Raw genomic sequence first — 230,686 nt, 5'->3', positions numbered from 1 at the left:
ACCCATGCCCGGCCGGCCATCTGGCAGCATCAGCACCAGTTCGTGCGTATCGAAAGTCAGGACCGCGACAGCATACTGGTGCCGGCCAACGACCATCCCGCCAATTTTTCCGCCAACCTGATCCGCAAGATGCTAGACTCCCTTGAGGTTCAGTTCGAGGGCGAAGCAAAGCCGGTGGCGATGTTCAGCCCCGAAGAACTGGAAATCCTCGGTGCTGCCGTCAGCCGCGGCCTGGCCCAGGCCGGTCCCAGGGAAGATGTCACCTTTGCCATCGCCGGTGTCCACCCGCCAAGCGGTTCCCGGGTGATCTCCACCGGACGGCTGTTTGTCGAAAATGACAGGCTCAACCTGATCATCGGCGCCTTGCACGAACCCTATCCGGAAAGCGCGGACCCAAGCGGACCGCTGTTTGCGCCGGGCAGCCGCAAATACACCGCGCCCGACCAGGGCAAAACCAACGCCGGCTGGGCGATCATGGGCAAAATAGGCATGCAACACAAAACCGGCGGCGCCATTGCCAGCGATGTTGTCACACGGCCTGACTGGCTGATCCTCAACCCCACCCCGGATACCTTTCGTGAAGCGACCAAAATGTGGGAAGAAAGTGCTCAATACCAGTCAGAACAGCAAAAAATGCATCAGAAAATCGAGGAGATCGAGCAGTCCATCGAGCAGATAAAACAGACGCCGGCAAGCGGCGCGCCTGCCACCGCCGCCGGGCCGATGGAACTGGATAACATCGAGCAGCGCCTGCAATTTTTACAGCAACTGAAAAACAAGGGCCTGATCGACGACGCAGAATTCCGTACCAAAAAGCAGGAGATTCTCGACCGTTTTTAAATCAGGGTAACCGCGACAAGACGTGAGAAGGGGGGCGAAAGCCCCCTTTCCTTTTGACCTATACAGGGAAACGCCAACCATGGGCTATCGCAACCTGTCCGCATGTGTCCGCGATCTTGAACGCACCGGGCAACTGGTGCGCATCGAGGCTGAAGTCGACTCCCGCCTCGAGGTAGCCGCCATCCAGCGCCGGGTGTGCCAGGCCAAAGGGCCGGCTTTGTTGTTCACCCGTGTCAGGGGGTGCCGGTTCCCGATGCTGGCCAACCTGTTCGGCACCCTGCAACGAACACGTTTTCTGTTCCGCGACACCCTGGAGACCGTAGAGCGCCTGCTGCGATTCGGCAGCGACCCTGTCGCGCTGCTGAAAAACCCTCGACTGTGGCCAGGCGTGTTGCTCAGCGCGGGCCACTTGCCGCCCCGAACCGTTCGCAAGGCACCGGTGCTGGCATGCCGCACCAGCATCGATCAGCTCCCGCAACTGGTCTGCTGGCCCAAGGACGGCGGCCCGTTCATCACCCTGCCGCTGGTTTACTCGGAAAGTCCTGACGCTCCCGGATTCCGGCATGCCAATCTCGGCATGTACCGCGTACAACTGGCCGGCAACCGCTACCGTGTCAATCGCGAAGTCGGACTGCACTATCAGCTGCACCGCGGACTGGGCGTACACCATGCCCAAGCCCTGCGGCAACGGCAGCCCTTGCCCGTCAACATCTTTGTCGGCGGGCCGCCGGCCCTGACCCTGGCCGCCATCATGCCTTTACCGGAGGATATGCCCGAGATATGCTTCGCCGGTCTGCTTGGCGGCCGCCGTATGGAGATGCGGCCGCAGACCGGCCGGCCCGCCATTGCCGCCCAGGCCGACTTCTGCATCTGCGGCACTGTCCTTCCGGGCAAAACGCTGCCGGAGGGTCCCTTCGGGGATCACCTCGGCTATTACAGCCTTCAGCATGATTTTCCGGTACTGGAGGTAAAGGCCGTCTATCACCGTCCTGACGCCATCTGGCCCTTCACCAGCGTTGGCCGTCCCCCGCAGGAAGACAGTATTTTCGGTGCCTTCATCCACCAGTTGACCGCGCCGCTGATCCCCCGGCTGGTCAACGGGGTGCGGGCCGTGAATGCCGTGGACGCCGCCGGCGTACACCCCCTGCTGCTGGCTATCGGCAGCGAACGCTACACCCCCTACGAGCCACGCCGCCAGCCGCGGGAACTCCTTACGCAGGCCCAGGCCCTGCTTGGCACCGGCCAGCTCTCTCTGGCCAAATTTCTGTTGATCGCCGCCGCCGAGGATGCCAATGACCTGGATGTCGGTAACGTGGCAGGCTTTCTGCGCCACCTTCTGGAACGCGTCGACTGGCGGCGGGATCTGCATTTTCAGACCCGCACCAGCATCGACACCCTCGACTACAGTGGCCCGGCCCTGCACCAGGGATCGAAGGTCGTGATCGCCGCCTGCGGGCCCCCGATCCGAACCCTGCCCACCGCGTTGCCGTCCGACATGCCGCTGCCATCCGGCTATACCGCCCCGCGCCTGATTCTCCCGGGGCTGCTGGCCATCCAGGCACCGCCGGCAGCCTCGCCCCGTGGCGAGGCGGATGCGCGCATCGAAGCTTTTTGTGCAAGCTTCGATGCCGGGCATCCGATCCTGCGTTTTCCCTGGATCGTACTGGTCGACAACAGCGATTTTTGCGCCCGGAGCCTGGAAAATTTCCTCTGGACCGCCTTCACCCGTTCCGATCCGGCCATCGACCTGTACGGCATCGAGGCAAAGACGCAGCTTAAACATTGGGGCTGTGCAGGCCCCCTGGTCCTCGACGCCCGCCTCAAGCCGCATTACCCTGAACCGCTGCAGGAAGATCCGGCCACCCTGCGGCGCATCGAGGACCTGGCGGCCTGCGGCAGACCGTTGCACGGCATCCTGTAAACGCCATCGATAAAAAACGGCGTTGTCTTCGGGGAGCAGTCTTTTGTAAGATGCATGACACTTGAGTAACCGCTGTGACGCAACGCCCTGCCCGCAAGGCTTTGTGTTTCTAAAAAATCGACCCGACAAGGCTGACAACTTCATGAAAATCGACCGCCCTATCGATCTGTGCAGCACCATTGGCAACACCCCCCTGGTGGAACTGACCAAACTCAATCCCAACCCGCGGGTGCGCATATTCGCCAAACTCGAAGGCAACAACCCCGGCGGCTCCGTCAAGGATCGGCCGGCCTGGCATATGATCCGCAAAGCCGAGGAATCGGGGGAACTGACCAGGGGAAAAACGATTCTGGAACCGACCTCCGGCAACACCGGCATTGCTTTGGCCATGATTGGCGCCGCACGCGGTTACCGGGTCAAGCTGGTGATGCCCGGCTGCGTCAGCCTGGAGCGCCGCGCGGTGCTGGAAGCCTACGGCGCCGAGGTGATCCTGTCGCCCCCCACTGAAGCCACCGACGGCGCCATCCGCATGGCGCATCGCGTTCTGGAACAGGATCCGGAAACCTATTACATGCCCAACCAGTACGCCAACCCCAACAACCCCCTGGCCCACTATCACACTACCGGCCCGGAAATTTTCGCCCAGACGGATGGGCAGATCGATGTCTTTGTGGCCGGCATGGGAACCTCCGGCACCCTCATGGGCACCGGCGCCTACCTCAAGCAGCAGAAACCGTCCGTTTCCATCATCGGCATCGAGCCGGTCATGGGGCACAAGGTGCAGGGACTGAAAAACATGCAGGAAGCCATTGTGCCGGCCATCTACAATCCGCAACAACTTGATGCCAAGCTCACCATCGATGACGATACGGCCTTTGAAACCGCCCGCCGGCTGGCTATCCTTGAAGGCATCTTCGCGGGCATGTCCAGCGGTGCGGCGGTTGCCGGCGCGCTGGAGATCGCCCGGGCCATGCACGGCGGCACCATCGTGACCCTGCTGCCCGATCGCGGTGACCGTTACCTGAGCACGACCCTGTTCCGGTCCACCTGCGCCTGCTGCCCGCCCTGATCGGACGCATTCCCACCTTCGCGACCACAAGCTTCGCCGCCTGACCCTTTTTTCGCGTATACGAAATTGACAGAAATGTTGCAGACCATATATTTTGTTAACCGAACTAACCATCAGGCCGGATGACATACCCGCATGAACCATCAGAACCGCATCATGGAAATTTTCGAAGTCGTCTCCCGGGCGCTGGTCAATGCCAAGGTGCAGAAACTGCGCAAAATCGGCGCGCGGGAAATCAACCTGACCCAGTTCCAGTATATCAATGCCATCAACCACAGCGACGATCTGACATGCAGCGGCCTGGCCAAAACGCTGGGTCTGAGCAAACCGGCGGTAACCGGCATCGTCAACAAACTCATCGAACAGGGCTACGTCACCAAGACCCGGTCCGCCAGCGACCGCCGCGTCTATTTCATCCAGCTTACCCGCACCGGAGAACAGGTGGCCAATGCCTATGAGGAAGCCTGCCGCGAATACATCCGGGGCATGGCCAGAGCCCTGACGGAAACGGAACTCGATCAACTCGTATTATTGATGGAAAAAGCTTTGCATTGAGCATGGCCGATCAGAACCGGATGCTTTGTTTCGAGGATGCCTCTTTATGATGTGCCGCCATCTTTTGCCGCTGCTTCCGCACCTTCGCCGCCGGCTTGCCGGCCTGCTGCTGCTTCTGACATGCCTGCTGGCCTCACCGGTGACCAGCGCCGCCCGGCCCGTGAACATCGGGGTGGTCATGGATGGCCCCTGGCAAGGCAACCAGGCCATTCTGGAAATGTTTCAGGCCGAAATCAACGATCTGCTCGGCGCCGAATTTCATACCCGGTTTCCGCAAACCGCCCTGTTGACCGCCGACTGGAGCCAGCAGGGCGTGCACCGTAACATCGACCGACTGCTGGCCGACGACAGCATCGACATGATCCTCGCCCTCGGGCTTCTGGCGGGACAGGACCTGGCGCGTCGCGGACCGTTGCCCAAACCCTGCCTTGCGCCGCTGACCGTCGATCGCGCTGCCCAGCAACTGCCGGCCAGCAACGGCAGCAGCGGCGTTTTCAACTTCAACTACATCGCCACCACAAGCCCCCTGTTACGCGACCTGCGCCTGTTTCGCGAACTGGTGCCGTTCCAGCACCTGGCCATCCTTGTTCATCGTCCCTACCATGAAGCTATTCCCGAGATCACCCGCAACCTCAAACGGCAACTGGCCGAAACCAGCGTCTCCCTGAGCGTCATCCCGGTAAACGGCGCGGTGGAAGCTGCCCTGGCAGCCCTTCCTGAAGAAACGGAGGCCGTCTACATCACCCCTCTGCTGCTTGCGGAGGAATCCTTCCGCCAACTGATCGCCGGGCTTTCCGCCCGCGGACTGCCCAGCTTTTCCTACCTGGGTTACGAAGAAGTCTGCAAAGGGGTACTGGCGGGAGCGGCTCCGACCACCGATTTTGCGCGACTGGCACGCCGCACCGCGCTGAACATGCAGCGCATTTTGCTGGGTGAGAACGCTGCCAGCCTGCCGGCCACCACCTCCCTGGAGGACCGCCTCGCCATCAATATGGCCACGGCCCGCGCCATCGGCTTCTCCCCCGCCTGGAACATACTTAATGAAGCCGAACAGTTATTCGCCGAGCCGCTGACAGCGACGCGGCGCTGGTCCCTGGACACGGTGGTAAAAGAAGCGGAAGCGGTGAACCTCGACCTGGCCGCCGCCGACCGCAAGGTCGCCGCCGGCCGTGAAGACATCCGCAAGGCTCGCGCCGGACTGTTGCCGCACCTGGAACTATCGGCGACCGGGAGCCTTATCGATCAGGACCGCGCCGCCGCCAGCTTCGGCACCCAGGCCGAGCAGAGTCTGAGCGCTTCCCTGGAACTGCGGCAGAATCTTTACTCCGAATCCACCTGGGCCAATCTCGATATCCAGAAACAGCAGCAGCAGGCGCGGCAGGAAGAACGGCGCCAGTTGCGCCTCGATGTCATCCAGGAGGCGGCCTCCGCATACCTCGATGTACTGCGGGCCAAAACCCTGCAGACGGTACAGAGAAACAATCTGCGCGTGACGCGCTCCAACCTGGAACTGGCCCGTACCCGACGGGAAATCGGATTTTCCAGTCCCGCCGAAGTCTATCGCTGGGAAAGCCAGCTGGCACGGGACCGCAGGGCTCTCATCGACGCCGACGTGGCGCGTACCCGAGCGAAAATCGCCCTCAACCGCATCCTGCAGCGCCCCCTGGAAGAAAATTTCACGACATCCGAACAGGGCCTGGACGATCCGGTGCTGTTGGTCAGCGACCCGCGCCTGTTCGCCCAGCTTGCCACTCCGGCGGCATTCGCCAGATTTCGCGATTTTATGGTGGCGCAAGGCCTGAAAGCCTCCCCGGAGCTGCAACGCCTGGATGCGGCCATAGCGGCCCGCAGACGAGCCCGCCTTGCGGCCCGGCGATCGTTCTGGGTTCCGGACCTGTCCCTGCAGGCCGGAATCACGCACATGCTTGATGAAACCGGCGAAGGCGTTGAATCGCCCTTCAGTCGCCTCAAGGGTTTGCTTCCCGTTAACATCCCGGAAGCCGATGACACCTCCTGGAACGTCGGCATTCGCCTGTCGCTGCCCCTGTTTTCCGGCGGCACCCGCTTTGCCGACCTGGTGCAGGCTGAACGCCAGGTCGAGGGGCTGGAACTGGAACGCAAGGCGCTCGCCGCCCGCATGGAGCAACGTATCCGTAGCGCCCTGCACAACAGCCGGGCCTCCTACACCGGTATCCGGCTGTCCCGCGAGGGGTCCGAAGCGGCGGCCCGAAACCTGGAACTGGTGACCGATGCCTACTCGCGCGGGGTGGTCTCCATCCTTGAACTGCTTGACGCCCAGAATGCCGACCTGGTCGCCGAGCAGGCCGCCGCCAATGCCGTTTACGATTTTCTTCTCGATTTGATGGCCGTACAGCGCGCCATCGGCCAGTTCGATTTTTTTCTCGGGGCCGACGACCGGGAAAACTGGTTCAGGCACCTCGAACAATTTCTGCAACAGGCCACCTTGCCGGAGTGACGCCATGCCCGTCCGATACCTTGCCTTTCTGTCGATCATCCTCAGCCTCATGGCCTGCAACGACAACGGTCCGCCTCAGCCACCCCCGCTGCGTCCGGTCCGCAGCGCGACGGTAAGGGCTTTCAGCGGACAGATTCAGCGCTCGTTTTCCGGCATTTCCAAAGCGGGCCAGGAGTCCAGGCTTTCCTTCCGGGTGCCCGGCGCCATCGAGGGCCTGTTTGTCAAAGTCGGAGACCGGGTGCAGGCCGGACAACTCATCGCCCGCCTCGACGCCACCGACTACGAGCTGCAGAAACAGGAGGCACAGGCGGCTCTCGCCAGAACCCTGGCCCAGGCACGCAACGCCGAAGCCAACTATGCCCGGGTGCGGGCCCTGTACGAAAACCGCAATGCTTCCCGCAACGACCTCGATGCGGCCCGTGCCGCCAGCGAATCGGCCACCGCGGCGGTACGCGCAAGCGAGACCCGTCTGGAACTGGCCCGCTCGCAGCTGCGCTATACCCGTCTCACCGCGCCGGTCAACGGGGCCATCGCCAGTGTTCCGATCGAGGCCGGTGAGAATGTTGCGGCAGGCCAGATCGTGGCGCTGCTCACCGCCGGGGCCATACCGGAGGTCGGTGTCGCCATCCCGGAGAGCCTGATCGCCGGCATCGAGCGCGGCGACGCGGTAGCCATCCGCTTCGATGCCCTGCCGCAGCGTGTCTTCGAGGGGCAGGTGACCGAGGTCGGCGTGGCGGCCACCAGTTACGCCACCACCTATCCCGTCACGGTGCGCCTGAGCGGCGCCGACCCGGCCATTCGGCCGGGCATGGCAGCGGAAGTCGCTTTCAGCTTCGGCCAGAGGACCGAAGGCGGCACCCGTTTTCTCGTCCCTCCCGAGGCGGTTGGCGAGGATCGCGCCGGGCGCTTCGTGTTCATCCTTGAAGTCGAGGGGGCAAATCTGGGCCGGGTCCGCAGACAACCGGTAAGGGTCGGGGAACTGTCCGCGGAAGGGCTCGAGATCGTCTCCGGTCTGAAGGACGGCAACCGCATCGTCACCGCCGGCGTCGCCCTGATTCAGGATGGCCAACAGGTCAAACTGCTCACGGAGCCGGAGCCCGCGCCATGAATATCACGCGCGCGGCACTCGACAAAACCCGCATCACCTACGTCGCCCTGGTGGTGGTGGCCCTGGCCGGGTTGTTCTCCTTCAAATCCCTGCCCCGGGACGAGGATCCCGGGTTCGTGGTGCGCACCGCGCAGGTGCTGACCTATTTCCCCGGCGCCAGCCCCGAGCGGGTGGAGCAGCTGGTTACCGACAAGCTGGAGAAGGTCATCCAGGAAATCCCCGAGATCGACTACATTGACAGCGAATCGAAACCAGGCGTCTCGGTCATCTTCGTCAACATCCTGGAACGCTACAAGAACATGCGTCCCATATGGGACAATCTGCGTCGGAAGGTGCAGCGCGCCACCGGGGATCTGCCCGACGAAGTGGTGGGGCCTTTCGTCAATGACGAATTCGGCGATATTTTCGGTACCATTATCACCATCACCGGCCAGGATTTCAGCTATGCGCAGCTGAAACAGATCGCCGAAGACTGCCGAAACGAACTGCTGCTCAGTGACGAAATCGCCAAGGTCGACATCCAGGGAATCCAGCAGGAACGCATTTTCGTGGAGTACAACAATGCCCGGCTGGCCGAACTGGGGCTGTCGCCGCTGCTGCTGAAAAACATCCTCGAAGCCCGCAACATCATCATCCCCGGCGGTGAAATCTTCACCGACAAGGAACAGATCGTGCTGGAACCGACGGGCAATTTCGATTCCGTCGAAGACCTGCGGCGTACTGTCATCAACGTGCCGGGCAGCCGGGACGTGGTCTACCTGGAGGATCTCGTCAGCATACACCGCGGCTACATCGACCCGCCGAAGGCCAAGGTCCGCTACAGAGGACAGCCGGCACTGACCCTGGCCCTTCACCTGCGCGAGGGAGGAGATATCCTCAAGCTCGGGGAGGAGGTCCGGCAGGCCATCGACCGTTTTCACGAGGCCTACCCCATCGGCGTCAGCTTCGATGTGGTGGCCTTCCAGCCAAAACACGTCGAACGCAAGGTCTCGGAATTTACCGGCAACCTGCTGCAGGCCATGGCCATCGTGCTGACGGTGATGCTGGTATTTCTCGGCCTGCGCACCGGGCTGGTGGTATCGAGCCTGATTCCCATGGCCATGATCATGTCGCTGATGGTGATGGGTTTTTTCAACATCGGCATCGACCAGATGTCACTGGCATCCCTGATCATCGCCCTGGGCATGCTGGTCGACAACGCCATCGTCATGAGCGAATCGATCATGGTGCAGATGGCGGAGGGCAAACCGGCGCGGCAGGCGGCCATCGATTCGGCCCAGGAACTCAAGATCCCCCTGCTGACCTCGTCGCTGACCACCGCGGCCGCCTTCCTGCCGATTTTTCTGGCCAAATCCTCCACCGGCGAATACACGGCGCCCCTGTTCAAAGTGGTCACCATCACCCTGCTCTGCTCATGGCTACTGTCGCTGACCATGACCCCGCTGCTGTGCAGCCATTTCCTGCATCCCGACAGCAAGGCCGGCGCCGTTGATTTCCAGTCCCGTTTCTATCGCGGGTATCACGGCGTACTGCTGGCATTGCTGCGCCACCGGTGGCTGAGCGTGGCCGGCATTGTTGTGCTGTTCATGGCTGCCATGCTCGGCATGCGGCTGGTCCCCAAGACTTTTTTCCCGCCCAGCGACAAGGCCATCTTCTGTGCCGAACTGCGCCTGCCCATGGGCACGCCGCTTAAACGAACCGAAGCGGTGGTGCAACAGATCGAGGATTTCATGGGCGCCGATCTGGCGTCCGGAAACGGAGGTGAAGGGATCACCGACTGGGTCGCCTTTATCGGTGAAGGGGCGCCGCGCTTCATGCTCCCCTACAAGCCGGAACCGCCCAGCCCGGAATATGCCTATGTACTTGTCAACGGCACCTCCCGCCGCCACCTCCTCGACAGCGCCATGCCGCGTCTGGAAGCCTTCTGTCGTAGCCGCTTTCCCGACCTCAATCCGCGCATCCGGCCTCTGAACCTCGGTCCGCCGGTGGACAACCCGGTGGAAATCCGCCTGTCCGGCAAAAACAGCGAAGAACTGTTTGGCATTGCCGACAAAGTCAAGGCGCATCTCGCGGGCATGCCGGGCATCCTCAACATCACGGACGACTGGGGAGCCCGCACCAAAAAACTGGTGGTGCGCGTCAACCAGCCCCGCGCCCTGCGCGCCGGTCTGACCAGCCGCGATGTGGCGGTATCGCTGCAGACCATTCTCAGCGGCATCACCACCACCGAGTACCGCGAAGCAGATGAAGTCATCCCGGTCACCCTGCGCTCCACGGCCGCCGACCGCCAGGATTTCGGCAAGCTCGAAACCCACAACATCTACGTGCAGCGCACCGGGCAGTCCGTGCCCCTGAAACAGGTGGCTGATATCGAAATCGCCTGGCAACCGGCCAAGATCCTGCGCCGCGACCGGCGCCGTACCGTTACCGTTGAAGCCGGCCTTGACACGAACGGCAACGCCATCGCCATCGCCCGGCAACTGGACCACTGGCTGAAGAAGGAACAGCGCGGCTGGCCCTTCGGCTACAAATACGAAATGGGTGGTGAACTGGAAACCTCGGGCAAGGCCAACGAATCGATCAACGTCAATCTGCCCATCACCGGTCTGCTGGTGGTGCTTTTACTGGTAGGACAGTTCAACTCCCTGCGCCGCCCGCTGATCATCCTGTTGACCATCCCCCTGGGCATGATCGGCGTGACCGCCGGCCTGCTGCTCACGGGGAGCTATTTCGGCTTCATGACCCTGCTGGGAGTGGTGTCACTGGCAGGCATCGTTATCAACAACGCCATCGTGCTTATCGATCGCATCGACATTGAAATCGAGCAGAACGGCCTGCCGCCAGAGCGCGCGGTAATCGAAGCGGCCATGCGCCGGCTGCGGCCCATTTTGCTGACCACCGCCACCACCATCGGCGGCCTGCTGCCTTTGTGGCTCGGCGGCGGCCCTTTGTGGGAACCGATGGCGATCGCCATTATTTTCGGCCTGCTGTTCGCCACCGCACTGACCCTCGGCGTGGTGCCGGTGCTCTACAGCCTGTTCTTCAGGGTGGGTTTCAAGGCACGGTGATTCCTTCCAATGCCAGCAGTGCCCGCTTTTTGTCCAGCCCTCCCGCATAGCCGGTGAGGCTGCCGTCGGCGCCGAGTACCCGGTGACAGGGAATCAGGATAGCTATCGGATTGCGTCCCACCGCGCCACCCACTGCCTGTGCCGACATTGCGGCTATCCCGGTTTTTTCGGCAACTTCCCGTGCGATTTCGCCGTAACTGGTGGTAGCTCCTCGGGGTATTCGCAACAAAATGCTCCATACCGTCTTCTGAAAGGGCGTTCCTCCGGGATCGAGGGGAACATCGGGGACAGTTGCCGCTCCGCAAAAATAGCCCTGGAGCCATGCCCGCAGAGCAACCAGCACGGGATCATCGGGCTGCTTCAACCAATCATTCATGCCGGCTGCAAAGTGTTTCTGGCCGAGAAAATTCAGCACCGCTAGCTTGCCGCCTTTGGCAGCCGCCAGCATGGGTCCCAACGGCGTATCGATGGTACAGGTATGAGTCATAAGTCGACACCCTTTCCTTGACGACAAGTTCGCCGGCTGCTCCCTGGCCAGGCGACGATTCAGATCAAACGCTGCATCAACAGCCTGCAGATCTCCTCGACATTGTCCGGCGTGGCGCCCAGTTTCCGGCAGATCGCCGCGGCCGCCGCCTGCCTGCCGGGATCCTGCAGATCCGCCAGGCCACGCAGCACGCCGCCGCGGCGGCCGACAAGATACAGGCAACGCCGCTCGTCGGGCAGGACAAGAAACGCCTCAACCATGCTCCGCAGCCGTGGCAGATCCTTGGGCAGCCGGCCCGACAGATCTTCGAACAGGTTCAGCGCATGGTCGCTGACCAGTTCGCCGTGGGCCGCATCGAGCGACTGCAGAAACAACAGCAATTCCCGAGCCAGCTCCCGGCTGTCACACAGTTCAAAGCGGCCGCTAAGCCATTCCTGCGCCAGGGGCACGCCGCCGGGGATGGCCAGGGTGCGCAGACGGATAAATTCCGGATCGATGGCACACAGGGCGCTTGCGGAATCCCGGGCATGGCGTTCCGACAGGTTTCTGCCTCCCAGACCCGGCATGACATAGGCGGACAGCTCGATGCCAGCCTGCCGGACCCGCCGGCCGGCCATGATATGCTCAGCACGGCTGGCGCCTTTGCATACCTGCCGCAGCACGGTGTCACAGCCCGACTCCAGGCCGATGTGCAGGCGCGACAAGCCTGCCTGGCGCAGGGCTAAAAGGTCTTCCGGGCGATAACGTAATACCGTTTTGGAGCGCGCGTAAGCGGTAACGCGAAAGGGCCAGGGGAAGGTTTTGCGCAGATGATCGAGGATCGCCCGCAACTGCACCGGGCCGGCGATCAGACCGTCGGCATCCTGCAGAAATACCGACTCTAAACCGCCGCTCAGCCAGAGTGCCGCAGCCCAGAAAGGCGCCCTTTCCGCGGCGGGAAGGTGATCCCGCCATAACGCAAGCACGGAAGCATCCAGTCTGTCCCCGGCCAGACGCTCCCGCAGCGTGTCGAGATGCCGGGCGACGACATCGATGTCCCGGCGGATGTCCTCCACGGAACGCAGGGAAAACGCTTTCCCCTTGTAAAGAGGACAGAAGGTACAGCGGTTCCATGGACAGTGCCGGCTGACACGCAGCAGCAGGCTGCGGGCCTCGCTCGGAGGCCGGACAGGACCCTGTTCGAAATGCCATTTTTCGGATTCCGATACTTGCAACGGTTCTTTCATGTCCACCTCGCAAACATGATAACACGGACAACCGGACAAAGGCACTCTTGCGGAAACCTTGCTTTTCAGCGCAAAGCGGCTTGACATCCCGGATCGATCGGTTATCAACCATAAAGAGAAGATCATTGCGACTCGTGCACTGCGGCGGTCCGCCGATCGCAACGAACACATAAGGCCGCAGCTCTGTTTTTGGTCTTGAACCTTCAACGAAAGGAACATGCCATGCCTGAATTCGCCAACCCGTTCGCCGGAAACGCCCGTGAAAAAAAATTGACCAAGCAGGAACTGATCCGCGCCATCCGCTACATGATCGCCGCCGAGTACGAGGCCGTGCAGCTTTACATGCAGCTGGCCGAATCCACAGACGACAAACTGGCCATCGAGGTACTCAAGGACATCGCGGATGAAGAGCGGGTGCACGCCGGCGAGTTCTTGCGCCTGCTGAAACACCTGGCGCCCGAAGAGGAAGAGCTTTACGAAGAAGGTTTCGAAGAGGTCGAGGAAATCATGGAAAAGATGGGTATCAAGTAGTCGTTTTTTTGGCTTTCGCCATGGGGCCCTGGGCACCACCCAGGGCCTCGAATCCGGAAATGATATCGAACAGCTCCTCGGTTATCACCGTCTGACGCAAGGTGTGGTAGCGGGCCTGCAGATTTGCCTGAAGTTCCTCGATATTTTTTTCGGCCCGCTGCATGGCGGCAAGCCGTGCCGCATTTTCCGCCGCCAGCGAGGTAGCAAAGCCGCGAAACAGCGTCACGAACAGGTACTCGCTGATCAGCGCTGGGAAGGCCTCCTGCCAGGGTGCCGGAACCATGGGCAGGCAGCGCCCCGGCCATCTCTGCCCGGCCATCTGCCGCAACCAGTTTTCGTCTGGCGGCATCAGCAGCCGGCACTGCTGTTCATAGGCGGCAGCGGCGAGGGGCCGGTTGTGAAACAGCAGCAGCCGGCAGAGCCCCTGCGTGTTGCGCTTTTCGTAGCGCAAAAGAACCTCCTGCACAATGGCGGCAATGCCCTGCACTGAGGTCGGCAGGACGAAAAAGGCGTCGACCTTTCCGAACCTCTCCTCGGCGCCACCGGCGGCCTTTTCGCCGGCAACCCAGCATTCCGCCGTTTCCTGGCGGTTGCCGTCGCGTCGCAGCCAATCGACGGCGAAGTCAAGCATGGCTTCGTTGAAACGGCCGGCCATACCCTGATCCGAACCTAGAATCAGCGCCACGGTAGCAACACTCTGCGGCGCGCAACCCGCCAGCGGATGATCCCGCAGCACCGCCCGCAGCCCCAGTTCCACCGCTTCGTAATAACCATCCAGAGCGCGCACCGCATCCTCGTACTGGCGGATGCTGACCGCCGCCAGCGCTTTCATGGTACGCACCACCATGTGCAGGTCGGCGGCGCTTCGAATTTTACGTTGCAGCTGCTGCAGCGCCGGCATCCCGATCCTCCCCGGTTATGGCGAAAGGCCGCGCCGCCTTTTGCGCGGCGTCGTGCATGGCATTCAGGTCCTCTGCCGAAAGCGCCTCGTTACTCAAGATGCGTTTTCCGATTTCCGGCAGTTCCGTCACTATATCGCAGACCGCCGATTCCGCCTCGGCCAGGCGCGCCTCCGCCACGGCATCGAATACACCGCGGTTCAGTGCATGCAGCACCATGACCTGCTGCGGCGCGGTTCGGGGCCGGTATTGCGGCTGTTTGAGAATGGCGCGTATGCGGCGGCCACGATGCAGCACCTGCCGGGTCTCTTCATCGAGCCGTGTGCCGAAACGGGCAAAGGCTTCCAGTTCCTCGAACTGCGCATAGGTCAGGCGCAAATCACCCGCAACCGCCCGGTAAGCGGCCAACTGGGTCTTGCCGCCAACGCGGGAAACCGATTTGCCGACATCCACCGGCGGCAGCAACCCTTTCTGGAACAGCTCGGGCGACAGATAGATCTGTCCATCGGTGATGGAGATCAGGTTGGTCGGAATGTAGGCCGAAAGATTCTGTGCTTCGGTTTCGATGATCGGCAGAGCGGTCAGGCTTCCACCGCCGCGCGGCTCACCGAGATGGGTGGCGCGTTCCAGCAGCCGCGAATGAACATAGAAGATATCGCCGGGAAACGCCTCGCGCCCCGGCGGCCGCCGCAACAACAGCGAAATTTCGCGATAGGCCCGGGCATGACGGGTCAGATCATCATAGACAATCAACACGTCGCGGCCGTGCTCCATGAAATGCTCGGCCATGCTGGTGGCGGCATAGGGCGCGATATACTGCAAACCCGGCGGCGCATCCCCTTCGGCCACCACCACAACGGTATAGGCCATGGCCCCGCTGTTACGCAACTCGGCCACAACCCCGGCAACGCTGGAAGCGCGCTGGCCGATGGCACAATAAACACACAGAACGTTCTTGTCCCGCTGATTAATGATGGTATCGACGGCAATGGCGGTTTTGCCGGTCTGCCGGTCGCCCAGGATCAACTCGCGCTGACCGCGCCCGATGGGAATCAGGGCATCGATTACCTTGATGCCGGTCATCAGGGGCCGGGTCACCGGCAACCGGTCCATGATCGGCGGAGCCGGACGTTCCACCGCAAGACGACGCTGGAAAGCCACCGTCTTAACACCGTCGAGACTGCGCCCGACCGGGTCCACTATCCGTCCTATCAGACCTTCCCCCACCGGCACGTCAAAAACCCTGCCGGTGCGGCGCACCTCGTCCCCGGCCTGCAGATGACCGTAATCGCCCAGCAGCACCACGCCGACCCGCTGTTCCTGGACATCCAGCGCCAGCCCCACCAGGTTTCCGGGAAACGCCAGCAGCTCCTCGCACTGCACGCCCGTCAGCCCGCCAACCAGGGCGATCCCCTTGCCGACATACTCTACCCAGCCGACATGCTGCAGCACCAGCTCGGGAGAAAACTCCTCAAGGGCCCGATCCAGAGCATCGAAGGTGCTGCCCAGCAGTGCGGTCAAAGACGGCGAACTTTTCATGGCGGTTCCTCCGCCGCCGGCAGGGACTGGCCATCATAAAGGGCGGCAACCTCCTTTTCCAACTGCTCGAAATAGCTGTCCACGCCCCATGACAGCTTCAGTCCGCCCACGCTCAGCTCAATCCCCAGGGGCATCTCCTCCCGGTCTTTGAAATCCATGGACACCTGCTGCCCGAAAACACCGCGAACCCCGGTGGACAATTGCTCGCGCAAGGCCTCCGGCAGAGTAAAGGGGCTGCGCACCGAAACCCCACCTTCACCCGCCGCCCTGGCGACCTGCTCCCGCGCGGTGCTGTCAAGGGTCGCCAGCCTCTCCCTGAACCGGGCAACCATCAATTGTTCCAGTTCGGCATTGGCCAGATCCCCCAGGGACTTGCGGGCAACCTTGAGCATTTCCCCTCCAACCCGCATTCTGAGCTCGGTGAAAAAAGCATCCCGCTCCTCGCGAATACTCTGCAACCAGCCACCGCGCACCTCGGCCGCCTCCTTTCTGGCATCGGCAAGCAGCTTGCGACGCTGGTCCTCGACCTCTTCCTCCAGCTGCCGCAGCCGAACCCCGCGCGCTTCTTCCAATTCCTGCAACAGGCCGCGATACTGCTCCTCGAGCTGCCGGGCTTCGTTCACCTTGCTTTCCGCTTCTTCAAAACGGGTTGACAGCCGCTCCTCCCTGCGATCCATGGCGCGCAGGATCGGTCCGTATAAAAACCGCTTGAGCAGAGCCACCAGGATCAGGAAATTGACTGCCTGGGCCGCCACCGTAAACCAGTCGATAAGCACGGATCAGCCTCCTTCTCCGGCCCTTGCCAGGAAAAACTGCCAGAACGGATTGGCAAAGATCAGAATCATGGAAACCACGAAGCAGTAAATAGCCGTCGATTCAACCATCGCCAGCCCCACAAACAGGGTCCGGGTGATGGTGTTGGCCTCATCCGGCTGTTGCGCCAGCGCCGACAGCGCCTGCGCCAGGGCTCGACCCTCACCGAGAGCGGGACCGATGGCGCCGATACCGATGCAGATCCCCGAAGACAGAATGGACGCTACAGCCACCCATGCAAGATAATCCATGCTTTCATCCCCTTTTGTTGGGTTGTTCGAGGTGCAAGGTGCAAGGTGCAAGGAAATCGCCGGCATTCCTTGTCCGTTGCGGTCAGCTAATAATATCCGTTGTCATCTCCGCAGACTCCGGACCACCGAAATTTCCAGGTTTGCCCCTTTCCCCTTTGGCCTTTAACCTTTCATCTTTGGCTTTCAACCTTGAACCTCAGGTATTGGCCCTTTCCTCCCGCTGCTGCTCCAACTGCGCCGCGGCGGCGATATAGACGGCTGCCAGAACAGCGAAGATATAGGCCTGGATGACCCCGGTTATCATGCCCAGCAGCTGCATCAGCACCGGGAAGAACAGAGGCGCGATAGACAGCAGGATGCCAGCGATCATGCTGCCGCTCATGACGTTGCCGAACAAACGCACGGCCAGAGCCAGGGTGCGGGACACCTCGCCCATGAGATTGAAAGGCAGCATGAACACCGAAGGCTTGATGTACAACCGCAGGTATCCGGCCAGGCCGCGGCGCTGAATCCCCCACAAAGGGACTGCGACAAACACGCAGATCGCCAGCGCGGCGGTTGTCGACAGGGAACCGGTGGGGGCCATGTAACCCGGGATGAGCGACAGCAGGTTGGAAAACAGCACAAACACAAACAGGCTGCCAAGAAACGGCAGAAACTCGCGCGGCGGCGTCAGCCCCATGTCATGTATCTGGCTTTCCATGCCGGAGACCAGCACCTCCAGCAGATTCTGCCAGCGCGACACCCCCCCGTCGCTGCGCAACCGCCGTGTGATCAGCCATGAGCCACCTGTCAGCAGCGCCATGTTCAGCCAGGTAACAACGATAGTGGCATTGAGCTTAAAGCCGTACCCTTGCCAAAAAATGAAGATGTCAGGTGTTATTTCCATATAGATATATCCTGAAGATTCGTTATGACCCGTTCCGTTACCAACAACCTCCCAGTCCTCAGTCCTCAGTCCTCAGCACTCCAACCCGCCCCCGAGTCACTTTTGTTTTTTCCCGACAAAATGCATGCCCAACCAGAGCAGGCGCGCCAGCATAAATCCCCCCATGGCAATCATCATGGCCCAGATACCCCAGGCGGAAAGCAGGTAGAACGCCAGGAGCACCGTCAGCAGGCGGACCCCGAAACTGACCGTTAACAGCAGTTTTGGCGAGGAGGACCGAGCCAGGCGCTGCACGGTCAGGTACAGGCCGCCAAAATAAGCACCCCCCAGCACCAGTCCGGCAATCAGTGCCAGAAACAGTCGGCCCGGCTCAGTCGGAGTCATCCGGAGCCTCCTCTTGCGGCCGGTTGTGCTCGGCTTCGATCTCCCTGCGTTCGCGGCTGATCCAGAACCAGGCATTGAGACAGCCGAGACCGACGCCGATAACCAGCAGCATCAGGGTCCAGGAATAGGGGCCGCCATGCCGGGCATCGATCCACACTCCCAGGGCGGTAAAACCGACCGCCGGAATGGCCACCGACCAGCCAACCAGGCCGAACATGCCCAGGCCGAACCAGGCGTTGCGTTCCCGCTGCCTTTGGGCGCGCAGCTTGCGCTGCTGTTTGGCGGCCAGCTGGCGGCGCAACTCATCCCGCGACTGCTGGCCTGGCCGGGAGGTTCTGTTCTTGACATCGTTCATGACAACTCCATGAAGCGCCGTAAAAAATCCGATTCCAGGCGCGCCATGGCGCTGCGCACCAGTTTTTCCTGTTCATCGAGATTACGAAACCGCGATTGCACCACCTCCAGCAGATCTTCCAGATTTTCACCGGCAACCGCATTGCGCACCGCCACCGACACCAGATCGTCGCGCTTGACGAGCAACCCCCGGTCCACGGCCAGATAGCGGCCCCGATCCTGCTCCGCCAGTTCGTAATAAAGCAGGCCGGGAACCAGCGGCGTCACCAAGTCGACATGCCGCGGTCGCAAACAGAAGGCGCCACGCAATCCTTCGCTGACCACCTTGATCACCACACAGTCCAGGACATTGCCCACCGGCGTCTGTACCTGAAGCCTCATGATTCAGCCCCCTGGCTGCCGACTTCGCGCGCGCGCAGGCGGCTGCGGGCCTCCTCGATATCACCGATCATGTAAAGCAGTTTTTCCGGTGCGTCGGAAAACTCATCGTCGAGAATCGCCTCGCAGCCGTCCAGCGCGGCATCCAGAGAAACGGTACGGCCCTGCATGCCGGTGAACTGCTCGGTGGTATAAAACGGCTGGGTTAAAAACCGTTCCAGACGCCGCGCGCGAAACACGGTGTGGCGATCCTCCCGCGACAATTCCTCCAGGCCGAGCATGGCGATGATGTCCTTGAGTTCTTCGTAGGTTGCCAGGGTGCGGCGGATTTCCTGGGCCAGCCGGTAATGCCGCTCGCCGACAATGCGCGGATTGAGCATATTGGAATTGGACGCAAGGGGATCGATAGCCGGGTAGAGCCCCTCGCTGGCACGCCGGCGCGACAGCACGATGGACGCGGAGAGGTGCGAAAAGGTATGCACGGCCGCGGGATCCGTGAAGTCGTCGGCCGGCACGTACACCGCCTGAATCGAGGTGATCGCCGCCTGGCGGGTGCTGGAAATGCGCTCCTCCAACTCGGCGAGTTCGGTACCCATGGTCGGCTGGTAACCGAGACGCGATGGCATCAGTCCCAGCAGGCCGGATATTTCCATGCCGGCCTGAATGAAACGAAAAATATTGTCGATAAGCAGCAGCACGTCCCGGCCCAGATCGTCGCGAAAATATTCGGCCATGGTCAGGGCGGTCAATCCGACGCGGAAGCGGGCACCGGGTGGCTCGTTCATCTGGCCGAAGACCATCACCGTATTGTCGAGCACCCCCGCTTCACGCATCTCCCGGTAGAGTTCCTCGCCCTCACGGCACCGTTCACCGATGCCGCAGAACAGCGAAACCCCTTCATGCTGGCCAACCATATTGTGAATCAGTTCGGTAATCAGTACGGTCTTGCCGACGCCGGCACCACCGAACAACCCGGCCTTTCCGCCCCGTTCCAGGGGCGCCAGCACGTCGATGGCCTTGATACCGGTGACGAATACCTCGGCGGCGGCGGATCGCTTCGCCAGTTCGGCCGGTTTGGCCAGCACCGATCGCCAGCTGCAGTTTTCGGGAGCTTTGCGGCGGTCGATCGGCTCACCGAAAACGTTGAACATGCGCCCCAGAATCGCCTCGCCCACCGGTGCCTGCAGCGGGGCGCCGCTGTCCCGGATGGCGTCCCCGCAGGCCAGCCCCTGAATCGGTGTCAGCACATTGCCACGCACATGGGTATCGTCGAGATGCAGCACAACTTCCACCACCACCTCATCCCTGGCGCCCGCCCGCAGCAGCGCATTGAGTGCCGGCAAACCGTTTTCGAACCGCGCGTCGATCACCCCGCCTCGAACAGCTACAACCGTGCCTGGTGGTGCCGCCTGTGCCTTCATGTAAGTGCCTCTTTCGCAAAATGCCGCATAGCCTGTATCCATCCGCAGGTTCCGGAAGGATACCAGCCTGTTCATTTTACCAGATTTTTATCCGGCGTCCGGTCCGGTCGGCCCTCCCATCCGACCGGCGGCACAAAACACTGGCAAAGCGTTGGACACATGCTAGAATGGCGCCTGGCGAAAAAACCGGACCTGTTTCTTCCCGAGGTGCCGCATGAAATTTACAACCTTCTGCTGTCTGCTGGGCGCCTGCATACTGCTTGCCGCGCCGGCCGGAGCCGACCCCCAACCGACCGCCGCACCGGCGGCAACCGTGATGCCGAAAGTGGCGGAAGTCTATCCGCGCCTGGCAAAACTCAAGGAAGAAAAAGCGGCGCTGGAAAGCCGGATGGAGCGACTTGGCGCTCTCGATCCGGTCACTCAGGCCTTGGCCGGGCTGAAAAGTCTGCCGCAGCAATGGGCGGAGCGTGAGGCCATCCTCGGTCCGCCGCGGGAATGGTCGCTGGACAACCTGCAGCAGGCCCGCGTTGCCCTGATCGCGGACCGGGATCGAATCTCCCGGATACTCGACGATCTTTTCATGCGGTTGTCGGAAATCGAGGTGTTGCGGGATGAATGGAGCAATAAGCGGCAATTCTGGGATGAATGGCTGAATACCCTGCCCGCCGCCGGTATGCAGGCATCCGCCGAGGCATTTTCCGAAGCCCGCCAGACAGTGGAAACCGCACTCAATGTTCTTAAACAGACGGCACCGCAACTGTTTGCCATGCAACAGCAACTCACGGCACTGCAAATCCCCGTGTCCGACCGCATCGATCACATCGAAGAGCTTCTGGCGGTTCGGAAAAACCAGCTTTTTGAGCGTAGTCATCCCTCCTTTCTGAATCCCGATTTTTACCGGCAGCTTCATGCCGGCCTGTTCAGCAGCATCGGTACCGGATTGACGAAACTTGAGTTTTTCAACCGTGCATTCTGGCAAAGCCGGGGCAGCCAGATTGCCTTGCACCTGATTCTGGCGACGGTTATCGCCTGCCTTCTGCGCACTCACCGCAAACGCCATCCGCAAAGTCCGGCGGCCCCCTTTGTTTCGCGGCACCCGTTTTCGACGGGGCTGTTTCTGGCAACCATTGTGTTCAGCCCCTTTTATGCGCATGCCCCAGCCGGCTGGATGCTGATCCTGGCGGGCATCGCCGTGTTTTCAGCCGTACCCCTGATCATGGAAATTCTGGACAACCCGCTGCAACGGCAGGTTGTCCGGCTGCTGGCCCTGGCCTACTTTTTGTCTCTGGGGGTGCGCACCCTTTCGCTGCCTGCGCCCCTTTACAGTCTGTTCATTGCGGGCGTGTGCCTGTCCGGCGGCATCGCGCTGCGATGGTTTGCAGCGCAGGTCCGTCGCGACAGCCCCGGTCGCCAGCAGCGTTTCAGCACTCTCCTAAAACTTGGCGCGGCTTTTCTCGGAGCGACATTTCTGATCCTGGCGGCAGGCTATGGCAATCTTGCCGAACATCTGCTGCATGCCGGTTTGAAAACGGTTTTCGCCCTCCTTCTTGCGGCTCTGCTTTTGCGCGTGCTGAAAAACGGCCTGCAACTGCTCGGAAAGCTGCGTTTTTTCAAAAGGCAGCGGTTTTTCAGGCGCCACGGGCAGGAACTTCAGAACCGGCTCTGGCACCTGGCACCTCTTGTAGTCGGCATCCAGACCGCCTTGTACCTGCTGGTCGCCTGGCATTTTTTCGACAGTGTAGGTGAAGCCTGGCATGCCATTCTAACGGCAGGAGTCGTGCTGGGGGACAAAACGGTTTCCGTCAAAATGCTGCTGGTCGGCCTGAGTGCCCTGTATGTCGCCATCTTCATTTCCTGGCTGCTGCGCAGCCTTCTCGAAGAGGAGGTGTTCCCTCGCAGACAGGTGGATCGCGGCGTGCGCGATTCCATCAACAAACTGTTGAACTATGCCATTCTCGCCTTCGGCATCTTCATGGCCCTGGGCCTCGCCGGGATCGACCTGAAGAGCTTCGCGGTGCTCGCCGGCGCACTCGGCATCGGCATCGGTTTCGGTCTGCAGAACATCGTCAACAATTTCATCAGCGGCCTGATTCTTTTGTTCGAGCGGCCGATCAAGATTGGCGACATGATCGTTCTGGACGGAGAATGGGGCACGGTACGCAAAATCGGACTGCGCTCCACCACCGTTGAAACCTTCGACCTGTCGGAAGTCATCGTACCCAACTCCCTTCTGGTCTCGGAAAAGGTCACCAACTGGACCCTGTCCAGCGAACAGAGCCGCATCGTGGTGCCGGTCGGAGTCGCATACGGCAGTCCACTCGAAAAAGTGCTTGGCATTCTTTACGACGCGGCACAGGTTCACCCCAAGGTGCTTGATTCACCTCCGCCCTCTGCCATCTTTACGGCCTTCGGCGCCAGCTCCCTGGACTTTGAACTGCGCGTTTGGGCCACCTCCGTCAACGACCGCCTGACTATCAGGAACGATCTTCTGCTGTATATTGACCGGCGCTTTCGAGAGGAAGGGGTCGAAATCCCCTTCCCGCAGCACGATTTGCACCTGCGCTCGGTGGATGCCGGGATTATGCGGTCCTTGAACTTGTCCGGCCAACCCGGAAAAGATGGATGATTCCTGGCAACCGGCAGCCGGACCCCGGCCGCCGGCCTTCTTGTATACCTTGAGCAGCACTGGCAAACATGCTATTTTGTGCCGGATTGTTTATCGATGGCACTTTCTTTGCGAAACAAGACAGAGGTGCGGCCCGACATGACGCCCGGCCGCCGCATGCCGATGCCAGGCGTTGATTGAGCCTCAAAGCATTGGCCGGCATCAATCTCAGCAGCAGTCAGCCCCGAAGATCGAGGCCGGCAAGGCAAGCAACCGTTTCCCGGCGGAAACGATCCAATCAGGAGGGACCCGTATGGACAACAGCAAGCGCGCCATGATCCTCGGTACCGGCCGCGCCATCCCCGAAAAGATTCTGACCAATGCCGACCTCGAAAAAATGGTCGATACCACCGATGCCTGGATTGTCGAACGCTCCGGCATCCGCACCCGCCATATCGTCGAACCGGGCACGCCCCTTTCAAGCCTGGCCGCGGAAGCCGGCAGAAAAGCCCTGGAGGACGCCGGGCTTGCCGCCAAGGATGTGGATCTCATCATCCTCGGCACCGTCACTGGTGACATGAAATTTCCCGCCACCGCCTGCTTTGTGCAGACCCTTCTCGGTGCCGGTAACGCCGCTGCCTTTGACCTCAGCGCTGCCTGTTCCGGTTTTGTGTACGGCCTGCAACTTGCCCAGAGCCTGATCCAGTCCGGCGTTCACAAACATATTCTGGTGATTGGCGGGGAAGTTCTCACATCAATGGTGAACTGGGAAGACCGCAACACCTGCGTTCTGTTCGGCGACGGTGCCGGCGCCGTGGTGCTGGGACCGGCACGGGAACAACGCGGCATTCTTGCCACCGATATCGGTGCCGACGGCAACTTCAGCGGTCTGCTTTACAACCCGGGGTGCGGCTCCCTGAATCCTCCCACCATCGAAAATGTGCAGGAGAAACTTCATACGATGCGCATGGAAGGCCGCGAAGTCTTCCGGCATGCCGTGCTGTGTATGACCCGAACCATGAAAAAGGCCCTGAAACGTGCCGGCCTCAGCATCGAGGACCTGGACCTGGTCATCTCTCATCAGGCCAATCTGCGCATCATTGAAGCCCTCGGCAAACGACTCAACCTGACCGAGGCACAGACTTACATCAACGTCGACCGCTACGGCAACACCTCGGCCGCCTCCATCCCCATCGCCCTGGATGAAGCCCGCCGCAACGGACAACTCAAACAGGGCGACCTGGTTGGCCTGGTGACCTTCGGCGCCGGCTTCACCTGGGGATCGAGCATTATCCGGCTGTAAGGCCACCTGCAAAGCCCACCTTTTATCGCACCAAACACAAAGAGCCGGAAGCAAAACGCTTCCGGCTCTTTGTGTTTGGTAAAAACGAAAATCAGAAGGGCAGGCTGTAATGGCCCATCAGGGCATAGGCCGGATAAATCAAACAAATCAGCGCCAGAACGATCAGCATGTAGCCGACAATCTTGCCGGAAAGCTTGCCGTAGCAGTTGAGGAAAACAGCCAGGCAGAGTATGACGAAGGTAATGAACATGAAGAACAGATAGCCCGAGCCGACAATGAGGGCCGTAATCAGGCAAACGATGCCGACCGTGACGGCTCCCCAACCGACGGTGCGCATGTCGGTTACGCCGGTAAGCAGGGCATGGGCAACCTGCAGATACAGAAGGCCGAACACGAGCAGCGCCGCCGCGGTCAGCAGATCACCCTGAGCCGCCTGAAAAAAGCCGCCAATAATTGTCAGGATGCCAACCAGGCCGGTTGTAAAGCCGCTTGATTTGGCATCGCCCTGTCCCAGAAAAAGCATCCCCAAGGGAATCCACATCATGCTGATCATTACCAGAAGCGCAGGTGTCATTTTTTACTCCTCCTTGAAAATTTCTAGCCTCGTTATTGTTTCCCTACTCGGGTCGTGCGAAAATGTCCGCGGAAATTCGTTTACAGCGATAGATGCACGACGGCTTTCCGCCGTACATACCGCCACGCGGGAAACACCCGCGGAACTGTTCGCTCTCCCGGCTTGCCAACCTCCCGATGCAGCGGGACATATCGGCGGCAGCCATACGCTTCTGCCCAAAGCGCAGCGAATCAGAACCTGCGGGCCCCGATCTGGTCGCGGACGACATCCAGACATCTCAAGATAAAATCAGGTTGCATTCTTTTTGAAACGGTTTTTCAGGACAACGACCTCACATAAGAACTGGAATTTCATATAACTAAATCATCATGTAAAATCAGACACCCAAAATTCGAAGGACTTTAAATCTTCAATAAACCACCGTTTTAGCATAACGCAATTTCAATGCCATGTCCTTGCGCCATGGCAGATACCGAACAAAGCGGCCCAAAACACCTTTTTCATGCCTGCGGAGCCGTTTCAAAACCGCGCCACCCATTCAAAAACGTACCACCGAAGTTTATTGTGGATCTTTTTGCCACTATTTGGCGCAGGAGCTTCAAGGCTACGGATTTCCATCCATCTTTAACGCAAATCGTCCTTTGGCAATGAGCAACATAATAGCATGTTGTTACGTTTTGTCAGGTCCTCCCACCGTAAAATGCACGGCAACCGGCAACGGCATGCTCCGCGAAGGGCGACCTTCGCAGTTATTTCGGATTGGCCTTACCCGATGCCTATGCTATAGTTGCAGCACGCCAAAAGCCCCGAGAGAGAGGACGGTTGCCTGCATGAATAAATGGCCCTGGATGCTGCTGCCCGCCGCTGTTGTCTGTGGTTGCGCCATGCTGGGCGCATGGAAAGCCATCCCGCCACCCGGTGGCTGCGATCAGTGCCACAGTGTTCCGATCAATGCCAACTGGGAGGTAAGAGCCACTGCCGTCACCCTGGCAAGCGAATCGGGACGCGAACCCTGGCAGAAGGAAGCCTCGGTACTGCCCCCCGACATACCCCCCATACAAATCCAGAAAGTCGAGGGGGAGCCCTGTTTCCGCTGCCACAAAGGCCCCAGCCGGGCCCATACGGAACGTCTCGGGCGCTACCATCACTAAAAAGGCGCTTTTCGGGACCCTGGCTGCACCGGTCAGGGTCCTTTCGTTTCGCAACCCTGCCACACTGGAACGAAACAGGGGACCAGGCGCATGTTCCGCCATACCAAAATCATCGCCACCATCGGACCTTCCTGCGACACACGCGCGGACATCGAGCAGCTGATGCTTGCCGGGGCGGATGTTTTCCGCCTTAACTTCTCGCACGGCGAGCAGGAGCACAAAGCACATATCGTGCGGTCTATTCGCGAGCTGGCCGAATTTCACCAGACACCGGTGGCGATTCTGGGTGACCTGCAAGGCCCGAAAATCCGCACCGGGCGCATGCGGAACGGAGCGGTGACCCTTGAAAAAAATGCCACCACCGTGCTGACTGCCCGTGATATCGAGGGCGATGCGCAACATATTCCGGTCCTCTATTCTCATTTGGCCGAGGATGTCATGCCAGGCGCCCGGATCCTGCTCGATGACGGCCTGCTGGAACTGCAAGTGCTTGAAACAAACGCCGGCGAGGTGCGCTGTCGCGTGCTGACAGGCGGAATCCTGAAAGATCGCAAGGGCGTCAACATCCCCGGCGCCGGCCTGTCGGTGCCGGCCCTGACCGACAAGGATCGTGACGATATACTGTTCGCGCTGGACCAGGGTTTCGATTTTCTCGCTCTGTCCTTCGTGCGCAATGCCGCCGATCTGCGTCAGCTCAAAAGTCTGCTGCAGGAACATAACAGCGCGATGCCGGTTGTCGCCAAGATCGAGAAACCCCAGGCGGTCGAAGATTTCGAAGAGATCCTGCAGGAAGCCGACGCCATCATGGTGGCGCGAGGCGATCTGGGGGTGGAAATCAGTCCGGAGCAGGTGCCCCTGATCCAGAAACGCATCATCTGCCGCTGTCACGATGCCGGCAAACCCGTCATCACCGCGACCCAGATGCTTGAGAGCATGGTTCATAATCCCCGTCCAACGCGGGCCGAAACCTCCGATGTGGCCAACGCCATCCTGGACGGCACCGACGCTGTCATGCTGTCGGGCGAAACCGCCGCCGGCCGGTACCCCGTCCAGGCCGTGGAAATGATGGTGCGGGTGGCTAACAGCGTTGAGCGAGATCCCCTGTCGCAGCAGCGGCTGTTCAACAATTTCCCCCCTCTCCAGGAGGGCCCGAGAAAGCTCTCTGACGCCATCGGCGAAGCCGCCTGCCGCACCGCCCTGCATGTCGGGGCCGCCGCCATTCTGGCCTTCACCCAGAGCGGCTCGACGGCCGCCACGGTATCCCGCTTCCGCCCGCGGATCCCTATTTACGCCGTGACCCCCTCGGCTGAAGTGCGGCGGCGCCTGTCCCTGTATTCCGGGGTCCGCTCGATCCTTGTCGACTTCACCGGCGATACGGAATCCCAGATCCACTCGGTGGAGGAAGCGGTTTTAAAAGATGGCGCCCTTAAAAAAAGCGACATTGTCATTATCACCATGGGCAGCCCGGTAGCCGCCTTCGGCTCGACCAACCTGATGAAGGTGCACCGTCTGGGCACCGGCCAATTTTACGAAATAAACTGACATCCGGCCACGAAGCCCGGTCTGTTTTTCAAAACAAGGGATACTTTTGATGAATAAAAAAGCTGTCGTATTGTACAGTGGCGGTCTCGACTCCACCACCTGCCTGGCCGAGGCGCGGGCCGCCGGGTTCTCCCCCTACGCCCTGAGCTTCCACTACGGCCAGCGCCACACCGTGGAACTGGAAAAAGCGCGGCTCTACGCACCCAGGGTCGGCGCCGTTGACCATATGGTGATCGATTTCGACCTGCGCCGCATCGGCGGCAGCGCCCTGACCTCTGACCAGGAAGTCCCCAAGGGGCGCGCCATCGACGACGCCATCCCGGTAACCTACGTGCCGGCGCGTAATACCATTTTCCTTTCCTTCGCCCTGGGCTGGGCCGAAGTGCTCGGTTCCTTTGATATTTTCATCGGCGTCAACGCCCTCGACTACTCCGGCTATCCTGATTGCCGGCCGGAATTCGTCCGCGCTTTCGAACAACTGGCGAATCTCGCCACCAGGGCAGGTGTCGAAGGCCAGGGGAAATACCGCGTCCATGCGCCGCTGCTGCACCTGACCAAGGCACAGATCATCCGCCGCGGACTCGACCTGGGTGTCGATTACGCCCTGACCCACTCCTGTTACGACCCCAGCCCCGAAGGCCTGGCCTGTGGCCTGTGCGATTCCTGCCAGTTGCGGCTCAAAGGGTTTGCTGAAGCCGGCATCCCCGATCCGGCCGCCTATGTTCGGGAGGTGCGGCGATGAACCGTATGCGCGACATGCAGATGGAGCGCGATACGCGCAACGTCGCCATCGACAAGGTCGGGGTCAAGGACATCCACTACCCCATCGTGGTCATGGACAAAAACAGGGATCAGCAGCACACGGTGGCACGCATCAACATGTACGTCGACTTGCCCCATCACTTCAAGGGGACGCACATGAGCCGATTCGTGGAGATCCTCAACCGGTATCGCGGCGAAATCACCATGCGCAACATGGGGGAGCTTTTGCAAGCAATGAAAGACCGGCTGAATGCCTCCTGCGCCCATATCGAAATGGATTTCCCCTATTTCATCGAGAAGCAGGCGCCAGTATCCAAAGCCCTCAGCCTCATGGAATATCGCTGCTGCCTGCGCGGCACCCTGGCCGAGACCAAGGATTTCGTACTCGCGGTGGAAGTTCCCCTCACTGCCCTGTGCCCCTGCTCCAAGGAGATCAGCGCGCGTGGCGCCCACAATCAGCGCAGCTCCGTCAGGGTGGAGGTGCGCATGAACAAGTTCATCTGGATCGAGGATCTCATCAGCTGGGTCGAGGAATGCGGCAGCGCGCCGGTCTACGCGTTGCTCAAGCGGGAAGACGAGAAGGCCGTCACCGAGCAGGCCTATGACAACCCCATGTTCGTCGAGGATATCGTGCGGGCCGTGACACTCAGGCTCAAGGCGACGCCGGAGATCACCTGGTTCCGGGTGGAGTGCGAAAACTTCGAATCAATCCACAATCATTCAGCCTACGCCATGGTCGAATTTCCGCCTCGCTGCGAAGAGGGCTGAATCCCGGCATCACCGCAGCCGCTCGGGTAAATCCGGGCACGTTCATCAAGCCGCCGTTGCCGGGAAGCGACAGATTTTCGCAACGGCCCGTTTCAATCCTCGCCATTGCGGGCATGGCACTCTCCTTGCTTGGTATTTCTTCATATATTCAGAGGTGTTATCTTTTCGTGGCATGGCTCGCCGAAGCCTGCGGTGATGCTCGTTGACTTGGATGGGCGGTTCGATGATAATCTAACCGCTTTGTGCAAAAACCCCAGAAAAACACCCTTGAGATGTATCTTTACCCACGTATGGAGGTAGTACCTTGGAACTGATTTCCGCAACCGGACTGGTGGTCAAACTGGTCCTGCTGATTCTCATCGGCTTTTCCCTGCTTTCCTGGGCGATCATCTTTTTAAAATTCCGGGTAATCTACCGCGCCATCAGCGATTCCCAGCAGTTTCAGCATTTTTTCTGGAATAAACGCCGGCTTGACGCCATCAACAAAAACCTCGGAGATTTTCCCAATGCGCCAACGGCGGCGTTGTTCCGCGACGGTTATCAGGAGCTGATGCGCAACCAGCGTGACGCCGGGGCTGAAGAGCCGGCGGCCTTCAGCGCCGACATGGGGCATGCGGAAAACGTTGCCCGTGCCCTGCGTCGCGCCACCACTCAGGAAACCCAGCGGCTCGAACGCTACCTGCCGTTCCTTGCCACCACCGGTTCGACCGCACCATTTATCGGCCTGTTCGGCACCGTGTGGGGCATCATGGATTCCTTCCATGAAATCGGCAAGACCGGCAGCGCCTCTCTGGCCGTCGTTGCGCCGGGGATCTCCGAAGCCCTGGTCGCCACCGCCATCGGTCTGGTGGCCGCCATCCCCGCGGTGGTCGCCTACAACCACTTCATCAGCAAGGTCAATGTCCTTACCGGCGATATGGACAGTTTCAGCCAGGAGTTCCTCAATATCGTCGGGCGCATGGCGCGGAGGAGCTGACATGGAGGTAGGCCAGCGCAACGGAACATCGCGATCCACTTTGTCGGCGATCAACGTCACGCCCCTGGTCGACGTCATGCTGGTGCTGCTGATCATTTTCATGGTCACGGCGCCAATGCTTGAACAGGGGGTGGAGGTCAACCTGCCCGAAGTGTCCGATGCCCCCGGACTGCAGGCGGGCAAGGAACCCCTGATTGTCACCGTCGAACAAAACGGCGCCATTTCCATCGGCAAGCAGAGCATCCCCGGCCCCGAAAAACTGGTGCCGGTTTTACTTGAGATTCTGCAGTCCCGACAGGAAAAGGAGGTCTTTTTGCAGGCGGACCGCGATGTTCCCTACGGCAAGGTGGTTCAGGTCATGGCCGCCATCAAGGGGGCCGGCATCGAAAAGCTGGGCATGGTCTCCATGCCACCGGATCCCGAAAAATGACGTTACTGCATTCTTTTCAATTTGCCCGCAGCAAAGGCTCATAATACCGTGTCGATACCACCGTTTGCGCCGCACAACGAACCGGGGCTGCGCCCCCTGGCCCTGTCCCTGACCTGCTCACTGGTTCTGCATGCGGCGGCATTGTTGCTTTTTTCCGGGTTTTTATCCGGCCCGGCGCCCGTCGAACAGCGGCCGGTCTATTTTGTCGACCTGACAAAAATGCCGGTTCTCAACCCTCAAGCCGGGAGGCCGGATGGAGGCCCCGCGCCCAAGGGAGATTCCGCCCTGGCGCCCGCGCCCCCGCAACCGGACGCCCCCAAGGCTGCTGACGCGCCGTCGGAACCATCGTCTCCGGAACCACGACCGGCTGCTTCCACCGACAAGGCCGCCAGCAAAGCCACCGTTTCATCGCCAGGCGCCAAGCCGGCAGCGCCGGCAACCAGACCGGCGGCCTCTGCCGCCCCGGCAACAGGCGATTATAACAGCGTCCAGGACAAGCTGGCCGCGATGCGTGAAAGACAACAGCGCCAGCAGGAGCTGGCCGCACTCAAGAACAGAATCGCGGCCCTTTCCGGAGGCGGTGCCGGGTCGGCGACCGGCGGTTCCGGTTCCGGTTACGGTTCCGGCGCCCCCCTCGGCATGCCCGACGGCACCGGCACCGAAGCCGGTGTGGACCAGCAGACCTGGCTGCAGGCCTACCTGAAAGACAACTGGAGCCTGTCCAAGTATCAGATCACCCGCCGCGACCTTTCGGCCACGGTACGACTGGCTTTCAGTGCCGACGGCAGCCTGATCAGTTATCATTTTATCGACTCCTCCGGCGACGCCACCTTTGACGATTCGGTCAAAAGGGCCATACTGAAAGCCAAAACCCTGCCGTTTCAACCCCAGAGGCAGATACAGCTCGACGTCGTCTTCAACCTCAAGGACCTGATGGATTAAAACTATGTGCCGTCTCGTGACCCTGTTGTTCCTTTTTGCCTGCCTGACAGCGACCACCGTCGTGGCGCAGGTGGAGATCCGTGCTCCCGGCCAGCAAACCATCAACGTGGCCAACGCCGAACTGCTGCCCCTTGCCGGACCGGCGCAGCCCGGCATCGCCAAAGAGCTGCACAAGGTTCTGGCCGTCGACCTGGACATGGCGGGCCTGTTCCGGCAGCTTGACCCGGCGGCCTTCCTCGATGACGCCCGGCGGCCCGGCCTGACCAGCACCCAGGTCGATTTCAGCCAGTGGGCGTTGCTGGGCGCCGAGATTCTGGTCAAAGGCGGGTACCACGCCCAGGGCGACCGCATCCGGGTCGAGTTCCGGCTTTACGACGTCGTTCACCGGCGCCTGCTCACCGGCCGCAGCTACGTCGGCACCCGTAACGATCTGCGTCTGATGGCGCACAAGTTTGCCGACCAGATCCTGCTCAACGTCACGGGCAAGGAAGGCCCTTTCAGCTCGCGCATCGCCTACATCGACAACCGCACCGGCCACAAGGAGCTTTATCTGATGGACACCGACGGCGCCAACGTCCTGCGCCTGACGGACCACCGTTCCATCGTCCTCAACCCCGACTTCTCCCCAAGCGGCAGAGAGATCGTCTTCACCTCCTATCGCCGCGGCAACCCGGACCTTTTCCGGAAAATTCTCAGTACCGGCCAGGAAGCGGCCCTTTCCTCCCGGAACGGCCTGAACGTTTCCGCCCGTTTCCGCCCGGACGGGCGGGAACTCGCCCTCACCCAGTCGGCATCCGGCAACCCCGAACTGACCCTGCTCGGAACCGACGGCAGCCAGCGGCGGCGGCTCACCAATCACTGGGGAATCGATGTGGATCCGAGCTGGAGTCCTGCCGGAGACCGTCTCGCGTTTGTCTCCGACCGCCAGGGGAATCCGCACATCTTCATCATGGATGTGCTCAGCGGCCAGATCCGGCGACTTACCGGCAGCGGCAAGTACAACGCCACCCCTGCCTGGAGCCCCGATGGAGAGCGCATCGCCTTTACCCGACTGGAAGGCGGCAACTTCGATATCTACAGCATCCGCCCCGACGGCACGGATGAGCGGCGGCTGACCTTCGGCGCCGGCAACAAGGAACATCCGCGCTGGAGCCCCGATAGCCGTTTTCTGGTATACTCTTCGGATCAGGCTGGCGGCAAAGGCATTTACGTCATGCGGGCTGACGGCTCAGGTATCCGTCGCATATCCAGTGGCGGCCAATGTCAGCATCCGGCATGGTCACGGCAGCGTTGAGGTGTTTTTATTCCCCCTATTTTTTTGCAGGTTACTTCATGTATAATGGGCAACGTTTCCTGATCGTGACATGATTTTCATCATTCCGGTTTTCAAACCTTCGGGATGTTCCCGAAGTGTGTTTTTTCTTCAACCCCTTTTTTAGTCAACCATGTAAAAGGAGCAAAACCATGAAACGCGGAGGTATTCGGATTTCCATGCAGGTGTTGTTGATGATGGTCTTTGCTGCCATGCTGGCGACAGGCTGCGCCAAGAAACCGGCCGCCACCACGGCCGCGGGCGCAGGAGCAGACCAGGCAGGAACACAGCAGACGGCACAGGGTGTTGAAGAGATGGGCGCTGGCGAGACGGGTATTGGCGAAAGCACGATTGGCGAAGGAAGCGCCATGTCGATGCCTCAAGCCGTTCCATCCCTGGAACGCATCTACTTCAACTTTGACCGTTACGACCTGAGCGCCGAAGCCCAGGCCATTCTGGTCAACAACGCGGAATATCTCAAAGCCAACCCTGCGGAAAAAGTACGCATCGAAGGCTACTGCGACGAGCGCGGCTCGGATGAGTACAACCTGGCCCTTGGCGAGCGTCGCGCCCGCACCGCCCAGAAGTACCTGGAAACCCTGGGCGTCGCCACAGACCGCCTGAGCGTCATCTCCTACGGTGAGGAAATGCCGCTCGATCCGGCCCAGAACGAAGCCGCCTACGCCAAAAACCGGCGCGCCGAATTCAAGATCGCACAGTAATACGCCAGGGATCCAACAATCACGGCGGACCGGGATTGCCGGTCCGCCGTCCGCCAAAACGAGGCTCTTTCGTCATGAAAAGCATCACGTCAGCCGTTTTGTATGCAGCCCTTCTTGCGCTTCTGGCCGGATGTATTCCCTCCCAGACCGAACTGGCCATGAGCCGCGACCTGGAAGAAATGAAGCGCCGCCTGGCCACCACCGAGCGCGAACTTGCCGCCCAGCAGACCGACCGCGTGGGACAAACCAGACAGCGACTCGACGATTTGACCCAGCAACAGGCCACAACCCGTGCCGACCTGGACAACCTGCGCCTCGAGCTGCAGAGTATGAATGGCCGTTTCGGCGACATCGAGCAGCAACGCAACGAACTCAAGGACGAACTGGCCCTGGTTCGTGACGATCTGGGCCTGCGCATCAGCGCCCTTGAAAACCGGGGAAGCGTTCCGGCCGGGCAACCTTCCGCCGTTACCATGAGTCCGCCAGCGGCCAACCAGCCCGAATCTCTGTACCTGCAGGGCGTCGATACGATTCGCAAGCAGAAACAATACGCCGCGGGCCGCAAGCAGCTGGAAGAGTTCCTGCAGAAAAGCCCGGGGCACTCCCTGGCACCTAACGCCGCCTACTGGATAGGGGAGTCGTACCTCGGAGAAAAAGAATATGAAAAAGCCATCCTGCAATTCGAGGAGGTGATTCGCAAGTACGGAGATCACCCCAAGGCGGCCTCCGCCTACCTGAAACAGGGGTTGACCTTCGACCAGCTTGGAGATCGCCAGAGCGCCCGTACCATTCTGGAAAAACTGACCAAGGGTTTCCCCTTGTCCGACGAGGCCGCGGTCGCCAAAGAACGACTTAAAGCCTGGGGCAAGTAATCATAATCACAAAGGGCGGCCAATCGGCCGCCCTTTCCTTTTTGGCCGTCCACAATCCCCAAAATACGACAACAGCGGCACTGCGGACCTCACCCGGCGCATCAACAGACAAGCGAGCTGTTGAGAACCGGCACCCAGAATGCGGACATGCCGCATGGATACATCCCGGGGTTCGAACAACGAATCAGGATTTTTTCGCAAGAGAGGACACCAATGAATAAATCCGTAAAAAAAATATTGCTTTTTGTCGCCATCCTCGTTTTGTGGACAATTCTTGCTTTGCTCAACGCCGGCCCTGCCGGACTGGGAGTGATCCTTGCCCTGCTGGCGCTGCTGGACAGCACCACCGGCACTTTCGAGGCCGGCAATAAAATCGCCTGGATAATGGTGAGCCTGACAGCCCTGCTGCTGGCCATCCTTGGCATCGGCAGCACTTACGTCATCCCTGCGGAAACCCAGGGCAAAACGACAGTCTATGCCCTGACAACCGGCCTCGCGATCCTTTTGCCCCTCGCCTACTTCCTCGTCGGCCGTCGCCAGAAAATCGCGATGGAAAAGTGAGCCCCAGGTCTTTATGGGGCTCGTTTCGGGAAAGTACTGATGGCGTCCCCCTTACAGCCTCCAGGACACCGTAAATACCATGGTGAAGGGTGCGCCGGGATAATAGGCCATGCTGCCCGGATGGGCGTCATCGGCAGCATCCATGGCGCCAATATACTTTTTATCGAACAGGTTGAGAATTTTCAGCGACAGTTTGGGCTCCTTGATACAGGAAAAATTATCCATGCGATAGGCCATGTTCAGGTCGGCCAGCCAGTAAGAGTCGAGCGGCTCCTGGTTGAGGATGTCACCGTAACGTCGGCCCGTATAGCGTACCACGGGGGTCACGGAAAAGCCGCCGAGACGGTAATCGGCAATGAAACTGGCTCCGAACAGCGGGGTGTCGGCAATCTGATTACCCCGCACGCGCAGTTCGCCGGCCAGGCTGGTGCGAATGTTCTTGTCGAATTCGAACTTGTTGTAGAAGCCGTTGGCGGCCAGCAGCAGGTTGGGCAGGACATGCACACCGGCTTCGATTTCAGCCCCATAGGAGCGGGCGGAGGCGACGTTCTGCATGACCAGCAAACCGGAAGTGGGATCGTAATAATCGACCGACTTGTCAAAATGCCGGGAATAGAACAACACCGGATTTAAATACCAGCGGCCAAAATCGAACCGTGCGCCCAGATCGTAATGATCGGAGACTTCCATCCCGACATCGTCCCACAAATCGGCAAGGCTGACGCCGGCAGCCACGAACTTGCCGCGCCGCGTAGCGTAGGATGGGTACAGAGGGAACGCCGTGCGTCCGACATTGCGCCCGTAAGTGAAATAAAGATTGGCGTGATCGGTCAGTTCGAAGGAGCAGCCGGCAAACGGCAGAAACTTGTCGGTGTATTTGCGCCCGACGCTGCTCCAGGGATCGTAGGTTTTGACGCCGCCGGGGAAATAGTAGGATTCAATATCCGAAAATTCCTGGTAATGATAACGAACCCCGCCGCTCAGATGCCATTTGCCAAAACCGCGATTCAGCTGCACAAAAGGGCTGTGGGTAATGTGCTTGCCGTTTTCGGAGAAGACCGACCAGCCGCTGAAATCCAGTCCGTCGCCCGTCAGGGTGTATTTCTTCCATTCCGTCGGCGGACCGGGCCGCTCCTGCTCGTGATACCAGTAGCCGGCGGTCAGGTTGAGCAGCGGCAATTCGACCTCATATTGAGCGACCACGCCGAGACGGTGATGGCCGATCTCCCACTTGCGCACCAGGGGGTTGACCTTCTGCTCGACCACGCCGAGCATCCAGTAGCCCTGATCCTTGCTGAAATAGGGACGCACGGAAAACCGGCTGTGATCCGTCAGGCGGATATCCACATCGGCCATCAGGGTGTAGCCGTCAAAACGGCGCCGGTTGTAGTCGTAGTAATAGATATCTTCGCCAGGGTTGCCGGTCAGGTGCCGGTTGTAGGAGGATTTGTGATAGCTGTCCAAATCCTGGGTCTGTGCGTAGGTCAGGGACCGGAAATCGTGAGCCTTGAAGCTGAAGAAATTACCGAACAGTTCCAGCTTGACGCGATCGCCGAAATCGTGCGCGATCCCGAAGTCGAGGTTGTGCCGCCAGTCGGGGCTGCCGCCCTGGCCGCGCCATTTATCGGCATCGGTATAACTATAGGAAGCAAAAGCCCGCGTACCGCCGGGCAGCCGCCCCGAGTCGACTCTTATAAAGGAGCGCTGGTAGTCGAAGCTGCCGAGGGACTGGGAAAAAAATATCCCGGCCTCATCAGCGGGACGCTGCAGGCGATAGTCGATGAGACCGGCGTTGGCTGCAAACGCCAGCCCGTTGGGAACTGGAATGCCGCCCTTGTAAAGAGTCATGCCTTCGACATTTTCCATGTCGAACAGATACTGGGCGCCACCGGGCGTGCCGGTGACCTGCAAGCCCTCGATGAGCAGGTTGGAACCAGGGGCCTTGATGCGCTGTCCGCGAATTTTCAGGCCGCTGGTAAAAAAATTGCCGAAACCGTAGGGTTCCTCGCTACTGGTCTGCACCGACGGCAGGGTGCGCACCGCCTGCAACGGGCTGCCCTGACTGGTGCCGCCAATACTGTCGATTCCCTCCCCCGTCAGGCTCGTTGCGGTGCACGGCTTATCCGACTTGGCATCGAACAGCACATGGCCGCCCTTGCCGTGAACCTCGACGGCCTCCAGGCTCAGAGCGGACCCACTCTCTTCCCGCGCGGTTTCCGTCGCCGCGGAGCCTGCCAGCGCCCCGCCGGAAATACCGGCGACCAGCCAGAATGTTAACAACAATATACGTCCCAGACACATTCTCGTTCCCTCCCTGCGAAAACATCCTTCAATGCCGTCTCCCGGCTTTTGAAACAGCGGGACCGGCGCATCAATAACAGCGATGGAGCAAGAACCCTTGCACCATCGTCCAGCCACGGCACAAGCGCGGAGCGAATTGAACCCGGGCGCTTGTCCCTCTTTTAGATATTTTTCAAAAACGAAAGTGCGACGGGGGATCAGCACCCGGCAGCCATTCCTCGACAGTTATCAACAAGTTATCCAGAGCTTGGGGCTGTGATGCGTCGATAACCCGCACCGGCGACAACTGCCATTTCCTGCAGACCGCCTCCACTCGGGCCGCTTGAACGACCCACAGCTGTAAAGAGCGGCATTGCCGCAGCAACGGACCAAGATTCCGGGCCCATCCTGCACCGCGCAGTTCAAGGGAGCCGACTTCATCGACCACCACCAGATCCGCCCCGGCGCATCGCCGCGGGCCCAGGGCAAGATAACCGGCGGCAAGCCCTTCGGCATGAAACGCATAGGGGAAAGCATGCGGACCGCAATCGGCGATACGCTCCGCCAGGAGCGTGCGCCGCCCGTCGGCCAGATCGACAAGGGTAAAACCGCTGCGCCGCTGGTCGCGCCAGTGCCCTTCGGCCAGAATGCCGGCCAGTTGCCGCCCCTGATCGCGCAGATGTGATACCAGAAGGGTCACCAGGGTGGTCTTGCCGCAATGGGCCGGGCCGCTGACAATGATCAGCGGCCCATGGTTTGCTCTCATCGGTTCCACCTGCCGGTTGTCCATCAGGTTCGTGTCCAGCACCAGGTATTGCTCGGTTTTCCAAAGGATCGGTTGAGATGATCGGGAACAAAGGGCATGTCGTAAAACTCGCCATAAAAATCCTTTGACTCCCGGGCGATATCGAAATGAAACCGCTCGGGATGCAGGATGTTGGCGAGGAACAGCAGACCGAGAATCCAGCGCGGACCGCCAAAATCACTGGACGGCACCGGCGGGGTGTAGATACGCAGATTGCGCACCGCCTCCACATCCACGCCCAACCGCAGGCATTCAGCATGGAAATCCTGCACCGGACAGGAGAGAAACGCGGATATGACCATCACCTCCGGATTCAATGCGTTCAAAACTTCGCGGTCGATGCTCATCCCCGGCCGTCCCGACAGATCCAGGCGCCGGTTGACGCTGTCCCCGCCGGCCAGTTGGACCAACTGGTTTTCGAAACGCGGGCCCTTGATGGCGAACAGCGGTTTGCCCATGGCGTAATAGACCCGGGGACGATGGGTTACCGCCGCCAGCCCTCGGGCCACCGCCTCCAAGCGTTCACCGAGATAGGCGATCAGTGCCGCGGCCCGTGCCTGGCGCCCGGTCAGGGCGCCGAAATATTCCAGTGTGGCCAGATACGCGGAAGGCTGCTGAATGGAAAGATGCAGCTCCTTCAGACTTTGCAGATTGAGAATCTTTTCCCAGACCCGCACAACCTCGACCGCATCCCTCACGCCCAAGGCGATCAGCATGGATTGCACGATCTCAAGCGCCCGGGTAAAGGGATAACCGCCCTGGAAATCCCCCTCCCGGAAGGCACCGACCACGGCGTCTCCCCGCAGATCCAGAAATGCCGACCCGTGGGGACAGCTTCCAGGCTGCGCAGCCAGCAGCCGCGCCCCCATGGGACCGTAGAAGTCGCGTCTGAGCAGAACCTCGCCGCACTCCGGACACAGGCTGTCGAGCTGATCGGTGCCCGGGGAATTGAACAGGTAGACATGTCGCAGAATCTTGCGCAGATCGAAGACCAGCGCCTCCGACTCCAGGATGGTCGGTTCCCAGCCGGGATCGGCGGATTCCAGGGGGATGTAACGCATCACCTGCAAAGGTATGGCCGGCGACAGCTTCGCCACCCGGTGAGCCAGATTTCGCAGCTCGTCCTGGTTGTCCCGGCGGTGCATGCAGGCCACCTCGACATGCACTCCAGCCTCGTGCAACAGGCGCAGGTTGCGCAGCACCGCGTCGGGCGACCGTCCGCCGCAGCTTCGATAAGCCTGCGCGGTAAGGCCCTTGACGCCGATGTTTATAAAATCGATAAATGGCAGCAAACGGGACAGGGACCGCTCGGTAAAGGTGGCATTGGTGGCACAACCGACCAGCAGACCGGCGGCACGTGCCGCTTGTGCCACTTTCGTGAAGGTATCGAGACTGGCCAGAGGGTCGTTCATCAAAAAGGCGATGCCACGGCACTCCTGGGAAACGGCCGTGGCCACCACCTGGTCCGCGCTCATTTGCTGCATAATCGAACTGGCCGGGTCCATCTCGCGAACCAGGGTGGTCGAAATGCAGCCCGGACAATTCAGATTGCAGCCCACCGTGCTGATCTGCAGAAACTTGCTGCCTGGGTGAAAATGCAGCATCGGCATGGTTTCGATGACTATCGGGCAGGCGAGCAGATAGCGATCGGGGTAACATTCGACCATGGTTTCGCCAATCCGGCGGTACTGGCCGCACCCGCCGAGGCCGCCATCTGCAACGATACAGCGGTTTTCACAATTCAGGCATTGCATGCGGCACTCCTTTCGAATCCCCCGCGGAGATGGAAGTCAGTGCCGGTTTGCTCATCACTACCCAGGTGCCATAGCCATCCTCGATGATCCGCCAATCCGCTTGCGCCAGCGGCGCAAGCGCCTCCGCCAGAAATTCCCGGCGCAACCAGCGGGCCCGTTTGTCGGGATTGTCCTTGCGCGCCCAGTCCGGACGCATTCGGTTCGCCTCCTCGAGGCTCTGAAACCGGCTGAATCCGCCCCCGACAAAACTCAGGCCTCCCGGTTGCAGCACCCGGTATATTTCCCGGAAAGCCACCACGTAATCATCCCAGAAGGGTATCGATCCGCGACTTACCACCAGCCGGGCATAATCGTCCGGCAGCGGCATGGCATGCACATCGCCCTCAAGAAAGGTGCAGCGGCCTTCAGGCAAGCCATGAGACCGGGCGTTTTGTGCCGCCAGCGCCAGGGCCTCGGGGTTGATGTCCAGCCCCGAGAGTTCACAGTTGGTGATCTTGCCCAGCTCGATAAGCAGAGGCGCGCCGCCGGTGCCGATATCCAGGCATCGCCCGCGGCTTATGCCGAGATCCTCCACGATCTGCCGGGCCAGCAATGGATACATGGAAGCGAAGGGATGGTTGTCGTCATAACGGTAAAATGCCAGTGAATCCTGCTTCTTCTTTGTCACGCCAAACTCCTTGATCCATCCCTTTATCCGGCAAAAGGCTGATAATAGGTCCCGAAAGCGCAGGCACGGCACAGTGGATCGGCTTGCCCCTGTCCGGTGGGCACATCGCGATAATCGAGCACCGTCTCTCCACAGCGGCTGCATTGGACGATACGCTCCGGAGGACCGGGCAAATCACCGGGACCAAATGCGACCCGGACCTGCTGCCAGCGCAGCAGTTCCGCATCCGTTTTTGCCAGAGCCGCGGCCCGGGCCTGATCCGGGGGCAAACCGTTGTCGCTGTCGCCGCGGCTGGCCACCCGCCAGGCCTGGCCGGTCTTCGTATTGACAAAAGTGGCCGCCATTTTGCCGTAATCTTGAAATTTCAGACTGCGCCGGCCGAGCCGCACACCGGTGGCCATGATAATGGCATCCGTGATGCAGCGATCGTTCTCCACTATGACAATCAGATCCTTGATATCTTCCGCGGCTATCAGTTCCAGACCTTTTTTAGCCATACGCACGCCCATCACCTGTCCCATGCAGAGATGGCCGTGAAACGCTTCACAATCTTTCAGTGTCGCCTGTACATCATCAACTTTCAGCATTCCTCCTCCTTTAACTGCGGCCTGCCATTAAAACAGGGCGGGGCACATCCTCCATGTCACAACTGCACAACCTGTTGCGAAGCCTCTGCGGCACGCATATTCTGAAATTCTCCAGCAACTGCCAGACTTCGACATCGGCCTGATACAGACGGCAAAGATTTTTCCGGGTCACGGCGGTATCCGGAGCCCCCTCGGCAATGATGCTGCCATCAGACAACATGACAACCTGGTTCGCCACCCACAGCACATGATCGGGGAAATGGGTCGACATGACAAAGGTGTAGCCTTCGCCGGACAGGGTGGCCAGTTGCTCCAGCAGCCTGATCTGGTTGCCGTAATCGAGCCCGTTGGCCGGCTCGTCGAGGATGAAGGTGTGCGCGCCCTGGCAGAGGGCCCGGGCAATAAGCACCATCTGCCGCTCCCCGCCGCTGATCTGGGTGTAGGGACGCTGGCTCAGGTGCCTGATTCCCAGTTTGTCGAGTGCCTCCAGGGCCAGATGTTCGTCCCTGCGGTGATAGGCCGACCAGAACCCTTTATGGGGAAGACGCCCCATGAGCACCACGTCAATCGCCCGATAGGCAAAAGCGGCCTTGTGTATCTGCGGCACATAGGCCACCCGCCGGGCCATTTCACGCCGATCGTAGGAAGCAACCGGGCGGCCTTCGAACAGGATTTCACCGCCGGGCACCGGCAACAGCCCCAGCAGGATTTTCAGAAGCGTGGTCTTGCCGCAGCCGTTGGGTCCCAGCAGCGACACCAGACTGCCTTTTTCAATATCGAAACTGACATTGTCCAGCACCGAGTGGCCGCCATAGCCGAAGGATATGTTTCTGACTTCCAACAAAGCCATGCTAGCCCCACCCCTTTCGTGCGTTTTTCAGAACCAGGATGAAAAACGGTATGCCGATCAGAGCCGTGATGATGCCCAGCGGTATTTCGATATCGAGCAGCAGACGGGAAACATCGTCCACCAGCACCAGATACAGGGCCCCGAGCAGAGCGCTGACCGGCAGCAAAGTGCGATTGTCCGGCCCCACGAGCATACGGCCGATGTGCGGAATGATCAGCCCTACCCAGCCGATCAGGCCGCCGACCACCACCGTCAGGGCGCTTATCACCGTAGCGAAGAAAATCAGCCAGAACCGGATCAGACTTACATTCACCCCCAAACTGCGCGCCTCTTCGTCCCCCATGCTCAGCACATTAAGGTAGCGGGCCATTAGCAGCAGGCCGGCAATGCCGGAAAGGACGGGGATGGAAATCCACAGCACGGTGTGACTGTCCGTCATGGACAGGCCGCCCATCAGCCAGTAGACGATGGCCGGCAGGGTATCGTAAGGATCGGCCAGGTACTTGACGATCGACAGCAGGGAGGTAAACAGGGAGCCGCTGATGATTCCTCCAAGAATCAGCATCAGAAGTCGGTCGCCCCGATAAAGACGGGCGATGCCGATGGCGATGCCAACGGCCAGCAATCCCCCGGCGAAACAGCAGAATTGCACCCCGAACCAGCCTCTGGACAGCAACATGCCGAGTGCCGCGCCGAACGAGGCGCCGGGCAGCACGCCGAGCAGGCCCGGAGACACCAGAGGATTGATGAACATGGACTGAAAAGCCGCGCCGGATGTCGAAAGCGCGGCGCCGATGAGCACCGCCGCCGCAATACGGGGGGCGCGAATCTCCCACAGAATATTGCGCAGCAGGTCGTACCGCTCAGGGCCGAGGGCCGCTGCTCCCGTCACCTGCTGACGGAAAAAAAGCAGAATTTCATAAACCGAAACCGGATATTTGCCGAGACTCAGCGAAACGGTCACCAACCCCAGCAGCAGCAGGCAAAGCGCTCCTGGCAGCCACAGACGATTCAGTGACGGTGAGACCGGTCGGTCGGCTATGGCAGCTTTATCCATGCTCTGGAACCTCCCTGCTTTCAAGAATGAGCCGGATATCCTCGTCAGAGAGATGGACCCGCAGAAACAACCGGTAGAATTCCCGCATTTCCCGCGGCATATCGATATTGAAATGCCGCGGATAGAGAACCTGCGCAACCCACTGGAGCCCCAGCAGACGCATGAAGGAAGGGGGCCGGTCAAACCAGTTGAACGGAATCCGGGGGATCAGGTAGACCCGCCGGTTTTTTACAGCCGGCACGTTGCGCCACCTGGGCGATAAAAAGATTTTCCTGAAAAAGACGGGGTCATGCACCAGAATCACTTCCGGCCGGTAAAGAAGAACCTGCTCAAGGGATATTTTCTCCATGCCGAAAAGGTCGTCTTTTTCCCCCTTATGAACATTGAGTCCACCGGCCAGGTCGATTAGTTCGGCGTGCCAGGTGCCCCGGCCGTCGGTGCTGAGGCCGTCGGCCCCTTCGGCATAGTAGACGCGCACCCGCTCCGAGGCCGGCATGGACGCCACTCTCGGCAAAATCTCCCCCAGGGTTTTTTCGGCATAGGCAGCAAGCTGTTCAGCCCTTTGCGGACGCCCCAGTATCCGCCCCATGCCGCGGATATCGCGCGGGTAGTCCTGCAGGCGCTGCAACGTCATGTGGGCAACGGGAATCCCGAATTGCCGCAGGAACTTGTCAAAACGCTCACTGACGGCCGTCTTCTGCCAGCAGATCACCAGCTGTGGCCGGGTTTTGACGAGCGCCTCGAGGTTGGGGGCATTCCCCACCCCGAAAAACCCGCCAACCACCGGCAACCCTGTCATCGCTTCTGGCAGGTAACGGCGATAGCGCTGGGGCAGCGGCAAGGTCAAACCGACCAGCAGGGATGGATCGATGGCGCAGGCCAGGTAACTCTCCGGCGGCGAAGCGACATAGACCCGCTGCAGGGGCTCCGGCACATCGATCCTGCGCCCCGTCATGTCCACGATTTCCCGTGCCCCGGCACCTGTCGCGATCAGGGTGACGAGCATCATGCACCACAGGGCGCGACCCATACTGTTGGTCAGGTATCCTGCCATATCCTTGCCTCCTCCGGCAGTGCTCCAACTGCTGTGTCAGCTTTAAAATCGGTACGCAACATTGCCGAAATAATTGATGCCGGGCTCCGGATACCCCTCATCGTAGGCATAATTGGTATCGAAGAGGTTGTTGATGCCGGCGTCGAAAGTCACTCCTGGAAGCGGTTCGAACACAGCCTTGACGTTGGCCACCGCAAACTCGCCGGCGATCCGCACACCGTCGGAAGAACTGAAGGAATTGGAATGGTAGATAAGATCCGCCTGCAGGCTGAGCCATGTCCGGGGGCGATACCGGACATAGGTGAACAGCTTGTGATTGGGCGTGCCGGTCAGCTTGTCATCGTTGTCCCGGTTGTTCCTGTCCATGAGGGTGTAGTTTATGCCGGCTTCCAGGCTGTCGCTCAGATTGCCCTCAATCCCCAGCTCCAGGCCATACTGCTCCACCTTGCCGACATTCTGATTCTGGCCGATGGTTGCGGTCGGATCGTCGGGATCCTGAATGGTGGCCTGCAGAATGAAATCCTCGATGTCGCTATAAAAGAGAGCCGCGTTGAAGGACAACCGATCCCACAAACGATTCCGATAGCCGATCTGGTAATTGATCGCCTTCTCCGGTTTCAGGTCGGGGTTGGGAATGGCCGTACCCAGCCGGTAGGAATACTTGTCCTTGATGGTCGCGAGGCGGGTTTTATGCGCGACGGTGGCATACAGGACCGCGGTATCGGTCAGCTCGTAGAACAGCCCGATCTGGGGATTCCAGGCGTCGCTTTCACCCTTGGGAAAATCGACCAGTTCGCCGCTGATAAAATCCTGGGCATCAAGGGTCCTGGTAGCGTCGTAACTCAGACCGGCAACCACCTTCAGGTTATCCGTCAGGGTTATGGTGTCCTCGGCTCCGACGGAATAGATCTCGTCCGCGAAGCGCTGGTAAGGATTGGGCCGGTTGTGCTCTCTGTGCACATCGCGCTTGTAGTGAAACGCCACCTTCATTTCGTTGCGCGGCAGCAGTTTTGTGCCGACCTCTAAGGAGCCGCCGTAGGTATGATCATCGTAATTGCTGCGAAAAGCATAAGGCCGGGAGATGGTGTCATATTCAGCATTATCGTAGCTGAACAGGGAGTTCATGTAGCGATCATAGTAAAGACGCGTCTTCACATAGGATGCCTCGCCCAGGCCGGTGCGGGTATTGATATAATAACTTTCCTTCTCCCAGTAGGGCCATCGCCAGTACTTTATGCGCTCCGAAGAAGCGCTTCCGGCGTACGGAGGCGTCCCCTTGACGCCGTGCTGATAGATGTAGCTGAAAGCGTACTCGTCATCGCCGCGTGGCGTCAGTCCGACCTTGATATTGATTTTGCGGTCCCTTGCATAGGAGTTCTCGCGCCGGCCTCCATCTTCGTTGGCCGTCTTCCGAAAATCATCTGAAAGGCGAAAGTAGTCAGTGTTGTACCAGGACGCCCCGGTCTGCAGGTACCACCAATCCTGATTGGTGCCAAGATTGAAATAGGCCTGGTAGCTGTCTCCGGAGGCATACCCGGCCCCGCAATTCCCCTCGAAAGCCGTTTCCGGCCGCTTGGATACGAGGTTGATGGCACCGCCCATGGTATTGGGACCGTACAACACCGAGGCAAAACCTTTGGAAAGCACGATCTGTGACAGATCAAAAGTGGTGAAACGGCGCAGATCAGGATAGCCGTCATAGGGCACATAGATGGGGATGCCGTCCAAATACAAAGGCACGTGCCGAAGGTCGAATCCCCGGACATATACGGTGCTTTCATTACGTCCCCCGACTTTGCTCAAATGAACCCCCGGCAACATGTCCAGAGCTTCGGCAACATCGTCGCGATTGAAGTTGCGCAGGGTCTCTTCGGAAACCCGCTCGGTCAGCAGACTCGCGGCGCCTTGCTCTTCATGGGCAACAACCTCGATCTCGCCCAACGCAAACACACCACTGGCGGCAACTTCGACCGCTACCGACTCGGGGATTGGGAAAAACAGCAGCACCAGGCCCAAAGACCAGATCACCGGGCGATTCGATTTAGTCATTCCTGCAAAAATGAACATGTCCGCTGACCTCCTGCAAAAACAGCACATTTAAACAAATCATGTTGGCTCAGTCCTTATCCCACCACATGACGGCCCAGCGGATGCTGCGCGGCTCACGACGCTGCCAGCGCCCCTCCCGCAGAACAAAGGAGTGGTCGATATAGTCGCGCAAGGCTTTTTCTTCCTGGGGCAGCATTTCTCCGACCTTGTCCCGCATTCTCAAAAACAGCGTCTCCTTGTCCGGATAGGTCCTTTGTCCCCGGGAGGTCAGAAATTGCAGATTGGCCTGCAGCCCCATCTGGTAAAGCAGATTGTAAACATAGATGTAATCCGCGCCACCACGGCGGCGGCGCCCCACGGCTCCGAGCATGGCGGGGTCCTGCGGTCCGTCGCCGACCGGGGTTGAAATGCAAACGCGGCGCAGCGCGAACCGGTCGAGCTTTGCAATCGCCTGGCGCAGGTCGGCCACAATCAGGGAACGCGAGGCGATGACCAGATCGTGAGGCTCGATAGCCAGCGCCCGCCAGTCGTCCGTCCAGGATGCGCGAACCGTTTTGACATTGCCGATGCCACCTTTCTCACAACCAGCCCGCAGACCATCGAGCATCGCCCCGGAAATATCCACTCCCGTAACCTGCCGCACCCGCCCGGCCAACGGAATGGCGAGGGTCCCCGAAGCACAGCCGACATCCAGCACCCTCCACTCGGGACAGGGATCAATCAACGTTAAAAACTGGTTGACATAAAAATCGTCTTCAACGCCCGTGGCAAACGATGACGCCCGGTTGTCCCAATAGATTCGGGTTCGCTCCTCGTCACGACCTTCAGGGTTGTGCTGCTTCCAGATTTCGTTCCAGTCGATGCTTCGTATATCCATATCTCCCCGCTGCCGGATCAAAAAGGTTTGCAGTTGCATCCGAATGACACGATCATGTCATTTGCGTCCTGTTTTTACGGCCACGCTATCGGAAAACGCGGCGGCCAACGCAGTAAGAACGCGCCGAACCGGACACAGGACATTCCGGCGGCATGCGCACCGAACAAGAAAGACCACGCCAAGTCGTCGGTATCGGAGGGGAAATGCGCCAATTCATCGCACCTGCTGGCAACGGAGGACGAAATGAGCGCATGGCCAATACCCGGAGCATAAAGTCATGCGGGTTACGCTGAGTCCATCGCCGACGGAGAACGAAATAAGCGCGAAAAGAGTGGTCCAGGTTGATTTACCGGGGAGGTTAAGTTATGTTGCCCGAACGGGAACTTTTCTCATCCACCCTTGATATGGCAGGATAATGTCATATGGTACATAATAATGTCAAAAGAAAATTTGGTACTGCATAACACGATCCGCAAAACCCGGGATGAGCGGGGCTGGTCGCAACAGGAACTGGCTGACCGGGCCGGACTCTCGCGCACCGGCATCAGCGCTATCGAGGCCGGACGCCTCATTCCGTCCACGGCCGCCGCGCTGGCGCTGGCCGCGGCGTTTAACTGCCGGGTAGAGGATTTGTTCGTGCTCAGCGGCCAGGAGTCCGCGCAATGGGCCTGGCCCCCGCCCCAGGATCCCTGCCGCTACTGGCGGGCCATGATCGGGTCACGCCAACTCATCTATCCGGTGGAATCAAGTCCTCTCGGGATTCTGCCCCATGATGGCGTATGGCGCGATGGAGAATTTCACGACCACCCCTTTGCGGATCCGGTCCGCACCCTGGTGGTTGCCTGCTGTGATCCGGCGGTAGGCCTTTTGGCAGGCGAATATGCGCGCCAGACGCCCTTCCGCATGCTGGTGCTGCCCCGTTCCAGTCGTACCGCCGTGGAGCTGCTGGCCGCCGGCCTGGTCCATGCGGCGGGCATTCACCTGGCCAACGCCGCCACACCCGAGGAAAACCGCGAGACTGCCGCTAAAATCCTGGGAGAGGATTTCTGCCTGATCCGGGTGGCCAACTGGGAGGAAGGCCTGGCACTTGCCCCCGGCCTCGCCGGCCAGGATATCGAGTCGCTCATGAAGGCCAACCTCAGATGGATCGGCCGGGAGCAGGGCTCCGGGGCGCGCCAGGTTCTCGACGAATTGTCCCATGGACTGCTCGTGCCCCAATACCTTGCCCGCGACCATCGCACCGTTGCCCAGAGCATCCGCAACGGTTTTGCTCAGGCTGGCGTTTCGGTGCGCCTGGTCTGCGAAGAAGAAGGGATCGACTTTCTTTCGGTGCGCATGGAACCCTATGACCTGTGCTTTCTCAAGACTTTGATGGACGATCCGCGGCTGCGAGCCATGGTCGAAGTCATCCAATCCCCCGCCTACCAGAAACAGCTTTCCGGCCTGCCCGGCTACGACAACCACCAGACCGGCGAACTCGGCTAGTTTTCATCCGGAAACGGCCCTTTTCCGCCGTGGCGGCGTCAATCTGCAGGCTTGCTTGTGTGGCGTACCGATGTACGCCTCCGCGCAATCCCTTGATTTCCTTGCTACAACGAAAAATTGCTCGTTCCCTATATGAAAACCACGCGGCATCCATCCGGAGTTCCCGGATGGATACCAGCTAACGCTTTGCCGCCAGGTGAAGCGTTGTTTCACCCGACATGCCGGGTACCGCAAGTTCGTTCTTAAGGACGAAGCCACAGGCATCAAGCGCCGCATTAAACGCCTCCGGATAACAGAGCGGATGACCGAAACTCCGCAGGCTTTTATCCAATTCGACGAGACCGCCCGCGGGCATGCCGCAACCGGGAGCGCAGAACCAGTGGTTCGACACCAGCAGCCCGCCGGGATTGAGCGCTTGCCAAACCCGCCGGAAAATTGCTGGCAGATCCTTGCGAAACTTGTACAACAAGTGGGAAATCAGCACGATGTCATACCCCGAGCCGAAATCATCGACGGATACATCCCCGTTTGCGACATCGACCCGATCGGCCAGCTGGTAGGCTTCAATATATTCCTGCGTAAAATTCGTAACATGGGGCTGATCGAACACCGTGGCGGTCAATTGCGGTTGGGCCTGACACAGCGCAATGGCGTAAAGCCCGTGGCCACCGCCGAGATCGAGCAGTCGCCGGGATCCGTCGAACCCCTCCCATCCCCGGACCGCGCGCGTGACGGCCTGCAGTTCCCCGCGCAGGGAGCGTTGAGCGAGAGCCTGCAGGAAGTCCCGGTCCGGACCGGACCGTGATGTGCCGGACGCTGGCCGGTCTCGCTTGAGGGTGTCGCCCAGCCGGGCCCAACTGGACCGTGGCGCGGCAATGCTTCTGAACCATTCGGTTTGACGTGAAGGGCTTGAACGGACCAGCATGGCCGACGCGGCAGCCGAGTTGCGATACCGCTCATCGCCATGGCACAGCAGCCCCATGTCCACCAGCGCCTGCAGATAGCTGCGCATAAACATGCCGTTGATATTCATGGCCGCACCGATATTTTCCCTGGTCGAACCAGGGTTTCCCTCCAGCCAGTCAAACAGCCCCAGATCCACGGCATGGGCCAGAACCTGATAGGCTTTGTAGCCTTCTGCGATATCATCCAGCAATTTCAATTCCCCGGCCACCGGCAGATTCATCAATTGGTGTGTCATGATCAGCAATACCTTTCAAGTTATGGTCCTATGACTAAGCACGCGCTCGGCCGGAACAGTGCCGCGCCATGATCAGAATGCATACTTTTCCAGACAGAATCCGCCATGACCCATCGCAATGATATCCGCCACCCGCGGCTTCATTCCGGCAAAAATCATGGGCAGCACCCCGTCCAGAGCGGTTACGCCGCCGCGCAGCACCCCTGCCGGCGTACCCAGCACAGGCACGTTCCGCAACATCGCCAGGCCGAGGATGGCGCTGGGCATCATCGGCACCCCCTCCATGATGACGTCCGCTCCGGACGCCCGGATGCCATCCATGGTGACATCATCGGGATCAACGGACATGCCGCTGCAGGCGAAGATGACTTCGCAGCCTGCCGCGTGCAGCTCCGATATGGCCCGAGCGATGGCCTCGACATCGTCGGGCACGATGATGGCATGCGCCAGGGACACGCCGAACGGCTCGACCTTGCGCGCCAGAACGTCCGCGAACCGGTCCGTGATCCGCCCCTTGTAAACCTCACTGCCGGTAATAACCGCGCCGGCTTTTTGGATCCTGAAGGGCAGGACATCCAGGATTCTGCCCTTGTCGCGGCACAGATTTTCCACACTTAACAGTTTGGCCTCGGGCACATACAGGGGCATGATCTTGACCATGGCGACAGACTCCCCCTCTCTGCAGGCTGTCCAGTTGTGGCGGGTGCCGATGGCGAAATCGCCCAGCCCGTTGATCTCGTCCAGCAGTGGAACATTGATTTTCAGCACGCCGGTGGCACCGGCCTTCAGCCGCGCGCCTCCGCCACGCCCGCCATCGACCCGCAACCCCTCGCCCACCGTGGCCCGGGCGATACGCAAGGCGGCTTCATTTTCATGAATATCCGGCTCATCCCCTTCGACGACATAGATATGCTCCTTGCCGATTTCGAGAAACCGGGGATGTCCTCTTCCCGCACCACGTACCCACGTTGAAACGGCAGCACCCCGCCTTCACCCGGCGTGATCCGCACAACCTCGTGCCCAAGCACCATGCCAACGGCCTCTTCAATTCTGACTTTTTTGATCATATGCTTTTACCTTTGCTGAATTGTTTGGTTTATTTCCGGCACTGCCATGCATGCCTGGGCGAACCGACTCCATGGAAGGACTTTTAAAGATCCGGCTCAGAAGTCGAACTGGAGCGAAGCGAAAAAGGTGCGTGGCGCGCCTGGATAGTAGGTTGGCGCATCCCGCCCGATGGAGGTATCACCGGCCGATATAATGGAAATATAGTCCTCGTCCAGCAGGTTGGTAACGGAGGCGACCAGCGTAATTGCGCGTCTTTCGGCAAGTTTGAAGCGCCTGCTCAGGGTCAGATCGACCACCACATGGGATTTGACGCTGTATTCGTTTTCCACGTCGGCGTAGCGTTTGCCCAGATAGCGAACCGTGGGGGTGAACCTGAAACCCTTCATGTCCAGGTTTGCCGTCCAGTTGGCCATGAACTTCGGCACGTTGGGAAGCTGGTGTCCCTTGGCATGAATCGTCGTCCCCCGGAGGATTGAACGTCCTCGGTAAATTCATATCTGTTGTAGCTGAGGGAGACAGAGGTGTTGAAGTAGCGGTTGAAGGTGTAGCCCACGGCCATTTCAGCACCGTAGGCGTGCGCCTCGCCGACATTCTGCCAGTAGCTGAAGGCCAGCTCGGGATCGTAACAGTTCAGGGCGACGTTTTTGACCAGGGAATAATACAGGGTCGGCGCGACAAACCATGATCCGTGCGTATAGTTCAGGCCGAGATCGAAGTTGTGGGAGACTTCCGGCTTGATGCTGTGCCAGACGTCCTGGAGCTCCTCATCCGTCAAGCCTTTTTTATAGTACTGGATAATCGCCGATCCCAGACTGTACTGAGGGGTTTCGTAATTCTTGCCATAGCTGGCCCGCACGGACAGGTTGGGTGTGAAGTCATAGCTGGCCCCTACACTGGGAAGAAACAGCTCATAGGTCTTGCCTTTCACATCGACGAGAACATCGTCTTCGCCGACCCTGGACAAGGCTTCCGAATAACTGACATCCCCGAGATCCGTGGTGTCGTAGCTGGTAAAGTCGGGCGACGTCATCCACAGGTATTTCAAGCCGGCGCCAAGCGTGGCGTTTCCGATGGTTTTTTCCGCGGCCAGGTAGGGACTCTTGAACTTGTGGTTGCTGCCCTTGACCAGCCTTTCCCAGGACAGAAACTCCCCGTCGGTCGACAGATACTTTCTGGAGGTCGGCGGTCCGGGCGGTTCGTCCTGCTGATACCAGTAGCCCAGCTTGATCACGCCCTGGTCGATGGCATGGCTCAGCTCGAAAACGGCCCCGTAGGTATCGTGATCGACGATCCAGTCGATGACCTTGTTCTGGCTCCCGGTATAGCTGTGTCCCTTGTCCTTGAGATAATAGGGGCGGACGGTAAGCTTGAGATTTTGCGTAACAGGAATGCCCAGCTTTCCGAAAATCGTATAGGTTTCGAAGCTCTGCCTGTTGTAGTCGTAGTAGTACATGTCCTGCGAGCTGTCGCCCGTCAACCTGGTATTGTAGTCAAAATCCTTGTACCTGGACAGATTTCTGGTCTGTTCGTAGGACAGCCCGCGATAAGCATGCTTATTGTCTTCGTTGTAGATCCCGTACACCTCCGCCTCGAACTTTTGTACCGCGCCGGACAGGCCAAAGGCGAAATTCTTGCGGGCATCCGGTGACTGGCCCTTGCCCTTCCATTTGTCGGCATCCGTATAAGAGGCGGAGACAAAGCCGCGGGCAATGCCCCCAGAATGCCTGTATCCAGGCGCGCATAGCTGCGCATGAAATCTTCACTGCCGAAACCCTGCGTGAGGGTGGCGTGGGCATAATCCAGCGGCCGCCGGACATGCATATCGACCACGCCGCTTTCGTTGCCGTAACCAAACCCGCTGTCCGCCGAAACGGCCCCCTTGGTCAGGGAAATGGCCTCAATATTTTCCAGATCGACCATGGTGCTCAGGCCGACGCCTGGACCGATCCCCTTGAGCGGCAATCCCTCCAGAAGCTCGCCGACATTGCGGTTCGACTTGCCCCGAATGCGGTGGGATATCTCCATACCGAAGGCATCTTTGGAAGTGATATCGACGCCCGGTTGCAGAGATATGGCCTTGTAGGGGCTGATCTGTTCCGCGCCGCCCTGGACTTCAATGGTTCCACGGTCAACCCGTTCTTTTGTGCCGATCGCCGACCAGGCCGGTTGAATGGCGAATTCCCCTTCTTTTTGCCCCTCCACCTCTATGGCCGGAAGCGTTATCTCTTCTCCGGCGCAAATTCCGCTGCTAACCAAAAGGCTTGTCAACACAAACGATAAGCAGACCTCCTTTAGTCTCCATTTTTTCACTGTGCGGTATTTCACGATCCCTCCTGTTTGCCCAATGGCAATACACGCGCATGCATTCATCCACAAAAAACATCCTGCATCCAAACTCATCACCAAAATTTCACAACAGTGCTCTCAAAAAAAGCTTTGAAGCTCCGCATCGGTCAGCTCATACCCATGGAACTTGCGATAAAAGCAACGCACTTCACGGCTCAGATCAATATCCTCCATAACCTCCGGATACAGCTTCATGCTCAACCACAAAATTCCGAGAATGGCCTCCGGAGACGGCCGATCCCACCAGAACGCACCGACCGGGCACGGATACACGGCACCTTTTTTGACGGCCTTGACCTTCTTGAGTTTCTGGTTGGCCAGGATGGCAGATACCGGACTCTGACCAGTTCGCGTATTGGAAACGACAATGACATCCGGATTCCAGAGCAACAGCTGTTCAACCGTAAGCTCCTGGGAAAAGCCCAGCGAGGCGGCCACATTGATGCCTCCGCCGGCGCTGATGAAGTGATGGCCCCAGCTATGGCGCCCGCCGGTGACGAGCGGCGAAGCGACACCGTGCGAGGTATAAAACACGCTTTTCCTCTTTGCCACCGGCACGGTAGCCACGCGCTCTTCAATCAGGTTCAACGTCCGCCGCCAATAGGAGACAAGCTCCGCAGCCTTTTCCTCGGCCCCGAGCAGCGTACCCATCGCGCGGAACTCCCTCAGCAGCGTCGGGATGTCGGCACGGCCTACCGCGACCATGAAAACCGGGATGCCAAGGCTTTCGATTTTTTCGTTGCCCTGGGGCGAAACCACCCCCGCGATGACCATATCCGGCTTCAGGGACAGAATTTTCTCGAGGTTGATATTATCGAAAGACCCGGCATCGCAGGCGCCGTCGAGAGCGGGATACATCCGATGAAACTGCCGGAAAGTTCGGTCTGACGGTTGTGCCACGATCTTGTCCGCCCCGCCCAGAACTGAAACCTCGTGAGCCGCGCCACCGTAGCAGGTGACGATGACGCGGCGAATGGCCGAGGGGATTTTGACGGCCCGGCCAGCGCTGTCGATCACCGTCCTTGCGCTTGAGGAACCGCCGCCGGGGTTTTTGCCGGCGGCCTCTCCCGGTGTCGGAGCGCACACCCCGATCAGGATAAGAACCAGCGGAAAGATCATCCATAGACTGTTTTTCATATCCGTCCTTCACAAAATTACCGCCGCCGGTGGTCCCGCAATCCCAAAACTTCTGGGCGTCGCACGATCTTCACAGGGCTCCATCCACTCAGCCGTGGCAGGGCAGGCTCCCGAAGGCGGCATCCTCCTCACCGCGACGCACCACGAGCCTTTCCGCCGACTTGCCGTAAAAGTGATATCCGGAGCCGGCTTCCGCCAGAACATCGAGCAGCTTGTCGGGATCCGTCACCGTGATGCTGCCGATGGATTTGACACCGCGTCGGAAAAAGGCATCCGGCAGCATGCTGGCGGTGGGTCCGACCAGAATCACCTCTGCGCCAGGCTTCACCTGGGCCAGAATGCCTTCCAACGTATCGTTGAGCACGGTGGTGCCGGTGATAATGAGCAGATCCGCCTGCGGAATGACTTCGTGCGCTTTTTCCGGCGGCACGAAATAGGGCAGTTCATCGGCCTTGAGGGTGCGTGGATCCTTTTCGAGAATATGAAAAGGCTGTTTGCGTTCCTTGAGCATCTTCAGATAGGGGACCAGCGCCCCGATGACCACTGCCCGGGCACCGTCGGGAATGGCCACCTTGTCCACGGGGTCGGCCCCGAGTTCGAAGGTGTAATCCTGGGGAAACCGCTTGCGCCAGCAGGTGGCCGACAGGGCATTGAGCACCGCAATGCTCATGGCTTTTTCCAAGGGCCTGTTTTCGGCGAGTTTATCCAGATAGGAGGAAACCGGCTGGCCCTTCAGCTTGCCGGAATTCGGCATGGCGCGCGCCGAACTGGGACAACACACCGCTTCGGGGATCTCCTTGACAGGGGTAAAACAGATGCCGCCCGACCCGTTGGAAAGCTTGACGCCCGTGAAAAACAACCCTATGACGACCCTTTCCACGGTTATGGACGCCATCTCCTCGCCAAGCACCGAACGGATTTGATCGATCGTCTCCGACAGAATGGAACTGTTGACCTTTTCAGAAATCATTACGGATTCTCCTGCTGAATGAATGGTGATTTGTGTATTTCCGCAGACATCGCCATTGATGGAGGGGATGACAACCGTGCAAGGAAGAGAGAACCGGGACAGGTCGCCCCCCCCTCGATCCTTCATATTTGACATGATCGTGTCATGTTGACATTATCGTGTCAATGAAAACTTTTTATTTCCTTCATGGTCCAGGCAGCGAGCGGCAAACGGCCGCACTCGACCGCGGTCCCAAGCGGCCGGGGACAGTCGCGAATCGCCCTGCGGACGCTTCGCTTCCTTGAGGCAACACGCCCTTGCGACAAGCAGCACCGGAAGTTTCGACCGGCCTGACGAAGGATCGTGCCCGAATCAGGATGTACGGGAAAAAGTTATCGGAATGACGTGTGAAATGCGGCCAGCGAAGCAGCAGCCGACAGGTCGAAAGGAGGTTGTGGCGCAACAACAGGCGGGTGGTGGGTCTCGGCAAATAATGGCAAAGGGCTCAGCAGGAGCCCGAGGTGACGGCATACCGATAGCCGATGCCATGCACGGTAACGATGACCCGGGGCGCGGCCGGGTCGGGTTCGATCTTTTTGCGCAGCTGGGCGATATGCTGATCGAGGGTGCGGGTGGTGCCCTGGTAGCGGATGCCCCAGGCGGCATCGAGCAGCATGTCGCGGCTCAACACTTCGTCGGGGTGGGTGAAAAAAGTCTCCAGCAGCACCATCTCCCGGGGGTGAGACTGAATTGACGTCCGGCCAGCCGACCGCGATAGCATTTGCGGTCGATGCACGCCGTGCCGATATGGATGGTGGACGGCAGCGCCGGCGGATCGTCACAGGGCAGCGGCTGGCGGCAGGTGCGGCGCAGCACGGCAGCGATGCGGGCGCGCAGCTCATGGGTGCCGAAGGGCTTGGTGATATAGTCGTCCGCGCCCAGTTCCAGACCCACCACCTTGTCGACTTCCTCGCCCTTGGCGGTCAGCATGATCACCGCCAGCGGCAGATTGCGGCGGCGGATCTCCCGGCAGACGTCGAAGCCGCTGCGGCGCGGCATCATGATGTCAAGCAGCACCAGGTCGAAACAGCTGTCGGTCAGCCGCTGCAAGGCGGCCTCGCCATCGGCGGCGTCTTCCACGAGATACCCTTCCGCGACCAGCAGATCGACAAGCCCCTCACGGATGTGACGCTCGTCCTCGGCAACCAGTATGCGCACAGGGGACATAAAACTTCTCCTTGGATCGGTTAGCGGCGCATCGAAGAAGGCGCGTTTGCCGCGGTGGCTTCAGAAGCGCCGGACGCCAGTGGCACCAGCATCTCGAAACAGGCACCGCCGTCGGGACGGGGCTGATAGCGCAAGTCTCCGCCCATGTCCCGCAGCAGGCGGCGGGCGATGCTCAGGCCAAGGCCGCTGCCGGGACATGCAGCGGTCAGGGCATCGTCGACACGGTGGAATTGCTCGAAAATACGATCCCGGTGGGCCACGGGGACTCCGGGGCCACGGTCCATGACGGTGATCCGGCAGCGCTGCTCGATCTGATCGAGCCGCACCGCCAGTTCCTTGCCGCCGGCGGCGTATTTCAGGGCATTGTCGATAAGGTTGAGCAGCGCCTGCCGGACAGCGTCCCGGTCGGCCCGCACCTCGGGGATTTGCGCGGAACCGGATCGCAGCAGCCGCATGCCGGCCTGCTCCAGGCGCAGCTGCTGGCTGTCGAGCACTTCGTCAAGGCAGTCCGCCGGCGAAAAATCACGCACATGATACTTTTTACGCCCCTGCTCCAGGCGGCCGAAATCGAGTACATTGTTGACCAGCCGGGTAAGCCGCTGGCTTTCCTCGACAATCACCCGCAGATAATGGCGCTGTCGCTGTTCCGGCAGCGCATGACCCTCGGCCAGCAGTTCGGCATACAGGCGGATGGTGGTCAGGGGGGTTTTCAGCTCATGGGAGACATTGGAGACAAAGGTGGTCTTGCGGCGGGCATCGCGCATGTTCCGCCAGGCCTGCCACAACAGCAGGGACCCGCCGAACAGAATGGCCGCCACGAAGCTGCCCACCAGCAGGCCGGACAGCAGCCGCAGCCCCCCTGTGCCACCCGGCGCGACAGCGCTTCGGTAGATGCGCAGCTCCCAGTGCGGCAGCCCGGCGCCCAGCGACTGGGTGACATACGGCGCCGACCCCGGCTCCAGCGCGCCGGATCCGCTCTGATGCACCGCGCGGCCGTGACCGTCGACCAGCACCCAGGTCTCCCCGGACCGAGGCGCCGGCATGGCGACGATCAACCGCGACAGCAGGGCCATCATTTCCATCTCCAGGCCGACATGGCGCCCGGATCCGGCCGGCCGCTCGATCCAGCCAAGCAGATAGAGGCCATCCTCCCAGAACCAGGGAATCCAGCCGGACGCTGAAGTTTCCTGCCTCGGGTTTTCCCCGGCGGCGCCTTGCGTCAGACGGCGCAATTGCTTGCGAGGCGAAGCAGCGGCAACTTGGCCCGGCACGTCCAGGTCCGGCCCGCGCCAGGGGATGCGGCCCCGGAACAGGGCATCGTAACGATCGATAAATTCGGACTCTTCGCGGCTGGAAGGTGCTTGCGGATCGGGCAGAAGCAAGCCGTCCGGCCCGGCGATAAACACGTTGCGGATCAGGGGGTTGGAATCCTTCCACTGCTCCAGGCGGTCGGCCAGCTGCACCTCGGGCAGGCGGCGCAAACCGGCGAGCAGCCCGTCGCGCACCTCGGCGATGGCCAGATCGAAACTCTCGGCCGCGCTCATCGCCCGCCGCCGCGCCGCCTCGCGACTCTCGGCCGCGACCCGCTGCTGTTCGTTGCCAAGCAGGCGCAGAGCCATGCCGCCGATGAGCAGGGTCGGCACCAGCAGCAGCAACCAGGCGATAACGATAAAACGTGTTCGGAGCATGCCCGTTTCCCGCGCGGGCCAAGGTGGCCTTCAACAGCCTCCCGGGTCCGTCCATGAAAGGGCCCTCCGGAACGTAGCGGATTCCGGAGGGCGTCGCTGACAAAGGATTCTGTCTATTTGTAGGTTTTCTGCTGGCTGCGGGTCTTGAAGCTTTCGGAGCGGATCTCTTTTTTGCGGGTCTCGTCGAGCCGTTCCGACTCGAAATCGACCGCCTCCTCTTGCAGTTGGGCGGCCTCTGCGGCGAGATCCTCGAATCCGAGTTCCACGCTCTGCTGCTGCAGGACCTGGCTGCTCTGGCGCAGTTTGGCGGCGGCCTCGTCCTTGTCCCCCTGCTTGTAAAGGGTCAGCGCTTCATCCCGCGCCACCGCCATCTCGTTTTCCACCACCGCCTGCCGCACTTCCTTGCTGGCGGCCTTGCGCACCTCTTCGATGCGGCCGCTGACCGTGGCCCGGGCCTGGGTGGCGGAATGTTCGCCACGGGCGGTCAGGGCATTTTCATAGCGACAACGCACCTCGCCCAAATCTAGGGTCTGGCCCGCGCGGCTGGCCGGAACCTCCACCTCGACCAGGGCATATTTCTCCTGGCCGCCGTAGAGCTGATTCATGCGGATCTCGACATGACGCCCGCGGATACGACCCTCGCGGCCGATGATGCGCAGCGGGCGCACCCCGGCGGGGCATTCGACCTGAATAACCACCTGCTGCGCCACCACGCTCAGCACATCGCCCAGCTCCGCCGCGAAGATACGCGGCAGATCCCGGCTCGATTCGACAAAATAGTGATTGCCGTCACTGCGTTCGGCCAGTTGCGTCATCAGATCTTCGTTGAAATCGGTACCGACGCCGATAGTGGTGACGGAAATCCCCTCCTTGAGCAGGGCGGCGCCGAGTCGGGCCAGATCATCGGCCCGGCTGGGCCCGACATTGGCCAAGCCGTCGGACAGCAGCACCACGCGGTTCACGAAAGCCCCGTCACCGTGCTTGCGCACCTCCGCGGCACCCTGGCTGACCGCTCCGAACAACGCGGTATTGCCTCCCGGGCGGATGCCGCGGATACGGGCCTCGATAGCTTCCGTATGACGGACCGGCGCGGCGGAGACCAGGGTTTCGACCTGGTGATCGTAAACGACAAGAGAAAACAGGTCGCGGCCGTTGAGACGACGCAGCGCTTCGATAGCCGCTTCGCGGGCATTTTCGATTTTGCTGCCGGACATGGAACCGGAGCGGTCCATCACCAGCGCCAGATTGACCGCCGGCCGTTCCTTGGGCAGCGGCAGGGTCGGCGCGGTCAGAGACACCTTGATCACGGCGCGTTGCGCCGGTCCGGCGGGCAGTACCGGCTTGTCCAGCTGCGCGGAACATCGCACCAGCGGCGCGGCAAAACCGGCATTGGCGAGCAGCAACAGGCCGGCGACGGCAAGCGGCAGGCGGAAAAATTTCATGGCAGGCTCCTTTGGCTGTTTTTCAGAGAAAGAAAAAACCGTAAGTTCCGTTTCTGGAGCCATTAGAGCACGGCGACCGCCGCCAGTCGTCACGGCCGGGTAAAAGGTTTGTAAAAAAAATGTCAAAAACGCCGGCACCCCAGCAAAAAGCCCCGACACGCTGCGGGATCAGCCGCCGAAAAAGCAGGTCACATAAACATAACCGCCTGTCATCAGGACAAAAAAGCTGATTCCCGCCCAACTGAGCACACGCAGGAACCTGCCCGGCCGATAACGCTCCGGCACATTCGGACCGTTCATCACCTTGAAATTGATGATGGCGAGGACCGGCGAGGTGACGAAGGAAACCACCGCAGCAAAGGTAAGCAGCTGGATCAGGTTTTTGACAAACAGCAGCACCACCAGCGACGCCGCCAGCCCCGACACGAAAATCCAGGCCTGATGAATCTGGCGAAAGCGGCGGGCCGGCAGATCTCCGATAAGGGAACAGCACGCGGCCAGGGAGCGGGGATAACCGTCCATGGTGGTCAGGGTGGTGCTGAACATGGTGAAAAACGCCGCCGTCAGAATCAGGGGCCGGGACCAGTCACCGATGGTGGCGGCGTACAGATTGACCAGCTGGTTGGAAAAAGCGATGCCGCTATCCGAAAAGGATTCGCCCGAACCGAACATGACCAGCGCCCCCAGGGCCAGAAACAACACGGCCAGCACCACCGCCGCGCTGTAGCCGAGGTAAAAATCGATGCTGGTCTCCCGCACCGTGGCAAAGTGGCCGGTCTGCTCTTCGCGGCTGAAAATCCACAGCGACGACCAGGCGGAAAGATCGACCGGCGCCGGCATCCAGCCAAGCAGACTGATCAGAAAGGCAAAGGAGGCCCAGTTCCAGGGGCTGGGCGGGACCATTTCACCCGTCACCATGCGGCTGCCCGGCATCGCCAGGGCTACCGCAACCAGAGTTCCCACAGCCAGCAGCAGAATGATCCCCTTGGACATGGAATCGAGCAGTTTGTAATGCCCCAGCAGCAACAGCAGCATGCAGATCCCCACCAGGGCGACGGTGAGATGGGGCACGGAAGCGCCCAAGAACCCGTAACCGGCAAACAGGGCGCCGCTGAGCATCGCCACCCCGGCGATATTGATGGTGCCGGTAAGAATGTTGATCAGCAGAAAAATCCAGACGAATACCGTGCCGTGGCGGCGATAGCCGGCCAGCAGACTTTCCCCGGTGGCCGCAGTGTAGCGCTGTCCATACAAAAAGAAGGGAAATTTCAGCAGATTCGCCAGCAGGATCAGCCCCAGCAGCCGCCAGCCGAAATCGGCGCCGGCACGGGTCGACCAAACCAGATGGGAGCCGCCGATGGCCGCGCAGGACATCAGGATCCCCGGGCCGAGAGCCTTCCACAGCCCCGACTGCACAAACCCCGGCGCCGCCTTGGGCCCGCACGCCCCGTCAACCGCCACCGCTTCGGCCACCGCCACATCCTGATGCTTCTCTCCGTTCATCCGTTATCCTTCCCGGTGGGTTAAGCCACCGTGCTCCAGCGCTTATCAACCATCGCACTCCAATACCACTGTCCTGGCTGCTTCCGGAATATTGAAAAACAGGCCCTTTGTCAATACCCAAAGGTGAAAACAGCTGGCATCATGCCGGCAACAAGCTGTTTCAGGATTGCATACGCGCTGGGCGAAGTGAAAACGGTTATTAAAACTTACAGCAGCAGCGTCCATTCCAGGTGCTCTTTGCTGCACGCATAGCCCGATGCATTCCAGGCGCATGCCGCGACCGCCTGTTCCGCGCAAAATTGACATTGATCAATTTATTCCCTGGTTTTCCGCGTTAGTGTGAGATCGCCGGAACAGAGGGGATGTCCCCTCATGTCGATCGGCGCCACACCACTTTTCAAGGGAGATCATGGCATGGCTATTCAGGACAAGGCCGCATTGGAGAGGACCGGAGCAGACTTTTCCGTCGAGAAAATGCTTGCAATCAGAGCCAAGGCACAGGAGGCGGTCAAGCGGATCGCTGCGCAGGTAAAACCCGGAATGCTTGAAGAAGACGCCAATAAAATGGTTGTCGACACCTTGCGGGAGATGGGTGCGGCAAAGGCTTTTCACAAACCCTATATTCGTTTTGGCAGCAATACGACGAAAACCTTCGGGGCGGACTCGGAACCGGGCGTCCGGTTGGGTGCCGACGACATTTTTTTTATCGATATCGCCCCGGTCTGGGATGGATATGAAGGGGATGCGGGCGACAGCTTCGTGACCGGCGGCAATCCGGAATTGAAACGCTGCGCCGGGGATGCCCGGAAGATTTTTGAAGCCGTTGCCAAAAAATGGAAGGACGAGAAAGCAACCGGCGTCGAGCTGTATGATTTCGCCCAAAAACTGGCTCTGGATCTTGGTTGGGAGTTGAATCTCGAACTGGGCGGACATCGCCTCGGCGACTATTCCAGTGCGGAACATTATGAAGGCCCGCTGTCCGAGATAGCCTTTCACCCCTCGCCAAACCTGTGGATGGTCGAGATTCACATCCGGGATGCCAAAAACGGTTTCGGGGCATTTTACGAAGATCTGCTGATCTGATTTCTGGCAGCATTCCGTATTATCCCGGCTCTCCTCTCTTTGCCACGAAGAGCTGGAGAGCCGGGACGGCTTTTGCCCGAAAAAACAACACGGCATCCGGGCATCCTTTTATTCAGCGCCCTTCTCTTCGAATTCCCCGAAGGATTTCTCGAAGATTTCAAGCAGCTCCAGGCTCTGCCTGGACAGCAGCATGGCATTTCCGACCATGGCGTAGTACAGGATGCTCAGGCGGGTCTTGGAGGAGTTGTCCTTGATCCTGACCACCTGCCTGGCATTGAGTTCGGTGGCGAGATCCCGCAGTCCGCGGTCCTTGGCCATCAGGCTGTGGATATCGGCGGCCCGTTTGAGGCCGAAAGTGGTTTCGAGCTCCAGCAGAACCTCGTCAAGCAGGCGGCGCACCTGCTCCAGTTCGCCGATTTGCACCGGCAGCAGGCCTTTATGATGGTTGATGACGTGGGTGTAGGCACGCAGCATGATATCCCGGTGGCCGTCGGTCAGCTTCTGCAGATGCCGCACGGTCTGGGGATACTTGTGCGACAGCGCGAAGCCTTGCTGATCCAGCAGGCGCATGGCCTTGAATACATTGGCGCTGATGATATTCGACCACTGCTGAAACTTGCCCAGCCGCTTGCGCTCATAGCTCAGACGGTCCAGGTTTCCCCGGAAAAGCGCCTCCAGGGTGGCATCCAGGGAGACACGCACTTCCCCGAGCAGAAAGCTCATGTGCTCAAAGGTCGTCTCGACGGTTTCCCGGGGGTTTTCCACCGATTTGAGGTTGAATACCGTTTCCTTGTCGGCGTCTTTCTCCATTTCCCGATGTTTGCGATGAGCGTTCAGGATCAGGGCGGCGGCAATGAAAACCAGCAGCACAACTCCCAGCGCCTTGGCGTAGAAGATGACGGCAACGAACAGGCCGGCGAAAATGAAGGCGATGACGGCCGTCATGAACCAGCCGCCGATCACCGTCAGCACGCCGGTGACGCGGTATACGGCGGTCTCGCGCCCCCAGGCCCGGTCCGCAAAAGAGGTGCCCATGGCGACCATGAAGGTCACGTAGGTGGTCGACAGCGGCAGCTTGTGACCGGTGGCATAAGAGACCACGGCGCTGGCCACCATCAGGTTGACCGTGGCGCGCAGCAGGTCGAAGGAGGCTTTTTTGCCATCACCGCCAACCGACACGGCCGCGTGCGGATCGAGACGCCGGTTGACGAAGCCACGCAGGCGCGCGGGGACCACTACCCGAACGGTCTCGAACACCCCGAGCACCAGCCGCACGATGGCCCGGGACAAAAAGATCGATTCGAAGCGCTCACTGCCTTCGTCCTGCTGGCTGAGACTGAGTTCGGTTCTGGTGACGGTCATGGCCTTTTTCGACAGCCACAGGGTCAGCGTCATGATGATGCCGGCCAGCAGCAGCAGGGAGGTCGGGGTGTGCACCTTGTCGCTCAGCGCCCCCATGGTGACGGTCAGCGGCTGGCCCGTCGCCATGGCCGCCTTGTAGGCCTGCAGGCCGGCCAGGGGCACGCCGATGAAATTGACCAGATCGTTGGCGGCAAAGGCCATGGCCAGCGCGAAGGTACCGACCAGCACCACCGGCTTGAGCATGTTGATCTTCAGCAGATGCAGCGACTGCAGGACAAGCGCGGCAATGACAAAGATGATGAACAGCAGCAGGCAGGCATGATCCTGGATCCATGCCACGTTCCGCGCGGACATGAAGGACGCCCCCTTGGCGCCCTTGACCAGAATGAAGTAGGTGATGGACGACAGGGCAATGCCGCCCCACAGGGCGCCGTAACGGTCGATACGCCGCTGATAGTCGAAGGTGAACAGCAGGCGGGTGAAAAACTGCGCCACGGCGCCGCACACAAAAGCGATGGCCACCGACAGCAGGATGCCCATGATGATGGTGATGGCCTTGGCCGAATTGATGTACTGAACGATGGTGGTCAGACTGTCGCCGGCCTTGACGATCTTGAGGAAGGACATGACCACGGCGGCGCCCAGCAGCTCGAACACCACGGAAACCGTGGTGGAAGTGGGCAGCCCGTAGGTGTTGAAAAGATCCAGCAGGATGATGTCGGTGATCATGACCGCCAGAAAAATGGCCATCAGCTCCGGCATGGTGAAAAATTCCGGATGGAAAATGCCCTTGCGGGCCACCTCCATCATGCCGCTGGAAAAGGTGACGCCGAGCAGAATGCCGAGACTGGCGATGATCATGATGGTCCTTCGCGAAGCCACCTGCGACCCGAAGGACGAATTGAGAAAATTGACCGCGTCGTTGCTGACCCCGACCATGATGTCGAGCGCGGCGATAACGACGAGAATACCGAGCCCGATCAACAGAAACTCACTACCCATAACCTTTTATTTTCCTTTCCCAGGCAAATCTTTGTTGAAGCGGCCGTGCCCGGTTCGCAGACTCCGTTGCCTGCCCTGCCACAGCCGGCGCTCCATTTATCAGGGAATTGTTAGCTGCGTATTAGCTCCGGATTAATTCCTGCCGGAAAGCAGGTTTTGAAAAAAACGGATTGACAAATGCCTTCTTCCTTATAAAAATAGTAATCAATTACTATTTTTTGGAGATTGTCATGCCCCCTCAGAACGTTATCTACCCGCCGAAAAACGCCGGCTGGCAACGGTCAAGGCCGTACTCCAGCTGGCAGCGGAACAGAACCCCAACGCCATCACCACCGCGGCCATCGCCGCCCAAATGGGGCTTACCCAGGGCGCGGTTTTCCGCCACTTCCCCAACAAGGATGCCATCCTGCAGGCGGTGATGGAGTGGGTGCACGAACAGTTGATGTCGCGCATCGAGCAGGCCGTGCAGGCAGCCCCCGGCGCGCTCGCCGGACTGGAGGCCATGTTCACGGCGCATGTGGCGTTTGTGGCCGAGCACCCCGGCGTGCCGCGCATCCTGTTCGGCGAGCTGCAGCGCCCTGAGGCCTCGCCGCCCAAACTTGCGGCGCAGCAGCTGGTCCGGCACTATGGCGAACGGCTCAAAAGCCTTCTCGCGGAGGGAAAAGCGCGGGGAGAACTCGACGCCGGAATCGAGGAAGAAGCGGCGGCCGCCCTGTTTCTCGGCAGCATTCAGGGGCTGGTCATGCAATCGCTGCTGGCCGGCGATGTACAGAGCATCCGCCGCGAGGCCTGCAAGGTATTTGCCATCTATCGACGTGCCATCCGGAGGGAGCCATGAAACGCCTGCCCGTTCAGAAACGCACCCTGGCGCTGCTGGCGGTGCTCGTCCCGCTGCTGGTGCTGTTTGTCTATGTCGCCCTGCGCTCCGGGCCGCTGGCGCCGGTGCCCGTAACCGTCGCCACCGCACAGCGGCGCAGCCTTGCGCCGGGACTGTTCGGCATCGGCACCGTCGCCGCGCGTTATACCTACAAGATCGGACCGACGGCGGCGGGACGCCTGCAACGGCTCGATGTACACGTCGGCGACCGCGTCCGCGCCGGGCAGCTGCTTGGCGCCATGGACGCGGTGGATCTGGAGGCGCGCATGCGGGCCCAGGATGCCGCGTTGAATCGCGCCGCCGCGCAACAACGGGAAGCCGCGGCGCGCGCGGAATACGCCAGAGTCCAGGCGCGGCGCTATCAACAGCTGCACGCGGCAGGTGCGGCCAGCGAGGAAACCCTGGTCACCCGCCGGCAGGAACTGCAGATCGCCGAAGCGGGCCTGCAGGCAGCCCGGCAGGAGCTTTCCCGCCTGCGGGCCGAGCGGGAAGCCCTGACGGAACAACAGCGCGAGTTGCAGCTGGTCGCCCCCGTCGAAGGGCTGGTGGTGGCGCGCAATGTCGATCCGGGCACCACCGTGGTTGCGGGTCAGGCGGTGGTGGAACTGCTCGATCCGAAAAGCCTGTGGCTGGATGTGCGCTTCGATCAGTCCGGCGCACAAGGCCTGGCCGCCGACCTGCCGGCCCGCATCACCCTGCGCTCCCGGGACAAGACGGTGCTGACGGGACGGGTGCTGCGCATCGAACCGCTGGCGGATGACATCACCGAGGAAATCCTCGCCAAAGTGATTTTCACTCCTCCGCCCCCTGCACTGCCGCCCATCGGCGAACTGGCCGAGGTGACCGTGAACCTGCCCCGGCTGCCGCCCGGCGTGGTGATCCCCAACGCGGCGCTGCAGCGGCTCGATGGGCAAACGGGCGTCTGGCGGGTGACAGACGACGATTTACGGTTCACGCCGGTCAAGCCGGGTCCCGCCGATCTGGAGGGGCAGGTCCTGGTCCGGGAAGGCCTGGCGGAGGGCGACCGCATCGTGGTGTACAGCGCCAGGGCACTGACCCCCCGCAGCAGTATCCGGGTGGTGGAGCGGATAGCGGGCGTGGCGCCATGATCAATCTGGCGGCTCGCGACATCCTGCATGCCTGGGGGCGGTTTGTGTTTACCGGCGCCGGGCTGGGGCTGCTGATCGGCGTCACACTGTCGATGGCCGGCATCTACCGGGGCATGGTGGACGACGCCAGGGTGCTGCTCGACAACAGCGGCGCCGATCTGTGGGTGGTTCAAAAGGACACGCTCGGCCCCTATGCCGAATCGTCCAGTCTCTACGACGACGCCTGGCGCGGCATCCGCGGCATGCCGGGGGTGGCCGGCGCGGCCAACGTCACCTACCTGACCATGCAGGTGCGCCACGGCCAGCGCGATGTGCGGGCCATGGTGACCGGCATCGCAGGCGGCGGTCCCGGCACACCGGGCTGGCCACCGTATCTGGTCGCCGGCCGGCAGATCACCCGGGGGCACTATGAGGCGGTAGCCGACCTCGCCAGCGGATTCAAACTCGGTGACCGCCTGCGCATTCGCCGCAACCATTTCACCGTGGTCGGTCTGACCCGGCGCATGGTCTCTTCCAGTGGCGACCCCATGGTGTTCATCCCCCTCAAGGATGCGCAGGAGGCACAGTTCCTCAAGGACAACGACGCCATCCGCCAGCAGCGGCGCCGAGCCGCCGCCAACGAAAACTTCAATCGCCCCGGCGTACCGGATCTGCTGGAAGCCTTCACCGCTTCCCAGAGCAGCCATCCCTACGTGAACGCGGTTCTGGTGCGCACCGCTCCCGGTCACGACCCGGAGGCGGTGGCGCGCGACATCCGCCGCTGGCTGCGTTTAACGGTCTACAGCCGCGCCCAGATGGAGGCTATCCTGGTCGGCAAGCTGATCGCCACCTCGGCCCGCCAGATCGGCATGTTCCTGGTGATCCTGTCCGCGGTGAGCGCCGCCATCGTGGCTTTTATCATCTATACCCTGACCCTCGGCAAAATCCGCGAGATCGCGGTGCTGAAACTGATCGGCACCCGCAATCGCACCATTGCCGCCATGATTCTGCAGCAGTCCATATCGCTGGGCATCATCGGTTTCGTCATCGGCAAGATCAGCGCCACGCTGTTCATGGCGCCGGTATTCCCCAAATATGTTCTGCTTGAACCGCGCGACTCCCTGGCCGGCTTCGTCGCGGTGGTGCTGATCTGCACCCTGTCGAGCCTGATCGCCATTCATGCGGCGCTCAAGGTCGACCCGGCCGAAGCGATCGGAGGCTAGACATGCTGGCAAAAGGCATCCGTGTGCATGGTTTGCGCAAACGCTACGGCAGCGGCGAAACGGCGGTCGAAGCCCTGAAATCGGTGGATATGCAGGTCGGCCCCGGGGAGGTGGTGGGGCTCATCGGCCCGTCGGGCTCCGGCAAAAGCACCCTGCTCAAGTGCCTGGGCGCAGTGATCGAGCCGACCGCCGGGCAGATGCACCTCGGCGAGGACCTGATCTACGACCAGGGCTGGAAAGTCAGGGACCTGCGCGCCCTGCGGCGCGACCGCATCGGCTTTGTGTTCCAGGCGCCATACCTGATCCCGTTTCTCGACGTCACCGACAACGTCGCGCTGCCGGCGATGCTGGCCGGACGCCCGAACGGCGAAGCCCGCGCCCGCGCCATGGAACTGCTGCAGGCTCTCGATGTGCAGCACCGCGCCCGCGCCATGCCCTCGCAGCTGTCCGGCGGCGAGCAGCAGCGCGTGGCCATCGCCCGCGGCTTGGTCAACCATCCGCCGGTGATCCTGGCCGACGAACCGACCGCGCCGCTGGACAGCGAGCGGGCGCTGGCCGTAATCCGCATCCTCAACGATATGGCCCGCACCTTTGAAACCGCCATCATCGTCGTTACCCACGACGAAAAAATCATCCCCACCTTCCGGCGCATCTATCATATCCGCGACGGCGTGACCTATGAAGAACAGGGCGAAGGTCGGGGCTGGGACCCGGGAGAGCTGTCATGATCAAGCCTTTACATCGTGTCGGACACTGCTGGCCGGCCTGGCTGGTGGCCCTGACCCTGAGCGGCTGTGCGGCCGGACCGGACTTCCAGCGCCCCGCCCCCCCGGACATCGCAGGCTATCTGGCCGCCCCGCATGCGGCGATCACGGCCTCGGCCCCCGGCATGCTGGGCAAGGCGCAAACCATCGCTGCCGCAACCCGGGCCGATAGCTGCTGGTGGCAAAACCTGGGGTCTGCCGCACTGAATGAACTGATCGATGAAGCGCTGGCCGCCAGCCCGACGCTGGAGGCCGCCCAGGCGACGCTGCGCCAGGCGCGTGAGCAATACGCCGCCCGCGCCGGCGATACCCGTTATCCGCAACTGGAAGGGACCCTGGGCGCCCGGCGCCAGCGTTTCAATCCCGGCTCCATGGGGCAAACCGGTCAGGCCCGTGAATTCAGTGTCTTCGAAGCGGGGGTGACGGTGGGCTATCGCTTCGATCTGGCCGGCAGCAACCGGCGCATGCTGGAAGCGCTGGCAGCCCGCGGCGATTACCAGCATCACCGGCTCGAAGGTGCCCGCCTGACCCTGGTGGCCGATATCGCCACGGCCGCCATCACGCGGGCCGGGCTGGCCGCACAGATCGACATCCTCGAAACCCTTGAGCGCTACGAACAGAAACGGCTGGCACTGATCCGGCAGCGGCTGTCTCTCGGCCAGGCGGCAAAAGACGAGGTCGCCGGCCGCCAAACCCGCGTCGCCCAGACCGGGGCCATGCTTCCGCCGTTACGCCAGCAGTTGCAGCAGCAGGATCATCGGCTGGCGACACTGGCCGGACGGGCCCCGGGGGCGCAACGCCCCCATCCCTTCACTTTGGCGGAGTTCGATCTGCCATCCAACCTGCCGCTGCTGGTGCCGTCGGCGCTGGTGCGCGGCAGGCCGGATATTCTCGCCGCCGAGGCACTGCTGCATGCCGCCAATGCAGAATACGGGGCCGCCGTCGCCAACCTGTATCCGCAGCTCGATCTGAGCGCCGACCTTGGATCGCAAGCGCTAACCACCGGTGCGCTGTTCGGCAGCGGCTCGCTGATCTGGAGCCTGGCGGGACAATTGACCCAGCCCCTGTTCAAACCCGGCCTGGCAGCGGAAAAACGCGCGGCGCTGGCCGGATTCGAGGCGGCGCGGGCCAACTATGAGGCGGTGGTACTGGAGGCGCTGCGGCAGGTGGCGGATGTGTTGAGGGCCCTGGAAAACGATGCGCGGCAACTGGCGTCGCTGTCCGTGGCGAACGCTGCCGCGGAGCAATCCCTTGAGATCGCCCGGCAGCGCACTCTGCTGGGCGCGGCCGCCGACGACGAACTGCTCGCGGCCCGGCAGCAGGCGCAGCAGACGCAACTCGATATGATCCAGGCCAGAACCGCCCGTCTGCTCGACAGCGTCGCCTTTTGCCAGGCAATGGGCGCCGCCGAGCTTCCCGCCTCGGGGCTTCCATAAAACGCCGCATAAACAACCTCCGGAAATTGAATGGCCGGGAGGTTGCTTTACAATAGCAGTATCGGGATGCTTCATACACGGCAGGCGCGTCAGGTGACCCTGCCGCCGTCATGGCAGGACGGGCCATCCTGCCATCTTGCACGGGATTTTCAACCGACAGGCACGGCCAAGGTGGAGTCCCCCATGCTGCAATTCAGGACAAGGCTGCTGCTGACACTGGCCGCCGGTGGGCTGATTATCGCGGGCATCTTTTATGGTGCAAGGCTTCTGAAAACGGATGCCGTCCCCGACGGATTCGCCAGCGGCAACGGCCGCATCGAAGCGGCGGAAATCGATATTGCCGCCAAAACCGCCGGCCGGGTCGAGGAAATTGATGTGAAGGAGGGTGACTTCGTTACGGCCGGCCAGGTGCTGGCCCGCATGGATACGGAGGTTCTCGAAGCCCGCAAAAAAGAGGCTCAGGCGCTGCTGCGCCAGGCCGGGTACGCCGTCGAAGCGGCCCGCAGCCAGGTAAACCGCTACCGGGGCGAGAAGGAAGCCGCACAAGCGGTGGTGCGCCAGCGCCAGGCCGAGATCGTGGCGGCCCGGAACCGTTTGGAGCGGTCCCGGGCCGCCGCTCGCGAAAATGCCGTCTCCGCCCAGCGGGTCGATGACGACCGGGCCGCCTACCTCAGCCTGCTGGCCATGCTGCATGCCGCCGAAGCCGACGTCAAAGCGGTCGAAGCCGCCATCGTGATGTCGGGATCCCAGGTGATCGGCGCAGAGTCCAGTGTCGAGGCGGCACAGGCGACCCTGCAGCGGATCGAGGCCGAGATCCGGGACAGCGTACTGAAGGCGCCCTGCAGCGGACGGGTGCAGTATCGGGTAGCGCAGCCCGGTGAAGTTCTCGGCGCCGGCGGCATCGTTCTGAACATGATCAACCTCGCCGATGTGTACATGACCTTCTTCCTGCCCACGGCCGCAGCCGGCAAACTCGCCATCGGCAGCGAAGCGCGCCTGATACTCGACGCCGCGCCCCGCTACGTGGTACCGGCCACCATCTCCTTTGTTGCCGATGTCGCCCAGTTCACGCCCAAAACCGTCGAAACCGCCAGCGAGCGGCAGAAGCTTATGTTCCGGGTCAAGGCGCAGATCGCACCGGAACTGCTCAGCAAATACATCACCAACGTCAAAACCGGCCTGCCGGGTAGCGCCTATGTGCGCATCGACCCCCGGCAACCCTGGCCGGAGGCCCTGCAGGTCAGGCTGCCGCCATGACCGACGACCTTTTCACCCCCCGAAAAGTCCCTGACCAATCCGCGGTGGCGCAGCTGACCGGCATCAGCCTGCGCTATGGCAAGGTGCGGGCGCTGGATGGCATCGACCTGCGGATCCCGGGCGGCTGCGTGGTCGGCCTGATCGGACCGGACGGCGTCGGCAAATCGAGCCTGATGGCGCTGGTCGCCGGAGTTCGCGCGCTGCAGCAGGGGCAACTGGAGGTGCTCGGCCATAACATGGCGAAAGCCCGTGACCGGGAGCGGATCCGCCCCCGCATCGCCTACATGCCACAGGGCCTGGGCAAAAACCTCTATGCCTCCCTTTCGGTGGAGGAGAACCTGCAGTTTTTCGGCCGCCTGTTTGGCCACGGCGCCAGGGAAAGGCGGGCGCGCATCGATGAACTGACAGCCTGGACGGGCCTTTACCCGTTCCGGTCGCGGCCGGTCGGCAAACTCTCCGGCGGCATGAAGCAGAAGCTCGGCCTGTGCTGTGCCCTGATGCATGCCCCGGACCTGCTGATTCTGGACGAACCGACCACCGGCGTCGATCCGCTGGCGCGCAGCCAGTTCTGGAAGCTGATCGGAAGGATCCGCCGGGAGCGCAGCGCCATGAGCGTCATCGCTTCAACCGCCTACATGGACGAGGCTCGGCGTTTCGACTGGCTGGTGGCCATGGATGCCGGCAGGGTATTGGCCGCCGGCACGCCCCGCGCGCTGCTCGATGGCACCGCCACCGATACCCTGGAAGCCGCCTTCATCGCCATGCTGCCCGAACCACGCCGACGCGGCCACCGGCCCGTGGAAATTCCGCCTCTCGATCTGGATGAAGACGCCGAAATCGCCATCGAGGCGCGCGACCTGACCCGACGCTTCGGCGACTTCGTGGCGGTCGACCATGTCAACTTCCGCATCCGGCAAGGCGAAATCTTCGGTTTTCTGGGATCCAACGGCTGCGGCAAAACCACCACCATGAAAATGCTGACCGGCCTGCTGCCGGCCAGCGACGGGCATGCCTGGCTGTTCGGCCACCCCGTCGATCCCCACGATCTCGCCATCCGCGGGCGGGTCGGCTACATGTCGCAGACCTTCTCCCTCTACTCGGAGCTGAGCGTCCGGCAGAACCTGGAGCTGCACGCGCGGCTGTTCCGGCTGTCAGCGCCACATATCCCGGGACGGGTGGCGGAAATGCTGCGCCGTTTCGGCCTTGACGAAGTCCCCGGCGTTCTCCCCAAAAGCCTGCCCCTCGGCCTGCGGCAGCGGCTCTCCCTGGCCGTGGCCATGGTGCACAGACCGGACATGCTGATTCTCGACGAACCGACCTCGGGCGTGGATCCCATCGCCCGCGACAACTTCTGGCGGCTGATGATCGATTTGGCACGCCAGGACAAGGTCACCATCTTCGTCTCCACCCACTTCATGAACGAAGCGCAGCGCTGCGACCGCATCTCGTTGATGCACGACGGCCGCGTGCTGGCCAGCGGCACTCCGGCGGAGCTGATACGCCAGCGCGGCGCAAACACCCTGGAAGATGCGTTCATTGATTTCCTCAGGGAGGCCGGGGCCTGCGAGCAACCGGCGATTGCCGCCGAAGCGGAAACGGTCCCCGCGGCGGCCCCCTTTGCCGATGGCAGAGCGCCGGCACGCCATGGTTTTTTCCATCCGGCCCGCGCCCTGGGCTACAGCCTGCGGGAAGCGCTGGAACTGCGGCGCGATCCGGTGCGCGGCACCATGGCCCTGCTCGGCACCCTGTTTCTGATGCTGATCATGGGCTATGGCATCAGCATGGACGTGGAGAATCTGCGCTTTGCCGTGCTCGACCGGGACCAGACAACCCTGAGCCGCAACTACGTGCTGAACCTGTCGGGATCACGCTATTTCATCGAATGTCCGCCGCTTTCCGATTACCGGGAAATTGACCGGCGCATGCGCAGCGGCGAACTGTCCCTGGCTATCGAGATCCCCCCCGGATTCGCCCGCGACCTGCAACACGGCCGGCCGGCAACTATCGGCGCCTGGATCGACGGTGCCATGCCGTCAAGGGCTGAAACGGTCCGGGGTTACGTGCAGGGCATGCACCAATGGTGGCTGGAGGACATGGAGCGGCGCCGTTCCAAGGGCCGAAGCCGACCCTTGGCCACCATCGAGACCCGGTTTCGCTACAACCCGGCGGTTGAAAGCCGGCCGGCGATGGTCCCGGCGGTCATGCCGCTGCTGTTGCTGATGATCCCGGCGATGCTGACCGCCTTGTCGGTGGTGCGCGAAAAGGAACTCGGCCCCATCGTCAACTTTTATGTCACCCCTGTCTCCCGCGCCGAGTTCCTGCTCGGCAAGCAACTGCCCTACGTGGTTCTGGCAATGCTGAACTTTTTGCTGATGACGGTTCTGACCGTCACCCTTTTCAAGGTGCCGGTCAAGGGCAGTTTCATGGTGCTGGCGACCGCTGCATGCCTGTACGCCATCATTGCCACCGGTTTCGGGCTGCTTGCGTCAACCTTCACCCGCAGCCAGATCGCGGCCATGTTCTTCGCCATGCTCGGCACCATGCTGCCGGCCATCGAGTTCGCCGGTCTGCTCAACCCGGTTTCGTCACTGGAGGGCGCCGGAGCAATCATCGGCCGCATCTACCCGGCCACGCACTTTCTGACCATCTGCCGCGGCGTCTTCAACAAGGCCCTGGGGCTGCCGGACCTGCAGGCCTCCCTGTGGTCGCTGCTGCCGGCCATTCCAGTGATCCTCGGGCTGGCCATCGTGCTGCTGAAAAAACAGGAGACCCGATGATGCGTCCTGCCGCCACCATCTACCGCCTGGGCATCAAGGAGCTGTGGAGCCTGGCCCGCGACCCGGCCATGCTGATACTGATCGTCTATACCTTCACCGCTGCCGTCTACATCGCCGCGACCGCCATGCCCGATGCCCTGCACAAAACCCCCATCGCCATTGTCGACGAGGACGACTCGCCGCTGTCGGCACGCATCGCCACGGCCTTTTATCCGCCCTACTTCATGCCTCCGGCAAAACTTGCGCTGAGCGAAGTGGATCCGGTGCTGGACGCAGGGGAATACAGCTTCGTCCTCGACATTCCCCCGGCTTCCAGCGCGACGTGCTGGCCGGGCGGTCGCCGGCGATGCAGCTCAACGTCGATGCGACCCGCATGAGCCAGGCCTTCACCGGCAGCGGCTACATCCAGCAGATCGCCCTGGGCCAGGTTCGCGAATTCGCGCAGCGTTACCGTGCCAGGGAAACGCCAAGGGCGGACCTGGAGTTGCGGGTTCGCTTCAACCCCAACCTGACCCAGACATGGTTCGGCGCGGTCATGGAAATCATCGACAACATCACCATGCTGTCCATCATTCTGGCCGGCGCGGCCCTGATCCGCGAACGGGAGCACGGCACCATCGAGCACCTTCTGGCGATGCCGGTTACCCCGGCCGAAATCATGCTGTCCAAGCTCTGGCCCATGGCACTGGTGGTCCTGCTGGCGACAGGCGTCTCTCTGACCTTCATCGTGCGCGGCGCGCTGCAGGTGCCGATCAGCGGCTCGGCGGCACTCTTTATGGCGTGCGCCGCAATGCACCTGTTCGCCACCACCTGCATGGGAATCTTCATGGCGACCCTGGCGCGTTCCATGCCCCAGTTGGCGCTGCTGATCCTGCTGACCCTGTTGCCGTTGCAGATGCTCTCGGGAGGCATGACGCCCCGCGAGAGCATGCCGGCCTTCGCCAGGAACATCATGCTCGCCGCGCCAACCACCCATTTTGTCTCGGCTTCGCAGGCCATTCTGTTCCGCGCCGCGGGGCTGGAGGTGGTATGGCCGCAACTGCTCGCCCTGGCATGCATCGGTGCCCTGTTCTTCGGCGTTGCGCTGGGACGCTTTCGGAAATCCCTTGGCATGCCCGGATGATTGGCGCCCGACGGCACCTGTCCCGCAGGTCTCTCTGAAAACATTTTTGCTTGCGTCCGCGCAAAACCCCGGGTAGGTTGACGGCTGCTCTTGACGACGCTCCTGTTCTGGCGGGTCCGGCCGTCTTCACGCCGGGACGCGCACAATCTTCCATCGGTTCTGCAGAGGTTGGCATGGACAGCCTGACGCACAGTGAAATCACCGCCCTGTTGCTGGCTCTGGGAGTGCTCCTGGCCAGCGCCCGGCTGCTCGGCGAGCTGGCCCGCCGGTTCCATCTGCCGGCGGTCCTCGGCGAAATTCTGGCCGGCATCCTTTGGGGCCCGACCGTTTTTGGCGCCCTGGCCCCGGCCGGTCGGACCTTCCTCTTTCCAAGCCATGGCGGAGGGGCGCTGGCCCTCGACGGTCTGACCACCCTGGCCATCACCCTGTTTCTGTTGGTGGCCGGCATGGAGGTAGACCTCTCCACCGTGTGGCGTCAGGGTAAAAGCGCCGTCAGCGTCGGCGTCGCCGGCATTGTCGTGCCCTTTGCCCTGGGTTTCGCGGCATCCTGGTATCTACCGGAGATAATGGGGATGGAGGCCGGCGCGAGCCCGCTGATCTTCGCCCTGTTCATGGCCACCGCCCTGTCCATCTCCGCCTTGCCGGTGATCGCCAAGACCCTGATGGACCTCAATCTCTACCGCAGTGATCTGGGCATGCTGCTGATAGCCGCGGCGGTGCTCAATGACCTGGTCGGCTGGATTATCTTCGCCGTCATTCTCGGTATGCTCGGCACGGCAGCCATCACCCTGAGCATCGGCCAGACCATCGGGCTGACACTGGGCTTCACCGTCGTCATGCTGACGCTGGGACGCGGGCTCATCAACCGCGCCCTGCCGTGGATCCAGGCCCACAGCAGCTGGCCGGGCGGCGTGCTCGGTTTTGCCCTGGCGCTGACCCTTATGGCGGCTGCCTTCACCGAATGGATCGGCGTCCATGCCATCTTCGGTTCCTTTCTGGCGGGGGTGGCGCTGGGCGACTCCCAGCATCTGCGGGAAAAAACCCGCGCCGTCATCGACCAGTTCGTGTCCTTTATTTTCGCACCGCTGTTTTTTGCCAGTATCGGACTGAAAGTCGATTTTATCGCCAATTTCGATGCGCTGCTGGTTGGCGTTGTGCTGCTCATCGCCACCCTCGGCAAGGTCTTCGGCTGCAGCCTGGCGGGGCGCCTCAGCGGCATGGACCGGCGTGAATCCTGGGCTGTCGGGTTCGGCATGAACGCCCGCGGCGCCATGGAGATCATTCTGGGCCTGCTCGCCCTCAGCAACGGCCTGATCGGCGAACGCCTGTTCGTCGCCCTGGTGTTCATGGCACTGGCAACCTCCCTGCTGAGCGGTCCGCTTCTGCAACGCCTGCTGCACCTGAAAAAACCCCGCCGCTTCACCGACTTCATAACCACCCGCAGCTTCGTCAATCCCACCGCCGCGGTTACCCGCGAGGATGCGATCACCGAGCTGTCTTATGCCGCGGCACAAGCCGCCGGGCTGGATGCCGACGCCGTCGCCAGGGCCGTTCTGAAGCGCGAAGAACTCATGGCTACCGGCCTCGGCATGGGAGTTGCCGCCCCCCATGCCCGCCTGCCCGGCCTGCAGGCGCCTGTCATCGCCGCGGGTTTATCGCATTTCGGTATTGACTTTGACGCCCCCGATGCCTGCCCTGCGCAACTGATCTTCCTTATCCTGACCCCGGTCCACGACGACGGGGCACAACTGGAAATTCTGGCGGATATCGCCGCCTCCCTCAAGGCCAGGGAACTGCGGGAAAAGTTACTGCAGGTTAACGGCTTGACCGAGTTTCTGGCCCTGGTCAAAAGCGGGCAGCCCCACTGAATCCGCCCACTAATTAAAAAGCGCCCCTTGTCACTTCAAGGGGCGCTTTTACGGATCATTTTCTGTCAAACAGTGGCCGGCGGTTTTTCCATTTGTCAGTTATCCAGAGGCACGCGCTGCAGATAAGCCTCACCGCTGCCGTCGGCTTTCTGGTTGAGCAACAGCAGAGCCGCGCTCACCTTGCCCTGCTGTTTTACCAGGGCAAAATCGAGAATGAAGGCTTCGATTCCGGCGAACAGTTCCCGCACCGCGAAGCGGTCGCCGCTCCAGCGCACCGCCACCAGTTTGTCCCTTCCCGTGGGCTTGCCGATCAGGGGCAGCCCGGTGCTGCGCTCCCGGCGGATGGTGTAAGCGGTCCCGTCAGCGTCGACCACAACACGCGGAGGGAGGCTGTGCCATGTTTCACGCACCATGTCTTCCTTGCCGAAGCCGGCCCGGTACTCCGGGGTTTCCAAAGGCACGGCGACACGTGGACCCACAAATTCTCCAAAGTCATACAGCAGACTGCCGCCGGCCAACGGCGCGCCATCCTGCCGGGACACCAGCCGCAGCTGCTGATCGGCCGTCCACTGCAGTGCCTGCTGCTGGCCGATGGGTGTGGTTTCGAACAGATTGCCCCCGGCCCAGGCAACGGCCTTTTGCCCGGCATTCCAGCTCTTGCCGCTGGTATCCAGGGCAACCACCGGTCCCTGGTACAAACTGTGGTTGCCGCGATACTGCACAAAACCGAGCTTGTCCTGCAGTCTTACAAACGCCCGCGGACCGGGACTCGCGGATAAGCCCCGCCCGGCTTGTTCGAACACGACGGCACGGGGCCGGGAATCGGTACCGGCATAGATGCCCCGCGTGTCATCCGCCCATACGGCGACCAGTTCCGGATCGCCGTCCCGGTCCGGATCTCCGGCTTCGAGATACAAGGCCCGCCAGGCGGGGTGGCCGTGCACATACGGTCCCCAGGGGTGCAGCAGGTTCTGCTGCAGTCGGTAAGGCTGCACGCCTTCATCGGTCAGCACCGCGAGATCCAGCCCCTGCTCCCCCGCATCCGCCAGCCATGCCAGACTGCGAGGGCGGCCCGGCAACGACAGCGGGCCGGGCAGGTTCGACGACGCGGGACGCGATGCGGCAGGGACTGCCGAGGATGGGACCACGGCCGGCACAGGCCGGGCCGCTGAAAGCGGCGCGGCAACCGGTTGTTCCACCGGAGCCTCGCCGGCAGGCGGCGCGTGGCGTTCAAAAGCGATAATCGCGCCATCGACGGCGCGCCGCAAAAAGGCCATCGCCCCGCCGTCGTTATCTTTCAGTTCAAGCACCAGGCCCCTGCCGCCGGAGGGCACCTGATCACCCGTTCGAACCGCAAAGCCGTGCATCAGCAGCTGCTCCAGGGTTGCCTGGCCGGCAGCGGTGGAGAACGGGGACTTTGTGGCGGTGACCAGCAGCAGTTCCTTCTGCCCCTGCCATGCGGACAGGGCCCGGTCGATCCGGGGCCATGGGATCGAGGCGGCGAAGGCCGGCACGACACACAGCAGACATATCAGTGCCGCAACAAGACGGACAGAGATTCTCATCGCTTATCCCTTCGGATGCAAAACCAATACTCGACACAACAGGCCGGTGCACGGTATGTCGCACCGGCCCGTGTTTATTCTCAATAGGTCCAGGCCAGGGTCAGGCAATTGACAAAGGCGGGATCGTCACCGAACTGATCCTTGATACCATCGCCCGGAACAAAGGTGGAGAAAATATAGTCGATGGAAAAGTTTTTGTTGAACGCATACAGCAACTGCAGGTCGAAAGTGGTGCCCGCGTAGTCGTCGACCTTTTCGCCGGGTTTACGCGTGTTGATCAGATTGGCGGTTTCATCGTACCAGATGAAAAACGCCTGGGTCTTGTACATCAGGCCGGGCAGAATCGCGGCAAGGTCGCCACGGGTGCCGACGGCAATCAGTTTCTGGCCGGGGTTGTCGCCGCTGCCACCGTTGCCAATGCCGCCATAACGGTTGGTTCTGAAAGCCCGTTCCGGAGAATAGGAATAAAGGGTGGCACCGTAGCTCTGACCAAGATCCTCGCCCAGGATGTTGCCGTCCATGCCGAGCAAAGGCGTGTAGCGGCCGATGTCGCCGATCCCGACCCAGCCCTCGACGTCGTCGTCGCTGGCATCATCGTCGCCCTGGGTATAACGGAATGCCACGTAAGGATTGAACGCCTTGTTCATCAGCACTTCAAGGCCGGCGAACATGGCCCAGGCGGAGATGTCCCTGCCGTTGTCGAATTCGCCATCAGCGGCCATAACTTCGAAATACGGCTTGAACCATCCAGCCTGGCCGGTGGCCTCCAGACCGAAGTAATGGATCCTTGCCTGTGCCGAATCGTTATCGCTGAAGGCGTAGACCGGGCTCAACGCCATGGAGAGGATGTTGTTTTCCCCGGAGCTGTTGCCGAACAAGGCATGTTGCGGCAGGGCGGCGCTTTTGCCCCCCATATCCTGAACCAGCTTGAGAGTGTAGACCCTCCAGTCGTCAGCGTCCGGGCTGCGCAGGTATTTCCCATCGTCATCGGCGGTGGGCAGGCTGTTGCGGTTCTGGATCGGCAGATACAGCAGTTCATAGCTCAACGCATCGGTCAGATCGCCGCGAAACCCGAGAAACGGATGATCGTCGCCAAACAGCAGGCCTCCGCTGCCGATGTCCAGGGCCCGCACATCCCAGCCGGTTTCCAGTTCCAGCCAGGGGAAGAAGCGGTACAGCAGTTCCGCCCGTTCGATGCCGAATTCGCCTCCGGAGTTGGGCTTGCCCTCGTAGCTGGTGGCGCCGCTGTAGTAGGAACGGTCGGCACTGTCCTTCTCCATGATGACGTCGGCCTCCGCGATCATTTTCACCGACCAGCGCTCGCCTGCGGCCTTCCAGCCAAGCCGCAGTTCGGCGCGGATGTGCTGATCGCCGGTCAGGCCCCCCTCGTTGATGATGAAGGCATCGTTTTTGCCGTCATTGAAATCGAAGTTGTCATAGAATGTCGGCTTGATTTTGGCCGTACCAAAAAACTCGATGGCGGCCGTGGCGGGTGCGGCAGGCAGCCATGCCACAAGCAGCGCGGTCAGCCACAGTAGACGGATGTTTCCCAGCATTGCGTTGTACCTCCTGTCAAAAAGAGAATTTTCCCGGACCAGCCTGACGCCTGCCAGATCCTGAAAGGGGCATGAAACGGCTTCGCCGGAAAATCGAATAACATCGGGCATTGCCCGCCACGCCGATATAGCAGGAAAACCGCTTGTCCGTCAATGTTCATAAAACAATGTTTTGTCGTTTCGGAATGATATTTGGTTAGAACAAACATGCGTGCGGCAAAACAAAACCCCGGTCATTGGCCGGGGTTTTGGGGATATTGTCTATGCGAATGGAGGCTTAGCGGTTCAAGGGAAACACGAGCAGCTGGCTGTCGCCACCCTTGCCGAACACCGAACCCGGCTGGGTGGCCACGATCAGCACCCGCTTCTGGTCCAGTGCCAGCCCCTGCAAGGGCACATCGAGCTCTTCCCCGAGCGTCCCCTTGACAAACATGCCATCGCGATATTTCACCACCGCCAGCCAGCTCTTGCCGATATTGGCGGAAATGCCCGGCGCGGACATGAAGGACGATTCGGAAGCGACGCTCAACAACTCGCGGCTGCCGTCACCATCGAGGTCGACGGCCAGAGGCGGAACCTCGAAGGCGGCGAAATGGGTTTTGGTTTCACGGGCGTTGGGTTGTTCCTCGAACATGATACGGGAAACGGAACCGCCCATCATCTTGGGAGATCTGTACCGCTGCTTTTCGCCGGAGTAGACATACATCAATCCGTCGCGGGTGAAGACCGTTTCGGGATTACGGTCGCCGTCAAGATCGGCCATCAGGCTGCCAATCACGGTAAACCGGCGGGGCAGCTTGAAGCCGGGGGCGACAGGTGAAAATTCGCCACCTTTAAACTGCAGTTCCCGCACGACCGTGCCCCAGAACATTTCGCGGTCGAAGACCTGCGCCAGCAGCAGTTCGCGGCTGCCGTCGCCGTCACGGTCGAAGCTGCCCAGGGCATAGGGCAGGACCCCGCCGACCGGGACCAGGGTCCGGTTTTCATAGCGATAAACCAAGGAGCTCAGGCCGTTGTCCTTCCAGGCGGAAACGGCAAGGTAGGTATTTCCATCGGCGGGCTGCCACCAGCCGAGGGCAAGGACCTGCGGCATATGGGAGGGCTGAACTTCGCCCAACGGCACCAGAGTGTCCCCGGCCCTGAACAGCTTGATGACGGTGCCGTCGGTGGCCGCCATCACATGCTCGCCGCCTGTCGTGACAAAATCGGACATGACCGCCGCAAAACCGAGTCCGCCAAGGGTCTGAAAGCCGGGCATGGAGACATCGTACTGCACGCCGTAGGGCGACGCGGCAGGCTTGGCCGGGGCCTCGAGGTGATAAGGCGCGGCAGCGGCCACCGGCAAAGCCGCGGCGGGCGCGGCCGCCATCCCGGCCGGCGGCGGATACGAACGCACCACGTTGTAGTTCTGGTCGCGTACCGTGATGCCATCATTCGCTGCCACGATGTACAGATCGGCAGCCGTGCTGCCGGCCGCTGTCGGCGGTGCCGGCTTCTGGTCCTGCACGGCGGCAAAATCCTGCCAGTCAAGGGCGGGCAACGCCGATTTGAGAGCGCTGTAAAACCCTTCGGCCCGGCCCGTATAATCGCGGAACTGGGTACGCAAACCGTCGTAGCGGCGGATAGCGTCACCACGCCGGATGTCGCCTTTGGCGGAGACGGCGCGGGTGTGGGAAAATCCCCCTTGACCTGGCTGACCTGCAGGATGCCCTTGCTGGCATCGAGGGTGCCGAGCACCTTGCCGGTTACAGGGTGGGTGATTTTCTCCCCCGGCACAACCACGCTGAACAGGTCTCCCTCCACAACCCCCCGGGCCGCGTCGAGATCGATGAGATATTCATCCTGCACCGGCAGCACCACGTAACCCGCCAGCGGCTGCAGATCCTTAACCATATCCTCCAGGGTGCCGGACGAAGCCGCACCGGCCGTCGCCAGCAGCAGCGCCGCCAGCCATACGCTCACTTTGGAAATCAAGGCCAAACCTCCTGTTGTACGATGTGCAGATCCGATGTTTTGAACGCCCGGCCGACATAGAAAAAGGGGCCGGGAAAAACCCGGCCCCAACTTAGCACATCAAGTATTCGGAAACAATTAGAACTTGAACTGAATGCGGGCGTCGGTGCGGAACACGTCGTCGCCGTCGCCACCGGCCATGGCTTCCCAGGCATCGCCGGCCACCAGGTAACCGGCATTGATGTCGGCGGTCAGGCCCTTCATGATGGTGTAGCTGGTGCCAACCACGAATTCATGGCCGAGATCGTCATCGCCGAGCAGTTCGTCCTCGGCGGTGTTGTGCCAGAAATACTTGGCCCAGACCTTGGTCTTGTCGTTGAGCTGACGGGCGACACCGGCATAAATCATCTTGTAGCCCTGGTCGAACACATAGGGCGCCTGGCTGAAGGAGTTGTCGTCGGCAAAGTTGTCGAAGATAACAACCGAACCGATCATGGAGGTGGAGATGTCGATCACGTCAAAGTTTTCGGCGTCGCCATCAAAGGGATCGTCGTCGCCGGAAGCGTACAGGCCGCCGAGGGTGTAGGTATTTTTGCCAACGGCATAGTCAAGCTGGCCGTGGAACAGGAACGCCTTGCGGTCGAGGCTTTCGCCCAGGTCGCTGGAGGAGACTTCGCCGGTCAGGTACATGCCGGTGAACATACCCGACAGATTGTCCCACTTGCCCTTGCCGGACAGGCCCAGCCAGATTTCCTCGTCCTGCACGTCGGTGGCCAGGGAAGCAAAATCGCCGGTAATCACATTGGTATAACCAACGGTCTCCTCGCCCTGATCCATATAGATCACAAAAGCGTTGAGGCTGTTGCCGTTGTCGAAGGTGTAGGTCAGATCGGCGGCATAGGCGTCGTCGTAGGCGGTTTTTCTGTCACCGCCGGAGGTGGCATTGGAACCATTCCAGTCATTGCGGAACCAGCCGAGGGAGTAGGCCCAGCTGCCGTCCTTGCGGGTCCATTTGACGCCGCCGGCGTTATCGGCCCACAGCAGGGGATTGTAGCCGACCGGCTGCAGACCGAGGGTCAGGCGGGAGGCCGGGTCGAAGGGCAGTTCGATGTCGGTGTAGGCCCACATCAGTTCGAACACGTTGTCGTCGCCACCGAAATCGGCACCGCTGCCACCAAATTTGGAGGAACCGAATTCAAACCCGACCACGCCCTTGACTTTCTTCTCGTCGTCGGACACGACCATGTGCATGCGATACTTGATTTCGCCGAAGAAATCGCTGTCGTTGGTTTCCTTTTTGGTGCTGGGCACGGTGACTTTGCCCTGGGCGGCAACAATGGCTGCACCGGGCACACTGAAGGAACCGAGGTACTTTTCGCTGTCCTTGCTGGTGCGCACGGACAGGTCGGCCTGGGTGCTGTAGGAGAAGCGGTTGTTGAGGTGGCCATGCCACTCAACGTTGATGGCCATGGCGGGCGCGGCCATGGCCACGGCGATCAGGGTCGCCAGGACAATACGCATCTGTTTCACGGTTTGGTCTCCTTCCATCTAGAAAAAGAAAAGTACAGGTTCCCGCGGTCGGCGGACATGCCTTGACGCAAAAACCGGTTTGGGGTGGAAAGCATCTGCCTTCACAAACCCCGAAGCTCCATCTCCGATATGTCCCGATGTTTCCCGGCAGAACAAATGCCGGATCCGGGTCGACTCTTTTTCAGGTCACCGATGCTGCCGATATTGCAAAGCGGGCGGCATCATCGACCGTGCATCTCTTACAACTTGTGTGCCAAACGCCATATCTTGATGTATACAGCGTCCCTGACGCAACATAGCCGAAAAAGCAGGGCCACAAGGGCTTATTCAAACATGGCACAGTGTGTTGATCACGCCACAGTCTGTTTTACTTTGTGCAACAATCGCCACAACGCGCTGCATTGTGGTATCATTGCCCTTTCCCGGAAGGCTGATCGAGCAGGGGACGCAAAGCCGCAGTCAGCCCGGCGGCATCGACCCCGAGGGTATCCTCAACGATGCGCCGGGAACCATCCAGCACCAGAACCCTGGGGATCGGGTAAACCCGGTAGGACCGATGCACCTGGCCATCATCGATCAGGGCTTCAAAGTTACGGGGAAGCTTTTTGTTCTTGAGATATTTTTGCACGGCTCCGGGCGACTCCTGGATAAAAACCTCCAGCACCACAATACGGTTATCGTCAAGAAAGCGGCGGCTGCGCTCCAACTCGGCCATCTGCACCCGGCACCCGGGGCACCAGGTGGTACCGATGAGCAGCACAGCCGGGCGACCGGCATAATCCGAGAGCCTGACGAGTTTGCCTTGCAGGTTACGCAGTTTGAAATCGGGGGCGGAAGTGCCGGGGACAAGCTGACACAGCGCCGGGGTGGCTGCGCTGAACATTAACAACCACGCGAGCGCGAGGCGCAGAAATGTTTTTTTCACGGACCCTCCCCAAAACGCCAAGCCACCAGAAATCAAAACGCCTGATTATCCGATCAGGAATCGGGATTAGTCAAGGGAAAATCATCAGCGAATGAAAACAAGGTTATATATCAGGGGATGGACATCGGCGAACTGCCGCCGTTTTTTCCATGATGGCATTTCGCCCGGCGAGCGTTGACTTTCGGTAAGACATTGACTACCTTAAGCGCATAGACCTTGGGCTGGAAAGTCTTCATTGCACTCGTGCCCGCGATACGCATCCGCCCAGGGCTGTCTGACGGCATCATCGACCAGGAAGGACCTATCCCTTTGACACCACCTGTTTTTAATTTCCCTCTCGGCATCCACCCCTGGCCCAGCGAAAGGCGGCGCCTGCGGCGTCTGCGCGGCGGTTACACCTTCAGTCTGCTGGAAAATTCCAGCGACAGCTACCGGTTCACCATCATGGCCGAAGCCGGCCGGATCGAGCGGCTGTTTCACGCTTTCGCCGCCGCCATGCCCGAGGAATGTTTCTTTATTCTGGAATACTACGCCGACGAGCAGGAGCAGCCGACCGAGGAAAACGCCGAGCCCTTGCTCTATTATTCACCCTACATGCCCAAGGAAGATATTCTCGAAGCCGTACAGCCCTATCTTTCGCGGCTGGTGCATGACGGCTTCGTCGGTTTTGGCATCGCCAACAACCAGGTCGGGATGGAGTGGTTTTTTTCCGAGGAAAAAATCATCACCTGCTTCACCTGCAACCACATCCGGGTCATGGATATCCTGGGGCAATGCGACCTGGCCTACAACCCCCGGCAGCTTTTCACCTCCGACCTGGGGCACGACCACCTGTCGCTGCTCTGTTATCGGCCCGGTACCCTGCCGGGAATACTTTCGCGCTTTAACGAGCAGGCTCTCGACTATCTGAATTTCTGCGCCGAAATCACGGAAGAGCTGGAAATGTACCCCGTGGAGGACGACATTTCCTTCTTTTTGTCGTGCAAGGAGCAGCAGCAGATCGAACAGCGCCTGCGTGAGCATCCGGATTTCGACGGCCTGGCGGATGAGGAATTCGGCGATTTGCTGTTGAGCTGGAACGATTTCGTCCAGGAATGCGAAGACGGTTTCGAAGGCACCCTCGAAGATTACCATGACGGCCTGCGCCTGCGGGATCTGATTCAGTACGTCATCGAGGGGGTACCGCCGCTGCTCGCCCGCAAGCTCAACGAGGTGGTGGCCGACCCCGACCGCAGGCTGCGCCACAACCTGATCGATTGCCGCAAGCGCCTCGACGCGCCCCAGAACCTGTCGTTGCGCGAAGAGCGTTTCTGGTACGGCGGCATGGTCCGCAAGCAGGGCGTGGTGCTGCGACGCGACCTTATCCGCCAGGGGTGGTTCCAGCCATGAGCCCGGTCCTGCATGAAAGCCCGAAACCGTGATTGCGATCGTGGCAGCGGTGCCGGAAGAAACCGCGCTGCTGCGTCGCAGGCTGTTCCCCTGCGAGGTGCGCCGCTGCGGCCATCGCGACCTGTACTGCGGCAGCATGTTCGGACACAAGCTGACGGTGCTGCATACCGGTATCGGTAAAATCAACGCCGCGTCCGCCGTAACCGTCATGCTGGAACGGGAAAAACCCGAGATGCTGATCCTTACCGGCTGTTGCGGAGCCTACCCCGGACAGGGGCTGGCCACCGGGGATCTTCTGCTGGCCACCGAGGAAATCAGCGCCGACGAGGGGGTATTGACACCGGAAGGCTTCCGGGATTTCGGCAGTATCGGCTTTACCCTGCTGCGCAGCAAGGGGTTTGAATGCAGAAGCCGCTGTACCGTGGAAAGCAGGTTGCGGGAAAGCGCCCTTCCGCACCTGGAAAGATTCGCCGTGGAGGGGGGGCTCCATCTGAAATCCGGCCCCATGGTGACGGTTTCCACCTGTTCGGGAACCCTGCAGTCCGGCAGGGAATTGCAGCAGCGCACCGGAGGGTTGGGCGAAAACATGGAAGGCGCGGCGGTGGCCCAGGTCTGCGAACAATACCAGGTGCCCTTCCTTGAACTGCGCGGCGTATCCAACCTGGTCGAGGACCGGGACCTCTCCCGATGGGACCTCGAAGGAGCCGCCGGTGGCGTCCAGCAGGCTTTGATGGCCCTGCTGCGCGGCTGGTTTTCACCGATCCTGCGGGCCTGACCATGCACAAAACCATCCGCCTTGGCTTCTCTGCCTGCCCCAACGATACCGCCATATTTCACGGATTGATCAGCGGCCTTGTCCCCCTGCCGGGACTGCACCTGCACCACCGCATTGAAGACGTGGACACCCTCAACCGGCTGGCGGCAAACGGCAAGCTCGATGTCACCAAGGTATCCATGCATGCCTTCGGTCAGCTGCGTTCCGAATACGTCCTGCTGCGCAGCGGCGCGGCGCTGGGCCGGGGTTGCGGGCCGCTGGTGGTGGCCCGCCAGCCGCTGGCCCCGGAGGAACTCGGCGGCCGGCGCATCGCGGTCCCCGGCAACCTCACCACCGCTACCCTGCTGATGCGACTGTTCGGAATCGACGCATCCTGTCTGGTACAGATGCCGTTTCACGCCATTTTACCCGCCGTCACCACAGGCCAGGTCGATGCCGGGGTGCTGATTCACGAAGCGCGTTTCACCTGCGAAGCCCGAGGCGTTTTCAGGGTTCTGGATCTGGGCGTCTGGTGGCAGTCCCTGACCGGGCTGCCCCTGCCTCTGGGGGGCATAGCGGCGCGCCGCTGCCTCGGCGATACCCTTCATCGGCAACTGGAAGAGGCCATCCGGCGCAGCATCGATGTCTTTCGTGCGCAGCCGCAACGGGCGGCGGATTTTATCCGGGAAAACGCCCGGGAACAGGACGAGAAGGTACTCGAAGGCCATATCGGCCTGTATGTCAACGACTTCACCCGCTGTCTGGACAAAACCGGCGAGGCGGCGATCGGGGAACTCTTGTGCCGCGCCGAAGCCGGCGGCATTCTGCCCCCCTGCCCCGGCGGCATATTTCGGTAAACGCCGCCAGCAGGGCAACCATTTCCAAAAAAAGCGGCCTGCTATCCACAGGCCGCTTTTTCGTTTGATTTGGCAGAGTCGCCTCCGCATCAATCGATGCAGCTGGCATTCTCCATATGGATGGCGCGAATGAAAGCCGCATCGACGCTGGCGGCAAGGCGGTCGATGACTTCGGCGGGAACCGGCGTATCGACGGACAGCACCACCATCGCCTCTCCCGCTTTGGCCCGGCGGCCGAGATTCATGGAGCCGATGTTGATGCCGGCCTCGCCGAGAATCGTGCCGATTTTACCGATCAGACCAAGCTTGTCCGCGTAACTGATGACCAGCATGTGCTCCTCGGGTTGGAAATCGGTATTGAAGTCGCGCATCTTGACGATTTTCGGCATACCCTCGAATATGGTTCCAGCGACGGTGCGGCGCCCGGCGGGGGTCGCGAGGGTAATGGTGATGAGGTTGGAAAAGGATTCCGCCTCGGTCGAAGACACGGTTTCGACGCAGATGCCCATCTGTTCGGCGATCAGCTGGGAATTCACCATGTTGACCTCCTGCTCGGTGGCGCGGTTGAGCAGCGCCGCCAGCCCGCAGACGGTCAGAGGAGAACAATCGTAACGGGCCAGCTTGCCGTTATAGGTGAAGGTCACCTTGCTCGGGTTGGCCGGCGCCAGCTGCACGATGAACTCGCCCATCTGCTGAATCAACGACAGAAAAGGCTGCATCACCTGCATCAGTTCGGCGTCGAATTTGGGAATGTTCACCGCGCTCTCCAGCGGCTGTCCATCCAGATAACGGACAATCTCCTTGCTGACATCGACGGCCACGTTTTTCTGCGCTTCAAAGGTATTGGCGCCAAGATGGGGAGTGACAACCATGAGCGGGTGGGCGATCAACTGCCTGACCAGCTCGGAACGGGGCGGTTCCTCACTGAAAACGTCAAAGGCGGCGCCGGCGGCCTTGCCGCTCTGCAACGCGGCAAGCATGGCGGCTTCGTTGACGATCTCGCCCCGTGCGCAGTTGACGATGATGACGCCGTCCTTCATGGCATCGAAATGGCGGGCATTGATCATGTCGATGGTCTCGGCATTGCGGGGACAGTGCAGAGAGACGATATCCGCATAGCGCACGATCTCCTCCAGTCCGACCAGTTTGACGCCGAGATCCTCGGCCCGCTTGGGAGAAATATAGGGGTCGCAGGCCAGCACGGTCATTTCAAAGGCTTTGGCGCGCAGGGCCACCCGGCCGCCGACCTTGCCAAGACCGATAATGCCCAGGGTCTTGTCCTTGAGTTCTCTGCCGGTAAACGGCGCCCGCTTCCACTCTCCGCTCTTCAGGGAGGCGCTGGCAACCGGTACGTTGCGGCACAGGGACAGCATCAGCGCCATGGAATGTTCGGCGGCGGAGTTGACGTTGCCGTAAGGGGCGTTGACCACGATAATGCCGCGACTGCTGGCGGCATCCACATCGACATTGTCGATACCGACCCCCGCCCGGGCCACAATCTTGAGCCTTCGGCCGTGTTCGAGCAGTGCCGCGTCAACGGTGGTGCCGCTGCGGGTGATCATCGCATCGAAGCGACCGACGATTCGATGCAGCTCCTCGGGGGTCAGCCCCAGGCGGATTTCAAGCTCGATACGGGGATCGTCCAGCAGAGGCTGCAGACCTTCCTGGGAAATTTCATCGGTAATCAGGACTTTCATGGGAATTCCTTGCGGTTACGGAGCACGCGGCCAATATCTCTTCAGGACGGATTGTGCCAAAGCACAATCCCCAGGGCGCGCCCTCGATATACAGGTTACTCAATCCGTATGGTGTCTTTCCGGTTGCAGAGGGGCCATAGCGCCCCGGCCACCTTCCGGAAGGATTTTCGGGAAAAGGCTTTCGGAGAGGCAGAAAAAGAGAGCACTATACAAAAAAACGGCCGGCCTTTCAATAAGCAAGAAGGCCGGCCGACGCTGCTGGTTACTTGACGACCCGGAAGCGGCCCGGACCGGGCACCGGCGGAGGTTCGGGCGGAGGCTCCTCCGGGGACGCACTCTCCATGCCGGGCAGCGTACCCGACTGCACCATCTTGTCCAGGGAATCCGCAATGGCCAGGCACTGTTTCATGCATACCCGCCGCACCGGGCAGGTTCCGCAATCGGCTTCACCACCGGCCACACGCAGGGCGTGAATGACCAGGGCGACGCTTTCCGGCTGATTGAGAGGGATAAGGAACATGACGACAATCCTTTACAAATCGCGGTCGGCAGCCGCAGCGAAACGGCGCAGCTTGTCCATCACGGCGGCAAACCCGGCCGGCGTCAGGGACTGGGGACCATCACAGGATGCGGTTTCCGGATGGTTGTGAACCTCCACCAGCAGCCCGTCACAGCCGGCCGCCACTGCGGCATAGCACATGGAGGGCACCAGGCTGGCATGACCGGTGGCATGGGACGGATCGATCACCACCGGCAGATGGGTCTGCTCCTTGAGCACGGGCACCGCCGAAAGATCCAGGGTATTGCGGGTGGCGGTTTCAAAGGTGCGAATGCCGCGCTCGCAAAGCACCACGCGCTGATTGCCCTCGGAAAGAATATACTCGGCGCTCATCAAAAATTCCTGGATGGTGGTGGCCATGCCGCGTTTGAGCAGCACCGGCTTGTCCTGCTGACCGAGCAGGCGCAGCAGCGGGAAATTCTGCACATTGCGGGCACCAACCTGAAGGATGTCAGCGTAGCGGGCGACCAGGTCGACATCCCGGGGGTTGACCACCTCGGTCACGATCGGCAGACCGGTGGCTTCCCGGGCCGCCGCAAGCAGTTTCAGACCCTCTTCCTCCATGCCCTGAAACGCATAGGGACTGGTGCGTGGCTTGAAAGCACCGCCGCGCAGCACCCTGGCGCCCGCGGCCTTCACCGCCCTGGCGGTTTCCAGCAGCTGCTCTTCGCCCTCCACCGAGCAGGGCCCCGCCATGACCAGCAGTTCCCGGCCGCCAACCGTCACGCCGGGAGCCAGTTCAAAAACGCTCGGCTCCGGTCTGATTTCGCGGCTGGCCAGCTTGTAAGGCTTCAGGATCGGCACCACGGCCTCGACGCAAGGCAGCGACTCCAGCGATTGCAGCACCGCCTTGCCGCGCTCGTCGCCGACGGCGCCGATCACGTCCCGTGCCTCACCGTGTATGACATGGGCCTTGTAGCCGAGATCCCGGACGCGCTTTTTGACTTCCGCCAGCGCTTCCTTGCCGGCGTCTTTTTTCATGACGATGATCATGTCTTTTGCTCCTCTGGTGGGTGAAGGGCTGACCGGCTTCCGACTGCTTTCTCCCTTGACCACCAAAAGAAAACCACGGATGAGCCGTTAAGCATCAACCCGTGGTTGTTTGAATGTCGTGCTGTGGGGCGCTACGTCCTCAGACACCTGCCGCGGGTCGATGGCTCATAAAGAACCCAAAAAACCCGAACCAGAAAAAACTGCCGTAACTGCTGAGAGAAGGCGTCCGCATGGCGATCCCCTGAATAATTTGAATGTCTTACCTGTAGCAGAGAACCGTCTGGAAGGCAAGCGGAAACCGAGAGCCTGGCCCATTATCCATCATCATCCTCGTCATCCCCGGCTTCCACGAAGCGCCGCAGCCAGCGATGCACATCGTTGCGGCGGATTTCGGAGCGCAACTGTGCCATGCGCTGCCGACGCTCCTCGGGATCCATGGTAAACGCCCGGTAAATGGCGTCCGCCGTTCCGTCGGTGTCGTAAGGGTTGACCAGCAGGGCGTGCTTGCCAAGCTGGTCGGCGGCTCCGGCGAATTCGCTGAGGATCAGCACACCGTTGTTTTCCACCGAACTGGCGCAATATTCCTTGGCGACAAGGTTCATGCCATCCCGCAGCGGCGTAACCAGGGCGATTTCCGAGGTGCGATAGCGCGCCAGCAGCTGCACCCTCTCCAGACAGCGGAAAACATAATGGATCGGCACCCATTCCGGCTGTCCGAAGCGCGCATTGATGCGCCCCGCAAGCTGATCCAGCAGTTCCTTGAGGTTGGCGTAATCGGGAACCAGCGTGCGGCTGGGGATCACAACCTGCAGCAAGGAAATGCGCCGCATCAGGGCCGGATATTTTTCCAGCGCCCGCTCGAAAGCCAGAAACCGCTCCGGGATCCCCTTGGTGTAATCAAGGCGGTCGATGCCCAGCATCAGCTGCCGGCCGCGCAGGTTTTCATGCAGATACCAGGCGGCGTCTTCCACCTCGCGGGAACGGGCAAAATCGTCGAATTCGACAAAGTCGATGCTGATCGGATAATGTCCAACCTTGATGACACGCTCGCCGAGTCGCAACAGGGTATGATGCCGCTGACGGCTGACGATCTCCAGCTCCGGCATCAGCATGGCCGCGGTCTGGACAAAGTTGCGCCGGTCCCGCAGGGTCTGAAAGCCGATCTGGTCGTAGGCAAGAAGCCCCTGAATCAGCTGATTTTTCCACGGCAGGCGCCGGAAAAGGTCCGGAGACGGAAACGGAATGTGCAGAAAAAACGCCAGGCGATCCGACCTGCCCATGGCCCGCAGGTGGGATCCGACCAGCATCAGCTGGTAATCGTGCACCCAGATAAAATCTTCGGATCGTGCCTGTTCGTCAATTACCGCGGCGAATTTCCGATTAACGGCATCGTAGGCCTGCCAATGCGACAGCTCGAAATGGCAGTTGCCGAGCAGATCGTGAAACAGCGGCCAGACGGCGCTGTTGGAAAAGCCCCGATAATAGCGTTCCACCTCCTGTTCGGCCAGAGGCACAGACACCAGCCGGTAACCCTGCTGTTGCTCGAATTCGTGCAGCAGGCTGCCAAGAGGGGCGTCGTCACCGCAACCGGGCCAGCCGATCCACACCCCGTGATTTTCGCGCATGACCGGCGCCAGCGCCGTGACCAGGCCGCCTGTGCCGGGCTTGACGGACCAGGTTTCCCGGCCCTGTGCGATAACGGCGGGCAATCTGTTGGAAATGATCAACAGGCGTTTGGACAGGATTGAAGGCATCGCGCAACACTCCTCAAAAATCAGAAACTCGTGCCGGAACACTCGACCACAGAACCAATCACCCGACCATCATCCGATCCCGGCCCCCTGCCTGCAGGCTCACCAGCAATGTCAGATATTCCCGTAAATGGCGTGTGATAAGGAAATTGTCGAGGACAAAGCGGCGGGCCCGTTCGCCCATCTGCCGTCGCAGGCGCCCGTTATGCAGCAGATAGCGGATGCGCAGGGCCGCGCCTTCCGGAGTGCGCACCAGGAATCCGGTATAGTGGTTGAAAACCTGAAGACGTATTCCGCCGGTGTCGCCGCCAATGACCGGCCGGCCCTTCCACATGCCTTCCGTCACGGTCAGGCCAAAACCCTCGCGCAGTGATTTCTGGATCACGATATCCGCGGCGCGCTGCAGGGCGTTGATGGTGCGATGGGCATCCGCCGGCAGCAACAGCACATGAATATCGGGGTGCCCTTCGGCCTGCTGCCGGACCTCCTCGAGAACCGCCTGCCCTTCCGGATCGTCACTGGCTTCGCCCCCGGCCAGCACCAGCTGCAGCGGCGTCAGCTTGGCAGCCATCCGACAGGCCCGAATAACGCCGACAGGATCCTTGAAGCGGTCATAGCGTGAAACCTGCAGCACCATCGGGCGTTCGGGATCCAGGTCGAAACGGTCATAAACCTTTTCGATTTCGGCGTCGGGAAGGTCGCGGTTTTTCTCGCTCAGCGGATCGATGCTCGGCGCGATGATGTATTGCGGATGCGGCAACGGCTGTGCAAACTCCGGCAGCGAGAAGATACTTGCGTCATAAGCCGACAGGAAGGGCCGCAGGTATTTCCAGACCGGGCGAAACGGCTGCCTCACATCGATATGGCAACGCCAGATCCATTGGCCCCGGCGCTCGGGAAAATGCTTCAGCAACGCGGCCGGTTGCGGATCGTGAATAAACACGAAATCGGCCTGTTCCAGAATCGGTTTGAGCCGTTCGGCGCACCGTGCATTGGTTTCTTCATAAGCCTCCAGCAGCTTGTCGGAAAGCCGGATATCCATGCCCTGCAGGGCGTTGTGAAAACTCTTGGTGCAGGCGTAGAACGCCGGCGTGCCTTCGATCACTTCCCAACGGGCATCGATGCCGAGAGCTTTTTTCAGTGGTATCAGCTTCTGCAGGATCTCCGCGACACCGCCTCCCTCCCGGGTCGAATTGACATGCACCACGCGCGCCCCTTTCAGAGACGCCGCGAGCTGTTCCAGGTGCTGGATCACGCAGGCGCCGGTCACCGCGGCATAGCGACCCAGAAATTCATCATCCCGGTAGTGGATAGAGGCGCACATCAGGGTTGCTCCTCGAAAAACGCCTGAAACAACGAAGCGACGCGAGCGCGAATTTCGTCCAGTGAAGAAAAATACGGATCAAAACCGCACAGGCGCAGGCGCAGGCTTTCATAGCGGTCACCGAAGCCGGCCAGCCAGGCGGAAAAATCGTCGCAGCGCTGACGGGTACGGCTGCGGGCATCGATGAAATGGTAATAGATGCAGCCCGTGGACAGGGACGGCAGATAAGCGGTCAGATCCCGCGGGTCGCCGAAGCGCAGTCCGGTATCGAACACCACGATCTGCGAATGCAGGAAGTGGAACAGCTGATCGGCCCGCGCCCAGGGGATCATTTCGCTTTCGTCCAGATGCTTTTCCACGGTATCGATCAACTCCAGGCGCAAGGTTTCGAGGTCGGGGAAATCGGTCGGCAAGGTCATGCTCAGCTGTTCCGCCAGGGACTTGTCATGTAGTCCGTGATAGGCCCAGGAGGCAAAATCGTTATTGTACTCCGGTTCGTCAAACTGCGGACGCAGCAGACGGCCCCAGAAATGGTGATCGATACTGCCGACCGGCACCTTTTCCAGCGCATCGCGAAACTCCCGCAGATTTTGCACCCTGATGCCGGTCGAAAGGGTGATCAAGGCGCAGTCTTTGACTTCAAATGGCGCTGTCTCCGCTGTATCCGGCATGATGCAACTCCCGCGCGACGATCGGGCATGGAGGTTTGCAAACGAATTCGGTCATCCATAAAAGGATAACATATGCTCGTCCGGAGGCAATTTGCCGGCCCGTTTACGGCCCTTCCATGTTTTTGCTTGACAGAGAAGGACGAATTCTTTATAAACGGAACTCGCATTGCCCAGATAGCTCAGTCGGTAGAGCAGAGGACTGAAAATCCTCGTGTCGGCAGTTCGATTCTGTCTCTGGGCACCATTTACACATCAAAAGGGTTGGCTTACCGAAGCCAACCCTTTTTTTATTTATCTGGTTTTCATCCGGAAACGGCCCTTTTCCGCCGTGGCGGCGTCAATCCGCAGGCTTGCTTGTGCGGCGTACCGATGTACGCCTCCGCGCAACCCCTTGATTCCCTTGCCACAACGAAAAATTGCTCGTTTCCCATATGCAAACTACGCTGTATCCATCCGGAGTTTCCGGATGGATACTATCTGATGTCTCAGGTGACACGCCGTTCGATTGCGATCCGCTTTGCGGGGCTCTTTTTGGCACGACCGTGCAACAGGGCAAGACAATCCGCTTCCAAAAAGGCTGAAAAAATCTGTGGTATAGTGACTTCGAAAGTGGCTGCCGGAAGATCCGGCGCAAGGTGATGGCGATTTTGCCGGAAACGACGATGCGGGAGGCGGGCATGACAGAATCAGGTGGATTGATCCGGTCGGACGCGTTGCCTTCGGTGCTGGAGCACATGGAGGACCTGAAAAAACGTCTTCGAAATAAACGGCCTGTGGTTTTTATCGATTATGACGGCACCCTGACACCGATCGTGGACAGGCCCGAGCGGGCGGACCTGCCGGCAGAGACACGCCGGGTGCTGCGGGTACTGTCGGATAAATGTCCCGTGGCGATTGTGAGCGGCCGCGACCTGGCGGATGTCCGCAACCGGGTAGCCGTTGAAAAAATCCATTATGCGGGCAGCCACGGTTTCGAGATTGCCGGCCCCGACGGACAGATCGAGTTGCAGCAGGGCCGCGACTGCCTGCCCTCCCTGGACCAGGCCGAGAAGGCTCTGCGCCAGGGCCTTGCCTCCATCCCCTGCTGCCAGATCGAGCGCAAGCGCTTCGCCATTGCCGTGCATTTCCGCAGGGCGGCCGCCGACCAGTTTGCCGGAATTGCGGCGGTTGTAAATGAAGTGGCCGCGGGCTACCGGGATCTGCGCCGTACCGGGGGAAAAATGATCCTCGAACTGCGACCTGCCGCCGATTGGGACAAGGGTCGTGCCTTGCAATGGATTCTCAGGCAATGGCAACTGGGCGGCAAGGATGTACTGCCCTTGTACCTCGGCGACGACCTGACCGACGAGGATGCCTTTCGCTGTCTGCGCCGCACGGGCGTCGCCATCCTGGTCAGGGATGAGGTGCGCCCCACCGCGGCCCATTATGCCGTCGAAAACCCCGATGAAGTTCAACGATTCCTGCAGGAACTGGCCGTTCTTCTGCCTTGAAAATCCTTCCGCCAGACCGTTTTCTTCCTTGCAAATGCGCCCGCTTTTTACTAAAGTTCCACGCCGTTGTGGACTCAGCGGCTGTCCCGCACAGGATCTTTTTTCCCCGACCCCGCCCTGACCTGGTCGATTCATTCATCCGAAATTCGCCCCATGAAACACCCGGCAAAAATAACCTGCCATGTCGACCTGCCGTCGACCTGGGTCAGGTATCGCAAAGGCTTGTGCCACGACTGTCAGGCGACCTGCTGCAGCCTGCCGGTAGAGGTTACCGTCACGGATCTGATCCGCATGGAACTGGCCGATCCCTTCGAGGAGGAAGGGCCGGTCCGGGAAATCGCCAGAAGATTGCGCAAGCAGGGGTTGATCGATCATTTCAATTTCAAAACGGAACTTTTCACCCTTGCCCGCCTGGCCAATGACGACTGTATCTTTCTTGACCAGCAGAGCCGCCGCTGCACCATCTACGCCAAGCGCCCCGACACCTGCCGCAATCATCCCCAGGTTGGCCCACGCCCCGGCTACTGCGCTTACCAGCCAAAAGAATCATGCCCGGCGCATCAAAATAAAAAGCCGCCTTCATAAGCCAAGGCGGCCTGCCACAGCGAGGAACCGGTTTTTCTCAAGGTGCGTAATTGGCGAGACTGTTGCGCAAAGCCATGGCCGATTCGGGAGCGGCAACCCGGCCGGCAAAGATATCGTCGACGGTGACATTGGGCTGACCGTAATAGCTTCCGTTGTCCTCCCAGAGGATGTTCAGCACCGATCCCTCCAAAGATACGCCGGCAAAAAACCCCCGCGAGCGACTGTAGGACAGAATCTCCGCCTGCAGCATCACATCGGTGGCGCCTTCCACGCGGCGCCCGACCGGTCCGGCGGCGACCGCGGCATCGGCGCCGAGGGTGAACTTGCCCCGTTTGATGTTCTCGATACTGGCCGGACTCTTGAACACCAGGATGACATCCGTCGACTGGCCGCCGATCTGCCAGCCGAGGCTGCCGCCGCCAATAGACAGAAACGATGGATTGCTCCATCCTCCGGCGCTGTTACGCACCAGCAGCACACCTTCCCCGTAACGGCCGCCGATAATAAAGGCGCCCTTGATCACCTCGGGGATAATGGCGATGCCGTAGGCATTGCTCAGCAGGCTGGGCGGAATGGCCGACTCGGGAATTTCCATGATCTTGTCCAGAACCCGCGTAGCTGTGCGGACCGTGTCGTCCTGCTCCGTGGCCACAGCCACGCCGCCCCATAGCACGGGCAGCAGAATCAGCAGCGCGATCAGGACACGCTTCTGCGATTTTCGTTGCAACATATGTCATTCTCCTCATGATGAAAAACAGTTGCCTACCACCCGCTTCACCGCCAGTATGGATAACCATGCCAGTACGGGTAACGGTACCAGTAGGGGAAGGGATCGTAAAAGTAGGGGTAATAGGGGTAACGATCCTCATAGCGTGACTCGGGCCACAGGTACAGTTCGCCGACCTCGAAGAGCGGATAGGCATAGCGGGCCTTCTGCAGAGGCCTGACCTCCACGCCGCGAAGGGTGCCGGTCAGGGTCACCAGCCTGCCTTCCTTGTAGAGGCTCGGATCGAGCAGCCGGCTGCTGTGAACCAGAAAGCGGCCCCCCGCTTCATCCGGATCCTGCGGCTCGTCCCGCTTGTCGAGGGTGTATTTGAGAATTTCCAGGGTCGACCCGTCATCGGCCACTTCGTTTGCCAGGATCATGCCGCCCAGAATGACGGTTTTCCCCAGATGGGTCTCGGGCGAGGCTTTGAGCCGGTTGTAATCCACTTCGTAGTTGACGCCGTAGAGGGCGTCTTTGGAGAGAACCGATCCGCAGCCCGTCATCAGGACGAGCAGGATCGGCAGAAATACCCGGAATCGTGATTGTCTCATGGCCGCCTCCCTGGTTGATCAAGGTTTTTTTGGCTTGCCCCGCGACAGTTTCCTGTAAACACTTCCTAATAATCGATCCCCGGCTGTGGCTCGATGCCGCGTCGAAAAGCATGCTTGATTTCCCTTATCTCACTGACCGTGTCGGCGCGTTCGATGATGGTTGGGTGCGCATTGCGCCCGGTCAGCACCAGATGCAGCAGCGGCGGTTTCCGATCGAGCAGATCGATCACCTGCTCAAGGTCGATCAGATTCAGATGCAGGGCATTGTTGATTTCGTCGAGAATCAGCAGATCGAATTGTCCTCCGGCCATTTTTTCCAGCACCAGATCGATGGCGTCCTGGGCATTGGCACGGTGTTCCTCGTAAGGATAGGGATTGCCCTGGATGCCGCAGAAACCCTTGCCGGTGTGATGCAACTCAACCAGATCGCCAAGCCTTTTGATGCCATCCCATTCGCCGGCGTAAAGATCCCCCTTCATGAACTGAATGATGCAGCTGCGCAGGCCGTGGCCGCAGGCGCGCAGCACCATGCCGAGGGCCGAACTGGTCTTGCCCTTGCCATCGCCGGTGAGAACCACGACCAGTCCCTGCCGCTTTTCGGGGTGCAAATGATCGATCTTGTCAGGTGCAGTGCCACGGGTCATCCGTTCCTCCACGGGACATAGGGGTTGATGTCATCTCAAGCCATTTTATCGCATTTTCTGATGCGGCGCATCCCTGGTTTTCCGTTACTCTCCGCCGCTCGGCGGCGGGCCCCGAAGCCATCACAAGAATAAAGCTATGCGAAACACGCCAGAATCAGTGAAAACCGTATTCGCGCCAGCGTCTCTGCAGCTGTTCGGCCATGCGGGTGTCGGGCTCTACGGTCGGCGCATCGGGCAGCGCAACCGTAGCGTCGATGCCAAGACATCCATTGTGAATCAGCAGATCCCGGTCCGGCCGGAGACGATTGAGAACGCGCCAGAAAAAATCGCCGGGATCCGGCACCCGATCGGCTTCCGCCACCACCAGCAGACGCGCCGCGCGCAACGGCCCGCTTCGCCACAAGGCCTGCAGCAGCGCACGTCCGTCGGTCCCGGACCGCACGGCGATCAGGGCGGCACCGTGAAAAATCCCCTCCACCGGCATATGGATATCGACAATGTCCGGATGATCGCTGCGCAACAGAGGCACCAGCAGGCGCGCGACGGTTTGTCCCAGAATGCAGTTCTCCGTGGGTGGAGGGCCGACCACGGTAGCGGGTAACAGCGGATCGCAGCGTTGGCTGATGGCGACAATTCGCAGCAAAGGTACACGGGATGCCGGCTGGTAGAATCCGGTGTGGTTGCCGAAGGGTCCTTCCAGCGCCGTCTCGCCGGGATATGCCAGGCCCTCGATGACGAATTCGGCGGCGGACGGTACCGGCAGGTCGCTGTGCGCGGAAGGGCTCATGATCATCGGGCGGCCGCCCAGCAGGCCGGCAAGAGCGGCTTCGTCCGTATCCGGTGGCAGGGGAAAGGCCGCCGCAAACAACAGGGCCGGATCGCCGCCCATGGCAATACTGACCGGCATCGGCAGGCCGCGCCGGTGCCAGGCACGGCAATGACGCGCGGCATCGCTGCTGTCACGCCAATGCAGTGCGGCGCGGCGCGGACCCAGCAACTGCACACGGTAAATACCGACGTTGGCGGTGCCGCCGTCGGGGTGGCGGGTCACGACCTGCGGCAGCGTGAGGTAGCGGCCGCCGTCACCCGGCCAGCAGCGCAAAGCCGGAAGCTGATCAAGGTCGGGACCGGGCATGGACCGATCCTGCCAGTCGGCCCGGGCCTGCAGTGCCGGCGCGTATTCCGGTTGCCGCAGAAGGCAGCGCAGTCGGCATGCCGCATCGACACCGGCCGCGCCGGCTATTCCCGTGGCCAGCCGCTGCGCCGCTGCTTCAATGTCATTCAACCCGAGAGCCCATGCCGCGCGCCGCATCGAGCCGAACAGATTGGTGGCAACCGGTATCCGGTAACCGCGCACCTGCTCAAACAACAGGGCCGGCGGCTCACCGGAGTGCTTGCAGACCCGGTCTGTGATGGCCGCAATCTCCAGGTCGGCATCCACCTGGACCGCAATGCGATGCAGAGCCTGACGGGATTCGAGCCGTGCCAGAAACCGCCGCAGATCATTAACCGGGGTCGCCTGCTCCATGGCCGTTCTCCAGAAATCCTTTACCCGGCTCTCCCCAACCACTATCCGGGCTTTCGATCATAAGCCACTCTTCTCCAGCCGGTCCGCCATGACCATGGCCTGACGATGACCGGGGCGAAGGGACAGCACCTGTGCCAGGGCGTGACGAGCCCGCGGCAGATCGCCGAGCCGCTCTTCGCATTCCGCAAGGTGCAGCCAGGCTTCGGCGTCCCTTGGGTTCAGTTCGAGAGCCTCACGGAAAGCCTTACCGGCTTTTTCCCATTGACCGGCGCGCCGGCACGCCTCGCCGAGCATGAAACGGGCCGGAGTGAAACGGCGACTGTTGGCGGCGGTTTTTTCGAACTGGGCAGCCGCTTCATCCAGTTGACCGTCACGCAGCAGCGCCATCCCCAGTTCGAAACAGGCTTCGGTATAATCGGGGCTGGCCTGTTCCACCTGTCGAAAAAGCGCGATAGCCCCGGCGTTGTCACCCTGCTGGGAATGGATCATGCCGAGAATGAACAGCGCCCGGGTGTATTTGGGATTGAGGCGGATGGCCTCGTCGAGAGCTTCCCGCGCCCGATCCAGCTCGGATTGACGCAGATAGGACAGTCCGAGCCTGTAGCAGGTTTCGGCACTGGCGGGATTGACCCGCAGCGCCTGACGAAAGCTCTCCACGCTGGCAGCCAGATCTCCCAGCCCGTATTGGGCCAGACCCAGTTTGAAAAGGATGCGAAAGGGTTCCCGGGCGCCGCTCAGGGCCGACCTGAAGGCCTTGATGGCGGCCGGCAGATCGCCCTGATCGTAACAGGCCAGACCGATGTAATAATGCGCCTGGCTGAAACCCGGGTCGCGCTCCAGGGCTTCTCTCCACAGGGCCAGAGCCTGCGCAAGTTGCCCGCGATGGTAGAAATCGATCGCTTCCTCATGCAGAGCGCGGGCATCGCGTTCGAGACTTGCGCCGCACATCTGGCAGAATCTGGCCTGTTCCGAAACAACCGCCTGACAACGGGGACAGCGCATGACGTCTCCTTATCATCCGTTTTAACGCAAGAGATTGACGACGCCGGCCTGTCCGCTATTCCGGCCCGGCTGCCGGTTTCGCGGGACGGCGGCGCGGCCGCCTGCGCGGACGGCGACGGGCGGCGCCTTGCCTGGCGCCGTCCGCAGGTGGCGCGCCGGCTTTTTCGAAGGCTTTTTGCCATTCTGCCAGCAAATCGGCATGGGATTGCGTGGCCGCGCACCACAGAGCAAAAAAATCCAGGGCCTGGGGCGCCCCGGCATGACGTAAAAAGCGTGTCTCCCCCCTGCGACCGCGGCCCCGCATCATGCGATAGAAGCCGATCAGCAAATCCCGGGCGCGGGACCGGGTGCCATGAGCGATGCGAAAGTAGGCACACAGCGGGGTCAGCAGCAGATTGGCCAGACGCAGGGCATCGGTGATGCTGCCCTCGCCCTGTGTTTGCAAAGCATGGCGGTAGCGCGACAGAAACAGGGTGGCCAGCACCTGATGCTCCTCGACCGGCACGCCTTCGGCAGTACGCCGGTCCAGGCATTCAAGCAGGGCAAAGGTTTCCTCGTCGGCCTCGTATCCGGCAAGCAGATGGGATAACAGGCCCATGGCCTGGGCCTCGCGGAATACCGGTCCGGCCACCGCATGGCGAAACAGTTCCAGAACTTCCTCACGGATGCGGGCCGGTGCGGCTTCTGCAATCAGGGGTCCGCGCAGGTAGATGGCTTCCCGAATGCCTTGATCCAGGGTAAACCCGAGCCGTGCCCCGAATTCCAGGGCCCGCAGCATGCGCACCGGATCTTCGGTGAACCGCACCAGAGGGTCACCAATGACCCGCAGTCGCCGGGCGTCGAGATCTTCGAGGCCACCGACATGATCCACGACGGAAAAGTTCTCGATGTTGTAGAACAGGCCGTTGATGGTAAAATCGCGTCGAAAGGCGTCTTCCCGCGGGCTGCCGAACACGTTTTCCGTAAAAAAGAAGTGCTCGGACGGATCGTCGGGGAGTTCTTCGGAACGTGGCTGTCGCCGGAACGTTGCAACCTCCACGACATAATCGCCGGCAAACCGCACGTGCGCCAGGCGGAAACGCCTGCCCACCAGAAAACAGTTGCGAAACAGCCGCTTGACCTGCTCGGGCGTGGCATCGGTAGCTACGTCAAAATCCTTGGGTCGCCGACCCAGGAGCAGGTCGCGCACCCCCCCTCCGACCAGATAGGCTGTAAACCCCTTACTGCGCAGGCGGTACAGCACCTTCAGTGTGTGCTCGTTGATATGCTTGCGGGAAATGGGATGCTGATCCCGGGGCAGAATGACGGGAGGTTGTTCGCCGACATCCGTGGTACTGATTTGATCATTCATTGGCATCGGCCCGATGGCTTGTCTTTTCATGCTGTGAAATATATTCAAAATACGATCCAATTTAGCAGAGTTGCGCGCATAATAAAAGCGTCGAATCCGCCAGGCATTGCAATGCTTCGGTAAAAACCCTATGATGCGCGCATCGGCGATTTTTAACGGTCCGCATTGGAGTTTTTCATGTCCTGCAACCTGCTTGTGATCCTCGGCCCCACCGCTTCCGGCAAAACCCGCCTGGGCATAGCGGCGGCCCAGGCGCTGGGCGGCGAAATCATTTCCGCCGATTCGCGCCAGGTGTTCCGCGGCATGGATATCGGCACCGGCAAGGACCTCGCCGAATATGGCGAAATTCCCCGGCACCTCATCGACATCCGCGATGCCGGAGGGGAGTTTTCCGTTTTCGACTTTCAGGAGGAGTTCTGCAGCGCCTACCATGATATTCGCGAACGCGGGCGATTACCCGTGCTGATCGGCGGCACCGGCCTGTATCTCGACTGTGTGCTGCGCAACTACCGTCTGCTCAGGGTTCCGGAAAATCCGGCCTTGCGCGCGGCGCTGGCCCCTTTGAACATGGAGCAGCTGGCGGTTCGGCTCAAAGCTTTAAAGCCGGCACAGCACAACACCACCGACCTGACCGACCGCGACCGTATGCTGCGCGCCATCGAAATTGCCGAGGGAGAACTGGCTGCCGGCGAGGCGCATGTGGCCCTGCCCGAACTGAAACCCCTGGTATTCGGTCTGCACTGGGAACGGCAGACATTGCGGCGCCGGATTACCGAGCGACTCAGGCAACGCCTCGACGAGGGCCTCATCGATGAAGTCAGGGGACTGCTGAACCGCGGCGTTGACCACCGGACGCTGGAACATTACGGCCTGGAGTACCGGATGGTTTCGTGCCACCTGCGTGGAGAACTCAACCGCAACGACATGTTTCAGAAACTCAACAGCGCCATCCATCAGTTCGCCAAACGTCAGGACACCTGGTTTCGCCGCATGGAACGCCAGGGAATCGCGATCCACTGGCTGGAGGGTAGCGCGGACCCCCTGCAGGCACTGCTGCGAATCCATCGTAACGCCTGAGCCTTGTGTGCCGCGTCCCTTCGCGCCCCCCGGAGCGGCTTTATCGACCGTAACATCGCCATCAGAGTTTATCACAATGCCGCTTCCCAGGCCTGTACACGATTATCTTCGGAAACGCGCAGCAACCGCCCCCTGGCACATTGAGGGCACCGCGCGCAGGAACTATCGTGGTGCCATCGTGATCCCCGCCCTGGCTGAAAGTGAAAGCCTGTTCGCCACCCTCGACAGTCTGCAGTCCGGTCCGGCGGCGCTGCGTGATGAATTCCTGCTGCTGGTTGTAGTCAATCACCGCCGCAACGCATCCGCGAGCGAAGTCACGGACAACCTTTGCACACTGCGCAAACTGGCCACTGCCGCTGAAACCCTCCCGCATCTCGGGTGGGTCGATGCCGCCTCTCCTGGAAGGGAGCTGCCCGACAAAACCGGCGGGGTCGGCTTGGCACGGAAGATCGGCCTCGATATGGCCCTGCAACGCCTGGACTGGGCGCAAACGCCGATTCTGGCAAACCTCGACGCCGACACCCTGGTGCGGGCCGATTACCTGACGGCGCTGTGCGCGCACTTTGCGAACAGCCAGCCGGGCGCGGCCGTCGTGCCCTTCTGCCACCGCCCGGCCGACGACCCACAGCAACAGCGCGGCATCGTCGCCTACGAACTGTACCAGCGCGGGCACGTTCTTGGCCTGCAACTGGCTGGGTCACCCTATGCCTTTCATACCGTCGGCAGCACCATGGCCTGCCGGGCGCTGGACTATGTGCGGGCCGGCGGCATGAATCGCCGGCAAGCCGGCGAAGACTTTTATTTTCTCCAGCAACTGGCGAAAATCACCGGGGTTCGCCGCGTGCCGGGCACGGTGGTCTATCCGTCGGCGAGATTTTCCCGGCGCACGCCCTTCGGCACCGGGCGCAGCGTGGCGCAGCTTGCGGCGGACACGGCGCCGCCGCGTTTATATTACGATCCCCGCTGTTATGCGGTCTTGAACGACTGGCTGCGCCTCGCCGCGCAGGACACAAGGGAAAATCCGGCCGAACTGCTGGTCCGGGCGGCCGGCATTCATGAACAGCTGGTGGAGTTTCTGCGCCTGGAAGGCATTGAAGCGGTCTGGCCCAGGCTGTACCGCAACCACCGTGACCAGAGCAATCGCCTGGCCGCCCTGCATGGCTGGTTCGATGGCCTGAAAAGCACCCGGCTGATCCACCATCTGACCAGAACCGTCTGGCCGCGGCAAACGGCTGCCCGGGCCTTGCCGCCACTGATGCTCCGGGCGGGGTACCCGGCCCCGGTCGACGCCGAGTCCCAATTGGCGGTACTGCGAAACCATCAGATTGGCCCGGCCTGCACCGATTGCGGCTTGCCTGTGACATCGACTTGCTGTAGGGTGCCCCGGTAGGCCTGTTCGTGTTTCCGCCGAATTCAAGCAGAGAGAGCTGTCATGTCCACGGAAACCCTTGCCCGAACCGCGGCGCGTCGCAGATATCTGCCCAGCCCCCTGCTGGTGTTGCGCAGCGCCAGTCCTGCCCATGGCAGGGTCTTCTTCGGCTATGCCCGCAACATCAGCCGCAGCGGCCTGTATATCAGCACCGTCAACCCGCGGCAGCCAGGCAGCCGCTTTCACCTCGAGGTGCCGATTCCACCGCTGGGCCGTTGCGTCAGCTGTGTTTGCGAAGTGGTGTGGAAACGCGACTTCAGCCCTGCCTGTCCCTACGATCCCGGCATGGGCATGAAGTTCATCGACCTGGATGAAGACATTGCCCGGATTATCGATGGCTGGGTCATCCAGCAGGAGATGGTGTCGGCCGAAAGCTGAGGCTGCCACGCCGGCGCTATCCGCGGGATTGGAATTTCAAAACCATCTGTGCCGAAAGGTACAGTTGCGTCAGACATTTGAAAACCCGGCAGTCATGGTTTTCGGCCCCGCCCAGGGCCCTGACGCAGCCATTGTAGATCTGCACCCCTTTTTGCAGCAAAGGCAGGTGTTCGGCTTTGGCAAATGCGGTGAAGGCCTCGTTGTCCAAAGCCACGTTGCCGTCTTTTTCCGTGATGCAGGTTGTCTGAAAAAGCCGATCGAAATCCCGCCAGCCTTGCTGCGCAACACCATCCGGCAGATTTTCCTCCAGCAGAATCTTCAGCAGGTCGCTGCCTTTGGCACCAAGTTGCAGGCAGGCCGCGATCCATTGCTTCCGGGACGCATCCTCCGCCATGATCTCCTTCCTTTCTCCTCCAGGAAACAAATTATCCCCGCAGGCTTTCCAGGTACTGCTCAATCAGTTCGCCGCCCTTGCGGACAATCTGAAACTCGTCAACATTGATCAGCCAGGTATGCAGAAGGCCAAGGACCAGACAACGCAAGGCTAACGCGATTTGCGCGCCATCGTGCCGCGCCGCAATGATGCCTGCCTGCTGCAGGCGGGCGAAATCTTCGGCGTCTTTTTGTTCCAGGCGCTGCAATTTCAGGCGAAACTGATCCATGATCGGCTGCAGCTCCTCGGTATATTCCGCCCGAAAAAAAATCAGTTCGAAATATTTACGGGCCCGTTCGTCGTTTTCGAGACACCTGAACAGACGCAGCAGGTTGTCGCGCATATCGGACAATTCATTCACCGTGCGCAGCAGCAGATCCTCCAGACGGGTCTCGGTGGAACGCTCGACATCTTCCTTCAGTCCCAGAAAAAGATCCACCTTGTCCTTGAAATGCCAGTAGATGGCGCCACGGGTGACGCCGGCGCCGCGGGCAATCTGCTCCAGGGTGGTGCGGGCATATCCCCTGGCATGAAACAGATCCAGCGCCACGTTCAGGATATCCTGGCGGGTCTGTTCCGATTCTTCTCTGGTTTTGCGGGCCATGCAATTATCTCCGCAAATTCGATGCATATGTTGCGCGAATTTGCAAAAAGAGCGGGCAGCGGCGGGCATGCCCCCACCGCTGCCCACCCAGGCTATTGGCTATTGTCTTTCCAGCCCAGCCATCTGGCGCGCAATTTTTCGCTGGCCCTCTGGATAACCACGTAAAACACCGGGACGAAAAGCACCAGCAATACGGTGGCCGACAACATGCCGCCGAACACCGCCGTGCCGAGCGCCTGCCGGCTGGCGGCCCCCGCGCCGCTAGCGATGACCAGCGGGAACATGCCCAGAACAAAGGTCAGGGCGGTCATGAGTACGGCACGAAAACGCAAGCGGGCCGCCAGCATGGCCGCAGCAACAATGTCGTCGCCTTGCTCGCGTCTGATTTTTGCGAACTCGACGATGAGAATAGCCGACTTGGAAGCCAGTGCGATGAGCAGCACTATACCGATCTGGCTGTAGACGTTGATCTCCATGCCACGCATCACAACCGCCGCGACAGTCCCAAGCAGGCCAAGCGGCACCGACAGGATAATGGCCAGCGGACAGGACCAGCTTTCGTACTGGGCGCAGAGCACCAGATAGACAAACACCACAGCCAGCAGAAAGATATACAGAGCCTCGTCGGCGGTGGTTTTTTCCTGGTAGGACATGCCGGTCCACTCATATCCCATGGTGTCAGGGAGGGTTGCCCCTGCCAGATCTTCCATCAGTGACAACGCATTGCCAGTGCTGTAGCCGGCAGTCGCCTGCCCGTTGATGGCTGCCGAGGGGTACATGTTATAGCGGCGCACCAGTTGCGGACCGACCATGTTGCGTGCCGACAACATGGTGCCGAGGGGAATCATACGCCCTTCGTTGTCGCGGACTTCCAGTCGGCCGATATCTTCCGGTCGATTGCGAAACTGGCTGTCAGCCTGCACCTTGACCTGGTAGGTGCGGCCAAACAAATTGAAATCGTTGACATAGTAGGAACCAAGGTAAGCCTGCAGCGTACCAAACACATTGCTCAGGGGTACGTCCAGGCTTTTTGCCTGGGTTCGGTCGACATCCACATATAACTGCGGCACATTGGCCCGAAACGTTGTATACGCCCGGTCGATCTGCGCCTGAGCATTGGCGGTCGCGACCATTTCTTCTGTCATCTGCTGCAGGGCAGAAAAACCGACTCCGCCACGATCCTGAATTTCCATGAGAAATCCGCCGGCAAATCCCAGCCCCTGAATAGCTGGCGGGGCAAAGGCAATAATCTGCGCTTCCTGAATATCTCCGGATATTTGCCACAATTGTCCGATAATCGCATTCATGCTCAGATGGGGGGCGGTGCGCTCCTCCCATGGCGTGAACTGCACAAAAATGGATGCGACATTGGGAGAGGCTGCCATATCGACAATGGAAAAACCTGCAATGGACACCCAGCTTTTTATGCCCTGCAGGGTTTCCAATCGCTGGTTCATCTGCTCCAGAACATTTCCGGTGCGTTCAAGGGCAGCTGCGTCCGGCAACTGAACATTGACAATACAGTAGCCCTGATCTTCCGTCGGAACGAATCCGGTAGGCAGGCGCAGATAACCCCAGAACGAAGCAGCAGCCAGAACGGCAAAAAGCACCAGGGTAATCGCCGCACGGCGCACCAGAACGCCGAGGCTGCGCTCATAAAGTTTGCAGGTCCGATCAAAGGTCCAGTCGAACCAGCGGAAAAACCAGTGGTGCACCCCGCGGGTCGGCCGCAGGAAAACGGCGCACAGGGCCGGGCTCAACGTCAGGGCATTAATGGAACTGAAGACCGTGGCCGTGGAGATGGTCAGGGCAAACTGCCGGTAAAGCTGCCCGGTAATGCCTCCCAGAAAGGCCGTCGGCACAAATACGGCCAGCAGCACCAGAGTCGTGGCAATAACCGGGCCGGTAACCTCCTGCATGGCGCGCAATGTGGCCTCGCGGGGAGAAAGTCCGTGATCATCGATGTTGCGCACCACGTTTTCCACCACCACAATGGCGTCGTCAACGACAACTCCGATAGCCAGGACAATACCGAACAGGGAAAGCAGGTTGATGCTGATGCCCAATCCTGCCATGACCGCCAAAGTGCCGATCAGAGACACCGGAATAGTCAATGCGGGGATCAGGGTCGCGCGCCAGTCCTGGAGGAAAATAAAGATGGTCAGAAACACCAGCAGTACGGCAATGAGCAGGGTCTGAACCACTTCGTTGATGGAACGGTCAATAAAATCGGTGGTATCGAAGGGAACGACGTAGGACATCCCCTTGGGAAAAGAAGCGGCCAGCTCTTCCATTTTGGCTTCCACCAGGGATGCCACCTCCAGAGCGTTGGAGCCCGGGAGTTGGTAGATACCGATGGCGACAGCCGGTTTGCCTCTCAACTGGGCAAAGTCGGCATAGGTTTTGGCTCCCAGCTCTACCTTGGCAACATCCCGCAAGCGGGTCAGTTTACCTCCGGCGCCGGTTTTGACAACAACCTGCTCGAATTCTTCGGCGCTGCGCAAACGCCCCTTGGTGTTGATGGTGTACTGAAAACTCTGCCCGGAAGGTGCCGGCGGTTCACCGATCTGGCCCGCTGCCACCTGGACGTTCTGCTCCTGCAGTGCCCCCACCACATCGGTGGTGGCCAGCCCGCGCGCCCGCAGCTTGTCGGGATCGAGCCAGACGCGCATGCTGTAATCCCTGGCGCCAAACACCTGTACGTCCCCGACGCCTTTGACCCGGCTCAGCTCGTCCTTGATGCGCAGTGTGGCGTAATTGCTGAGAAAGGTTGTATCGAGACTTTCATCCGGGGAAATCAGGGAAATGAATTGCAGAATATTGGTTGATTGCTTGCGGGTGGTAATGCCCAGCCGCCTTACTTCTTCCGGAAGAGAGGGTTCGGCCACCGCCACCCGGTTCTGCACCATGACCTGGGCCATATCGAGATCAGTGCCGATCTCGAAGGTTACCGTCAGACTGTAGACACCGCTGTTGGTCGAAGTGCTGGACATATAGAGCATGCCTTCGACGCCATTGATCTGTTCCTCGATAGGCTGGGCAACCGTTTCCGCAAGTACTTTGGCGTTGGCTCCGGGATAATTCGCGGTGACGCGCACCGTAGGCGGAGAAATTTCAGGATAGCGGTCAATGGGCAGGGTTCGGGCTGCAACCAGGCCCACAATGACGATGACAATGGAAAGGACGCAGGCGAAAATAGGTCGCCGTATAAAAAACCCGCTGAACATGAATCCCCCTTATTCCCTGGCCGTTGATTGGCTGTCGACCGGGGCCTGGGTCTCTTCCTCCGGGCTGACCTGCCCACCGGGCCGGGCCCGCTGCAAACCTTTGACGACAATCCGGTCTTTATCGCTGATTCCGCTATCGATAACGCGCATACCGTCAATTTCGGGGCCCACCTGGACCGGCTTGTACTCGACCGTATTGTTATCGCTGACGGCGAGTAGAAAATGTCCCTGCTGATCAATTCCCAAGGCTGCCTCCGGTACCACCATAGCCATTTTTTCAATGCGTATCGGCATACGCACCCGGGCGAACAGGCCCGGAAGAAGGCAGCCCTCCGGATTGTCGAAAACGCCGCGCATCAAAATGGTGCCGGTTTCCGGATCGACCCGGTTATCCGTAAAATCCACCTTGCCCTGAAAGGGGAAGTCCTTATCGCTTGACAGCCCGAGAAACACAGCCGAGCTACCATTACCCGGAACATTCAAACGGCGGCATTTTTCGAATTCCAGAAAGTCCCGTTCGTTAACATTGAAATAGACGTATACGGGACTGATGTTGACAATGGTGGCCAACAGGGTTTTTTCAGTCGCTCCGACCAGATTGCCGACATCCACAAACCGCCGGCCTATGCGACCGCTGATGGCAGAGCGGACCTGGGTATAGGAAAGATCAAGCCGGGCGGTCTCTATGGCGGCACGTGCCGCGTCAATAGCTGCCGCGGCCTGATCCCGCAATGCCTGAGCTTCGATCACTTCCACTTCACTCACCGCCTGATCCTCAAACGCGCTTTGCTTGCGTTTCAGGGTCGCTTCAGCCAGCCGCAGCTCGGCCTGGCGGGTCGCCAGGTTCGCCCGGGCCTCGTCAAGCCGGGCCTGATAAGGCTTGGGGTCGATGGTAAACAGGAGCTGGCCCTGTTTGACGAAGTCGGCGTCATTGAAATGAATCTTTTCAAGATAGCCCTCCACCCTGGCCCGGATTTCCACCGATTCCACAGCATGGGTCTGTCCGGAATACTGGGCGTAGTGGGTAATGTCTTTCCTCTGAGGAAAAGCCACCGTAACCGCGGGAGGCGGCGGAGCGACAAAAGTGTTTTTCTCACGGCATCCGGTCGTAAGTGACAGGGCCGCCAGCAGTAACCCCAAACAGACTTTGTTCGTTCTGATAATCCTGACCATTATTTTTTCTCCTCGGAGGGGGGTTCCAACGATTTTTCGGTTGCAAGGTTTTCTGCCGGATCCCAGCCGCCGCCCAGCGCCTTGTACAACTGCACCAGATAGATGGAGGTGTTGCCACGCGCGGCAGCCAGCTGATTTTCGTTAGCGAACAGGGAGCGTTGCGCATCGAGAACATTCTGGAAATCGACCAGGCCGTCGCGGTACAAACGCGTGGCCAGCTTCAGGGAGCGTTGCGCGGCCTGTACCGAACGCTCCAGAGCCGCCAGCCGGGTGCGCTGGTTGAGATACTGGCTGAGGGCGTTCTCCACTTCATTGAGGGCATTGAGAACGCTCTGCTCGTAGGTGAGCAATGCCTGTTCGGTCCTGGCGTCCTGTACGGCTACCTGGGCCCGGACCCGGCCACCATCAAACAGCAGCCAGCGCAGGGTCGGCCCGAAGCCGAAGGCCCGGCTGCCGCCCCGCAGCAGATCTCCGGCATCGATGGCCTCAAAAGCGAAGACGCCGCTCAGGGACAAACGGGGATAGAGATCCGCTTTGGCGACGCCGATACGTGCGGTCTGGGCCGCCAATTGGCGCTCGGCACGGCGAATATCGGGGCGCTGTCGCAACAGCTCGGCAGGGACACCGATGGCGACCTGGGGTGGTGGCACCGGAATCGGCGCCGGTTGCCGAAGTTGCCCGGAAAGTGTCCCGGGGGCCTGGCCCAGCAATACCGCCAGGGTGTTGATGGACCGGGTCAGGCCAACCTGCAACGGCGGAACCTCCGCCTGGGACGCGGCCAGCACCTGCTCTGCCTGGGCCACGTCAAGGCCGGTGGCCAGTCCGTTGCGAAAACGCGAACGGGTCAATTTCAGAACCTGCTGCTGGGATTCTATGTTGCCCTGCGTCGCCGTCAGCCGCGCCTGGTAGGTACGGATATCGAAATAGGTACGGGCCACCTCGGCAAACACGCTGATCAGCACATCGCGACGATCTTCTTCGCTGGCCATGAACTCAGCCCGGGCCGCTTCCGTCGAACGGCTGATGCGACCGAACAGGTCGATCTCCCAACTGGCATCGAGTCCCGCGCTGTACAGGGTTTCGGTGCTGGCACCGGCTCCGTACAAACCGTTTTCGCTGGAACGCTGACGCACGGCGCTGCCTTCGGCATCGGCCCGGGGCCACCATTCTCCCCGCGCCACGCCAAGGCTGGCGCGCGCTTCGCGGATACGGGCCACGGCCTGCCGAACATCCAGATTGTGGCGCGCAGCCTGTTCGATGAATCCGTCGAGCAGCGGATCTCCGAAGGAGCTCCACCAGGCAACGGTTACAGCGCGTTCCGGGGTCAGGGTGATATCCTGCCCCTGTTGCCAGGCCTCGGGCATGGAGGTTTCGGGGGGCGTGTAATCCGGACCGACGGCGAGACAGCCGGTCAGCAGCAATAATCCCAGCATGCCGGCGACCTTATCGGCCCATCGCGGTACGCAGCGACGCCAAAAACTGCTTTTTGTTTCCATTTTTTCAACTCTCATGGTGGCCCTCGATGAATGGGAGCGGGGAAGGGAAGGAAACAAACATACACGAATGTATTTTTTTGTTCAAACAAAATAATTCGGGTACGACCATGGTCGTACCCGATGTTGAGATATGGGCAAGGGGACGGGAATCGTATTTCTGGCTGTTGCCCGCGCAGGCACCTGCCATGAACAGGCCGCCACCGGGAATTTCAAGGTTTATGGCGTGCCTCTGGCGGACTTTTTTCCGAAACGGCATCCTGGTTCGGAAGCACCGCCGGCCCCAGCAGCACGGCTGCCCACCGCGTATCTTCATGGCTGTCCAGGGCGATTTTGGCGGTAATGGTCAACGGAACCGACAACAACATGCCGACCGGACCGAGCAGCCATCCCCAGAACAACAGTGACAGGAACACGATCAGTGGCGAGAGACCAAGGCCATGCCCCATGAAGCGCGGTTCGAGAATATTGCCCATGATCAGGTTGATGGCCAGGTACCCGAGGGCGGCAAACAGGGCCTGCCAGGGACCCAGTTGCACCATGGCAAGCAATACGGCCGGCACGGCGGCGATGATCGAACCGATATTGGGCACATAATTGAGCAGAAACGCCAGCAGGCCCCACAGCAATGGAAAATCGACGCCGATCACCACCAGCACCAGAGTGACCAGCAGGCCGGTGATCAGGCTTACGATGGTTTTGATGGCCATGTAGTGCTGAAGGTTGCGCACGAAACTGTCGAAGCCCCCGAATCGGCGGGAGGGACCAAGCACCGTACGCAGCTTGGCTGGCATGCCGGACGCTTCCAGCAGCATGAAGATGACGGTCATCAGGACCAGGACGCCGTTGGCAAGCATGTTGGTGATGGCATTGAACAGGGTGGCGACCAGCTTCATGACCGCGCCCGGGTCGAAAGCCTCGCTCAGGGCCGGACCGGACAGATGAATGTTTATACTGTCCAGCCATGCAATCAGGGTATCGAGCAACTGGCGAAGCCTGTTTTCGTACAAAGGCAGGTTTTCGGAGAAGGCGGCGACGGAAGTTCCCACCAGGCCGGCCAGCAACAGACCGGCCAGAAACACCGCCAGCATGACGATGGTCAGCGCCAGCCAGACCGGCAGGCCGCGACGCTGAAGCCAGAACATGGGCGAAGCACCAAGGATGGCGATGAAGGCGGAAAGCAGGAAAGGAACCAGAATCACCTTGCCGGCATTCAGCCCGGCGGCGACAATCACCAGGCTGGCAAGAGTGACAAAAACGTTGGAAACGCTGACGGAAGGAGGTGCCATAAATGTGTCCCGAAGTCCGATGCGGAAAAAAACAGCAGGGCGAATAAGCGGGGGCCTGCCGCTGGCCCGTGGGTCAGAACCGCCGGCGGCAAATTTTTTCAATCATAGCTTTTCACCGACCGCGCGAAACGACCACCGCGCGCCATCCTCCATCACGCCGTCATTTGTTCTGACAGGCTTTTTCCACATCTTCCGCCTTGCCGATCACCACCAGCAGGTCACTGTCCTTGATGACGTGGGTCGGTGGCGGCAGCGTGTTGAAATCGCCGGTCAGCATGTCGCGGATGCCAATCACGGTGACATGATATTTGCGGCGCAGATCGAGATTGATGAGGTTCTTGCCGATAAAATGGTTCGGCGGCGCCACCTCGGTGATGGAATAATCCTCGGCGATGGGAATGAATTCGAGGATATTGGAGGAACAAAGGCCCTTGGCGGTTTTAATGGCCATGTCCTTTTCCGGAAAGATAATGTCGGTTGCGCCGACTTTTTCCAGAATGCGTCCATGGTCCTCATCGATGGCCTTGACCAGGATACGCGGGACGTTCATTTCCTTCAGGTGCAGGGTGATCAGAGTCGACAGGTGGGAACGCTCGCCGGTAGAAAGGATCACCGCGTCCATTTCCCCGACCCCCTGGCCCTTGAGAAACTCCTTGTTGGAAGCATCTCCGAAGATGGCATAGGACGATGAGTTTTTGATGCGCTGGACCTTGTCCTGGTTGAGATCGATGGCAATGACCTCATGACCTTCCTCGTAAAGGGTCTTGGCGACGTGAAAACCGAAATTCCCCAGACCTATGACGCAAAATCGTTTCATGACGAAAAACTCCCGGACGGATGGATGTTGATCAGCCGATCATGATGTTCTCTTCGGCGTAGTGCACAGGAACGGCTGCCTTGCGGGACCGCTGGATCATGGTGAAAGCCACGGTGAGCAAACCGATGCGCCCGATGAACATCAGCAGGATAACAATCAGTTTGCCGGCCGGCACCAGTTTGGCGGTGGCACCGAGAGACAGGCCGACGGTGGCAAAAGCCGAAACGGCCTCGAAGGCATATTCCAGAAACGCGCCGCGACTGGCCATGGCCGGCAGGCCCTGCATCTGTACCGCCAGCAGGGAAAACACCGCCAAAGCGATGAACAGCAGGGCTGTCATGACCAGGGTCAGGGTTTTGTTGACGGCCGCCGCGGGCAGCGTGCGACGAAATACGTTGGTATGGGGATTGCCCTTGAGGCGGCTGTGCATAATGGCCACGAACAACGCCAGGCTGGTGGTTTTGATACCCCCGCCGCAAGATCCCGGCGAGGCACCGACAAACATCAGGAACATAATCAGAAACAGGGTCGGCACCTCGAACAGGTTGAGGTCGATGGAGTTGAAACCGGCGGTGCGGGAGGTGACCGATTGAAACAGGGCTACCCAGAACCCCTCAGCTGCTCCCATCGATTTCAGGGATGCAGAGGCTTCGAGCAGGCCGATCAGCAGGGCGCCCCCAACGATCAGAATGGCGCTGGTCATGAATACCAGGCGCGAATGCAGAGACAGCCGCCGGCGGCGTTTCCGCGACCGCTGGCGGTTCTGGCTCAGATCGAAGGTCTCCTTGATGACCAGAAAGCCGATGCCGCCGAGAATGATCAGCGCCATCAGGGTGATATTGACCAGCGGTTCGGCGCGATAACCGATCATGCTGTCGGCATACAGGGCGAATCCCGCGTTGCAAAACGCGGATATACTATGAAAAACGGCGCTGTAAATCCCCTTTCCCCATCCCATGCGGGGCACGAAGGCAACCGCCAGCAACGCCGCCCCGGCCGCTTCGATAACCAGGGTATAGCGGAAAATACTGCGCACCAGATCGCGCAGCGAATCGACCGGCGTATGCAGCAGGGTCTCCTGGATAACCCAGCGGTCGCGAATGCCGACCCCCATGCCCAGATAAAAAAACAGATACACGGAAAAAGTGGTGATGCCAAGCCCCCCGACCTGGATCAGCATCAGCACCACCAACTGGCCGAACAGGGTGAGCCTGGTACCGGTATCAACCACCACCAGACCGGTGACGCACTGCGCCGAAGTGGCGGTAAACAGCGCATCCAGGAATGACAACGGCTCGCCGTTGGCGGCAATGGGCAGGGTCAACAGGGCGCCGCCAAGCACTATGGCGCAAGCATAATACAAAATAAGCGCCCAGCCTGGGTCCAGGTTCTTGACTGCGAGCAATGAGCGTTTCATGAAGATTCGTCCTTGCGATCGTGGCGATAGGCAAGCATCAGAAGTCGGATGCGACACAAGCCCGGATTACAGGTTGAGGTAAGGCCGCAGATAGCGCCCGGTATAGGAGGCGGAACAGCGCGCCACGTCTTCCGGCGTTCCGCAGACCACGATCTCGCCACCGCGACTGCCACCTTCCGGACCCAGATCGATGATGTGATCGGCGGTCTTGATGACGTCGAGGTTATGCTCGATGACGACCACCGTATTGCCGGCATCGACCAGCCGGTGCAGCACGTCCAGCAATTTGTGGATATCGGCAAAATGCAGGCCGGTGGTCGGTTCGTCAAGAATGTAAATGGTGCGGCCGGTACCACGCTTGCCCAGCTCCTTGGCCAGCTTGACCCGCTGCGCTTCCCCCCCCGAAAGGGTGGTGGCACTCTGCCCCAGCTTGATGTAGCCCAGGCCCACATCGCGCAGCATTTCCAGCTTGTTGCGGATGCGGGGAATGTTTTCCATGAAAACCAGGGCCTGGTTGACTGTCATGTCGAGCACTTCCGCAATGTTCTTGCCCTTGTAGCGCACTTCGAGAGTCTCGCGATTGTAGCGCGCGCCCTTGCAGACCTCGCACTGCACATAGACATCCGGCAGGAAATGCATTTCGATCTTGAGGATCCCCTCGCCCTGACAGGCTTCGCAGCGGCCGCCCTTGACGTTGAAGGAAAACCGCCCCGGCTTGTAGCCGCGCAGTTTGGCCTCCGGCAACTGGGCAAACAGGTCGCGAATCTCTGTAAAAACGCCACTGTAGGTCGCCGGATTGGAACGCGGCGTGCGGCCGATGGGCGACTGGTCGATGTCGATAACCTTGTCGAGATGCTCCAGCCCGCGGATGTCGTCGACCCTGCCGGCCTTGTCGCGGGAGCGGTAGAGTCGCTGGGACAGGGCCTTGAACAGGGTGTCGATGATCAAAGTCGACTTTCCGGAGCCCGATACCCCGGTGACGCAGGTCATCACCCCCAGGGGGATGGCGGCATCGATGCCTTTGAGGTTGTTTTCCCGCGCTCCGACAATCCGCAGACTGCGTTCGCCGCGGCGGCGTTCCGCCGGCAGGGGAATGGTCAGGGCGCCGGACAGGTAGCGGCCGGTAAGGGAAGAGGGATCGTCGAGGATTTCCTGCGGCGTGCCCTGGGAGACAATCTCGCCGCCGTGGACCCCGGCGCCCGGCCCCATGTCGATGACATGATCCGCTTCGAGAATGGTCTCTTCATCGTGCTCCACCACCAGCACCGTATTGCCCAGATCGCGCAGCCGCTTGAGGGTATCGATGAGACGGCGGTTGTCCCTCTGATGCAGGCCGATGGACGGTTCGTCGAGGATATACAGCACCCCGACCAGCGCCGAGCCGACCTGGGTGGCCAGGCGGATTCGTTGCCCCTCGCCGCCCGACAGGGTGCCCGAAGCCCGGTCCAGGCTCAGGTAGTCGAGTCCCACATAGGTCAGAAACGACAGCCGCTCACGGATCTCCTTCAGAATCCGGCGGGCGATCTCGAATTCCTTGTCGGTCAGGCGCAGTTCCGCGAAAAAACGCTCAGCCTCATGGATGGAGAGGGCGCAGACTTCCTGAATGTTGCTGCCGCCGACCCGCACAAACAGGGATTCCGGACGCAGACGCGCACCCTGGCAGGTCGGGCAGGGCATGACGTTCATGAAGCGTTCGAGGTTTTCCCGCACGCGGTCCGAGTCGGATTCACGGTAGCGCCGCTCCAGATTGGGGATAATCCCCTCGAAGGGCTTCTCGAAATAGTGGCGCCGCTCGCCCTGATCGTAAAAAAAACGCACCTGTTCCTTGCCCGAGCCGTACAGCAGAATCTGGCGTATGCGCTCCGGCAGGCGGGCAAAAGGGGTATTGATGTCGAACCCGTAATGGTCGGCCAGTGCTTCCAGCAGCTGATGGTAGTAAAAACCGGTGCGGGTCTCCCAGGGCACCACGGCGCCTTCGCGCAGAGAAAGCTCCGGGTTGGGAACCACCTCCTCGGGATCGAAATACATCCGCGTACCGAGCCCCGAACAGTCCGGGCACGCCCCGTAGGGATTGTTGAAGGAGAACATGCGCGGCGTGATTTCCGGATAGGAGATGCCGCAATCGGCGCAGGCATGCTGCTCGGAAAACAGGCGGCTTTCTCCGTCGACCTCCTCCACCCGCACAATGCCACCGGCCAGGCGCAGGGCGGTTTCAAGCGAATCGGCCAGGCGGCTTTCGATGCCGGGACGCATCACCAGACGGTCGACCACCACCTCCAGTGTATGCTTTTTATTTTTATCCAGGACGATGTCCTCGCCGAGTTCCCGCATCTCACCATCGATACGGATGCGCACGAAACCGTCGGCCTGCAGCTGACGCATCTCCTTGCGATATTCGCCCTTGCGGCCACGCACGATAGGAGCCAGCAGCAGCAGTCGGGTATTTTCCGGCAGGGTCATGATACGGTCGACCATCTGCTGCACCGTCCAGGAGGCGATCTCCTTGCCGCAACCGTGGCAGTGGATACGGCCGACGCGGGCGAACAGCAGCCGCAGGTAATCGTAGATCTCGGTAACGGTGCCGACGGTGGAACGCGGATTTTTGGAGGTGGTTTTCTGCTCGATGGAAATGGCCGGAGACAAACCCTCGATGCTTTCAACGTCGGGCTTGGACATCTGTTCGAGAAACTGCCGGGCATAGGCCGAAAGGCTCTCCACGTAGCGTCGCTGGCCCTCGGCATACAGTGTGTCGAAGGCCAGGGTGCTCTTGCCCGATCCGGACACGCCGGTGATCACCACCAGCTTGTCCCGAGGGATGGTGACGTCGATGCCCTTGAGGTTATGCTCGCAGGCGCCTTTGATGATGATGGTTTTGCTCATAATACGTCCATCGATTCGTCCGGAGGTGAAACCCCGCAGGGGCAAACCCATGTGTTTGCCATCGGCGGCCCACCTGCGGCACTCACCCGAAATGGGCGGACACGCAGGGCTGCCGGCACAGCCGCAAGGCGGGCGGTTACAGCCCCGCAGGGGCCATCCGGGCGGCCATTTTCACCGCCTCGACCAGACTGCGGCAATCCGCCTTGCCGGTGCCGGCCAGATCGTAGGCCGTGCCGTGGTCGACCGAGGTGCGGATGATGGGCAGGCCCAGCGTCGTATTGACGCCGTCCTCGAAATGCAGCAGCTTCAGCGGAATCAGCCCCTGGTCGTGATACATGCAGATGACCGCGTCGTAGTCGCCGCGAACGGCGAAATGGAACAGGGCATCGGCACTGTGGGGGCCGCTGGCGCTGATGCCAAGGCGGCGCGCCGCGTCGATGGCCGGGGCGATGATGCGGGATTCCTCGTCGCCGAAACGGCCGCCTTCCCCGGCATGGGGATTGAGGGCCAGCACTGCCAGACGCGGCCGGGAGCAAGCGAAAAAGCGGCGGAAGGCAGCATCGGCAATACGTATGGTGGAAAGAATTTCGTCACGATTCAGCGCCGCGGGGACATCCCTGATGGCCAGATGGGTCGTGACCAGGCAGACCTTGAGGCGGCTGCCGCCGAGCATCATCACCACCTTGTCGACCTTGCAGCGGCGGGCCAGCAGCTCGGTGTGACCGGGCGCGTCGCAACCGGCGGCCAGAATCGCCTGCTTGTTGATGGGCCCTGTGATCATGGCTGCCGCCTCCCCGGCAAGGCAGCGGTCGCAGGCCCAGGTGATGTAATCGAGCATGGCCCGACCGCAGGCCGCATCCGGCCGGCCAGCGACCAGCTGCCCGGCAGGCAGGCGCGACAGGGCGCGGATCGCCATCCGCCGGCCCTTGCCAACCAGCATGTGGCTGGCCGGTCCCTCGCGGCTTTCGGTCAGAACGCAGTCGGCATCATACAGGCAGGCCGCCCGGTGCAGAATCCCCGGGTCCCCGGCTGTCAGCAGGGGACGATTTACCGTCTCGAAATGACCTTCGAGCCAGGCCCTCGCGATAATTTCCGGACCGACACCCGTCGGATCGCCCATGGTCAGGATCAAGGGCTGGCGCATGACGCTCACAGACGTTTCTCGATATCGGCACTGTCACGCAGATTCCGGGTCCACTCGGAAAGGGCTGAGGCGCGTTTGTCTTCCAGCAGCTTGTCTCTGATCTGGTCCCTGACCGATTCGAAGGTGCGGGTTTCGCCGGTGCTGCGTTCTTCCAGGCGCAGGATATGGAATCCCTCGGCGGTTTCGATGACGCCGGAAACCTGGCCAGCCGAAAGGTCACTGACTGCCCGGTTAAAGCTGTCGCTCAGGGTGCCTTCGGGGATCTCCCCCATATCGCCGCCATCCACCCCGGGGGTCGTGGCATGCTGCATCAGGATCTCATGGAAATCCTTCCCCTCAAGCAGCTCGTTGCGGGCCGCTTCGGCTCTGCCGCGCATGGCCTCGACCTCCGCGAAACCGTGCCCGGCGGTGAGTCGGAAGGTCATGCGGCTCAGGCGGATATAGGGTTCGGTGCGAAAATCCTCCATATGGGCGCGATAGTAATCGCGCATTTCCGCATTGGTGACCTCGACCTGGCCCTGGATCTCCCGGCCGACAAGCTTGAAATTGAGCAACTGCTGGCGCAGGCGCTCGCGATATGTCTCAAACGTCATTCCCTGGGCGACCAGCGCCTCCTGGAGTTGTTCGCGGGTGATATTGTTCTGTGCCTGAACATCGTTGATCGCCTGCTCTATGTCCTGCTCCGAGACCCGCAGGCCGAGCTTTTCGATGCGCTGGCGAAGCAGCAGATCCTCGATCATTTTGTCGAGGATCTTGCCGCGCAGCGCGTCCCTCTGGGTTGCCGAAACCTCGTCCTGGCCCTCGGCGGCGAGCAGAGTGTCGACTTCCCGATCAAGCTGGGCGGTGGTGATGATGTCCTGGTTGACAATCGCGGCAATGCGGCTGATGGTTTCGGCCGCCAGCGGCGTAGCGGCCAGCATCAGCGCGGCGGCTATAAGAAAAAAATGTTTCATGAGTGCCGTTCCTCGCAATGGGTTCAGGGTGTCTTGTTTCGGAAGATTCAGCAGAAAACAGGTTACAACAAGGCCCAGTCGACTTCAATAGAGGCCTTTTGCCGCAGGGTCTGCAGCCATTCCTGATACAGACGTTCTTCCTGTTGCCGACTCAGCAGGGCGACGATCTCCTGGCGTACCGTTTCCAGCGCGGGCTGCGAAGGGGGCCGATGCGCCTCGACCAGGAAAATGTGGTAGCCATACTCGGTTTTGACCAGATCGCTGACATGACCAACAGGCAGACCGAATACCGCGGCATCAAATGCTTCGGGCATTTCACCCCGTGCGAAAAGCCCGAGATCTCCGCCCTGTGCGGCATCGGGGGAAACGGAATAACGACGCGCCGCTTCGTCAAAAGGCAGGCCCTGGCGCAACATCCCGAGGACCTTGCGACCCTGGGTCTCATCCGCAACGGTAATCTGCCGGGCCCTTACCTGTTCGGGACGTGAAAAACTCTGCCGGTTGGCCTCGAAGTAAGCGGAAATGTCTGTTTCGTCGACCTTGATCTTGTCTCTGATCATCCGCTGCAGCACTTTTTCGACCAGCAGCTCTTCCTGCAGCAACTGTTTCCACGCATCGGCCGAAAGACCCTTTTTGGCCAGTGTCCGTTCAAATTCGCCGGGCGGATATTGACCAAGATGGTTTTGCACCGCTTTCCCCAACTCCCGGGCGGAAACGCTCAGATGCAGGTTGGCGGCTTCGCCCAGTAGCAACTGGTGGTCGATCAGTTGCGCCAGAAAGGATCGTCTCAGGGCCTGCTCCTCCTGTTCCGGAAGAGCGCGGTCCCTGGGCAGAAGCTGCTCGAACTCATGCTGAAACCGCTCCAGCGAAACCGTGCGGTCGTTAACCGTCAACAGCACCTGGGAAGGCAGCTTTTCCGGACTGCTGCAGGCCGCCGGCAGCAAAAAAAACAACAGGGCAAGGGCGTAAAACCCCCGGCAGGGATTCCCGCGAACGGCGTGCCTGGCAAATGCAACAGATTTCATCGGCTCATCCGACAGGGAAAGGGCGACCGGCATGACCCGGAGCGCATCAGGCTGCAAACGCTAACATAGCTAAACAAGGCCATGCAACGCCTTTCTGGCTTCATCGAGAGCCCCCTCGGCAGGGATTCGCCCGAGCCGTACCGCAAGACGGAAATCGGGTGAAAAGCTGTATTTTCTGGCATCCCGATCCAGCAAGGCGATGATTTTTTCAGGAGCCACAGGGGTGTCTTCCGCAAAAGCCAGAGTCAGAGAGTGCCCGTCATAATCGGCGGAGAGAATGCGCAGCTGCTTGAGCATGACCCGCAACTTCATGACCTCCAGAAGCAGCAAAGCCGGGTCGGGCAAAGCTCCGAAACGGTCGCGCAGTTCATCGGCCAGGGCGTAGAGCGAAGCTTCATCCTCGGCGCAGGCCAATTGCTTGTAAAACACCAGCCGCTGGTTGGGATCGGGAAGATATTTTTCCGGAAAAAACGCGGAAAGGCCGAGGCGGATTTCCGGATCGATGCGGTTTTCGCGCTGCTGGCCCTTGAGTTCGGCGATAGTGTCCTCCAGCAGTTCGGCATACATCTCGAAACCGATGGCGGCAATCTGTCCGGATTGTTTGGGACCGAGCAGGTCGCCGGCGCCACGCAGTTCCAGATCGTGGCTGGCGATGCGGAATCCGGCACCGAGTTCGGTCAGTTCGGTGAGCACCCGCAGCCGCTCGCGGGCCTCATGGGTCAGGGCGCTTTCTCCGGGGATCAGCAGATAGGCATAGGCGCGGACATGGGAACGTCCGACCCGGCCGCGCAACTGATAAAGCTGAGCCAGACCAAAACAGTCGGCCCGGTTGACGATAATGGTGTTGACCCGCGGAATGTCCAGGCCGTTTTCAATGATGGTGCTGCAGACCAGCACGTTGGTCCTGCCTTCAATAAAATCCATCATGACCGTTTCCAGTGCCTTTTCGGTCATCTGGCCGTGGCCGACGGCGATTTTCGCCTCGGGAACCAGATTCTGGAGAAATTCGGCCATGGCACCGATGCTCTGGACGCGGTTATGAACGAAGAACACCTGGCCGCCGCGGCGCAGCTCGTTGAGGATCGCCTGACGGATCAGGTCGTCGTCGAAACGGCTGACATAGGTGCGGATCGCCTGGCGGTCGACAGGCGGCGTATCGATGACCGACAGATCGCGCAGCCCCAGCAGGCTCATATGCAGGGTTCTGGGAATAGGGGTAGCGGTCAATGTCAGCAGATCGACTTCGGCCCGCAGTTTTTTCAGCCTCTCTTTGTGAGTGACGCCGAAACGCTGCTCCTCGTCGACAATCAGCAACCCCAGGTTTTTAAAGCGCACATCGCGCTGCAGCAGCCGGTGCGTGCCGATGAGGATATCGATCTTGCCGTCGGCGGTCCGCGCCAGAATCTGTTTCTGGTCGGCGGCGCTGTTCAGCCGCGACAGGGAAGCGACGGAAACCGGCGCATTTTCCAGGCGCTCGGCGAAGGTCTGGCCATGCTGGCGGGCCAGAATCGTGGTTGGCACCAGCACCGCGACCTGTTTACCGTCCAGTGCCGCTTTGTAGGCGGCGCGGATGGCGACTTCGGTCTTTCCGTAGCCGACGTCCCCACAGATGACCCGGTCCATGGGGCGCGGCGCCTGCATATCCGCCAGCACCTCGTTGATCGCAGCCAGCTGATCGGGGGTTTCCTCGTAAGGAAAAGCGGCCTCGAATTCCCGGAACATGGCATCCGGTGGCGAAAAACGGAAGCCCTCGTGCATTTCGCGCCGTGCGTAGATCTGCAGCAGTTCGCGGGCCAGCTCCTCGACCGCCGCGCGGGCCTTGAGCCTGGCTTTTTCCCAGGCGCCTCCGCCCATGCGGTCAAGGCGCGGCGCGGCACCCTCAACCCCGACATACTTCTGAATCTTCTCGATGCGCTCCACCGGCAGATACAGGCGGTCCTTGCCGGCATATTCCAGGTGCAGGAAATCCCCCTCGGCTCCCTGCAGGCACAGATGCCGCAACCCCTGGTAGCGACCGATTCCGTGATCGGCATGCACCACCAGATCACCTTCGCGCAGTTCGGCCAGAGAGGACAGGCGCGCTTTGGCCCGCGCCTCGGCGGCCCCGCTGCGGCGGGTGCGCTGGCCGAAAATCTCTTCTTCGGTGACCACCGCAAGCCGTTCCTCAGGCAGACGGAAGCCAACAGACAGATCGCCCAGGGTAATCACCGGGTGCCCGGGCCGCAGAGCGGAAACCGCAACATCCGGCAGCAGCGGCAGATCCAGACCGCGACCCGCCAGCAGGGACCGCAGGCGATCGGCCTGCCCCTGTTGATGACAGACCAGCAGCAGGCGCCAGGCGTCCTGTTGCCAGGCGAGTATGCGGTCGGCCAGCTGCGCGGCGAGGCCGCCATCCTGCTGTTGCCGGCTGCGCAGGTCGGCGTTGCCATCGGTGCGAAACACCAGCTGCACAGGCGCCTCTTCCAGGTGATACAGCCGCATGGAAGGGATGTCGAGACGTGGCATGCCCCGCAACCGACGATCCATCTCATCGCCTGTCAGGTACAGAGCCTCTCCCGGCAGGTACAGTTCGCCGCGGTCCGCCAGACGGGCTTCGCCCTCGCGAACCTCATCGTCGAGATGGTCTTTCTCCTGGGCGATGGCCGACGGATCGAGGCACACCAGCCGTCCGCCGGGCAGCGCATAATCAAAGATACTGTCCAGACCGTTGTAGCACAGCGGCATAAGAAAGCTGTGCCCCGGTCCCAGCAAGCCCTCGCGCGCCTCTTCCAGAAGGGCTTCTCTAAGGGGGCGGGCAAGCCCCAGACTGTCGGCGCGCTGCTTGAGGTTGCGCGCGAAATTGTCCAGGTACTCGCCGGCCAGGATCATTTCCCGCGCGGGCAGCAGTTCCAGCGCCGGGATTTTCTCGCCGCGCGAACGTTGGCTGATCGGATCGAAGGGGCGCATGCGCTCGATCTGGTCGCCGAAAAACTCGATGCGCACCGGTTCCCTGGAAGCCGGGGGAAAAAGATCCAGAAGATCGCCGCGCACCGAAAAGGTGCCGGGATCCTCCACCAGCGGTACGGGATGGTAACCAAGGTCGGCAAGGCGCGACAACAGCGTTTCCCGGGGATGGTGCTCGTTTTCCCGCAGGCAGCCGCGCAAGCGGGCCAGAATGGGACGCGGCATAACCCGTTGCATGGCTGAGCGCACGGTCAGCACCAGAGCCCGGGCACGCCCGTCGGCGAGGACCGCCAGCGCCGCCAGTCGTGCTGCCTCCACCCCTGGATGAGGCAGCAGGGCTTCATAGGGACGCATTTCCCAATGCGGGAGGCAGACAACCTGGCCGGGATTGCCGAGGTAGAAACCAAGATCGGCCGCCATGCGGGTGGCCTGTTCCGGGCTGGCGGCAAGAATCAGTAGCGGCTCAGGGCTATCGGCCAGCAGACGCGCCAGCACAAAGGCGCTGCTGCTGCCGGTCATGCCGAGCAGCTCGGCACGGGGCACATCGTTCAGGGCGCGAGATAATTCTTCCAGGGCCGGATGCCGGTCCATATGGAGGTCAGCAGGTTTCATGCTTCAAAAAGAGAGGGGCGCTGCAACTGCGCCCCGTCCCGTAAAAAAAATGTATCGGTTTGCTCAGTCACGCGGCACCGCCAGCATGCGCTCCAGCGCCCGGCGGGCCTTGTCGGCGGTTTCCGGGGGAACCGTTACCCTCGGCGACATGGATTGCAGGCAAGCCAGCACATCCTCGAGAGTGATGTATTTCATGGTTTTGCAGAAGAGCAGACTGTTGGGCATGATGAACTGCTTGTCGGGGTTTTCCTTGCGCAACCGGTAAAGGATACCCTGCTCCGTGCCGAGAATGAATTTTTTCGCCGGGCTTTTGCGAACATAATCGATCATGCCGCTGGTGGAGGCCACATGATCGGCCATCGCCAGGATCTGCGGCCGGCATTCCGGATGCGCCAGGAACAAGGCGTCGGGATGGGCCTGTTTGGCGGCCAGCACGTCTTCCTCGGGCACCTGGTCGTGATGCGGACAGTAGCCTTCCCAGAAATAGCACTTTTTGTCGGTGTTCGCGGCAATGTAACGGCCCAGATTGCGATCCGGAACCAGGATGACCTCGGCCGCATCCAGTGAATTGACCACCGCCACGGCGTTGGCGCTGGTACAACAGATGTCGCTCTCGGCCTTGACCGCGGCGCTCGAGTTTACGTAGGTCACCACCGGACGGCCGGGAAGTCGGGCTTTCATGGCCCGCAATGCATCCACCTCGACCATGTCGGCCATGGGGCATCCGGCGTCGCTGCGGGGCAACAACACGGTTTTGCCCGGTGCCAGAATGGCGGCGCTCTCCGCCATAAAATGCACACCACACAAAACAATCACCTGTCGGTCGGTGTGCGCCGCCTCGATCGCCATGGCCAGCGAGTCACCGGCCACGTCGGCAATCTCCTGAATTTCGTCACGCTGGTAGAAATGCGCCATGATCAGCGCGTTGCGCTCTTTGGCCAGACGCCGGATTTCATCCTTGAGTTGTCCCGATTCCATTCGCAGCCCTTTCCTTCAGGGGGTAAACACTGTTATAATGGGGCGCATCATAGTGTAAAACCCCTTGTTTGTCAAACCTTTACCGCTTCGACTCTCTTGACAGCCGGAGCGTTTGCGGCTATTGTCAGGTTGCGCCGATAAATCGGCTACTTTCGACTTTCGTGACCAAGAAAAGAGGTTTCCCGCATGTTCAATATCGGTCCCACCGAACTGCTGCTCATTTTGGCCCTGGCCCTGATCATTCTCGGGCCACGACGCCTTCCGGAGCTGGCCCGAGGCCTGGGCAAGGGGCTGGCCGAATTCAAGCGCGCCACCCGCGAATTGCATGAAGAAGCGGACGATGCGTTTACTGTCCAACAAACGCCGCCCGAAAGCACTGTCGACCAACCGGTCGCCTTGAGCGACACTTCCGATGCACCCCGCCCGCCGAAGGATTCCTCACCCGGTCATGGTTGATCAACCCCTGGTCAGTCATCTTGAAGAGTTGCGGCGCCGTCTGATTTGGTCGGGCGGTGCCTGGCTGCTTGCCACAGTGATCTGTTATGTCTTTGCCGAGACCTTGTTCCAGATCATTTCCGCCCCTTTGCGTCAGGCGCTGCCGGCCGGGAGTTCCCTGGTTTTTATCCAGGCGACCGAACCTTTCTTCACCTATGTGAAACTGGCGGCCATGGCCGGCCTGCTTGCCAGCCTGCCGGTGATTTTCTGGCAGCTATGGGCGTTTGTCGCGCCTGGGCTTTATCCTGGCGAAAAACGTCTGGCGGTACCCTTTGTCGTGGCCAGCAGCGCGTGCTTCGCTATCGGCACCTGGTTTGGCTTCGGCTTTGCCTTTCCCATGGTGTTTCGTTTTCTCATCGGCTACGGCACCGGCATCGGCAACATCAGCGCCATGCTGTCCATGGGCGGATACCTTTCCCTTTCCTGTCGTCTGCTGCTGGCCTTTGGGCTAATCTTCGAGCTGCCGATCATTATCTTTTTCCTGGCCCGTCTCGGCCTGGTCGATCATATCTGGCTCGCGCGCCGGCGCCGCCTGGCGGTGCTGCTGGCGTTTGTCATCGGCGCCATCCTGACGCCCCCCGACATCATTTCCCAGACAGCGATCGCCGGTCCTTTTGTTGTCCTTTATGAACTCGGCATTCTTGTGGCGCGATTTGCCGCAAGACGCGACTGACACCGCTAGCGATAAGAACGGGCAGGTAGATGAGCAAGGGGTTGCGTTTCACGATGGTGCTGACCGTACTGCTGGGCATGAGCCTGGCGGTACTTGCTCCCTTGCGCCTGCGCCACCTCGAACAGCGCGAACTGCGCTCCGATTTTCAGCATGAACTCGACGCCAGGGCGGTGGACCTGGAGCGGGAGCTGCACCTGAACCTGGAAGTGCTGTTCGCCTTTAAAAACCTTTTCATCGCCTCCCGGCAGGTGGAAAAAAAGAGTTTCACGCCGCAGCCGAAGAGGCCATCGCACGGCATCCGGGGATTCGCGCATTGGTGTGGGTCCCTTATATTGAGGCACCGCAGCGTGCAGCCTTCGAAGCCTCGATACGGGCCGAAGACCCGACCTTTTGCCTGTTCGAACTCTCTGCGCAGGGCCAACCGCGGGTGGCCCCTTCGCGTCGTGCCCATTATCCCATCCTGCACGTGAAAACCACCTTTCCACAGGAACCGCTGATCGGGCTGGACCTGGGCGGAGACCCGGCCTTTTTACGCCTGCTTGACGCTTTACCGGCGCAGGGCTCGGTCCTGGTGGCTGGCCATGCCGGCCTGACTGTCTGGCCGCAACTGAACGAGGGATTGCTCGGAATTCTGCCCGTCTACGAAGCTCACTCGCCCGGTGCAGTGAACCGGCGGGATCGGCTGCGCGGCGTCATGGTCGGCCTGTTCGATTTCGCCACGCTGCTCCAACGCGCCGACTGGTCGGACTTCCGGTCGCTTTTTATGGCGAGCCTGGTCAACATGGACCCCATCGGAGGCCACACCGAACTGTTCGCTTATCAGCAGCAGCCGCATTCGGACCGTCCCGCGGACGTGTCCTTTGCGCGGGATCTCAAGCTCCTCGGCAACATGCGCTGGCGGCTGCTGGCCCTACCGACCGGCGGCTACTTTCAAAGCCGGCGGAGCGTGGTGCCATGGATGTTCGTGCTGGCCGGCCTCGTGGTTGCCCTGGCGCTGCCACTGTATATGTGGCTGATGGCCCGGCACACCGCAGCCGTCGAGGCGCTGGTAGCGCGTCGTACCCGGCAGCTGGACGAAGCGAACCGCAAACTTGCAAGTCTGTCCCTGACCGACGGCCTGACCGGCATCGCCAACCGCCGCTTTTTCGATGATCACCTCAACCAGGAATGGAAACGGGCACAACGGGAGGGACGGCCCCTGAGCCTGGTCATGGTGGACATCGATCACTTCAAGGCCTACAACGATTACTATGGACATCTGGCGGGGGATGATTGCCTGCAGCGCGTGGCGCGGACACTTGAAACCGTGGTGGCCCGGCCCGGGGACCTGGCCGCCCGTTACGGAGGGGAGGAATTCGCGCTGGTCCTTCCGGATACGGATAACGGCGCAAGGATTCTCGGGGAGCGCTGCCGGGCTGCCGTGGCGGATCTCCAGATCCCCCATCAGGCCTCGCCGCTGCTGCCTGTTGTCACGGTCAGTGTCGGTGTGGCAACCGCCATCCCCAGGCCAGGGAGCACTCCCGAGGAGTTGATCGTACGTGCCGACCAGGCTCTGTATCGCGCCAAATTACTGGGCCGCAACCAGGTTGTGACGGAGCCCGTCGGGCCGTACCGCCATGCCGAGGGGGCGCATGATACCGGCAGCGTCTGATTGGCTTCGGGGCGTGCCATTGCTTCGGCGGCCAATTGGCGCTATAGTGCCGCAATGACTTCCGCTCTCCATATCGAACATCTGCATAAATCTTTTGCCGGAGCGCCCGCGGTGCGGAATCTGTCGCTGACGGTACAGCCCGGCGAGATATTCGGTCTGCTCGGACCCAATGGGGCAGGCAAAAGCACCACGATCAACATGATCAGCGGCGTTTGCCGCATCGATAGCGGCCAGGTTCTGATCTTCGGGCATGACAATCGCTCCGAACGACGCCTCACCCGTCGCCTGGTAGGGGTTATGCACCAGGAAATCGTCACCGACAATTTTTTCACCATCGACCGCGCCCTGCGGATCCATTCGGGCTATTACGGTGTGCCGCGGGATGCCGACTGGTGCGAGCTGCTCATCGAGCGGCTGGGTCTGGGACCGCATCTGCACAAGTCCATGAACAAGCTGTCCGGCGGCCTCAAGCGACGCTTCATGGTCGCGAAGGCCATGATTCACAAGCCGCGCCTGCTGATCCTTGATGAACCAACTGCCGGTGTCGACGTGGAGCTTCGGCGCACCCTCTGGGATTTCGTGCGGGAAATCAACGCTGAAGGGGTCACGGTGCTGCTGACCACCCACTATCTGGAAGAGGCCGAGCAGATGTGCGAGCGCATCGCCATCATGAACCACGGGGACCTTATCGCCCTGGAAAAAACGCAGCAGTTGCTGGCAAGGATCGAAGGCCGATACCTGCATGTCACCCTGGAGCAGCCGTTGCACGAGGTCCCCGAGACGCTCGCAGATCTGCGTCCGGCGTTGCGGGACAACGGAAGCGCGCTGCGCCTGGTTATCGATGCAGAGCAGGGGGCAGGGGAGGTGTTGCGCCGCCTTGGCGATCTCGGCATGACCGTGAGAGATATCGAAACATCGCGGCCCGGCCTCGAAGAGGTCTTCCTGCATCTCACCGGCGCAAGACCCGACAACGGACAGGCAGGTGGCAAATGATGGAGCGGTTCCGGCAACCCGAACGTTTCGTCGCCTGGCTTCCCTTTGCAACCTTGCTGCAAAAGGAGGTTTTACGCTTTCTGCGGGTCTCTTTCCAGACGCTGCTGGCACCGATCGTGACCGCCTCGCTGTATCTGTTCGTATTCGGCGCCACGCTTGGAGAGCGCATTTCGGTGCTGGAAGGATTCAGCTATGCCCAGTTCGTCATTCCCGGCCTGATCCTTATGGGGGTGATCAGCAACAGTTTCGCCAATACTTCTTCATCCCTGTTCATTTCCCGCTACCTGGGCAATATTGTTGATTTGCTGGTCACACCCATCAGCGCACCCCAGTTCATTCTGGCCTATACTCTCGCCGCCATGCTGCGCGGGCTGCTGGTCGGCACGGCGGTGCTGATCATTTCGACTTTCTTTGCCGACCTGCCCTGGCAACATCCGGCCGCCGCTTTGGCCATGGCCGCTTTGGCGAGTTTCCTCTTCGCCCAGTTCGGCCTGGTGGCGGCGATTCACGCCAATACGTTTGACGCCTTGTCGATGTTCAACAATTTTCTCATTCTACCGCTGATCTATCTTGGCGGTGTTTTCTACCCGGTTTCGATCCTGCCGCCATTCTGGGAAGGACTGTCCCGCTTCAACCCGTTACTGTACCTTATCGACGGGTTTCGCCAGGCGGTCCTCGGGGTTGGCGACGTTCCTCTGCATATGGCCTTTCTCGTCTCTTTCCTGATGGCTGCGATCCTGTTTGCGTGGGCGGCGTTTCTCATTGCACGAGGCTACAAGCTGCGCCTGTAACCCGAGCAACCTCGCCTTGCCGAAAACCCGGAACAACGGGAGATTGGTCGAGATCATGACCACGCGTGTGAAGGTCAGGATTCTCAAGGAAGGCGGCGGCGAAACCTGAAAATTGCCGGCCCGCGGCTCCTACCCCTCGCCCCTTAACGCCAGTTCGAGTTTTTCCAGTTCCAGCATGCGGTCCCGAAGCGCCGCGGCTTTTTCGAATTCCAGCTCCGCGGCCGCCGCCAGCATTTCATCCCTGACGCGAATGACCTCGGCTTTTATATCCTGGGGCGTGTGGTAATCCTCCAGCGCCTCGGCGGCCAGGGGCAGCTCGACATAGTCCTTTTCGGCGATGTCCTCGAGAATGGAACGCATCGATTTTTTGACCGTCCGCGGCGTGATGCCATGCTTCGCATTGTAGTCCAGCTGGGCGGCGCGGCGGCGTTCGGTTTCGTCGATACATCTGCGCATGGAGCGGGTGATCTGATCGGCGTACATGATAACGTGGCCCTCTACATTGCGGGCGGCCCGACCGCAGGTCTGGATCAGGGAACGTTCCGAGCGCAAAAAACCTTCCTTGTCGGCATCCAGGATTGCCACCAGCGACACTTCGGGAATATCGAGACCTTCGCGCAGCAGATTGATGCCGACCAGCACATCGAACAGCCCCTGGCGCAAATCACGCAGGATCTGCACGCGCTCCACGGTATCGATATCGGAGTGCAGGTAGCGCACCTTGATGCCGAGCTCACCGAGGTAACCGGTAAGTTCCTCCGCCATGCGTTTGGTGAGGGTCGTAACCAGCACGCGCTCGTTGCGTTTGACGGTATGCCGGATCTCGTGGATGAGATCGTCCACCTGATCCTTGGCGGGGCGCACGACGATGGGCGGATCGACCAGCCCGGTAGGGCGGATAATCTGTTCCACCACCACCCCGTCGGCCTTGCGTAGTTCATAATCGGCCGGCGTGGCCGATACATAGACCGTCTGGATGCCCCTGGCTTCGAATTCCTCGAAGGTCAGGGGCCGGTTGTCGAGAGCGGAAGGCAGCCGGAACCCGTAACGCACCAGCGTCTCCTTGCGGGAACGGTCGCCCCGGTACATGGCGCCGATCTGGGAAACGGTAACGTGCGACTCGTCGATGAACAACAGGGCGTTATCGGGGAAATAGTCGAACAGGGTCGCCGGCGGCTGTCCGGCACGGCGGCCATCGAGAAACCGCGAATAGTTCTCGATTCCCTGGCAGTAGCCCATCTCCTCGATCATTTCGATGTCGAACATCGTACGTTGCTCGATGCGCTGGGCCTCCAGCAGCATGTCGTTGCCGCGGAACCAGACGATGCGCTCCTGCAGTTCGTCCTGGATCTCGCGGATGGCCCGATCCAGGGTCGGCCGGGTGGCGACATAGTGGCTGGCGGGGAACACCGTGGTACGCTCCAGCCGATCCAGAATCCTGCCGCGCAACGGATCGATTTCGCAGATGGCGTCGATCTCGTCTCCGAAAAATTCAATGCGCAGTGCCCGTTTTTCCTCGTAGGCGGGGAAAATTTCCACCGTATCACCGCGGACCCGGAAGGCGCCCCGGTGAAAATCGATATCGTTGCGCTCGTACTGGATTTCGATCAGGCGCTTGAGCAGGCTGTTACGGTCAAGCTGCATGCCCTTTTCCAGACGGATGAGCATGCCGTAATAGGCTTCGGGTGAACCGAGACCGTAGATACAGGACACCGAGGCGACGATCAACACATCGTTGCGGCTGAGCAGACTGCGGGTGGCGCTATGCCGCATCTTGTCGATTTCCTCATTGATGGAGGAATCTTTTTCGATGAAGGTGTCGGTGGTGGGGACGTAGGCCTCGGGCTGGTAATAATCGTAGTAGGAAACAAAATATTCGACCGCGTTGTCCGGAAACAGTTCCTTGAATTCTCCGTACAGTTGCGCCGCCAGGGTCTTGTTATGGGCCAGCACCAAGGTCGGGCGCTGCACCCTTGCCACCACGTTGGCCATGGTAAAGGTCTTGCCCGAACCGGTAACCCCGAGCAGCACCTGGTGACGGTCGCCCCGCCCGATGCCGGCAGCGAGTTCGTCGATGGCCTGCGGCTGATCGCCGCGTGGTTGATAGTCGGATTTGAGAACGAATCTGGCCATAATCGTGGAGTTTAAAACGTCCCGTGGAAAAAGAAAACCTGCTTTAACGGCAAACACACTGCGCATGACGCCAAAAAGGGCCATCCTGCCGAATGACCCTTTTCAATGCTTATGCAATATGCCTGCGGTCAGCGTACCTTCCAGGTCGTGCCCTGCGGTCCGTCCAGCAGCTGGATACCCTTGGCGGCCAGTTCATCGCGGATTTCGTCGGCACGGGTAAAGTCCTTGTTTTTACGGGCTACCTGCCGTTGGCGGATGAATTCCTCCATGTCTGCCTCGCTGTACCCCGTAGCCGTCAGGAGGGCGAGGTTCATCTGCCTGAGCCAGATGGCCGGGTCGGAGGCGAAAATGCCCAGTACCCCCCCGAGTTTCAGCAGGGTTTCGTAGAGAGCCCGAACCTCGGCGAGCTTTTCGCGATTTTTACGGAAGCCCTTTTCAGTGACCAGGCGGTTGATGGTGCGGACCGCCTCGAACAGGTGACCAATGGCGGCAGCGGTATTGAAATCGTCGTCCATCGCTTCGCGGAAGGCAGCTTCAAGGGTTTTGCCGGCCTCTGAAACGGAATCGCTTGCCGGACTGGCGTCCAGGACTTCCAAGGCGACCTGCAACGCCTCGTAAAACCGGCTAAGACCCAGCCGCGCTTCCTGCAGGTTCTGATCGGAGAAGTCGATGGGCGAGCGATAATGGGCGGTAAGGATGAAAAAGCGCAGCACCTCCGGATCGTAGCTTTTGAGAATATCCCGGATGGTGAAAAAATTGCCCAGCGACTTGCTCATCTTTTCCTGGTTGACATTGACGAAGCCGTTGTGCAGCCAGTATTTGACAAAGGGTTTGCCGGTGGCCCCTTCGCTCTGGGCGATTTCGTTTTCGTGATGGGGAAACACAAGGTCCTTGCCGCCGCCATGGATGTCAAAAGATTCGCCGAGATACTCCATCGCCATGGCGGAGCATTCGATGTGCCAGCCGGGGCGCCCCGGGCCCCAGGGGCTCTCCCAGGCCGGCTCGCCGGGCTTGGCGGCTTTCCAGAGGGCGAAATCCATGGGGTTGCGCTTCTGCTCACCGGGCGCGATACGGGCGCCGGAACGCATTTCATCCATATTGCGCTTGCTGAGCTTGAGGTAGGAGGGGAAATTCTCCACCGAAAAATAGACATCGCCGCCGGATTCGTAGGCGATGCCGCGCTCGATGAGCCTCTGAACCAGGGCAATGATGTGGTCGATATGATGGGTTGCCTTGGGCTGAACCGTCGGATCGGCGAGTCCGAGGCGCGCCATATCCTCATCAAAAGCCTGGATGAATTCGCCGGCCAGGTCATCGGACGTGATGCCCCGTTCGTTGGCGCGCTTGATGATTTTATCATCGACATCGGTGTAATTGCGCACATAGGTGACATCGTAGCCGATGAATTGCAGATACCGGTAGATGACATCGAAAACCACGTTGGCGCGGGCATGGCCGATATGGCAATAATCGTAAACGGTTACGCCGCAGACATACATGCCGACCTTGCCGGGTTGCAGCGGCTCGAAGACTTCCTTGCGGCCGGACATGGTATTGTAAACACGCAAACTCATGGTGAAGGTAGCTCCTTGGTTGGACGGGCGGGCAAGAGAGACGTCAGTCACCCCCGGCTTTGGCCCAGGAATCCCGCAGGGTCACGGTGCGATTGAAAACCGGTTTACCGGCCGTGAAATCGAAGCGGTCGGCACAGAAATAGCCAAGCCGCTCAAACTGATAACGGTTTTCTGGCTGCGCCTCGGCCAAGGACGGCTCCACCAGGCATTCGCCAAGCACCCGCAGCGAATCCGGATTGAGGTGGCTCTTGAAATCGACCTCTTTATCGCCGTCGGGGGCAGGAACATTGAACAGGCGGTCATACAGACGCACCTCGGTCTTGACGGCATGGGCCGCGGAGACCCAGTGCAAAGTCCCCTTGACCTTGCGTCCGTCGGGTGCCGAACCGCCGCGGGAGGCAGGATCGTAAGTGCAGCGCAATTCAATGATCTCGTTGCTGACCGGATCCCGCACCACCTCTTCGCAGCGAATCAGGTAAGCGTACTTGAGACGCACTTCGCGGCCGGGCGCCAGGCGGAAAAACTTTTTCGGCGGATCTTCCATAAAATCTTCCCGCTCGATATAGAGTACCCTGGAAAAAGGCACCTTTCTGGTGCCCATTTCCGGAAGGTTGGGATGATTGGGCGCCTCGAATTCGTCCACCTGCCCTTCCGGATAGTTGTCGATGACGACGCGCAGAGGATCGAGCACCGCCATGGCGCGGGGTGTTGTGCGGTCGAGATCTTCGCGCACGCAGTACTCCAGGAAGCCCATGTCGACGCAGCTGTCCTTTTTTGACACGCCGATGCGCTCACAGAAGTTACGGATCGCCGCCGGCGTGAAGCCGCGGCGCCGCAGCCCGGCAAGGGTCGGCATACGCGGATCATCCCATCCCTGGACGTATTCGCCGTTGACCAGCTCCAGCAGTTTGCGTTTGCTCATCACCGTGTAGTTGATGTTGAGACGGGCGAACTCGATCTGCCGGGGATGATGGATGCCCAGCTGATCGATGAACCAGTCGTACAGGGGACGATGCGCCTCAAACTCCAGGGTACAGATGGAATGGGTGATTCCTTCAAGGGAGTCGGATTGCCCATGGGTAAAGTCGTACATGGGATAGATGCACCACCGGTTGCCGGTGCGGTGATGTTCGGCATGCAGAATGCGGTACATGACCGGATCGCGCAGGTTCAGATTGGGCGAGGCCATGTCGATTTTTGCACGCAACACCCTGCTGCCATCCGCAAACTCGCCGTTTTTCATCGCCTGGAACAGCGCCAGATTTTCTTCCACGGAACGGTCGCGGCAGGGACTGTTGCGACCGGGCTCGGTGAGCGTGCCCCGATAGGCGCGGATCTGTTCCGCCGACAGGTCATCGACATAGGCCTTGCCGGCTTCGATAAGCCGAATCGCCCAGCGATAAAGCTGCTCGAAGTAATCCGAGGCGTAATACTCGTGTGCTCCCCAGTCGAAACCGAGCCAGCGCACGGTCTCCTTGATGGAATCGATATACTCCTGCTCTTCTTTGGTCGGATTGGTATCGTCGAAGCGCAAATGACAGCGGCTGCCTCCCGGAGCCCCGGCATAGTCCCGGGCCAAGCCGAAATTCAGGCAGATGCTCTTGGCGTGACCGATATGCAGATAACCGTTCGGTTCCGGCGGAAACCGGGTGACCACGCAGCCGTCGTTCTTGTTCTGACGCAGATCGGCATCGATAATCGCCCGGATGAAATTCGTCGGCGCAGCGGATTCCGATGCGTCGACAGCAGGTTTTGTGTGATCGGCGGTTTCCTTGGAACCCTTGTCCGACATGGGGATACCTCGTAGTACAGGAGAAAAGAATTGCAGCGGGTTAAAAAAACGACCTTCCGAAGAAAGGTCGCAAATTTACAGGCAAAAAGCAACAGGGAATTGCCCTGCAGCGATTTGCCGAAGGCGCGGTCAGTGGTTGTCCGCGACCTTGCTCAACACCACCACCGCATGGGAGCTGATCCCTTCGCCTCGGCCTTCAAAACCGAGCTGCTCGGTGGTGGTGGCTTTCACGTTGATACGGTCGCAATCGGTGCCGCAGGCATCGGCGATCCGCTCCCGCATACGCGCAATGAAGGGGGCGAGTTTGGGGCGCTGCGCAATGATGGTCGCGTCGAGATTGCCAAGAGCATACCCCTTGTCCCGTGTTAGGCGCATAACCTCGCGCAGCAGCTTGATACTGGAAATGCCCCGATAGGCGGGATCGGTATCGGGGAAATGTTTGCCGATATCTCCTTCGCCCAGGGCGCCGAGGATCGCGTCACAGATAGCATGCAGCAGCACGTCGGCGTCGGAATGCCCCAGCAAGCCCAGATGGTAGGCAATTTCCACGCCCCCGAGGATAAGCTTGCGCTCCGCAACCAACTGGTGAACGTCGTAACCGTGTCCGATGCGCATCATGCCGGGGTATCCTGGATTGTCGAGAAAAGCCCGGGCCAGCAGCAGGTCCTCGGGCGTGGTGATTTTGATGTTGCGGTAGCTGCCCGGGATGACGGCGACCCGACCGCCGGTCCACTCGATCAGCGAAGCATCATCGGTTCCCTGATAGTTTTGCTGCTGCGCAAGCCGATGAGCGTCGAGGATGGCCCCAAAGCGAAAACCTTGCGGGGTCTGCGCCTGCCAGAGATGCCGGCGATCCGGAGTCGCCTCGATCATGCCGTCTCGCACAAGCTTGATAGTGTCCTTGACGGGGACGCCAACAATCGCCGCCCCGCTTTTCTCCGCCTTTTCGATGGCGGCATCGATGAGCTCGAAAGGCAGCAACGGACGGGCGCCGTCATGGATCAGCACCACGTCATCGGGCGCCGCACCGCAAGCCAGCAAGCCATTGCGCACCGAATCCTGACGTTCGGCGCCACCAGGCACCAGGCCCCTGACCTTGCTGAAACCATAAGGGTCGATGACCTGCTGTTGGCAAAGAGGCATTTCCGCTTGCGGACAAATGACGAAAATATGATCGACGCGGGGATGGCGATCAAACAGGGCAATGGTATGACTCAGCACCGGTCGCTCGCCGAGGGGCAGGTATTGCTTGTTGACGGACGCACCCATGCGTTTTCCCATGCCGGCGGCAGGGAGCAGAACAAAAACACTCATAGCAGGATCTCGAGGCACCAGTCGCTGCCTCCGCTGGCTTGGCGGCGAGCAGGCGCAACGACCGGGATAGACGGCAGCCGGCCAATATCACCGGATGCCGGGCGACAGCTGTTGAATCGGGAACGGTCGGCAATGCCTAGTGAGTGAAGAAACTTTCAACCCGGTCGACGACCTGTTGCTCGTCCTTGCCGTCCGCCAGGGCAATCTCCTTGACGACAAGCTTGCGGGCCAGTTCCAGGACTTTCTTTTCCCCGTAGGAGAGTTCCTTCCCCTCACGGATCGCGTAAAGATCCCTCAGCACCTCCGCAACCTCAAAGACATCACCGGAGCGTATTTTTTCGTTATAATCACGCTGGCGACGGCTCCAGGATGGAAGACTGCCGTGGCTTTCGGGCTTGTCCCTGAGGATGTTGTAGACTGTCCTGACGTGGGTCTTGTCGATAAGAGACCTCATGCCTACGGTGCCGACATTATTGACCGGCACCATGATGGTCATATCGCTGTCGACAATGCGCAATACATAGAAATCCAGTATCTGACCGACGAATTCCCTTGATTCAATGGCCTCGATGACCCCGACACCTTGGGCTGGATAAACAGCCATGTCTCCGATTTTAAACAACGCAGGACTCCTTTTTGCAACAGGCTTTAACTTAACATAATTCCGTCATGACCGTCAAGAGCGGGGAGCGGTTTGGCAGAGAAGCGGTGCCTGGCTGGTACAGGGGGAAGGCAGGCGCGGGAGGAACCGGCCCCTGCTGCGAAAGCGGGCCGGGAGGATGGTTTTCAATTCAGCTGTATCAACGAAGCGTTTTTCACCTGCAGCAGATAAAGATTTTTGCGCGCCTCGCCGGTGGGTTCGAACCGGGTTTTTCCGGTAACGCCGGGATAATCCCGCACCTGGACCAGGGCGTCACGCAGGCTTTCCCGATCCGCCAGCGGATTCTGCTGCAGAAGATCCAGCAGCATATCGGCCGCATCGTAGCCCTGGGCTTCAAACAGAGAGGGTTCTTTTGCGTACCGCTGCATGTAGCGGTCGACAAATTCCCGCACCAACGAATCAGGACTGTGGCGGAAAAAACCACTGACAAAAACGCCATTTTCCAGCGAGGATCCCGCCCGAACCAGAAGATCCGGCGTATCCCAGCTGGCACTTCCGAGCAATGCGGTATCGGACAGTCCATAGAAAGGCAGTTGCGGCGCAATCAGGGCCAGCCGATCCGCGGTATCGGGAATAAACAGCGCATCCGGCCCCTTGGTTCGGGTGCTCCGCAGGGACCGGATCTGCTGGCGAAAATCCGTGGTGCGGGAGGGATAAAATACGGTGGCGACGATTTCGCCTCCCAGGTCACGAATCGCTGCAATAAACGATTTGGCCAGCTCCTTTCCCAGCCGGGTTTCGGGCGCAAGAACACCGAAAGAAGACATATTTTTCTGTTTGATGGCGTAATCGGCCAGGGTCCTGGCCTGCAGATCGGCCGTCAGGCTGTTGCGAAAAATCCAGGGCCCTGTCTCGGTCAATCCGGCATGCTGGGAGAATGACACCAACGGGACGGCTTCCAACTCGGCGCGGCGCGCCGCCTTGCTGGCTGCATTTCCCGTCAGGGGACCAATAATCGCGATTACCTGGCGGCTGGCGGCCAGCTCCGCGATGCATTGCTCGGCAACGGCAGGATCCGCGGCACTGTCGCGCACCAGAAAGGTTGCCGTGCGCTGCAGGGCATGCTCTTGCAGCGCCAGTTCCATGCCGCGCAACAGTTGCTTGCCAAACCCGGCAAACCGTCCGGAAAGCGGCAGAACAACGCCAATAGCCAGCGGCGAAGCCTTTTGCGAGAGTTGTTGGTAAAGCATCTCGGCATCGTCGCGAAAAGGGAACGCCACAGGGCTTTTCAATATGCCGTCAAGCAGGGAAAGCGCCTGGCCATGCCGACCTGCCTGGTGGTGGCGCACGGCCTGCTGCAGCAGAACATCATGTCCAAGGGGTGAGCCTTGAAACAAAAAGGCCGCTTCGGACAACTCCGAATCACTCAGGCGGCTCTCCAGAATGCCATGGGCCTGTTGCAGCAGCTGCGAAGCCACCGCGGGGTCGATATCGAGGCGCAGACGGCGCTGAATATAAAACAGAGCTTCAGCATGCTGTCCGGACTTCAGGGAAGCGTCAGCAAGTGCTGCGAGGCGCTGATGCCGCTGGCTGCCATTGAGTGCCGCTTCTTCCAGGGGGCGCAACAATTCCACTCCCGCGGAGATGCGGCCGGTACCGATTAGACCCAGTCCTTCCAGCAGGCGACTTTCCGGTGTCCGGCGCCCTTCAGGAATAGCGCCGAGGTGGGCAAGCATATCGGCCAGCTGGCCCTGACGATAATAAATGCGCGCCAGAGCCATGTGAGCCTGCCATGCATCCGGGTGCTGCGGTTGTTCGGCAACAGCCGCCTTCAAGGGTGGCATGGCGAGTTCCGCAGAGCCGGACCGATAAAGCTCCAGAGCCTGCTGCAAAGCGCTGGATGCAGACACGGCCCGACACAGCCCTCCCTGCAAAGCCGCCAGGACAACCAGAACCACTAATGAAAAAATGGCACGCCTCAACATAGCCTCAATCCGAAAAAAGATTTCGCTCCGCTGATCCGCCGCGGCGGATCAGCCAAACAATTCCTTAACCTTGGCAAAAAAGGTTTTACCCATGGGGTGGATTTCTTCGCCCCCCTCTCTGGCAAACTCCTCCAGAAGCTCCTTTTGCCGGTCGGTAAGTGACGTAGGCACCTCGACACGCAAAACCACCAGCTGATCGCCCCGATTATAGCCCTGCAGAGACGGGAAGCCATAATTAGCCAGCTTGATCACCTTTCCGGATTGGGTCCCCGCGGGAACCTTGATGTTCAGCTTTTCCGTAAGGGTCGGTACCTCCAGTTCACACCCAAGGGCGGCCTGGGGAAAGGAAATGGGAATTTCACAGATGATGTTCTGACCATCCCTTTGGAACAGCGGGTGATCCTTGACCGAAATAACGACGTACAGATCCCCCGGAGGTCCGCCATGCAGGCCGGGCTCCCCCTCGGCGGACAGCTTCAGGCGGCTGCCGGTTTCAACCCCTGCCGGGATCTTCAGAGACAATGTGCGTTTGCCCCGCACCCTGCCGCTGCCATGGCATTCGGCACACGGCTGGTCGATGATCTGGCCCTCACCGTGACAGTCGGGACAGGGCCGGGTCAGGGAAAAATAACCCTGCTGAATGCGCACCTGGCCAGCGCCCTGGCAGGTAGCGCAAACCCGCGGGCTGGTACCGGGTTTGGCGCCGATGCCGTTGCAGGTCCCGCAGGTTTGATAGCGGGGGATCTGGATTTTGGTTTCCAGACCGAAAGCCGCCTCTTCAAAACTGATGGAGAGGTTGTAACGCAGGTCGTCACCCCGCCGGCCACGACTGCGCTGACCGCCACGATTCCCGAAGATATCTCCGAACAGGTCTCCGAACAGGTCTTCGAAAGGGGTTCCGCTAAAGCCGCCGGAGGAATAACTGCCTCCTCCACCGCCGCCATTCAGCCCGGCATGACCATATTGATCGTAAATAACGCGCTGTTGGGTATCGGATAAAACCGAGTAGGCTTCGGAAATTTCCTTGAACTTGTCCTCGGCCTGTTTGTCACCGGCGTTCTTGTCGGGATGGAACTGGATCGCCAGTTTACGATAGGCTTTCTTGATTTCCGTTTCGCTGGCGTTGCGATGAACACCCAGAACCTCGTAATAATCGCGCTTGCTCAACTTTGATATTCCTTATGTTTCAGCCGGCCATGAACCCTGCAACGCCTGGCGGAAAATTCCCAACGCAACAGGAGCCGGGGACAAACCCCGGCTCCTGTAAGGTTGCAGAATACTGACGGTTTACTTGTTCTTATCGTCCACTTCTTCAAACTCCGCATCGACCACGCCTTCGTCGCCGCCGCCTTGCGGGGCATCGTCCGCGGCGGTCTGCGCGCCCTCCTGGCCATGCTTGTAGACCGCCTCGGCCAGTTTGTGGGAAGCGGTAGCCAAGGCTTCGCTCTTCTGGCGAATGGCGTCGGCGCTGTCGCCGTCCATGCTTTTCTTGAGTTCCTCCAGGGCATCCTGGATATTCTTCCGGGTTGCCTCGTCCACCTTGTCCCCGTGCTCCTTGAGGGTCTTTTCGGTGGAGTAGGCGAGGCCATCGGCCTGGTTGCGGGCTTCGATCAGTTCACGCTTTTTCTTGTCCTCGGTGGAATGGGCCTCGGCGTCCTTGACCATCTTGTCGATTTCAGAGTCGCTCAGGCCTGAAGAAGCCGTGATGCGGATCGACTGTTCCTTGCCTGTGCCCAGATCCTTGGCCGAAACATGCAGAATGCCGTTGGCATCGATGTCAAAAGCAACTTCGATCTGAGGCACACCGCGCGGCGCCGGCGGAATGCCGACCAGCTCAAAACGGCCGATGGTCTTGTTGTCGGACGCCATCTCCCGCTCGCCCTGAAGCACGTGAACCGATACCGCCGGCTGGTTATCGGCGGCGGTGGAGAAAATCTGGCTTTTTTTGCAGGGAATGGTAGTGTTTTTCTCGATCAGCTTGGTCATGATGCCGCCGAGGGTCTCAATCCCCAGGGACAGGGGGGTGACGTCCAGCAGCAGCACGTCCTTGACCTCGCCCTTGAGCACCCCGCCCTGAATCGCGGCGCCGATGGCAACAACCTCATCGGGGTTGACACCCTTGTTGGGGGTCTTGCCGAAGATTTCCTGGACTTTGGCCTGCACCGCCGGCATGCGGGTCATGCCACCGACCAGCAGCACTTCGTCGACATCGGAAGCCGAAAGGCCGGCATCCTTGAGAGCCATGCGGCAGGGTTCGACCAATTTTGCCAGCAGACTGGCACAGATGCTTTCCAGCTTGGAACGGGTCAGGCGGATGTTAAGGTGCTTGGGCCCCGACTGGTCTGCCGTGATAAACGGCAGGTTGATATCCGTTTCCATGGAGGTGGACAGCTCGCACTTGGCCTTTTCGCAGGCTTCCTTGAGGCGCTGCAGGGCCATCTTGTCCTTGCGCAGGTCAATGCCCTGATCCTTTTTGAATTCGTCGGCGACATAATCCATAATGTGCTGATCGAAATCTTCGCCGCCCAGAAAGGTATCCCCATTGGTCGATTTGACTTCGAAAACGCCGTCGCCCAGTTCCAGGATGGAAATGTCAAAGGTGCCGCCACCCAGGTCGAAAACGGCGATTTTTTCTTCGTTTTTCTTGTCCAGGCCATAGGCAAGAGAGGCGGCGGTCGGCTCGTTGATAATGCGCAGCACGTTCAGACCGGCGATCTTGCCGGCATCCTTGGTGGCCTGGCGCTGCGAATCGTTGAAATAGGCAGGAACAGTTATAACCGCATCGGTGACGGCTTCGCCGAGATAGTCTTCAGCGGTCTGCTTCATTTTCTGCAGAATCATGGCTGAAATCTCGGGAGGGCTGTATTTTTTCCCGCGCACTTCTACCCAGGCATCGCCATTATCGGCCTTGACGATAGCAAACGGGCTGACCTTGATGTCTTTCTGAACGGCGTCGCTTTCGAACTTGCGGCCGATCAGCCGCTTGATGGCGAACAATGTGTTCTCCGGATTGGTCACAGCCTGACGCTTGGCCTGCTGGCCGACCAGGCGCTCACCACTTTCCGTGAAGGCCACCATCGACGGGGTGGTGCGGGAACCTTCGGCATTGGCGATGACCACAGGCTCTCCACCTTCCATGACAGCCACGCAGGAGTTGGTGGTGCCGAGGTCGATTCCGATAACTTTTCCCATGAGTATATATCCTCCTTTAAATTTGAATCTGGCGTTTAATTGGTGTGCAACCAGGGCTATTCGTCGGCTGCGGGGGATTTGGAAACCAGCACCAGGGCCGGACGCAGCAACCGGTCGTTGAGCAGGTAGCCTTTTTGCATTTCCTGCAGTACGGTATTGGGCGGATGCTCGGCGCTTTCCAGCTGCCCCATGGCTTCGTGCCAGGTCGGATCGAACGGTTCACCCACCGCCGCGACCGGCGTCACACCAAACTTTTCCAGCAGCTTGCGGCACTGGGAAAGGGTCATCTCAACCCCTTCCATGAGTCCCTGCACCGTTTCTTCGCTGCCGCGGGCGTGGTCGATGGCCCGCTCGAGATTGTCCACAACGGTCAGGACTTCGCGCAGCAGGTTTTCATTGGCGAACCGTACCAGATCCTCCTTTTCCCGCTGCATGCGCTTGCGGAAGTTTTCCAGTTCAGCCCGCTCGCGCAGATAGAGATCCCAGTTTTTCTGCTTTTCGGCCAACGCCTCAGCCAGTTCCTGTTGCACGGCGGCAAGCGGAGCCGCTTCGGCCTGCGTGCCTTCCGGCACTGCGGCGGCGGTCTCTTCGCTCAGGCCCTGGTCCGTTTCGGTTGCCTGGTTTTTCGGTTCTGCCACGATAGTTCGTCTCCTATTCCTATTTCTATTCCTCTTCACTGTCCAGAATACTGCCGATCAGTCCGGCGGTAAAATCGACCAGCGGGATGACCGTCGAATACGGCATGCGGGTCGGCCCGATGATACCCAGGGTGCCGATGGCGCCCCAGCGGCTGGAAAACGATGCCGCAACCAGACTGCACCCCTCGATGTCGCTGTAATGATCCGGGCTGCCGATGTAGATCTGCACGCCTTCGGCCAACTGGCTTTTGTGCAGCAATTCCATCAGCAGGTTTTTCTGATCGAATGTCCGCATCAGACGCCTCATGCGGCTCAAATCATTGAATTCCGGCTGATCGAGGATATTCGATGCGCCCTCGATGTAGATCTGACCGCCGAAATCATCCTCCAAGGCCAGACATGACAGATGCAGGGCACGCCGGAGCAGGGTATCGTAGGTGGCCATTTCCTCCGCCATCTGAACCACAATGCGTTGTTTGATGTCCTGGATGGAGAGTCCGCTGTATGTCTGGTTGAGATAATTGGCCGCTTCCTGCAGCTGAGACTCGTTGAGCGGCAGATCCGACTCGATAATCTTGTGCTCGACAATCCCGGACTGGCTGACAAAAACCGCCAGGATACGGCGCGCCGAAAGTCTGACGAAGTCGATACGGCGGCAGATGGTGGTTGCCAACTGCGGCACCATGACCACCCCCGTGTAGCTGGAGGAGGTGGACAGGATGCGTCCGGCTTCACGCAACAACTCCTCCATGCGCAACCTGCGATTCCGGTAATGCTCGCGGATCGATTGCCGCTTGCTGGGCGACAGCTGCTTGATTCGAAGCAGGCTGTCCAGATAGAAGCGGTAACCTTTCTCGGTCGGTATGCGCCCGGCAGAGGTGTGCGGGGACGTCAGGTATCCCATCTCTTCCAGGTCGGCCATGACATTGCGGACCGTTGCCGGCGACAGAGGGATCGCGTGCCTGCGCGTCAAAGCCCGCGAACCGATGGGCTCCCCCGACAGGATGTAATCCTCGATGATGGCCTCAAGTATCAGCCGACAGCGTTCGTTCAACTCTTCGTTCATCGCGATACGCAATCGTAAAACAAGCCGGGGCATCCGGCTTGAAAGGACGTTAGCACTCTGACTTGTTGAGTGCTAACGGGAAACAACATAACAACGGCCCTACCCTTTGTCAAGGGCAAAGCAGGTGGAAAAACAAAGGGAAAACGCCTACAGGAAGGGGTTGATTAAATGGTCGAACAGCAGCCACCCCTGAAGGTCCAGCCGCCAACGTCCCTGGCGGCAGATCAAATGCGGACCGCAGCGTTTCACGGCAACGGGAAACGCCTCTGCGAAGCCAATCCCGAAACGCCTTAAAAACGCTGCCTCATCAATACCTTCGGCACAGCGCAGGGCAAGGTACGCGGTCTCGGCCATGGCACCGCGGCGATCGAAAGTTTCCAGTTCCACCACGGGATCCCGATGCGCGGCAAGCGCATCCCGGTACGATGTCAGATCGGCAGGTACCATGCCGCGCCAGCCCCACTGGCGGTCGCAGAAGGAGTGAGCGCCGGGGCCGACGCCAAGGTAAGCCTGGCGCTTCCAGGTAAGAAGATTGTGCAGGCATTGGCGGCCGGTTCGCCCGTAGTTTGAGATTTCATAATGCGCAAACCCCGCCGCAATCAATCGTTCATGCAGCAGCATGAAACTTTCGGCATAGACCTCCTCGGTCGCCGGTTGCATGTGCCCCGCTTCCACCTGGCAGGCAAAGGGGGTTTCGGGCTCGATGCCCAGGCCGTAACAGGAAAGATGCTCCGGGCCAAGCTGAAGGATGGATTCAAGATCGGCCAGGGCGCCTTGGGGGGCTGGTCGGGAAGGGCGAAGATCAGGTCGCAGCCGACATTATCGAACCCGGCCTGCCGTGCCCATCGGAAAGCAAGACGCGCTTCCGCGGCGCTGTGAATCCGGCCCAGCCGGGCGAGGCTCCTGTCGTTCAGGGACTGGACCCCGAAAGAAAGTCGATTGATACCGGCACCGTGATAACCCAGCAACTTGCCGGCGGTGACCGTGCCCGGATTCGCCTCCAGGCTGATTTCGGCGTCGCGGCTCAGACCGAACAACCGATCGGCATGCTGCAGAATCAGGCCGACGGCGCGCGGCGGCAGCAGCGAAGGCGTCCCGCCGCCGAAAAAAACGGTCGAGAAAGGTCCCTGCCAGCGGTCGCGATGTCTTTCCTGCTCGAGATGGGCAATAACCAGCTGTGGGAAGCCTTCAAGCTGTGAAGCATTCAGAGGCAGGGAAAAAAAGTCGCAATACGGACACTTGCGAAGACAGAACGGTACGTGGATATACAGAGACGTCACGGCAGAACAATCCGCTTCCGAAAGCTCAGTCGATGACCCAAACCGCCAGACCTTCGCTTTTCTGAATCAGGTCCCGGGAAACACTGCCCAGAACCATCTGCTTCATTTTGGAAAGGCCCCGCCGGCCCACCACCACGGTATCACAGCCAAAAGCCCGGGCTTCATCGGCAATATCCTGGGCAATGCCGCGCCGCAGCGGCTTGGCGAGCACTGTCAGGCGCTCGGCGGGAAGCTGCTGTTCGGCAAACATTTGCGCGGCTTGGGTCAAAACTTTTTCCACCTCGTTCTGCTCCTGCAGGTGATCCTCGTCGCCCTGCGATTGACGCGTTTCGGGCTTGACGGTGTCATCCGGTTTTTTTTCGCTGCTGGGGACGCCGGTAAGAACCGTGAACAGAATGACCTGGGCATCGGGAAGGTGCGGCACAATCTCCGCCGCATAGCTGGCAGCCCGCATCGATAGCGGAGAACAGTCCAGGGCCACAAGCAGCTTTTTCATGTTGAAATCGTTCCTTTCGATTGGCCTCGCCACAGCGGCGGAAACTTTTTGGCGCAGGTCGTCCGCAACCCCGCGGGACCGTCGGCACAGAGCTAGGCGATAAAATACAACAAGGAGGTGGCGGCAAGAAAAATAACGGCCAACAGCACGCCGACCCCTACCGGGTAGGTACCGAGCCTGCTGCGCTGTCGGATGCGTTGTTTCGTGCCGGGCGATAGGTCCTGAAAACCCATCAGCCGGTTCAGAATTCGAAGGCAGCCGATTTGCACGTTGCCTCCCGGTTCTTCAAAGAACCTTGCAGACAAGGCCGTCATGCGGGTAATGAAAAACCGCTCGCAGTGAGCATTCAGTCCATTGAACAGGCGATCAACGCCCCGGTACAGCATGAGACCGCCGCGTCGATAAAACCAGTCCACATCAAGATTGGTCGCGGCTTTCTCAAAGGGATAAATACGCCAGCGGCACAGCAACCAAAAGCCCAGGCCGGCAAAACACAGCAACTGCAATTTGCTCAGGACATGCGCTGGCGTATAAAGTTCGTAGACGGCGGGATAGGGCATGATGCCGAACAGAAGTTGCGGTCGCAGCCCAAGCAGCACACATAGAAAAGCCGTTGCAGCCATGGCCAGCAGCATGTGCGGCGGCGCTTCCCGGATTTGTACTTTTGCCTCTGCGCCGAAAAAGATCCGGTAGGGGATCTTGACCCCCGCATAGAAAAAGGTTCCGACCGAAGCGGCTGTCAACACCAGCCATACCAGGGGGCGATGACTGTGGGTTACCGCATCCATGATGATTGATTTGGTCACAAAACCGCTGAACAGGGGAAACGCCGAGATGGACGCGGAACCGACCAGACAGCATATGACGGTACCGGGCATGCTGCGGTAGAGACCGCCAAGTTGCGAAGCATTGCTTGTCCCGGTTCGGAAGACAACAGCCCCCAGGACCATAAAAAGCAGACTCTTATAAAGGATATGCGCGAAGGCATGGCAGACGGCGCCGTTGATGGCCATATCGCTGCCGATGCCGATGGCCACCACCATGTAACCGACCTGACTGATGAGGCTGTAACACAGAACGCGACGCAGGTCGTTCTCGATCAGTGCATACAGCACGGGAAAGGCCGCCATAAGAGCGCCAATCCAGACCAGTTCTTCGATACCGGCAAAGCAGCGGGCCAGCACATACACCGCGCTTTTGGTGGTAAAGACACTGAGAAAAACGGCACCGGCGACCGTCGATTCCGGGTAGGCATCGACCAACCAGGCATGCAGCAGAGGCCAGGCGCAGTTCAGGCCGAAGCCAAGAAAAATCAACACGGCCCCTGGCGCGTCAAGTTGCAGGGGCCCCAGGGCAAGATCGCCACCGGCGCTGCGATGCAGCAAAATGCCCGACAACAGGCAAAGCCCACCGGCGACATGCACCAGCATATAACGCACTGCCGCCTCTCGCGATCGGCGCGTACGGCGCGCAGCAATCAAAAAGGTGGCGGCAAGGGTCAGGGTTTCCCAAAACACGAACAGGGTGATCAGATCCCCGGCGAAGGTTACCCCCTGCGCCGCACCGGCATACAGCAGGCCAACCGCATAATGACTGCGCTCTTTGTGGTGAAAAGAAAACAGTACGCCAAGCAGACAGGCAAGATAAAACACATAGCCGAATATCCGTGACAGGGCGTCGATACGGGTGGTTAACAGGTTGAGCCCAAAAAAAGAAACCTGGCCGAAATTACCTTCGGGTGCCGCCCACAGCAACAACAACCCCGCCAGAGGAGCGGCCAGAGCCGCTATCCTCAGAGCTCGGCCCTGAAACAGCGTCGTCAGCAGGGCGCCCGCTACCAGGATCAGCGCCGGCGGCAAGACAATACTAGCGATCATAATACTCCTCGTCCCGCAAAACCAGGGGCCGCAACAGGAATCTGGCGATCAATGCCAAAGACACAACCGTAACCAGTCCAAATGCGGCAGAAAACCCGCGCCAGCCGTCCCAGGGGAAAAAAGCGTGCGAATGCATCCTGAATTCCAGCAACAGCAGGGAAATCAACCACAGACCGTATCCCCACAACATGAGCCTGCGGTCACACGATAAATGGCTACGCTTTTCCTGGCGCATGGTCACCCTCCGGACAGCGTCTGTCGCACCAATTGCAGCAACAGACCGGGAAAGAAAAAAAGTCCTGCCGATACCAGAGCTGTTGTTACCAGGGGGATCAGGCAGAACAGGGGTGCTTCCTCAACAGCCGCAACGGTTGCGAGACGGGGGGCCTCGGCAAAAAACCCACGGTAGACGATGGGCAGAAAATAGGCGGCATTAAGAAAGGAGCTGACCAGCAAAACCAGCAGCAAGATTATCTGTCCGGTCTCGATGGCTCCGGTCAGCAAATGCCACTTGCTGATAAAGCCCCCAAAGGTGGCATTCCGATAATGGACAGGGCCCCGAGCAGAAAAGCACCGTAGGTTACAGGCATGCGCCGCCCCAGTCCATCCATCTCGCTGATGTACTTCTTGTGGCTGGCGACGTAGATGGCGCCGGCGCAGAAAAACAGGGTAATCTTGCCGAAGGCGTGCATGGCAATGTGCAGCAGTCCCCCGGTCATGCCGGCCGCCGACAGCATGCCCGCGCCAAGCACCATGTAGGATAACTGGCCGATGGTGGAGTAGGCCAGGCGCCGTTTGAGATTGTCCTGCGTCAGGGCCACCAGCGAAGCGACGAGCACGGTAACCGACGCCAGAGACGTGATGATAACGCCGAGGTCGAGATTTCGCAGCAGATCGGGGCCGAATATGTGCAACACGACTCGCAGGATGGAGAAGACACCGACCTTGACCACCGCCACCCCGTGCAGGAAAGAACTTACAGGCGTCGGCGCGACCATGGCGGCCGGCAACCAGCCATGCATGGGCATGATGGCCGCCTTGGCGAAACCAAGGACAAACAATACCAGAAGCAGCGTCAGGGTAGCAAAGGAGGCTTGGCCGGCGAAAATGCCGCCGGCGGTGAAATCGAGTGTTCCGGTCGTCGCATAGGTGATGAGCATCGCCGGCAGCACCAGACCGATGGAGGTGCCGAGAATATAGGTCAGGTATCGACGTCCCGAGGACCGGGCCTCCCCGTTGCGCTCATGGGTCACCAGGGGGTAGGTGGCGAGGGACAGCATCTCGTAAAAAAGATAGAGGGTCAGCAGGTTGGCAGCAAAGGCGACGCCGATGGTCGCGGCGATAGCCAGAGCAAAAGCGGTAAAATAGCGGGTCTGGTCATGTTCCTTCAAGGCCCGCATATAGCCGATGGAGTAAAGGGAGGTGCAGATCCACAGGAACGAGGCAACAAGAGCAAAGTAAATGCCCATTGCGTCCACCCGCAACTGGATTGGCACACCGGGCAACACCTCGGCCAGCGTAAAGACAAACCCCTGGCCCGACAGTACCGCGGGAAGCATGGCGGCAATCAACAGAAATTTGGTGATGCCGGCCAGCAATGTCCAGAACTCGCGCAGGTTCGGCCTGCCATCCGACAAAAAAATGGGAACGGCGGCCAGCAAGGAGACCCCGACGGCCGCCAGGGGCCATGGGGAAGACTGATAGATCATGATCGTTTCGGCTTTCCTTGGTATATTTCTTCAGGGAGCGAACCCCGGCGGCAGAGCCAGGCGAATTACGTTCTCGATCAGCGGTCCGCAGCCGAAACCGAGAGCCAGCAACGCGATCGCGGATATCAGCAGGGGGCTGAGCATGGGCAGCGGGGCTTCGCCGGAACCTTGTTGCGTGGTAGCCTGCAAGCCTGCAACCGGCTGAAAATAGGCCAGCTCCATAATGCGGAAAAACAGCACCGCATTGATCAGGCTGCTGATCAGCAGAGCCGTCATGAATTCCCAGTGTCCGGCCCGCACCGCACCCAGAATCAAATACCATTTGCTGAAGAAACCACAGGTTGGGGGCACGCCGATCATGGAAAGAGCCCCGACCGTAAAAGCGGCCATGGTCAGGGGCATGCGGCGATACAGGCCATGCAGCCGATCGAACTCCAGGCTGCCGGTGCGATACAGAATGGCCGCTGCCGCCAGAAACAAGCACAGGGTCATCATGGCGTCGTTGACAATGTGCAAAATGGCGCCGGTCATGCCGGTGCCGTTGGCCAGCCACACGCCTCCCACCATGTAAGCGACTTCAGCAACCAGAATATAGGTCAGCATGCGACGCAGATCCCGTTGCGCCAGCGCCAGGCTGGACGCGCACAATATCGCCAGGGATGCGGCCCAGACGATCAGGGACTGAACCCCGGCATGCTGAATGAATTCATATCCGGGGGAGAAAATCGAGAACATGACACGGATCATCAGATAGACGGTGACCTTGGTCATCAGCGGCGCGATCATCACGCCAGCTCCGGTCGGCGCCTGGCTGTAGGCGTTGGGCAGCCAGACATGCAGGGGGAACAGGGCCATCTTCACCCACAGGCCCACCATCAGAAACGCAAAGGCGGTGGCAACCGCGGCCGGCGCGTTGAGCCCCGGCAGGATGCCCGCGATATCGGCCATATTCAGAGTGCCGGTGAGGATATAGAGGTACCCGACACCGAGCAGATAGAAGCAGGCACCGATCGACCCCATGATTATATAATTGAAACTCGCCAGCGGCGCCCTGTCGGATCCCATGGCGATGAGGCCATAGGTGGTGATGGCGGTAATCTCGAGCAGTACGTAGAGATTGAAGGCATCGCCGGTCTGGACCAGGCCGAGCAAGCCGGCCACCAGAATCATGTACAGAGTGAAAAACAGATGTTCCCGCCCCGGCAGTTCGTTCTGAACGCTTTTCAGGGCACTGCAGGTGGCGAGCAGCGCCACGGAAGAAACCAGCAGCAGCATTAAAGCGCTCAGCGGGTCTATGACAAGTTCGATGCCGTAAGGAGCCTGCCAGTTTCCGACCGTGTAGCGGTACGCGCCATCACGCAGCACCCTCAGCAATGTCAGCAGGGCGCCGAAAGTCGAGAACCCGAGGGCGGCAAGGATCAAAGGTCCGATCCAGGCGCGGGAAACACGACCGAGAAGATTAACGGCAAAAGCTGACAACAGAGGCGCCGCCAATATGTAGAGATGCATGTTTGGCGTGTTCATTGGCCGATTTTCTCCAGAATTTCGTCCTCTTCAAGGGTGCCGAATTTCCGATGGATACGGATCATGATGGCCAATGCCACCCCCGTGACGCTGACGGAAACGACAATCGCCGTCAGCATCAGCACATGGGGCAGGGGATTGAGTATGCGGCTGGCATCAACACCGTGTAGCATGACCGCATGCTTGTCGACGATGGGAATTCCGGCGCCCCGTTTGCCGCCAATGGAGACATAAAAAAGGATTATGGCGGTCTGGAAGATGTTCATGCCAAGCAGTTTTTTCACCAGATTGCGTTTGCCGATCATGGCATAAAAACCGATCATCATCAGCACCACGTAAATCCAGTAATTGTACTTGGCGACGATTTCCGACAGCAGCTGGTCCATATCAGAGCCCCTCATCCATCTCGCCGCCGGAACCAAGGTCCCAGAACAGCGATGCCATGATGCACATCACCGCGATGCCCACGCCCAGTTCCACCAGGAAAATGCCCATGGAGCGCCAGGCAACCGGCCCCAAAGGCAGGATCCTGTCCAGCGCGCTGTAATCCAGAAACAGCCCCCGGCCAAAGCGCAGAGCAGGGCGACGCCGGTATAGATCAGGACCCCGACATTGCTGAGCACGGCATTGACCCGCACCGACAGAAACCGCAGGGAGGTGCGAAGATCGAAGGCCAGGGCCAGCAGGATGAAAGACGATCCCAGTATGACCCCCCCTGGAAGCCCCCACCCGGACTGTAATGACCGTGAACAATGACATACAGACCGAACAGTTGGATGAAAGGCACCAGCAGCCTGACGGCGGTGCGTACGATAAGGTCTTCGCCGGCCAGCCGGTCCCGGGTCCGTTCCTGAAGCAGTTTCATGTTTTTTGTCTCCGCAGCACACATATCACCGCCAGACCCGCGCAGTAAATAACCACCGTCTCGAACATGGTGTCGTAGCCGCGATAATCGCCGAGAATTGCGGTGACAATATTGGGAACGTGGGTTTGCTTGACCGCCTGCTGGATGTAAACCGGCGACACATGGCGGCTGGCGGGCGAAGCTGCGTCTCCCCAGGCGGCAAAATCCCGGGTACCGTACAGCAGCACGATGCCGGTTGCCAGGGTGGCGAGAAAAGCGAGTGTTTTCAATCCTTGCTCCTTCTTGTTGTGCGCAGGATGGCGGCGATAAACAGGACGCTGCTGACCCCGGCGCCGACCGTCGCTTCGGTAAAGGCCACGTCAACGGCGCCCATTTCCGCCCAGAGAAGACACATGAGAAAACTGTAGACGCCGAAAATCACCACGGCGCCAAGCAGATCACGGGTATTGATGGCGGCCACGGCGCAGATGACCACCAGCGCCAGAATGAACAGGTCCAGCTCCCAGATCATTGCGGTTCATCCTTTTTGGTCCAGGGCTCCATGCCGATAATCAGAGCCGCCTCGGTGACCGCGTGGGTGGCGGTAGGGCTGGCGACGAACACGAAGGCCGCAATAGCCAGAATCTTGAGGCTTACCAGCAGATTGGCCGGCGAAAAGTCGACCAGGTTGTACAGAGCGACGCCGGCAATCACCAGCACAGCAGCCAGGGAATCGCATTTGCCCGCCGCGTGCAGCCGGGTGTAGAAATCAGGAAAACGCAACACCCCGACTACCCCCACGGCAAAGAAAAAGATGCCGGCGACAAGCAGAAAACCCGTGATCCAGAGCACTTCCGATCTCCTTTCGAAAGGCTAGTCACCCGGCATGTGCTTACGGCGCAGAAAATATTTGGCCGCACCAAGGGTGGCGATGAAATTAAGCAGGGCATAGGCGATGGCGATATCTACAAACATCGCAACATTGCGGTAGAGCACGCCGATAATAAGCAGCAAAACCGTGGTTTTGGTGCCGATAACGTTGCCGCCGAGAATGCGGTCGAAAACCGTGGGCCCGCCAACGACCCGCACCAGACAAAGGGCCATCAGCAAAAGCAGGACGATGCCGCAGCCTAAAAAAAGATATTCCATCATAGGGTCGACTCAAGAGCCCGACCGACGCGACGCTCCATTTCACCAGGCAGGGAAGCGGCGGCATTGCGGGTCAGGGCATAAACGGTGAATTCATCATCGTGAATATTGACGGTGATGGTGCCCGGAGTCAGGGTGATCGACTGGGCGAAGGTCACCTTGGTTATCGGGCGGCGAAGAAAGGTCTTGAAACGGATCAAACGTGGATCGATGAGGTCATACATGCGGGGATGAAGAACGATATAGGCCACCTCAAGGTTGGCCAGGACAATCTGCCAGAACAGCCAGGGGCAATACAGCAGGATGCCGATGGTGCCTCGCAGCCAACGGCGCTTTTTTTCACCGTAAAACAGCAGCTTATGGCTTAGCAGGGTAACCAGCAGGCAACTGAGAACTCCCAGGGAAAAATGGAAGGCATCGAACATGCCCGACAGCATCGCCCAAAAGGCGAGCATGGTGAAAAAAGTCGCGACCCTGGTCATGGAACAACTTTCCGGAAGGAGTTTCCGCCTGCTGACAAGCACATCAAGCGAATGAGCAGAACGGTGAAAAGACCCCTTCGAGGACTGTCTCGATCTCGAAAGGTAAAAACAGACATCCCCGTTCTCACCGGCAGTTATGCAACAACCTGTCGATATGCCTGTTTCGTCCGTCAGATAATCGGCAAGGGGATTGGATGCCTCCGGCTCGGCCGGTGGAGAATTTTTAGCACGCTTTATTTTGACCGTCAAGCTTCCGATGCAAACAGCCGCGCATGTTTGATTCAAGGCCCGCACCTTGTGTCGACGACAGCGCTATCCTATAATCCGCGCATAATGACACCAACCCATTTACAGGAAGCAGTCGGCTAACGGGTATCCGTCCGGAAACCCCGGATGCAAACTGGCTGTTTCCACGCCGGAAAGGTACGCCATGGTCGGCAGAATGAAAGTTGCAGCCGTTCAATTCGATATCGTCACAGGGCAGATTGAGCGGAATCTGGAAGCCGTCCTTGCCGCCTTGCAGCGGTTGCGGCGCCATAAGGTTTGCTTGACGGTATTGCCGGAAATGTGGAGCAGCGGTTTCGATTACCGGTCGCTGGGGCAACTGGCGCAAAAAACCCCCGAGGTGCTGGAGACGATTGCGCGACACCCGGCGGCTCTCGACATGGTTGTGGTCGGCAGCCTGCCGGAATATTGCGACGGAGATGTCTACAACACCACCTTTGTGCTGGACCGGGGGCGGATTGCAGGTCGTTACCGCAAGTTGCATCTGTTTTCGCCGATGTGCGAAAACCGCTATATGCGCGCCGGCAACACTGCTTTGGTGGTGGAAACGGCCGCAGGCCGCATCGGCGTGGCCATATGCTACGATTTGCGTTTCCCCGAACTGTTCCGGCGCCTGAGCCTGGATGGCGCCGACCTGATCTGCCTCTCGGCGCAGTGGCCCAGGCCGCGCCAGGATCACTGGCAAACCCTGATAAAGGCACGGGCCATTGAAAACCAGGTATTCATGGTAGCGGCCAACAACTGCGGCATGCAGGGCAAACTCGATTTTTTCGGAAACAGCATGATCGTATCGCCGCGCGGCGAAGTAGCGGCCGAGGGTGGAGATAAGCCTTGTGAAATTCTTGCGGAAATCGACGGAGAGGCGCAGCAGGCCTACCGGCAGGCGATTCCGGCCTGGAAGGATCGCCGCCCCGATGTCTATGGAGTGTTGACCTGAGCGATTCCCCCTGCCCGGCGACAGCGAAAAAACGGAGCCGGGCAGGGGGGGGTGGGGCCGGTTTACAGAGATCCGCCGATAAACACCATCACGAACAGCGCCACGGTCTCGATAACGCCGAGGGCCATGAGGTAATTGCCGAATCCTTGCCCGGTTTCCGCCAGGGCATCCGAAGCGCCGGCACCGGCGCGACCCTGCAGCCAGGATGACAGGCCCATTGCAATGCCGCCCAGAATGCCGGCGAACAGGCTGGCTGGCCAATTGCCGGGCGTGGAACCGGCGGCACCCTTGATGGTATTCATCAGAATCATGCCGTAAATGGTTTGCGACAGAGGAGCGCCGACAAAGGCGACCAGCAAAAACGGGGCGGCCTTGCTTTGCGCATAGCACTTCTTCCAGGCTCCGATGGCGGCCATGGCGGCGGCCCCGGTGCCCAGCGCCGAACCGATGGCAGCCAGTGCAAAAGCCGCTGCTGCGCCGGAATTTGCGAGGGAAAGAGCGATTTCTGGACTCATGTTGGGTTCTCCTTCGATAAGACGGAATAAGATCTGACGGCTGTCAGGACTGTTTGCGACGCGAGGGCTTTGCCAGCGGCCGGTAAGGCACGCCGGCCCATTCCATACCCAGATGGCCGGAAAATTCCAGCATGTTGAGCCGGATGCCGTGTACCAGCACACTCATGGCGCATAGTACGATGTTCAACCCGTGACCGAGCAACAGGATTACGGCAACCGCCAGCCCCTTGAGAAGCGGATGCATCTGCATACCGAGAGCCATGCTGTTGAAACTCTGGGCGACGGCGACGGTGGCGGCGCCGACGGCGAAAAGGCGAATGTATGAAACCAGATCGACGAAGCTGTTGATGATGTTCATGGCCAGCGAACCCAGCCCGCCGGCAACGGCCTTGAACGGATTGAAGCTGGGTCTGGAAAACAGCACCACCGCCAGCGCCCCGGGACCATACAGCCACCAGAGCAGTCCCGGAGCCACCTGCTGACCCAGCACCATCTGTCCCGCCAGAAAAAAGTTTCCACAGAAAATCAGCACCCATCCGAGTTCGCTGATAGCCCGTACCCGCCAGCCGATCATCAGGGCATTCCAGATATGCGCGATGGCCAGGTGAATCACGCCGATCAGAAAACACAGTTTCTGCACCTGGATGCTGTCGGTCAACGCCTCCAGCACGGCAATGTTTCTGCCGCCGCCGGTCCAGCCGAAATAGGTTCCGGACAAAACGCCCCAGACAATGGTGCAGACCGCCAGTTCACCGAACAGCCAGAAGGGCTGCGCCGGAGCTTTGGGAAATTTTTTCCGCAGGGCAACGGTAGCGACCAGAAACACGGCTCCGTAACCGGCATCGCCGATAAGAATAGCGAAAAAAAGCGAGAAAAAGATCAGGAACCAGGCGCTGATGTCGATCTCGTGGTAGCCGGGTATCACGCCCAGGCTTTTAAAAACCAGCCGGATCGGCTCGACCCAGCGCGGCAGCCTGACCAGCGTCGGCACGCATCTGTCGGCCCGGTCCGGATCGCTCAGCAGCAGGGCCCAGCCCTGGCGGCGCGCCGCTTCGCGCAGGCTGTCGACCTTGTTGACGGGAATGTAGCCCTGCAGATAAGCCAGCCGGCCTTTTTGCCCCATCCCGTCACGGGCCACACAATGGGCGATTTCAGCCTCGAGCTGCCGCAGTTCGTCGTGCAGCACCGCGCTGCAGCTGGTCAATGCGGCCAGCAGGCTGTGTTGCTCGGCCAGGGCCTGCTCGCTGTCCGCCAGCTGCTTGCGCAACTCCCGGGCACTGGTTGTTTGCGAAACAGGCAACGGCGTGAATGGCAAGGTGGTGCCCGCGGGGGCAACCACCACGAAGTAATCCTGACGACCGAAGGTAGCCGTTTTGTGCAGAACCGCGCCTTCCGGAAGCTCCGGCAGATGGCCGGCCGCGCTTTTTCCGAAGGCCACAACAAGGTTGTTCTTGCGCAGGGCGGCAATCGTCTCTGGATCGAAATCACCCCATGGCTGCAGCTCCTGGAGTTCGAGATGCAGAGCGTCGATGCGCGTTTGGAGCGTATTGCATTCGGCGGTGGCCTCCATCACCGAAGCGCAAAGCTCCTCGGCATCGGGACTCTGGCCACAGATGGCGGCACGGTCATCGGGGGCGATGTTATCAAGAACGGCCATGGCTCGCGCCAGACGCCCATGCCTGTTGCGCAGGCTGGCCAGCTGTACGGAGTCGGGTGGCTGCGCCGGATGAACATGCACGGTGCCGAGTTCCGCCAGTTGCTCGATGGTCTGCTCACGGTGCTCTTCCAGACAGACCAGGGACAGTTTTTTCATTGGTTCGATCATAATGGATCCCGACTCGAAATGGGGTGGCGAATGTCTCAGTTGGCGACGGTGCGTGCAGCGCACTTGCCCTTGGCGATTTTGGCGCGACCCACTGCGGTGGTTTGCTGATCATCCAGGCAGATCCTGATTTTTCTTATATTTTCGATAGCCTCAGGAATCTTGACTTTTTCGAAAAGGTTGACACGCTGGGAGGTCGCTCGCAACTCCTTTTCCAGCGCGTCACGCTGTTCCTCCAGCAGTTGCCGTTTCAGGCGCAACACCGTCAGCTGTTTTACCGCCTTGAGCAGTGCTTCCTGCCACTGCGGAGCGAGGAACAGGTCGCACTCCGTCTCGTCCATGATCAGTTCTTCAAAAACGGTGATATTGATCCCGGCGATGTTTCTGGAAGAGGTGCGCCACTGATCGACATCGAACAGGTCGGCCAGCTGATCCGCCGAAGCGGCCGCGAGCAGTTCCGCCCACTGACCAACCCCCTCCTCGACAGACGCCGATTCCAGGTCCAGACGCTGCATGGTCATTTGCACTTCCCGCACCTCCATTTGCAGCTGCTGTTTTTTCAGCTGCAGGGTCGGCAGATAGCGCCGGTAGCGCTGCAGGGCCTCACGCTGGGATTTCAGTTCCGTTTTGGTCAGTTTGATCTTGGCCATGCGATCACCCTTTATCCGCGGCCCGTCCGCCAGTCCGTTTCGGCCAGAAGGTCGATACAAGCTCGGATTTGATATCGGTCTCCGCGGGATCGAAACAGGCCGCCAGGATTTCCCATCCCGTATCGAGAGCCTGTTCCAGCGGAATGTTTACCGCCAGATCCATCATGCGGCTTTCGAACAGCTTCCCATACTTCAGCAGTTTGCTGTCCCATTCCGACATGCGGAAGCCCATGGCCTGCTTCTCCTGGGTTTCGCGGCAGTCGGCATACAGGCGGATCATGGTGTCCATCAGGGCGCGATGGTCGGCGCGAGTCGCACCGTTGACCTGCTGTTTGAGTCGGCTGAGGGAACCGAAGGGTTCAATACGCCCGTTTTTCAGATAAAATTGCCCCTCCGTGATGTAGCCGGTGTTGTCCGGCACCGGGTGGGTGACATCGTCGCCGGGCATGGTGGTTACGGCCAGTACGGTAACCGAACCGGCGCCATCAAAATCGACGGCTTTTTCATAACGCGAAGCCAACTGGCTGTACAGATCACCGGGATAGCCTCGGTTGGCGGGAATCTGCTCCATGGTAATCGAGATTTCCTTCATGGCGTCGCAGAAATTGGTCATGTCGGTCAACAGCACCAGCACCCGTTTGTTTTCGTTGACGGCGAAATGCTCGGCGACGGCCAGGGTCATATCCGGCACCAGCATGCACTCCACGATAGGGTCGGAGGCGGTGTGGATAAACAGCACCGATCGGGACAGGGCGCCGTGTTCTTCCAGGGTATGGCGTAAAAACAGGTAGTCATCGTGCTTGAGACCCATGCCGCCAACCAGTATGATATCCACCTCGGCCTGCATGGCGATGCGCGCCAGAAGCGCATTGTAAGGCTCGCCGGCAGACGAAAAAATCGGCAGTTTCTGGCTTTCTACCAGAGTATTGAAAACATCGATCATCGGCAGGCCGGTACGGATCATGTTTTTCGGCACGATGCGTTTGGACGGATTGACCGAAGGGCCGCCGATCTCGATTTCGTTGTCCTGCAGGGGCGGACGGTTGTCACGCGGCAGTCCCGAGCCGTTGAACACCCGACCGAGCAGGCCATTGGAGGCGGATACGCGCATCGACCGGCCAAGAAACCGTACCAGACTGTCGGTGGTAATGCCGCGGCTGCCGGCGAAAACCTGCAGCGACACCATGTCGCCCTCCAGCCGGATGACCTGACCAAGCGAGCTGCCGCCCGGACTGACGACTTCCGCCAGAGAACCATAGGCTACATTGGGAGCCTTTACGGTGATGACGTTGCCGCTGATGTTGACGATATGCTGGTAGAGCTTTTTCATGCGGTCCTCTTTTCCTCCAGGAAGGCATCGATGTTCTTCTCGCCCTCTTTGAAAGCCTTGCCCCCCCAGGGCGTGTAGTTCCAGTCGATAAAACGCTGCCGCAGGTTCATAAAAAGGTGCGCGCCTCAGCGTGGCTGGCAAAAGGAAATTCCCTTTCAAGGACGGCCAGGACTTTTTTGAAGACATAGCTCTGCCGCTCGGCCGAGCAGGCGGCGTCGACATCGTCAAAGGAGTTCTGCTGCAGATAGACCGCGTCGAGAAATTCGCTTTTCAGGTACACGGTGAAGTCTTCCACCGGAGTACCTTCCTCCCCTACGACCTTCATCATCTGGTGGATTTCATTCCCCTGACGCAAAATATCCCGGGCGCGCCCGACTGTTTCGTGATGTACCACGGATTTGTACTGGCTCCAGCTGTCCAGGGGATGGATGGCGGGATAACGGCGGGCGTTGGCGCGGTCGCGCGACAGGCCCAGAAACCCGCCAACCACTTTCAGGGTGCCCTGGGTCACCGGCTCTTCGAAGTTGCCCCCGCCGGGCTGACAGCCCCGCCGATGGTGACCGAACCGACGCTGCCGTCGTTCAGCTCCACCAGCCCGGAACGTTCGTAGAACTGCGCAATGCGCGTTTCGAGATAGGCGGGAAATGCTTCCTCGCCGGGGATTTCCTCCAGCCGGCCGCTCATTTCCCGCAGTGCCTGTGCCCAGCGCGACGTGGAGTCCGCCAGCAGCAACACATGCAGCCCCATCTGGCGGTAATACTCCGCCAGGGTAACCGATGTGTAAATGGAGGTTTCGCGGGCGGCCACAGGCATGGAACTGGTGTTGCAGATGATGATGGTGCGGTCGATCAGACTGCGGCCGGTGCGGGGATCCTCGAGTTCCGGAAACTCGGTCAGAATCTCGACCACCTCGCCGGCACGCTCGCCGCAGGCGGCCACGATCACCACATCGACTTCGGAGTGGCGGGACAAGGCATGCTGCAGAACGGTCTTGCCGGCACCGAACGGGCCGGGGATGCAGAAGGTGCCCCCTTTGGCAACCGGAAAAAAGGTGTCGATGGCGCGGGTCTGGGTCACCAGCGGCTCTGTGGGCAGCAGTTTCTGACGATAGGCCGCAATGGGAATCTTCACCGGCCAGGCCTGCACCATGGTGATTTCCCGCTCCTCGCGACCGTTGCTGGCACGCGCCACCGGGGCATCGACCGCCAGATAGCCGGATGGCGCCACCCAGGTCAACTGCCAGCTGCCGGTCCAGCCGAAAGGCACCATGATGCGGTGCAGGATCGGTCCTTCCGGAACCGTTCCTACCGCATCTCCGGCCCTGACCGTATGACCTGCTTCGACCCCGGGGGTAAACGGCCACTGGTGCTCGTGATCCAGCGGCTCCAGATAGAGACCGCGCTGCAGAAAAAATCCGGAGACTTCCGCCAGCTGCGGCAGAGGATTCTGCAGGCCGTCAAAAACGCGGGTCAACAGTCCGGGACCGAGTTGCACGGAAAGCAGCTCGCCGGAAAAAGTCACCGCATCGCCAACGGTGATCCCTCGGGTGTCCTCAAAAATCTGCACGTCGGCTTCCTGGCCGCGCACACGGATGACCTCGCCCTTGAGGCGGTCTTTTCCGACCAACACGTAAGCGACTTCGTTTTGCATGACCGTAGTGTCAAAGCGCACGCTGGCAAGGTTGCCGTTGACACCGACAACACGACCGGTTTTACGATCCCCGGTCGCGATTTTTTCATGGGTTGTTTGCGTAGTCATAGAGTGTCCTGTTGGTTCGTCTCCATAGCCGTGCGCTTTGCGCGTGCCTGGGTTATCGCCTTGTCGACCAGGGCATCGAGTGTTTTCAGACCTTTATCCACCGCATGGCGCTGCCATTTTTCCACAAGCAGCAAACGCACCCGGTAGACGATCAAAGCATCGGCCGTGAACTCGCGACCCAGCAACACTTCATCGAGCATCTGCCAGCGCAGCAGATCGAGACGACGTTCGCGTTCAAGGGGACTGTCGGCTACAAGGGCCTCCTTGATCTGGTGATCGAGTCCCGGAAAAACCTCCTTGCAGGGCCGCAGCCAGCGAGCGGTTTCGACGGAATCCGCCGTCCTGTGGCGCAGAAGATAGTTGCGGATGTAGGTTTCCCGCTCATTCCAGAAGCGCTCCGCGGCCCAGCTGCAACGCCCGGAGGGCAACAGGTCGAGTCCGCCGAGGTCTTCCGCGAGTTTCCTTCCCGCATGCTCGGCAACCATTTGCACAAACCGTGCTGAAGAAAAAGGCGCCGGCGCGTCGAAACGCAGCATGGGCAAAGAGGTGATGAGATAGTAGTATTGCGTCGCCATGGAATTGGCCCCTAGTCGCGTATCAGGGCGTTGAGCTGCGGTTGCAGCAGTGTGCCAAGAGCCTCCGCCAGCGCTTCGTCACTGAAATCGAAAGTCACCTGGTGATCCTGGATATGCAGCTTGAATCCCTGCGACAAGGAAGGCAGAGGCTGGATGTCGATGTTTCCCTGAAAACTTTCAGCGACCGCCGCTCGCAAGGTTTTTTCCAGGGTCTCGATCTGCCCGGGCGGCACAAGGGCATTGATATCGGCCACATTGCCGTTTGTTTTGACATACTCCCGGATCAGATCGCTTAAAATTTCGGCAGTTTTCTCCGTATCGAGAACCTGACCGACGAACGTCCTGACGACCGTCTGCATCCGCTCCTGCATCTGCTGGCGCAGCCCCAGAAGCACATCGCGAGCCGCCTGCTTGAGGGTGGTCCTGCCGTGAGAGACCATCAGGCTCGCGTCTTTTTCGGCCTGCGCAAGGATTTTCTCCGCCTTCAATTCCGCATGTTTTACGGTATGCTCGGCCCTGGCACGGGCTTCGGCCAGAATCTTTTCCGCCTCCTGCTCGGCCTGGCGGATGCCCTGATCATGGATACGGGACAAAAAAGCGTCGAGTTCTTCGGCCATGGTGTAACTCCTAACGTCAAAATATCGCTATGGGAAAAGCGGGATAATCGTCAATTTTCAAGATGGATGCACGGGCAGACATTTCTGCATGGATCGTTCCATTTTATCCAGCCACCATCGGGACAGGCATGCCTGCTGCCATGAAGCATTCTCAATGGATTTGCCCCCGCGCATACATTCATTTATGTATGTATGACAATGGAGCGAACTTAACAGTTTTCGGCCGGGGAAGCAAACCTTTTCGGCCTGCGCAAGGGCATGCGGAGACAGGGACACGACGTTTCCGCAAAAAAAGATGAAAGCGGTTGAATACCCGTCAAAAAGTGCATCAGGCAAGTCCTGGTGTCTTTCAGGTGCGAAGGCATGCATGACATGTCGCGGCGCAGTGGTTTTTGCGCCAGCATCAATCCCGCAACGGCTGGGCACCGTCGCGCAGAGACACGGGGATATCCTCCATCCGATCGGCAAAATGCAGCTCTCCGTCGGCATCAACGTAAAGGTAACGTCGGGTTTTTACCTGGTAATCAGCTGCACCGGGCGTCGACCGTGGATGCAGGGGCGGTGTTTGAGACGTATTGGTGGAACTTTTGCCCGCAGGCTCTTCGGCAGAAGCGCCCCCCCCTTGGGAATCGGCCTCTTCAATAATCGATTCAATGGTCAGAGGCCGTTGCGGGCGCGCCCCAGACAGGCGGCTGCGAAACTCGCGATAACCGTCCTGCAATTCCCGCAGCAACGGCGATGACAGCCGCAGACGCAGCGCCAGCTGATCCACAACCAGCAGCAACGCCAAAAAACACAGGACCCAGCACAAGACCCCCGAAAACGAATATGATTTTTTGGACTTGCTTCTGGTTTTACCTTTTCGTGCCATGGAAACCTGCCCAATAATTGCAAAAAGCCAAAAGGCCGACAACGACATTCAAAGCGGTCATCTTAGCGCCGCATCCGGGAGAAGGCAAGAGGATCAGAGGTGCAAAAATGACAGAAAGTTCATTACGCCACCACGCTGCGTGATGAAAGGCGAAGCGTTTCCCTTTTTTGCAGCAGCGTGCTATATAGGGATGGCCGCATGCTGGAGAATCTTTGTGCCGAAATGCCTGAAAGCAGTCCCATGGACCGGAAAAGTCCACGCAAGGAGTTAAACGATGCAGGATACCCTTTATGATGTGTTGATTATCGGAGGCGGTCCGGCCGGTCTTACCGCAGGCCTGTATGCCTCCCGTGCCGACCTGAAAACAGTATTGATCGAAAGCATGATGGTCGGCGGACAGGTCATTACGACCACCAAGATTGAGAACTATCCCGGATTTCCCGGCGGTGTTGACGGCCCTGAACTGATGCAGCGATTTCATGAACACTGCCAGGAATTCGGCTTGCACATCGTGCAGGGACAGGCGCAGGCACTGCGTGACAGGGGGGCAAGCAAGGAAGTAACGGTCGATGACAAAATCCTGCAGGCGCGTGCCGTGATTGTGGCCACCGGCGCCGAACCGCGCAAGCTCGGAATCCCCGGAGAAAACGAACTGGTCGGACGAGGCGTGTCCTATTGTGCCACCTGCGACGGCGCATTTTTCCGCAATGTGCCGGTAGCGGTGATCGGTGGCGGTGATACTGCCGCGGAGGAAGCCCTGTTTTTAAGCCGCTTCGCTTCCAGAGTCTATCTTGTCCACCGCCGCGATGCCCTGCGGGCGACCCGCATCCTGCAGGAGCGCATCTTTGCCAACGACAAGATCGAAGTTGTCTGGGACAGCCTCCCGGTGCAGGTTCTGAGCAACGACCGCGGTGTTTCCGGACTGGAAATCCGCAACAAAAATTCAGGCGAGACCCGCACGCTGGATCTCGAAGGGGTGTTTTTCGCCATCGGGGTGATCCCCAAGGCCCATTTCCTCGCCGATGTCCTTGAACTTAACAAGGACGGTTACATCATGACCGATGCGAACTGTGGCACCTCCATGCCCGGCGTCTTCGCCGCCGGAGATGTACGCAACAAGATGCTCAAGCAGATCGCAACCGCTGTCGGAGACGGAGCGGTGGCCGCCATTGCCGCGGAAAAATTTCTCGACGAACAGAAAAAATAACCGCCTGAGTGCGCGGCAGGGTAGTTAGGTTGTACTTGCCGGTTGCGGTCGGGGTCCGACTAAAACAACCGTTCAAGGAGTAACCATGCTTGCCAAGATTCTGTCCGGCGCCCTGCTCGGCATCGACGCCTATCCGGTCGAGGTGGAAGTCGATATCAGCCAGGGGTTGCCGCAATTCGCCACCGTCGGCCTGCCCGAGGGAGCCGTCAAGGAGAGCAAAGACCGGGTCAAATCGGCTATCAAGAATTCCGGCTACGAATTTCCGGTACGCCGCATCACCATCAATCTGGCCCCGGCCGGTATCAAGAAGGACGGGGCGGCCTTCGATCTGCCCATGGCCATCGGCATCCTCACCGCTACCGGGGTGATCCGGGAGCGTCGGGAGGCACCACTGGCATTCCTTGGTGAATTGTCCCTTGACGGGCGCATAAAACCGGTGCGTGGCGCCCTGCCGGTGGCGGTGGCGGCGCGGCAATGGTCCGTCTCCGGGCTGGTGCTGCCGGAAGAAAACGCCCGCGAAGGCGCCATCGTCGATGGCGTGCCGATATACGGGGTGCGCGACCTGGGTCAGCTGGTTGATTTTCTCAACGGAGCCCAACCCCTGGAGCCCTGCCAGGTCGATGTCGACGCCCTGTTCACCCGCGACAGTATGCCGGATGTCGATTTCGCTGAAGTGCGCGGCCAGGAGCACGTTAAACGCGCCATGGAAGTGGCAGCGGCCGGACAGCACAATCTGCTGATGATGGGACCGCCTGGCAGCGGCAAAACCATGCTGGCGCGACGCCTGCCATCGATTCTTTCCACCCAGAGTTTTGACGAAGCCCTGGAAACCACCAAAATTCATTCGATCATGGGGCTGCTGCCGGGACAGGACGCGCTGGTCGCCTGCCGCCCCTTCCGCAGCCCTCACCATACCATTTCCGATGCCGGTCTGATCGGCGGCGGCACGGTGCCGCGACCGGGCGAGGTCTCGCTGGCCCACAACGGCGTGCTGTTTCTCGACGAACTGCTCGAATTCAAGAAAAACGTGCTGGAAATGCTGCGTCAGCCGCTGGAGGACGGCCAGGTCACCATCAGCCGCGCCGCCACCACCCTGACCTATCCGGCCCGCTTCATGCTGGTGGCAGCCACCAATCCCTGTCCCTGCGGCTATCTCGGCGACAGCCTGCAGTCATGCAGCTGCACACCGCAGATGATTCAGCGTTACCGTTCGCGCCTGTCCGGGCCGCTGCTCGACCGCATCGACCTGCACGTCGAAGTGCCGCGCATTCCTCACCGGGACTTGTCCAATCCCGCCGATGCGGAAAGCAGTGCCGCCATCCGTGCCCGCGTCGACGCCGCCCGCGAACTCCAGCGGCAGCGGTTCGCCGGATCGGACATTGTCTGCAACGCTCACATGACCAGCAGGCAACTGCGACGTTTCTGCCGTCTCGACGATCCGGGCCGACAGCTGATGGAGATGGTCACCGACCGGCTCGGCTACTCCGCCCGTACCTATACCCGCATTCTCAAGGTGGCCCGCACCATCGCCGATCTCGCCGGGCAGGAACAGATCCGCCGGGAGCATCTGGCCGAAGCGATCCAGTACCGCTCGCTGGACCGCAAAACCTTTTGATGCCTTTTTAAAGGGCCAAACCTCCGCGTGCCGGTTTTCCTTCAGCCCGCCCCTTCTTTTTAGACAAAAAACGCCCCTGCACGCGCACAGGGGCGTTTTTTGAAAATGACAGGCCATCGTTTACCGTTGACTGTCCCGGTAATACTCCTGATGCGGCTGTTTGTGGCGTTTGTCCCGCTGCTCGGGGGGAGTTTCTTCTGTTCCCGCCACTGTTTTCGAAGTTCCTGCTGTTTTTCGGGTGGCAACTGACGATAGCGTTGATAGCGCTGTTTGATTTCCTGTCGTTTATCTTCCGGAAGTCTCTGCCAGCGCTCCATGCGTTGCTTGAGACGCTCGCGCTCGGCGGGGGGGAGGTCCTGATACTGGTCGTACCTCTGCCGCAGGCGCTGCTGCTCATCCGGCGCCATTTCCTTGTATTGGCGATAGCGGCCCTTCAACTGCCGGCGCTGCTCCGGGGTCAGATCCTCCCAACGCCTGCCGTCGTCAGCCACCAGAAAGGCCGACGGCGCATCCTGAGGCCAGGCTTGCCGTGCCCAGACCTTGCTGATGGGGGCCATTAGCAATCCTGCCACAAGCAGGATATAGCACCATGTGTTTTTCATTCCATGCCTTGTCATTATGCCACCACCCGGCTTCCATGCTGAAACAGCTGTTCCCCGCACTGTCGATCCGAAGCCCCGCGTCTGGTCATCAGCGCTGGCGGACCGCCATTACCCTATACGATCGAAGTCCTGAAGCAGATCGAGATTTTCCAGCAGATCCAGGTTCTGCAACAGCTCCATATCCTGCAACATGCCGATTTCGGTTGCCGATTTCGGCACCCCCCCGGTGAAGGTTGCCGGTCCTCCCGGCAGGATCCGCAGGCAAATCGTAAGCACCGCCAGGGTCGCCAGAGCCGATCCCCACAGCCACTGCCTGGGCCGCGACTTGTGCGCAATACGGTCATTGATGACCGCGGCAAAGCGCTGTTTTTCCCCTTCGGAGAGGCAAAGTTCGGGAACCGGCAGGCGATCCAGCGCATCCCGCAGTCCGGCAAGTTTCAGTCGGCAGGCATGGCAATGCGTCAGATGCTCCCGCACCCGCAGCCGTGTCTCGGCATCGAGATCTCCGTAATGAAAAAGAACCAGGTCCTGGTCGTTGCAGTTAACCGTACGTTTCATGATAGAACCCCATCTTCGTCGCTGAATTCCTGCCGCAAACATTGCACCGCCCGGTGCAGATGGACCTTGACCGTTCCCTCCTTCAAATGCAGCACCTCGGCGATATCCTTAAGGGGAAGGCCTTCCTGATGACGCAAGACAAAAACGGCCCGCTGCCTTGCGGAAAGTCTCGACAACGCCCTGAACAGGCGCTGTCGAGCCTCCTCGCCCAGCACCAGATCGCTGGGAGAAGCTCCGGGATCGGCGCAATCGGCAACGGGGTCCGGCGCATCCTCATCCTTGCGAAAAAAGAATATGCGCCTTTTCACTTTTTCACGCCGGAGATGATCGATGACCAGTCTGGATACCACACGATACAGCCAGGTTTTGATCCGGCACTCGCCACGGAACGAGGGCAGGGCGCGGTGCAGCCGCAAAAAAGCTTCCTGCGACAGATCCTCGGCTTCCTGACGATCCCCCAGCATGCGGTAGGCAAGGTTGATCACTTGCGACAGGTGCTCAGAGACCAACTGCGCGAAAGCCCTTTCATCACCCAGGCGAATCCTCTCAAGAAGCAGGGACTCCCTGTCCCTGGCTTGATCAGCTGACTGGTCCGGGATTTTGTCCACATTCATGACGGCTGCCGCGCTCTGGTAACTCATAGCCACTCCCTCAAATGCATCACACTCTGAGGGTAGGACGGATACCGGGTTTAAAGGTTTACAGCCTGACAAACTTTTTTTTGGAATGCCGCATCACAGCCGTTGTTTGATGCATGCCACCAACTGCTCGGCCGTGAAACCGTATTTTTCCATCAGCTGTTCGAAGGGCGCACTGGCCCCGAAGCTACGCATGCAAAGCGTCAGGCCAGCAGTGCCGATATAACGCTCCCATCCCATACCGACGCCAGCTTCTACAGCCACTCGCAAAACCTCCCCGGAGGCAAGCACCTGATCCCGGTATGCCTGGCCTTGAGCATCGAACAGCTCCCAACAGGGCAGGGAAACCACCCGGGCCCCATATCCTTCGGCCTGCAGCAGCATTCGCGTCCTTAAGGCCACCTGAATTTCCGAGCCGCTGGCAACCAGCACCACGCGCAGCGGAGATTCTTCAGAAGCCAGAATATACCCTCCGCGCAACACCCCTTCGGCGGAGGCGTAAATATTCCGATCAAGTGTTTCCAGCTTCTGCCGGGTCAAAATCAGCGCCGTGGGACCCTGCCGGTTGGACAGGGCCGCCCGCCAGGCCTGCGCCGTTTCGTTGGCATCGCAGGGCCGGATCACCGCCAGATTGGGAATGGCGCGCAAAGCGGCAAGGTGCTCGACGGGCTGATGGGTCGGACCGTCTTCGCCAAGCCCGATGGAATCATGGGTAAAAACATAAATCGGCGCCAATCCCATCATGGCGGCCAGGCGCATCGGAGGCCGCATGTAGTCGGAGAAAACCAGAAAGGTGCCGCCGAAAGGGACCAGTCCCGGGGTGTGAGCCAGGCCATTGAGGATCGCGCCCATGGCGTGCTCACGCACGCCGAAATGGATATTTCGGCCGCTGACGGCGGAACCGAAAGCCTCTGCGTTCTCAAGGTGGGTGTTGTTGGAAGGTGCCAGGTCGGCGGAGCCTCCCAGCAGCAGCGGGATGACCTCGGCCAGGGCGTTGAGGGTAACCCCGCTGGCCTGACGCGTCGCCATGTCCTTCCCGGCTGGGAAGTGGGGCAGGGCGGCATCCCAGCCGGGCGGCAAGGGCTGCTCTGCGGCCTGAAGCCATGACTGGAGGGCTGAATTCCCGCCGGCAACCGCTTCATTCAGCCCGTTTCGCCAGGATTCTTCGAGGACGATGCCCCGCTGCCTGACCCGCAGCATATGTTCCTTCACCGCATCGGGTACATCAAAAAACCGTTCGGGGTCACGACCGAAAAACAGTTTGGTCTGACGCAGCTCCTCCGCCCCGAGGGGCGCGCCATGAGCCTCCGCGGTATCCTGCTTGCGGGGGGCTCCGTAGCCGATATGGGTACGGGCAATGATCAGGGAAGGGCGTGGATCTTTTGTGGCGCGCACCAGGGCCTCATCGATTTCAGGCAGGTTTTCTCCCTCGACCTGCTGCACGTGCCAGCCATAAGCCAGAAACCGGCTGGCCGTATTATCGCTGAAGGTCAGTTCGGTGCGCCCTTCGATGGTGATGCGGTTGTCGAGATAGATGCAAGTCAGGTTGTCAAGTCGCAGATGCCCCGCCAGGGAGGCTGCCTCTGCCGCAACGCCTTCCATCATGTCGCCATCGGAACACAGGGTAAAAACGCGATAATCGAACAGTTCGGCATGTACCTGTTCCGCGAGCAGACGGGCGCCCATGGCCATGCCGACGCCGACCGCGAAACCTTGACCGAGGGGTCCGGTCGTGGTTTCGACACCCGGTGTGTGGCCGAACTCGGGATGGCCCGGGGTGCGGCTTCCCATTTGCCGGAACTGTTTGAGATCATCCAGGGCGAGATCGTAACCGGTCAGGTGCAGCATACTGTAAAGCAGCATGGAAGCATGGCCGCAGGACAGGATGAATCGGTCGCGGCCCGGCCAGTCGGGATTGGCCGGGTTGTGCCGAAGGTGGCGGGTAAAAAGCAGATAGGCAATCGGAGCGGCTTCCATGGGAGTTCCGGGATGCCCCGAACAGGCCTTTTCCACCCCGTCGGCTGCCAGCAGGCGGATCGTATCGATCGATGTGCGCGCCAGGTTTCGGTCCAGGATTTCCATATCCATAACGGCCTCCTTGTCGCATCCGCAGGCCTCTCGCTGGAAGCAGGGCCTCGGAACAGGTTAAAGGCAAAGATCTCCCAGAGACTGTCCAGGATAGCCACAGTGGGCCAGCAACGTCCCAATCTGTTCCTGCCTGGAACCTTTCCAGGCGAGCAACAAACGTTCGGCCAGCGTCACGCCACTGCGCGCCACTTCTTCGATCCCGTCCAGAAAAACACCTTCATCCGCCCCCCTGAGACACCGCGGCCCCTGCCGCGACAGGGACTCCCTGGCAACAGACAGCAGCTCGCAGGCGATATCCCGCAGCGTGTGACCACCACAAGGGGTGCGCAGGCCAAGGCGCCATGACTCGCGGTACATTGCAAGCCGCCCGGCATCATCGCCTGGATCGAGCATTCTTTGCACCTGACGGCGGGCTTCCGCATCGTACATCAGTCCTTTGGCCAAGGCGGCAACCGCCATGACCAGGTGGGGAGGCTGACTGTCGGCGCTGCGCAATTCGATCTGGGGCCGCAGTCGCACCTCTGGAAACAGCGTGGAAAGGTGAAGATCCCAGTCGGCAAAGGTCGGGCGGTGATCTTCGAATCCTTCAGCCATAAAACGCCGAAACGTAAAACGATGACGCGTCAGATCGACCAGTCTGCCCTGGCGCAGGATAAAGTACATCGGAACATCGAGAGCATAGTCAACGTAGGTGGCCAGCCCCGCCTCCGGATGAAACAGCTCCAGAATCAGCCCGGACCGGTCAGGATCGGTCCGGTCCCATATTTCCCCCCGCGTGGATAGATACCCCGTGGGTTCACCGTTCATCAGAGGCGAATTGGCGAACAGGGCATAAAACAGAGGTGCCAGTAATTGGCCCGTACGCATTTTATCGATGCAATCGGCCTCGTCGCAAAAATCGAGATTGACCTGCAGGCCGGCCGTGAGTTTCATCATATGTTGGCCGCGGTCACCGCTACGCAGCATATAGGCGCGCATGATGTCATAACGCGGCTTGGGAAGCCAGCCGATGCTTTGCAACGGTGTTATCGGCTGAACGCCCAGCCCCAGAAAGGCGAGGCCGAGAGCCCCGGCAGCGGCAACGATTTTTTGGATGTGATTGGCCAGGTCCCGGCGGCAGCAGCAAAGATCGGCACATAACTTTCCGGAAAGTTCGAGCTGACCGCCAGGTTCCAGCGTTATCGACGAGGAAGGCCCGACCAGAGCTATCAGGTGCCCGGACTCTGTGACGCTCTCCCACCCATCGGCTGCCTCCAGGATTTTCAGCAGGCCCTCGATCTGATCAAAACCTGCAGCCTCACCGGAGCGCTGGTCCACGACGAGTTTCTCGACTTCTATACCGACCCCCCATTGTTCCTGGGGGCGGGTTTTCCGCAACAGGTAATCCAGCAGGTCGGAAAACTGCCGTACCGGTTGTGCCAGATGTGTTTTAACGAAGGTTGTCATGATCTTCCATTTGCGGCATGTGGGCGTCTGACGATCAAGAATGCATGACGGGCATGTCAGGGCCGCTGTTTGCGGCAGGTTCTCAAATTCAATCTATAATACTATAAAATCCGCGGTACCATGAAAAACTCAGCTCACCCGCAGGAAGCGACCCGGCGGGGAGCACCTTGCCTTTTGAACGGTTCGAAGCTATGATCCCCATACTCTGGATCCTGGAGAAACCATGAGACCTGTCCGCAACCTGCGCGTTTCCCTGTTGATTCTGGTTCTGACGCTCGGCCTGGGAACCGCTGGTTACATTGTGCTGGAAGGCTGGGATTTTCTGGATGCTCTATACATGACGGTCATTACTTTGGCGACCGTCGGTTATAAAGAGGTACACGACCTTTCCACGAATGGCAAGATTTTTACCATCGGGCTGATCCTGTTCGGTGTCGCTGCCATTGCCTATGCTTTCGGTAGCCTTCTGCAACTGATGGTCGAAGGACAAATCCTCCGCATTCTGGGGAGAAGAAAATTGGAAAAGCGCATCAACCAGCTGGAAGGACACTACATCGTCTGCGGTTACGGACGCATAGGTACCCTCGTCAGCCAGGAATTTCTGTCACGCCCGGTGGCATTTATCGTCGTGGAACGGGATCCGGTCATCTGCGAACGTCTCGCCAAGGAAAAAATCCTGTTCGTTCAGGGCGATGCCACCGATGACGATACCCTTATCCAGGCCGGCATCCTGCGCGCCAAAGGATTGATTACAGCCGTCACTTCGGAATCCGCCAACGTCTATATCACTCTCACGGCCCGGGGGCTCAATCCTGACCTGTTTATTCTGGCCCGCAGCGTGGAAGAAGGCTCGGAAATCAAACTCAAACGTGCCGGCGCCACCAAGGTCATTTCCCCATACCGCATAGGTGCCAATCGCATGGCCTGGGCGGTTTTACGTCCCTCGGTGGTTGATTTCATCGATATCGCCATCGGCAGCGAAAGTCTGGAGTTGCAGCTGGAGGAAATCCGTGTTGCCCCAAATTCTTCGCTGGTCGCAAGAACGCTGATATCCGCCGGAATTCGACGGGCCTGGGGAATTATGATTATCGCCATAAAAAAAAGCAGCGGCGCCATGCTTTTCAATCCCGAGTCCAGCACCACCATCGACGCCGAGGATATCCTCATCATTCTTGGAAAGCCGCCAGACATCCGCAACCTTGAAAAGGTCGCCTGTGGAGAATCCAGCGATGCCTGATCGACTTCATGTTCACATACCGTTCAGTCAATGGCAAAAGCACTTTCCGCTGCTCAAGAAACACCGTCTTCAGCCGGAAATCGCCTTTAAATGGCCAGACCTCGACCCGACCTTGCAAAGCGCCGTGAAACAGGCCGGCCGGCAACTGGCTGCCGAAGGCCTGGCCGTAACGGTGCATGCGCCTTTTATGGATCTCAATCCCGGCGCACTGGAGCCTCTTGTTCGGGATGCCACCATGCGGCGCTGGACCGAAACCCTTGAAGTCGCCGACATGCTGGGTGCACGCCTGGTTGTTCTGCACCCCGGGTACGATCGCTGGCGTTACGGTGGGCAGAGCCAGCCATGGATTAATGCCTGCCTTGATTTCTTCCCTCCCTTGCTGGAACACGCCGCACGGATTGAGTGTCTCCTGGTTCTGGAAAATATTTTCGAGGAAAATCCCGATACCTTGCGGGCTGTGCTGCAAACCCTCGACTCTCCCTGGCTGGGACATTGCTTTGACGTCGGGCATTGGCGTTTGTTCGGCAAGTGCTCCATGGAGCAGTGGTTTTCCGTACTCGGTCCCTGGATCCGGCATCTGCATGTGCATGACAACAGCGGAGACCGCGACGCCCACCTGGCGATAGGAGAGGGCGATATCGATTTTCACCAACTGTTCAAGCTGGTCGACACAGAGCAAATACCACCCTCCATGACCCTGGAAGTTCATGACTGCGAGGCGCTGCTGCGCTGCGTCCGCAGCATCGGGATTTTAAGAGGTTTTTAAAAAGATCCGGCCGGGGAAGCGGCGGGCTGGGTTTCTACGGGGGGTCAATCCTGTGGTGATTCTCCGCCTCTCCACCCCATCAGGGTAGCACGGCAGATACCTTTTTCTCCATAGCGTGCCCGGAGCAGATCGAGTGTCTGGTCCAGTTGCATCGATCGTTTATCGTGATCCTCATCGAACAGCATGCCCTGGGAACCTAAACCTTTATTCAGGGCATGAAGGTTGATTCCGAGCAGACGAACCGGTTTGGCCCCTGCTTCCGTTTTTTGCAGAAGCTCCATGGCCACTCTGTGTATCTGTTTCACCTGCTGAAAGCCGCTGCCGAAGGTTCTGGACCGGCTTACCGTCGTAAAGTCGGCGTATCGTACCTTAAGGGTCAAGGTTTTAGCGCTCAGTCCGGTTCGTCGCAGACGGGCCGCCACACGCTCCGCCAGGTCAAGCAAAGCTGCATGGATGGTATCCCGGTCTCGAATATCCTTGTCGAAAGTTTCCTCATGACTTATCGACTTCACGACCGAATCGGGTTCAACAGGCCGTGAATCCTCGCCATGCGCCAGGCGATGCAGCTGGATTCCCGCTTTGCCGAATCGCCATTTTAGATCCGCCAGCGGCATTTTGCGCAGATCCCCCACCGTGCACAGGCCCAGGCCCCGCAACTCCTCCAGCATAACCGGCCCCACCCCCCACAAGCACTTCAGCTCTAACGGAAGTAAAAATTCATCAATATTATCGGGAACTTCGAAAAACCCATCCGGTTTTGCCCGCTCAGACGCAAGTTTTGCGAGAAACTTGTTGTGGGCAATCCCCGCACTGATGGTCAGACCAAGGTCTGTACGTATGTCATGCCGGATTGTCTCTGCGATCTGGCGGGCACTACCAAACAGACGGCGGCTGCCTGTCACATCCAGAAACGCCTCATCGACACTCAATGGCTCAACAAGGTCGGTATATCGGCCAAAGACATTAAAAACCTGCCTGGAAATCTGTTTATAGCGGGAAATGCGCACCGGACGAACCTTGGCGCCAGGACACAACCGCAAGGCCCGAAACATCGGCATGGCGGAATGCACGCCGAAGCGTCGTGCTTCATAGGAGCATGCGCAGACCACCCCACGCCCGGGATGCCCTCCGACTATCACCGGCAAGCCGCGAAGTTCCGGGTAATCCAGCTGCTCTACGCTTGCATAGAATGCATCCAGATCCAGATGCAGAATGTCTCTTATCACACGCTGCTTTTCCAATATCTTTATCCACCCCGCATCCCGGAAAAGCCGTGCAGGCAATCAAAAAACACCGGCCTTCTCGGCGGGTAGCGACTAAACCAGGGATAACTTTTTCAAAATGTATGGTGACGTCTGGCGCGGATCAACCGTCGACAGCAGCCTCAGTGGCTGGCCTATTACGATCGGGGATGGTTCTTTCCCTGTCTTGTTCATTCGACAGGACCTTGACTGCATGGAAAAACAAAAGGATGTGCCGGTGCTATTCAGGGTGAACGGCTGGTGCGTCGACTACGGAAGATTCGGATGGCATGGTAATGGAACTGTTAAGAACAACCCCTTCTTCAACCACCAGTACCGGGGTTTGAATCGTGCCATCAACAACCGCCGGTGCGCGCAACTCCACTTTGTTCCGGGCCTCGATCGTACCTTTGAAATAACCGGACAGAATAAGAGTCCCCACACGAATATCCGCCTGGATTTGGGCGGTATGTCCGGCAATCAGGGTATCCGTGGAGGTTATGCTGCCCTGGAAATGACCATCCATGCGAACGATGTCGTCAAATACCAGGACCCCTTCAAACCTGCTCCCCTCTCCGAGAAAGGCTCTTATCTCCCCAGTCTGTGTGGGTGAATTTTTTGCTGACCGTTTTTCCTTGCGTCCTATCATCATCCTCTCCAAGCCCTAGCAGGATATCCCAAGTTTTTCCAGAAGTCGGTCGAGATCTTGCGCTGAAAAAAAGTTGATTTCTATCTTACCGCCTTTTTTTCTGCTCACTATTTTGACTTTGGTACCAAGACTCTGCTTGAGGCTGTCTTCCAGAGCCTGCAGATTGGGATCGATTTTTTTGGGTGGCGGCGGGGGTGACAATGCGGCCTTTTTGGCACGCTTGACCAGCGCTTCGGTTTCTCTTACCGATAAATTTTTTGCGAGAACCTGTTCCCGAACTCGCAATAGCTGAGCGGGAACGGCTTCCAGCGATAAAAGGGCGCGGGCATGCCCCATGGCCAGGGTGCCAGTCGCAAGATCTTCCCTGACAACCTCGGGCAAGCGCAACAACCGTAGGCAATTGGTGACGGTAGAGCGATCCTTGCCAACCCTGCCGGCTACCTCTTCCTGGGTAAGTTGGAAGGCCTGAATCAGGCTCTGATAAGCAGCCGCCTCTTCGATAGGATTTAGATTTTCACGCTGTATATTTTCGATCAGCGCCATTTCTACCGCCGCATCTTCGGTCGCCTCCTGAATAAGTACCGGCACCTTTTTCAGGCCGGCTCGCTGCGCGGCACGCCAGCGGCGTTCTCCGGCTATGATCTGATAATGGTCGGGCAAGCGCCGCACCACCAGGGGCTGTATTATGCCCCGGGCCCGGATGGAAGCTTCCAGCTCCGACAACTTCTGATCGTCAAAAACCTTTCGGGGCTGATTCTTTAAGGGACGCAATTCCTCGATGGGACAAAAAAAGAAACGGTGGGATTCTTCCCTGATGCCGGGATCCAGCAAAGCGCCGATCCCCTTACCGAGTGCTGGTCTTTTCGACATATCAATGGCCTGTATCTATTATTTCCCTGGCAAGGGCCAGATAGGCTTCAGCACCCTTTGACGAGATGTCATACTGCAGTACCGGCAGACCATGGCTGGGTGCTTCGGATAAACGAACATTACGGGGAATCACAGTTTGAAAAACGCGATCGGCAAAATGGCGGCGAATCTCTTCGCTCACCTGATGGGAAAGATTGTTGCGACCATCAAACATGGTCAACAATATCCCACGCAGCGACAATGCCGGATTGAGCTCCCGCTGTATAAGAGCAATGGTACGTGTCAGCTGAGAAAGCCCTTCCATTGCATAATATTCACACTGAAGGGGAACGAGAACCGAGTCGGCGGCCGTTAGAGCGTTAATCGTCAACAACCCCAGAGAAGGCGGGCAGTCGATCAGTATATAATCGAAGGCATCCCGGATCTGGCTCAAGGCATTCTTTAATTTTTTTTCCCGCCCGACCTCTCCGATCAACTCGACCTCTGCACCGATAAGATCCGTGGTTGAAGGCAAAACCTTGAGAAACTCGATTCCGGTAGGCGCGATCGCCCTCTCCACGGTCACTTCTCCGAGCAACGCCTGATAGGTTGTGTGTTTGGCCTGTTCCGACAGAACGCCAACACCGCTGCTGGCATTGGATTGGGGATCGAGATCAACCAGAAGGGTTCTCTTTTCTGCGACCGCAAGAGATGCAGCGAGATTGATTGAGGTGGTAGTCTTCCCGACGCCGCCTTTTTGATTGGCTACGGCGATAATTTGACCCATGTTCGGAACTCCTTTAGCCTCTTTGCGGTGGAAAATGCTACCATACTTGGCGACTTCAACAAAGTGAAAAGCTCGGCAACCCTCATCCGAATCAATTACCGGCAGCGTTTCAACACGAGCAGGGTCCGCTCGGCTCCAGACATCGGAAGTCGTAACTCCTGTTGCTTTTCCACGACCAATCCCTGGCGTTCCAACAAATCAAGGCAATCCGACAACTCCCTTGTCCCTTCTGGCCCCTTCATGGCAATCAGTCGACCAGCTGGCTTGAGAAACGGCATGCCCAAGGAAATCAAGTCTCTCAATTCGGCCAGCGCCCGTGCGGTCACGACATCAAAAGTGGTGCGATATCCTTCCTTCGCCGCCAGAACCTGGAGACGGTCCGTTCTTGCTTCAAAATTCTGCAAACGCAACAAGCGTGCTATATGTTGCTGGAAGGCTATTTTTTTAAACACCCGGTCCACCGAACAAACCCCCAGTATAGGCATTGCCAGAGAAAGAGGGATGCCCGGCAACCCGGCCCCCGATCCCATATCCAGCAATCGCTCACCTCTATTTAGCAGCGGAAGCAAGGTCAAAGCATCGAGCAGATGCTTTTCCAAGGCTTCGTCGATGTTATCGATGGAGGTGAGGTTGATGCGCCGATTCCAACGGAGAAGTTCTTCAACATACCAGATCAGTTTTTCGCAGACATGAATATCAAGAACGATATCCATTTCAGACAGGAGTTTGTGCAAATGTTCCTGTTTCGCCATAACCTTATTTCCTGCGTAAAAGCACCGACAAAATCGCTATAGCCGCCGGGGTTACGCCTGGTATTCTTGCTGCCTGCCCCAAACTCAAAGGACGCACGCGGTCCAGTTTCTCCCTTACCTCGGTAGACAAACCGGCAATGGACAGATAATCCATATCGGCCGGCATCGCGATATCTTCCGACCGGCGGAAGCGCGCAACCATTTCACGTTGCCTTGCGATATATCCCTCATACTTGATTTCTATCTCCAACTGCTCAAGCACTGCCGCTGGCAGGACAGACAACTCTTCATCACAATCAGCCAGGGTTCCGACATCAACATCCGGTCGCCTCAGAAGATGAGACATTGACACGCCATTTTTAAGATCGGACACACCCAGGCGTGACAGAATTTCGCCATCCCGTGGCAGCAGACGTTTTGACGCGAGCAATTGTCTCCCCTTTTCAACCTGCTCCATCTTGAAGGAAAACTTCTTCCATCGCGCTTCGCTGATCAATCCGAGTTCATAGCCTTGCGGCGTCAGTCGCCGATCCGCGTTATCTTCCCTTAGAAGCAGCCGATATTCTGCCCTGGAAGTGAACATCCGGTACGGCTCTGTTGTGCCACAGGTGACCAGATCATCAATCAAGACACCAATATAAGCCTCGTCCCTACCCAAAACCAGCGGCTCCTGATTTCGCAGGTCTCGCACAGCATTGATTCCAGCCATCAACCCCTGGGCAGCGGCCTCTTCGTAACCGGAAGTACCATTGATTTGCCCGGCATGATAAAGATTTTTCAGGGACTTGACTTCCAGACTTGGCAAAAGCTGAATAGGGTCGACAAAATCATATTCGATAGCATACCCGGGACGCATTATTTCGACATTTTCCAACCCCGGTATTGTTCGCAGAAACGCCAATTGCACTTCAGGGGGCAATGAAGTCGACACCCCATTGGGATACACCTCGGATGTGTCCAAACCTTCAGGCTCAAGGAAAACATGATGACTCTCCTTTTCAGGAAAGCGCACGACCTTGTCCTCGATCGAGGGGCAATATCTCGGCCCGACACCCTCTATAACCCCCTGGAACAGAGGAGACCTGTCCAACGCCGAGCGAATGATTTCATGAGTACGGTAATTTGTCGCTGTAATATAACATGGTACCTGCCGACCGCTAACAACCTCCGTATCCGCGGAAAATGAGCAGACAGGCACATCGCCATACTGCGGAACCAGTTTTTTAAAATCTATGGTTCTACCATCGAGACGGGCCGGCGTCCCCGTCTTCAGGCGACCAACAACAAGGCCAAGCTCCATTAAATGCTCGGACAAACCAACCGACGGTGGCTCTCCTGCGCGTCCACCCGGAAAGTTTTGCAATCCTATATGAATAAGCCCGCGCATGAACGTGCCGGTTGTCAGAACCACCTTTCGTCCAGAATGAACGAGGCCGTCCATGGTTTCAACCCCGCAAACCTCACCTCCCCGCAGCACCAACCTCACAACCGAGCCTTGTTTTAAATCCAGATTGTCCTGGTCCTCAAGAACCCTTTTCATGTAGTCCTGGTAAGCGCGCCTGTCAGCCTGGGCCCTGGATGCGCGAACCGCTGGACCTTTTTTTGTGTTCAGAGTGCGAAACTGAATGCCCGTTGCATCAATAGCACGCGCCATTTCTCCACCCAGGGCGTCAATTTCCCGAACCAAGTGCCCCTTGGCCAACCCCCCGATTGCCGGGTTGCAGGACATTTGCCCCACGGCATCGAGATGCAAGGTAAGCAACAAGGTAAGACAACCCATGCGGGCCGCAGCCAGCGCCGCTTCACAACCGGCATGTCCGGCTCCAACCACAATAACATCATATTGTTTTCCGAACTCTGCCATATTCATCCTGCCTTATTCAGAACGGGTCCGCTCTCGCATAAATGTTTCACGTGAAACAATCTATTTCCCGATACAGAATTTGGTGAAAATACGATCCAAAACATCGTCAGGGGTGGTCTCTCCTGTAATTTCACCAACCCTATCAAGAGCTTCCCCTATTTCAACAGCACTGAACTCGGGTGACATACCCTGAACAAGCGACTCCCGGAATCGGCCCAGTGAGTCGCGGGCCGCCATTAGCGCCTGCTTATGTCTAAACTCGGTCAATATGACTGTTTCACGTGCTTCGGATACTTCAGGCCGAAACGTAAAGTGTTGTGAGATTTTATCAACAAGATCAGTCAAACCGAGACCCTGAAGCGCAGAAATTTTTACAACCGGAAATTGTCCGAGACAGTCGGGAAAAGGCAGACTGCCAAGATCAGCCTTATTTAAAACCACCAGAACATCTTTGTGGCGACAGGCATCGATTGCCAGCAGATCGTCATTATCCAAAGACATGCTGCCGTCCACGACCAGTAGCACAAGATCAGCGCCTTCGATTTTGGAACGAGCACGACGAACGCCTTCGGCTTCTACGGGATCCTCGGTGTGCCGAATACCGGCTGTATCGACAAGCCTCAGAGGCAAACCGCCAAGTACCAAATCTTCCTCGATCGTATCACGGGTAGTCCCGGGAATATCCGTGACGATAGCTCGAGCTTCTCCAAGCAGAGAATTCAGCAGAGAGCTTTTTCCAACATTCGGGCGACCGAGAATGAGTATATTAACCCCCTCTTTTGCAATCCGCCCACATTCAAAACTCTGGATCAGATCGTCCATCTCGGACATCATTTGCCCGGCAGTCTTTCCAAGAGAGCAAGAACCCTCTATTTCAATATCTTCTTCTGAAAAATCAATGGCAGCCTCAACTTCCGCAAGAAGCAATATCAATTTTTCCCTGAGAAAAGCTATCTTATCGGCCAACCCGCCATTTAATTGATTTATAGCTATATTGCTTGCAAGCTCCGAGCGGGAACGAATCAGATCAATAACGGCCTCGGCGCGTGTTAGATCAATTCTCCCGTTGAGAAATGCCCGCAGGGTAAATTCACCTGGCCTGGCCATCCGCGCGCCGGCCCTCAAAAAGAGGTCAACTACCCTCCGTACAATCAATCCCCCACCGTGACAATGAATTTCACAAACATCTTCCCGAGTATAGGAGCGGGGTTGGCGCATAATAACGGCCATAACCTCATCCAAAACATGCCCCCGATGATCTTTTAAAAATCCGTGATAGAGGTAATTCGATTCCAATCGACCGGTGGCACTGCTTGGGGAAAAATAATCACAGAGGAATTCCTCTGCCTTTAAACCCGATAAACGAACAATACCTATGCCTCCTTCGCCAGGAGGCGTTGCAGGTGCTACAATCGTATCCTTTTCAAAAACATTGACGATATGCATAAAAAGATTCGATCCAGATTAGTGATTCCCGTGGCAGACCATAGAAATAAACCGTATTGAAGCATTTGCGTAGCAAATGTTTTTCCAGAACAATGAAGCAAGGGAGGCACAAAAAGTCAGCCGGCGATCACTCTACAAAAAAGTAGCGATGACAAACCTGCATCATGCAGAAACGCTCCATTTCAAATAGACCGAGAAGAGATAAACCCTTGATATAATTGAAGCATGACTGCAGCCATGATGACGCCATGCCCAAATTAGATGCTAAAAACCGACAGCGCACTCCAGTCCGGGTAACGCTCTGTATCCATCCACGGTTGCGTACGGAAAAAAGCCAGGAATCAACATAATATTTAAAATGAATGACAGTCAGTCTCCATCCGGGAACTCCGGATGGAGACAGTGTAGTATATAGGGAAAGTGCGGCTTTTTTCGCCGTGGCAAGGAAACCAAAAGGTTGCGCGGAGGCGTACATCGGTACGCCGCACAAGAAAGCCTGCGGATTGACAACGCCACAGCCGAAAAGGGCCGTTTCCGAATGAAAAACAGTTAAAAACTTATGCGATAGTTGCTGAAGCGCCGCGATTAATAGTCCATTGCTGTAAAATAGTGAGCACATTATTGACGAGCCAATAAATAACCAGACCCGATGGAAAATTCAAAAACATAAAGGTAAAAATAACAGGCATGAACAACATAATTTTTGCCTGTTGGGAATCCATACTGGTAGGGCTCATTTTCTGTTGAATAAACATGGTAACACCCATAATCACAGGTGTAATATAATAAGGATCTTTGGCGGACAAATCCTGAATCCAGAAGATGAAAGGCTCGTGCCTTAATGCAATGGATTCCAGTAAAACTTTATATAGGGCGAAAAAAACAGGAATTTGCGCAAACATCGGAAGACATCCACCCATAGGGTTGACCCTGTTTTTCCTGTAAAGTTCCATTATTTCACGATTTAATTTTTCTTTGTCTTTTTTAAACTTTTCGCGCAAGCGTTGCATTTCGGGTTGCAACCGTTGCATATCGCGCATGGATTTATAACTTTTATGTGTTAGTGGCCAAAATAATATTTTTATAAAAACTGTAAGTAGAATAATAGCCACCCCGTAATTCTGAATTATATTATTATAGAAAAATTTCAAAAAGCTTAACAGGGGGCGAGCCAACATGTCAAAAAACCCGAAATTGATGGCTTTATCAAGATTATAATTTATACTTTTCAGTATATCGAGATCCCTTGGCCCACAGTAAAGCATAAATTTTTGATTGTAAGAATTATCGGGATCAATTTTAATTGATTCACTATCAATAGTATTTCTTATAGAAGTATTTGTTTTATCAATCGTCAGAGAATATCTGTTACCATCAAGTGGTACAGCGGCAATCATAAAATATTTCTCTTCAAAAGCTGTCCACTCGAATTTTTCACTATACTTTACAGGACTTTCAATTATACTTTTTATTTTATGGGTAACTACTTCACCATCTTTATATAAAGCAGGACCAACAAAGGAGTACCGTGATATTTCACGATCGTCATCCCAAGGTTGAACCAGCATAAAAGCCAGATTTCCCTTTTTTGAATCTTTTCCTTTGTTATAAAGATTGACTTCAAGCTCTAAATCATATCCGTTTCCTTTAAAATAATAAGTCTTTTCGATGATCAAATCTTTATTCAATACAGAGTAAAAACGTAATTGTTTTTTCTCTCCGGAACCAACCACAAAATTTGCATCTGAAATATCCACGGCATAAAGATGGTCTGCCGGAATACTAATATCTCCAGTACCAAATGTATCAAAGGTATTGGTTTCACTTTGGGCATCAACAAGTGAAACCAGTGCTGATCCAGAATCCATTGTTTGTTTGTAGTGCTTTAATTCAAGATTTTTCAGCCTCGCTCCGATATTTGTGAAAACAGCACGAAAGTCCTCTGTTTCAACAACAATATCCAAGGGCAGAATCTTATTGTTGTCGGCAGCCAAAACACGCTCACTGACAGGAGATTTTTCGGCTACGATATCATTCAAAGAAGACACAGACGATTTATTGTCAGCAACAGTCTCTAAATTTTGGCCATTTTCCTGCGGAGCTGGTTTGGCGAAAAACATGCTATAACCCGTCCAAACCGCAAGCATCAAAACAAGAGCCATCAACACATTTTTATTTTCCATATGGCAGGATACTCCAATTACCCGGGATAACGGAAATATTCAAGGAACAGGATCGTACCCCCCGGGATGAAAGGGGTGACAGCGGCATAGCCGTCCGCAGGTTATGACCAAACCTTTTATCAAACCGTACTTGATCAGGGCTTGGCGGGCGTATTCGGAACAGGTGGGATAAAACCGACAGGAAGGCGCCTTCAGAGGCGAAATATATCGCTGATAAGTAATGATCAACAGGATGAATATTTTCCGGATCATGAATTGGTTTTTAATATGGTGAACTGAAGCAGATACTTCAACTCATCACAGATCTGGAAAAAGTCAAGATGGGCGGCTCCCGGTTTGGCGACGATGGATAATTCCCACCCACTACCGATAATTGATCGATGAAGCCGAAAAAATTCTCTTACCCGCCGTTTGACATGGTTACGTGTAACAGCTCTGCCAACCTTGCGACTGACGGTCAACCCCAACCTGGCAGAGCCATCACGTTCACGTACCAAAATATATACAATAAAATTCCGCGATTGCAGCTTGCGACCTTTGTTGCGCAACACTGCATAATCCCGGGATCGCCTCAATCTGGCGCAACGGGGAAAAGTAAAATCCGTTTTCTCCATCAGATCAAGGTTTACTTGACCGGAATGGTAACTACCAGACGCTTACGACCCCTGGCCCGACGGCGGCGAATAACAGCCTGACCATTTTTATTCTGCATGCGGGCACGGAATCCATGGGTTCTTTTCCGGCGAATACGACTCGGTTGATATGTCCTTTTCGACATTTTAAAACTCCTTACACTATGAGGTTAAGTTGTTATTTTATAGACGTTTAAGCGAAACGCATTATTAAACATGTTGTACTTGTTTTGTCAAGCAAGAAAAGATCGGCACATCCGCCCACAGCCTGCCCACAGGTAAAAAATCCCTTGCCAAATACCGGCCCCTCTGTTAGCTTAGCTGAACCATTTTCAGGCAATAAGATCCGCCAAAGACCCAGAAAACCAACCATAAATTAAATATCCACAGCTGTTTATAACAATGTGGATTATTTATTTTCGGATGCCTTCCTGTCCAACCTGTATTTTTAAACTCCGTTTTTCAAAAATTGAAAGTCCATGGATAAAATCTGGCAAAAAACATTGGATATCCTCAAACAAACCCTCGCGGACCAACAATTCGTTACCTGGATAAAGCCTATTCGATTCGTTGGTGTAAAAAATGAGGAAGTGGAACTTGAGGTCCCCAACCGCTTCGTGCTCGATTGGATTAAAAAACATTATCAGGACGCGATTCAAAGCTGTATTTCCAATGCGGCAGGTGCTTCCTATAGAATTAAGCTCTGTGTTGCACGCACCCCCATTAAACCAGATGCTGTGCCGGTCACTGAAAATCCGACTCCTCCTGTTCCTGCCAAAGTCCAGGAGGAACACCATCCCCAGCGAGGAAACGTTTACAATCTCAATTCCCGCTATACATTCAAAACGTTCGTTCTGGGTTCATCCAACCAGTTCGCCAGCGCCGCCGCCACAGCTGTAGCCAATAATCCGGCTACGACCTACAATCCACTTTTTATCTATGGAGGAGTGGGTCTTGGAAAAACACACCTCATCAACGCTGTCGGTAATGAAATTTTAAAAAGAAATCCCGACATGAAGGTATGTTACTATACGTCGGAAAAGTTCATGAATGAACTCATAAACTCGCTGCGCTATGCAAAAATGGACGAATTCAGAACCAAATTTCGATCCATGGATGTACTGTTGATCGACGATGTACAGTTTATTGCAGGCAAAGAGAGAACCCAGGAAGAGTTTTTTCATACATTCAATGCACTGTACGACTCTCATAAACAGATAGTTGTTACCTCCGACAAGTTCCCCAAGGAAATTCCCGGTCTCGAAGAACGATTACGATCCCGCTTTGAATGGGGACTGATTGCTGATATTCAAGCCCCCGATATGGAAACAAAACAAGCCATTCTTAAAATGAAAGCAGAACAGAACGGCATCGACTTACCTCACGAGGTTGCTTTTTTCCTGGCAAATTCAGTCAGCAGCAATATTCGTGAACTGGAAGGATATCTTGTCCGCATAGGCGCATATGCCAGTCTTACCGCTACGCCGATAAGCCTGGCCATGGCCCAGGAGGTTTTGAAAGATATTCTCGTGGAAAAACGTCGGGAATTAACCGTTGAAGAAATTCAAAAGCTGGTTGCCAATCACTATTCCATTAAATTGTCTGATCTAAAATCGGCAAAACGAATGAAGGCGCTTGTGCTGCCCAGGCAAATAGCCATGTACCTTTCACGGCAGCTTACCTCATGCTCGTATCCGGAAATAGGCGAACGCTTTGGTGGCAAAGATCATTCAACGATAATTCATGCCATTAAAAAAATAGAGAAAAATATGGAAGAGGATTACCAGTTGCGTTCGGTTATAAATAATTTAAAAAAAGAACTCAGTGCCTGAAACAGTTCATTCAAAACCTGTGCATCCGCCCTTGACAGACAGGGGAAAAAAGCACCAGATCCCGGTTATCAACAAAACAGACCCATTGGCGAGACATTTACCAACACCCTCAAAATCTTTTTAATTTACTGAAAATAAAGGACTTTTTGACATATAAACAAATTCACAGGCATCTACTACTACGACTATAAAAGATTTAAAACCATAATAAAAACAGTTTCCTGTTGACGGGAGGGAACATGATCTTTTCCATTGAAAAAGAAATCTTTCTTAAGGGTCTGGCTAAAATTCAGGGAATAGTCGAAAAAAAGAACACCATTCCGATTCTGGCCAATGTTCTTATTGAAGCGGAATCCGATTATGTCCGCTTAACAGCAACGGATCTTGAAGTGGGCATGAAAGCCAATTATCCGGCCCAGGTCAAAACTCAAGGCCGAATTACCGTATCAGCTAAAAAACTTTTTGAAATAATTAAAGAACTTCCAGAAAAAGAAATTTCCTTTACAGCAAAAGACAATTGCTGGATAGAAATACGATGTGGAAAAGCACTATTTAATATAGTAGGTTTATCTGCAGACGAATTTCCATATTTTCCACAAATAGAAAAACAAAACTTTTTCAATATATCCAGTTCAATCTTGCGACAAATGATTGAAAAAACATCATTTTCTATGTCATTGGACGAAACAAAGTATAACCTTAATGGCATATATGTAAAATCAATTGAAGATAAAGGTTCTCAGTTTCTAAGATTCGTTGCTACAGACGGACATCGTTTATCTTTATATCAAACTCCAATCGATTGTTCTCATATCGAGCAACTCATAAAAGGGGTTATATTTCCTCGCAAGGGAATTTTAGAATTACGAAAAATTACCGAAGAGAGTGATACTGAAATATCAATCGGTTTTATGGACAACAACGCAGTTATTAAGAAAGAACAGACAATAATAATAATGCGACTTGTTGATGGTGAATTCCCTGATTACACACGTGTTATTCCAAGCAGCAATGATTTAAAAGCAAACATTCCCAGGGAAGAATTTTTTCATGCGTTGCGCCGCATGGCAATACTCTCGAGTGAAAAATCAAAGGGAGTCAAAATAGATTTTGAAAAAAATCATCTAACTCTTTCCTCGTCAAACCCCGAGTTTGGAGATGCACGAGAAGATTTCGAAATTGATTACCCCGACAATAATCTTTCCATAGGTTTCAATGCACGGTATCTCATCGATATCCTCGGGACCCTTGATTCTGAAAAGATCAATCTGGCTTTACGCGATCATCTTTCGCCGGGGCTTATCACACCTGCGGATACGGACGACTATCTTGCGGTCATAATGCCAATGAGGCTATAGTACCGTACAGCGATAGGCAAATTTGAAGAATCACACTGTCAATAAATCTTTCATGATTCTGAAACGCCTTGTTCTACATAATTTTCGTAATATTGAGTCCACAGAGATTAAACCCGGCCCCGGTTTTAATATTCTGACCGGAGATAATGGCCAAGGTAAAACAAATATTCTGGAGTCGATATATATACTGGGGCATTTCAAAAGTTTTCGCCGCAATCGAAACGAAGATCTTATAGGTGTCACGGATATTTATTCGCGCGTATCGGGGGAATTTTATCTAGGCGGCATCCGCGAAACCGTAACTTTGAAAATTTTGAAGGATCAGAAAGAAATTCTGATCAATGACAAACGACCGTTGCAAAGCAGCGATATGTTTGGGCGTTTTCCCTCGGTATTGTTTTCTCCGGAAGAAGTTGCTCTACCCAGGGGTTATCCGGCGGCACGACGGGCTTTAATCGATAGGGCACTGTGCCAAACCCGTCCTTCCTTCATTGACCTGACCCGCGCTTATCAACGCTGCTTGCGTCAACGCAACATTTTACTCAAGGAAGGAGCGCCGGTTCGAAGTGTTTATCCCTGGACCGAAGAACTGGTAAATACCGGCGCGATGGTCCGCCTGGCACGTTGTCAATATCTTGATCGCCTGCTCCCCTTGTTCAAGTCTGCTTACAGGGAGATATGTGGAGACCGGGAACTGGCGGATATTATCTATCCGGGTTATTCGACCACCTTGTCTGTTTTGCAGGAAAACCTTCGATCTACCCTGGAACGCGAGACTTCGCGCGAATTAAAATATGGTACAACCATGGCCGGGCCACATCGGGATGATCCGGTTTTTATGTTGGATAACCGTGTGCTCGGGATATACGGTTCCCAGGGACAACAGAGATCCTTTGTCCTGGCATTCAAAACAGCCCAGATTCTCGATCTGGAAAAAGAGACGGGATTCTGCCCGCTTCTGCTACTGGATGATATGACCAGTGAGTTGGACCGGAAACGACAGGAATTTTTTTTCCGTTTTCTGCAACAGCGGCAGGGGCAGGTATTTATCAGCTGCACGGAGCATTCTGCTTTTCAGAGTGCAGGCTTCAAATGCCTGCGGATGTTCCGGGTGAAAGCTGGGACAATTTGCGATCGAGACTAATGAAACCTGTTATGAGGATATTATGACGGATGTAAACCAAAGAGAGTACGGAGCTGGCAGCATCAAGGTTCTGGAAGGTCTTTCGGCTGTGCGAAAACGCCCTGCCATGTACATTGGTTCCACCGGAGTCACGGGCTTACATCATCTGGTATACGAAGTAGTAGACAACTCCATTGATGAAAGTCTGGCCGGTGTTTGCGATGAAATTTTAGTAATCATTCATCTGGATGGTTCGGTTACCGTGGAGGATAACGGTCGGGGCATACCCGTCGACATGCATCCAACGCAGAACAAGTCTGCAGCTGAAGTCGTCATGACGGTTTTGCATGCCGGAGGTAAGTTTGATAGCGACAGTTATAAAGTATCCGGCGGGTTGCACGGCGTCGGGGTTTCCGTTGTCAATGCCCTGTCTGAAAGGTTGGATTTGGAAATTCGCCGAAATGGCCGCATATACCGGCAGAGCTATCAACGAGGTGTGCCGGATGCGCCTTTGCATGAAGACGGAGAAACCGCCAAACGTGGTACTCGCATAACATTTTGGCCGGACCCCGAAATATTCGAGACTACCGAATTTTCCTTCGAAACCCTGTCCCGTCGACTGCGTGAACTGGCTTTTCTCAACGGTGGTGTGTTAATTCATATTACTGATGAACGCTCAGAAAAACGGCACGATTTTCATTACGAAGGTGGCATAGTTTCTTTTGTCAGTTACCTTAATCGTGCAAAAACGCCATTACACGCCGAACCGATATTTTTTGGGGGTGAAAGGGAGGGTGTGCAGATTGAGGTGGCGTTTCAGTACAACGACGGTTACGACGAAAAGATTTTTTCTTTCGCCAATAACATAAACACCCATGAAGGCGGCACTCACCTGATTGGCTTCAAAGCAGCACTCACCCGTACCATGAACAGTTACGCTACGGCCAACAATCTGCTGAAAAACGTCAAGGCTTCTATTTCCGGAGACGACCTGCGAGAGGGTATGGCTGCCGTCATATCCGTCAAGGTTCCCGACCCGCAGTTTGAGGGCCAGACCAAAACCAAACTTGGCAATTCAGAACTAAAGGGTTACGTTGAAACCCTGGTGAATGAAAAACTGGCTACCTTTCTCGAAGAAAACCCCTCTGTTGCCAAGCGAATTCTTGAAAAAGGCATCGAAGCGGCGCGAGCCAGGGAAGCAGCGCGCAAGGCTCGGGATCTGACACGGCGAAAAGGGGTTCTGGACAGTCTTGCCCTGCCGGGCAAGCTGGCTGACTGCCAGGAGAAGGACCCGGCTTTGTGCGAAATATATCTGGTCGAGGGTGACAGTGCCGGCGGCAGTGCCAAACAGGGACGCGATCGACGCTACCAGGCCATCCTGCCGCTTAAAGGCAAGATCCTCAACGTCGAAAAAGCGCGTTTCGACAAGATGTTGTCGTCCAATGAAATTCGCACCCTGATTACCGCCATGGGAACCGGAATAGGGAAAGGGGATTTCGATATTTCCAAGTTGCGCTACCATCGCATCATCATCATGACCGATGCGGATGTGGACGGATCGCATATTCGAACCCTGTTATTGACATTTTTTTTCCGACAGATGCCGGAGTTGATTGAACGAGGGTATCTGTATATAGCTCAGCCGCCTTTGTATAAAGCAAAACGAGGAAAAAAGGAATTGTATCTCAAGGATGAAAATGCTTTGGTGGATTATCTGCTTGATGAGGGAGTCGAGGGTGTAACTCTTGAACTTGCAGAAGGTTCCAAAGTGGTGCGCGGAAAGCAGATCATTCCAACTTTACGCAACATTCTGGAATATAATCACCTTTTTGACAAGATGGTACTAAAAGGGGTTAACAGTGAAATTCTTCGCATTTTCGTGCAAAACCGCATTCGCAACGGTTTTGAGGATATGCTGGACCTTTCACCACTGGTCGATCGCTTGAAGGAAGCAGTCCCACATGCCGATTTCCAGTTGATGAAAGAGCCGGATCGCATTCTGTTTACCCAGGGTAATGTGCGCGCTCGCATCGATAGACAGGTACTGGAAATACTGTCTTCCCACGAGTATCATCTGTTGCATCAGTCCTATCAGAAAATAAAGGAAAATCACAGCAATGGCCGCTGTGTCATTTATCTGGAAGGCAAAGAAGAGACCGTGGTAAATAATTGTCAGGAGTTGCTTGGATATTTTCAGGATCGGGCCCGCAAGGGCCAGTATATACAACGATACAAAGGTCTTGGCGAAATGAACCCGGATCAGTTGTGGGAAACCACAATGGATCCCGAAAAACGGGTTCTATTGCAGGTCAAGGTCGAAGACGCGGTGGAAGCCAACGAAATTTTTACCGTTTTGATGGGTGACCAGGTCGAGCCGCGTCGTGAATTTATCGAAAACAACGCACTCAACGTATCCAACCTTGATATCTGATGAAATCTGGCGCCCACGGCAGGACTGTCCGGCGCAGAGTCCCGGTTTTTCCCGGAGGATAAAAGATGCTATCGGAACAGAACAAAAAAACCGTCAATATAGAAGATGAACTGCGCAAGTCCTACATGGACTATGCCATGAGCGTTATAATCGGCAGGGCTCTTCCGGATATAAGGGACGGGCTGAAACCTGTGCACCGGCGGGTCTTGTATGCCATGCACGAACTGGGTAACGCCTACAATAAGCCATATAAAAAATCCGCACGCGTGGTCGGCGACGTTATCGGTAAATATCATCCTCACGGAGATTCTGCCGTTTACGATACTATCGTTCGCTTGGCACAGGATTTTTCCATGCGCTACCCCCTGGTTGACGGGCAGGGGAATTTTGGTTCTCTTGACGGCGACAGCGCCGCCGCCATGCGTTATACGGAAGTGCGTATGGACAAACTGGCGCACGAACTGCTGGCCGATCTGGAGAAGGAAACCGTCGATTTCGGACCGAACTATGACGATTCACTGCAGGAACCATTGGTATTGCCCTGCAAGTTTCCCAATCTTCTGGTAAATGGTTCCGAGGGCATTGCCGTTGGCATGGCCACAAAGATACCACCTCACAATCTGGGTGAGGTTATAAATGGACTCATCAGCATCATGGATGATCCGACTGTCGACAACCAAGATCTGCTTCGCCTTATACCGGGCCCCGATTTTCCCACGGCGGGCTTTATTCTAGGCAGGGAAGGTATCCGCCAGGCTTATGAAACCGGGCGGGGGATCGTGCATATGCGGGCCCGGGCGCTGGTGGAAAAAGATCGCCGTACCGGTCGCGAAAAAATTGTCATTACCGAAATCCCCTATCAGGTCAATAAAGCCAAGTTGATCGAAAAAATTGCCGAGCTGGTAAAAACCCGTAAAATTGAAGGCATTTCCGATCTTCGCGATGAATCGGACCGTGAGGGCATAAGGGTCGTGGTGGAGTTGAAAAAGGACGTCATTCCCGACGTTATTCTCAATCAACTCTATAAAATGACGGCCATGCAGTCTTCTTTCGGTATTATCATGCTGGCCATTGTCAATGGTCAGCCCCGTGTGCTGAGCCTTCGGGAAGTGCTGGAACATTTTGTGGATCATCGCAGGGAGATCGTCACCCGGCGCTGCATTTTCGATCTGCGCAAAGCCGAGGAAAAGGCCCACATTCTCGAAGGTTTCAAGATTGCTCTGGAAAACCTGGATGAAGTGATCGCCATAATCAAGCAGTCGGCGAATCCCCGTGAGGCGAAAGAACGCCTCATAATGCGGTTTGCTCTGTCGGATGTTCAGTCCCAGGCGATTCTTGATATGCGCCTTCATCGGCTTACAGGCATGGAACGGGACAAGATTCTCGAAGAATATCGGGAAATTCAGACTCTGATTCAGCGGCTGAAGGAGATTCTTGCCAGCGATGTGGAAATTCTAAATATCATCAAGACCGAGCTGCTTGATATCAAGGATAAATTTGCCGATGAGCGTCGAACTGAAATTGTGGATCAGCGTGGCGACCTGTCACTGGAGGATTTGATTGTCGACGAGGATATGGTGGTAACGGTATCTCATGCCGGTTACATAAAGCGCAATGCCGTGTCTTTATACCGCGCCCAGCGGCGCGGGGGGAAAGGCGTCACCGGTATGCGGCCCAAGGAAGAAGATTTCGTCGAACAGCTGTTTATTGCATCTACGCATTCTTTCGTTCTCGTATTTACCGACGCAGGCAAGGTTTACTGGCTTAAGGTCCATGAGATTCCCCAGGGGGGAAGGGCTTCCCGCGGCAAGGCCATTGTAAACCTTCTGCAACTGGCCAGCGGGGAAAACGTCACCAGTATTCTTCCGGTAAAAGAGTTCATAGAAGATCGCTATATCGTATTCGCTACCCAGAACGGCATTGTTAAAAAGACGGATCTGATGGCTTATGCCAATCCCCGCTCCGGCGGTATTATCGCTCTGACCGTCGATGAAGGCGATCGTCTGGTTTCGACGCGCCTGTCGGACGGTAACATGGATATTCTGCTGGCCAGCCAGAGCGGCAAGGCCATCCGTTTTCCCGAGAAAGAGGCCCGGCCCATGGGCAGGACTTCGCGCGGGGTGCGAGGCATGCATTTGGAGAAAGATGACCGGGTTATCGGCATGGAAGTTGTTTCCGATACCACTGCCGCCACCCTGGTGACTGTTACTGAAAAAGGCTACGGCAAGAGGACCTATCTCGATGAATACCGCCAGCAAGGACGTGGCGGCAAGGGAATCATCACCATAAAAACCTCGGAACGCAATGGGCAGGTTGTCGACATTAAATTGATAAACGACGATTTTGACCTGATGTTCATCACTGATGGCGGCAAGGTTCTGCGCACCCGGGTTGTTGATCTTTCGGTTATCGGGCGTAATACCCAAGGGGTCAGACTGATGGTACTGGAGCCTGGGGAACGTATTGTCGCAGTGGCTAAACTGGCCGAAAAAGAAGAGGAAAATGGAACTGGCGAGATTGAAGAAGAATCTCTTGAAGGAGGAGAAACGGAGAACCCGGAAGACGTGGAATAGCCGGTATTTCTGCCTGACGATTGGTTTATTGGGGTTGCTGACAGCTGTCGGCAGCTGGTATGGATATCGAGCCTGGCAGGAAAAAATACCGGGAACCCTGTTGAGAAGGGCAGAAAAGCTCGTTGAAAAACAACGGTATCAGCGGGCAATAAGTCAGTTGCGCAGCCTTCATGAGCACTATCCCCGCACTGCCGCCGGAGCCAAGGCTTTGTTGCTTGCGGGGGATATCATGCTGTTGCACCTGCACAGGGAACAGGAAGCGCTGCTTGCCTTTCTGCTGGTAGAGAGGGATTACCCTGAAACACCCTGGTGTGATGCCGCACGCAGGCAGGTGGCGGATATCTATAAATACCATCTGAAGGATTACGGTAGAGCTCTGGTGAGTTACCAGAAGATGCTCGACAGTCAAATGCCGCAAACCGATCACATACAGTATGAAATAGCGGACACCTACTTCCGCATGAATAATTTTGAACAAGCGCGTATCGAGTTCGAAATCTTGCTTGCTGATTATCCGCAGAGCAAACTTGTGCCGCAGTCTTTATATCAAATTGGTTCTTCTTTTTTCCTGGAAGGGAAAACAGATGAATCCGAGCAGGTGTTAAACCGTCTCTGTCGGGAATATCCGCAAAATTCCTTTGCGCTGGAAGGTTTTTTTACTCTGGCTCAGGTTCATGAGGAGCGCGGTGATTTGCACAAGGCCCTGCAGATACTCGAGAAGCTGAAGGGCCGCTACGCCAGAAAAGCCATTCTTGACCAGCGGAGCATGCACATCAGGCAGCGATTGAAAAAAAAGAACAAGGCCATCTGACCAGGAGACATGTATGAAAATAGGCGTTATCGGGGCAGGCAGTTGGGGAACCACATTGGCGGACCTGTTGTCAAAAAACGGCCATACGGTAACTCTCTGGGCCTATGAAGAAGATCTGGTTAAGCGCATGCGTGCCAATCGCAAGAATGATCTTTTTCTTCCGGACTTTACCTTGGATGAAAAGCTGGAGTTCACCTCCGAATTGCCCGAAGTCGCCGGCGGCAAGGAAATGGTGGTTCTGGTCGCTCCCTCCCAGGTCATGCGGGCTGTCGTGAGGCAAGCCGAGCCGTATCTGGCAGACAATACCATCCTGGTTTCTGCTGCCAAAGGCATTGAAAACGATACGCTTATGCCAATGTCCGAAGTCCTGCGCGAGATTCTGCCTGCGCATCGTCTTGAAAACACGGCATTTTTATCCGGACCGACCTTTGCCCGCGAAGTGGCGGCTGAAGTGCCTACGGCACTAACCGTAGCCTCGAACGACGAGCGCATAGCCCGATTGGTACAGACTACTTTCAGCTGCCATTATTTCCGAGTCTATCGCAGCAGTGATATTGTCGGGGTGGAACTTGGCGGGGCATTAAAAAACGTCATTGCATTGGCCGCGGGTGTTTCCGATGGTCTGGGCTACGGCTACAATGCGCGCGCGGCGCTCATAACCCGTGGTCTGGTGGAAATGACGCGGATCGGGATGGCTATGGGAGCCCGGGAACAGACCTTTATGGGATTATCCGGAATGGGGGATCTGGTACTGACCTGCACCGGAGACCTTTCCCGCAATCGCAGTGTGGGACTGGAACTGGGCCGCGGGCGCAAGCTGGACGATATACTTTCTGGTATGAAGATGGTTGCCGAGGGGGTAAAAACCACTCTGTCCGCTTATCAGTTGGCTAAAAAGTTGTCTGTAGAGACACCTATAATTGAGCAGATGTACCTGATTTTGTTTGAAAACAAGGATCCACGCGCGGCGGTTTCCGATCTCATGCAACGTTCGCTCAAAGCGGAAATGAACCGATAAGAACGGATAGGAACGCTCGCACTTTTCGGGGGCAGAATGTACACCATCCGGGTCATGACCTATAACATTCACGGTTGCCTGGGGACGGATGGCCGGAGGGATCCGGGCAGGGTACTTGATGTTATCGGCTGCGCGGGACCCGATATTATCGCATTGCAGGAAGTGGACACATTACGGGACGGAGACCAGGTTGCCTGGTTCGGGGAGCGCCTGGCCATGAATTATTACGGCCCCGCCACCCCTGGCGGTAACGCTTTCCTTTCCTATTATCCGCTGCACGGCGTACGCACCATAGAATTGGAGGGCGGCAGCTGCCTCTGTGCGGATGTAAATATCTCCGGCCGCTGCCTGCATCTGTTCAATGTGCGGTTGCATAAGCATCCCGGGGTTAGACGCCGGCAAATCAGGCGTTTGCTCGATGATCGGGATGGGGTCCGGTTTTATTCATCAGGCTGCCCGCTGCTGATGCTCGGCGATTTTGCCGATGTGCTATGGCCCTTCGACCAGGGACTGTTTTTGCCTTGTCTGCGTCCCGCCAAAAGACCCCTGTACAGGGCGACCTTTCCTGCATGGCTGCCGCTGTGTGGGCGGGACCGGGCTTATCTCGGCGGCCAGCTCCGAATCATTGATTCTCGCATATATCGGCACAGTCTGGCACGCAGGGCTTCCAGTCATTTACCGTTGGTGCTGACCGTGCGGGTGGCCGATCCACGCAATTATGTGAAAATAAAGGAACTGAAACACCGAAGAATGGAAATCGCGCCGGGTTAGACACAGCCTGTGGATAAAACTGTTGATGGCGTTGATAAGATACATGAAAAGGCTATGCGGGTGTTGCGATGGGGGTTGTCCGGTGTTGACCGGTCGACCCTTTTTGTTGATTTGACGAGGAGGCAGCATGTCCCGAACGAAACAACGGATGGATGCCATGATGGGGATTTTGGATGTTCTGGAGGATCTTTATCCCGAAGCCCGCTGTGCCCTCGATTTTGCAAATCCCTGGCAGCTGCTGGTGGCAACCATTCTGTCGGCCCAGTGTACGGACCGTCAGGTCAACAAGGTGACAAAAAATTTGTTCTCTCTTTATCCAGGCCCCCGACAGCTGGCTGCTGCGGATCCCGAAGAGGTTGAAGCCGTTATACGCAGTACAGGGTTTTTTCGTAACAAGGCCAAAAACCTGATTGCCTGTGCGGCGCAGGTCGTTAACCAATGTAACGGCCAGGTTCCGCGTCGCATGGAGGAGCTTGTGACATTGCCGGGTGTGGGGCGTAAAACCGCGAACGTGGTGCTGGGTAACGCGTTTGACATACCCGGTCTGGCTGTCGACACACATGTCAAGCGCCTTGTGCGGCGTCTGGGTTGGAGCCGCCGGAGCGATCCGGAAGGCATCGAGTCGGAACTGTGCCAGATTCTGCCGCCATCCTGCTGGACCAAAACAAGCCATTTGCTGATCCATCACGGACGACGGTTATGCAAAGCTCAGCGTCCGCTGTGCGACCAATGTCCGTTGCAAGCCGATTGTCCCAGGATCGGGCTGCCTGACATTCACATCAGGAAATAGAGCTCACTCCTCCATGTCCATCTGGAAAAAATCAATGGCCTGGGGCTGCTGCGCTTCCAGAGCGTAACGGGTCGGAGCTGTTCCCGGAGCGAACGCCTCCACAGTCATGGTGGAAGCATCCTCGGGAACCAGAAGTCCGGTAGCCGGATCAATGGGGCGGAATTCGATGCCGTCCGGAACCGGAAAATGTTCGACAGGCTGGTTTTCAAGAGCCTGTCGCATGAACTCGACCCATGCCGGAGCCGCGGCCTTGGAGCCGGTTTCGAGGGGTCCCAGAGACCGCTCCTGATCGTAACCTACCCAGGACACGGCCAGCAGCCGCGGGCCGTATCCGACGAACCAGGCATCTTTCTGATCGTTGGTGGTTCCGGTCTTGCAGGCCACGGGTCTTTGCAGCGCTTTGGCGCGGTAGCCGGTGCCATCCTGCACCACGCTTTCCATCAGGTTGGTAATCAGATAGGCTGTTTCCGGGGAGATCACCCTTCGCGGAAATTGATTGATCAGTGTCTGATCGGGATCGGGTCCTCCGGGAAAATCGGCGGGATCCCGTGATTCCAGAATCCTTCCATGGCGATCGACAACCTTCGTGATGTACACAGGCCGGAGAAGTACGCCACCGTTGGCAAAGACGCAGTATGCCGAGGCCAGTTCCATGGGGGAGACGGCGGAAGATCCAAGAGCTAAAGTCAGATCCCGGTTCAAGGGTGATTCGATACCCAGCTTTTTGGCATAATTGATGGCATAACCCACGCCGATATCCTGCAGCATTTTGATGGTTACCACGTTATAGGATTGTGCCAATGCCTGGCGCAGGGTTGTTACCCCGGTGAATTTTTCGGCATAGTTTTTCGGTTTCCATTCCGTTTCCGTGCCGTCTTCGCCTTTCTGTCGATAGATCACGGGAGTATCGAGCATGATGGTTGCCGGCGTGTAGCCTTTATCCAGAGCGGCTGCATAGATCAGGGGTTTGAACGCGGAACCCGGCAGGCGGTGTGCCTGAATGGCTCGATTGAACTGGCTGCGATTAAAATCGTAACCGCCCACCAGCGCCTTGACCTCACCGGTATGGGGCGCAAGAGCGATGAGAGCGCCCTGTGCGGCCGGCTCCTGGTAGAGGGACAGAGTCATTTCCGTATCGGAGCTTTGCTTGATTTTTACCTGCACCACCGAACCGATCGGCAGAGTGGTGGCGCGCTCCCCGACAAATTTGACTTTCTGACCACGGTCGACGACCCGCAGTTTATGGGCGAGGCCACCCTGGTTAAGGGGAATGATTCCGGTAAAACGACCGATGCGCACAATCGCCCGATGGTCGCGGGAGCCGATGACAACGCCTTCGACCAGAGTTCCGGGCTCCGGTGGCTGTTTGTAGATTGCTTCCTGTTTGGATAAAAATTCGGCTTGCCGGTCGCTGTCGAAAGTCTTCAGGGGGCCACGATAACCGCGGCGGATGTCATGTTGGACAAGGTTGGACCGTACCGCCAGTTGAGCGGCTTGCTGCATGGCCACGTTCATGGTGGTGTAGACTTTCAGTCCGCCGGTATTGAGGACCTCGGTACCGTATCTCTCTTCCAGATATCGACGCACCTGCTCCGTGAAATAGGCCGCTCCGGGAATCTGGCGTTCGTTACGAGGGTGGATCACGACATTTTCCGATACGGCCTTATCCGCCTGTTGTCGCGTGATATAGCCGTCCTCGACCATACGATTCAATACATAGATCTGGCGGGTTTTGGCTTTTTCATAATTGTGAAAAGGGGAATAGCGGCTCGGAGCCTGCGGCAGTCCGGCCAGCATGGCGCTTTCCGCAAGTGACAGGTCGCCGACATTCTTGTCGAAATAATTTTCCGCCGCAGCCTGAACGCCGTAAGCACCGTGCCCAAGGTAGATCTGATTCAGATACAAAAAGAGAATGTCGTCTTTTGACAGGCTTCGTTCCATGCGGCGGGCCAGGATCGCTTCTTTGAATTTGCGGGAAAATTTTTTTTCCGGCGTCAGTAACAGGCTTTTGGCAACCTGTTGGGTAATGGTGCTGCCGCCCTGGCGGATGCCTCCGGCCATCAGGTTTTTGAGCGCGGCGCGCACGATCGAAAAAAGGTCGATGCCGCGGTGCTGATAGAATTTCGAATCTTCCGCGGCGACAAACGCCTGAACCAGTTGCCGGGGTATCCGTGAGATGGGGACGAGAATCCTTCTTTCCTGGGAAAATTCGCTGATGACGGTTTCATCGTCGGCATAGATGGTCGTGACGATAGGTGGGCGATAATCGGACAGGGTGTCGACTTTTGGCAGCGAGGCAGAGACCGACCAATAGGCAACCCCAAGCATCAGGCAGCTTGCCAGAAACAGTCCAAAACAGGCCCACAAAGAGATTTTCAGGATGCGCTTTATATTCATGAGGAAACAGGTCTCCTTGAAAAAATAAGGCCTTTTTATACCATAATCCGACCATGTAGGCCAAATTCTTTACTTCGGGCATCTATCGAAACGGGCCAGAAAAGGGCTTCTGAACTATTTTGGAAAACCCGCGGGGGCGCCGGAAGGGACTTGTTGGGGATTGACTTTCCCAGCTGTCTGTGCTAACCAACCGGAAGATAAAAGGAGAATATCCCATGATTTACCTTTTGGATCGGCGGATGGTTCCGGCACAGGCAGAGCGAGCGAAGAGCAGGGCGGCACAAGGCCGCGCCGGTGCTCGTTGTCTTGCTGTCTGAATTTCCGGGAAGTCGGGGATATCCTGCAGTAAGGCCATGAGATTTAAACGCTCATGGCTTTTTTATTTGGTGTTTGATGTGTCGTTGATGTGAACCGGGGCCTAGGAAGGGATAGCGGTCAGATTTATGAGAAACGATATCGTACATATCGGTGCGGGTGAGTTGACCTATGAAATTCGCGCTATCGTCGAGATAGCCGATACGCTCCAGCGGATGGGAATCAAGATCAATATGGAGAATATCGGCGATCCCGTGGCCAAGGGTGAGAAAATCCCCAAATGGATGAAGAAACTGATTGCCGACCTGGTTATGGAAGACTGTTCCTACGGATATTGTCCGACCAAGGGGGTTCTGGAGACCCGTCAGTATCTGGCGGAACGCACCAACAAGCGGGGGAAGGCGCAGATCACCTCCGATGATATTCTGTTTTTTAACGGTTTGGGCGACGCCATCCAGAAAGTTTATGGTTTCCTGCGCCGGGAAGCACGGGTCATAGGGCCGTCACCGACCTATTCAACCCATTCTTCGGCCGAGGCCGCGCATGCCGGGCAACGTCCGATCTCCTATCGCCTGGATCCTGACAATCACTGGTATCCGGATCTGGACGACCTGCGCCTGTCCGTGAAATACAATCCGGCGATTTCCGGTATCCTGATTATCAATCCGGACAACCCGACCGGCTCCGTTTATCCTGAAAGAATTCTTCGGGAAATGATAGCCATCGCGCGGGAATACGACCTGTTTGTCATCTGTGACGAGGTCTATCTGAATATCGTTTACAACGGACAGTCCACCAAGCCCCTTTCCGATCTGATCGGCGATGTGCCCGGCATGGCGTTGCGCGGCATCAGCAAGGAAGTCCCCTGGCCCGGGGCGCGCTGCGGATGGATCGAGATCTATAATGCCGATCGGGACCCGGTATTCAAGCGCTATGTCCAGAGCATTCTCAACGCCAAGATGGTGGAGGTCTGTTCCACCACCTTGCCGCAGAAGGCCATACCCCACATTCTGAGTCATCCTGAGTATCCCGCTTATCTCGACGAACGACGGGCACGTTACGAGCATTGTTCGAACATCGCGTATGAAATCCTTAAAGACGTGCCCCGCACCAAAGTCAACCGCACCAACGGCGCTTTTTACATGAGCGTCGTGATAAAAACCGAATGTTTGACCCACCAGCAGACTCTTCCCATCGAAAACCAGGAGGTTCGGGCTCTCGTCGAGCGACTTGTCAACCAGCCCGGGGTCTCCCTTGACAAACGTTTCGTTTACTATCTGTTGGCATCAACGGGTATTTGTGTGGTTCCCCTGTCATCTTTCTGCACTCGGGAAATGGGCTTCCGCATCACTTTGCTGGAACGCAATGAAAAAGAGTTCAGACGTATTTTCCAGACCATTGCCGAAAGCATAACCGCTTATCTGGAGTCCTGATCCTTACAGGAGTTGATCGCCATTGGATTTAACTGGAGATCCTGATAATCCGAGGTTGTCCGATGCCGGGAAAGCCCCCGAGGGGGCGGAAATTGCCGCTGAAGAATCATTTTTTTCCGTAAACGTCGATATCCTCGATTGCGTTGACAAGGCTCCGTGCGATCTATATCGGCGCAACGCAAGCGGCCAATACGTACTGCTGGCGTCCCGGTCCAGCACCCTGGACCGGGACGCCTTGAAAAGATTGCAGTTTTTTGGCATTGGGCAACTGTTCGTGCAGGGGCAGGATTCGGGATGTTTCAGCCGCATATTGCGCACCAGGCTCGATGAAATCGTCAAGAATCCCCACATTGAGGCGTCTGTCAAGGCGAGAGTGGTGCAGGCCAGTTGCCGGGACGCCATGCGACGTGCCTTCGATGATCCACGAGGTCCTTTCATCAGGCAAGCCTGCGATATGATCGTGCCGACGGTCGATCTGATTGTTCAGAGCGATCAGGCCACCCGGTATCTGATACAGTTGACCTCTTTCGACCACGCCACCTATGTTCATTCCACCAATGTCGGAATTTTTGCGGTGGCCCTGGCGCGGCTGTTTTTCGGTCTGGACAGGGCACACGACATGCACAACCTGGGCATGGGGTTTTTCCTCCATGATCTCGGCAAATGCCGGATTCCCATTGAAATTCTCAACAAGCCGGGCCCGCTGACCGAGCAGGAGCGGCAGGTCGTGAATTGCCACGTGGAGGAAGGGTTCCGGATCCTGGAAGAAAACGGCATCATTACCGATGAAGCCCGCACCATTACCCTTGAGCACCATGAGAAAGATAACGGTAAAGGGTACCCCCGCGGAAAGATGGGGGCGGATATCCATCCCTATGCGCGTATTTGCCGCATCGCCGATATCTATGAAGCGCTGACCGCTGAACGGCCCTATCACCGCAGGCGCTCCACCTTCGACGCTCTGCGGATTATGAAGGAGCAGGAGGTGGCGGATGTGGACAAGGCCTTGTTTGCGCATTTTCTGCAATTGTTCGCGGGCTGAATCCCGGCTGTTGTATTCATGCGAGGGCGGTTTTTTCCGAAGACACGGTTCTTTATTGCTCCGCCTGTGACGAAGATCGGGTAAGCGGTTGGTCTTAGCATTTTTCCTGGAAAAATTCGTATATGGCTGAAGACAGACAAAAGCTGATAAGGTCCATCGGCTTTCTCTCCGGGGTCGGCATTTCGATGGTGGCCGCGACATTGATCGGCCTGGCCATGGGGTATTATCTCGATCGCTGGCTGGGGACTTCTCCGTGGCTGACCCTGGTGTTTCTCGGTTTCGGAATCGCCGCCGGTTTTCGCAATATTTTTATTCTTACGCGGCGGGAATTGCGCCGGCAGAGCGAAGAAGATGGCCACCGGTGACGATCATCTGATCAGGGAGCTGGCTTGCAGAAACTGGATTATTCTCTGCGTCATGCTTGCGGCGAGCCTATGGTGGCGTTCGGCGCCGATTGTCCTGGGCGTGCTAGGTGGGGGGCTGCTGGTGATTGCCGGTTTCCACTCGTTGCACAGATCACTGGTTCGTCTGCTCCTGAATCGGGGTCGCCGGTCCGTCATCGTATTTTTCTGCGCTACGCCTTTCAGGCTGCTGGCAATTGCTTTGGTCATATCTGTTCTGGTCGGGCCGTTGGGGGTTCATCCCCTGTCTCTGGTGGCAGGCCTCTCAGTGGTGGTTATCAACCTGATGCTTACAGCCGTGATGCGTGTTTGGACCTGCAAAAGAGAGAATCCATGAGCCACCCTCCCCAGCTTTTCGATATCAGCGTCTCCCTTCATCCGGCTCTCCCCGGGTTTCCCCAGGATCCTCCCTGCCGCATCGCCTCTGTCGCTGCGCAAGCGGGGGGGTTCCATGTCAGTCAATTGTCCTGCAGCAGCCATGTCGGTACCCACCTCGACCTTGCCGGGCATGCGGGGTTGTGGGGGTATACCGGTTCCGACCTGCCGCTGAAGGCGCTTATCGGTCCCTGTCGTGTGGTCGACCTGCGCCACGTTTCAGGATTGATCGGCGCGGAACATCTGCGGTCCTTGGATCTTGCCGAATGCCGGCGATTGCTTCTTAAAACCAACAATTCGCATCTTTGGCAGAAGCCCGGGTTTTGCATGGACTACCAGTCTCTGGGTCTGGATGGCGCACGCTTTCTTGGCGATCTCGGTATCGAGCTGGTTGGCATCGATTATCTTTCCATCGAGGCCTGGGATGGGGACGGCGAAGTACATCACCGTCTGCTTCGCGATGGAGGAGTGATCCTTGAAGGCCTGGATCTTTCCGCCATCGATGCGGGGGCCTACGAACTTATCTGTCTGCCATTGAAGCTTGCCTGTGCTGATGGCGCTCCCTGCCGGGCACTTTTACGCCGGTAATCCCTGCCGGAAAATCCAAACGCTCTCTTTTCCCACAAGCCCCATCCGGATGCTATACTCAATTGTAGGGCGACCTTAACAATTCTTGGAAAGGGGTTAGTCTATGCGAAAAGAATCCGGAAAGTTTGGCATCGGTGACAAACGCGGTCGCTGCGAAACCAGTTCCGACCCCTATGTTCAGGCCGAAGGCTTGCCGGAGCCGACTCTCTGTCCGGGGTGTCAGGCTGTTTATCGCCATAAACGCTGGTATCTCGACGCGCAGGCCTACGAAGCGCTGGCCAGGGATGCGAAAGTGGCCAGGCAGTTGTGCCCGGCTTGTCGGAAAATCAAGGACGGGTATGCCGAAGGATATGTGACCCTGGGCGGCTCCTATCTGTGGGCACACGAAGCGGAGATCCGCAATATACTCAGAAACGAAGAAGCCAAGGCCATGGCAAAGAACCCCCTGGAGCGGATCATTCGCATGGATCGCGAAGGTGACGAGCTGGTGATCGAAACGACCGAGGAGAAACTTGCCGAACACCTCGGTCGCGCTCTGAATAAAGCGCACCAGGGAGATCTGAAGGTTGTCTGGACGGACGATCACGCCATTTGCCGTGTTAGCTGGCAGCGTGAAAAATGAAGGCATTCTGAAGGTTCGATTCACGGTGGTTTTTCAGGAATTCGACCCACGCAGGTTTGCCATTACCCCTGAAAAAGCGCCAGGCCTCGCAGGTTGAAGTTTATGCTTGGCATCGAGCGGTTGTTGCCAGAGGGTATCAGGGGTGAGTCCATGAATTTTCAACAAAAGGCGCGACACATTCCGTGTGCAAATTGCGGACAGCACACCAAGAAAGGCGGCAGGGCCGCCTTTCGGCTTTTGGAGCACACGGCCGACATGGGGATCGAAGCGGTTGCTCCCACCTGCGACGAACTCTTTGTGCAGGCCGCAAAGGCCTTGCTCTCCATTCTGGCAGGCCAGGGGCGGGCTTTTGGAGACGTTCAGGAACGGACCATTGAAGTGACAGCCGGCGACATGGAGGAACTTCTTGTCGTTTGGCTGAATGAGTTGCTGTTCATGATACAGGCAAGAGGCCTGTGGCCGCTGGATATGGCTGTGGTCCGTATTCATGCAGGGGCTTTGGAGATGCGCCTCAGGGTTGTTCCCCTGGCCGCCAATCCGGAACGGGAGATCAAAGCGGTCACTTATCACCACCTGCTGGTGACACATCGCCACGGCCAGTGGCGGGCGCGTGTCTATCTCGATTTATAATCTTTCGAAGGTAATCGCCATGACAGTCAAGGTGCAACAGCTCGATGCTTGTCGCTGGCGCCTACCGAGGGAAGGTGCCATGCGCACTGATGGCCTGGTTTTCGCCAACCGTGCCATGATGGCCGCCCTGCAAAAAGAGCAGGCTCTGGAGCAGGTGCGCAATGTGGCGACCTTGCCCGGTATTGTGGGGCCATCACTGGCCATGCCCGACATTCACTGGGGATACGGCTTTCCCATTGGTGGCGTGGCGGCCTTCGATGCCGATGAAGGCATCGTTTCGCCCGGCGGGGTCGGTTACGACATCAACTGCGGGGTACGTTTGCTGCGGTCAAATCTCCAGGCGCAGGAATTGCGTTCCTGTCTGCAGCAACTGGCCGATGCGCTGTTTCGCAATGTGCCCTCCGGGGTCGGCTCGCATCGGCGGGATCTCAGGTTGACCTTGGCGCAAGAGCGCAAGGTGCTGCAGCAGGGGGCGCGCTGGGCGGTAGCCCAAGGCATGGGCAACGAACTGGATCTGCAGCACATCGAGGACGGCGGATGTCTTGCCGGAGCCGATCCTGACCTGCTTTCGGAGCGGGCTCTGGAGCGGGGCCGCGACCAGCTCGGGACGCTTGGCAGCGGCAACCATTTTCTGGAAATCCAGATGGTGGACGAGATTCGCGAACCACGTCTGGCCGATGTACTCGGCCTGTTCCCAGGGCAGGTGACGGTCACTATCCACACCGGCAGTCGCGGACTCGGTTATCAGGTCTGCGACGATTATTTGCGCATTATGCTGCGGGCCGCAGCCAGATACGGCATTTCCCTGCCAGATCGGCAGCTGTGCTGCGCGCCGCTGAACAGTCCGGAGGGCCGCCAGTATCTCGCCGCCATGGCCTGCGCGGCGAATTTTGCGTTTGCCAACCGGCAACTGATAACCGCCTGGGTGCGCGAATCCTTCGAGCAGGTACTGCATCAAAGTGCAGCCGCCATGGGTCTGTCGGTGATTTATGATGTTTGCCACAATATCGCCAAATACGAGCAACATATCGTTGCCGGTGTCCCGCGCCGACTGTGCGTGCACCGCAAAGGTGCTACGCGGGCCTTTCCGCCGGGGCATCCCGACGTTCCGGCATGTTATCGCGCCATCGGCCAGCCGGTTCTGATCCCCGGTGACATGGGGCGCTATTCCTATGTGCTGGTCGGCACCGCTGCCGGTTTTGAAGAGACATTCGGCTCCACTTGCCACGGTGCCGGAAGGTTACTGTCGCGGCATGCCGCAAAAAAATTGGCATCGGGGCGTCGCATCGAGGAGGAGCTTGCCGCCCGTGGCATTGTTTTGCGGGCTGCCGGGCGCGGTACCGTGGCCGAGGAGATATCCGAAGCCTATAAGGATGTCACGGAGGTGGTGGAGGTGGTGCAGCAGGCCGGCATCGGCCGCATTGTTGCCAGACTGCGGCCGCTCGCGGTTATCAAGGGGTAGGCTGCAGGGTTTTTTCAGCCTCAGTCTCCCTGGTTTGAGGGACCCTTTGCGTCGTGCCCGGCGTTGATGACGGCCTCGGGTTCCCTGTCGCCGGCGAGGTAGACCCTCAGGGCCGCCTTGAGGGCGCCTACCGCCAGGTTGGAGCAGTGCACTTTTTGTGGAGGAAGCCCACCCAGGGCAATGACGACATCTTTTTCGGTCAGTTCCAGGGCTTGTTCCACGGTGAGGCCGATGCTCATTTCACTGGTGATGGAGGCGGTAGCAATCGCCGCGGCGCAGCCCATCACCTTATATTTCATGTCGGTGATGATCCCCTGTTCGATTTTCAGGAACACCAGAAGACAGTCTCCGCAGGCCGGGTCGCCATACTGGATGGCAACACTGGGATTATCCAGATAACCGACGTTGCGTGGTTGATTGAAGTGTTCCATGACGAGTTTGCTGTACATGCGCGTGCCTCTCGAAAAAGTCTGGATAAAGCGTCGTGCTTTTCGCGTTCAGACTCTCGATCCTAAAAAACATAAGCCTGCGGGTCAAGCTGTTCGCTGTCGGTGAAGTCCCTCATCTTCTGTTTTGGGGGGCCTGGCATCACGCCCGCCTGGTTTCGTTTCAGCGGCTCAATAATTGGTCAATGGAGGCCCGGCCGCCGCCGCGGATCATCAAGGCCAGGGTCATGCCCATGACCAGCAGATGGTATTCAATCCCTTCCCCTGGCTGGTTACCGCTCCAGTTCATGAAAAACCCGTTCTGCCAGTGAACCAGCCAGAGGGCGCCGGTCATGACAGCAAACAGGCCGAAGGCCGCGAAGCGGGTCAAAAAACCGATCAACAATGCCATGGCGCCAAGAAATTCGGCGGCAATCACCAGGTACGCCAGCAGCACGGGAATGCCGAAGGTGGCTGTCAAGAAACCTATCGTTGCATCCATGCCATGACCACCGAACCAACCCAGGGCTTTCTGGGCGCCGTGAGGAAAAAAGACGCATCCCAGAACGATTCGCAATACCAGGCTGGCCGTGTTGTTATCGGTTCTGCACAGGGAAAGATACATGGTTGTCCTCCTCGGTCTGCATCGATGGTTGCCGGCTTTGGTTCAAGGATGTTTATGTTTGCCGATGAAAACATGTTAGCAATGTATCATTCCCGAACGGCCTGTCAACGACCGCACGGTCTTGAAGCCGCCGGTTTTCAACCTGGGTCGGACTTTCTTTTTCGCAGCTACTTTCCTATAATGGCCAGCAGTTGACCTGGGAGAGCAGAGTATGCTGAAGACCTTTACATCCGATGTTGTTGAAACCATGCGCCAGGCCATCTCCGAAGCCGGTGGGCGGGAAGTCTTTTTTCGTGGGGTCACCGATGCGGAACTGCGGATTGAAAAGGTTCGGGTGCTTGCGCGGGGCAACGCCGATGCCGTGCCTGCCGTTATTCAGGACTGCGATTATGGTGAAGTCGTTATCCACAACCATCCCTCCGGAAATCTGGAACCATCCCTGGCCGATCTGGAAATCGCTTCGCGACTGGGGGCGCTCGGAGTTGGTTTCCTGGTTGTGGATAACCCTGTGGAACATGTGTATAAGGTGGTGGAACCCTTTGCGCCGCGTCAGCTCAAGCACCTGGCGCCGGAAAGTATTGCCGCGCTGCTTGGTCCAGGCGGGGTGGTGGCCGCAACCCTGTCCGGTTACGAGGAGCGGCCGGAACAGCTGCGCATGGCCTTTGCCGTCGCCGAGGCGTTCAATCGTGATCAGTTGGCGGTTATCGAGGCCGGCACCGGCACCGGCAAAAGTCTGGCCTACCTTGTGCCAGCCATACTCTGGGCGCTGGACAATGAAGAACGGGTGGTGGTGTCGACCAACACCATCAATCTTCAGGAGCAGCTGATCCGCAAGGACCTGCCCTTTCTGCAGCGGGCTACCGGGCTGAAGTTTCGTGCCGTGCTGGTCAAGGGCCGGAACAACTACCTGTGCCGCCGACGGGCTGAAACCGCGCGGCTGGAACCGGGGCTGTTCGACAGCGAATCGAATGCGGAATTTGCCGCGATTCTCGAATGGGCGGCTGCCACCCATGAAGGATCCCGTGAGGAACTGTCCTTTCAGCCGCGCGCCGAGGTGTGGGAAGAAGTGCGTTGCGAGGCCGACCAGTGCGCGCGGGTGCGCTGCCATCAATACGGAAACTGCTTTTTCCATCGGGCCCGTCGCCAGGCTGCCGGGGCCGATCTTCTGGTGGTCAATCACGCCCTGCTGCTGTCCGATCTGGCCCTGCGCCAGCAGACTGACAATTACAGCGCCGCTGCCGTGTTGCCGCCATTTGATCGCATCGTTATCGATGAGGCGCACCATCTCGAAGATGTGGCGACCCACTATTTCGCCTGTCAGGTAACCCGTTTCGGTTTTGCGCGGGTTCTGGGAAAATTACGGCACTTTCGAAAACCGGACAAGGGTTTGCTGCCACGGTTCATGCATCAGCTGGCCCGGGAGCTTCCGGATACCGAGGATGCGGTTTATCGGCGTTTTTACGAAATGGTGGAGACTCTTTCCGGAGACTGCCATGCTCTATACGAACGTGCGCTCCAGGTTCTCGAAGGGGTTGGGCTCGATCTGGTCGCGACCTTTGGCGGCGGAATTGGCCACGAAGAACTGCGCCAGCGCGTGGTGCCGGAACTCAGGACCGGCGAATTCTGGCCTTCGGCGGTTGATCGCCTGCGGGAGCTGGCCGCCGCCACCGGAGACCTGGCCCGGAAGCTTGACGGTCTGTTGAAAGACAGCGAGACCCTGCCCGAGGCAGTGGCGGACAAGCTGATTTCGCCTCTGACCGACCTGGGCGGCGTTGCCGACCGTTTGCATGCCATGGCCGCCGACCTGCGATTTTTCATCGCCTGCGACGACCACACCTGTGCCTGGTTCGAGGTGGCCGAGGGTCGCATCGGCCGCGGTCGCGGCCTCATCACCCGCTTATGCGCCGCCCCGCTTGAGGTTGCCGGGCAGCTCAAGACTGGCCTTTATGACCGGTTTCGCAGCGTGGTGCTGACCAGTGCCACCCTGGCAGTCGGACATACTTTCGACTATCTTGAAAACCGCATCGGGCTCGACCGTGTGGCGGCGGGCCGGGTGCGGGAATTGCTGCTTCATTCCCCTTCGATTTTGCGCGCCAGGCTCTGGTCGTGGTGCCGGACGACGTTCCGGAGCCGGGCCGCACCGGTTATCCGGGCATGGTACGCGACTTGACGGAACGCGCGGTGGTGGCAGCCGATGGCCGCAGCTTCGTGCTTTTCACGGCTTACGGCCTGCTGCGGCAGGTGCATGGCGAGTTGGCGCCAGTGCTGCAGGCACGGGGCATTCACTGTCTGCGCCAGGGGGAGGAAAACCGCCATCGCCTGCTTAAAACCTTTGCCGGGGATCCGTCCAGCGTACTGTTCGGCACCGACTCCTTCTGGGAAGGTGTCGATGTGCCCGGGCGCGCCCTGGAACAGGTCATCATTACACGCCTGCCGTTCAAGGTGCCCACCGAGCCGGTGCAGGAAGCCCGAGCCGAAGCGATTGCGGCGGCGGGCGGTGATCCATTCATGGGATATACCGTGCCGCAGGCCGTGATTAAATTCAAGCAGGGCTTCGGCCGCTTGATCCGTCATCGTGCGGACCGCGGCGTGGTCCTCATTCTTGACAGCCGCGTGGTCAACAAGGGCTATGGGCGGATGTTTTTGCGGTCGCTCCCCGAAGTGCCGGTGGCCAGAGGCTGTACCGAGGATGTCATGCGCGTACTGGCGGATTTTCTGACGCCACCGGCCGCGGAAGGCAGCCCCCTTACACCGGTTCCGGCCTGATCCGGCCGCTTTTGCTTGCACCGTCGTCGACCCCATGCTAGAAGACGAAAATGCCGGGCGATCTGCCGACGTCCGCAGTGCGGCACAAACACTGGACAAGGAGAAAATATCTATGATCATTGTCACCGGCGGCGCCGGTTTTATTGGCAGCAACATTGTTCAGGCTCTCAATGCGCGGGGGCGCGACGACCTGCTGGTTGTCGACGACCTGACCGACGGCACCAAGTTTGCCAATCTTGCTGATGCGCGGTTGCATGACTATCTGGACAAGGATGAATTTCTGACCCGCATCTCCTCCAAAGAGGTCTTCGGCGAGCGCGTCGATGCCATCATTCATCAGGGCGCCTGTTCCACCACCACCGAGTGGGATGGCCGCTACATGATGCAGACCAACTATGCCTATTCCAAGGCGCTGCTGCACTATTGCCTGGAGCGGCGCATTCCTTTTCTGTATGCCTCCAGCGCGGCAACCTATGGGGGTGGGCAGGTGTTTCGCGAGGAACCTCAGTTCGAGCGGCCGCTCAACGTGTATGGCTATTCCAAGGCGCTGTTTGACCAGTACGTGCGGCGTTTTCTTCCGCAGGCCCGCAGTCAGGTGTCGGGTTTCCGCTATTTCAACGTCTACGGCCCCCGCGAGCAGCACAAAGGGAGTATGGCCAGCGTTGCTTTTCATTTGCGCAATCAGCTGCAAAAGGATGGCCGTGTCAGGTTGTTCGAAGGCTGCGACGGCTTCGGCGACGGGGAGCAGCGCCGGGATTTCGTTTATGTGGGGGACGTTGTGGATGTCAACCTCTGGTTCCTCGATCATCCTGAAGTCTCCGGGATTTACAACGTCGGTACCGGCCGCAGCCAGACCTTCAACGATGTCGCGCATGCGGTACTGAAGGCACACAACCACGGCGAACTGCAGTATGTGCCGTTTCCCGAGCATCTCAAGGGGCACTACCAGAGTTTTACCGAAGCGGATCTGAGCCGCCTGCGCGCGGCCGGTTACGATGGGTGCTTTCGTACCGTGGAACAGGGTGTGGCGCTTTATATGGAGTGGCTGCAGCAAAACGGCTAGCCGGAACCTGATGGCGCAGCGCGGATTGCCCGACCTGGCAAAAATACTTAATTTTGAGGCGTTCAAAACCGGATATGGCCAATGACTGGAATCAAATCTGGCGGGAACGGGCCCACAGCGAACGTAATCCCGACCCCTGGCTTGTGCGGAGCCTGCACCTGTTGCCGCCGGCCGGTCGGGTGCTTGATCTGGCCTGCGGGCGCGGGCGCAATGCGCTGTATTTGGCCATGCGAGGGTATCGGGTGACAGCGGTCGATGCCTCCGCCGAGGCCCTGGCGCAGGTCGATGCCGAGGCGCGGCGGCGCGGCCTGCATATCGATACGTTGCAGCAGAATATGGAAGACTGCCCCATCCTGGATTTGCCGCCGTTTGATGTCGTTATGCAGTTCTTTTATCTGCAGCGCTCCCTGTTGCCCGAACTGCGGCGACTGGTGCGTCCGGGCGGATTTATGATCGTGCGCACTTTCAGCCGCGCGGGGGCGTTCCCCGGGGGGCCGGGGAATCCGGCTTTTGCTCTCGATCCCGGAGAATTGCCGAAATTGCTCGATGGCTGGCAGATACTGATGCACGAGGAGGGAATCGACCAGGCCCATCGAGGCGGAAGCCTTGCCGGTGTCGTGGCACGCCGACCGCTGCCGGAAGCGTGTGGCAGATGTGCCTGATCGTCGTGGCGCACAGAGCGCACCCCGACTATGCCCTGGTGCTCGCGGCCAACCGGGACGAATATTATCGGCGGCCGACGGCCGCCGCCGCATTCTGGTCCGATGCCCCGCAGGTGCTGGCCGGGCGCGATCTGCAGGGCGGAGGCACCTGGCTCGGGGTGACCAGTCAGGGACGCTGGGCGGCCCTGACCAACGTGCGCGGTTCGCGGTCCGTTTCCGCTGCGCCGTCCCGCGGCCTTCTGGTGAGTGGCTATCTGCGGGGCGACGAGGCGCCGCGGAACTACCTGGAACGCATAGCCGCACAGGCCCACCGTTACGCCGGGTTCAACCTGCTGGCTGGAGACAGTCGCACGCTGGCCTGTTTTTCCAATGATGATGGTGGCCTTCAGGTTTTGGCTCCGGGTTGTTATGGGCTCAGCAATCACCATCTGGATACCCCCTGGCCCAAGCTGGAACGGGCCAAAAACCGGGTAAAGAAGCTTTTGGCGCGACCGGATTTTGATCCCGGACAGCTATGGAAAGTGTTGGCCGACCGACATTTACCCCCGGCCGAGGCCTTGCCGGAAACCGGCCTGCCCGGTTATATGGAACGGGCTCTTGGCGCTATTTTTGTGCATTTGCCCGATTACGGAACGCGTTGTTCCACTGTGTTGGCAATCACGTACGACGGCCATGTCAGTCTTATCGAGCGTCGTTTCGGTAAAAATGGCCATATCGAGGGGGAAAGCCCTTTCCGCTTCATGGTGCACAACTGACAGCGCTGCCGGTGTCAATCACCAAGGGTGCTCCATGATGAATCCTCCACATTACGGCGATGCGGTTTTCTCGCCGCGACTTCTCCGCCTTTTTGCCAACCCTGGAATCGCCCAAGGAGAAAACCTTGCAACAGCCCATTCGAGATTTTGATATTCCTGCCCGGGTGCCTTTGCTGCCAGTGCGGGACGCCGTCGTTTTTCCACATATGATTCTGCCCCTGTTTATCGGCCGCAGTCAGTCGCTTGCCGCTGTCGAACAGGCTTTGGCCGGGGATCGCATGATCATGCTTGCCGCCCAGAAGGAACTCGGGCAGGAAGATCCCACCGCTGACGATATTTATTCCATCGGCAGCCTGGCCTTGATCATGCGATCTTTCAAGCTGCCCGATGGACGCAGCAAGATTCTCGTTCAGGGTCTTGCCAAGGCGCGAATTGTCGACTATCTGGCCGACTCGCCCTGCTTTACCGTGACCATCGAAACGCTGGAAGAGCCGGTCGCAGCGGCAGCGGACCTTGAGGTCGAGGCCCTGATGCGCAGCGTTCGCGAACAGCTGACCGAATTGCAGGGTCTGGGCCGCACCTTTCCCAACGATATGCTGGTTGCCGCGGAAAATATCGAGGATCCCGGCAGCCTGGCTGACGTGGTGGCCAGCAATCTCGGGCTCAAGGTCGCGATCGCACAGCAGTTGCTGGAAGAAACCGGAGCGTCGAGTCGGCTGCAGCGGGTCAACGATCTTCTGGTCCGGGAACTGGAGCTGGTAACCACCCAGCACCGCATCCAGAGCCAGGCCCGTGACGAGATGGGCCGTTCCCAGCGGGAATTTTTCCTGCGCGAGCAGCTGCGGGCGATTCAGGCCGAACTCGGCGAAGCCGATGCCAAAGCGGAGGACCTGCTGGAACTGCGGGCCCAGCTCGACAAGGCGCGATTGCCCGCCGATGTCGGCAAGGAGGCCCGCAAACAGCTGCAGCGCCTGGAAACCATGCCGGTCGAAGCGGCCGAGTATTCCATGCTGCGCACCTACCTGGAATGGCTGGCCGAACTTCCCTGGCAGACCGGAACCCGTGACAGCATCGATCTGGCCGGGTCCCGCGTCATTCTTGACGAGGATCACTACGATCTGGAAAAGGTCAAGGAACGTATTCTGGAATTTCTGGCGGTGTGCAAGCTCAAAAAGAAACTGAAAGGCCCGGTGCTGTGTTTTGTCGGCCCGCCGGGGGTCGGAAAGACCAGCCTCGGTAAATCGATAGCCCGCGCCCTGGGTCGCAAATTTGTGCGCGTTTCCCTCGGCGGATTGCGCGATGAGGCGGAGATTCGCGGCCATCGGCGCACCTATGTGGGCGCCCTGCCCGGGCGTATCATTCAGGCAATGAAGCAGGCCGGCAGCAACAACCCGGTTTTCATGCTGGATGAACTGGATAAGGTCGGCGGCGCCGATTTCCGTGGCGACCCGTCCTCGGCGTTGCTGGAATTGCTCGATCCCGAGCAGAATCATGCTTTTTCCGACCATTACATCCATTTGCCCTTTGATCTTTCCAAGGTTCTGTTTATCGCCACGGCCAACGTTCTCGACAGCGTCCCTTCAGCGCTCAGGGATCGCCTGGAAGTGATACGCCTGGCCGGTTACAGTGCCGAGCAGAAACTTGCCATAGCCCGACGCTACCTGATTCCCAGACAGTTGGAGGCCAACGGTTTACAAACGGGCGATCTTGATTTTTCAAACAACGCTCTGCATCGCGTGATAACCGAATATACCGCCGAGGCCGGCTTGCGAAACCTGGAACGGGAAATCGGCAGTATCTGCCGCAAAATCGCGCGACGACGGGCCGAGGGTAATTCGCGCCCGGTGCGGGTGAGCGGCGCCACGGTGGCCACCTATCTTGGTCCGCCCCGGTTTGCTGACGAGGACAAGCTGGGTTGCCACGAGACAGGCGTGGCTACCGGACTGGCCTGGACCGAAGTTGGCGGTCAGATTCTGCATGTCGAGGCCAGCGCCATGCCCGGTAGCGGCCAACTGCATCTGACCGGTCAACTTGGCACGGTTATGAAGGAAAGCGCCCAGGCCGCCCTCAGCTATGCCCGGGCCCATGCCGAGCAATACGGCATCGATCCCGATTTTCACCACAAGATCGATGTGCACGTTCATGTTCCGGCCGGTGCCATCCCGAAGGATGGCCCGAGCGCCGGCGTCACGATGCTTACCGCGCTGGTTTCGATTCTCTCCCGGCGACCGGTCAATCGTGAGGTGGCCATGACCGGAGAAATCACTCTGCGTGGCCAGGTGTTGCCCGTCGGCGGGGTCAAGGAGAAGCTTCTGGCCGCAGTGCGGGCCGGCATGCAGGTCGTGGTGCTGCCACGGCGCAACCAGAAGGATCTGGCGGATGTGCCCGCGGCGATGAAGCGCAAGCTGCGGCTGGTTTTTGCCGACCGGGTGGAGGATGTCCTGGCGGCGGCCCTGGAGGAAAGGGCATGAGACTTTCGGAGCTTGGCGAGTTCGGTTTCATTGAACGTATCCGTGCCGCTGCAGTAACCGGCGAGGGGGTCTGTCACGGCATCGGCGACGATTGTGCGGTTCTTGAATTGCCTCGTGGCGAGCGTCTTCTGACCAGCAAGGATCTGCTCATCGAGGGAATCCATTTCCAGCGTTGCTGGACCGACAGCCGTCGTCTGGGCCGCAAAAGTGTGTCGGTCAACGTCAGCGATATCGCGGCTATGGGTGGTCGGCCGCGCCATCTCTACCTTGGCCTCGGGGTTCCGGCTGACTTCCCGGTGGAAGAACTGCAATTGTTCATGGATGGTTTTCTTGAGGCCGCCGCGGAATACGGAGCCTGCCTGGTTGGCGGCGATACCTGCCGCTCCCCGGGACCGCTGCTGATCAGCGTGACCGCCGAAGGCGCGGTTGCGGCAGGCCGGGAGGTACGCCGTGCCGGTGCTGCGCCGGGACAGGCCATATACGTCTCCGGCACCCTGGGAGACAGTGCCCTGGCTTTGCATCGGCATACCGCCGGCCAACCGCTCGACCCCTGGCTTGCCTCCCGACATCACGATCCCGTGGCCCGCGTTGCCCTGGGGAAAGCTCTGTCGGAAAACGGTCTGGCCCGCGCCATGATCGATGTGTCCGATGGCCTGCTTGCCGACCTTGGGCATATTCTGAAGGCGTCGAATGTCGGTGCCATGCTGGAAGAATCCTGCCTGCCTCTTTCCGGGCCTTTCCAGTCTGCCCTGGCGTTGGAACCGCAGCTCTTGCCGCTCGCCCTGAGCGGTGGCGAAGATTATGAGCTGCTGTTTGCCGCGCAGCCGGAACAGGAGGGTGCCTTGCAGGCTCTGGCCAATCAACTGGCGGTGCCGATTACCCGAATCGGCACCATAATTCCGGCTGGCGAAGGGTTGTGCCTGCGCAATGCTGCCGGGGAGGTGCGGGCGGCCGATCGCCGAGGTTTCAATCATTTTGCCGGGGGCTGACCGGCGCCTTTTTCGGAAACGGGTCGTAAACCTTAAAGCCGCCGGTAACGTCCTAGCAGCAGCCACCGGCCGGCTGGAACGATCCTTGCCCGAAACCGAAAACAATCAGGACGTTTCAAGCCGCCCGGCCAGGTGGCCCGCCACTCGCCCGCGTCAAAGGAGCTGGTCGATGAGAGTTGAAATTACCTACAAATTCATCATGGGGTTCATCATCGTGGTCGCCTCGATCGTGGCTCTGAACTATCTGGTTCCGGCGGCAGGGCTGGTGCCGCATTATATGGAACAGGCTCTTTCGACAGCCTGTGCCCTGCTGGTCGGCCTGTTGCTCGGGTGGATTTTTTCAAAAGCATTCACGGCCAATATTCTCGTTCTTAAAACAGCGGCAGGGCGCATCAGTGGAGGCGATCTTTCCCAGACGGTGTGTCTGCCCAGCAATCTGCTGCCCGACGAAACAGCGGAACTGGCCGAGTCCCTCAATCTGGTGACGGTCAACTTGCGGGAGCTGGTTGGCTATATCCGTTCTTCTTCCTTGAGGGTCGCCGAAGAAGCGCAGGGCCTTGCCGCCATGTCCCAGCAAGTCATGGCTTCGGCCCATGAGGTGAACGGTGCCGTGGAAATGATAAGCCGCGGAGCGGAAACCCAGTCGGCCATGGTGGAACAAGCCTCCGATCACTTCCGGCACATGACCCTGACGGTCGAGCAGGTTGCCGATGCCGCCCGGGCAGCGGCCGGTGCCGCGAATGAAACCATGCACACGGCGGAACGTGGCGGCCAGGTGGTGAATGTCGCCATGGGCAAGCTCGGGCAGGTTTTTGACGGTGTGGAGCAGCACGGCCAGCAGATGCTGTCCTTTAGCGCCCGGGTGCAGAAGATTGGAAAGGTGGCCGATCTCATAACCGGTCTTTCTCAAAAAACCAATCTTCTGGCGCTCAATGCATCCATTGAAGCGGCGCGTGCCGGAGAGCACGGCCGGGGCTTCACCGTAGTTGCCGAGGAAATCTGCAAACTGGCCGATTCGTCGGAACGGGCCATGGCGGATATTATGGCCATGATCGAAGTATTACAGGACGAAAGCGTCCGTATCCAGGCAGATCTGAAAGAACATGTGGCGGACATGGGCGCGGGTCGCTCTGCCGTACGTCGGACAGGCCAGGCGTTTGAAGAGATTGTCACCACGGCCAAGCTTGCCGGGGAGCGGGCGGAGGCCATCAGCATGCTTTCCCGGAAGCAGGTCGAAGAAGTTGGAAAAACGGCCGATGTCGTCGAAGAGATCGCACGCGTGGTTACGGAAAATGCCGCCGCCAGCGAGGAAGCCTCGGCAGCCAGCGAACAACAGTCGGCCGCCATGGAGAATCTGGCTCTGTCGGCCCGAAGCCTTCATGCTCTGGCCGAAGACCTGCAAGGGCGGGTCAGCCGTTTCCAGCTTGGACTTTCGCGGGAACAGGAATGAATCAGACTCTGCTTCTGACATCGGGATCATCGCTGTTCGGCCTTGCTGTGAAGGATGTAGCAGAGGTTCTCGATCCCCGGCCGGTATATCCGGTGCCGCGGGCGCCGTCATGGGTGCTGGGGGCGGTTGGCCGGCACGACAGGGTGTTGCCGGTGATCGATCTGGCATGCCTGCACGGAACCCGCCAGGGGGAGAAGGGGCAGATCGTGGTGTTGGACGGGGGGCGCCTGTCCCTGGCGGTCACCGTGGTGCATGGCCTGACGCAGCGCGGGTTTGGGATGCCGGGCGCCCTGCATCTTCCCTGGGTGGTTGAAATGTTCATCTGTTCCCGGGGTCTGGCCGGCCTGATCGACCCCGGTGCCTTGACGGATTTTCTGAAACAGAGTCTGCTCGCCACCCGTTGCTTTTTCGGCGATTCGCTGGCGGCCTGGGAGGGCCGATGATGGCGCAGGAGTACAAGCAGATTTTTCTGGCGGAAAGTCAGGAGCATCTGCTCAACGCCAGGACCTGGCTTTCGGTACTGGCAGGTGACCCTCAAAACCGGCAGGTGCTCGATGACCTGTTTCGTTGCCTGCATTCCATCAAGGGCATGGCAGCCAGTCTCGGTTATCGACGCATGGCGGACATGGCGCATGTCATGGAAGATGGTCTTGATCGTTTGCGCCGTTCAGACAGTCTGCCAAAGGAGGCTCTTGGACAGTTGTACCGGGGGCTCGATTATCTCGACGGTAAGCTGACCGACGCGGCGGCCGGCAAGCCGGATGCCGCCGATGGCACCGACGGCGATGGTTCGCGTGGGGCGACCCTTCATGCACTGGTGATCCGCATGCCGGGCGCCAGCTGCTGTCAATGGCTTTTGTTGCTCAACGAGTTGATGCGGCTGGGAAACCTGGAAGTCTGCCGGCCCGACCCTGACGCCATCGCCGGGGGGATCCTGCCGCAGGAGTTGGAAGTTGAGTTGCGTGGGGTTGTTGACCGGGAACAGATTGAGCGCCGCTGCCGAAAGATCCATGAGAATCTGCGAATAACAGATAGCACGAAATCGATATCGATGCCGGCCTTGTCCCTGCAACAGGGTGTCGGCGAGAGCACGGTGCGCATCGCGACCCAGGTGCTGGACCGCTTGGCAGGACTGAGCGGAGAGCTTCTGACAGTGCGTCACCGACTGCAAGAGGCGCTGCGCCTCGGGCAGCCGGAGGCGATTGAAGGCAGCTGCCAGCAACTCGACCATTTGCTTGCCGTGTTGCGCCGGCAGGTGCTTGATGCGCGCATGGTGCCGCTGGAAACGATCACAGCGCCGCTTTTCCGGCAGGTCAGGGAATCGTGCCGCGTCACGGGAAAAAAAATCCGCCTCAACCTGATCGGCACCGAAGTGCGGCTGGACCGGGCTATTCTGGAAGCCCTATCCGAACCGCTGCTGCACATGGTTCGCAATGCTGTGGATCACGGGATTGAAGACAGCGGCACCATCACCATCGCGGCGCGTCGCGACCATGACCGGATAACCCTTGATGTCAGTGACGACGGGCGCGGCTTCGATATGACGGAGCTGGTTCGTCGTGCCCGCCAGGAAGGTCTGCTGCCGCCATCCCGGGAAGCGAAGCTGGACGCCGACCAGATGCTCAAAGTCCTCTGCCTGCCGGGCTTCACGACCTCTGCGGCCATTACCGAAACCTCCGGTCGTGGCATTGGCATGGATGTGGTTCGTCATACCGTCGACAAGCTCGGCGGTTCGCTCGAAATTCTTTCCGGACCGGGCGAGGGAGCCAGCTTTCGCTTCATCCTGCCGCTGACCGTTGCCATTTTACCGGTTCTTTTGGTGGAATCGGCAGGGAGGACGCTGGGCTTGCCGCTGATGTGGATTGAAAAAACCATGGAGGTGCCACGACAGGCTTTGCATCCCGCCAATGGAGGATATGTCGCCGACCTGGGGCCGCGGCAACTGCCGGTTTTTCCTCTCGCCGGATTGCTGGGGCTTTCCCCGGCCTCGAAGCCTTGCGCATCGACGGTCGTCTGCGAATTAAGAGGCGGGCATGCCGGTCTTGCGGTGGACACGATCATCGGGCAGAAGGAGGTCTACGTCAAACCATTGCTTTTCCCGCTGGATTGCGTCCCGGGATTGACCGGTTCCACCATTCTGGGGGATGGTCGTGTAATATTTTTGCTCGACCCAGGCAGCCTGCTGTCGAGCCAACACGGGGTAGTTTTTCAAGGAGAGACATCATGCATCTGAACTTTCTGGCGCCAATGGCGTTCCTGTTGGCACTGATCGGGCTGGTCGCACCCTGCGCTCAGGCCGCGCAGACCAGCCTGGAGACCGTTGTTGCCGCATTGCAGAAGCCGTTTCAGCCGACAACCCGGCAGAACCGCATTCGGGATTTTCAGGCCCGCTTCACCCAGGAAGCCTATCTGGGATCCCTGGATCAATTGCAGACCGCCAGCGGACGGGTGGTGGTGAGCTTCGCCGACCAGCAGACGCCAGTGGCTCGTTTTCGTTGGGAATACCTGCAACCGGATCCGCAACTGATCGTTTCCGATGGCCGTACGCTCTGGGTTTATGTTCCCGAAAACCGGCAGGTTATCGAGTCTCCCGTGCCGGCAGGCGCACAGGCCGGAGAGGACAATCCGCTGGCTTTCCTTACCGATCTGGGCAATCTGTCCCGCCAGTTCACCATAAGCTGGGGTTCCCCACGGAAAAGCCCGGAGGGGCATTTCCGGCTGGTTCTGCAACCGCGGCAACCGTCCGCGTATATCGAGAAGCTGGCGGTGGAGGTGGATAAAAACGTGGTGGCCGGCAAAACGGGCTATCCGCTGCTGACGGCAACCCTTTTCGGCACCGGCGACAACCGCACCACCGTGCGTTTCAGCGAGGTCTCTCTCAACCGATCCCCGGCACCTTCCTTATACCGGTTCAGTCCGCCACCTGGCACGGAAATCATACGGCCCGGCAAGGGCACAGCCTTCGAGCCATGACATCGAGCGGCCCGCAAAGGGGGAGTGAATGGTGTTCCAGGTTTCTATGGCGGGGGCGCCGGTGTTGGCCTCCCTTCGGCTCGGGAAATCACTAATTTCTTTTCCTGCCATCCGGGCTGTGATATAAGCCATTGATCATCCAAGAATTTTCTGCAAGAAGGGACAAAACATGCCGAGTTTTGATATTGTTTCCAAAGTCGACATGCAGGAGATCGACAATGCCGTCAACCAGACACGCAAGGAAATTGCCCAGCGCTACGATTTCAAGGGCACGCACAATGAAATCGATCTGGACAACGAGGCCATTGTTATGCTGGGTGCGGATGATTACAAACTGGAGGCCGTAATCGACGTGCTCAAGGGCAAGCTGGCCCGGCGCAACGTTTCAGCCAAATGCCTCGATTTCGGCAAGAAGGAGCCGGCTTCCGGCGGCGCGGTGCGGCAGAGGGTCTCGATCATACAGGGCGTTTCCAAGGAAAAAGGCAAGGAAATCATCAAGCTTGTCAAAGACAGCAAACTCAAGGTCCAGGCCCAGATCATGGAGGACCAGGTGCGGGTCTCGGGCAAAAAAATCGATGATCTGCAGGAAGTCATGCAGCTTCTCAAAGGGCGGGATCTTGGCATCGAATTGCAGTTCGTGAATATGCGCTCCTGATCCGGCACAAGGCGCCGGACCTGAAGGAATCAAAAATTGTGAAAAAACGCAAAGTCAGTATGATCAGCCTTGGCTGTCCGAAAAATCTGGTGGATGCCGAGGTGATGCTGGGGCATCTGCCGCCGGACCGTTTCGAAATCGTCACCGACGAGGCCGAGGCCGACATCATCATCGTCAATACCTGCGGTTTCATCAGCGACGCCAAGGAAGAGTCGGTGGAAACCCTGCTGGAAGCCATCGAATGCAAGAAATCGGGGCGTTGCAGCCTGCTGATCGTTACGGGCTGCCTGTCGCAGCGTTATCCCGAGGAACTGGCCGTGGAAATGCCGGAGGTCGATATCCTGCTCGGCACCGGCGAAGTGCCACGCATTCTTGAGTTTATCGAGGCACACGATCGCGGGGAAGCGGTCCGCCAGTCGGTAGGGCTGCCGCAATACCTTTATGACCATGCCACGCCCCGGGTTGCGTCTTCTCCGTTCTATTCGGCCTATGTGAAAATCGCCGAAGGTTGCAACAATCTCTGTTCCTACTGCATTATCCCGCAACTGCGCGGTCCGCTGCGCTCTCGCTCCATCGCTTCGGTAAAGGCGGAAGTGCAGAGGCTGGTTGCGTCCGGGGTGCAGGAAATCAATCTCATAGCCCAGGATATCACCGCTTTCGGCGCCGATCGTCATGACGGTGCGCACCTGGAGGGTCTGTTACGTGAGCTGGTAACGATTCCCGAGCTGCACTGGCTGCGGCTGTTGTATGCATATCCGGACGGTATCACCGACGGGCTTATCGAACTGGTGGCGACGGAAGACAAGATCTGCAGCTACTTCGATGTGCCATTGCAGCATATCGACGATCGTGTGTTGGCGAGCATGAATCGCCGGGTCGGGGAAGACGCCATCCGCGACCTGGTCGCGCGTATGCGCCGGCGCATCCCTGACCTGACCCTGCGCACCTCCTTTATCGTCGGATTTCCCGGTGAGACGGAGGCCGAGTTTGCCAAGTTGCTGGCGTTTGTCGAGGAGGGGTATTTCGACCGGGTCGGGGTGTTCCGCTACTCCCGCGAAGAAGGGACCCCGGCGGCGGCACTGCCGGGCCAGGTGCCCGAGCGGGTCAAACAGAGCCGCTACAATAAACTGATGAAGGCGCAGCAAAGGGTCTCTTTCCGGCGCAACCGGGCTCTGGTCGGACGCATCGAGCCGGTCCTGGTTGAAGGGTACAGCGAAGAGACCGACCTGCTGCTCAGCGGCCGCAGCGTCCGGCAGGCTCCCGATGTCGATGGCCAGGTCTATATTACCGCCGGGCAGGCCGATATCGGGCAGATCGTGCCGCTGCGCATTACCGATTCGTCCGAATACGATCTCATCGGGGAGATCGTCGACGAGTTCCCGCCACTGTCAACCTGACCTGTTCCTGTTTCGGAGGACAAGCCTTGTCGCCCTGGCGCCTGCTGGTCATTGGTGTTTTGTGGATTGGCGTCGCCGCCGCCTTCTGGCATGTGGTGCAAAACAGGGAACAACATCCCTTAAGCCGAACCCGCCTGTTGCTCGGAACGGTGGTGGAGATCACAATCTACGATGAACGGCCGCAGCGGTTTGCCGACAGCGTCGATGCCGCTTTCCAGGAAATGGCCCGCATTGAAAGTCTGACCAGTTTTCACCAGCCCCAAAGCGATGTGACGCGCCTGTCCTCGACCACAGGCACTTTTGCTGCCGCACCGGAAGTTCTTGAAATCCTGAAGCAGGGATTAAAAATATCCAGAGCCAGCGATGGCGCCTTCGATATGACGCTGGGACGGCTCAAGGCGCTGTGGGGGTTTGGCTCGCCGCATCCGCGGCGGCCGGCTCCGGAGGATATCAGGGAGGCTTTGCAGGGAAGCGGCAGCGAGGCCCTGTCCATCGAACAGGGGCGTGTCCTCAAGCATACCAATGCCCGGATCGATCTGGGCGGTATCGCCAAGGGCTATATCATAGACCGTGCGGCGGCGCTGCTGCAGCGGGCAGGTGTGCGCTGTGCCGCCATTAATGCCGGCGGCGATCTGCGGCTCATCGGTCGTCGCGCTGTTCCCTGGCGCATCGCCATTCGTCATCCCCGGCACAGCGATGCGCTGCTGGCCACCCTGGTTCTTGCCGAACCTTTGGCAGTAGTCACCTCCGGGGATTACGAGCGGTTTTTTGAACAGGGCGGGGTGCGTTACCACCATCTGTTCGATCCGGCCACGGGCATGCCCGCCAATCGCTGCCGCAGCGTTACCGTCGTTTCGCCGGAAGCCGCTCTGGCCGATGCCCTGGCGACGGCAGTATTCGTTATGGGGCCGGATGCCGGGCTGGCGCTGCTCGAGCGTTATTCCCGAACCGGCGGGCTGGTCGTCGACGCCGCGGGAGTTGTTCATGTCAGTCGCGGCTTGCGCAGTCAGGTGGTCTGGCCGTGATGGCCCGGAAATGCTTCACCCTCTGGGATTGTCTGGTCGTAGCCGTCCTCCTGATCACCGCCCTGGCCTCCTGGTTGCTCATGCCGCACGCCGACGGCGCAATGGTGATCGTCGAACGGCAGGGGCGTGTGCTGTTCAGGGCCCCGCTCCACTGCCGGCGCGAGGTTAGTCTGGACGGGCCTTTGGGCCCAACGGTGATCAGCATCGAGAACGGTTGGGTCCGGGTTGAAAAATCTTCCTGTCCGCGGCATCTCTGCCAGCACCACAAGGCCATCCGCCGGGCTGGCGAGATGCTGGCCTGTCTGCCCAACGGGCTTGTGATCCGGGTCGCAGGTCCGGTGTCGGTCCCGGAGCCTTATGATTTCCTCAGCCATTGACCGTCTGCGGGCCCGTCGCGAGGCTCTTCTGGCACTGTTCAGTGCGTTGGCCATCGCCATCCATGCCTTTGAGTTTTTGCTTCCCTCCCCGGTGCCCTGGTTGCGGCCTGGTTTGGCTAATATCCTGACACTGTGCGCCCTGTTTCTGTATGGGGGCCGTGCCGCATGGCTGGTGGCGCTGACCCGAATCTGTCTTGGCGGGCTGCTCCTCGGGACGCTGCTGTCGCCGACCTTTTTTCTGGCGTTAAGTGGTGGCGTGGCGGCAACCGCCATGATGACCCTGGCGCACATGCTCGCCGGCGGGCGGCTGGGCACGGTTGGCATTTCAGTTCTGGGGGCCGCCGGGCATATTCTCGGTCAGTTGCTGATGGCCGCCTGGCTGCTGCGGCATCCGGGCGTGTGGCGTCTTTTTCCGCCGCTGCTGATGCTGGCCGTGGTAACCGGAGCCTTCAACGGCCTCGCTGCCGATCTGCTGCTGCAGCGGCTGCGGTTGCGTCTGGCGCGGTGTCCCTGATTCCGCTGAGCCGATTTTTTCGAGAGGAGGCCTGCATGCGCCGCCTGCTGTTTTTGCTGCCTTATCTGAAAACCTACCGGGCGCTGCTGCTTTCGGGTCTTGTCTGGCTGCTGCTGACGGATTTGCTTGGCTTGTTGATCCCCTGGCTGATCAAGGAGGGGATCGACAGCGTGCAGATGGCTCGATACGGGCAATTGACCACTGTCGGCGGGCTGCTGGCAGGGGCGGCGCTGGTGCGCTTTGTGACGCGCAGCTGGTCCCGGTATCCGTTTCTGCATGCCGCCTGTCGTCTGGAAAACGCTCTGCGTCACGATCTTCTGAATCGTTTGCTTGCGCAGAACGGGTCTTTTTTCGATCGCTTTCGAACCGGAGATCTTTTATCGAGGTTCACCAACGATATCAACAACTTGCGGACCCTCGCAGGGTTCGGGCTGATGATCTTCGTCAACACTCTGGCTGTATATGGCATGACCCTTGTCGTTTTGCTGCGCATGTCTGCACCTCTGACACTGGCGGCTTTGCTGCCGTACCCGTTGTTGCTGCTGCTGACCCGCTATCTTTCGACGCGTCTGCAGACCGCCTCGGCACGGGTCCAGATGGGCCTGGGGCAGGTCAGCGAAGCTCTGGAAGAAGGCATCAGCGGGCAAGCCGTGATCCGCAGCAGCGGCTTGCAGGCCCTGCGCGCCGACCGATTCGATGGGCACAATAACGATTATCTGGATGCCAGCCTCAGCCTTGCACGACTGCGCAGCGCTCTTGGGCCCAGCATGGCCTTGATAGCCCCGTTGAGCACAATGGCGATTTTTTATCTTGGCGGCCGGCAGGTCATAGCCCATCGTATGTCGCTGGGCGAGTTGGTGGCTTTCAATGCTTATCTGGCGCAGCTCGCCATGCCGACCTTGATGCTTGGCTGGATTCTGGGGCTGGTACAGCGTGGTGCCGCCAGTGCCGAGCGCCTTGGCGAGATTCTGGGCAGCTCCCCGCCTTCGGGGGCCAGCCGGTGGTCGCTGCCGCCCGGCCGCCATCCGTCTCTCTGAAAAACCTGTGTTTCGGATATAATCAAAAGCCGGTTCTGCGGGGGCTGAGCCTGGAGGTTCCGGCCGGCAGTCTGATCGGTATAGCAGGACCGACCGGCTGTGGAAAAAGCACGCTGCTGCACCTGTTGGCGGGACTTTATCCGGTACCGGCGGGACAGGTGTTGATTGGAGGACAGGATCTGGCAATGCTGGATGGTGAAGCACACCGCCTGCGGGTTGCCATGGTGCCCCAGGAAAGTCGCCTGTTTTCCGGTTCGGTCGGGGAAAACCTGCTGTATGCCACGCCGGGCGCGCAGGCGTCGCTGCTGAAGCGGCTTTCGCGGACTGTCAGCCTGGATGCGGAAGTGGCAAATTTCAGCGAGGGCTTCGATACCCGGGTCGGCGAGGGGGCCAGGCCCTGTCCGGTGGGCAGCGCCAGAGGGTGTGTCTGGGGCGTGCCCTCGGCCGCGGCGGCGGATTATGGTTGCTGGACGATCCTTTCAGTCATCTTGATGCCGCCACGTCGCAGCGGATCTGGCGCCGGCTGCTGCGCTTGCTGGCGGGAAAAACCGTTTTTCTGGTTTCCGGGCAGGCGTCATTGCTGGCGGCCGCCGATTGCATCGCCATTCTGGAAAACGGTCGGCTGCAGGAGTGTGGCAGCCACCAGCAGTTGCTGGCCGAGGGCGGCTGGTATGCCCGGCTTGTCGAGAAGGAGCGATTGCAGCGGGAACTGGAGGGTCTGGCGTGAAGCGCGGCATGTTCGACATGGATGAAATCACCGGAAGGCATCTGGACTGGTCCCTGTTCCGGCGTTTCATGAGGCTCATTCATCCCTATCGTGTATCGGCGACCGGGGCTGTGATTCTACTGCCGTTGGCATCGGCAGCACGCCTGATTCAACCCTTTCTGCTTAAAATCGCCATCGACCGGCATATCGTCCTCGGTCAACTGCAGGGATTGGGAAACATCGCCTTGCTGTTTCTGGCTGCCGCCTGTGCCGAAAGCCTGATCGGTTTCTGGCAGGGCTATCTGGCACAGGGCGTCGGGCAGAAAATAACCGCCGAGCTTCGCAGTCGGGGGTTCCGGCATTTGCTGCGGTTGCCGGCGCGCTTTTTTGACCGGCAGCCCTCCGGACGTCTGGTAACACGCCTCACCAGCGATGTGGAGAATGTTGGGGAGCTTTTCGCGTCGGGTGTGGCGTCAGCCTTCGGCGAGGTCTTTTCCCTGCTGTTCGTGGTGATTGCCATGTTGTGGCTGAGTCCGATGCTGACCGGCGTGTGCTTTGCCCTTCTGCCGCTGTTGGGAGTGGTGCTGCTGCTGTTTCGAAGGCGCATGCGGCAAGCCATGCGCCAGGTCAGATCCCGGCTGGCCGAGCTTAATGGCTATCTTGCGGAACGTATCGCCGGCATATCGACGGTGCGTCTGTTCGGCCAGCAGGCGCGAACCCTGAATGAATTTGATCATCTGCAGGAGGCATATCGGGTCAGTAATTTTGGCGCTATTCGCTGGGATGTGTTCCTGTTCAGCGCCCTGGAGGCTCTTGCCGCCCTGGCTGTCGCCGGGGTTTTATGGCGTGGCGGGTTTTCGGTTTTACAGGGAGTGGCCAGTTTCGGTACCCTGGTGGCGTTTCTGGAGTATGTGCAGCGATTTTTTGCCCCTCTGCGCAAGCTCAGCAGCCACTATTCCCTGTTGCAGGCCAGCAACGCCTCCCTTGAACGGATTTTTGAACTTCTCGATCAGCCCTCCGAACCAGGAGGGCGGCAGCTGTCTGTGCCCGGCGGCGTGGGTGATTTGCGGTTTGACCATGTATCTTTTTCCTATGATGGGCAGCAACCGGTGCTGGCGGACCTCGATATTCGCTTCGCGGCGGGGCAGATGATAGGCATTGTCGGAGACACGGGCAGCGGCAAAACCACCCTGGGAAGACTGTTGCTGCGGTTCTACGAGCCAACGGCGGGACGCATTCTGCTCGATGGCGTGAACCTCGCCGAAATGGATCCGGCGGAAGTGCGGCGCCGTATCGGGTGGGTTTCCCAGGAACCGTTTCTGTTTGCCGGAACCGTGCGGGAAAACCTCGACCCGCTGGGGCATCTGTCCGATGGGCGACTGCAGGCGTTGCTGGAGGATTGCGGTGCCTGGAAAGCCGTATCCCGGCTGGGTGGGATGCAGGGGATGCTGCAGGAACGCGGCCGCAATTTGTCGGCAGGGGAACGTCAGTTGCTGTGTGTGGCGCGCACCCTGGTTGGTGATCCTTCGATTCTGCTGTTCGACGAGGCGACCAGCCGTCTCGACGCCGCCAGCGAAGAAAGGGTTCATCAGGTCCTGGAAAAACTGCGTTCCGGTCGCACACTGCTGGTTATCGCCCACCGGTTGCGCTCCGTGCAGAAGGCCGACATGATCGTACTGCTGCACCGGGGCTGCATACGGGAAACCGGCACCCACGGCCAGTTGCTGGCTCAAAACGGTCGCTATGCGCGACTTTGGTCCCTGCAGCACCTGGATCTCAACGGTGCGTCGGCGCCAAAGCCTTCGCGCGCATGATGGAAGGACATCAGGCAGGTTCGATCAGGGACGGCGATTCCGTCGAGGTCTGTTTTTGGTGCGGCAGGGTTTTCCGACTTCAGCCGGGACAGACCGCCTGCGGATATAGCGGCAAATGCTCAGCAGATCGGACAGCTCGAGAGACAGAAACTGCAGCCCCAGACCAGTGGGCAGGTTTTTGTTGACGGGATTGTGTTCTTCGTTGACCCAGTTCACGTTTGCCTTGCAGGTAATTCTACGGGTTGTGCCGGGCAGCGTAAAGGCAATCTGCAGCATTTGCTCCACGGGAAGCAGATGTCGTGTTTCGACAAACATGCCTCCCGAGCACAGGTTTACGCACAGTCCGTCACGCATGCTCGAGGGGGAACTGCTGTATTGCATCGCAAGGCACATGGGAACACGCTTGTATGAACGGTACTTCAGGCCAAGAATGCGCCGCGCCGATGCCAGCAGCAGGTGCTGGTTGAGCGGCTTGAAGAGAATATCCGCACAGCGTGCTTTAAGGCAGCGGTCGAGTTCTTGCGGGTTGCGGTTTTCCACCATCAGAACCACGGGGATATGCCGTCGTTTGGGATCCTGATGCAGCCGCCGGCAGAATTCATCTCCTGGCATGCCCTTGGCGTTGATATCCATCATCACCAGGTTGGGGCGCATCAGATCGAGTTCCCGCCAGGCTTGTTCTCCATCCTCTGCCACCAGCAGGGCAAGGCCCTCCTGGCGGGAAAAATCGCCATCCGTTTCAAATATCGCCTGCAGGTCGCGGGTGATCAGGATTCTAAGAATATCCGGCATGTCAGCCTCCGGTTTTAAGTTTTCAGAATGATATTAACAAGTATAAAGATCCCGATCGTATAGCCAAGCTGTTGGCCTGATTTTTTATACGGATCCACGTCGCGATCCAGGTGTCACGCCATCCATGCAGGTTTTATTTCAGCCGGCAGGTTACGATGAAGGCCTGGGGGCGCGATACCAGGTGCACCTGCGCTGGTCACGCTGCCCTCCGCAAAAAAACAGCTGAATTTTTAATGTTATGGAACACCCTATTGGATTAAATAAACATACACGTTTTAAACAGGAAAAATCCAATTAGAAAATATTTTTTTAAAAGGGATGCAAATCTAAATGGCGGCGCGATAAAAAGCCCGCGGCATCAAGCTGCGGGCTTCAGCGATACGGGAGGGATCATGGCTTTATCCATGGACGTGATGCGTGATATCACCGCCGGTTAAAAAAGAGCTGAGCGGCTTGCCTTCCAGGTAGTCCTTCCAGAAAGGCGAGATATTCCGCAGCCGCTGAATGACAGGCGGCAGAACGGCGATGACATGATCGATGTCCTCGTCGGTATTGTAGACGCTCAGACTGAAGCGGATCGAGCCGTGGGCCGCAGTGAAGGGCACCCCCATGGCGCGCAGCACATGGGAAGGCTGCAGGGACCCGCTGGTGCAGGCCGAACCGGACGAAGCGCAGATGCCCTCATCGCTGAGCAGCATGAGGATCGATTCCCCCTCCACATATTCAAAGCTCAGGCTGCAGGTGTTGGGTAGTCGGTTTTTGCTGTCGCCGTTGACCATGGTATTGGGGATGATTTTCAGCAGTTCCGCCTCCAGGCGGTCACGCAGGGTCCTGATGCGAGTGTTTTCCTGTTTCAAATGTTCCATGGCGAACTGGGCGGCGCGTCCCAGCCCGACGATATAGGGGACGTTTTCCGTGCCGCCGCGGCGCCCCCCTTCCTGATGGCCGCCAACCACAAACGGGGCGAAGCGGGTTCCCTTGCGGATGTAAAGCGCGCCGACCCCCTTGGGCGCATGCAGCTTGTGTCCTGAAAGGGATAGCATATCGATAGGGGTTTTGCGCAGATCGAGGGGAACCTTGCCGATGGATTGCACGGCGTCGGTATGAAAAGGGATGCCGCGGGCGCGGGTTATGGCAGCGATTTCATCGATCGGAAACAACACGCCGGTTTCGTTGTTGGCGGACATGATGCTGACCAGCGCGGTTTCGTCGGTCAGAACGGCGCGCAGCTCATCGAGGTCAAGCCTGCCTTCGCGGTCCACGCCCAGGTCAGTGACGCGATAACCGCGTGCCTGCAGTTGATGAGCCGTGTTCAGTACCGCCGGATGTTCTACCCGGGTAATGACGATATGTTTTTTTTCCGGATAAGAGTACAGGGTGCCCATGATGGCGGCATTGTCGCTTTCGGTTCCGCAACTGGTGAAGACGATCTCTTCCGGCTGGGCGCCGATCAGGGTGGCCACTTTTTCCCTGGCCTCCTGAACGTAGCGTGCTACCTGGCCGCCAAAAAAGTGCATGCTCGAAGGATTGCCGTACAGATCGCTGAAAAACGGCAGCATCGCTTCGACGACTTCCGGAGCGGTGCGGGTGGTGGCGTTGTTGTCGAGATAGACGGTTCTCATGGTTTTACCTCCTCCACCTCGATTTCAGGGCTCACGAATTCACGCAGCTTGGCTTCGACGAAGTGCTTGAGAGTGAAGTTTGCCTGCGGGCAGAAGGAGCAGGTCCCGCGCAGCGCCACCAGCACCTTGCTGCCGTCGATGTCGATCAGTTCCAGATCACCGCCGTCGGAGCGGATCGGCGGCAGTATTTCCCGCTCCAGGGTTTCCTCGATGAGGCGGATTTTTTGCAGATTGGAGAGTTTTTTCCCTTTCGGTAGTCGCTCTTCCACCGGCTCGGCCGTTTTGCTGCCCCACAGTTTCTTCAGGATATCCTCGATTTTGGGGTGGCAGGCCTGGCAGCCGCCACCGGCTTTCGTGAAATCGGTGACCTGAGCTACCGTGGTCAAGCGGTTTTCCCTGGCCACCCGTTCAATTTCCTTGTCGGTGACGCCAAAGCACTTGCAGACGATGTCGTATTCTTCCTTGACTGCCGCCTCTCCCCGATAATTG

General features: G+C 58.9%; 205 protein-coding genes, 1 tRNA gene and 5 pseudogenes (2 of these 211 only partly in view). 88 read left to right on the top strand and 123 right to left on the bottom strand.

Annotated elements, in window-relative coordinates:
• The 7 genes from A6070_RS01325 to A6070_RS01295 all read left to right on the top strand — a co-directional run.
• A protein-coding gene (locus A6070_RS01325; RefSeq protein WP_072286710.1) for an SHOCT domain-containing protein crosses the window boundary here: on the top strand, positions 1-840 show its 3' portion. The gene continues 126 nt to the left of window position 1, outside the view; the window shows 840 of its 966 coding nt (coding positions 127-966); its start codon lies off the left edge, out of view; it ends in the stop codon at positions 838-840.
• Positions 841-919: 79 nt separating this feature from the next.
• Positions 920-2,761 carry a UbiD family decarboxylase gene (locus A6070_RS01320; protein WP_072286709.1) on the top strand — a complete coding sequence of 614 codons (1,842 nt, stop codon included), beginning with the start codon at positions 920-922 and terminating at the stop codon, positions 2,759-2,761.
• Positions 2,762-2,903: 142 nt separating this feature from the next.
• Positions 2,904-3,830, top strand: coding sequence for a PLP-dependent cysteine synthase family protein (locus tag A6070_RS01315; protein WP_072286708.1), 927 nt, complete (start codon positions 2,904-2,906; stop codon positions 3,828-3,830).
• A 135-nt stretch (positions 3,831-3,965) separates the two neighbouring features.
• Positions 3,966-4,385 (top strand): MarR family winged helix-turn-helix transcriptional regulator, encoded by a 420-nt coding sequence (locus A6070_RS01310; protein ID WP_072286707.1) that lies wholly within the window; start codon positions 3,966-3,968, stop codon positions 4,383-4,385.
• Positions 4,386-4,431: 46 nt separating this feature from the next.
• Positions 4,432-6,861 carry a TolC family protein gene (locus A6070_RS01305; protein WP_072286706.1) on the top strand — a complete coding sequence of 810 codons (2,430 nt, stop codon included), beginning with the start codon at positions 4,432-4,434 and terminating at the stop codon, positions 6,859-6,861.
• Positions 6,862-6,865: 4 nt separating this feature from the next.
• Positions 6,866-7,969 (top strand): efflux RND transporter periplasmic adaptor subunit, encoded by a 1,104-nt coding sequence (locus A6070_RS01300; RefSeq protein WP_072286705.1) that lies wholly within the window; start codon positions 6,866-6,868, stop codon positions 7,967-7,969.
• On the top strand, positions 7,966-11,037 hold the full coding sequence (locus A6070_RS01295; RefSeq protein ID WP_072286704.1) for an efflux RND transporter permease subunit: 3,072 nt from the start codon (positions 7,966-7,968) through the stop codon (positions 11,035-11,037). Before A6070_RS01300 ends, A6070_RS01295 begins: the two co-directional genes overlap by 4 nt.
• On the opposite strand, the gene A6070_RS01290 is transcribed toward A6070_RS01295, so the two are convergent.
• Positions 11,024-11,524, bottom strand: a complete 501-nt coding sequence (locus A6070_RS01290) for a methylated-DNA--[protein]-cysteine S-methyltransferase (RefSeq protein ID WP_072286703.1) — start codon at positions 11,522-11,524, stop codon at positions 11,024-11,026. The genes A6070_RS01295 and A6070_RS01290 overlap by 14 nt on opposite strands.
• A gap of 59 nt (positions 11,525-11,583) precedes the next feature.
• Positions 11,584-12,750, bottom strand: coding sequence for a radical SAM protein (locus A6070_RS01285; RefSeq protein WP_072286702.1), 1,167 nt, complete (start codon positions 12,748-12,750; stop codon positions 11,584-11,586).
• A 222-nt stretch (positions 12,751-12,972) separates the two neighbouring features.
• Here A6070_RS01285 and A6070_RS01280 point away from each other — a divergent pair, with 222 nt between their 5' ends.
• Positions 12,973-13,281, top strand: coding sequence for a ferritin family protein (locus A6070_RS01280; RefSeq protein WP_072286701.1), 309 nt, complete (start codon positions 12,973-12,975; stop codon positions 13,279-13,281).
• Here the strand turns inward: A6070_RS01280 and A6070_RS01275 are convergent.
• From A6070_RS01275 to atpD, 9 genes are all read right to left on the bottom strand, one after another.
• Entirely contained in the window at positions 13,274-14,182 is a 909-nt protein-coding gene (locus tag A6070_RS01275) for a F0F1 ATP synthase subunit gamma (protein WP_072286700.1), read from the bottom strand. The two genes, A6070_RS01280 and A6070_RS01275, sit on opposite strands and share 8 nt — an antisense overlap.
• Positions 14,154-15,719 (bottom strand): alternate F1F0 ATPase, F1 subunit alpha, encoded by a 1,566-nt coding sequence (locus tag A6070_RS01270; RefSeq protein ID WP_072286699.1) that lies wholly within the window; start codon positions 15,717-15,719, stop codon positions 14,154-14,156. The genes A6070_RS01275 and A6070_RS01270 overlap by 29 nt, the downstream gene beginning before the upstream one ends.
• Positions 15,716-16,495 carry a F0F1 ATP synthase subunit B family protein gene (locus tag A6070_RS01265; RefSeq protein WP_072286698.1) on the bottom strand — a complete coding sequence of 260 codons (780 nt, stop codon included), beginning with the start codon at positions 16,493-16,495 and terminating at the stop codon, positions 15,716-15,718. The genes A6070_RS01270 and A6070_RS01265 overlap by 4 nt, the downstream gene beginning before the upstream one ends.
• 3 nt (positions 16,496-16,498) lie before the next feature.
• Entirely contained in the window at positions 16,499-16,783 is a 285-nt protein-coding gene (locus A6070_RS01260; RefSeq protein WP_072286697.1) for a F0F1 ATP synthase subunit C, read from the bottom strand.
• Positions 16,784-16,979: 196 nt separating this feature from the next.
• Complete coding sequence (locus A6070_RS01255) at positions 16,980-17,672, bottom strand: F0F1 ATP synthase subunit A (RefSeq protein ID WP_072286696.1); 693 nt, start codon at positions 17,670-17,672, stop codon at positions 16,980-16,982.
• A 96-nt stretch (positions 17,673-17,768) separates the two neighbouring features.
• The gene (locus A6070_RS01250) at positions 17,769-18,056 is read right to left on the bottom strand and encodes an ATP synthase subunit I (RefSeq protein ID WP_072286695.1); all 288 of its coding nucleotides are present in this window, start codon (positions 18,054-18,056) and stop codon (positions 17,769-17,771) included.
• Positions 18,043-18,411 (bottom strand): AtpZ/AtpI family protein, encoded by a 369-nt coding sequence (locus A6070_RS01245; protein ID WP_072286694.1) that lies wholly within the window; start codon positions 18,409-18,411, stop codon positions 18,043-18,045. Before A6070_RS01245 ends, A6070_RS01250 begins: the two co-directional genes overlap by 14 nt.
• Positions 18,408-18,791 (bottom strand): F0F1 ATP synthase subunit epsilon, encoded by a 384-nt coding sequence (locus A6070_RS01240; protein WP_072286693.1) that lies wholly within the window; start codon positions 18,789-18,791, stop codon positions 18,408-18,410. Before A6070_RS01240 ends, A6070_RS01245 begins: the two co-directional genes overlap by 4 nt.
• Positions 18,788-20,209: a F0F1 ATP synthase subunit beta gene (gene atpD, locus A6070_RS01235; protein ID WP_072288076.1), complete on the bottom strand. Its 1,422-nt coding sequence runs from the start codon at positions 20,207-20,209 to the stop codon at positions 18,788-18,790. Before atpD ends, A6070_RS01240 begins: the two co-directional genes overlap by 4 nt.
• Positions 20,210-20,423: 214 nt before the next feature.
• Between atpD and A6070_RS01230 the strand changes: the two genes are divergently transcribed.
• Entirely contained in the window at positions 20,424-22,835 is a 2,412-nt protein-coding gene (locus tag A6070_RS01230; protein ID WP_072286692.1) for a mechanosensitive ion channel family protein, read from the top strand.
• A 292-nt stretch (positions 22,836-23,127) separates the two neighbouring features.
• A complete protein-coding gene (locus tag A6070_RS01225; protein WP_072286691.1) occupies positions 23,128-24,117 on the top strand; it encodes a beta-ketoacyl-ACP synthase III in 990 nt (329 codons plus the stop codon).
• Positions 24,118-24,208: 91 nt separating this feature from the next.
• On the opposite strand, the gene A6070_RS01220 is transcribed toward A6070_RS01225, so the two are convergent.
• Positions 24,209-24,691 (bottom strand): AmiS/UreI family transporter, encoded by a 483-nt coding sequence (locus A6070_RS01220; RefSeq protein ID WP_072286690.1) that lies wholly within the window; start codon positions 24,689-24,691, stop codon positions 24,209-24,211.
• Positions 24,692-25,521: 830 nt separating this feature from the next.
• On the opposite strand from A6070_RS01220, the gene A6070_RS01215 reads away from it, so the two are divergent.
• From A6070_RS01215 to A6070_RS01165, 11 genes are all read left to right on the top strand, one after another.
• Complete coding sequence (locus A6070_RS01215; protein ID WP_072286689.1) at positions 25,522-25,842, top strand: cytochrome C; 321 nt, start codon at positions 25,522-25,524, stop codon at positions 25,840-25,842.
• 90 nt (positions 25,843-25,932) lie between these two features.
• A complete protein-coding gene (pyk, locus tag A6070_RS01210; protein ID WP_072286688.1) occupies positions 25,933-27,384 on the top strand; it encodes a pyruvate kinase in 1,452 nt (483 codons plus the stop codon).
• A gap of 49 nt (positions 27,385-27,433) precedes the next feature.
• A complete protein-coding gene (gene queC / locus A6070_RS01205) occupies positions 27,434-28,126 on the top strand; it encodes a 7-cyano-7-deazaguanine synthase QueC (protein WP_072286687.1) in 693 nt (230 codons plus the stop codon).
• On the top strand, positions 28,123-28,914 hold the full coding sequence (folE2, locus tag A6070_RS01200; RefSeq protein ID WP_072286686.1) for a GTP cyclohydrolase FolE2: 792 nt from the start codon (positions 28,123-28,125) through the stop codon (positions 28,912-28,914). Before queC ends, folE2 begins: the two co-directional genes overlap by 4 nt.
• A 304-nt stretch (positions 28,915-29,218) precedes the next feature.
• Positions 29,219-29,890, top strand: coding sequence for a protein TolQ (gene tolQ / locus A6070_RS01195; protein WP_072286685.1), 672 nt, complete (start codon positions 29,219-29,221; stop codon positions 29,888-29,890).
• Between the two features lies 1 nt (position 29,891).
• Complete coding sequence (tolR, locus tag A6070_RS01190) at positions 29,892-30,320, top strand: protein TolR (protein ID WP_072286684.1); 429 nt, start codon at positions 29,892-29,894, stop codon at positions 30,318-30,320.
• Positions 30,321-30,368: 48 nt separating this feature from the next.
• Complete coding sequence (locus A6070_RS01185; RefSeq protein ID WP_072286683.1) at positions 30,369-31,262, top strand: TonB family protein; 894 nt, start codon at positions 30,369-30,371, stop codon at positions 31,260-31,262.
• A 4-nt stretch (positions 31,263-31,266) separates the two neighbouring features.
• Positions 31,267-32,556, top strand: coding sequence for a Tol-Pal system beta propeller repeat protein TolB (gene tolB, locus A6070_RS01180; protein ID WP_072286682.1), 1,290 nt, complete (start codon positions 31,267-31,269; stop codon positions 32,554-32,556).
• 170 nt (positions 32,557-32,726) lie between these two features.
• Positions 32,727-33,296 carry a peptidoglycan-associated lipoprotein Pal gene (gene pal, locus A6070_RS01175; RefSeq protein WP_072286681.1) on the top strand — a complete coding sequence of 190 codons (570 nt, stop codon included), beginning with the start codon at positions 32,727-32,729 and terminating at the stop codon, positions 33,294-33,296.
• Positions 33,297-33,370: 74 nt separating this feature from the next.
• Positions 33,371-34,168, top strand: a complete 798-nt coding sequence (gene ybgF / locus A6070_RS01170; RefSeq protein WP_072286680.1) for a tol-pal system protein YbgF — start codon at positions 33,371-33,373, stop codon at positions 34,166-34,168.
• 213 nt (positions 34,169-34,381) lie between these two features.
• Complete coding sequence (locus tag A6070_RS01165) at positions 34,382-34,729, top strand: hypothetical protein (RefSeq protein WP_072286679.1); 348 nt, start codon at positions 34,382-34,384, stop codon at positions 34,727-34,729.
• Positions 34,730-34,780: 51 nt separating this feature from the next.
• On the opposite strand, the gene A6070_RS01160 is transcribed toward A6070_RS01165, so the two are convergent.
• The 10 genes from A6070_RS01160 to A6070_RS01115 form a co-directional block, all read right to left on the bottom strand.
• The gene (locus tag A6070_RS01160; RefSeq protein WP_072286678.1) at positions 34,781-37,030 is read right to left on the bottom strand and encodes a TonB-dependent receptor; all 2,250 of its coding nucleotides are present in this window, start codon (positions 37,028-37,030) and stop codon (positions 34,781-34,783) included.
• Positions 37,031-37,202: 172 nt separating this feature from the next.
• Positions 37,203-37,775, bottom strand: a complete 573-nt coding sequence (locus tag A6070_RS01155; protein ID WP_158513998.1) for a nucleoside-triphosphatase — start codon at positions 37,773-37,775, stop codon at positions 37,203-37,205.
• A gap of 23 nt (positions 37,776-37,798) precedes the next feature.
• Positions 37,799-39,568: a radical SAM protein gene (locus A6070_RS01150; RefSeq protein ID WP_072286676.1), complete on the bottom strand. Its 1,770-nt coding sequence runs from the start codon at positions 39,566-39,568 to the stop codon at positions 37,799-37,801.
• Positions 39,549-40,235, bottom strand: a complete 687-nt coding sequence (locus tag A6070_RS01145; protein ID WP_072288075.1) for a class I SAM-dependent methyltransferase — start codon at positions 40,233-40,235, stop codon at positions 39,549-39,551. Before A6070_RS01145 ends, A6070_RS01150 begins: the two co-directional genes overlap by 20 nt.
• Before the next feature lie 23 nt (positions 40,236-40,258).
• Entirely contained in the window at positions 40,259-40,822 is a 564-nt protein-coding gene (locus A6070_RS01140; RefSeq protein WP_072286675.1) for an FmdE family protein, read from the bottom strand.
• A 10-nt stretch (positions 40,823-40,832) separates the two neighbouring features.
• Entirely contained in the window at positions 40,833-41,672 is an 840-nt protein-coding gene (locus tag A6070_RS01135) for an ABC transporter ATP-binding protein (RefSeq protein WP_072286674.1), read from the bottom strand.
• A 1-nt stretch (position 41,673) separates the two neighbouring features.
• Positions 41,674-42,729 carry a FecCD family ABC transporter permease gene (locus A6070_RS01130; protein ID WP_072286673.1) on the bottom strand — a complete coding sequence of 352 codons (1,056 nt, stop codon included), beginning with the start codon at positions 42,727-42,729 and terminating at the stop codon, positions 41,674-41,676.
• Positions 42,722-43,783, bottom strand: coding sequence for an ABC transporter substrate-binding protein (locus A6070_RS01125; protein WP_083558607.1), 1,062 nt, complete (start codon positions 43,781-43,783; stop codon positions 42,722-42,724). The genes A6070_RS01130 and A6070_RS01125 overlap by 8 nt, the downstream gene beginning before the upstream one ends.
• A gap of 42 nt (positions 43,784-43,825) precedes the next feature.
• Positions 43,826-45,850, bottom strand: a complete 2,025-nt coding sequence (locus tag A6070_RS01120; RefSeq protein WP_083558605.1) for a TonB-dependent receptor plug domain-containing protein — start codon at positions 45,848-45,850, stop codon at positions 43,826-43,828.
• Between the two features lie 49 nt (positions 45,851-45,899).
• Positions 45,900-46,709, bottom strand: a complete 810-nt coding sequence (locus A6070_RS01115) for a class I SAM-dependent methyltransferase (protein WP_158513997.1) — start codon at positions 46,707-46,709, stop codon at positions 45,900-45,902.
• Between the two features lie 450 nt (positions 46,710-47,159).
• On the opposite strand from A6070_RS01115, the gene A6070_RS01110 reads away from it, so the two are divergent.
• Positions 47,160-48,194, top strand: coding sequence for a substrate-binding domain-containing protein (locus tag A6070_RS01110; RefSeq protein ID WP_236718896.1), 1,035 nt, complete (start codon positions 47,160-47,162; stop codon positions 48,192-48,194).
• A gap of 178 nt (positions 48,195-48,372) precedes the next feature.
• Here A6070_RS01110 and A6070_RS01105 read toward each other — a convergent pair whose 3' ends face one another.
• From A6070_RS01105 to A6070_RS01055, 12 genes and pseudogenes are all read right to left on the bottom strand, one after another.
• Positions 48,373-49,395 carry a methyltransferase gene (locus A6070_RS01105; protein WP_072286670.1) on the bottom strand — a complete coding sequence of 341 codons (1,023 nt, stop codon included), beginning with the start codon at positions 49,393-49,395 and terminating at the stop codon, positions 48,373-48,375.
• 72 nt (positions 49,396-49,467) lie between these two features.
• The gene (locus A6070_RS01100) at positions 49,468-50,253 is read right to left on the bottom strand and encodes a molybdopterin-binding protein (protein ID WP_145928186.1); all 786 of its coding nucleotides are present in this window, start codon (positions 50,251-50,253) and stop codon (positions 49,468-49,470) included.
• A gap of 305 nt (positions 50,254-50,558) precedes the next feature.
• Entirely contained in the window at positions 50,559-50,876 is a 318-nt protein-coding gene (locus A6070_RS16245; protein ID WP_083568937.1) for a TonB-dependent receptor, read from the bottom strand.
• Positions 50,846-52,078: a TonB-dependent receptor domain-containing protein gene (locus tag A6070_RS01090; RefSeq protein WP_269085289.1), complete on the bottom strand. Its 1,233-nt coding sequence runs from the start codon at positions 52,076-52,078 to the stop codon at positions 50,846-50,848. The genes A6070_RS16245 and A6070_RS01090 overlap by 31 nt, the downstream gene beginning before the upstream one ends.
• 251 nt (positions 52,079-52,329) lie before the next feature.
• Positions 52,330-52,833 (bottom strand): annotated as a pseudogene (locus A6070_RS16240) (TonB-dependent receptor plug domain-containing protein); the annotation flags it as partial.
• Positions 52,834-52,887: 54 nt separating this feature from the next.
• Positions 52,888-53,946, bottom strand: coding sequence for an ABC transporter substrate-binding protein (locus A6070_RS01080; RefSeq protein ID WP_072286668.1), 1,059 nt, complete (start codon positions 53,944-53,946; stop codon positions 52,888-52,890).
• Between the two features lie 88 nt (positions 53,947-54,034).
• Positions 54,035-54,916 carry a DUF364 domain-containing protein gene (locus tag A6070_RS01075; protein ID WP_072286667.1) on the bottom strand — a complete coding sequence of 294 codons (882 nt, stop codon included), beginning with the start codon at positions 54,914-54,916 and terminating at the stop codon, positions 54,035-54,037.
• 484 nt (positions 54,917-55,400) lie between these two features.
• Positions 55,401-55,625, bottom strand: coding sequence for a winged helix-turn-helix domain-containing protein (locus A6070_RS15870; protein ID WP_236718895.1), 225 nt, complete (start codon positions 55,623-55,625; stop codon positions 55,401-55,403).
• Positions 55,580-56,122 (bottom strand): response regulator transcription factor, encoded by a 543-nt coding sequence (locus A6070_RS01070; RefSeq protein ID WP_236718894.1) that lies wholly within the window; start codon positions 56,120-56,122, stop codon positions 55,580-55,582. The genes A6070_RS15870 and A6070_RS01070 overlap by 46 nt, the downstream gene beginning before the upstream one ends.
• A gap of 20 nt (positions 56,123-56,142) precedes the next feature.
• On the bottom strand, positions 56,143-57,810 hold the full coding sequence (locus A6070_RS01065) for a sensor histidine kinase (protein WP_072286665.1): 1,668 nt from the start codon (positions 57,808-57,810) through the stop codon (positions 56,143-56,145).
• A 113-nt stretch (positions 57,811-57,923) separates the two neighbouring features.
• Positions 57,924-59,252 carry a vWA domain-containing protein gene (locus A6070_RS01060; RefSeq protein ID WP_072286664.1) on the bottom strand — a complete coding sequence of 443 codons (1,329 nt, stop codon included), beginning with the start codon at positions 59,250-59,252 and terminating at the stop codon, positions 57,924-57,926.
• Positions 59,253-59,420: 168 nt separating this feature from the next.
• Positions 59,421-60,755 carry an NRAMP family divalent metal transporter gene (locus tag A6070_RS01055; protein WP_083558599.1) on the bottom strand — a complete coding sequence of 445 codons (1,335 nt, stop codon included), beginning with the start codon at positions 60,753-60,755 and terminating at the stop codon, positions 59,421-59,423.
• A 414-nt stretch (positions 60,756-61,169) separates the two neighbouring features.
• Here A6070_RS01055 and A6070_RS01050 point away from each other — a divergent pair, with 414 nt between their 5' ends.
• Positions 61,170-61,838, top strand: a complete 669-nt coding sequence (locus tag A6070_RS01050; RefSeq protein ID WP_072286663.1) for a M24 family metallopeptidase — start codon at positions 61,170-61,172, stop codon at positions 61,836-61,838.
• Between the two features lie 108 nt (positions 61,839-61,946).
• Here A6070_RS01050 and A6070_RS01045 read toward each other — a convergent pair whose 3' ends face one another.
• Positions 61,947-64,202, bottom strand: a complete 2,256-nt coding sequence (locus A6070_RS01045) for an inorganic phosphate transporter (RefSeq protein ID WP_072286662.1) — start codon at positions 64,200-64,202, stop codon at positions 61,947-61,949.
• A gap of 271 nt (positions 64,203-64,473) precedes the next feature.
• Here A6070_RS01045 and A6070_RS01040 point away from each other — a divergent pair, with 271 nt between their 5' ends.
• The 9 genes and pseudogenes from A6070_RS01040 (at position 64,474) to A6070_RS01000 (ending at position 76,615) form a co-directional block, all read left to right on the top strand.
• Positions 64,474-65,040, top strand: a complete 567-nt coding sequence (locus A6070_RS01040; protein WP_072501926.1) for a TetR/AcrR family transcriptional regulator — start codon at positions 64,474-64,476, stop codon at positions 65,038-65,040.
• Positions 65,037-66,188 carry an efflux RND transporter periplasmic adaptor subunit gene (locus tag A6070_RS01035; RefSeq protein WP_072286660.1) on the top strand — a complete coding sequence of 384 codons (1,152 nt, stop codon included), beginning with the start codon at positions 65,037-65,039 and terminating at the stop codon, positions 66,186-66,188. Before A6070_RS01040 ends, A6070_RS01035 begins: the two co-directional genes overlap by 4 nt.
• Positions 66,185-67,390, top strand: coding sequence for an ABC transporter permease (locus tag A6070_RS01030; protein ID WP_072286659.1), 1,206 nt, complete (start codon positions 66,185-66,187; stop codon positions 67,388-67,390). The genes A6070_RS01035 and A6070_RS01030 overlap by 4 nt, the downstream gene beginning before the upstream one ends.
• Positions 67,391-67,392: 2 nt before the next feature.
• The gene (locus tag A6070_RS01025) at positions 67,393-68,118 is read left to right on the top strand and encodes an ABC transporter ATP-binding protein (RefSeq protein ID WP_072286658.1); all 726 of its coding nucleotides are present in this window, start codon (positions 67,393-67,395) and stop codon (positions 68,116-68,118) included.
• Positions 68,115-69,590: an efflux transporter outer membrane subunit gene (locus A6070_RS01020; protein WP_072286657.1), complete on the top strand. Its 1,476-nt coding sequence runs from the start codon at positions 68,115-68,117 to the stop codon at positions 69,588-69,590. The genes A6070_RS01025 and A6070_RS01020 overlap by 4 nt, the downstream gene beginning before the upstream one ends.
• 183 nt (positions 69,591-69,773) lie before the next feature.
• Positions 69,774-70,847: an HlyD family secretion protein gene (locus A6070_RS01015; RefSeq protein ID WP_072288070.1), complete on the top strand. Its 1,074-nt coding sequence runs from the start codon at positions 69,774-69,776 to the stop codon at positions 70,845-70,847.
• A complete protein-coding gene (rbbA, locus tag A6070_RS01010) occupies positions 70,844-73,624 on the top strand; it encodes a ribosome-associated ATPase/putative transporter RbbA (protein ID WP_072501925.1) in 2,781 nt (926 codons plus the stop codon). Before A6070_RS01015 ends, rbbA begins: the two co-directional genes overlap by 4 nt.
• A pseudogene (locus A6070_RS01005) lies at positions 73,624-74,747 on the top strand (ABC transporter permease). Before rbbA ends, A6070_RS01005 begins: the two are co-directional and overlap by 1 nt.
• 173 nt (positions 74,748-74,920) lie before the next feature.
• Positions 74,921-76,615, top strand: coding sequence for a cation:proton antiporter domain-containing protein (locus A6070_RS01000; protein ID WP_072286655.1), 1,695 nt, complete (start codon positions 74,921-74,923; stop codon positions 76,613-76,615).
• A 95-nt stretch (positions 76,616-76,710) separates the two neighbouring features.
• Here the strand turns inward: A6070_RS01000 and A6070_RS00995 are convergent, their stop codons facing one another.
• The 5 genes from A6070_RS00995 to A6070_RS00975 all read right to left on the bottom strand — a co-directional run bounded on the left by A6070_RS00995 (position 76,711) and on the right by A6070_RS00975 (position 84,144).
• The gene (locus A6070_RS00995; protein WP_072286654.1) at positions 76,711-78,180 is read right to left on the bottom strand and encodes a hypothetical protein; all 1,470 of its coding nucleotides are present in this window, start codon (positions 78,178-78,180) and stop codon (positions 76,711-76,713) included.
• An 80-nt stretch (positions 78,181-78,260) separates the two neighbouring features.
• Positions 78,261-79,736 (bottom strand): hypothetical protein, encoded by a 1,476-nt coding sequence (locus A6070_RS00990; RefSeq protein WP_145926395.1) that lies wholly within the window; start codon positions 79,734-79,736, stop codon positions 78,261-78,263.
• A 277-nt stretch (positions 79,737-80,013) separates the two neighbouring features.
• A complete protein-coding gene (locus A6070_RS00985) occupies positions 80,014-81,342 on the bottom strand; it encodes a hypothetical protein (protein WP_072501922.1) in 1,329 nt (442 codons plus the stop codon).
• Between the two features lie 485 nt (positions 81,343-81,827).
• Positions 81,828-83,210: an alginate export family protein gene (locus tag A6070_RS00980; RefSeq protein ID WP_235605489.1), complete on the bottom strand. Its 1,383-nt coding sequence runs from the start codon at positions 83,208-83,210 to the stop codon at positions 81,828-81,830.
• 418 nt (positions 83,211-83,628) lie between these two features.
• Positions 83,629-84,144 (bottom strand): TlpA family protein disulfide reductase, encoded by a 516-nt coding sequence (locus tag A6070_RS00975; RefSeq protein WP_072286650.1) that lies wholly within the window; start codon positions 84,142-84,144, stop codon positions 83,629-83,631.
• Between the two features lie 309 nt (positions 84,145-84,453).
• On the opposite strand from A6070_RS00975, the gene A6070_RS00970 reads away from it, so the two are divergent.
• The 3 genes from A6070_RS00970 to A6070_RS00960 are packed head-to-tail and all read left to right on the top strand — an operon-like array spanning position 84,454 to position 87,144.
• On the top strand, positions 84,454-85,533 hold the full coding sequence (locus A6070_RS00970; RefSeq protein WP_072286649.1) for a hypothetical protein: 1,080 nt from the start codon (positions 84,454-84,456) through the stop codon (positions 85,531-85,533).
• A 28-nt stretch (positions 85,534-85,561) separates the two neighbouring features.
• On the top strand, positions 85,562-86,308 hold the full coding sequence (gene mqnB, locus A6070_RS00965) for a futalosine hydrolase (protein WP_072286648.1): 747 nt from the start codon (positions 85,562-85,564) through the stop codon (positions 86,306-86,308).
• Positions 86,309-86,310: 2 nt separating this feature from the next.
• Positions 86,311-87,144, top strand: coding sequence for a 1,4-dihydroxy-6-naphthoate synthase (locus tag A6070_RS00960; protein WP_072286647.1), 834 nt, complete (start codon positions 86,311-86,313; stop codon positions 87,142-87,144).
• An 89-nt stretch (positions 87,145-87,233) separates the two neighbouring features.
• Here A6070_RS00960 and serA read toward each other — a convergent pair whose 3' ends face one another.
• The 6 genes from serA to A6070_RS00930 form a co-directional block, all read right to left on the bottom strand.
• Entirely contained in the window at positions 87,234-88,841 is a 1,608-nt protein-coding gene (gene serA / locus A6070_RS00955; protein WP_072286646.1) for a phosphoglycerate dehydrogenase, read from the bottom strand.
• A 262-nt stretch (positions 88,842-89,103) separates the two neighbouring features.
• Positions 89,104-89,361, bottom strand: coding sequence for a hypothetical protein (locus A6070_RS00950; RefSeq protein WP_072286645.1), 258 nt, complete (start codon positions 89,359-89,361; stop codon positions 89,104-89,106).
• Between the two features lie 12 nt (positions 89,362-89,373).
• Positions 89,374-90,393 carry a 3-deoxy-7-phosphoheptulonate synthase gene (gene aroF / locus A6070_RS00945; RefSeq protein WP_072286644.1) on the bottom strand — a complete coding sequence of 340 codons (1,020 nt, stop codon included), beginning with the start codon at positions 90,391-90,393 and terminating at the stop codon, positions 89,374-89,376.
• Between the two features lie 314 nt (positions 90,394-90,707).
• Positions 90,708-92,147: an alpha,alpha-trehalose-phosphate synthase (UDP-forming) gene (locus A6070_RS00940; RefSeq protein WP_072286643.1), complete on the bottom strand. Its 1,440-nt coding sequence runs from the start codon at positions 92,145-92,147 to the stop codon at positions 90,708-90,710.
• A 58-nt stretch (positions 92,148-92,205) separates the two neighbouring features.
• Positions 92,206-93,468, bottom strand: coding sequence for a glycosyltransferase (locus A6070_RS00935; protein WP_072286642.1), 1,263 nt, complete (start codon positions 93,466-93,468; stop codon positions 92,206-92,208).
• Positions 93,468-94,139 (bottom strand): DUF5752 family protein, encoded by a 672-nt coding sequence (locus A6070_RS00930; RefSeq protein WP_072286641.1) that lies wholly within the window; start codon positions 94,137-94,139, stop codon positions 93,468-93,470. Before A6070_RS00930 ends, A6070_RS00935 begins: the two co-directional genes overlap by 1 nt.
• 168 nt (positions 94,140-94,307) lie before the next feature.
• Here A6070_RS00930 and A6070_RS00925 point away from each other — a divergent pair.
• From A6070_RS00925 to A6070_RS00915, 3 genes are all read left to right on the top strand, one after another.
• A tRNA-Phe gene (locus tag A6070_RS00925) sits at positions 94,308-94,383 on the top strand.
• 433 nt (positions 94,384-94,816) lie between these two features.
• A complete protein-coding gene (gene otsB / locus A6070_RS00920) occupies positions 94,817-95,629 on the top strand; it encodes a trehalose-phosphatase (protein WP_072288069.1) in 813 nt (270 codons plus the stop codon).
• 153 nt (positions 95,630-95,782) lie between these two features.
• The gene (locus tag A6070_RS00915; RefSeq protein WP_072288068.1) at positions 95,783-96,214 is read left to right on the top strand and encodes a YkgJ family cysteine cluster protein; all 432 of its coding nucleotides are present in this window, start codon (positions 95,783-95,785) and stop codon (positions 96,212-96,214) included.
• 37 nt (positions 96,215-96,251) lie between these two features.
• On the opposite strand, the gene A6070_RS00910 is transcribed toward A6070_RS00915, so the two are convergent.
• The 6 genes from A6070_RS00910 to pcnB all read right to left on the bottom strand — a co-directional run bounded on the left by A6070_RS00910 (position 96,252) and on the right by pcnB (position 102,056).
• Entirely contained in the window at positions 96,252-96,944 is a 693-nt protein-coding gene (locus tag A6070_RS00910; RefSeq protein WP_072286640.1) for a lipid-binding SYLF domain-containing protein, read from the bottom strand.
• A gap of 44 nt (positions 96,945-96,988) precedes the next feature.
• Entirely contained in the window at positions 96,989-97,531 is a 543-nt protein-coding gene (locus A6070_RS00905; RefSeq protein ID WP_072286639.1) for a Slp family lipoprotein, read from the bottom strand.
• Positions 97,532-97,596: 65 nt separating this feature from the next.
• Complete coding sequence (locus tag A6070_RS00900) at positions 97,597-98,175, bottom strand: cob(I)yrinic acid a,c-diamide adenosyltransferase (RefSeq protein WP_072501921.1); 579 nt, start codon at positions 98,173-98,175, stop codon at positions 97,597-97,599.
• A gap of 154 nt (positions 98,176-98,329) precedes the next feature.
• Complete coding sequence (locus tag A6070_RS00895) at positions 98,330-99,703, bottom strand: UbiD family decarboxylase (RefSeq protein WP_072286637.1); 1,374 nt, start codon at positions 99,701-99,703, stop codon at positions 98,330-98,332.
• Positions 99,704-99,760: 57 nt separating this feature from the next.
• Positions 99,761-100,705, bottom strand: coding sequence for a tetratricopeptide repeat protein (locus A6070_RS00890; protein WP_072286636.1), 945 nt, complete (start codon positions 100,703-100,705; stop codon positions 99,761-99,763).
• Between the two features lie 55 nt (positions 100,706-100,760).
• The gene (pcnB, locus tag A6070_RS00885) at positions 100,761-102,056 is read right to left on the bottom strand and encodes a polynucleotide adenylyltransferase PcnB (RefSeq protein WP_072286635.1); all 1,296 of its coding nucleotides are present in this window, start codon (positions 102,054-102,056) and stop codon (positions 100,761-100,763) included.
• A 177-nt stretch (positions 102,057-102,233) separates the two neighbouring features.
• Here pcnB and miaA point away from each other — a divergent pair, with 177 nt between their 5' ends.
• From miaA to A6070_RS00870, 3 genes are all read left to right on the top strand, one after another.
• The gene (miaA, locus tag A6070_RS00880; RefSeq protein ID WP_072286634.1) at positions 102,234-103,133 is read left to right on the top strand and encodes a tRNA (adenosine(37)-N6)-dimethylallyltransferase MiaA; all 900 of its coding nucleotides are present in this window, start codon (positions 102,234-102,236) and stop codon (positions 103,131-103,133) included.
• 76 nt (positions 103,134-103,209) lie between these two features.
• Positions 103,210-104,523 carry a glycosyltransferase family 2 protein gene (locus A6070_RS00875; RefSeq protein WP_145926394.1) on the top strand — a complete coding sequence of 438 codons (1,314 nt, stop codon included), beginning with the start codon at positions 103,210-103,212 and terminating at the stop codon, positions 104,521-104,523.
• 42 nt (positions 104,524-104,565) lie between these two features.
• Entirely contained in the window at positions 104,566-104,940 is a 375-nt protein-coding gene (locus A6070_RS00870) for a PilZ domain-containing protein (protein ID WP_072286632.1), read from the top strand.
• Positions 104,941-104,956: 16 nt separating this feature from the next.
• Here the strand turns inward: A6070_RS00870 and A6070_RS00865 are convergent, their stop codons facing one another.
• The 14 genes from A6070_RS00865 to nadA all read right to left on the bottom strand — a co-directional run bounded on the left by A6070_RS00865 (position 104,957) and on the right by nadA (position 125,928).
• Complete coding sequence (locus A6070_RS00865; RefSeq protein WP_072286631.1) at positions 104,957-105,334, bottom strand: hypothetical protein; 378 nt, start codon at positions 105,332-105,334, stop codon at positions 104,957-104,959.
• A 31-nt stretch (positions 105,335-105,365) separates the two neighbouring features.
• A complete protein-coding gene (locus A6070_RS00860; RefSeq protein WP_072286630.1) occupies positions 105,366-105,977 on the bottom strand; it encodes a TetR family transcriptional regulator in 612 nt (203 codons plus the stop codon).
• A 92-nt stretch (positions 105,978-106,069) separates the two neighbouring features.
• Positions 106,070-109,204 carry an efflux RND transporter permease subunit gene (locus A6070_RS00855; protein ID WP_072286629.1) on the bottom strand — a complete coding sequence of 1,045 codons (3,135 nt, stop codon included), beginning with the start codon at positions 109,202-109,204 and terminating at the stop codon, positions 106,070-106,072.
• A gap of 9 nt (positions 109,205-109,213) precedes the next feature.
• Positions 109,214-110,377 (bottom strand): efflux RND transporter periplasmic adaptor subunit, encoded by a 1,164-nt coding sequence (locus A6070_RS00850; protein WP_083558595.1) that lies wholly within the window; start codon positions 110,375-110,377, stop codon positions 109,214-109,216.
• Positions 110,377-111,888, bottom strand: coding sequence for an efflux transporter outer membrane subunit (locus A6070_RS00845; protein WP_072286628.1), 1,512 nt, complete (start codon positions 111,886-111,888; stop codon positions 110,377-110,379). The genes A6070_RS00850 and A6070_RS00845 overlap by 1 nt, the downstream gene beginning before the upstream one ends.
• Before the next feature lie 194 nt (positions 111,889-112,082).
• Entirely contained in the window at positions 112,083-113,159 is a 1,077-nt protein-coding gene (locus tag A6070_RS00840; protein WP_072288066.1) for an AI-2E family transporter, read from the bottom strand.
• Between the two features lie 160 nt (positions 113,160-113,319).
• Complete coding sequence (locus A6070_RS00835) at positions 113,320-113,976, bottom strand: potassium channel family protein (RefSeq protein WP_072286627.1); 657 nt, start codon at positions 113,974-113,976, stop codon at positions 113,320-113,322.
• Between the two features lie 31 nt (positions 113,977-114,007).
• Positions 114,008-115,393: a TrkH family potassium uptake protein gene (locus A6070_RS00830; protein WP_072286626.1), complete on the bottom strand. Its 1,386-nt coding sequence runs from the start codon at positions 115,391-115,393 to the stop codon at positions 114,008-114,010.
• A 66-nt stretch (positions 115,394-115,459) separates the two neighbouring features.
• Positions 115,460-118,273, bottom strand: coding sequence for an excinuclease ABC subunit UvrA (uvrA, locus tag A6070_RS00825; RefSeq protein WP_072288065.1), 2,814 nt, complete (start codon positions 118,271-118,273; stop codon positions 115,460-115,462).
• Between the two features lie 136 nt (positions 118,274-118,409).
• Positions 118,410-119,417, bottom strand: a complete 1,008-nt coding sequence (gene pdxA, locus A6070_RS00820; protein ID WP_072288064.1) for a 4-hydroxythreonine-4-phosphate dehydrogenase PdxA — start codon at positions 119,415-119,417, stop codon at positions 118,410-118,412.
• A gap of 5 nt (positions 119,418-119,422) precedes the next feature.
• A complete protein-coding gene (locus tag A6070_RS00815; RefSeq protein WP_072286625.1) occupies positions 119,423-120,370 on the bottom strand; it encodes a SurA N-terminal domain-containing protein in 948 nt (315 codons plus the stop codon).
• A gap of 62 nt (positions 120,371-120,432) precedes the next feature.
• Entirely contained in the window at positions 120,433-121,395 is a 963-nt protein-coding gene (locus A6070_RS00810; protein WP_158513995.1) for a peptidylprolyl isomerase, read from the bottom strand.
• 69 nt (positions 121,396-121,464) lie between these two features.
• Positions 121,465-124,950: a transcription-repair coupling factor gene (mfd, locus tag A6070_RS00805; RefSeq protein ID WP_072286623.1), complete on the bottom strand. Its 3,486-nt coding sequence runs from the start codon at positions 124,948-124,950 to the stop codon at positions 121,465-121,467.
• Between the two features lie 63 nt (positions 124,951-125,013).
• Positions 125,014-125,928 (bottom strand): quinolinate synthase NadA, encoded by a 915-nt coding sequence (gene nadA / locus A6070_RS00800; RefSeq protein ID WP_072286622.1) that lies wholly within the window; start codon positions 125,926-125,928, stop codon positions 125,014-125,016.
• Positions 125,929-126,114: 186 nt separating this feature from the next.
• Here nadA and A6070_RS16625 point away from each other — a divergent pair, with 186 nt between their 5' ends.
• Both A6070_RS16625 and tatC read left to right on the top strand, forming a co-directional pair.
• Positions 126,115-126,384, top strand: coding sequence for a twin-arginine translocase TatA/TatE family subunit (locus A6070_RS16625; protein WP_072286621.1), 270 nt, complete (start codon positions 126,115-126,117; stop codon positions 126,382-126,384).
• Positions 126,377-127,096: a twin-arginine translocase subunit TatC gene (gene tatC, locus A6070_RS00790; protein WP_072286620.1), complete on the top strand. Its 720-nt coding sequence runs from the start codon at positions 126,377-126,379 to the stop codon at positions 127,094-127,096. Before A6070_RS16625 ends, tatC begins: the two co-directional genes overlap by 8 nt.
• A gap of 5 nt (positions 127,097-127,101) precedes the next feature.
• On the opposite strand, the gene A6070_RS15860 is transcribed toward tatC, so the two are convergent.
• Positions 127,102-127,410, bottom strand: coding sequence for a hypothetical protein (locus A6070_RS15860; protein ID WP_072501919.1), 309 nt, complete (start codon positions 127,408-127,410; stop codon positions 127,102-127,104).
• Between the two features lie 2 nt (positions 127,411-127,412).
• Here A6070_RS15860 and A6070_RS00780 point away from each other — a divergent pair, with 2 nt between their 5' ends.
• The 3 genes from A6070_RS00780 to A6070_RS00770 are packed head-to-tail and all read left to right on the top strand — an operon-like array spanning position 127,413 to position 130,531.
• Positions 127,413-128,747, top strand: a complete 1,335-nt coding sequence (locus tag A6070_RS00780) for a GGDEF domain-containing protein (protein ID WP_236718934.1) — start codon at positions 127,413-127,415, stop codon at positions 128,745-128,747.
• A complete protein-coding gene (locus tag A6070_RS00775; RefSeq protein ID WP_235605481.1) occupies positions 128,748-129,740 on the top strand; it encodes an ABC transporter ATP-binding protein in 993 nt (330 codons plus the stop codon). It abuts the gene before it with no gap.
• Positions 129,737-130,531 (top strand): ABC transporter permease, encoded by a 795-nt coding sequence (locus tag A6070_RS00770; protein ID WP_072286618.1) that lies wholly within the window; start codon positions 129,737-129,739, stop codon positions 130,529-130,531. Before A6070_RS00775 ends, A6070_RS00770 begins: the two co-directional genes overlap by 4 nt.
• Positions 130,532-130,660: 129 nt before the next feature.
• On the opposite strand, the gene uvrB is transcribed toward A6070_RS00770, so the two are convergent.
• The 26 genes and pseudogenes from uvrB to A6070_RS00660 form a co-directional block, all read right to left on the bottom strand.
• Positions 130,661-132,664, bottom strand: coding sequence for an excinuclease ABC subunit UvrB (gene uvrB, locus A6070_RS00765; RefSeq protein WP_072288062.1), 2,004 nt, complete (start codon positions 132,662-132,664; stop codon positions 130,661-130,663).
• Positions 132,665-132,792: 128 nt separating this feature from the next.
• On the bottom strand, positions 132,793-134,238 hold the full coding sequence (gene cysS / locus A6070_RS00760) for a cysteine--tRNA ligase (RefSeq protein WP_072286617.1): 1,446 nt from the start codon (positions 134,236-134,238) through the stop codon (positions 132,793-132,795).
• A 43-nt stretch (positions 134,239-134,281) separates the two neighbouring features.
• Complete coding sequence (locus A6070_RS00755; RefSeq protein WP_072286616.1) at positions 134,282-136,030, bottom strand: glutamine--tRNA ligase/YqeY domain fusion protein; 1,749 nt, start codon at positions 136,028-136,030, stop codon at positions 134,282-134,284.
• A 129-nt stretch (positions 136,031-136,159) separates the two neighbouring features.
• Positions 136,160-137,344: a bifunctional 2-C-methyl-D-erythritol 4-phosphate cytidylyltransferase/2-C-methyl-D-erythritol 2,4-cyclodiphosphate synthase gene (locus tag A6070_RS16385; protein WP_072286615.1), complete on the bottom strand. Its 1,185-nt coding sequence runs from the start codon at positions 137,342-137,344 to the stop codon at positions 136,160-136,162.
• A gap of 136 nt (positions 137,345-137,480) precedes the next feature.
• Positions 137,481-137,966 carry a CarD family transcriptional regulator gene (locus A6070_RS00745; RefSeq protein ID WP_235605480.1) on the bottom strand — a complete coding sequence of 162 codons (486 nt, stop codon included), beginning with the start codon at positions 137,964-137,966 and terminating at the stop codon, positions 137,481-137,483.
• Between the two features lie 164 nt (positions 137,967-138,130).
• Positions 138,131-139,855: an ABC transporter substrate-binding protein gene (locus tag A6070_RS00740; protein ID WP_158515865.1), complete on the bottom strand. Its 1,725-nt coding sequence runs from the start codon at positions 139,853-139,855 to the stop codon at positions 138,131-138,133.
• A gap of 123 nt (positions 139,856-139,978) precedes the next feature.
• Positions 139,979-141,097 carry a molecular chaperone DnaJ gene (gene dnaJ / locus A6070_RS00735; RefSeq protein ID WP_145926392.1) on the bottom strand — a complete coding sequence of 373 codons (1,119 nt, stop codon included), beginning with the start codon at positions 141,095-141,097 and terminating at the stop codon, positions 139,979-139,981.
• Positions 141,098-141,217: 120 nt separating this feature from the next.
• Positions 141,218-143,122, bottom strand: coding sequence for a molecular chaperone DnaK (gene dnaK, locus A6070_RS00730; RefSeq protein WP_072286612.1), 1,905 nt, complete (start codon positions 143,120-143,122; stop codon positions 141,218-141,220).
• A 56-nt stretch (positions 143,123-143,178) separates the two neighbouring features.
• Positions 143,179-143,760, bottom strand: a complete 582-nt coding sequence (gene grpE, locus A6070_RS00725) for a nucleotide exchange factor GrpE (RefSeq protein ID WP_072286611.1) — start codon at positions 143,758-143,760, stop codon at positions 143,179-143,181.
• A gap of 25 nt (positions 143,761-143,785) precedes the next feature.
• On the bottom strand, positions 143,786-144,826 hold the full coding sequence (gene hrcA, locus A6070_RS00720; protein ID WP_072286610.1) for a heat-inducible transcriptional repressor HrcA: 1,041 nt from the start codon (positions 144,824-144,826) through the stop codon (positions 143,786-143,788).
• Between the two features lie 147 nt (positions 144,827-144,973).
• Entirely contained in the window at positions 144,974-145,486 is a 513-nt protein-coding gene (locus A6070_RS15035) for a hypothetical protein (RefSeq protein ID WP_083568934.1), read from the bottom strand.
• Positions 145,426-146,106 carry a coproporphyrinogen-III oxidase family protein gene (locus tag A6070_RS16620; protein WP_083568933.1) on the bottom strand — a complete coding sequence of 227 codons (681 nt, stop codon included), beginning with the start codon at positions 146,104-146,106 and terminating at the stop codon, positions 145,426-145,428. The genes A6070_RS15035 and A6070_RS16620 overlap by 61 nt, the downstream gene beginning before the upstream one ends.
• Before the next feature lie 25 nt (positions 146,107-146,131).
• The gene (locus A6070_RS00710; protein ID WP_072286608.1) at positions 146,132-146,602 is read right to left on the bottom strand and encodes a universal stress protein; all 471 of its coding nucleotides are present in this window, start codon (positions 146,600-146,602) and stop codon (positions 146,132-146,134) included.
• 92 nt (positions 146,603-146,694) lie between these two features.
• Positions 146,695-148,479 (bottom strand): Na(+)/H(+) antiporter subunit D, encoded by a 1,785-nt coding sequence (locus A6070_RS00705; RefSeq protein ID WP_072286607.1) that lies wholly within the window; start codon positions 148,477-148,479, stop codon positions 146,695-146,697.
• Positions 148,469-148,714: a hypothetical protein gene (locus A6070_RS00700; RefSeq protein WP_072286606.1), complete on the bottom strand. Its 246-nt coding sequence runs from the start codon at positions 148,712-148,714 to the stop codon at positions 148,469-148,471. The genes A6070_RS00705 and A6070_RS00700 overlap by 11 nt, the downstream gene beginning before the upstream one ends.
• Positions 148,715-148,716: 2 nt before the next feature.
• Positions 148,717-148,983 carry a hypothetical protein gene (locus A6070_RS15745; protein WP_201787912.1) on the bottom strand — a complete coding sequence of 89 codons (267 nt, stop codon included), beginning with the start codon at positions 148,981-148,983 and terminating at the stop codon, positions 148,717-148,719.
• A complete protein-coding gene (locus A6070_RS00695; protein WP_201787911.1) occupies positions 148,977-150,188 on the bottom strand; it encodes a proton-conducting transporter transmembrane domain-containing protein in 1,212 nt (403 codons plus the stop codon). The genes A6070_RS15745 and A6070_RS00695 overlap by 7 nt, the downstream gene beginning before the upstream one ends.
• A gap of 30 nt (positions 150,189-150,218) precedes the next feature.
• On the bottom strand, positions 150,219-151,712 hold the full coding sequence (locus A6070_RS00690; protein ID WP_083558592.1) for a proton-conducting transporter transmembrane domain-containing protein: 1,494 nt from the start codon (positions 151,710-151,712) through the stop codon (positions 150,219-150,221).
• The gene (locus A6070_RS00685; RefSeq protein WP_072286604.1) at positions 151,709-152,098 is read right to left on the bottom strand and encodes a cation:proton antiporter subunit C; all 390 of its coding nucleotides are present in this window, start codon (positions 152,096-152,098) and stop codon (positions 151,709-151,711) included. The genes A6070_RS00690 and A6070_RS00685 overlap by 4 nt, the downstream gene beginning before the upstream one ends.
• A gap of 1 nt (position 152,099) precedes the next feature.
• Positions 152,100-152,231, bottom strand: coding sequence for a hypothetical protein (locus tag A6070_RS16235; protein ID WP_269085278.1), 132 nt, complete (start codon positions 152,229-152,231; stop codon positions 152,100-152,102).
• A gap of 77 nt (positions 152,232-152,308) precedes the next feature.
• Positions 152,309-152,577: pseudogene (locus A6070_RS16615) on the bottom strand (MnhB domain-containing protein); the annotation flags it as partial.
• Positions 152,574-152,846, bottom strand: coding sequence for a hydrogen gas-evolving membrane-bound hydrogenase subunit E (mbhE, locus tag A6070_RS15250; RefSeq protein ID WP_145926390.1), 273 nt, complete (start codon positions 152,844-152,846; stop codon positions 152,574-152,576). The gene mbhE and the pseudogene A6070_RS16615, both read right to left, overlap by 4 nt.
• Positions 152,843-153,088 carry a Na(+)/H(+) antiporter subunit B gene (locus A6070_RS00675; RefSeq protein WP_072286603.1) on the bottom strand — a complete coding sequence of 82 codons (246 nt, stop codon included), beginning with the start codon at positions 153,086-153,088 and terminating at the stop codon, positions 152,843-152,845. The genes mbhE and A6070_RS00675 overlap by 4 nt, the downstream gene beginning before the upstream one ends.
• On the bottom strand, positions 153,085-153,408 hold the full coding sequence (gene mnhG / locus A6070_RS00670) for a monovalent cation/H(+) antiporter subunit G (protein ID WP_072286602.1): 324 nt from the start codon (positions 153,406-153,408) through the stop codon (positions 153,085-153,087). The genes A6070_RS00675 and mnhG overlap by 4 nt, the downstream gene beginning before the upstream one ends.
• A gap of 21 nt (positions 153,409-153,429) precedes the next feature.
• Positions 153,430-153,708, bottom strand: coding sequence for a monovalent cation/H+ antiporter complex subunit F (locus tag A6070_RS00665; protein ID WP_201257974.1), 279 nt, complete (start codon positions 153,706-153,708; stop codon positions 153,430-153,432).
• Positions 153,705-154,187 (bottom strand): Na+/H+ antiporter subunit E, encoded by a 483-nt coding sequence (locus A6070_RS00660; RefSeq protein ID WP_072286601.1) that lies wholly within the window; start codon positions 154,185-154,187, stop codon positions 153,705-153,707. The genes A6070_RS00665 and A6070_RS00660 overlap by 4 nt, the downstream gene beginning before the upstream one ends.
• Before the next feature lie 430 nt (positions 154,188-154,617).
• Here A6070_RS00660 and A6070_RS00655 point away from each other — a divergent pair, with 430 nt between their 5' ends.
• Positions 154,618-155,409, top strand: a complete 792-nt coding sequence (locus A6070_RS00655; protein ID WP_072286600.1) for a carbon-nitrogen family hydrolase — start codon at positions 154,618-154,620, stop codon at positions 155,407-155,409.
• A gap of 62 nt (positions 155,410-155,471) precedes the next feature.
• Here A6070_RS00655 and A6070_RS00650 read toward each other — a convergent pair whose 3' ends face one another.
• The 8 genes and pseudogenes from A6070_RS00650 to A6070_RS00615 all read right to left on the bottom strand — a co-directional run bounded on the left by A6070_RS00650 (position 155,472) and on the right by A6070_RS00615 (position 163,547).
• On the bottom strand, positions 155,472-155,924 hold the full coding sequence (locus A6070_RS00650; protein ID WP_072286599.1) for a V-type ATP synthase subunit K: 453 nt from the start codon (positions 155,922-155,924) through the stop codon (positions 155,472-155,474).
• Between the two features lie 43 nt (positions 155,925-155,967).
• On the bottom strand, positions 155,968-157,749 hold the full coding sequence (locus tag A6070_RS00645; RefSeq protein ID WP_072286598.1) for a V-type ATP synthase subunit I: 1,782 nt from the start codon (positions 157,747-157,749) through the stop codon (positions 155,968-155,970).
• A 35-nt stretch (positions 157,750-157,784) separates the two neighbouring features.
• Positions 157,785-158,396 carry a V-type ATP synthase subunit D gene (locus tag A6070_RS00640; protein WP_072286597.1) on the bottom strand — a complete coding sequence of 204 codons (612 nt, stop codon included), beginning with the start codon at positions 158,394-158,396 and terminating at the stop codon, positions 157,785-157,787.
• A gap of 4 nt (positions 158,397-158,400) precedes the next feature.
• Positions 158,401-159,726 (bottom strand): V-type ATP synthase subunit B, encoded by a 1,326-nt coding sequence (locus tag A6070_RS00635; RefSeq protein WP_072286596.1) that lies wholly within the window; start codon positions 159,724-159,726, stop codon positions 158,401-158,403.
• Positions 159,723-161,484, bottom strand: a pseudogene (locus A6070_RS00630) (V-type ATP synthase subunit A). The gene A6070_RS00635 and the pseudogene A6070_RS00630 overlap by 4 nt, the downstream one beginning before the upstream one ends.
• The gene (locus tag A6070_RS00625; RefSeq protein ID WP_072286594.1) at positions 161,481-162,059 is read right to left on the bottom strand and encodes a DUF2764 family protein; all 579 of its coding nucleotides are present in this window, start codon (positions 162,057-162,059) and stop codon (positions 161,481-161,483) included. Before A6070_RS00625 ends, A6070_RS00630 begins: the two are co-directional and overlap by 4 nt.
• An 11-nt stretch (positions 162,060-162,070) precedes the next feature.
• Positions 162,071-162,676, bottom strand: a complete 606-nt coding sequence (locus tag A6070_RS00620) for an HrpE/YscL family type III secretion apparatus protein (protein ID WP_072286593.1) — start codon at positions 162,674-162,676, stop codon at positions 162,071-162,073.
• A 403-nt stretch (positions 162,677-163,079) separates the two neighbouring features.
• On the bottom strand, positions 163,080-163,547 hold the full coding sequence (locus A6070_RS00615) for a hypothetical protein (protein WP_145926389.1): 468 nt from the start codon (positions 163,545-163,547) through the stop codon (positions 163,080-163,082).
• Positions 163,548-163,821: 274 nt separating this feature from the next.
• Between A6070_RS00615 and trxB the strand changes: the two genes are divergently transcribed.
• Complete coding sequence (trxB, locus tag A6070_RS00610) at positions 163,822-164,754, top strand: thioredoxin-disulfide reductase (protein ID WP_072286591.1); 933 nt, start codon at positions 163,822-163,824, stop codon at positions 164,752-164,754.
• Between the two features lie 85 nt (positions 164,755-164,839).
• Positions 164,840-166,369, top strand: coding sequence for a YifB family Mg chelatase-like AAA ATPase (locus tag A6070_RS00605; RefSeq protein ID WP_072286590.1), 1,530 nt, complete (start codon positions 164,840-164,842; stop codon positions 166,367-166,369).
• A gap of 59 nt (positions 166,370-166,428) precedes the next feature.
• Here the strand turns inward: A6070_RS00605 and A6070_RS00600 are convergent, their stop codons facing one another.
• The 5 genes from A6070_RS00600 to A6070_RS00580 form a co-directional block, all read right to left on the bottom strand.
• A complete protein-coding gene (locus tag A6070_RS00600) occupies positions 166,429-166,971 on the bottom strand; it encodes a DUF3106 domain-containing protein (protein WP_158513993.1) in 543 nt (180 codons plus the stop codon).
• A gap of 108 nt (positions 166,972-167,079) precedes the next feature.
• The gene (locus tag A6070_RS00595; protein ID WP_072286588.1) at positions 167,080-167,529 is read right to left on the bottom strand and encodes an anti-sigma factor family protein; all 450 of its coding nucleotides are present in this window, start codon (positions 167,527-167,529) and stop codon (positions 167,080-167,082) included.
• On the bottom strand, positions 167,526-168,170 hold the full coding sequence (locus A6070_RS00590) for an RNA polymerase sigma factor (protein ID WP_072286587.1): 645 nt from the start codon (positions 168,168-168,170) through the stop codon (positions 167,526-167,528). Before A6070_RS00590 ends, A6070_RS00595 begins: the two co-directional genes overlap by 4 nt.
• Positions 168,171-168,263: 93 nt before the next feature.
• Positions 168,264-170,255 (bottom strand): transketolase, encoded by a 1,992-nt coding sequence (gene tkt / locus A6070_RS00585; RefSeq protein WP_072286586.1) that lies wholly within the window; start codon positions 170,253-170,255, stop codon positions 168,264-168,266.
• 57 nt (positions 170,256-170,312) lie between these two features.
• On the bottom strand, positions 170,313-171,701 hold the full coding sequence (locus tag A6070_RS00580; protein WP_072286585.1) for a glutamate--cysteine ligase: 1,389 nt from the start codon (positions 171,699-171,701) through the stop codon (positions 170,313-170,315).
• A gap of 223 nt (positions 171,702-171,924) precedes the next feature.
• Here A6070_RS00580 and A6070_RS00575 point away from each other — a divergent pair, with 223 nt between their 5' ends.
• Complete coding sequence (locus tag A6070_RS00575; protein WP_072286584.1) at positions 171,925-172,938, top strand: potassium channel family protein; 1,014 nt, start codon at positions 171,925-171,927, stop codon at positions 172,936-172,938.
• A complete protein-coding gene (locus tag A6070_RS00570) occupies positions 172,931-173,704 on the top strand; it encodes a sugar phosphate isomerase/epimerase family protein (protein ID WP_072286583.1) in 774 nt (257 codons plus the stop codon). The genes A6070_RS00575 and A6070_RS00570 overlap by 8 nt, the downstream gene beginning before the upstream one ends.
• Before the next feature lie 44 nt (positions 173,705-173,748).
• Here A6070_RS00570 and dinB read toward each other — a convergent pair whose 3' ends face one another.
• From dinB to rpmH, 11 genes are all read right to left on the bottom strand, one after another.
• Positions 173,749-174,945, bottom strand: coding sequence for a DNA polymerase IV (gene dinB, locus A6070_RS00565; protein WP_072286582.1), 1,197 nt, complete (start codon positions 174,943-174,945; stop codon positions 173,749-173,751).
• 241 nt (positions 174,946-175,186) lie between these two features.
• Positions 175,187-175,597, bottom strand: a complete 411-nt coding sequence (locus A6070_RS00560) for a bactofilin family protein (RefSeq protein WP_235605479.1) — start codon at positions 175,595-175,597, stop codon at positions 175,187-175,189.
• Between the two features lie 12 nt (positions 175,598-175,609).
• Positions 175,610-176,464, bottom strand: coding sequence for a ParB/RepB/Spo0J family partition protein (locus A6070_RS00555; RefSeq protein WP_072286580.1), 855 nt, complete (start codon positions 176,462-176,464; stop codon positions 175,610-175,612).
• 1 nt (position 176,465) lies between these two features.
• Complete coding sequence (locus tag A6070_RS00550; RefSeq protein ID WP_072286579.1) at positions 176,466-177,230, bottom strand: ParA family protein; 765 nt, start codon at positions 177,228-177,230, stop codon at positions 176,466-176,468.
• A gap of 95 nt (positions 177,231-177,325) precedes the next feature.
• Positions 177,326-177,982 (bottom strand): 16S rRNA (guanine(527)-N(7))-methyltransferase RsmG, encoded by a 657-nt coding sequence (gene rsmG, locus A6070_RS00545; protein ID WP_083558586.1) that lies wholly within the window; start codon positions 177,980-177,982, stop codon positions 177,326-177,328.
• A 4-nt stretch (positions 177,983-177,986) separates the two neighbouring features.
• Positions 177,987-179,852, bottom strand: coding sequence for a tRNA uridine-5-carboxymethylaminomethyl(34) synthesis enzyme MnmG (mnmG, locus tag A6070_RS00540; protein WP_072286578.1), 1,866 nt, complete (start codon positions 179,850-179,852; stop codon positions 177,987-177,989).
• A gap of 54 nt (positions 179,853-179,906) precedes the next feature.
• Positions 179,907-181,292 (bottom strand): tRNA uridine-5-carboxymethylaminomethyl(34) synthesis GTPase MnmE, encoded by a 1,386-nt coding sequence (gene mnmE, locus A6070_RS00535; RefSeq protein WP_072286577.1) that lies wholly within the window; start codon positions 181,290-181,292, stop codon positions 179,907-179,909.
• A 557-nt stretch (positions 181,293-181,849) separates the two neighbouring features.
• Positions 181,850-183,475 (bottom strand): membrane protein insertase YidC, encoded by a 1,626-nt coding sequence (gene yidC, locus A6070_RS00530; protein ID WP_072286576.1) that lies wholly within the window; start codon positions 183,473-183,475, stop codon positions 181,850-181,852.
• A gap of 39 nt (positions 183,476-183,514) precedes the next feature.
• Positions 183,515-183,727: a membrane protein insertion efficiency factor YidD gene (gene yidD, locus A6070_RS00525; protein WP_072286575.1), complete on the bottom strand. Its 213-nt coding sequence runs from the start codon at positions 183,725-183,727 to the stop codon at positions 183,515-183,517.
• Entirely contained in the window at positions 183,724-184,089 is a 366-nt protein-coding gene (gene rnpA, locus A6070_RS16610) for a ribonuclease P protein component (protein ID WP_072286574.1), read from the bottom strand. Before rnpA ends, yidD begins: the two co-directional genes overlap by 4 nt.
• Positions 184,090-184,100: 11 nt before the next feature.
• Positions 184,101-184,253, bottom strand: coding sequence for a 50S ribosomal protein L34 (gene rpmH / locus A6070_RS00515; RefSeq protein WP_072286573.1), 153 nt, complete (start codon positions 184,251-184,253; stop codon positions 184,101-184,103).
• Between the two features lie 333 nt (positions 184,254-184,586).
• Between rpmH and dnaA the strand changes: the two genes are divergently transcribed.
• The 9 genes from dnaA to nth all read left to right on the top strand — a co-directional run bounded on the left by dnaA (position 184,587) and on the right by nth (position 196,814).
• Entirely contained in the window at positions 184,587-185,939 is a 1,353-nt protein-coding gene (gene dnaA / locus A6070_RS00510; protein WP_072286572.1) for a chromosomal replication initiator protein DnaA, read from the top strand.
• A gap of 239 nt (positions 185,940-186,178) precedes the next feature.
• Positions 186,179-187,297 carry a DNA polymerase III subunit beta gene (gene dnaN, locus A6070_RS00505; RefSeq protein ID WP_072286571.1) on the top strand — a complete coding sequence of 373 codons (1,119 nt, stop codon included), beginning with the start codon at positions 186,179-186,181 and terminating at the stop codon, positions 187,295-187,297.
• Positions 187,298-187,349: 52 nt separating this feature from the next.
• Positions 187,350-188,441 (top strand): DNA replication/repair protein RecF, encoded by a 1,092-nt coding sequence (recF, locus tag A6070_RS00500; RefSeq protein WP_072286570.1) that lies wholly within the window; start codon positions 187,350-187,352, stop codon positions 188,439-188,441.
• A gap of 22 nt (positions 188,442-188,463) precedes the next feature.
• The gene (gyrB, locus tag A6070_RS00495) at positions 188,464-190,851 is read left to right on the top strand and encodes a DNA topoisomerase (ATP-hydrolyzing) subunit B (RefSeq protein WP_072286569.1); all 2,388 of its coding nucleotides are present in this window, start codon (positions 188,464-188,466) and stop codon (positions 190,849-190,851) included.
• 65 nt (positions 190,852-190,916) lie between these two features.
• Positions 190,917-193,424, top strand: coding sequence for a DNA gyrase subunit A (gene gyrA / locus A6070_RS00490; RefSeq protein ID WP_072286568.1), 2,508 nt, complete (start codon positions 190,917-190,919; stop codon positions 193,422-193,424).
• Positions 193,354-194,235: a tetratricopeptide repeat protein gene (locus tag A6070_RS00485; protein WP_083558584.1), complete on the top strand. Its 882-nt coding sequence runs from the start codon at positions 193,354-193,356 to the stop codon at positions 194,233-194,235. The genes gyrA and A6070_RS00485 overlap by 71 nt, the downstream gene beginning before the upstream one ends.
• 13 nt (positions 194,236-194,248) lie before the next feature.
• Positions 194,249-195,253, top strand: a complete 1,005-nt coding sequence (locus tag A6070_RS00480) for an NAD(P)H-dependent glycerol-3-phosphate dehydrogenase (RefSeq protein ID WP_072286566.1) — start codon at positions 194,249-194,251, stop codon at positions 195,251-195,253.
• 36 nt (positions 195,254-195,289) lie between these two features.
• Entirely contained in the window at positions 195,290-196,024 is a 735-nt protein-coding gene (locus A6070_RS00475) for an endonuclease/exonuclease/phosphatase family protein (RefSeq protein ID WP_072286565.1), read from the top strand.
• A 127-nt stretch (positions 196,025-196,151) separates the two neighbouring features.
• On the top strand, positions 196,152-196,814 hold the full coding sequence (gene nth / locus A6070_RS00470; protein ID WP_072286564.1) for an endonuclease III: 663 nt from the start codon (positions 196,152-196,154) through the stop codon (positions 196,812-196,814).
• A gap of 3 nt (positions 196,815-196,817) precedes the next feature.
• Here the strand turns inward: nth and A6070_RS00465 are convergent, their stop codons facing one another.
• Positions 196,818-199,211: a penicillin-binding protein 1A gene (locus A6070_RS00465; RefSeq protein WP_072286563.1), complete on the bottom strand. Its 2,394-nt coding sequence runs from the start codon at positions 199,209-199,211 to the stop codon at positions 196,818-196,820.
• Between the two features lie 443 nt (positions 199,212-199,654).
• Here A6070_RS00465 and A6070_RS00460 point away from each other — a divergent pair, with 443 nt between their 5' ends.
• The 8 genes from A6070_RS00460 to A6070_RS00425 all read left to right on the top strand — a co-directional run bounded on the left by A6070_RS00460 (position 199,655) and on the right by A6070_RS00425 (position 206,079).
• Entirely contained in the window at positions 199,655-200,959 is a 1,305-nt protein-coding gene (locus A6070_RS00460) for a pyridoxal phosphate-dependent aminotransferase (RefSeq protein ID WP_072286562.1), read from the top strand.
• A gap of 22 nt (positions 200,960-200,981) precedes the next feature.
• Positions 200,982-202,001 (top strand): HD-GYP domain-containing protein, encoded by a 1,020-nt coding sequence (locus A6070_RS00455; RefSeq protein ID WP_145926387.1) that lies wholly within the window; start codon positions 200,982-200,984, stop codon positions 201,999-202,001.
• A 122-nt stretch (positions 202,002-202,123) separates the two neighbouring features.
• On the top strand, positions 202,124-202,366 hold the full coding sequence (locus tag A6070_RS00450; protein ID WP_072286560.1) for an AtpZ/AtpI family protein: 243 nt from the start codon (positions 202,124-202,126) through the stop codon (positions 202,364-202,366).
• Complete coding sequence (locus tag A6070_RS00445; RefSeq protein WP_072286559.1) at positions 202,353-202,739, top strand: ATP synthase subunit I; 387 nt, start codon at positions 202,353-202,355, stop codon at positions 202,737-202,739. Before A6070_RS00450 ends, A6070_RS00445 begins: the two co-directional genes overlap by 14 nt.
• Positions 202,736-203,365, top strand: a complete 630-nt coding sequence (locus A6070_RS00440; protein ID WP_072286558.1) for a cyclase family protein — start codon at positions 202,736-202,738, stop codon at positions 203,363-203,365. Before A6070_RS00445 ends, A6070_RS00440 begins: the two co-directional genes overlap by 4 nt.
• Before the next feature lie 103 nt (positions 203,366-203,468).
• A complete protein-coding gene (locus A6070_RS00435) occupies positions 203,469-203,987 on the top strand; it encodes a BCAM0308 family protein (protein ID WP_072286557.1) in 519 nt (172 codons plus the stop codon).
• Between the two features lie 102 nt (positions 203,988-204,089).
• Positions 204,090-204,617, top strand: coding sequence for an archease (locus A6070_RS00430; RefSeq protein ID WP_083568932.1), 528 nt, complete (start codon positions 204,090-204,092; stop codon positions 204,615-204,617).
• A 19-nt stretch (positions 204,618-204,636) separates the two neighbouring features.
• Complete coding sequence (locus tag A6070_RS00425; RefSeq protein ID WP_072286556.1) at positions 204,637-206,079, top strand: RtcB family protein; 1,443 nt, start codon at positions 204,637-204,639, stop codon at positions 206,077-206,079.
• Between the two features lie 20 nt (positions 206,080-206,099).
• Here A6070_RS00425 and A6070_RS00420 read toward each other — a convergent pair whose 3' ends face one another.
• Both A6070_RS00420 and A6070_RS00415 read right to left on the bottom strand, forming a co-directional pair.
• Entirely contained in the window at positions 206,100-206,528 is a 429-nt protein-coding gene (locus A6070_RS00420) for an iron-sulfur cluster assembly scaffold protein (RefSeq protein ID WP_072286555.1), read from the bottom strand.
• A 160-nt stretch (positions 206,529-206,688) separates the two neighbouring features.
• The gene (locus A6070_RS00415) at positions 206,689-207,129 is read right to left on the bottom strand and encodes a DoxX family protein (protein WP_072286554.1); all 441 of its coding nucleotides are present in this window, start codon (positions 207,127-207,129) and stop codon (positions 206,689-206,691) included.
• Positions 207,130-207,340: 211 nt separating this feature from the next.
• Here A6070_RS00415 and A6070_RS00410 point away from each other — a divergent pair, with 211 nt between their 5' ends.
• The 20 genes and pseudogenes from A6070_RS00410 (at position 207,341) to A6070_RS00330 (ending at position 227,783) form a co-directional block, all read left to right on the top strand.
• On the top strand, positions 207,341-209,299 hold the full coding sequence (locus tag A6070_RS00410; protein ID WP_330220590.1) for a DEAD/DEAH box helicase: 1,959 nt from the start codon (positions 207,341-207,343) through the stop codon (positions 209,297-209,299).
• Positions 209,284-209,895, top strand: a complete 612-nt coding sequence (locus A6070_RS16380; RefSeq protein WP_330220589.1) for an ATP-dependent DNA helicase — start codon at positions 209,284-209,286, stop codon at positions 209,893-209,895. The genes A6070_RS00410 and A6070_RS16380 overlap by 16 nt, the downstream gene beginning before the upstream one ends.
• 112 nt (positions 209,896-210,007) lie before the next feature.
• Positions 210,008-210,958 (top strand): ADP-glyceromanno-heptose 6-epimerase, encoded by a 951-nt coding sequence (gene rfaD, locus A6070_RS00405; RefSeq protein WP_072286552.1) that lies wholly within the window; start codon positions 210,008-210,010, stop codon positions 210,956-210,958.
• 74 nt (positions 210,959-211,032) lie between these two features.
• Positions 211,033-211,620 carry a class I SAM-dependent methyltransferase gene (locus A6070_RS00400; protein WP_072286551.1) on the top strand — a complete coding sequence of 196 codons (588 nt, stop codon included), beginning with the start codon at positions 211,033-211,035 and terminating at the stop codon, positions 211,618-211,620.
• A complete protein-coding gene (locus A6070_RS00395) occupies positions 211,611-212,375 on the top strand; it encodes an NRDE family protein (protein WP_072286550.1) in 765 nt (254 codons plus the stop codon). The genes A6070_RS00400 and A6070_RS00395 overlap by 10 nt, the downstream gene beginning before the upstream one ends.
• A 101-nt stretch (positions 212,376-212,476) precedes the next feature.
• Complete coding sequence (gene lon / locus A6070_RS00390) at positions 212,477-214,846, top strand: endopeptidase La (RefSeq protein WP_407058548.1); 2,370 nt, start codon at positions 212,477-212,479, stop codon at positions 214,844-214,846.
• Entirely contained in the window at positions 214,843-215,835 is a 993-nt protein-coding gene (gene thiL, locus A6070_RS00385) for a thiamine-phosphate kinase (protein WP_072286549.1), read from the top strand. The genes lon and thiL overlap by 4 nt, the downstream gene beginning before the upstream one ends.
• A gap of 169 nt (positions 215,836-216,004) precedes the next feature.
• Entirely contained in the window at positions 216,005-217,285 is a 1,281-nt protein-coding gene (locus A6070_RS00380; RefSeq protein ID WP_072286548.1) for a methyl-accepting chemotaxis protein, read from the top strand.
• A complete protein-coding gene (locus A6070_RS00375) occupies positions 217,282-217,728 on the top strand; it encodes a chemotaxis protein CheW (RefSeq protein WP_072286547.1) in 447 nt (148 codons plus the stop codon). The genes A6070_RS00380 and A6070_RS00375 overlap by 4 nt, the downstream gene beginning before the upstream one ends.
• Positions 217,725-219,518 carry a chemotaxis protein CheA gene (locus tag A6070_RS00370; RefSeq protein ID WP_072286546.1) on the top strand — a complete coding sequence of 598 codons (1,794 nt, stop codon included), beginning with the start codon at positions 217,725-217,727 and terminating at the stop codon, positions 219,516-219,518. Before A6070_RS00375 ends, A6070_RS00370 begins: the two co-directional genes overlap by 4 nt.
• Positions 219,509-220,258 carry a LolA family protein gene (locus tag A6070_RS00365; RefSeq protein WP_072286545.1) on the top strand — a complete coding sequence of 250 codons (750 nt, stop codon included), beginning with the start codon at positions 219,509-219,511 and terminating at the stop codon, positions 220,256-220,258. The genes A6070_RS00370 and A6070_RS00365 overlap by 10 nt, the downstream gene beginning before the upstream one ends.
• Positions 220,259-220,427: 169 nt before the next feature.
• Positions 220,428-220,913 carry a YajQ family cyclic di-GMP-binding protein gene (locus A6070_RS00360; protein WP_072286544.1) on the top strand — a complete coding sequence of 162 codons (486 nt, stop codon included), beginning with the start codon at positions 220,428-220,430 and terminating at the stop codon, positions 220,911-220,913.
• Positions 220,914-220,972: 59 nt separating this feature from the next.
• Complete coding sequence (gene rimO, locus A6070_RS00355) at positions 220,973-222,310, top strand: 30S ribosomal protein S12 methylthiotransferase RimO (protein ID WP_072288055.1); 1,338 nt, start codon at positions 220,973-220,975, stop codon at positions 222,308-222,310.
• Positions 222,311-222,336: 26 nt separating this feature from the next.
• Positions 222,337-223,335 carry an FAD:protein FMN transferase gene (locus A6070_RS00350; protein ID WP_072286543.1) on the top strand — a complete coding sequence of 333 codons (999 nt, stop codon included), beginning with the start codon at positions 222,337-222,339 and terminating at the stop codon, positions 223,333-223,335.
• Entirely contained in the window at positions 223,335-223,712 is a 378-nt protein-coding gene (locus tag A6070_RS00345; RefSeq protein ID WP_072286542.1) for a NusG domain II-containing protein, read from the top strand. Before A6070_RS00350 ends, A6070_RS00345 begins: the two co-directional genes overlap by 1 nt.
• On the top strand, positions 223,693-224,226 hold the full coding sequence (locus tag A6070_RS00340; RefSeq protein ID WP_072286541.1) for a Gx transporter family protein: 534 nt from the start codon (positions 223,693-223,695) through the stop codon (positions 224,224-224,226). The genes A6070_RS00345 and A6070_RS00340 overlap by 20 nt, the downstream gene beginning before the upstream one ends.
• Positions 224,227-224,261: 35 nt before the next feature.
• On the top strand, positions 224,262-225,263 hold the full coding sequence (locus tag A6070_RS15025; RefSeq protein WP_083568931.1) for an ABC transporter transmembrane domain-containing protein: 1,002 nt from the start codon (positions 224,262-224,264) through the stop codon (positions 225,261-225,263).
• Positions 225,227-225,631 (top strand): annotated as a pseudogene (locus A6070_RS16605) (ABC transporter ATP-binding protein); the annotation flags it as partial. The gene A6070_RS15025 and the pseudogene A6070_RS16605, both read left to right, overlap by 37 nt.
• Positions 225,632-225,684: 53 nt before the next feature.
• Complete coding sequence (locus A6070_RS15240) at positions 225,685-225,990, top strand: ABC transporter ATP-binding protein/permease (RefSeq protein WP_158515864.1); 306 nt, start codon at positions 225,685-225,687, stop codon at positions 225,988-225,990.
• Positions 225,987-227,783: an ABC transporter ATP-binding protein gene (locus A6070_RS00330; RefSeq protein WP_083558574.1), complete on the top strand. Its 1,797-nt coding sequence runs from the start codon at positions 225,987-225,989 to the stop codon at positions 227,781-227,783. The genes A6070_RS15240 and A6070_RS00330 overlap by 4 nt, the downstream gene beginning before the upstream one ends.
• A gap of 24 nt (positions 227,784-227,807) precedes the next feature.
• Here A6070_RS00330 and A6070_RS00325 read toward each other — a convergent pair whose 3' ends face one another.
• From A6070_RS00325 to nifU, 3 genes are all read right to left on the bottom strand, one after another.
• A complete protein-coding gene (locus A6070_RS00325) occupies positions 227,808-228,575 on the bottom strand; it encodes a response regulator (protein ID WP_072286540.1) in 768 nt (255 codons plus the stop codon).
• A gap of 398 nt (positions 228,576-228,973) precedes the next feature.
• On the bottom strand, positions 228,974-230,197 hold the full coding sequence (gene nifS / locus A6070_RS00320) for a cysteine desulfurase NifS (RefSeq protein ID WP_072286539.1): 1,224 nt from the start codon (positions 230,195-230,197) through the stop codon (positions 228,974-228,976).
• On the bottom strand, positions 230,194-230,686 hold the 3' portion of the coding sequence (nifU, locus tag A6070_RS00315; RefSeq protein ID WP_072286538.1) for a Fe-S cluster assembly protein NifU. 353 nt of this gene lie beyond the right edge of the window; 493 of the gene's 846 nt are visible here — the last part of the coding sequence; its start codon lies off the right edge, out of view; it ends in the stop codon at positions 230,194-230,196. The genes nifS and nifU overlap by 4 nt, the downstream gene beginning before the upstream one ends.

The sequence above is a fragment of the Syntrophotalea acetylenica genome (assembly GCF_001888165.1).
GTDB lineage: Bacteria > Desulfobacterota > Desulfuromonadia > Desulfuromonadales > Syntrophotaleaceae > Syntrophotalea > Syntrophotalea acetylenica.
The sequence above is the reverse complement of the archived record's forward strand: the minus strand, read 5'-3'. Positions and strand labels throughout refer to the sequence as shown.

What these genes read in the sequence shown, in the direction of transcription:
- nth (WP_072286564.1), top strand. Translation starts at nt 196,152, where the DNA reads ATGTCCCGAACGAAACAACGGATGGATGCCATGATGGGGATTTTGGAT.
- A6070_RS00420 (WP_072286555.1), bottom strand. Translation starts at nt 206,528, where the DNA reads ATGTACAGCAAACTCGTCATGGAACACTTCAATCAACCACGCAACGTC.
- aroF (WP_072286644.1), bottom strand. Translation starts at nt 90,393, where the DNA reads ATGATCATCGTCATGAAAAAAGACGCCGGCAAGGAAGCGCTGGCGGAA.
- queC (WP_072286687.1), top strand. Translation starts at nt 27,434, where the DNA reads ATGAATAAAAAAGCTGTCGTATTGTACAGTGGCGGTCTCGACTCCACC.
- A6070_RS01240 (WP_072286693.1), bottom strand. Translation starts at nt 18,791, where the DNA reads ATGAGGCTTCAGGTACAGACGCCGGTGGGCAATGTCCTGGACTGTGTG.
- A6070_RS00710 (WP_072286608.1), bottom strand. Translation starts at nt 146,602, where the DNA reads ATGAAAAAGCTGCTTGTGGCCCTGGACTGTTCTCCGCTATCGATGCGG.
- A6070_RS00685 (WP_072286604.1), bottom strand. Translation starts at nt 152,098, where the DNA reads ATGGACCAGCTGCTGTCGGAAATCGTCGCCAAGTACAATTACTGGATT.
- A6070_RS00870 (WP_072286632.1), top strand. Translation starts at nt 104,566, where the DNA reads ATGTCCACGGAAACCCTTGCCCGAACCGCGGCGCGTCGCAGATATCTG.
- A6070_RS00770 (WP_072286618.1), top strand. Translation starts at nt 129,737, where the DNA reads ATGATGGAGCGGTTCCGGCAACCCGAACGTTTCGTCGCCTGGCTTCCC.
- A6070_RS00835 (WP_072286627.1), bottom strand. Translation starts at nt 113,976, where the DNA reads ATGAAACGATTTTGCGTCATAGGTCTGGGGAATTTCGGTTTTCACGTC.
- A6070_RS16380 (WP_330220589.1), top strand. Translation starts at nt 209,284, where the DNA reads ATGGTACGCGACTTGACGGAACGCGCGGTGGTGGCAGCCGATGGCCGC.
- A6070_RS01250 (WP_072286695.1), bottom strand. Translation starts at nt 18,056, where the DNA reads ATGACTCCGACTGAGCCGGGCCGACTGTTTCTGGCACTGATTGCCGGA.
- mnmG (WP_072286578.1), bottom strand. Translation starts at nt 179,852, where the DNA reads ATGAATATGGCAGAGTTCGGAAAACAATATGATGTTATTGTGGTTGGA.
- A6070_RS00605 (WP_072286590.1), top strand. Translation starts at nt 164,840, where the DNA reads ATGCTTGCCAAGATTCTGTCCGGCGCCCTGCTCGGCATCGACGCCTAT.
- A6070_RS00895 (WP_072286637.1), bottom strand. Translation starts at nt 99,703, where the DNA reads ATGGAGCAGGCGACCCCGGTTAATGATCTGCGGCGGTTTCTGGCACGG.
- A6070_RS01020 (WP_072286657.1), top strand. Translation starts at nt 68,115, where the DNA reads ATGATCAAGCCTTTACATCGTGTCGGACACTGCTGGCCGGCCTGGCTG.
- A6070_RS15860 (WP_072501919.1), bottom strand. Translation starts at nt 127,410, where the DNA reads ATGCGCGAATCCCCGGATGCCGTGCGATGGCCTCTTCGGCTGCGGCGT.
- A6070_RS00865 (WP_072286631.1), bottom strand. Translation starts at nt 105,334, where the DNA reads ATGGCGGAGGATGCGTCCCGGAAGCAATGGATCGCGGCCTGCCTGCAA.
- A6070_RS00365 (WP_072286545.1), top strand. Translation starts at nt 219,509, where the DNA reads ATGCATCTGAACTTTCTGGCGCCAATGGCGTTCCTGTTGGCACTGATC.
- A6070_RS00645 (WP_072286598.1), bottom strand. Translation starts at nt 157,749, where the DNA reads ATGATCGAACCAATGAAAAAACTGTCCCTGGTCTGTCTGGAAGAGCAC.
- A6070_RS00960 (WP_072286647.1), top strand. Translation starts at nt 86,311, where the DNA reads ATGCACAAAACCATCCGCCTTGGCTTCTCTGCCTGCCCCAACGATACC.
- tolR (WP_072286684.1), top strand. Translation starts at nt 29,892, where the DNA reads ATGGAGGTAGGCCAGCGCAACGGAACATCGCGATCCACTTTGTCGGCG.
- trxB (WP_072286591.1), top strand. Translation starts at nt 163,822, where the DNA reads ATGCAGGATACCCTTTATGATGTGTTGATTATCGGAGGCGGTCCGGCC.
- yidD (WP_072286575.1), bottom strand. Translation starts at nt 183,727, where the DNA reads ATGATCCGGAAAATATTCATCCTGTTGATCATTACTTATCAGCGATAT.
- A6070_RS00650 (WP_072286599.1), bottom strand. Translation starts at nt 155,924, where the DNA reads ATGAGTCCAGAAATCGCTCTTTCCCTCGCAAATTCCGGCGCAGCAGCG.
- A6070_RS01305 (WP_072286706.1), top strand. Translation starts at nt 4,432, where the DNA reads ATGATGTGCCGCCATCTTTTGCCGCTGCTTCCGCACCTTCGCCGCCGG.
- A6070_RS01270 (WP_072286699.1), bottom strand. Translation starts at nt 15,719, where the DNA reads ATGAAAAGTTCGCCGTCTTTGACCGCACTGCTGGGCAGCACCTTCGAT.
- A6070_RS01045 (WP_072286662.1), bottom strand. Translation starts at nt 64,202, where the DNA reads ATGGGTAGTGAGTTTCTGTTGATCGGGCTCGGTATTCTCGTCGTTATC.
- A6070_RS01290 (WP_072286703.1), bottom strand. Translation starts at nt 11,524, where the DNA reads ATGACTCATACCTGTACCATCGATACGCCGTTGGGACCCATGCTGGCG.
- A6070_RS00480 (WP_072286566.1), top strand. Translation starts at nt 194,249, where the DNA reads ATGAAAATAGGCGTTATCGGGGCAGGCAGTTGGGGAACCACATTGGCG.
- A6070_RS00370 (WP_072286546.1), top strand. Translation starts at nt 217,725, where the DNA reads ATGATGGCGCAGGAGTACAAGCAGATTTTTCTGGCGGAAAGTCAGGAG.
- A6070_RS00995 (WP_072286654.1), bottom strand. Translation starts at nt 78,180, where the DNA reads ATGAGAATCTCTGTCCGTCTTGTTGCGGCACTGATATGTCTGCTGTGT.
- dnaA (WP_072286572.1), top strand. Translation starts at nt 184,587, where the DNA reads ATGGATAAAATCTGGCAAAAAACATTGGATATCCTCAAACAAACCCTC.
- pcnB (WP_072286635.1), bottom strand. Translation starts at nt 102,056, where the DNA reads ATGAATGATCAAATCAGTACCACGGATGTCGGCGAACAACCTCCCGTC.
- mnmE (WP_072286577.1), bottom strand. Translation starts at nt 181,292, where the DNA reads ATGCATATCGTCAATGTTTTTGAAAAGGATACGATTGTAGCACCTGCA.
- A6070_RS01075 (WP_072286667.1), bottom strand. Translation starts at nt 54,916, where the DNA reads ATGATTTCTGAAAAGGTCAACAGTTCCATTCTGTCGGAGACGATCGAT.
- A6070_RS01115 (WP_158513997.1), bottom strand. Translation starts at nt 46,709, where the DNA reads ATGGATATACGAAGCATCGACTGGAACGAAATCTGGAAGCAGCACAAC.
- A6070_RS00450 (WP_072286560.1), top strand. Translation starts at nt 202,124, where the DNA reads ATGGCTGAAGACAGACAAAAGCTGATAAGGTCCATCGGCTTTCTCTCC.
- A6070_RS00690 (WP_083558592.1), bottom strand. Translation starts at nt 151,712, where the DNA reads ATGAACACGCCAAACATGCATCTCTACATATTGGCGGCGCCTCTGTTG.
- pyk (WP_072286688.1), top strand. Translation starts at nt 25,933, where the DNA reads ATGTTCCGCCATACCAAAATCATCGCCACCATCGGACCTTCCTGCGAC.
- A6070_RS00840 (WP_072288066.1), bottom strand. Translation starts at nt 113,159, where the DNA reads ATGGCACCTCCTTCCGTCAGCGTTTCCAACGTTTTTGTCACTCTTGCC.
- gyrB (WP_072286569.1), top strand. Translation starts at nt 188,464, where the DNA reads ATGACGGATGTAAACCAAAGAGAGTACGGAGCTGGCAGCATCAAGGTT.
- A6070_RS00755 (WP_072286616.1), bottom strand. Translation starts at nt 136,030, where the DNA reads ATGTCGGACAAGGGTTCCAAGGAAACCGCCGATCACACAAAACCTGCT.
- A6070_RS01140 (WP_072286675.1), bottom strand. Translation starts at nt 40,822, where the DNA reads ATGCTGAAAGTTGATGATGTACAGGCGACACTGAAAGATTGTGAAGCG.
- A6070_RS00445 (WP_072286559.1), top strand. Translation starts at nt 202,353, where the DNA reads ATGGCCACCGGTGACGATCATCTGATCAGGGAGCTGGCTTGCAGAAAC.
- A6070_RS01070 (WP_236718894.1), bottom strand. Translation starts at nt 56,122, where the DNA reads ATGTCCCCTGTGCGCATACTGGTTGCCGAGGACGAGCGTCACATCCGT.
- A6070_RS00950 (WP_072286645.1), bottom strand. Translation starts at nt 89,361, where the DNA reads ATGTTCCTTATCCCTCTCAATCAGCCGGAAAGCGTCGCCCTGGTCATT.
- A6070_RS00345 (WP_072286542.1), top strand. Translation starts at nt 223,335, where the DNA reads ATGGCCCGGAAATGCTTCACCCTCTGGGATTGTCTGGTCGTAGCCGTC.
- A6070_RS01015 (WP_072288070.1), top strand. Translation starts at nt 69,774, where the DNA reads ATGCTGCAATTCAGGACAAGGCTGCTGCTGACACTGGCCGCCGGTGGG.
- A6070_RS00435 (WP_072286557.1), top strand. Translation starts at nt 203,469, where the DNA reads ATGCGAAAAGAATCCGGAAAGTTTGGCATCGGTGACAAACGCGGTCGC.
- A6070_RS00395 (WP_072286550.1), top strand. Translation starts at nt 211,611, where the DNA reads ATGTGCCTGATCGTCGTGGCGCACAGAGCGCACCCCGACTATGCCCTG.
- A6070_RS00675 (WP_072286603.1), bottom strand. Translation starts at nt 153,088, where the DNA reads ATGATCTGGGAGCTGGACCTGTTCATTCTGGCGCTGGTGGTCATCTGC.
- A6070_RS01025 (WP_072286658.1), top strand. Translation starts at nt 67,393, where the DNA reads ATGCTGGCAAAAGGCATCCGTGTGCATGGTTTGCGCAAACGCTACGGC.
- A6070_RS00665 (WP_201257974.1), bottom strand. Translation starts at nt 153,708, where the DNA reads ATGATGGAATATCTTTTTTTAGGCTGCGGCATCGTCCTGCTTTTGCTG.
- A6070_RS01310 (WP_072286707.1), top strand. Translation starts at nt 3,966, where the DNA reads ATGAACCATCAGAACCGCATCATGGAAATTTTCGAAGTCGTCTCCCGG.
- A6070_RS01220 (WP_072286690.1), bottom strand. Translation starts at nt 24,691, where the DNA reads ATGACACCTGCGCTTCTGGTAATGATCAGCATGATGTGGATTCCCTTG.
- A6070_RS00660 (WP_072286601.1), bottom strand. Translation starts at nt 154,187, where the DNA reads ATGACCAGGGTCGCGACTTTTTTCACCATGCTCGCCTTTTGGGCGATG.
- A6070_RS01275 (WP_072286700.1), bottom strand. Translation starts at nt 14,182, where the DNA reads ATGCCGGCGCTGCAGCAGCTGCAACGTAAAATTCGAAGCGCCGCCGAC.
- A6070_RS00555 (WP_072286580.1), bottom strand. Translation starts at nt 176,464, where the DNA reads ATGTCGAAAAGACCAGCACTCGGTAAGGGGATCGGCGCTTTGCTGGAT.
- yidC (WP_072286576.1), bottom strand. Translation starts at nt 183,475, where the DNA reads ATGGAAAATAAAAATGTGTTGATGGCTCTTGTTTTGATGCTTGCGGTT.
- A6070_RS00440 (WP_072286558.1), top strand. Translation starts at nt 202,736, where the DNA reads ATGAGCCACCCTCCCCAGCTTTTCGATATCAGCGTCTCCCTTCATCCG.
- nadA (WP_072286622.1), bottom strand. Translation starts at nt 125,928, where the DNA reads ATGGAATCGGGACAACTCAAGGATGAAATCCGGCGTCTGGCCAAAGAG.
- A6070_RS01080 (WP_072286668.1), bottom strand. Translation starts at nt 53,946, where the DNA reads ATGAAAAACAGTCTATGGATGATCTTTCCGCTGGTTCTTATCCTGATC.
- A6070_RS01295 (WP_072286704.1), top strand. Translation starts at nt 7,966, where the DNA reads ATGAATATCACGCGCGCGGCACTCGACAAAACCCGCATCACCTACGTC.
- A6070_RS00570 (WP_072286583.1), top strand. Translation starts at nt 172,931, where the DNA reads ATGCCTGATCGACTTCATGTTCACATACCGTTCAGTCAATGGCAAAAG.
- A6070_RS00905 (WP_072286639.1), bottom strand. Translation starts at nt 97,531, where the DNA reads ATGAGACAATCACGATTCCGGGTATTTCTGCCGATCCTGCTCGTCCTG.
- A6070_RS00430 (WP_083568932.1), top strand. Translation starts at nt 204,090, where the DNA reads ATGCTTGGCATCGAGCGGTTGTTGCCAGAGGGTATCAGGGGTGAGTCC.
- A6070_RS00375 (WP_072286547.1), top strand. Translation starts at nt 217,282, where the DNA reads ATGAATCAGACTCTGCTTCTGACATCGGGATCATCGCTGTTCGGCCTT.
- A6070_RS01160 (WP_072286678.1), bottom strand. Translation starts at nt 37,030, where the DNA reads ATGTGTCTGGGACGTATATTGTTGTTAACATTCTGGCTGGTCGCCGGT.
- A6070_RS00600 (WP_158513993.1), bottom strand. Translation starts at nt 166,971, where the DNA reads ATGAAAAACACATGGTGCTATATCCTGCTTGTGGCAGGATTGCTAATG.
- serA (WP_072286646.1), bottom strand. Translation starts at nt 88,841, where the DNA reads ATGAAAGTCCTGATTACCGATGAAATTTCCCAGGAAGGTCTGCAGCCT.
- A6070_RS01255 (WP_072286696.1), bottom strand. Translation starts at nt 17,672, where the DNA reads ATGGAAATAACACCTGACATCTTCATTTTTTGGCAAGGGTACGGCTTT.
- A6070_RS00815 (WP_072286625.1), bottom strand. Translation starts at nt 120,370, where the DNA reads ATGAAACATTTTTTTCTTATAGCCGCCGCGCTGATGCTGGCCGCTACG.
- A6070_RS00855 (WP_072286629.1), bottom strand. Translation starts at nt 109,204, where the DNA reads ATGTTCAGCGGGTTTTTTATACGGCGACCTATTTTCGCCTGCGTCCTT.
- A6070_RS01225 (WP_072286691.1), top strand. Translation starts at nt 23,128, where the DNA reads ATGGACAACAGCAAGCGCGCCATGATCCTCGGTACCGGCCGCGCCATC.
- A6070_RS01150 (WP_072286676.1), bottom strand. Translation starts at nt 39,568, where the DNA reads ATGCAATGCCTGAATTGTGAAAACCGCTGTATCGTTGCAGATGGCGGC.
- mfd (WP_072286623.1), bottom strand. Translation starts at nt 124,950, where the DNA reads ATGAAACCTGCTGACCTCCATATGGACCGGCATCCGGCCCTGGAAGAA.
- A6070_RS01055 (WP_083558599.1), bottom strand. Translation starts at nt 60,755, where the DNA reads ATGAACGGAGAGAAGCATCAGGATGTGGCGGTGGCCGAAGCGGTGGCG.
- rsmG (WP_083558586.1), bottom strand. Translation starts at nt 177,982, where the DNA reads ATGGCGAAACAGGAACATTTGCACAAACTCCTGTCTGAAATGGATATC.
- A6070_RS00580 (WP_072286585.1), bottom strand. Translation starts at nt 171,701, where the DNA reads ATGACAACCTTCGTTAAAACACATCTGGCACAACCGGTACGGCAGTTT.
- miaA (WP_072286634.1), top strand. Translation starts at nt 102,234, where the DNA reads ATGTCCTGCAACCTGCTTGTGATCCTCGGCCCCACCGCTTCCGGCAAA.
- A6070_RS00415 (WP_072286554.1), bottom strand. Translation starts at nt 207,129, where the DNA reads ATGTATCTTTCCCTGTGCAGAACCGATAACAACACGGCCAGCCTGGTA.
- A6070_RS01215 (WP_072286689.1), top strand. Translation starts at nt 25,522, where the DNA reads ATGAATAAATGGCCCTGGATGCTGCTGCCCGCCGCTGTTGTCTGTGGT.
- A6070_RS01285 (WP_072286702.1), bottom strand. Translation starts at nt 12,750, where the DNA reads ATGAAAGAACCGTTGCAAGTATCGGAATCCGAAAAATGGCATTTCGAA.
- rnpA (WP_072286574.1), bottom strand. Translation starts at nt 184,089, where the DNA reads ATGGAGAAAACGGATTTTACTTTTCCCCGTTGCGCCAGATTGAGGCGA.
- A6070_RS00850 (WP_083558595.1), bottom strand. Translation starts at nt 110,377, where the DNA reads ATGGTCAGGATTATCAGAACGAACAAAGTCTGTTTGGGGTTACTGCTG.
- A6070_RS01300 (WP_072286705.1), top strand. Translation starts at nt 6,866, where the DNA reads ATGCCCGTCCGATACCTTGCCTTTCTGTCGATCATCCTCAGCCTCATG.
- dnaK (WP_072286612.1), bottom strand. Translation starts at nt 143,122, where the DNA reads ATGGGAAAAGTTATCGGAATCGACCTCGGCACCACCAACTCCTGCGTG.
- A6070_RS01060 (WP_072286664.1), bottom strand. Translation starts at nt 59,252, where the DNA reads ATGAAATTTTTCCGCCTGCCGCTTGCCGTCGCCGGCCTGTTGCTGCTC.
- A6070_RS00845 (WP_072286628.1), bottom strand. Translation starts at nt 111,888, where the DNA reads ATGAGAGTTGAAAAAATGGAAACAAAAAGCAGTTTTTGGCGTCGCTGC.
- A6070_RS01135 (WP_072286674.1), bottom strand. Translation starts at nt 41,672, where the DNA reads ATGGCTTTGTTGGAAGTCAGAAACATATCCTTCGGCTATGGCGGCCAC.
- recF (WP_072286570.1), top strand. Translation starts at nt 187,350, where the DNA reads ATGATTCTGAAACGCCTTGTTCTACATAATTTTCGTAATATTGAGTCC.
- nifS (WP_072286539.1), bottom strand. Translation starts at nt 230,197, where the DNA reads ATGAGAACCGTCTATCTCGACAACAACGCCACCACCCGCACCGCTCCG.
- rfaD (WP_072286552.1), top strand. Translation starts at nt 210,008, where the DNA reads ATGATCATTGTCACCGGCGGCGCCGGTTTTATTGGCAGCAACATTGTT.
- uvrA (WP_072288065.1), bottom strand. Translation starts at nt 118,273, where the DNA reads ATGAGCAAAACCATCATCATCAAAGGCGCCTGCGAGCATAACCTCAAG.
- A6070_RS16385 (WP_072286615.1), bottom strand. Translation starts at nt 137,344, where the DNA reads ATGAGTGTTTTTGTTCTGCTCCCTGCCGCCGGCATGGGAAAACGCATG.
- A6070_RS16625 (WP_072286621.1), top strand. Translation starts at nt 126,115, where the DNA reads ATGTTCAATATCGGTCCCACCGAACTGCTGCTCATTTTGGCCCTGGCC.
- rbbA (WP_072501925.1), top strand. Translation starts at nt 70,844, where the DNA reads ATGACCGACGACCTTTTCACCCCCCGAAAAGTCCCTGACCAATCCGCG.
- A6070_RS00485 (WP_083558584.1), top strand. Translation starts at nt 193,354, where the DNA reads ATGGAACTGGCGAGATTGAAGAAGAATCTCTTGAAGGAGGAGAAACGG.
- A6070_RS00695 (WP_201787911.1), bottom strand. Translation starts at nt 150,188, where the DNA reads ATGATCTATCAGTCTTCCCCATGGCCCCTGGCGGCCGTCGGGGTCTCC.
- A6070_RS00655 (WP_072286600.1), top strand. Translation starts at nt 154,618, where the DNA reads ATGGTCGGCAGAATGAAAGTTGCAGCCGTTCAATTCGATATCGTCACA.
- A6070_RS00550 (WP_072286579.1), bottom strand. Translation starts at nt 177,230, where the DNA reads ATGGGTCAAATTATCGCCGTAGCCAATCAAAAAGGCGGCGTCGGGAAG.
- A6070_RS00640 (WP_072286597.1), bottom strand. Translation starts at nt 158,396, where the DNA reads ATGGCCAAGATCAAACTGACCAAAACGGAACTGAAATCCCAGCGTGAG.
- A6070_RS00615 (WP_145926389.1), bottom strand. Translation starts at nt 163,547, where the DNA reads ATGGCACGAAAAGGTAAAACCAGAAGCAAGTCCAAAAAATCATATTCG.
- A6070_RS01120 (WP_083558605.1), bottom strand. Translation starts at nt 45,850, where the DNA reads ATGTTCATTTTTGCAGGAATGACTAAATCGAATCGCCCGGTGATCTGG.
- A6070_RS00890 (WP_072286636.1), bottom strand. Translation starts at nt 100,705, where the DNA reads ATGCGCTGTCCCCGTTGTCAGGCGGTTGTTTCGGAACAGGCCAGATTC.
- A6070_RS01065 (WP_072286665.1), bottom strand. Translation starts at nt 57,810, where the DNA reads ATGCTCCGAACACGTTTTATCGTTATCGCCTGGTTGCTGCTGCTGGTG.
- A6070_RS00325 (WP_072286540.1), bottom strand. Translation starts at nt 228,575, where the DNA reads ATGCCGGATATTCTTAGAATCCTGATCACCCGCGACCTGCAGGCGATA.
- A6070_RS00830 (WP_072286626.1), bottom strand. Translation starts at nt 115,393, where the DNA reads ATGAAACGCTCATTGCTCGCAGTCAAGAACCTGGACCCAGGCTGGGCG.
- A6070_RS00465 (WP_072286563.1), bottom strand. Translation starts at nt 199,211, where the DNA reads ATGAATATAAAGCGCATCCTGAAAATCTCTTTGTGGGCCTGTTTTGGA.
- A6070_RS00340 (WP_072286541.1), top strand. Translation starts at nt 223,693, where the DNA reads ATGATTTCCTCAGCCATTGACCGTCTGCGGGCCCGTCGCGAGGCTCTT.
- A6070_RS00810 (WP_158513995.1), bottom strand. Translation starts at nt 121,395, where the DNA reads ATGAAATCTGTTGCATTTGCCAGGCACGCCGTTCGCGGGAATCCCTGC.
- A6070_RS01130 (WP_072286673.1), bottom strand. Translation starts at nt 42,729, where the DNA reads ATGGATAAAGCTGCCATAGCCGACCGACCGGTCTCACCGTCACTGAAT.
- A6070_RS01260 (WP_072286697.1), bottom strand. Translation starts at nt 16,783, where the DNA reads ATGGATTATCTTGCATGGGTGGCTGTAGCGTCCATTCTGTCTTCGGGG.
- atpD (WP_072288076.1), bottom strand. Translation starts at nt 20,209, where the DNA reads ATGAAGGCACAGGCGGCACCACCAGGCACGGTTGTAGCTGTTCGAGGC.
- A6070_RS00625 (WP_072286594.1), bottom strand. Translation starts at nt 162,059, where the DNA reads ATGGCGACGCAATACTACTATCTCATCACCTCTTTGCCCATGCTGCGT.
- A6070_RS00930 (WP_072286641.1), bottom strand. Translation starts at nt 94,139, where the DNA reads ATGCCGGATACAGCGGAGACAGCGCCATTTGAAGTCAAAGACTGCGCC.
- dnaN (WP_072286571.1), top strand. Translation starts at nt 186,179, where the DNA reads ATGATCTTTTCCATTGAAAAAGAAATCTTTCTTAAGGGTCTGGCTAAA.
- A6070_RS01245 (WP_072286694.1), bottom strand. Translation starts at nt 18,411, where the DNA reads ATGAACGATGTCAAGAACAGAACCTCCCGGCCAGGCCAGCAGTCGCGG.
- A6070_RS16245 (WP_083568937.1), bottom strand. Translation starts at nt 50,876, where the DNA reads ATGGCCAACTGGACGGCAAACCTGGACATGAAGGGTTTCAGGTTCACC.
- A6070_RS00460 (WP_072286562.1), top strand. Translation starts at nt 199,655, where the DNA reads ATGAGAAACGATATCGTACATATCGGTGCGGGTGAGTTGACCTATGAA.
- gyrA (WP_072286568.1), top strand. Translation starts at nt 190,917, where the DNA reads ATGCTATCGGAACAGAACAAAAAAACCGTCAATATAGAAGATGAACTG.
- otsB (WP_072288069.1), top strand. Translation starts at nt 94,817, where the DNA reads ATGACAGAATCAGGTGGATTGATCCGGTCGGACGCGTTGCCTTCGGTG.
- A6070_RS00700 (WP_072286606.1), bottom strand. Translation starts at nt 148,714, where the DNA reads ATGCGCCAGGAAAAGCGTAGCCATTTATCGTGTGACCGCAGGCTCATG.
- A6070_RS00900 (WP_072501921.1), bottom strand. Translation starts at nt 98,175, where the DNA reads ATGACCCGTGGCACTGCACCTGACAAGATCGATCATTTGCACCCCGAA.
- A6070_RS00940 (WP_072286643.1), bottom strand. Translation starts at nt 92,147, where the DNA reads ATGCCTTCAATCCTGTCCAAACGCCTGTTGATCATTTCCAACAGATTG.
- A6070_RS00915 (WP_072288068.1), top strand. Translation starts at nt 95,783, where the DNA reads ATGAAACACCCGGCAAAAATAACCTGCCATGTCGACCTGCCGTCGACC.
- A6070_RS00860 (WP_072286630.1), bottom strand. Translation starts at nt 105,977, where the DNA reads ATGGCCCGCAAAACCAGAGAAGAATCGGAACAGACCCGCCAGGATATC.
- rimO (WP_072288055.1), top strand. Translation starts at nt 220,973, where the DNA reads ATGATCAGCCTTGGCTGTCCGAAAAATCTGGTGGATGCCGAGGTGATG.
- A6070_RS01105 (WP_072286670.1), bottom strand. Translation starts at nt 49,395, where the DNA reads ATGACACACCAATTGATGAATCTGCCGGTGGCCGGGGAATTGAAATTG.
- A6070_RS00575 (WP_072286584.1), top strand. Translation starts at nt 171,925, where the DNA reads ATGAGACCTGTCCGCAACCTGCGCGTTTCCCTGTTGATTCTGGTTCTG.
- A6070_RS00910 (WP_072286640.1), bottom strand. Translation starts at nt 96,944, where the DNA reads ATGTTGCAACGAAAATCGCAGAAGCGTGTCCTGATCGCGCTGCTGATT.
- A6070_RS00620 (WP_072286593.1), bottom strand. Translation starts at nt 162,676, where the DNA reads ATGGCCGAAGAACTCGACGCTTTTTTGTCCCGTATCCATGATCAGGGC.
- A6070_RS15870 (WP_236718895.1), bottom strand. Translation starts at nt 55,625, where the DNA reads ATGGTGCTGCTGGAGACTTTTTTCACCCACCCCGACGAAGTGTTGAGC.
- A6070_RS00875 (WP_145926394.1), top strand. Translation starts at nt 103,210, where the DNA reads ATGCCGCTTCCCAGGCCTGTACACGATTATCTTCGGAAACGCGCAGCA.
- A6070_RS00380 (WP_072286548.1), top strand. Translation starts at nt 216,005, where the DNA reads ATGAGAGTTGAAATTACCTACAAATTCATCATGGGGTTCATCATCGTG.
- A6070_RS01280 (WP_072286701.1), top strand. Translation starts at nt 12,973, where the DNA reads ATGCCTGAATTCGCCAACCCGTTCGCCGGAAACGCCCGTGAAAAAAAA.
- A6070_RS00400 (WP_072286551.1), top strand. Translation starts at nt 211,033, where the DNA reads ATGGCCAATGACTGGAATCAAATCTGGCGGGAACGGGCCCACAGCGAA.
- A6070_RS15035 (WP_083568934.1), bottom strand. Translation starts at nt 145,486, where the DNA reads ATGCAACCGGCGACCGAGGAGGTCTATGCCGAAAGTTTCATGCTGCTG.
- A6070_RS00475 (WP_072286565.1), top strand. Translation starts at nt 195,290, where the DNA reads ATGTACACCATCCGGGTCATGACCTATAACATTCACGGTTGCCTGGGG.
- A6070_RS00410 (WP_330220590.1), top strand. Translation starts at nt 207,341, where the DNA reads ATGCTGAAGACCTTTACATCCGATGTTGTTGAAACCATGCGCCAGGCC.
- pdxA (WP_072288064.1), bottom strand. Translation starts at nt 119,417, where the DNA reads ATGCGCCAGCCCTTGATCCTGACCATGGGCGATCCGACGGGTGTCGGT.
- ybgF (WP_072286680.1), top strand. Translation starts at nt 33,371, where the DNA reads ATGAAAAGCATCACGTCAGCCGTTTTGTATGCAGCCCTTCTTGCGCTT.
- A6070_RS00560 (WP_235605479.1), bottom strand. Translation starts at nt 175,597, where the DNA reads ATGATGATAGGACGCAAGGAAAAACGGTCAGCAAAAAATTCACCCACA.
- rpmH (WP_072286573.1), bottom strand. Translation starts at nt 184,253, where the DNA reads ATGTCGAAAAGGACATATCAACCGAGTCGTATTCGCCGGAAAAGAACC.
- A6070_RS00425 (WP_072286556.1), top strand. Translation starts at nt 204,637, where the DNA reads ATGACAGTCAAGGTGCAACAGCTCGATGCTTGTCGCTGGCGCCTACCG.
- A6070_RS01320 (WP_072286709.1), top strand. Translation starts at nt 920, where the DNA reads ATGGGCTATCGCAACCTGTCCGCATGTGTCCGCGATCTTGAACGCACC.
- A6070_RS00360 (WP_072286544.1), top strand. Translation starts at nt 220,428, where the DNA reads ATGCCGAGTTTTGATATTGTTTCCAAAGTCGACATGCAGGAGATCGAC.
- A6070_RS00595 (WP_072286588.1), bottom strand. Translation starts at nt 167,529, where the DNA reads ATGAAACGTACGGTTAACTGCAACGACCAGGACCTGGTTCTTTTTCAT.
- A6070_RS01155 (WP_158513998.1), bottom strand. Translation starts at nt 37,775, where the DNA reads ATGAGAGCAAACCATGGGCCGCTGATCATTGTCAGCGGCCCGGCCCAT.
- A6070_RS01230 (WP_072286692.1), top strand. Translation starts at nt 20,424, where the DNA reads ATGAAATTTACAACCTTCTGCTGTCTGCTGGGCGCCTGCATACTGCTT.
- uvrB (WP_072288062.1), bottom strand. Translation starts at nt 132,664, where the DNA reads ATGGCCAGATTCGTTCTCAAATCCGACTATCAACCACGCGGCGATCAG.
- A6070_RS01165 (WP_072286679.1), top strand. Translation starts at nt 34,382, where the DNA reads ATGAATAAATCCGTAAAAAAAATATTGCTTTTTGTCGCCATCCTCGTT.
- A6070_RS00980 (WP_235605489.1), bottom strand. Translation starts at nt 83,210, where the DNA reads ATGCGTATTGTCCTGGCGACCCTGATCGCCGTGGCCATGGCCGCGCCC.
- cysS (WP_072286617.1), bottom strand. Translation starts at nt 134,238, where the DNA reads ATGAGTTTGCGTGTTTACAATACCATGTCCGGCCGCAAGGAAGTCTTC.
- A6070_RS00935 (WP_072286642.1), bottom strand. Translation starts at nt 93,468, where the DNA reads ATGTGCGCCTCTATCCACTACCGGGATGATGAATTTCTGGGTCGCTAT.
- A6070_RS00590 (WP_072286587.1), bottom strand. Translation starts at nt 168,170, where the DNA reads ATGAGTTACCAGAGCGCGGCAGCCGTCATGAATGTGGACAAAATCCCG.
- A6070_RS15025 (WP_083568931.1), top strand. Translation starts at nt 224,262, where the DNA reads ATGCGCCGCCTGCTGTTTTTGCTGCCTTATCTGAAAACCTACCGGGCG.
- A6070_RS00635 (WP_072286596.1), bottom strand. Translation starts at nt 159,726, where the DNA reads ATGAAAAAGCTCTACCAGCATATCGTCAACATCAGCGGCAACGTCATC.
- A6070_RS00705 (WP_072286607.1), bottom strand. Translation starts at nt 148,479, where the DNA reads ATGATCGCTAGTATTGTCTTGCCGCCGGCGCTGATCCTGGTAGCGGGC.
- pal (WP_072286681.1), top strand. Translation starts at nt 32,727, where the DNA reads ATGAAACGCGGAGGTATTCGGATTTCCATGCAGGTGTTGTTGATGATG.
- A6070_RS01050 (WP_072286663.1), top strand. Translation starts at nt 61,170, where the DNA reads ATGGCTATTCAGGACAAGGCCGCATTGGAGAGGACCGGAGCAGACTTT.
- hrcA (WP_072286610.1), bottom strand. Translation starts at nt 144,826, where the DNA reads ATGAACGAAGAGTTGAACGAACGCTGTCGGCTGATACTTGAGGCCATC.
- tatC (WP_072286620.1), top strand. Translation starts at nt 126,377, where the DNA reads ATGGTTGATCAACCCCTGGTCAGTCATCTTGAAGAGTTGCGGCGCCGT.
- A6070_RS01030 (WP_072286659.1), top strand. Translation starts at nt 66,185, where the DNA reads ATGATCAATCTGGCGGCTCGCGACATCCTGCATGCCTGGGGGCGGTTT.
- A6070_RS01000 (WP_072286655.1), top strand. Translation starts at nt 74,921, where the DNA reads ATGGACAGCCTGACGCACAGTGAAATCACCGCCCTGTTGCTGGCTCTG.
- A6070_RS01035 (WP_072286660.1), top strand. Translation starts at nt 65,037, where the DNA reads ATGAAACGCCTGCCCGTTCAGAAACGCACCCTGGCGCTGCTGGCGGTG.
- tkt (WP_072286586.1), bottom strand. Translation starts at nt 170,255, where the DNA reads ATGGATATGGAAATCCTGGACCGAAACCTGGCGCGCACATCGATCGAT.
- A6070_RS01125 (WP_083558607.1), bottom strand. Translation starts at nt 43,783, where the DNA reads ATGGCAGGATACCTGACCAACAGTATGGGTCGCGCCCTGTGGTGCATG.
- A6070_RS01315 (WP_072286708.1), top strand. Translation starts at nt 2,904, where the DNA reads ATGAAAATCGACCGCCCTATCGATCTGTGCAGCACCATTGGCAACACC.
- tolB (WP_072286682.1), top strand. Translation starts at nt 31,267, where the DNA reads ATGTGCCGTCTCGTGACCCTGTTGTTCCTTTTTGCCTGCCTGACAGCG.
- A6070_RS00990 (WP_145926395.1), bottom strand. Translation starts at nt 79,736, where the DNA reads ATGCTGGGAAACATCCGTCTACTGTGGCTGACCGCGCTGCTTGTGGCA.
- thiL (WP_072286549.1), top strand. Translation starts at nt 214,843, where the DNA reads ATGAGACTTTCGGAGCTTGGCGAGTTCGGTTTCATTGAACGTATCCGT.
- folE2 (WP_072286686.1), top strand. Translation starts at nt 28,123, where the DNA reads ATGAACCGTATGCGCGACATGCAGATGGAGCGCGATACGCGCAACGTC.